This window comes from Ningiella algicola (genome assembly GCF_028401415.2).
Taxonomy (GTDB): domain Bacteria; phylum Pseudomonadota; class Gammaproteobacteria; order Enterobacterales; family Alteromonadaceae; genus Glaciecola.
On record NZ_CP171821.2, the window covers coordinates 403699 to 634384 of the forward strand.

Annotated in this window: 187 protein-coding genes, 5 tRNA genes, 1 other RNA gene and 3 pseudogenes (2 of these 196 running past the window's edge); 121 read left to right on the forward strand and 75 right to left on the reverse strand. The window is 44.1% G+C overall.

Going from position 1 to position 230686, the window contains the following annotated elements; translation table 11 throughout:
* The 3 genes from PN836_RS01800 to PN836_RS01810 form a co-directional block, all read left to right on the forward strand.
* A protein-coding gene (locus PN836_RS01800) for a TonB-dependent receptor plug domain-containing protein (RefSeq protein WP_395342829.1) crosses the window boundary here: on the forward strand, nucleotides 1-610 show its end. It extends 2111 nt beyond the left edge of the window; only the last 610 of its 2721 coding nucleotides appear in the window; its start codon lies off the left edge, out of view; the stop codon is at nucleotides 608-610.
* 103 nt (nucleotides 611-713) lie between these two features.
* Nucleotides 714-1013, forward strand: a complete 300-nt coding sequence (locus tag PN836_RS01805) for a 4a-hydroxytetrahydrobiopterin dehydratase (protein WP_395342831.1) — start codon at nucleotides 714-716, stop codon at nucleotides 1011-1013.
* A gap of 143 nt (nucleotides 1014-1156) precedes the next feature.
* A tRNA-Met gene (locus PN836_RS01810) sits at nucleotides 1157-1233 on the forward strand.
* 192 nt (nucleotides 1234-1425) lie between these two features.
* On the opposite strand, the gene PN836_RS01815 is transcribed toward PN836_RS01810, so the two are convergent.
* Together PN836_RS01815 and lepB are read right to left on the reverse strand one after the other, a co-directional pair.
* The gene (locus PN836_RS01815) at nucleotides 1426-1752 is read right to left on the reverse strand and encodes a helix-turn-helix domain-containing protein (RefSeq protein ID WP_395342833.1); all 327 of its coding nucleotides are present in this window, start codon (nucleotides 1750-1752) and stop codon (nucleotides 1426-1428) included.
* Nucleotides 1753-2482: 730 nt separating this feature from the next.
* The gene (gene lepB, locus PN836_RS01820; protein WP_395345418.1) at nucleotides 2483-2899 is read right to left on the reverse strand and encodes a signal peptidase I; all 417 of its coding nucleotides are present in this window, start codon (nucleotides 2897-2899) and stop codon (nucleotides 2483-2485) included.
* Between the two features lie 204 nt (nucleotides 2900-3103).
* On the opposite strand from lepB, the gene PN836_RS01825 reads away from it, so the two are divergent.
* The 8 genes from PN836_RS01825 to rpsO all read left to right on the forward strand — a co-directional run bounded on the left by PN836_RS01825 (nucleotide 3104) and on the right by rpsO (nucleotide 14197).
* On the forward strand, nucleotides 3104-3688 hold the full coding sequence (locus tag PN836_RS01825) for a beta-class carbonic anhydrase (RefSeq protein ID WP_395342836.1): 585 nt from the start codon (nucleotides 3104-3106) through the stop codon (nucleotides 3686-3688).
* 778 nt (nucleotides 3689-4466) lie between these two features.
* Nucleotides 4467-7406: a methyl-accepting chemotaxis protein gene (locus PN836_RS01830; RefSeq protein ID WP_395342839.1), complete on the forward strand. Its 2940-nt coding sequence runs from the start codon at nucleotides 4467-4469 to the stop codon at nucleotides 7404-7406.
* 315 nt (nucleotides 7407-7721) lie between these two features.
* The gene (rimP, locus tag PN836_RS01835) at nucleotides 7722-8180 is read left to right on the forward strand and encodes a ribosome maturation factor RimP (protein WP_395345421.1); all 459 of its coding nucleotides are present in this window, start codon (nucleotides 7722-7724) and stop codon (nucleotides 8178-8180) included.
* 40 nt (nucleotides 8181-8220) lie between these two features.
* Nucleotides 8221-9714: a transcription termination factor NusA gene (gene nusA / locus PN836_RS01840; RefSeq protein ID WP_395342841.1), complete on the forward strand. Its 1494-nt coding sequence runs from the start codon at nucleotides 8221-8223 to the stop codon at nucleotides 9712-9714.
* Between the two features lie 23 nt (nucleotides 9715-9737).
* Complete coding sequence (infB, locus tag PN836_RS01845) at nucleotides 9738-12347, forward strand: translation initiation factor IF-2 (protein ID WP_395342843.1); 2610 nt, start codon at nucleotides 9738-9740, stop codon at nucleotides 12345-12347.
* Between the two features lie 84 nt (nucleotides 12348-12431).
* Nucleotides 12432-12818: a 30S ribosome-binding factor RbfA gene (gene rbfA, locus PN836_RS01850; RefSeq protein WP_395342846.1), complete on the forward strand. Its 387-nt coding sequence runs from the start codon at nucleotides 12432-12434 to the stop codon at nucleotides 12816-12818.
* A gap of 2 nt (nucleotides 12819-12820) precedes the next feature.
* Complete coding sequence (gene truB, locus PN836_RS01855) at nucleotides 12821-13780, forward strand: tRNA pseudouridine(55) synthase TruB (protein WP_395342848.1); 960 nt, start codon at nucleotides 12821-12823, stop codon at nucleotides 13778-13780.
* Nucleotides 13781-13927: 147 nt separating this feature from the next.
* A complete protein-coding gene (rpsO, locus tag PN836_RS01860) occupies nucleotides 13928-14197 on the forward strand; it encodes a 30S ribosomal protein S15 (protein WP_395342850.1) in 270 nt (89 codons plus the stop codon).
* A 114-nt stretch (nucleotides 14198-14311) separates the two neighbouring features.
* On the opposite strand, the gene PN836_RS01865 is transcribed toward rpsO, so the two are convergent.
* Nucleotides 14312-15055: a hypothetical protein gene (locus tag PN836_RS01865; protein WP_395342852.1), complete on the reverse strand. Its 744-nt coding sequence runs from the start codon at nucleotides 15053-15055 to the stop codon at nucleotides 14312-14314.
* 177 nt (nucleotides 15056-15232) lie between these two features.
* Between PN836_RS01865 and PN836_RS01870 the strand changes: the two genes are divergently transcribed.
* On the forward strand, nucleotides 15233-17680 hold the full coding sequence (locus PN836_RS01870) for a putative bifunctional diguanylate cyclase/phosphodiesterase (RefSeq protein ID WP_395342853.1): 2448 nt from the start codon (nucleotides 15233-15235) through the stop codon (nucleotides 17678-17680).
* Nucleotides 17677-18573 (forward strand): hypothetical protein, encoded by an 897-nt coding sequence (locus tag PN836_RS01875; protein ID WP_395342855.1) that lies wholly within the window; start codon nucleotides 17677-17679, stop codon nucleotides 18571-18573. The genes PN836_RS01870 and PN836_RS01875 overlap by 4 nt, the downstream gene beginning before the upstream one ends.
* Before the next feature lie 21 nt (nucleotides 18574-18594).
* Here PN836_RS01875 and ssrA read toward each other — a convergent pair.
* Nucleotides 18595-18953: a transfer-messenger RNA gene (gene ssrA, locus PN836_RS01880) on the reverse strand.
* A gap of 233 nt (nucleotides 18954-19186) precedes the next feature.
* Between ssrA and PN836_RS01885 the strand changes: the two genes are divergently transcribed.
* From PN836_RS01885 to PN836_RS01895, 3 genes are all read left to right on the forward strand, one after another.
* Nucleotides 19187-19549: a hypothetical protein gene (locus PN836_RS01885; protein WP_395342858.1), complete on the forward strand. Its 363-nt coding sequence runs from the start codon at nucleotides 19187-19189 to the stop codon at nucleotides 19547-19549.
* A 113-nt stretch (nucleotides 19550-19662) separates the two neighbouring features.
* A complete protein-coding gene (locus PN836_RS01890; protein WP_395342859.1) occupies nucleotides 19663-21726 on the forward strand; it encodes a TonB-dependent receptor in 2064 nt (687 codons plus the stop codon).
* A 63-nt stretch (nucleotides 21727-21789) separates the two neighbouring features.
* Nucleotides 21790-23031 (forward strand): NADH:flavin oxidoreductase/NADH oxidase family protein, encoded by a 1242-nt coding sequence (locus PN836_RS01895; RefSeq protein ID WP_395342861.1) that lies wholly within the window; start codon nucleotides 21790-21792, stop codon nucleotides 23029-23031.
* 9 nt (nucleotides 23032-23040) lie between these two features.
* On the opposite strand, the gene smpB is transcribed toward PN836_RS01895, so the two are convergent.
* Nucleotides 23041-23508 (reverse strand): SsrA-binding protein SmpB, encoded by a 468-nt coding sequence (smpB, locus tag PN836_RS01900; RefSeq protein WP_395342864.1) that lies wholly within the window; start codon nucleotides 23506-23508, stop codon nucleotides 23041-23043.
* A gap of 83 nt (nucleotides 23509-23591) precedes the next feature.
* Here smpB and PN836_RS01905 point away from each other — a divergent pair, with 83 nt between their 5' ends.
* Both PN836_RS01905 and PN836_RS01910 read left to right on the forward strand, forming a co-directional pair.
* Nucleotides 23592-24023 carry an SRPBCC family protein gene (locus PN836_RS01905; RefSeq protein WP_395342866.1) on the forward strand — a complete coding sequence of 144 codons (432 nt, stop codon included), beginning with the start codon at nucleotides 23592-23594 and terminating at the stop codon, nucleotides 24021-24023.
* Nucleotides 24023-24349 (forward strand): RnfH family protein, encoded by a 327-nt coding sequence (locus tag PN836_RS01910; protein ID WP_395342869.1) that lies wholly within the window; start codon nucleotides 24023-24025, stop codon nucleotides 24347-24349. The genes PN836_RS01905 and PN836_RS01910 overlap by 1 nt, the downstream gene beginning before the upstream one ends.
* A gap of 63 nt (nucleotides 24350-24412) precedes the next feature.
* On the opposite strand, the gene PN836_RS01915 is transcribed toward PN836_RS01910, so the two are convergent.
* The gene (locus PN836_RS01915; RefSeq protein ID WP_395342872.1) at nucleotides 24413-25225 is read right to left on the reverse strand and encodes a pyruvate, water dikinase regulatory protein; all 813 of its coding nucleotides are present in this window, start codon (nucleotides 25223-25225) and stop codon (nucleotides 24413-24415) included.
* A 178-nt stretch (nucleotides 25226-25403) separates the two neighbouring features.
* On the opposite strand from PN836_RS01915, the gene ppsA reads away from it, so the two are divergent.
* From ppsA to PN836_RS01930, 3 genes are all read left to right on the forward strand, one after another.
* Nucleotides 25404-27785 (forward strand): phosphoenolpyruvate synthase, encoded by a 2382-nt coding sequence (gene ppsA / locus PN836_RS01920; protein WP_395342874.1) that lies wholly within the window; start codon nucleotides 25404-25406, stop codon nucleotides 27783-27785.
* Nucleotides 27786-27995: 210 nt separating this feature from the next.
* Nucleotides 27996-31064, forward strand: a complete 3069-nt coding sequence (locus PN836_RS01925; RefSeq protein ID WP_395342876.1) for an FAD-binding and (Fe-S)-binding domain-containing protein — start codon at nucleotides 27996-27998, stop codon at nucleotides 31062-31064.
* 34 nt (nucleotides 31065-31098) lie between these two features.
* On the forward strand, nucleotides 31099-31509 hold the full coding sequence (locus PN836_RS01930) for a DUF4826 family protein (protein ID WP_395342878.1): 411 nt from the start codon (nucleotides 31099-31101) through the stop codon (nucleotides 31507-31509).
* A 47-nt stretch (nucleotides 31510-31556) separates the two neighbouring features.
* Here PN836_RS01930 and PN836_RS01935 read toward each other — a convergent pair whose 3' ends face one another.
* Nucleotides 31557-31823, reverse strand: a complete 267-nt coding sequence (locus tag PN836_RS01935) for a hypothetical protein (protein ID WP_395342880.1) — start codon at nucleotides 31821-31823, stop codon at nucleotides 31557-31559.
* A 297-nt stretch (nucleotides 31824-32120) separates the two neighbouring features.
* On the opposite strand from PN836_RS01935, the gene PN836_RS01940 reads away from it, so the two are divergent.
* The 4 genes from PN836_RS01940 to fusA all read left to right on the forward strand — a co-directional run bounded on the left by PN836_RS01940 (nucleotide 32121) and on the right by fusA (nucleotide 36997).
* Nucleotides 32121-33035, forward strand: a complete 915-nt coding sequence (locus PN836_RS01940) for a transcriptional regulator GcvA (RefSeq protein ID WP_395342882.1) — start codon at nucleotides 32121-32123, stop codon at nucleotides 33033-33035.
* Between the two features lie 8 nt (nucleotides 33036-33043).
* Nucleotides 33044-33568 carry a DUF423 domain-containing protein gene (locus PN836_RS01945; protein ID WP_395342884.1) on the forward strand — a complete coding sequence of 175 codons (525 nt, stop codon included), beginning with the start codon at nucleotides 33044-33046 and terminating at the stop codon, nucleotides 33566-33568.
* Nucleotides 33565-34788: a 23S rRNA (cytidine(2498)-2'-O)-methyltransferase RlmM gene (gene rlmM / locus PN836_RS01950; protein WP_395342885.1), complete on the forward strand. Its 1224-nt coding sequence runs from the start codon at nucleotides 33565-33567 to the stop codon at nucleotides 34786-34788. The genes PN836_RS01945 and rlmM overlap by 4 nt, the downstream gene beginning before the upstream one ends.
* A 118-nt stretch (nucleotides 34789-34906) precedes the next feature.
* Nucleotides 34907-36997 (forward strand): elongation factor G, encoded by a 2091-nt coding sequence (gene fusA / locus PN836_RS01955; RefSeq protein WP_395342887.1) that lies wholly within the window; start codon nucleotides 34907-34909, stop codon nucleotides 36995-36997.
* A gap of 127 nt (nucleotides 36998-37124) precedes the next feature.
* On the opposite strand, the gene PN836_RS01960 is transcribed toward fusA, so the two are convergent.
* From PN836_RS01960 to PN836_RS01970, 3 genes are read right to left on the reverse strand one after another with little or no spacing between them, the layout of a single operon-like run.
* On the reverse strand, nucleotides 37125-39098 hold the full coding sequence (locus PN836_RS01960) for a transglutaminaseTgpA domain-containing protein (RefSeq protein ID WP_395342889.1): 1974 nt from the start codon (nucleotides 39096-39098) through the stop codon (nucleotides 37125-37127).
* On the reverse strand, nucleotides 39085-40170 hold the full coding sequence (locus tag PN836_RS01965) for a DUF58 domain-containing protein (RefSeq protein ID WP_395342891.1): 1086 nt from the start codon (nucleotides 40168-40170) through the stop codon (nucleotides 39085-39087). The genes PN836_RS01960 and PN836_RS01965 overlap by 14 nt, the downstream gene beginning before the upstream one ends.
* Entirely contained in the window at nucleotides 40170-41078 is a 909-nt protein-coding gene (locus tag PN836_RS01970) for an AAA family ATPase (protein WP_395342893.1), read from the reverse strand. Before PN836_RS01970 ends, PN836_RS01965 begins: the two co-directional genes overlap by 1 nt.
* Before the next feature lie 328 nt (nucleotides 41079-41406).
* Between PN836_RS01970 and pgm the strand changes: the two genes are divergently transcribed.
* The 6 genes from pgm to PN836_RS02000 all read left to right on the forward strand — a co-directional run bounded on the left by pgm (nucleotide 41407) and on the right by PN836_RS02000 (nucleotide 49154).
* Nucleotides 41407-43044 carry a phosphoglucomutase (alpha-D-glucose-1,6-bisphosphate-dependent) gene (pgm, locus tag PN836_RS01975; RefSeq protein WP_395342895.1) on the forward strand — a complete coding sequence of 546 codons (1638 nt, stop codon included), beginning with the start codon at nucleotides 41407-41409 and terminating at the stop codon, nucleotides 43042-43044.
* Between the two features lie 251 nt (nucleotides 43045-43295).
* Complete coding sequence (locus PN836_RS01980; RefSeq protein ID WP_395342897.1) at nucleotides 43296-45800, forward strand: glycogen/starch/alpha-glucan phosphorylase; 2505 nt, start codon at nucleotides 43296-43298, stop codon at nucleotides 45798-45800.
* A gap of 188 nt (nucleotides 45801-45988) precedes the next feature.
* A complete protein-coding gene (locus PN836_RS01985) occupies nucleotides 45989-47305 on the forward strand; it encodes a putative bifunctional diguanylate cyclase/phosphodiesterase (RefSeq protein WP_395342900.1) in 1317 nt (438 codons plus the stop codon).
* A gap of 44 nt (nucleotides 47306-47349) precedes the next feature.
* The gene (gene astE / locus PN836_RS01990; protein ID WP_395342902.1) at nucleotides 47350-48402 is read left to right on the forward strand and encodes a succinylglutamate desuccinylase; all 1053 of its coding nucleotides are present in this window, start codon (nucleotides 47350-47352) and stop codon (nucleotides 48400-48402) included.
* The gene (locus PN836_RS01995; protein WP_395342905.1) at nucleotides 48392-48817 is read left to right on the forward strand and encodes an HIT domain-containing protein; all 426 of its coding nucleotides are present in this window, start codon (nucleotides 48392-48394) and stop codon (nucleotides 48815-48817) included. Before astE ends, PN836_RS01995 begins: the two co-directional genes overlap by 11 nt.
* 16 nt (nucleotides 48818-48833) lie before the next feature.
* The gene (locus tag PN836_RS02000; RefSeq protein WP_395342906.1) at nucleotides 48834-49154 is read left to right on the forward strand and encodes a heavy metal-binding domain-containing protein; all 321 of its coding nucleotides are present in this window, start codon (nucleotides 48834-48836) and stop codon (nucleotides 49152-49154) included.
* A gap of 38 nt (nucleotides 49155-49192) precedes the next feature.
* On the opposite strand, the gene PN836_RS02005 is transcribed toward PN836_RS02000, so the two are convergent.
* The 4 genes from PN836_RS02005 to PN836_RS02020 form a co-directional block, all read right to left on the reverse strand.
* Nucleotides 49193-49351, reverse strand: a complete 159-nt coding sequence (locus tag PN836_RS02005; RefSeq protein WP_395342908.1) for a DUF2897 family protein — start codon at nucleotides 49349-49351, stop codon at nucleotides 49193-49195.
* A gap of 30 nt (nucleotides 49352-49381) precedes the next feature.
* On the reverse strand, nucleotides 49382-50056 hold the full coding sequence (locus PN836_RS02010; RefSeq protein ID WP_395342910.1) for a M15 family metallopeptidase: 675 nt from the start codon (nucleotides 50054-50056) through the stop codon (nucleotides 49382-49384).
* On the reverse strand, nucleotides 50053-50397 hold the full coding sequence (locus PN836_RS02015) for an ArsC family reductase (protein ID WP_395342912.1): 345 nt from the start codon (nucleotides 50395-50397) through the stop codon (nucleotides 50053-50055). Before PN836_RS02015 ends, PN836_RS02010 begins: the two co-directional genes overlap by 4 nt.
* Nucleotides 50398-50463: 66 nt before the next feature.
* A complete protein-coding gene (locus PN836_RS02020) occupies nucleotides 50464-50850 on the reverse strand; it encodes an ACT domain-containing protein (RefSeq protein WP_395342915.1) in 387 nt (128 codons plus the stop codon).
* Nucleotides 50851-51133: 283 nt separating this feature from the next.
* Here PN836_RS02020 and PN836_RS02025 point away from each other — a divergent pair, with 283 nt between their 5' ends.
* The gene (locus PN836_RS02025; protein WP_395342917.1) at nucleotides 51134-52204 is read left to right on the forward strand and encodes a patatin-like phospholipase family protein; all 1071 of its coding nucleotides are present in this window, start codon (nucleotides 51134-51136) and stop codon (nucleotides 52202-52204) included.
* 33 nt (nucleotides 52205-52237) lie between these two features.
* Here PN836_RS02025 and PN836_RS02030 read toward each other — a convergent pair whose 3' ends face one another.
* The gene (locus tag PN836_RS02030) at nucleotides 52238-53101 is read right to left on the reverse strand and encodes a LysR family transcriptional regulator (RefSeq protein WP_395342919.1); all 864 of its coding nucleotides are present in this window, start codon (nucleotides 53099-53101) and stop codon (nucleotides 52238-52240) included.
* Between the two features lie 335 nt (nucleotides 53102-53436).
* Between PN836_RS02030 and PN836_RS02035 the strand changes: the two genes are divergently transcribed.
* A tRNA-Val gene (locus PN836_RS02035) sits at nucleotides 53437-53513 on the forward strand.
* 297 nt (nucleotides 53514-53810) lie between these two features.
* Here the strand turns inward: PN836_RS02035 and PN836_RS02040 are convergent.
* Nucleotides 53811-54419, reverse strand: a complete 609-nt coding sequence (locus PN836_RS02040) for a hypothetical protein (RefSeq protein WP_395342922.1) — start codon at nucleotides 54417-54419, stop codon at nucleotides 53811-53813.
* Nucleotides 54420-54780: 361 nt separating this feature from the next.
* Between PN836_RS02040 and PN836_RS02045 the strand changes: the two genes are divergently transcribed.
* From PN836_RS02045 to PN836_RS02055, 3 genes are all read left to right on the forward strand, one after another.
* Entirely contained in the window at nucleotides 54781-56262 is a 1482-nt protein-coding gene (locus tag PN836_RS02045; protein ID WP_395342925.1) for a 3-keto-disaccharide hydrolase, read from the forward strand.
* 13 nt (nucleotides 56263-56275) lie between these two features.
* Nucleotides 56276-57676: a Gfo/Idh/MocA family oxidoreductase gene (locus PN836_RS02050; RefSeq protein WP_395342927.1), complete on the forward strand. Its 1401-nt coding sequence runs from the start codon at nucleotides 56276-56278 to the stop codon at nucleotides 57674-57676.
* 144 nt (nucleotides 57677-57820) lie between these two features.
* Complete coding sequence (locus tag PN836_RS02055; RefSeq protein ID WP_395342929.1) at nucleotides 57821-58630, forward strand: ferredoxin--NADP reductase; 810 nt, start codon at nucleotides 57821-57823, stop codon at nucleotides 58628-58630.
* 79 nt (nucleotides 58631-58709) lie between these two features.
* Here PN836_RS02055 and PN836_RS02060 read toward each other — a convergent pair whose 3' ends face one another.
* A complete protein-coding gene (locus tag PN836_RS02060; protein WP_395342931.1) occupies nucleotides 58710-60893 on the reverse strand; it encodes a TonB-dependent receptor in 2184 nt (727 codons plus the stop codon).
* Nucleotides 60894-61094: 201 nt separating this feature from the next.
* On the opposite strand from PN836_RS02060, the gene PN836_RS02065 reads away from it, so the two are divergent.
* Both PN836_RS02065 and PN836_RS02070 read left to right on the forward strand, forming a co-directional pair.
* A complete protein-coding gene (locus PN836_RS02065) occupies nucleotides 61095-61841 on the forward strand; it encodes an SDR family NAD(P)-dependent oxidoreductase (protein ID WP_395342932.1) in 747 nt (248 codons plus the stop codon).
* Nucleotides 61838-62743 carry an amidohydrolase family protein gene (locus PN836_RS02070; RefSeq protein WP_395342934.1) on the forward strand — a complete coding sequence of 302 codons (906 nt, stop codon included), beginning with the start codon at nucleotides 61838-61840 and terminating at the stop codon, nucleotides 62741-62743. Before PN836_RS02065 ends, PN836_RS02070 begins: the two co-directional genes overlap by 4 nt.
* Here PN836_RS02070 and PN836_RS02075 read toward each other — a convergent pair.
* The 3 genes from PN836_RS02075 to PN836_RS02085 form a co-directional block, all read right to left on the reverse strand.
* Complete coding sequence (locus tag PN836_RS02075; RefSeq protein WP_395342936.1) at nucleotides 62725-63900, reverse strand: mandelate racemase/muconate lactonizing enzyme family protein; 1176 nt, start codon at nucleotides 63898-63900, stop codon at nucleotides 62725-62727. The two genes, PN836_RS02070 and PN836_RS02075, sit on opposite strands and share 19 nt — an antisense overlap.
* 68 nt (nucleotides 63901-63968) lie before the next feature.
* A complete protein-coding gene (locus tag PN836_RS02080; protein WP_395342939.1) occupies nucleotides 63969-64739 on the reverse strand; it encodes a class II aldolase/adducin family protein in 771 nt (256 codons plus the stop codon).
* A 56-nt stretch (nucleotides 64740-64795) separates the two neighbouring features.
* Complete coding sequence (locus PN836_RS02085; protein ID WP_395342940.1) at nucleotides 64796-65845, reverse strand: DUF3080 family protein; 1050 nt, start codon at nucleotides 65843-65845, stop codon at nucleotides 64796-64798.
* Between the two features lie 221 nt (nucleotides 65846-66066).
* Here PN836_RS02085 and thrS point away from each other — a divergent pair, with 221 nt between their 5' ends.
* The 8 genes from thrS (at nucleotide 66067) to PN836_RS02125 (ending at nucleotide 74063) form a co-directional block, all read left to right on the forward strand.
* Complete coding sequence (gene thrS, locus PN836_RS02090; protein WP_395342942.1) at nucleotides 66067-67983, forward strand: threonine--tRNA ligase; 1917 nt, start codon at nucleotides 66067-66069, stop codon at nucleotides 67981-67983.
* A gap of 100 nt (nucleotides 67984-68083) precedes the next feature.
* Entirely contained in the window at nucleotides 68084-68626 is a 543-nt protein-coding gene (gene infC / locus PN836_RS02095) for a translation initiation factor IF-3 (protein WP_395345424.1), read from the forward strand.
* A 142-nt stretch (nucleotides 68627-68768) separates the two neighbouring features.
* Nucleotides 68769-68966, forward strand: a complete 198-nt coding sequence (gene rpmI / locus PN836_RS02100) for a 50S ribosomal protein L35 (protein WP_284216494.1) — start codon at nucleotides 68769-68771, stop codon at nucleotides 68964-68966.
* Nucleotides 68967-68984: 18 nt separating this feature from the next.
* Nucleotides 68985-69341, forward strand: a complete 357-nt coding sequence (gene rplT, locus PN836_RS02105; protein ID WP_136249562.1) for a 50S ribosomal protein L20 — start codon at nucleotides 68985-68987, stop codon at nucleotides 69339-69341.
* Between the two features lie 283 nt (nucleotides 69342-69624).
* A complete protein-coding gene (gene pheS / locus PN836_RS02110) occupies nucleotides 69625-70605 on the forward strand; it encodes a phenylalanine--tRNA ligase subunit alpha (RefSeq protein ID WP_395342946.1) in 981 nt (326 codons plus the stop codon).
* A gap of 11 nt (nucleotides 70606-70616) precedes the next feature.
* Nucleotides 70617-73004: a phenylalanine--tRNA ligase subunit beta gene (pheT, locus tag PN836_RS02115; protein WP_395342949.1), complete on the forward strand. Its 2388-nt coding sequence runs from the start codon at nucleotides 70617-70619 to the stop codon at nucleotides 73002-73004.
* A gap of 4 nt (nucleotides 73005-73008) precedes the next feature.
* A complete protein-coding gene (locus PN836_RS02120; protein WP_395342952.1) occupies nucleotides 73009-73305 on the forward strand; it encodes an integration host factor subunit alpha in 297 nt (98 codons plus the stop codon).
* Between the two features lie 191 nt (nucleotides 73306-73496).
* On the forward strand, nucleotides 73497-74063 hold the full coding sequence (locus PN836_RS02125; protein ID WP_395342954.1) for a hypothetical protein: 567 nt from the start codon (nucleotides 73497-73499) through the stop codon (nucleotides 74061-74063).
* Here PN836_RS02125 and PN836_RS02130 read toward each other — a convergent pair.
* From PN836_RS02130 to PN836_RS02150, 5 genes are all read right to left on the reverse strand, one after another.
* The gene (locus PN836_RS02130; RefSeq protein ID WP_395342956.1) at nucleotides 74056-76386 is read right to left on the reverse strand and encodes a penicillin acylase family protein; all 2331 of its coding nucleotides are present in this window, start codon (nucleotides 76384-76386) and stop codon (nucleotides 74056-74058) included. The two genes, PN836_RS02125 and PN836_RS02130, sit on opposite strands and share 8 nt — an antisense overlap.
* 66 nt (nucleotides 76387-76452) lie before the next feature.
* Nucleotides 76453-77004: a cob(I)yrinic acid a,c-diamide adenosyltransferase gene (locus PN836_RS02135; protein WP_395342957.1), complete on the reverse strand. Its 552-nt coding sequence runs from the start codon at nucleotides 77002-77004 to the stop codon at nucleotides 76453-76455.
* Between the two features lie 77 nt (nucleotides 77005-77081).
* Nucleotides 77082-78632 (reverse strand): CsiV family protein, encoded by a 1551-nt coding sequence (locus PN836_RS02140; protein WP_395342960.1) that lies wholly within the window; start codon nucleotides 78630-78632, stop codon nucleotides 77082-77084.
* The gene (gene mfd, locus PN836_RS02145; protein WP_395342962.1) at nucleotides 78632-82147 is read right to left on the reverse strand and encodes a transcription-repair coupling factor; all 3516 of its coding nucleotides are present in this window, start codon (nucleotides 82145-82147) and stop codon (nucleotides 78632-78634) included. Before mfd ends, PN836_RS02140 begins: the two co-directional genes overlap by 1 nt.
* A gap of 93 nt (nucleotides 82148-82240) precedes the next feature.
* A complete protein-coding gene (locus tag PN836_RS02150; protein ID WP_395342964.1) occupies nucleotides 82241-82861 on the reverse strand; it encodes a PilZ domain-containing protein in 621 nt (206 codons plus the stop codon).
* A gap of 118 nt (nucleotides 82862-82979) precedes the next feature.
* Here PN836_RS02150 and PN836_RS02155 point away from each other — a divergent pair, with 118 nt between their 5' ends.
* Nucleotides 82980-84200, forward strand: a complete 1221-nt coding sequence (locus PN836_RS02155) for a lipoprotein-releasing ABC transporter permease subunit (RefSeq protein ID WP_395342966.1) — start codon at nucleotides 82980-82982, stop codon at nucleotides 84198-84200.
* Between the two features lie 76 nt (nucleotides 84201-84276).
* Nucleotides 84277-84837, forward strand: a complete 561-nt coding sequence (locus tag PN836_RS02160; RefSeq protein WP_395342969.1) for a phosphoribosyltransferase — start codon at nucleotides 84277-84279, stop codon at nucleotides 84835-84837.
* Between the two features lie 34 nt (nucleotides 84838-84871).
* On the opposite strand, the gene PN836_RS02165 is transcribed toward PN836_RS02160, so the two are convergent.
* Nucleotides 84872-85516: an energy-coupling factor ABC transporter permease gene (locus PN836_RS02165; RefSeq protein ID WP_395342970.1), complete on the reverse strand. Its 645-nt coding sequence runs from the start codon at nucleotides 85514-85516 to the stop codon at nucleotides 84872-84874.
* A gap of 120 nt (nucleotides 85517-85636) precedes the next feature.
* Between PN836_RS02165 and PN836_RS02170 the strand changes: the two genes are divergently transcribed.
* From PN836_RS02170 to PN836_RS02180, 3 genes and pseudogenes are all read left to right on the forward strand, one after another.
* Nucleotides 85637-87313: an aminotransferase class V-fold PLP-dependent enzyme gene (locus PN836_RS02170; RefSeq protein WP_395342972.1), complete on the forward strand. Its 1677-nt coding sequence runs from the start codon at nucleotides 85637-85639 to the stop codon at nucleotides 87311-87313.
* Nucleotides 87314-87835: 522 nt separating this feature from the next.
* The gene (locus tag PN836_RS02175; protein WP_395342974.1) at nucleotides 87836-89290 is read left to right on the forward strand and encodes a serine hydrolase domain-containing protein; all 1455 of its coding nucleotides are present in this window, start codon (nucleotides 87836-87838) and stop codon (nucleotides 89288-89290) included.
* 346 nt (nucleotides 89291-89636) lie between these two features.
* A pseudogene (locus PN836_RS02180) lies at nucleotides 89637-89828 on the forward strand (transposase); the annotation flags it as partial.
* 103 nt (nucleotides 89829-89931) lie between these two features.
* On the opposite strand, the gene PN836_RS02185 reads toward PN836_RS02180, so the two are convergent.
* Nucleotides 89932-90360 carry a hypothetical protein gene (locus tag PN836_RS02185; RefSeq protein WP_395342976.1) on the reverse strand — a complete coding sequence of 143 codons (429 nt, stop codon included), beginning with the start codon at nucleotides 90358-90360 and terminating at the stop codon, nucleotides 89932-89934.
* Between the two features lie 17 nt (nucleotides 90361-90377).
* Here PN836_RS02185 and PN836_RS02190 point away from each other — a divergent pair, with 17 nt between their 5' ends.
* Nucleotides 90378-90860 (forward strand): SRPBCC family protein, encoded by a 483-nt coding sequence (locus PN836_RS02190; RefSeq protein WP_395342978.1) that lies wholly within the window; start codon nucleotides 90378-90380, stop codon nucleotides 90858-90860.
* Nucleotides 90861-91104: 244 nt separating this feature from the next.
* On the opposite strand, the gene PN836_RS02195 is transcribed toward PN836_RS02190, so the two are convergent.
* Together PN836_RS02195 and PN836_RS02200 are read right to left on the reverse strand one after the other, a co-directional pair.
* Entirely contained in the window at nucleotides 91105-92211 is a 1107-nt protein-coding gene (locus PN836_RS02195) for a glycoside hydrolase family 5 protein (protein ID WP_395342979.1), read from the reverse strand.
* Between the two features lie 44 nt (nucleotides 92212-92255).
* Nucleotides 92256-92603: a hypothetical protein gene (locus PN836_RS02200; protein WP_395342981.1), complete on the reverse strand. Its 348-nt coding sequence runs from the start codon at nucleotides 92601-92603 to the stop codon at nucleotides 92256-92258.
* Between the two features lie 113 nt (nucleotides 92604-92716).
* On the opposite strand from PN836_RS02200, the gene PN836_RS02205 reads away from it, so the two are divergent.
* On the forward strand, nucleotides 92717-93619 hold the full coding sequence (locus tag PN836_RS02205) for a LysR substrate-binding domain-containing protein (RefSeq protein ID WP_395342984.1): 903 nt from the start codon (nucleotides 92717-92719) through the stop codon (nucleotides 93617-93619).
* Here the strand turns inward: PN836_RS02205 and PN836_RS02210 are convergent.
* Nucleotides 93606-94910 (reverse strand): glycosyltransferase, encoded by a 1305-nt coding sequence (locus PN836_RS02210; RefSeq protein ID WP_395342986.1) that lies wholly within the window; start codon nucleotides 94908-94910, stop codon nucleotides 93606-93608. The two genes, PN836_RS02205 and PN836_RS02210, sit on opposite strands and share 14 nt — an antisense overlap.
* A gap of 95 nt (nucleotides 94911-95005) precedes the next feature.
* Here PN836_RS02210 and PN836_RS02215 point away from each other — a divergent pair, with 95 nt between their 5' ends.
* Both PN836_RS02215 and PN836_RS02220 read left to right on the forward strand, forming a co-directional pair.
* Nucleotides 95006-96079 carry a 2-dehydropantoate 2-reductase gene (locus tag PN836_RS02215; RefSeq protein ID WP_395342988.1) on the forward strand — a complete coding sequence of 358 codons (1074 nt, stop codon included), beginning with the start codon at nucleotides 95006-95008 and terminating at the stop codon, nucleotides 96077-96079.
* Nucleotides 96076-96969, forward strand: coding sequence for an HDOD domain-containing protein (locus tag PN836_RS02220; RefSeq protein WP_395342990.1), 894 nt, complete (start codon nucleotides 96076-96078; stop codon nucleotides 96967-96969). The genes PN836_RS02215 and PN836_RS02220 overlap by 4 nt, the downstream gene beginning before the upstream one ends.
* Nucleotides 96970-96999: 30 nt before the next feature.
* On the opposite strand, the gene PN836_RS02225 is transcribed toward PN836_RS02220, so the two are convergent.
* Both PN836_RS02225 and PN836_RS02230 read right to left on the reverse strand, forming a co-directional pair.
* Nucleotides 97000-97803 carry an acyl-CoA thioesterase gene (locus tag PN836_RS02225; protein ID WP_395342992.1) on the reverse strand — a complete coding sequence of 268 codons (804 nt, stop codon included), beginning with the start codon at nucleotides 97801-97803 and terminating at the stop codon, nucleotides 97000-97002.
* Nucleotides 97804-97968: 165 nt separating this feature from the next.
* Nucleotides 97969-99126: an alkane 1-monooxygenase gene (locus PN836_RS02230; RefSeq protein WP_395342994.1), complete on the reverse strand. Its 1158-nt coding sequence runs from the start codon at nucleotides 99124-99126 to the stop codon at nucleotides 97969-97971.
* Nucleotides 99127-99287: 161 nt separating this feature from the next.
* On the opposite strand from PN836_RS02230, the gene PN836_RS02235 reads away from it, so the two are divergent.
* The gene (locus PN836_RS02235) at nucleotides 99288-100301 is read left to right on the forward strand and encodes a helix-turn-helix transcriptional regulator (RefSeq protein ID WP_395342996.1); all 1014 of its coding nucleotides are present in this window, start codon (nucleotides 99288-99290) and stop codon (nucleotides 100299-100301) included.
* 7 nt (nucleotides 100302-100308) lie between these two features.
* On the forward strand, nucleotides 100309-101178 hold the full coding sequence (locus PN836_RS02240; protein ID WP_395342999.1) for an alpha/beta fold hydrolase: 870 nt from the start codon (nucleotides 100309-100311) through the stop codon (nucleotides 101176-101178).
* Here the strand turns inward: PN836_RS02240 and glgC are convergent.
* A complete protein-coding gene (gene glgC / locus PN836_RS02245) occupies nucleotides 101175-102428 on the reverse strand; it encodes a glucose-1-phosphate adenylyltransferase (protein WP_395343002.1) in 1254 nt (417 codons plus the stop codon). The two genes, PN836_RS02240 and glgC, sit on opposite strands and share 4 nt — an antisense overlap.
* 270 nt (nucleotides 102429-102698) lie before the next feature.
* Here glgC and PN836_RS02250 point away from each other — a divergent pair, with 270 nt between their 5' ends.
* A complete protein-coding gene (locus tag PN836_RS02250; protein ID WP_395343003.1) occupies nucleotides 102699-103913 on the forward strand; it encodes an MFS transporter in 1215 nt (404 codons plus the stop codon).
* Nucleotides 103914-103926: 13 nt separating this feature from the next.
* Here PN836_RS02250 and PN836_RS02255 read toward each other — a convergent pair whose 3' ends face one another.
* Nucleotides 103927-105459: a protein adenylyltransferase SelO gene (locus PN836_RS02255; RefSeq protein ID WP_395343006.1), complete on the reverse strand. Its 1533-nt coding sequence runs from the start codon at nucleotides 105457-105459 to the stop codon at nucleotides 103927-103929.
* A gap of 109 nt (nucleotides 105460-105568) precedes the next feature.
* A complete protein-coding gene (locus tag PN836_RS02260; RefSeq protein WP_395343007.1) occupies nucleotides 105569-105871 on the reverse strand; it encodes a hypothetical protein in 303 nt (100 codons plus the stop codon).
* 644 nt (nucleotides 105872-106515) lie between these two features.
* Between PN836_RS02260 and PN836_RS02265 the strand changes: the two genes are divergently transcribed.
* Nucleotides 106516-106668 (forward strand): hypothetical protein, encoded by a 153-nt coding sequence (locus tag PN836_RS02265; protein ID WP_395343009.1) that lies wholly within the window; start codon nucleotides 106516-106518, stop codon nucleotides 106666-106668.
* 413 nt (nucleotides 106669-107081) lie between these two features.
* Here the strand turns inward: PN836_RS02265 and PN836_RS02270 are convergent, their stop codons facing one another.
* The 3 genes from PN836_RS02270 to PN836_RS02280 form a co-directional block, all read right to left on the reverse strand.
* Nucleotides 107082-107294, reverse strand: coding sequence for a hypothetical protein (locus PN836_RS02270; protein WP_395343010.1), 213 nt, complete (start codon nucleotides 107292-107294; stop codon nucleotides 107082-107084).
* A gap of 13 nt (nucleotides 107295-107307) precedes the next feature.
* Nucleotides 107308-107538: a hypothetical protein gene (locus PN836_RS02275; RefSeq protein WP_395343011.1), complete on the reverse strand. Its 231-nt coding sequence runs from the start codon at nucleotides 107536-107538 to the stop codon at nucleotides 107308-107310.
* 266 nt (nucleotides 107539-107804) lie between these two features.
* Entirely contained in the window at nucleotides 107805-108305 is a 501-nt protein-coding gene (locus PN836_RS02280; protein ID WP_395343014.1) for an IS1634 family transposase, read from the reverse strand.
* A gap of 15 nt (nucleotides 108306-108320) precedes the next feature.
* On the opposite strand from PN836_RS02280, the pseudogene PN836_RS02285 reads away from it, so the two are divergent.
* The 4 genes and pseudogenes from PN836_RS02285 to PN836_RS02300 form a co-directional block, all read left to right on the forward strand.
* Nucleotides 108321-108497: pseudogene (locus PN836_RS02285) on the forward strand (IS481 family transposase); the annotation flags it as partial.
* 288 nt (nucleotides 108498-108785) lie between these two features.
* A complete protein-coding gene (locus PN836_RS02290) occupies nucleotides 108786-109388 on the forward strand; it encodes a Pr6Pr family membrane protein (protein WP_395343016.1) in 603 nt (200 codons plus the stop codon).
* A gap of 112 nt (nucleotides 109389-109500) precedes the next feature.
* The gene (locus tag PN836_RS02295; RefSeq protein WP_395343018.1) at nucleotides 109501-109929 is read left to right on the forward strand and encodes a UPF0158 family protein; all 429 of its coding nucleotides are present in this window, start codon (nucleotides 109501-109503) and stop codon (nucleotides 109927-109929) included.
* A gap of 157 nt (nucleotides 109930-110086) precedes the next feature.
* Nucleotides 110087-110602: a hypothetical protein gene (locus tag PN836_RS02300; RefSeq protein WP_395343020.1), complete on the forward strand. Its 516-nt coding sequence runs from the start codon at nucleotides 110087-110089 to the stop codon at nucleotides 110600-110602.
* Between the two features lie 43 nt (nucleotides 110603-110645).
* On the opposite strand, the gene PN836_RS02305 is transcribed toward PN836_RS02300, so the two are convergent.
* The 6 genes from PN836_RS02305 to PN836_RS02330 form a co-directional block, all read right to left on the reverse strand.
* Nucleotides 110646-111563 (reverse strand): hydroxymethylglutaryl-CoA lyase, encoded by a 918-nt coding sequence (locus tag PN836_RS02305; RefSeq protein WP_395343022.1) that lies wholly within the window; start codon nucleotides 111561-111563, stop codon nucleotides 110646-110648.
* 58 nt (nucleotides 111564-111621) lie between these two features.
* Entirely contained in the window at nucleotides 111622-113685 is a 2064-nt protein-coding gene (locus PN836_RS02310) for an acetyl/propionyl/methylcrotonyl-CoA carboxylase subunit alpha (protein WP_395343025.1), read from the reverse strand.
* Nucleotides 113675-114469: an enoyl-CoA hydratase/isomerase family protein gene (locus PN836_RS02315; RefSeq protein ID WP_395343026.1), complete on the reverse strand. Its 795-nt coding sequence runs from the start codon at nucleotides 114467-114469 to the stop codon at nucleotides 113675-113677. The genes PN836_RS02310 and PN836_RS02315 overlap by 11 nt, the downstream gene beginning before the upstream one ends.
* A 53-nt stretch (nucleotides 114470-114522) precedes the next feature.
* The gene (locus PN836_RS02320) at nucleotides 114523-116139 is read right to left on the reverse strand and encodes a carboxyl transferase domain-containing protein (protein ID WP_395343029.1); all 1617 of its coding nucleotides are present in this window, start codon (nucleotides 116137-116139) and stop codon (nucleotides 114523-114525) included.
* Between the two features lie 102 nt (nucleotides 116140-116241).
* A complete protein-coding gene (locus PN836_RS02325; protein WP_395345427.1) occupies nucleotides 116242-117411 on the reverse strand; it encodes an isovaleryl-CoA dehydrogenase in 1170 nt (389 codons plus the stop codon).
* The gene (locus PN836_RS02330; protein WP_395343031.1) at nucleotides 117411-117806 is read right to left on the reverse strand and encodes a MerR family transcriptional regulator; all 396 of its coding nucleotides are present in this window, start codon (nucleotides 117804-117806) and stop codon (nucleotides 117411-117413) included. The genes PN836_RS02325 and PN836_RS02330 overlap by 1 nt, the downstream gene beginning before the upstream one ends.
* A gap of 236 nt (nucleotides 117807-118042) precedes the next feature.
* On the opposite strand from PN836_RS02330, the gene PN836_RS02335 reads away from it, so the two are divergent.
* Nucleotides 118043-119215 (forward strand): thiolase family protein, encoded by a 1173-nt coding sequence (locus PN836_RS02335; RefSeq protein ID WP_395343034.1) that lies wholly within the window; start codon nucleotides 118043-118045, stop codon nucleotides 119213-119215.
* Between the two features lie 77 nt (nucleotides 119216-119292).
* Here the strand turns inward: PN836_RS02335 and PN836_RS02340 are convergent, their stop codons facing one another.
* Entirely contained in the window at nucleotides 119293-120945 is a 1653-nt protein-coding gene (locus PN836_RS02340; RefSeq protein WP_395343036.1) for a DUF342 domain-containing protein, read from the reverse strand.
* Between the two features lie 68 nt (nucleotides 120946-121013).
* Nucleotides 121014-122435, reverse strand: coding sequence for an exodeoxyribonuclease I (sbcB, locus tag PN836_RS02345; protein WP_395343038.1), 1422 nt, complete (start codon nucleotides 122433-122435; stop codon nucleotides 121014-121016).
* Nucleotides 122436-122784: 349 nt separating this feature from the next.
* Here sbcB and PN836_RS02350 point away from each other — a divergent pair, with 349 nt between their 5' ends.
* From PN836_RS02350 to PN836_RS02375, 6 genes are all read left to right on the forward strand, one after another.
* The gene (locus tag PN836_RS02350; RefSeq protein ID WP_395343039.1) at nucleotides 122785-123054 is read left to right on the forward strand and encodes a hypothetical protein; all 270 of its coding nucleotides are present in this window, start codon (nucleotides 122785-122787) and stop codon (nucleotides 123052-123054) included.
* A gap of 155 nt (nucleotides 123055-123209) precedes the next feature.
* A complete protein-coding gene (locus PN836_RS02355) occupies nucleotides 123210-124295 on the forward strand; it encodes an isoaspartyl peptidase/L-asparaginase family protein (RefSeq protein ID WP_395343041.1) in 1086 nt (361 codons plus the stop codon).
* A gap of 80 nt (nucleotides 124296-124375) precedes the next feature.
* A complete protein-coding gene (hrpA, locus tag PN836_RS02360; RefSeq protein WP_395343043.1) occupies nucleotides 124376-128311 on the forward strand; it encodes an ATP-dependent RNA helicase HrpA in 3936 nt (1311 codons plus the stop codon).
* A gap of 129 nt (nucleotides 128312-128440) precedes the next feature.
* A complete protein-coding gene (locus PN836_RS02365; RefSeq protein ID WP_395343045.1) occupies nucleotides 128441-128743 on the forward strand; it encodes a PilZ domain-containing protein in 303 nt (100 codons plus the stop codon).
* A 130-nt stretch (nucleotides 128744-128873) separates the two neighbouring features.
* Entirely contained in the window at nucleotides 128874-129158 is a 285-nt protein-coding gene (locus PN836_RS02370; protein ID WP_395343047.1) for a hypothetical protein, read from the forward strand.
* Between the two features lie 165 nt (nucleotides 129159-129323).
* Entirely contained in the window at nucleotides 129324-129992 is a 669-nt protein-coding gene (locus PN836_RS02375) for a hypothetical protein (protein ID WP_395343048.1), read from the forward strand.
* 13 nt (nucleotides 129993-130005) lie between these two features.
* Here the strand turns inward: PN836_RS02375 and PN836_RS02380 are convergent, their stop codons facing one another.
* Nucleotides 130006-131199 carry a class I SAM-dependent rRNA methyltransferase gene (locus tag PN836_RS02380; RefSeq protein WP_395343050.1) on the reverse strand — a complete coding sequence of 398 codons (1194 nt, stop codon included), beginning with the start codon at nucleotides 131197-131199 and terminating at the stop codon, nucleotides 130006-130008.
* Nucleotides 131200-131226: 27 nt separating this feature from the next.
* Complete coding sequence (rnhA, locus tag PN836_RS02385; protein ID WP_395343052.1) at nucleotides 131227-131691, reverse strand: ribonuclease HI; 465 nt, start codon at nucleotides 131689-131691, stop codon at nucleotides 131227-131229.
* Nucleotides 131692-131965: 274 nt separating this feature from the next.
* On the opposite strand from rnhA, the gene dnaQ reads away from it, so the two are divergent.
* The 7 genes from dnaQ (at nucleotide 131966) to PN836_RS02420 (ending at nucleotide 136638) form a co-directional block, all read left to right on the forward strand.
* Entirely contained in the window at nucleotides 131966-132670 is a 705-nt protein-coding gene (gene dnaQ / locus PN836_RS02390; protein ID WP_395343055.1) for a DNA polymerase III subunit epsilon, read from the forward strand.
* Complete coding sequence (locus PN836_RS02395) at nucleotides 132630-134177, forward strand: choice-of-anchor X domain-containing protein (RefSeq protein ID WP_395343057.1); 1548 nt, start codon at nucleotides 132630-132632, stop codon at nucleotides 134175-134177. Before dnaQ ends, PN836_RS02395 begins: the two co-directional genes overlap by 41 nt.
* A gap of 132 nt (nucleotides 134178-134309) precedes the next feature.
* A tRNA-Asp gene (locus tag PN836_RS02400) sits at nucleotides 134310-134386 on the forward strand.
* 55 nt (nucleotides 134387-134441) lie between these two features.
* Nucleotides 134442-134518: transfer RNA gene (locus PN836_RS02405), tRNA-Asp, on the forward strand.
* 20 nt (nucleotides 134519-134538) lie between these two features.
* A tRNA-Asp gene (locus tag PN836_RS02410) sits at nucleotides 134539-134615 on the forward strand.
* 101 nt (nucleotides 134616-134716) lie between these two features.
* The gene (gene lolD, locus PN836_RS02415) at nucleotides 134717-135397 is read left to right on the forward strand and encodes a lipoprotein-releasing ABC transporter ATP-binding protein LolD (protein WP_395343060.1); all 681 of its coding nucleotides are present in this window, start codon (nucleotides 134717-134719) and stop codon (nucleotides 135395-135397) included.
* Nucleotides 135394-136638, forward strand: coding sequence for an FtsX-like permease family protein (locus tag PN836_RS02420; RefSeq protein ID WP_395343062.1), 1245 nt, complete (start codon nucleotides 135394-135396; stop codon nucleotides 136636-136638). The genes lolD and PN836_RS02420 overlap by 4 nt, the downstream gene beginning before the upstream one ends.
* 24 nt (nucleotides 136639-136662) lie before the next feature.
* Here the strand turns inward: PN836_RS02420 and PN836_RS02425 are convergent, their stop codons facing one another.
* Nucleotides 136663-138015, reverse strand: coding sequence for a dicarboxylate/amino acid:cation symporter (locus PN836_RS02425; protein ID WP_395343065.1), 1353 nt, complete (start codon nucleotides 138013-138015; stop codon nucleotides 136663-136665).
* 156 nt (nucleotides 138016-138171) lie between these two features.
* Between PN836_RS02425 and PN836_RS02430 the strand changes: the two genes are divergently transcribed.
* Nucleotides 138172-140367 (forward strand): Ig-like domain-containing protein, encoded by a 2196-nt coding sequence (locus PN836_RS02430; RefSeq protein WP_395343067.1) that lies wholly within the window; start codon nucleotides 138172-138174, stop codon nucleotides 140365-140367.
* A gap of 63 nt (nucleotides 140368-140430) precedes the next feature.
* On the opposite strand, the gene astB is transcribed toward PN836_RS02430, so the two are convergent.
* Complete coding sequence (astB, locus tag PN836_RS02435) at nucleotides 140431-141810, reverse strand: N-succinylarginine dihydrolase (protein ID WP_395343068.1); 1380 nt, start codon at nucleotides 141808-141810, stop codon at nucleotides 140431-140433.
* A 287-nt stretch (nucleotides 141811-142097) separates the two neighbouring features.
* On the opposite strand from astB, the gene topA reads away from it, so the two are divergent.
* Together topA and PN836_RS02445 are read left to right on the forward strand one after the other, a co-directional pair.
* On the forward strand, nucleotides 142098-144764 hold the full coding sequence (topA, locus tag PN836_RS02440; protein WP_395343070.1) for a type I DNA topoisomerase: 2667 nt from the start codon (nucleotides 142098-142100) through the stop codon (nucleotides 144762-144764).
* 1 nt (nucleotide 144765) lies between these two features.
* A complete protein-coding gene (locus tag PN836_RS02445) occupies nucleotides 144766-145326 on the forward strand; it encodes a DUF2058 domain-containing protein (RefSeq protein WP_395343072.1) in 561 nt (186 codons plus the stop codon).
* A gap of 99 nt (nucleotides 145327-145425) precedes the next feature.
* Here the strand turns inward: PN836_RS02445 and rne are convergent, their stop codons facing one another.
* Nucleotides 145426-148374 (reverse strand): ribonuclease E, encoded by a 2949-nt coding sequence (rne, locus tag PN836_RS02450; RefSeq protein WP_395343073.1) that lies wholly within the window; start codon nucleotides 148372-148374, stop codon nucleotides 145426-145428.
* 572 nt (nucleotides 148375-148946) lie between these two features.
* Between rne and rluC the strand changes: the two genes are divergently transcribed.
* The 28 genes from rluC (at nucleotide 148947) to PN836_RS02590 (ending at nucleotide 188462) form a co-directional block, all read left to right on the forward strand.
* The gene (gene rluC, locus PN836_RS02455; RefSeq protein WP_395343075.1) at nucleotides 148947-149906 is read left to right on the forward strand and encodes a 23S rRNA pseudouridine(955/2504/2580) synthase RluC; all 960 of its coding nucleotides are present in this window, start codon (nucleotides 148947-148949) and stop codon (nucleotides 149904-149906) included.
* A 1-nt stretch (nucleotide 149907) separates the two neighbouring features.
* Entirely contained in the window at nucleotides 149908-150558 is a 651-nt protein-coding gene (locus PN836_RS02460; RefSeq protein WP_395343077.1) for an HAD-IA family hydrolase, read from the forward strand.
* A 48-nt stretch (nucleotides 150559-150606) separates the two neighbouring features.
* Entirely contained in the window at nucleotides 150607-151359 is a 753-nt protein-coding gene (locus PN836_RS02465; protein ID WP_395343079.1) for an SIMPL domain-containing protein, read from the forward strand.
* Between the two features lie 12 nt (nucleotides 151360-151371).
* Nucleotides 151372-151878 carry a GAF domain-containing protein gene (locus PN836_RS02470; protein ID WP_395343082.1) on the forward strand — a complete coding sequence of 169 codons (507 nt, stop codon included), beginning with the start codon at nucleotides 151372-151374 and terminating at the stop codon, nucleotides 151876-151878.
* A complete protein-coding gene (locus tag PN836_RS02475) occupies nucleotides 151862-152143 on the forward strand; it encodes a hypothetical protein (RefSeq protein WP_395343084.1) in 282 nt (93 codons plus the stop codon). The genes PN836_RS02470 and PN836_RS02475 overlap by 17 nt, the downstream gene beginning before the upstream one ends.
* A gap of 133 nt (nucleotides 152144-152276) precedes the next feature.
* Nucleotides 152277-152942 carry an RNA chaperone ProQ gene (gene proQ / locus PN836_RS02480; protein ID WP_395343086.1) on the forward strand — a complete coding sequence of 222 codons (666 nt, stop codon included), beginning with the start codon at nucleotides 152277-152279 and terminating at the stop codon, nucleotides 152940-152942.
* 182 nt (nucleotides 152943-153124) lie between these two features.
* Nucleotides 153125-155158: a carboxy terminal-processing peptidase gene (gene prc / locus PN836_RS02485; RefSeq protein WP_395345430.1), complete on the forward strand. Its 2034-nt coding sequence runs from the start codon at nucleotides 153125-153127 to the stop codon at nucleotides 155156-155158.
* A gap of 168 nt (nucleotides 155159-155326) precedes the next feature.
* Complete coding sequence (locus tag PN836_RS02490; RefSeq protein WP_395343088.1) at nucleotides 155327-156652, forward strand: sodium-dependent transporter; 1326 nt, start codon at nucleotides 155327-155329, stop codon at nucleotides 156650-156652.
* 76 nt (nucleotides 156653-156728) lie between these two features.
* Nucleotides 156729-158207 (forward strand): Na+/H+ antiporter NhaC, encoded by a 1479-nt coding sequence (nhaC, locus tag PN836_RS02495; RefSeq protein WP_395343090.1) that lies wholly within the window; start codon nucleotides 156729-156731, stop codon nucleotides 158205-158207.
* Between the two features lie 57 nt (nucleotides 158208-158264).
* The gene (gene pepN, locus PN836_RS02500) at nucleotides 158265-160943 is read left to right on the forward strand and encodes an aminopeptidase N (RefSeq protein WP_395343093.1); all 2679 of its coding nucleotides are present in this window, start codon (nucleotides 158265-158267) and stop codon (nucleotides 160941-160943) included.
* Between the two features lie 108 nt (nucleotides 160944-161051).
* Nucleotides 161052-161276 (forward strand): DUF2835 family protein, encoded by a 225-nt coding sequence (locus PN836_RS02505; RefSeq protein WP_395343095.1) that lies wholly within the window; start codon nucleotides 161052-161054, stop codon nucleotides 161274-161276.
* Between the two features lie 255 nt (nucleotides 161277-161531).
* Nucleotides 161532-163604 carry a DUF1302 domain-containing protein gene (locus tag PN836_RS02510; protein WP_395343097.1) on the forward strand — a complete coding sequence of 691 codons (2073 nt, stop codon included), beginning with the start codon at nucleotides 161532-161534 and terminating at the stop codon, nucleotides 163602-163604.
* 10 nt (nucleotides 163605-163614) lie between these two features.
* The gene (locus PN836_RS02515; RefSeq protein WP_395343098.1) at nucleotides 163615-164982 is read left to right on the forward strand and encodes a DUF1329 domain-containing protein; all 1368 of its coding nucleotides are present in this window, start codon (nucleotides 163615-163617) and stop codon (nucleotides 164980-164982) included.
* An 84-nt stretch (nucleotides 164983-165066) separates the two neighbouring features.
* Nucleotides 165067-166191: a WD40/YVTN/BNR-like repeat-containing protein gene (locus PN836_RS02520; RefSeq protein ID WP_415926386.1), complete on the forward strand. Its 1125-nt coding sequence runs from the start codon at nucleotides 165067-165069 to the stop codon at nucleotides 166189-166191.
* 11 nt (nucleotides 166192-166202) lie between these two features.
* Complete coding sequence (locus tag PN836_RS02525) at nucleotides 166203-168542, forward strand: efflux RND transporter permease subunit (protein ID WP_395343103.1); 2340 nt, start codon at nucleotides 166203-166205, stop codon at nucleotides 168540-168542.
* Between the two features lie 414 nt (nucleotides 168543-168956).
* Nucleotides 168957-173810: an NAD-glutamate dehydrogenase gene (locus PN836_RS02530; protein WP_395343105.1), complete on the forward strand. Its 4854-nt coding sequence runs from the start codon at nucleotides 168957-168959 to the stop codon at nucleotides 173808-173810.
* A gap of 173 nt (nucleotides 173811-173983) precedes the next feature.
* Complete coding sequence (pyrD, locus tag PN836_RS02535; protein WP_395343108.1) at nucleotides 173984-174988, forward strand: quinone-dependent dihydroorotate dehydrogenase; 1005 nt, start codon at nucleotides 173984-173986, stop codon at nucleotides 174986-174988.
* A complete protein-coding gene (gene rlmKL / locus PN836_RS02540; protein ID WP_395343110.1) occupies nucleotides 174981-177188 on the forward strand; it encodes a bifunctional 23S rRNA (guanine(2069)-N(7))-methyltransferase RlmK/23S rRNA (guanine(2445)-N(2))-methyltransferase RlmL in 2208 nt (735 codons plus the stop codon). Before pyrD ends, rlmKL begins: the two co-directional genes overlap by 8 nt.
* Complete coding sequence (locus tag PN836_RS02545) at nucleotides 177181-177432, forward strand: glutaredoxin family protein (RefSeq protein WP_395343112.1); 252 nt, start codon at nucleotides 177181-177183, stop codon at nucleotides 177430-177432. Before rlmKL ends, PN836_RS02545 begins: the two co-directional genes overlap by 8 nt.
* A complete protein-coding gene (locus tag PN836_RS02550; RefSeq protein WP_395343115.1) occupies nucleotides 177429-179396 on the forward strand; it encodes an ATP-binding cassette domain-containing protein in 1968 nt (655 codons plus the stop codon). Before PN836_RS02545 ends, PN836_RS02550 begins: the two co-directional genes overlap by 4 nt.
* Before the next feature lie 27 nt (nucleotides 179397-179423).
* Nucleotides 179424-181097: a DUF3466 family protein gene (locus PN836_RS02555; RefSeq protein ID WP_395343117.1), complete on the forward strand. Its 1674-nt coding sequence runs from the start codon at nucleotides 179424-179426 to the stop codon at nucleotides 181095-181097.
* Nucleotides 181098-181424: 327 nt separating this feature from the next.
* Nucleotides 181425-181601 carry a ribosome modulation factor gene (gene rmf, locus PN836_RS02560; protein ID WP_395343119.1) on the forward strand — a complete coding sequence of 59 codons (177 nt, stop codon included), beginning with the start codon at nucleotides 181425-181427 and terminating at the stop codon, nucleotides 181599-181601.
* Between the two features lie 73 nt (nucleotides 181602-181674).
* Entirely contained in the window at nucleotides 181675-181884 is a 210-nt protein-coding gene (locus tag PN836_RS02565) for a hypothetical protein (RefSeq protein ID WP_395343122.1), read from the forward strand.
* A 310-nt stretch (nucleotides 181885-182194) separates the two neighbouring features.
* On the forward strand, nucleotides 182195-183259 hold the full coding sequence (locus tag PN836_RS02570) for a DUF4123 domain-containing protein (RefSeq protein WP_395343125.1): 1065 nt from the start codon (nucleotides 182195-182197) through the stop codon (nucleotides 183257-183259).
* A 1-nt stretch (nucleotide 183260) separates the two neighbouring features.
* The gene (locus tag PN836_RS02575) at nucleotides 183261-185984 is read left to right on the forward strand and encodes a toxin VasX (protein ID WP_395343127.1); all 2724 of its coding nucleotides are present in this window, start codon (nucleotides 183261-183263) and stop codon (nucleotides 185982-185984) included.
* Between the two features lie 12 nt (nucleotides 185985-185996).
* A complete protein-coding gene (locus PN836_RS02580) occupies nucleotides 185997-187064 on the forward strand; it encodes a hypothetical protein (RefSeq protein WP_395343129.1) in 1068 nt (355 codons plus the stop codon).
* Between the two features lie 664 nt (nucleotides 187065-187728).
* Entirely contained in the window at nucleotides 187729-188013 is a 285-nt protein-coding gene (locus tag PN836_RS02585; protein ID WP_395343131.1) for a putative quinol monooxygenase, read from the forward strand.
* Between the two features lie 8 nt (nucleotides 188014-188021).
* Complete coding sequence (locus tag PN836_RS02590) at nucleotides 188022-188462, forward strand: MarR family winged helix-turn-helix transcriptional regulator (RefSeq protein ID WP_395343133.1); 441 nt, start codon at nucleotides 188022-188024, stop codon at nucleotides 188460-188462.
* 74 nt (nucleotides 188463-188536) lie between these two features.
* Here the strand turns inward: PN836_RS02590 and PN836_RS02595 are convergent, their stop codons facing one another.
* The 3 genes from PN836_RS02595 to fabA are packed head-to-tail and all read right to left on the reverse strand — an operon-like array spanning nucleotide 188537 to nucleotide 190840.
* Nucleotides 188537-188857 carry a hypothetical protein gene (locus PN836_RS02595; RefSeq protein ID WP_395343134.1) on the reverse strand — a complete coding sequence of 107 codons (321 nt, stop codon included), beginning with the start codon at nucleotides 188855-188857 and terminating at the stop codon, nucleotides 188537-188539.
* A 9-nt stretch (nucleotides 188858-188866) separates the two neighbouring features.
* Nucleotides 188867-190312: a YfcC family protein gene (locus PN836_RS02600; RefSeq protein ID WP_395343137.1), complete on the reverse strand. Its 1446-nt coding sequence runs from the start codon at nucleotides 190310-190312 to the stop codon at nucleotides 188867-188869.
* 9 nt (nucleotides 190313-190321) lie between these two features.
* Nucleotides 190322-190840 carry a bifunctional 3-hydroxydecanoyl-ACP dehydratase/trans-2-decenoyl-ACP isomerase gene (gene fabA / locus PN836_RS02605; protein WP_395343140.1) on the reverse strand — a complete coding sequence of 173 codons (519 nt, stop codon included), beginning with the start codon at nucleotides 190838-190840 and terminating at the stop codon, nucleotides 190322-190324.
* A gap of 258 nt (nucleotides 190841-191098) precedes the next feature.
* Here fabA and PN836_RS02610 point away from each other — a divergent pair, with 258 nt between their 5' ends.
* Nucleotides 191099-191482, forward strand: coding sequence for a hypothetical protein (locus tag PN836_RS02610; RefSeq protein ID WP_395343142.1), 384 nt, complete (start codon nucleotides 191099-191101; stop codon nucleotides 191480-191482).
* Between the two features lie 120 nt (nucleotides 191483-191602).
* Here PN836_RS02610 and PN836_RS02615 read toward each other — a convergent pair whose 3' ends face one another.
* Both PN836_RS02615 and PN836_RS02620 read right to left on the reverse strand, forming a co-directional pair.
* Nucleotides 191603-193081 carry a cryptochrome/deoxyribodipyrimidine photo-lyase family protein gene (locus PN836_RS02615; RefSeq protein WP_395343144.1) on the reverse strand — a complete coding sequence of 493 codons (1479 nt, stop codon included), beginning with the start codon at nucleotides 193079-193081 and terminating at the stop codon, nucleotides 191603-191605.
* On the reverse strand, nucleotides 193072-194361 hold the full coding sequence (locus PN836_RS02620; protein ID WP_395343146.1) for a DASH family cryptochrome: 1290 nt from the start codon (nucleotides 194359-194361) through the stop codon (nucleotides 193072-193074). Before PN836_RS02620 ends, PN836_RS02615 begins: the two co-directional genes overlap by 10 nt.
* A 187-nt stretch (nucleotides 194362-194548) precedes the next feature.
* Here PN836_RS02620 and PN836_RS02625 point away from each other — a divergent pair, with 187 nt between their 5' ends.
* The 3 genes from PN836_RS02625 to PN836_RS02635 are packed head-to-tail and all read left to right on the forward strand — an operon-like array spanning nucleotide 194549 to nucleotide 197701.
* On the forward strand, nucleotides 194549-196003 hold the full coding sequence (locus PN836_RS02625) for a cryptochrome/photolyase family protein (RefSeq protein ID WP_395343147.1): 1455 nt from the start codon (nucleotides 194549-194551) through the stop codon (nucleotides 196001-196003).
* A 5-nt stretch (nucleotides 196004-196008) separates the two neighbouring features.
* Nucleotides 196009-197571 carry a cryptochrome/photolyase family protein gene (locus PN836_RS02630; RefSeq protein WP_395343149.1) on the forward strand — a complete coding sequence of 521 codons (1563 nt, stop codon included), beginning with the start codon at nucleotides 196009-196011 and terminating at the stop codon, nucleotides 197569-197571.
* A complete protein-coding gene (locus tag PN836_RS02635) occupies nucleotides 197558-197701 on the forward strand; it encodes a DUF2256 domain-containing protein (RefSeq protein ID WP_395343152.1) in 144 nt (47 codons plus the stop codon). Before PN836_RS02630 ends, PN836_RS02635 begins: the two co-directional genes overlap by 14 nt.
* Here PN836_RS02635 and PN836_RS02640 read toward each other — a convergent pair.
* The 4 genes from PN836_RS02640 to PN836_RS02655 form a co-directional block, all read right to left on the reverse strand.
* Nucleotides 197698-198477, reverse strand: coding sequence for a DUF3307 domain-containing protein (locus PN836_RS02640; protein ID WP_395343155.1), 780 nt, complete (start codon nucleotides 198475-198477; stop codon nucleotides 197698-197700). The genes PN836_RS02635 and PN836_RS02640 overlap by 4 nt on opposite strands.
* Entirely contained in the window at nucleotides 198474-199148 is a 675-nt protein-coding gene (locus PN836_RS02645; protein WP_395343157.1) for a hypothetical protein, read from the reverse strand. The genes PN836_RS02640 and PN836_RS02645 overlap by 4 nt, the downstream gene beginning before the upstream one ends.
* A gap of 129 nt (nucleotides 199149-199277) precedes the next feature.
* Nucleotides 199278-199757, reverse strand: a complete 480-nt coding sequence (locus tag PN836_RS02650) for a nuclear transport factor 2 family protein (protein WP_395343159.1) — start codon at nucleotides 199755-199757, stop codon at nucleotides 199278-199280.
* Between the two features lie 14 nt (nucleotides 199758-199771).
* Nucleotides 199772-200638, reverse strand: a complete 867-nt coding sequence (locus PN836_RS02655; protein ID WP_395343161.1) for a hypothetical protein — start codon at nucleotides 200636-200638, stop codon at nucleotides 199772-199774.
* Between the two features lie 170 nt (nucleotides 200639-200808).
* Here PN836_RS02655 and PN836_RS02660 point away from each other — a divergent pair, with 170 nt between their 5' ends.
* Together PN836_RS02660 and PN836_RS02665 are read left to right on the forward strand one after the other, a co-directional pair.
* Nucleotides 200809-202194 (forward strand): SLC13 family permease, encoded by a 1386-nt coding sequence (locus PN836_RS02660; protein ID WP_395343163.1) that lies wholly within the window; start codon nucleotides 200809-200811, stop codon nucleotides 202192-202194.
* Nucleotide 202195: 1 nt separating this feature from the next.
* Nucleotides 202196-202639, forward strand: a complete 444-nt coding sequence (locus PN836_RS02665; protein WP_395343165.1) for a YaiI/YqxD family protein — start codon at nucleotides 202196-202198, stop codon at nucleotides 202637-202639.
* A gap of 29 nt (nucleotides 202640-202668) precedes the next feature.
* Here PN836_RS02665 and PN836_RS02670 read toward each other — a convergent pair whose 3' ends face one another.
* From PN836_RS02670 to PN836_RS02695, 6 genes are all read right to left on the reverse strand, one after another.
* On the reverse strand, nucleotides 202669-203721 hold the full coding sequence (locus PN836_RS02670; protein WP_395343168.1) for a hypothetical protein: 1053 nt from the start codon (nucleotides 203719-203721) through the stop codon (nucleotides 202669-202671).
* Nucleotides 203722-203736: 15 nt separating this feature from the next.
* Nucleotides 203737-204441 carry a hypothetical protein gene (locus tag PN836_RS02675; protein ID WP_395343169.1) on the reverse strand — a complete coding sequence of 235 codons (705 nt, stop codon included), beginning with the start codon at nucleotides 204439-204441 and terminating at the stop codon, nucleotides 203737-203739.
* Nucleotides 204442-204467: 26 nt separating this feature from the next.
* The gene (istB, locus tag PN836_RS02680) at nucleotides 204468-205214 is read right to left on the reverse strand and encodes an IS21-like element helper ATPase IstB (protein ID WP_395338423.1); all 747 of its coding nucleotides are present in this window, start codon (nucleotides 205212-205214) and stop codon (nucleotides 204468-204470) included.
* 8 nt (nucleotides 205215-205222) lie between these two features.
* Entirely contained in the window at nucleotides 205223-206758 is a 1536-nt protein-coding gene (gene istA / locus PN836_RS02685; RefSeq protein WP_395338422.1) for an IS21 family transposase, read from the reverse strand.
* Nucleotides 206759-206812: 54 nt separating this feature from the next.
* Nucleotides 206813-207322 carry a hypothetical protein gene (locus PN836_RS02690; RefSeq protein ID WP_395343172.1) on the reverse strand — a complete coding sequence of 170 codons (510 nt, stop codon included), beginning with the start codon at nucleotides 207320-207322 and terminating at the stop codon, nucleotides 206813-206815.
* A gap of 118 nt (nucleotides 207323-207440) precedes the next feature.
* Nucleotides 207441-208322 (reverse strand): NAD(P)-dependent oxidoreductase, encoded by an 882-nt coding sequence (locus PN836_RS02695; protein ID WP_395343175.1) that lies wholly within the window; start codon nucleotides 208320-208322, stop codon nucleotides 207441-207443.
* Nucleotides 208323-208529: 207 nt separating this feature from the next.
* Here PN836_RS02695 and PN836_RS02700 point away from each other — a divergent pair, with 207 nt between their 5' ends.
* Nucleotides 208530-208934 (forward strand): response regulator, encoded by a 405-nt coding sequence (locus PN836_RS02700; protein ID WP_395343178.1) that lies wholly within the window; start codon nucleotides 208530-208532, stop codon nucleotides 208932-208934.
* A gap of 38 nt (nucleotides 208935-208972) precedes the next feature.
* Here the strand turns inward: PN836_RS02700 and PN836_RS02705 are convergent, their stop codons facing one another.
* Entirely contained in the window at nucleotides 208973-209431 is a 459-nt protein-coding gene (locus PN836_RS02705; RefSeq protein WP_395343181.1) for an Lrp/AsnC family transcriptional regulator, read from the reverse strand.
* Nucleotides 209432-209553: 122 nt separating this feature from the next.
* On the opposite strand from PN836_RS02705, the gene megL reads away from it, so the two are divergent.
* Entirely contained in the window at nucleotides 209554-210813 is a 1260-nt protein-coding gene (gene megL / locus PN836_RS02710; protein WP_395343184.1) for a methionine gamma-lyase, read from the forward strand.
* Between the two features lie 128 nt (nucleotides 210814-210941).
* On the opposite strand, the gene PN836_RS02715 is transcribed toward megL, so the two are convergent.
* The 3 genes from PN836_RS02715 to PN836_RS02725 all read right to left on the reverse strand — a co-directional run bounded on the left by PN836_RS02715 (nucleotide 210942) and on the right by PN836_RS02725 (nucleotide 217306).
* Nucleotides 210942-211316 (reverse strand): hypothetical protein, encoded by a 375-nt coding sequence (locus PN836_RS02715; RefSeq protein WP_395343186.1) that lies wholly within the window; start codon nucleotides 211314-211316, stop codon nucleotides 210942-210944.
* 119 nt (nucleotides 211317-211435) lie between these two features.
* Nucleotides 211436-214975 (reverse strand): glycosyl hydrolase, encoded by a 3540-nt coding sequence (locus PN836_RS02720; RefSeq protein WP_395343189.1) that lies wholly within the window; start codon nucleotides 214973-214975, stop codon nucleotides 211436-211438.
* 252 nt (nucleotides 214976-215227) lie between these two features.
* On the reverse strand, nucleotides 215228-217306 hold the full coding sequence (locus PN836_RS02725) for a beta-propeller domain-containing protein (protein WP_395343191.1): 2079 nt from the start codon (nucleotides 217304-217306) through the stop codon (nucleotides 215228-215230).
* Between the two features lie 161 nt (nucleotides 217307-217467).
* On the opposite strand from PN836_RS02725, the gene PN836_RS02730 reads away from it, so the two are divergent.
* The 4 genes from PN836_RS02730 to PN836_RS02745 are packed head-to-tail and all read left to right on the forward strand — an operon-like array spanning nucleotide 217468 to nucleotide 220767.
* Complete coding sequence (locus PN836_RS02730; RefSeq protein WP_395343193.1) at nucleotides 217468-218370, forward strand: MipA/OmpV family protein; 903 nt, start codon at nucleotides 217468-217470, stop codon at nucleotides 218368-218370.
* A gap of 14 nt (nucleotides 218371-218384) precedes the next feature.
* Nucleotides 218385-218804 carry a DUF3019 domain-containing protein gene (locus tag PN836_RS02735; RefSeq protein ID WP_395343196.1) on the forward strand — a complete coding sequence of 140 codons (420 nt, stop codon included), beginning with the start codon at nucleotides 218385-218387 and terminating at the stop codon, nucleotides 218802-218804.
* Nucleotides 218804-219505, forward strand: a complete 702-nt coding sequence (locus PN836_RS02740) for a response regulator (RefSeq protein WP_395343199.1) — start codon at nucleotides 218804-218806, stop codon at nucleotides 219503-219505. Before PN836_RS02735 ends, PN836_RS02740 begins: the two co-directional genes overlap by 1 nt.
* 32 nt (nucleotides 219506-219537) lie before the next feature.
* Nucleotides 219538-220767, forward strand: coding sequence for an ATP-binding protein (locus PN836_RS02745; protein WP_395343203.1), 1230 nt, complete (start codon nucleotides 219538-219540; stop codon nucleotides 220765-220767).
* 221 nt (nucleotides 220768-220988) lie between these two features.
* On the opposite strand, the gene PN836_RS02750 is transcribed toward PN836_RS02745, so the two are convergent.
* The 4 genes from PN836_RS02750 to PN836_RS02765 all read right to left on the reverse strand — a co-directional run bounded on the left by PN836_RS02750 (nucleotide 220989) and on the right by PN836_RS02765 (nucleotide 227338).
* Nucleotides 220989-222758 carry a methyl-accepting chemotaxis protein gene (locus tag PN836_RS02750; RefSeq protein ID WP_395343205.1) on the reverse strand — a complete coding sequence of 590 codons (1770 nt, stop codon included), beginning with the start codon at nucleotides 222756-222758 and terminating at the stop codon, nucleotides 220989-220991.
* 291 nt (nucleotides 222759-223049) lie between these two features.
* Nucleotides 223050-224513 (reverse strand): DUF4038 domain-containing protein, encoded by a 1464-nt coding sequence (locus tag PN836_RS02755; protein ID WP_395343208.1) that lies wholly within the window; start codon nucleotides 224511-224513, stop codon nucleotides 223050-223052.
* A gap of 171 nt (nucleotides 224514-224684) precedes the next feature.
* Entirely contained in the window at nucleotides 224685-225419 is a 735-nt protein-coding gene (locus PN836_RS02760; protein ID WP_395343211.1) for a hypothetical protein, read from the reverse strand.
* A gap of 275 nt (nucleotides 225420-225694) precedes the next feature.
* Complete coding sequence (locus tag PN836_RS02765; RefSeq protein WP_395343213.1) at nucleotides 225695-227338, reverse strand: AAA family ATPase; 1644 nt, start codon at nucleotides 227336-227338, stop codon at nucleotides 225695-225697.
* A gap of 1987 nt (nucleotides 227339-229325) precedes the next feature.
* On the opposite strand from PN836_RS02765, the pseudogene PN836_RS02770 reads away from it, so the two are divergent.
* Nucleotides 229326-229740, forward strand: a pseudogene (locus PN836_RS02770) (hypothetical protein).
* Nucleotides 229741-229821: 81 nt separating this feature from the next.
* On the opposite strand, the gene PN836_RS02775 reads toward PN836_RS02770, so the two are convergent.
* Nucleotides 229822-230686, reverse strand: partial view of an efflux RND transporter permease subunit gene (locus tag PN836_RS02775; RefSeq protein WP_395343215.1) — the final stretch only. The gene runs 2246 nt beyond the window's last position; the window shows 865 of its 3111 coding nt (coding positions 2247-3111); its start codon lies off the right edge, out of view; its stop codon occupies nucleotides 229822-229824.

Here is a 230686-nt window from a genome sequence, read left to right on the forward strand (position 1 = left end):
ACGAGCAGGCGATCCATTGACCGGACCACTGGTTCAGGTAAACAATACCTTTGTGAATGCAAGCTCGCTTAATACTAATGGCTTCGACATCGTCACGAGTTACAAAATCGAGACGGAGTTTGGCACCTTTGTGCCCAACTTAACGGCTACCTACATCACCACATATGATTTGGTAGATCCACAGGCGGGTGAAATTGACGGTGCTGGTCGTCGTAACTTTGGCAATATCGGCGTGTCATCTCCTGAGCTTCGAGCAAACTTTGGTTTAGGTTGGCAAAATGGCGCTTACAGTGCCAATTTATTCGCTCGTTATGTGAGCGCTTACGATGACGACCAAAACTGTGCAGATAACGGTGGAACCGGCGTCCCAGCGGCTGGTTGCGGCAGCGCAGGCTTGCAAGAGATTGATAGTCATGCGACCTACGATGCACAAGTTAACGTTGATTTGGGCACAATTTTGGATACGCAAACCAGCTACGTATTAACCTTGGGCGGTATCAACCTTACGGACGAAGAGCCTCCACAAGTGTTTACGAACAGCGGATTTGATTCTAAAGTACATGATCCCAGAGGTCGTCAGCTTTACGTGCGCGTAGCGGTAGAGTTTTAATCCTACCTAGGATATTTGTGCGTACACAAGCAAGATAAGATGAATTAGAGCTCCTTTATGGGGCTCTATTTTTTTAGCAAGCTATGCAAAATAGGGAACAAACGTGGCAACAAAACTAGATCAAACTCAGATAAATGAGTCCCTCGCCAAGCTTAACGAGCTAGCAGGGGATAGTCCTTGGATACTATCGGAAGGAAAGCTATCAAAAACCTTTAAATTTAAGAGTTTCATCCGCGCATTTGGATGGATGAGTCAGATTGCAATATGGGCTGAAAAGCTCAAGCACCACCCTGAATGGTTTAACGTTTATAACAAAGTGGAAGTGAAGCTCGTGACCCATGACGTCGATGGGATCAGCGAATTAGACTTCCAGTTAGCAACAAAAATGGAAACCTTTCAGTAATTATAGTGTCTGAATTTTGTTCACTTAGAATCAAATCGCACATATAAACGAATATCGGGCTTGCATCGCATTTGTTGCTATGTATAATACGCCACTCTTTCGGGAAGCAAGCAAATAGCTTCTTCACGAAAACCAGAATCGAACGCGGGATGGAGCAGTCTGGTAGCTCGTCGGGCTCATAACCCGAAGGTCGTAGGTTCAAATCCTGCTCCCGCAACCATTGAAAAATACTCGCCCTTTGCGGCGGGTATTTTTTTGTCCGAAAGTCCTATCAAGTTTGACTCAACATGTATCAGCTCTTCCTCGTTTAGTATTGGTTTAGTAGTCTACAGATGTCGCATAAACGAGCGGTTGTTTTTAGAGGGATATAAGTATTACCCTGGTCTATAAGTATTCTTTACCCCCTCAAACTTTACTTCGTGGCCTGAATCTTAAAATCGTCGTGAAGCTTAGTCCAATGCGATCTAAGTCCTTGTTTGTGTGCTTCGTCCATGGGTAGCCTTTTCAGGGCTTCAGGCCATAGCTTTTTTCCCGTCTGACTTGGCTTGGTTGGAGCTCCAGAAGATGTCGGGTTATCGTCGGTCAGGAGCGCCAGCACAGCATCTAATTTTTCTTGTGGTATTAGCAGCAACTCACTTTTAAGCCCCTGAGCGACTAGCTCCAGAGTATCAAGCCGAGGGTTGCCCTTAGATTCTAAACGTTGATATTGCTGGCGCGATATACCAACGCGCAACATCATATCGTGCTGCTTGAGTTTTAATGCGATACGGCGTTTTTTATCTGTTCGAGTAGTGAATTCATGATGAAACGTATATGGTGCTATTTGCCATTAAGAGGCATATTAGTTTCTTTTTTATACTTGGCAACATATAAGTTGCTTTTATGTGTGGAGAACAATTTTGCTGTAAAGAGAAGCATATTTCTTGCTTTCATAGGGTGGCGGTGCTGATTGATAGAAAATTGCTGATACTGCTAAAGCACGACTACTAAGAAGTCTTTCGCTGCGCTAGGCTAAAAGTTCAGTAAGGTGTGAAAACTGGTCGAGCTCGCTCGATTCAATAATTGAGTGCTCCTTTTGGGTAAACGTCAAAATATCACACAACATTTCACCACCAAGACATCCCTCATCCTTCCACCCCCTAAAAGACTGGGCTTGTGCAGGACGGGCGGTTCTCCCTGTCTGGTTTAAGCCACAACATATGATCTTGTGCTCGCTTTTCTCGACTTCTTGTCTGGGGTTGTCCACCCCAAAAGGGCATGTTTGGGAGCACATAGCTGCGGGTATTTGCACGGTGTTTGGATTGATGCAACGGCAGACATTAACGACACTTAAGCCCAAATAAAAGTAAGTTGGAATTCAGCACTATTGAGGATGCAGAAGAATGCGCCATTAATGACTTTGAAGGTTATTGCAATTTTAGCTAGCCATTTATAGCTGTAGCGCGAGTTGTATGAACAAACCACCAACTTTACTCAAGCGCCAAACCAACGCGCTCCCAACGAAATCCTGTATCTGAACGCGACATCCAGACTTGTGAAGCTTTGCCTACCACATCCCTCAACGGAACAGTGCCGAAATATCGAGAGTCTTTGCTGTTGCCGCGGTTGTCGCCCAATACAAAGACTTCTCCGTTAGGCACCACAAACTCTTCAACACCTTTGTTATAGCGGCCATTCCACCGCACCTGATAAACAACATTACCTGATTTTTCTGTAATAATAGGCGTCTGGGCATTTTGTACATCTTGATGGAAGTTATTGTTTGATAAGGGTATTGAGTTTATAAAAACCTGTCGGCCTTCTATGCGTATGCGGTCGCCGGGTAGGCCAACAATGCGCTTGATGTAATATTTTGTGCGATCGTTAGGATAGGTGAAGATAGCAATATCGCCTCGTTTTGCTGCCTGAGCGCAACTGCATCACGCTAAAAAATATGTGAAGGGAAGCTAAACAGCCTACCATCGCTTATTGCAGCCTACATTATATTAATTGTGACTTTAAAAGAACAAATTGCTATTTCATCTTGGTATCTTTCACCTTCAGATGGACACTATACTGTCAAACTAACACTCGTATAAAAAGGTCACATAATGAGTAAAATAAAATCAGAAGTACTTGCCGCAAATTCCGAATATGCTAAGAGCTTTGGTGATAAATCAGAACTGGCATTGCCACCTGCAAGGGGCTTTGCAATCTTAACTTGCATGGATGCTCGCTTAGACCCAGCAAAGTACGCGGGTCTAGCTGAGGGTGACGCACATGTCATTCGAAATGCTGGCGGAAGAGCAAGCGATGACGCCATCCGTTCACTCGTAATTTCGCATAAGTTACTCGGCACAAACGAATGGTTTGTCATTCATCATACAGATTGCGGCATGGAGCTATTTAATAGCGAGATTATGGGAGATCTACTTGAAGAAAGCTTGGTTACCGCAACCGTAGATGAAAATGGTTGGCGTAATGTTAAAAATGAGGGTGGCAGCAAGGATGGCAAATACATAAATTGGCTTACTTTCAAAGACAATGCAAAAAGTGTTGTGGAAGACGTAGAACGTATTCGCGCAAACAGCATGGTGCCGAGGCATATTCCTATTTATGGTTATATTTACGACTGCAAAACAGGTAAGTTAGTAGAAGTCCATGACGCAACTACAGCGGGCTCAGTTGACATTTAGCTCCGAGCTTCTCAATCAGCAATAACCGCATCATCTGTTGTTTTATGGTTATTGTTGATTAGTGAATCAAATGTTCGCCATCGCATCGATAGTAAAAGGGTGACACCTTATTTACTATCTTTAAAGTTCGACTAAAGTAAGATTGGTCAAAATATCCTCAGTAGTTTGCTATAGCCCCTTCACTTTGTTGTGTATGCACCAATAACTGACTCGCTTCTGCTATAAATCTGCTTTCAATCATACAACGCGCGGACTGTAACAAGTGTGTTATGCATAGAAAGCTGAGATGGCTAGGTGTCAATCCTAGTGCATTTACATATTCATGTACTCTATGTGTTTCGAGGTACCGCTGCTCCATCGAAGCCCAAAATTTAGACACCATCGATTCAGCAAGCCCGTCTAAGCTATAGCCATAGCTTAAAGCATACCAACGATTAAGGTTAATGAGAATTTCATAAGAAATCGCTCTAAGCAAATGATTACGATCGTTGCTCAAGCGATTTATTGCATCAAGTATGATGGCCATCCTTTCACTCAACCGGGTTGTTTGCTGCGCATCTAGCGATTCCGAATATTGAGCACGACTAGTGTGAAAGAAACATAGCCTCTGACATGCAAACTCTGCATATTCAAGTGTTGCCAAACCGTCTATTTTTACTAAGACAAAGTTATCACGTGCCGATATCCACCTTAGGACTATTTCGCGCTCAGCTTCAATGTGGCGCGCTGATTATGTTCTAAATCCGTTGTAAATTATAATAAATCAAGGCGAATCAATATGTTGGGTTTCTTGAATAAAGCTGATCTTGTTAACGTTGTCGGAGAAAAAGGAACGTTGCGACGCCAGCTCATGCAAACGTTTTTAGTCGTTGGTATGGTGCCTTTGCTTGCCATTGGCATCATTGCACTTTGGCTTTCAAGTTCAATGGCAACTAACATGGTCAGTCAGAACCTAGAGGCACTCAAAGCCAATAAGGTGGTATCGATAGAAAAATACGGTAGCACTATCGTCAATCAAGTCATCACTGCCTCCGACGATCCTAACTTAGCAATAAATCTTGAATCCATTACACAAGCTTTTTATCAGGTGGTTGATGAGTCCTTGAAATCCGATGCGCTTGCGTCTTCGGGCGATGTTAAGCCACAATTAGATCGCCTTAAAAGTGAATTGTCGCGCTATTACAATGCAGAGTTTTTGCCCCAGTACCAATCCATTAATAATGGCGATAGTGTGGATACAAATGCACTTATCAACTCACTTAATCCGGAAGCGGTAGTGCTGCAACATGCTTATATAGAGAAAAACCCGGCAGCACTTGGCAATAAGCATGAAATGTATCGTTCAGCGCTTGACTCAGATTATGACAAAGCTCATGAGCTTATTCATCTTACCTTCAAAGAATACCTGGAAAAGTTTTCGTACTACGACATCTTCCTTGTTGATACTCAAGGCTACGTCGTTTATTCGGTCTACAAAGAACTCGACTATGCGACTAATTTAATAAATGGTGCATACGCAAGCAGTGGCTTGGGTCAGGCCTTTCAGGCATCGTTAAACATTCCAAATGCAAACGAACATGTCTTAATTGACTACGCTCAGTACACACCATCATACGAAGCGCCCGCCAGTTTTATTGCTTCTCCGATTTTTAAGGACGGCGTGCGCCTTGGCTCGCTCATTTTCCAAATGCCACTGGATATTATTACTGATGTTATGTCAGAGCGACGCGGCTTGGGCGAAACAGGAGAGTCATATTTAGTTGGGCAAGACAAACTAATGCGTTCTGATTCACATAAGTTTCCCGACGAGTACAGTGTTGATGCTTCTTTTAGAAACCAAAACTCTGTTGATACAGAAGCGGTAAACCTGGCGCTTAAAGGTGAGGGCGGCGTGCTTGAAATAGAGAATTACAAGGGAGAGTCGGTTTTATCGGGATATATTCCGGTAAAGTTTGGTTCTCTCGATTGGGCGTTAATTGCGGAAATGGAAACTGACGAAGCATATGCTGCGGCGTCTCGTTTACGCTGGATTATTCTAGCGATAGGTTTGCTTGTGGTTGTGGCAATTGTGTTTATCGCAATGAAGGTAACTAAGCGAATCCTAGAGCCGGTAGAGGATATGAAAGCCGCTATTACATCAATTTCCAGCGATACAGATTTCAGTCGCCGAGTAAAAGTCACTCGAGAAGACGAAATTGGAGAATCTGCCACGAGCTTAAACACTTTGTTTGCGCATTTGGAGGTTTCGATAAAAGAAACTAATGATACCGTAACGGCGATGGCAAATGGTGATTTTGAGAAGCGTGTGCAGTCTGACTTTAAGGGCAATTTGTTAACTCTAAAAGAAGGTGTGAATGCCTCTGCTCAGGCAATGGAAGACTCTGTAAAGGAAGTTACTAAGGTAGTTGACGCGCTCGCGCAAGGTGATTTTAGTCAGAAGATAAATCGCGAGATGAATGGTGATTTTGCAAGACTAAAAGATGGCGTAAATCATTCTGCACAGGCAATTGCCAGCGCAATTGGCCATATTTCTCAGCTTACCTCAGCCATGAGTGCGGGTGACTTTACTTATCGCATTAAAGCTGATTTGGTAGGAGAGTATAAAGCGCTTGGACAGCAGGCTGATTCTGCCATGACATCTGTTGATGGCGCATTGCGCGAGATTGATTCAGTCATGGCGTCTGTCGCTAAAGGTGAACTGTCAGCGCGTGTAAATGCGCATTTACCCGGGCAGCTTGATGATATAAAAGTGAAGCTTAACGGCTCTATAGATGCAATCACTGATGTTTTCAGCGAAACTGAGAGAGTATTAGAGGCGCTTTCACAAGGTAAACTTAATCAAAGCATCACGACCGATTTCCCCGGACGGTTTAATTTGTTAAAAACGAACACCAATGCAACGGTAGAAAAGCTCACTGAAGTCGTCCATGAGATTCAGCAGGCATCCGTAACGGTGAGTGCGGGCGCAGAAGATATCGCTTCTGGTAACAGTAGTTTGAGTGCTAGAACAGAGCAACAAGCATCCAACTTGGAGCAAACGGCGGCAAGCATGGATGAGATAACCTCGACGGTGAAACATACGGCTGACAACGCAGGTCATGCAAATGCTATTGTTACCAAAGCCAAAGAACAGGCTCAGCATGGCGGTCAAGTGGTTAAACAAGCCGTCAATGCAATGGAAGAAATCAACAGCTCTAGCAGTAAGATAGGCGATATCATAAGCGTGATTGACTCAATTGCTTTTCAAACGAATCTACTTGCGCTTAATGCAGCGGTAGAAGCCGCACGAGCAGGCGAACAAGGTAGAGGGTTTGCAGTTGTTGCAAGTGAGGTGCGTAATTTAGCAGGCAGAAGTGCCAATGCTGCGAAAGAAATCAAACGCTTGATTGAAGACAGTTTAAGTAAAGTTGAAGCGGGCTCAGAACTTGTCCACAAATCTGGTATTACGCTAGAGGAAATTATCAAGCAAGTTGAAAATGTCAGCAGTATTGTTGGTGAAATATCCACCGCTGCAGGAGAGCAAAGCACGGGCATTGATGAAATTCATCGGGCAATAGAATCACTTCAGCTTCTTACGCAACAAAATACCGCTATGGTAGAAGAGGCAGCGGCTGCAAGCGAAGAGCTAGGCAGTCAGGCCAAGGGTATGAGTGAGTTGATGGAGTTTTTCGATACGGATACACATTCTATTATCACACCATTAGCCAAAGCGAGTTAGACAACACGACGATTAAGGTTTGCGTCTAAAGGCGCTAGCCGTTATAATGCTCGCCGTTATACAAACTGCATGGATTCGTTTCATGTTCAAGGTTGTATTTAACGCGAGCGGCAGGTCGAGAATGCAGGTTTTTTTAAGCCTTGCTAACTGGCTGTCTACCAGGTAACTGGTAAAAGAATTCTTAAAAAGGCTCCGCTTGTTCGGGGCTTTTTTGTTTTTAGATTTTTGTCTTTAGGCACCAATATGAGGTCGTTAGACACTAATCTATTTGCAGAATTGGGCTATATGCCCTTTTTTTATTTGTGGAGAAAATGCTTGTCTCAGTTAGAAAAAAAATTAACTGAAATGTTAGGCGCGCCTGTAGAGGCTTTAGGTTTTGAATTTGTAGGCCTTGAGTTTGTTCGAGCAGGAAAACACTCGACATTGCGCATTTATATCGACGGTGAGAACGGTGTCGATGTTGATGACTGTGCAGAGGTAAGTCATCAAGTAAGCGCAGTGCTAGATGTTGAAGACCCTATAACGACGGAATATAATCTTGAGGTTTCCTCTCCTGGTTTAGATAGACCGCTTTTTAAGCCGCAGCATTATGCAAGCTGTGTCGGTGAGGATGTATCGATTAAGTTATCGCTGCCTCAAGACGGTCGTCGTAATTTTAAAGGGCAGCTGCAGAGCAGTTCCTCAACGCACATATCAGTAAAAGTTGATAACGACACGTTTGAAATTCCTATTGGCAACATTAGCAAAGCCAATGTGGTTCCAAAATTTGATTAATATACGGAGATGTTTACCTGCGAGTAAACAATAAGAATATATGAGCAAAGAGATACTATTAGTTGCAGAGGCGGTTTCCAACGAAAAACAAGTGCCACGAGAGAAGATTTTTGAAGCACTTGAATTTGCCCTTGCCAGCGCAACCAAGAAAAAGAATGAAGGTAACATTGAAGTTCGCATCTCAATTGACAGAGAAACGGGCGACTTTGACACTTTCAGACGATGGCTTGTCATTGAAGACGAGCAAGAGCAAGAAAATCCATACGCCGAAATCACCATTTCTGCCGCGCAAATTGACGAGCCAGACATTCAGTTGGGCGATTATGTTGAAGAGCAAATCGAATCCATCGCGTTTGACAGAATTACTACGCAAACGGCTAAGCAAGTCATCGTGCAAAAAGTGCGAGAGGCAGAGCGAGCGCAAATGATTGCTGAGTACGAAGACCGCGTCGGCGAATTAGTTACCGGCACCGTCAAAAAGGTCAATCGCGATAATGTAATTGTTGACCTTGGCAACAACGCGGAAGGTGTCATCTTCAGAGATGACATGTTACCCCGCGAAACCTTCCGCCCGGGAGATCGAGTTCGTGGTTTACTTTACGTGATTCGCCCAGAAGCGAGAGGTGCTCAACTGTTTATCAGTCGCACACACCCAGATATGCTCGTTGAGCTGTTCCGTTTAGAAGTGCCAGAAATTGCGGAAGAAACGCTTGAGATTAAAGCTGCAGCACGAGATCCAGGTGCGCGTGCGAAGATTGCGGTGAAAACTAACGACCGACGCTTAGACCCTGTTGGGGCGTGCGTGGGTATGCGTGGATCAAGAGTGCAAGCAGTATCCAGTGAGTTAGGCGGTGAGCGCGTTGATATCGTGTTGTGGGATGAAAATCCTGCATCTTATGTGATTAATGCAATGGCGCCGGCTGAGGTTGCATCCATTATTGTTGATGAAGATGCACGTTCCATGGACGTAGCTGTTGAAAGCGACAATCTTGCTCAGGCGATTGGTCGAAACGGACAAAATGTTCGTTTAGCGGGTCAGCTTACGGAGTGGGATATCAATGTGATGACCATTGATGACATGAACGAAAAGCACCAAGCTGAGAATGAAAAAGTATTAGCACTGTTTACACAGCATCTTGATATAGATGAAGACTTCGCACTCATGTTAGTTGAGGAAGGATTCACTACTATTGAGGAAGTCGCCTACGTTCCGGCTGCAGAGATGTTGGAAATAGACGGGCTGGATGAAGACATTGTTGAAGAGTTGCGTTCGCGCGCAAAAGCGGCACTTACTACGCAAGCACTTGCCAACGAAGAAACATTAGAAGCGTCAGAGCCTAAGCAAGAACTGCTTGATTTGGAAGGCTTAGATAGACATGTTGCCTATATTTTAGCGAGTCGCGGTATTACCGACCTCGAAGGTTTAGCTGAGCAAGGCACCGACGAAATTAGCGACATAGAGGAATTGACCGAAGAACAAGCAGGCGAGCTGATAATGGCTGCGCGTAACATTGTTTGGTTTAATGAAGAGTAAGGTCAAGGGGAGAGAATAACACTATGGCAGAAGTATCCATTGAAAAGTTAGCGAGTGATATTGGCACCGCCGTTGACCGTTTAGTACAACAATTTAAAGATTCAGGCGTTGAGAAAAAGCCTGGTGATCAAGTAACCGAAGAAGAAAAACAAAAGTTACTGGATTTTTTAAATAAGCAGCACGGTGGCGCGGGTGCACAAGCACCTAAAAAGATGACACTGCAACGCAAAACCACTAGCACGATCAGTCTAGGTAAATCTCGCGCGGTGAAGGTAGAAGTGCGTAAAAAGCGTACCTATGTTAAGCGCAGCGATATTGAAGAAAAGCGTCTTGCTGAAGAAGAAGCTAAGCGCAAAGAAGAAGAAGCGCGGATCAAGCGAGAAGCTGAAGAGAAGGCGCAAGAAGCGGCGAAAGCAGCTGCTCTAGAAAAGCAGCGTAAAGCAGAAGAAGCACGCAAAGCACAAGAAGCAGAGCGTCAAGCACGTGCAGAGAAAGCTAAAAAAGAAGCAGAAGAGCGCAGGGCCTCTGAGTCGACCTTAACTGACGAAGAAAAGAAAGCACTTGAAGAAGCTCGCGCAGAAGAAGAGCGAATTAAGAAGCAGCAAGAAGAAGAAGTTCAGCGCAAGCTGGAAGAAGATGCAAAAGCGGCTGCAGAAGAAGCACGTAAGCTAGCCGAAGAGAACGAACGGCGCTGGAAAGAAGAAGAAGAGCAACGCAAAAAAGAAGAAGCACAAGAAGTTCATCTTCACTCAAATCGCTATGCGCAAGAGGCAGAAGATGAAGAGGATATGCAGGTTGAACGCGGTAGCCGTCGTCGCAAAAAGTCCAAGAAGAACGCTGGTGAACATTTGAAACAAAGCTTTACCAAACCTGTGACACCAGTAGAACGTGTGGTCAAATTAGGTGAAACCGTTACGGTTGGAGACTTGGCAAGCCGAATGGCAGTGAAGGGAACCGAAGTCATCAAAACCATGATGAAAATGGGCGAGATGGCTACGATTAACCAAGTGCTCGATCAAGAAACAGCCGTGCTTGTTGTCGAAGAAATGGGCCATAAGTATGAGCTGGTAAATGAAAATGCCTTAGAAGATGAGTTAATCGCAAAAAGTCATGACGGAGAGCTTGTTACTCGTGCGCCTGTGGTAACCATTATGGGGCATGTTGACCATGGCAAAACCTCATTACTTGATTACATTCGCCGAGCCAAAGTGGCAGATGGCGAAGCAGGTGGAATAACCCAGCATATTGGTGCATATAGCGTCGAAACTGATTCAGGCCGCATTGCATTTTTGGATACACCTGGTCACGCCGCGTTTACCGCTATGCGAGCACGTGGCGCCACAGCAACCGATATTGTTATTTTGGTCGTGGCTGCCGATGATGGCGTTATGCCGCAAACCAAAGAAGCGATTCAGCATTCTCGCGCAGCAGGCGTGCCCTTAATCGTTGCGGTTAATAAAATGGATAAAGAAGCGGCTGATCCAGACCGCGTTAAAACGGAATTGTCTCAATTAGAAGTGATTTCTGAAGAGTGGGGTGGTGAGCATCAGTTTGTGCATGTTTCGGCAAAAACCGGCATGGGCATTGATGAACTACTTGATGCCATCAATCTGCAAGCTGAGGTACTAGACCTTAAAGCGGTTGATTCTGGCGCTGCACGCGGAATCGTAATTGAGTCACGACTCGATAAGGGCCGTGGACCGGTGGCTTCAGTGCTTGTTCAGGAAGGACAATTAAAACCTGGCGATATCTTGCTATGTGGTGAGGAATATGGACGCTTACGAGCGATGCGAGATGAGCACGGTACTGAAATTAAGGTGGCGGGTCCATCAACGCCCGTAGAAGTGCTGGGCCTCTCAGGTGTTCCTATAGCTGGCGAAGATGCACTCGTGGTTAAGGATGAGCGAAAAGCGCGTGAAGTAGCGGCAAAACGCCACACTAAACAACGTGAGCTTAAACTGGCGAAACAACAAAAAGCGAAACTTGAAAACATGTTTGCCAATATGGAAAGTGGTGATGTTTCTGATTTGAATATTGTATTGAAAGCAGATGTTCAAGGTTCGATTGAAGCAATCTCTGAGAGCTTAACGAAGCTTTCAACAGACGAAGTTAAAGTAAATATTATCGGCAGCGGTGTTGGCGGTATTACGGAAACGGATGCCTCACTTGCCGCTGCTTCAAATGCTATTATCGTTGGCTTTAACGTACGTGCCGATGCAACTGCGCGCAGAACGATTGAAGCTGATGAAATTGACTTGCGTTATTACAGCATTATTTATGAATTAATTGATGAAGTAAAACAAGCAATGAGCGGTATGCTTGCGCCAGAGTTTAAACAAGAAATTATTGGCCTTGCTGAAGTTCGCGATGTATTTAAATCACCTAAAATCGGCGCGATTGCTGGTTGTATGGTGACAGAAGGTACGATCAAACGTAGCAATCCAATCCGCGTATTACGTGAGAACGTGGTGATCTACGAGGGCGAGCTTGAGTCACTGCGTCGATTTAAAGACGACGTGCAAGAAGTGAAAAAAGGCATTGAGTGCGGCATAGGCGTTAAGAACTACAACGACGTTAAAGTTGGTGATCAAATTGAGGTCTTTGAGGTCGTTGAGGTACAGCGTCAACTTTAGCTTGTTAGCAGGTAAATAAGCGTGAAACGGAGGCATTTGCCTCCGTTTTTTTCCATTGCGTTTTCATTTAAAAAAAGGTTAATTATGTCGAGAGAATTCTCAAGAACCGATAGAGTTGCGCAGCAAGTTCACAAAGAGGTTGCAAGTATTCTACAGCATGAATTTAAACATCGAGAGCCTGAAGTAGGGATGATTACTGTCTCTGGCGCAGAGGTTTCTAGAGATTTAAGTCATGCGAAGATATTTATTACGTTCTATATATCAGATGAAGAAAAAATTGAAGCCGACATGGCCAGATTACAAGATGCCAAAGGTTTTGTTCGCGGCTTATTAGGCAAGCGAGTGCGAATGAGAAACGTGCCAGCACTTCATTTTGTTCGCGATACGTCCATTGTAGAGGGCGCAAGAATTTCCGCTTTAGTGAATGATGCTATTGCGCAGGACAAGGCAAAAAAGCAGGATGACGATTAGCGGTGGCAAGGCGTCGAAAGGGAAGAGCAGTAAACGGCATTTTGCTCATTGATAAACACACGGGAGAGTCCTCAAATAACATTGTCGGGCATATAAAGCGCTTATATGGTGCAGCAAAAGCTGGCCATACTGGAGCACTTGACCCTTTGGCAACAGGCATGTTGCCCGTTTGTCTTGGCGAGGCCACTAAGTTTTCACAGTTTTTGTTGGACGCAGACAAGACCTACGAAGTAGTGGCAAAATTGGGTGTTCGAACCGACACGTCCGATGCAGATGGTGAGGTGGTAAGCGAAGCACCCGTGAACGTTGACCTCCCTCAGATCAAAGACGCTTTAAAAAGCTTTATCGGTAACATTGAACAGGTGCCCTCCATGTTTTCAGCACTCAAACATGAAGGCAGACCTTTGTATTATTACGCTCGCAAAGGTATTCATATTCAAAGAGACGCGAGAAAAATCAATGTTTACAGCAATCAGCTACTAAGCTTTGAGGGTGATTTGCTGAAACTTAGAATACATTGTTCGAAGGGCACCTATATTCGCACTATCGTAGATGATCTTGGGCAATTGCTAGGATGCGGAGCGCATGTTGCTGAACTACGACGAACTGGCGTGGCCGACTTTCCAGAGCAAATGCATAGCGTTTCTCACTATCAAAAGCTTGTGTCAGAAATCGAATCAACCGAACAAAAGCATCAAATGCTCGATAACTTGCTACTGCCCATGGATTTGCCTGTTCGGTCACTAGCGCCCGTAATATTATCTGAGTACGATATGGCACAATTACAACATGGGCAACAGATAGCTGCAGACGCATTTAGTCATGCTGAACAGTCATTGGCAGGGCAAGTAATGCGGGTCTACGGCCCCCACGAGCGTTTTTTGGGTGTTGCGACCCTGACCGATGAGCTGGCACTGCAAGCGAAGCGATTAGTGGTTTACCCGGAGCAAAGTCACGATTGATAGCATTGTGCTTCGACTAGCAAATAGGTCGTCTTTTTAAGGTCTTTTGCTACGCTTGTATTTTAAAACAAAGACAGTATACTACGCGCTCTTTCGATGGCACTGAATTAGTGATCGGGCCATCCTTTTAACTTAATGGAGAACATAATGTCACTAAGTACTCAAGAAACTGCAGATATCGTTGCCAAATTCGGCACAAAAGAAGGCGACACAGGGTCACCTGAAGTTCAAGTTGCACTACTCACTCACAACATCAATAAACTTCAAGGTCACTTTAAAGATCACAAGAAAGATCACCACTCACGTCGCGGTCTATTGCGTATGGTATCTCAACGCCGTAAACTTTTGGACTACCTTAAAGGTAAAAACCTAGATCGTTATCAAGATCTTATTTCTAAGTTAGGTCTGCGCCGATAGTCGCGATAGCTTGAAAGACTTCAAACGAAAAAGCCGCTCTAGAAAGAGCGGCTTTTCTTTTTGGTGCGCATGAAAACTTAGGACTTGTCTGACCTTGGCATCCAGAGCTAGCGATCAGATGGTTTTTACGGTTAACTCTTCCACTTGCCCCTCTAATTCATTGAGCTTTTGAAGCAAGGTTGTATTGCGTTTCTCAAGCAGTAGTATTTTTTCTTCTAGGGCTCTCATGGTTTGCGCCTGTGCATTGCTCGTTTCACCAAAGCCCTCGTATTCGACTTGCACCGCTAACAAGTTATTTGCCTGCTCAGTCAATTTGCTGTTTAAGCTATCTATTCGACTAATTAACTGTTGATTGGCACTTTGAGCAGCATTTACTTTTTGAGTGATTTCGCTTACGTCATCACTCACTGAGCTTTGCACAGTCACCACTTTACTGTTGAGCTCTTTAATTTGTTCTTGGTTGCGCCTCCAAGCAGACGCCCAAAGCTTATCCATTTGGTCCCAAAGCTCTTCTGTTTTATCTGAAAGCTCGCTTACTTTCACCTGCAAGGCGACTGTCGAGTTCCCCATCTCTTCGCCCGTTGCTGAGAGCCTGTTTTCCAGCGACTGCAAACGGTTTTGATTAGCAATAATCGTCTCTTGGCTCTTTTGAAGCTCGGTGTAAAGGTAAGCACATCCTGCAGTGGCGATAAGTGCGATGAGTAAACTGATGATAACCAGCCCTTTCCCAGAACCACCGCCGCCAGAACCAGAAGAGGGCGCCTTTTTTGCTTGTGACTTTTTAGCGCCAACAGGAATGCGATCGCTGGCGTCGACGTTGATAGGAGCAAAGTCAGAATCATTTGAACTAGGAGCCATGTATTTCCTCTAGCATGTATTTGAATAGGATAAACTGCACATATCATACAATATGTAACACTATCCGCTAAATGTTTTGCACTAGTATACCGATAATTCAGGATATAACAGGCTTATGTTTGCCAATTTCAAGCCACATAATATATGATGTGGGCTCTATGAGAGAATCTGAGTGTTATGAAACTAAATAAGAAACTGTCATTTACCTTGGCGGTACGCAGTCTAGTTATTTTGATTAGCCTCGGATTGGTGATGGCTTTTTTGCAGACTCTGTTCGATTTTCGAGAGCGTCAAGCAGAAGTCAAACAAACCATTGATTCCATTGTCACCTCAGCGCGCGGCTCTGCAAGCAATGCAGTGTATCTTTTAGATAATCCCATGGCGCAGCAGGTTATTGACGGTTTATCGTATTTCGATTTCTTTCACTATGTCTCGATCATAGATGACCGTGGCAACATTATGGCGGACTTTTCTCGTCAGGAAGTGGACGGTAACGTCGCCGTTAATACATCCTACAACCCACTTCTGTCTCTAGTCGCCGAAAACTTCACCAAATCATCTGTATTACTCACCGGACAAACGCTGGCAGATGGGCGTCCTCAAATTTACGGTGAGATGGTATTGATAATTGATAATCATATTGCTCTTTCAGGTGTATACGATAGAGCAAGCCGCGCCTTTGCCATCGCGGTCGCCGGATATATCTTGCTCACTCTTGTACTGAGTATTCTCTATCATTTTTCACTGGCAGCACCACTGGTGCGCTTGTCTAAACGCTTTCAACAGGTCAATACTGCTTCAATTGCGTCTCAGCAAATCAGCCACGTTGTTGGGCATGAAAAAAATGAATTCTCACTTATTGTAAATGCTGCAAACGATATGCTTTCACGCATTTCTTCCGGCCAAATTCTGTTAACCGAGCGTTCGCAGCGATTTAGGCTGATACTCGATACGGCACCATCACTCATTTACTCCCTGGACAATAACCTTGATTTTGTATTCGCGAATAAATCGACTGCTTCTTTTTATGGTTACAGTATTTACGAACTTAAAGGGCGCTGCGCTGAAGATGTAATCAGCCCCATTGATCCTGATTTACTCGATATTATGAAAGACTTTATTTCGTCCTCGCGCCGACAAGTGAGCAATATTGTTCCTATGAGAAACGCTGGCGGGGCAGAGTGTTTTATGGAATTGACAATGGTCAAATTCAAAACCCCTGACGGCCACAGTATTTTGGTTACTTCATCTGACGTAACGAAGCGGGTAAAAGCAGAGGAAAAAATAGAGTCACTGGCTTACTACGACACGCTCACGTCTTTGCCGAATAGAAACAAAGTATATGAAGTACTTAATAAACAGCGTAGCGATGACCACGGAATGTACGGTATTGCTGCTATAGCTGACTTAGATCAGTTTAAGCGCATCAACGATACCTTAAGTCATAGTGTAGGTGACCAGCTAATCGTTAAGCTGGCTCGACGATTACAAAAAGAATTTTCGTTTTCTGACCTTATTGCGCGCCTTGGTGCTGACGAATTCCTATGCATCGAAGAAGATGTCTCTGAGAATTTATCTGTGGCGACAGAGGGTGCAGAAGTGCTGGGTGAACGACTGCGCGCCTGTATCAATAAAGAGATAGAAATTGGCCTTCACAGCTATGCGCTTACCGCCAGTATTGGTGTAATAGTATTTAAAAAAGGCCAGGCCAGCGCGGATGAAATTTTGCAGTTCGCAGATACTGCGATGTACGAGTCAAAGCGCACTGGACGTAATAAAGTGACAATGTTTAAAACAGAAATGGCTGCTCAAGCGGCTGAGCTGCTTAAACTTGAGCGAGACATTATGAAAGCAATGTTCCGCGACGAATTTTATTTTGTGCTACAACCTATCGTAGATACAGACACACATCGTTTAAATGGCGCGGAAGCGCTGATGCGATGGAAGAAAGACGGTAAAGTTGTCAGCCCGGCTGAATTTATACCTTTCCTCGAAGAAAGTGCATTGATTGTTGATGTTGGTGAGCGGATTTTAAACAGTGTATGTCGCTATATTGTGGAACTTGAAGATCGCGAACTATTAACTGAAGACTTTAAAATTGCGGTAAACATTAGCGCCAAGCAACTGGCTAAGCCCGACTTTATAGAAGCTGTGTCGCGCGTGCTGTTGAAGCATAAAGTGTCCGGCAAGCGTTTAGAGTTTGAGATAACTGAGAGCGTTGCCTTAAATAACATGGCCGATACGATCAAGAAAATTGTGAGCCTGAAGAAAATGGGCATCTCATTTTCGCTGGATGACTTTGGCACAGGCTATAGCTCATTAAGTCATTTAAAAGACCTACCGGTTGATAAGCTCAAAATTGACCGCTCGTTCATTAACGACATTACGGTTGATAAGCAAGACGAAAACTTAGTTCGCTCAATTATCCAACTGTCGCGTAACTTAGGGCTCGTCACAGTGGCAGAGGGCGTGGAAACACAAGAACAGGTTGAATGGTTGATGCTAAACGGGGATTTGTTACTGCAAGGCTTTTATTTTAGTAAACCGCTTGATATCGAAGATTTTGAAAAGCAGTATTTGTTATCACCAGCAGACGCCTCAGAAAACCCTAAACATTCCGCATGATATTCGTAAGAATTTTACTCATTTGTTCGCTAAGTCTTGTTCTGACTACTCAAACAGTTTTGGCGTGCGAAATTCGCCACCCAGGAAAGCAAGATGCGGCTGATGCAAGGCATGAATATCCGCGGCAACTGCTATATCAAATTCTAAAAGCAACGGAAGATGAGTTTGGCGAATGTAAATTGGTCGATGTAGGTGGCTTAAGTCAGAATCGTCAGATAGCATGGCTAAGCGAAGGAACGGGTGAAATTGATGTTGCCTGGTTACCCGTGACCGAGGATACAAATAACGCACTCACGCCAATTCCTTTTCCTATTCGAAAAGGCTTGCTCGGCTGGCGCATATTGCTGGTTCACAAAGACAATCTAGCAAAATTTAAAGAGATTGATTCCCTTATTGACCTGAATGTTTTTAGCACAGGCTTTGGTTCAGATTGGGGTGATTTACCGGTAATGCAGCACAATTTTGCAAGGGTTATTACCAGCAATAGTTATGAATCACTTTTTGAGATGCTCTCCCACAAACGCTTTGATTTTCTATCGCGCAGCGTTTACGAAGCTTATGATGAAACGCTTTTGAGGCGCTCTACTCATCCTGAAATTGTGATGGAAACAACCATCGCGTTGAAGTATCCACAAGTAGACTTTTTCTATGTCAATAATGAAAACTCTGAGTTAGCGAAAAGACTGCATTTAGGCATGGATAAACTCATTCGTAACGGTCGATTTAACACGTTATTTTACGGATATTATGCAGACTATATTCGGGGTGTACATATGGCTCAGCGGACGATCATCGAGCTAGAAAATCCTTTTTTACCAGAGAACGTGAACCACGAAGACCCAGAACTATGGTTCCAGCTCAATGATGTGGATAAGTACGCGTATTTCAATTAGTGCTGGGAAGTAAAAAGAAGGTGGTGGAGCTGGGGGGAGTCGAACCCCCGTCCAGAAAGCGTCAACCTTTGGTACTACATGCTTAGTTTGCCTTTTATTTAACCCTATGAACTCCGACAAACAGGATTTCTTCGGGCTGGCCTAATACTATTTCGCGGTTCAACCTTAGACAAGTTTCCCTCGCTAGTTCATTAGTATGACCTTCCAAACCTTCACGAATGAACAACGGCTGAAGTGGAAGGGCCTATACAGGTTATTAAGCTGCTAGTGCGTAGTTTTCGTCGTTTGCGACTATTTTTTTGCGGCTTTTTAAAGAGGCCAACCGCACCTCTGCATGCACCTCCGGCATCATTGAATCCTGTCGAATCCAGAGCAGCCCCGATGTAATTCGAGATTATAGCACAGTTTATAGGGACATAACCAACACAAAGAATGCGCTTCTTATACACGCTCGCTTGATTCACCTCATGCTTTCTCGATTAAAATCAAACAGTAATAGACCCAGCCCGCAGAACTTGTTAGCCTTAACTATCAACATTCTTCGAATAGCCTGACTCTACTTGTGAAGTGTCATGTCTTAAAACTACTGTGTGTACTGTTAGCGCTTCAGTCGATGCTTGCAAGTGCTGTGCCTGGGCATTTGCTGCACGCGCTGAATACGCAAACACAAGACAACGCGCTAGCAATATGCACCGGTTCAAGCACTAAGTGGATTAACAGCGCTGTTTATTTTGAGACGGGAAAGCTTGTTGAGCTTGACCTAAGCACGAACAGTGATAGCTCATCTACTGGAGACATACTTAAGCAGGCCTGTTCAAGCTTCATTGCTTTTGATAGTAAGCCGAGTTTTCGTTTTGATGCATCAAGCTTATTTAAGCTTAATCTCCTTGCCGATGAGGTATTTATCGCTGGGGCAAGCAATATAGGCTCCATCCGCTTATTTTTAATTCCACCCACAAGAGCACCGCCTTTCTAACGCCACATCATTGCTTACTCGGTTTACACCGAATCAAACCCATAATTAATTCTTATGGCACGCCAGCTTTTGTGTTTGCACAAGCCTAGCGTGTCACGTGTGTGGAAGTAGAAATGAAAACAAAAAATAAATGTTTATTGGCAGGCATAGGTTTCGCTGTATCTAATACGCTCATGGCAGAGCACATTGAAAACATTGAAGTAAGAGGACGTGTAAACAGTTTTCTCAATGAGTCTGAAATTGCGCTTAACCAGGCAAGTTCGCCGGATATGCGTGCTCAGCTCGCTGTGTTACCGGGAGTCAATGTGAACGGCAATGGCAGTATTTCAGGTGTGTTGCAATATCGCGGACTGTTTGGAGACAGAGTACGCATAAATATCGATGGTAATGAAATTGCCGGGGCAGGGCCGAATGCTATGGACAGCCCTCTATCGCACGTCATCGGCAGTATGTATCAAGAGATAACACTTCATCAAGGCATTGCGCCGGTTTCGGTGGGCAGTGAGACCTTGGGAGGCGCAATTGAAATTGATGAGCACAGCTTTGATATCAATCAAAGCAATACATGGCAGCACAATGGCGGTATTTCAGGAGGATTTTTTCATAATGATCATCAAAGTGTGAGTACCTTGTATTTTGGTTCTGGTAACAATCGTTATATTGGACTAAGTGGTGATCTACAGGAGGGTGAAAACTATGTGTCAGGCAACGGGCGTGAGGTACCATCAACCTTTTATGAGCGCTCTGCCATAAAGCTCAAATCGGGTTTTAAAAACGATAAACACAGAGTTGACTTGACTCTTGGCAAACGCAACACCAATGAGTCTGGTACACCTGCTCTTGCGATGGATATTATTTTTGTTGATGCGCTATGGTATAGAATCAATCATCAGTTTGAAATCTCCGATGCATGGCAGATTGAGACGCAACTATTTGGCAATCAAAACCAGCACGATATGAATAACTTTGCGCTGAGAACGCCTCGCATGCCGCAAATGTTTAGATTAAACGATGTCGAGAGTGAAGCCTTGGGCATCGAAACAAACCTTAACTATCAAGACGGTGGTAATCGCTTTGAAAGCGGTATTGAGTGGTTTGAGCGTGAGCAAGCGTCCCTTATCACTAATCCCAATAATCCGAACTTTTTCATTAACAATTTTAATGCGGTAGAGCGTGACAGATTCTCTGTCTTCGCACAGTACACCCAAAAACGAGAGCGCTTTGATTGGCAGCTAGGGCTTAGGTTTTCAGAGGTGTTTGCAGATGCAGACGACGTTTCCACTAATATGGCAATGATGAACCCCAATGTCGCTGCACTTCAAAATGCCTTCAATGAAGCAAACAGAGAACAAAACTTTTCACTTGTTGACACGGTGCTCAAACTGAAATTTCCAATTAACGAGGAGCTCGCTGTGTCTTTCTCGGGAGGCATCAAGGAAAGGGCACCCTTTTACAATGAGCTATATAGCTGGTTTCCACTCGGTGTGTCTGCGGGCTTAGCTGACGGTCGTAACTATATTGGGAATCTTGATCTAGATAAAGAAACCGCAAATAAGCTTGATCTCAGTATGCAATATCAAGCAAAAGGCTTTGCATTATCCGGCAGTGTCTTTTACAGCAATATTGATAATTATATTTTGGGCACACCTTCGACAAATCCATCGGCAAATGCGATTGCCGTGATGAACGGTATTGCACCACCGCTACAGTGGAATAACGCCGACGCTAAATTAAGTGGTGCAGAGCTGCGTTTTAATGCCATGCTATCTAATCATTGGCGCTTGATGGGCATATTTGAGTACGTGCGCGGAAAGCAAAGCTCGCCTGTAGAGCAAGATTTATATAGACTTGCGCCAGCCTCCGGCGTATTGAATCTCGCTTACGAAGGTGACGAGTGGCAATGGCATATGAACTATCGGCTTGTTGCGGCACAAAACAAGGTGGCTGAGCAACAAAACGAGACTCGCACAGGCGGATATGCGGTGTTTGATACTCGCTTTGAATACGCGCTGAATAAAGACTGGCATGTTAGTCTGCTTGTTGAAAATCTGTTTGACCGTGAATATGTTGATCATCTTGCGGGCGTAAATCGAGTTTCCAATGCTGAAATTGCAAGAGGCGAGAAATTGCCAGGCGCTGGCCGCAATATTGGTATTCGAGCGCAGTATCAATTTTAGTCGTAGCAAGCTTCAAATTGTGGAAGCTTGAACAAGAACTGCAAAACAAAATGAGGATCGAAGATGGTGTCAGAGCGACAGCTTTTTCAACCGGTCGTGCTGCCGTGTGGTAAAACACTTAAAAATCGCATCGTCAAAGCGGCTATGGAAGAAAATATGGCTGATGATAATCACCTACCTTCCCAAGGCCTGAAGAGCCTTTATAAGGCGTGGGCAATGGGAGGCGTTGGGCTTATCATATCGGGTAACGTGATGATTGACCGCATGGCAATGACTGGCCCTGGCGGTGTTGTGCTAGAAAAATCCACGCCGATTGATGCCTTCAAGGACTGGGCGCAACACGCAAAGCAAAACGGATGTTGCGCTATATTGCAAATCAATCATCCTGGTAGGCAGGTCATGAAGAAGATGGGCGGGAAAGCGCTATCGCCCTCAGCAATTGCTGTGGATATCGGCAAACACTCGCATATGCTGGCCAAGCCTAAAGCTATGCAAGCAGATGAGATTGATGAGGTGATTAATCGCTTTGTCGATACTGCCGTGCAAGCAAAGCGCGCCGGATTTGATGGTGTTCAAATTCATGCGGCTCACGGATATTTACTGTCACAGTTTTTATCGCCCTTATGCAACAAGCGAACTGATAAGTGGGGTGGAGCATTGCAACAGCGCGCGTCAATCTTGTATGACATTCTTCAAAAGGTACGCGAGGCAGTCGGCGATACATTCATCGTTGCCATAAAGCTGAACTCAGCTGATTTCCAACGAGGTGGATTTGACGTTGACGATGCAATAGAAGTGCTTAAGCGATTAAATACGCTTCATGTTGATTTTGTAGAGCTTTCAGGCGGCTCGTATGAGGCGCCCGCCATGCAGGGCAGAACAGCCGATGACCGAACGCTTGATCGAGAAGCTTACTTTTTAAGCTTCGCCAAGCAAATTGCAGAGCATGCAAGCTTTCCTGTCATGACAACAGGCGGTGTTTCTCGATTTGAAACAGCTCAGAGGGTAATTAATGCGGGCATGGATATGGTGGGTATGGCAAGTGCGTTGGCATATACACCTAATCTAGTCAATCTTTGGAAAAAAGACCCGCAAGCAGTAGGTTACATTCCGCACCTAAAATGGAAAGATAAGGCCATGTCAGGCTTAGCGACAATGGCCTTGGTCAGGCGGCAACTGCAGAGAATGGGCAAAGGCAAAGCACCCAAACGAAGATCGAATGCACTGTTCAGTTTGATAAACGATCAAGTGCGCCTTGCACGCTTAACGAAAAAGTATCGCAAGTGGATAGGCGTCGACGCTTAACATCAGGAACTAGGCGTGTTTCATCATGCGTTCTTTTTGACGCGCCCAGTCTCTGTCTTTAATCGCGTCGCGTTTGTCGTGTGATTGCTTACCTTTGGCAAGCCACAACTCAATTTTCACCCAGCTAGCTTTCCAGTACATCGCAGTGGCGATAATGGTGAGCCCTTGTCGGTCGAGGCCGCCAACTAAGTGATCAATTTCTCGCTGATGCAAGAGCAGTTTGCGCGTTCGAATAGGGTCGCAAATAACGTGGCTTGAGGCTTGGTTGAGCGGCTGAATATTTATGTTGGTCACAAAGGCTTCGCCGTCTTTAACATACACATAGGCGTCGGTCAGATTGCATTTTCCAGCACGTATAGATTTAACTTCCCAGCCTTGCAACTGAATACCCGCTTCAAACTTATCAAGCAGATGATACTCGTGGCGCGCCTTTTTATTTAGGGCGATGGTGTTATTATTAGCTTTCGTCTTTTTCATGCCGCCATTATACTTACATGCGCACCGATATGAAGTACTTATACTAAACAACTATAAGAAGAAAGGTAAATCGAAGTCCACCCATGCCAAAAATCAATAAAAGCGCACTGGTAGCCTACAGCGCAGAACAAATGTACACACTCGTTAATGATGTAGACGCCTACGATCGGTTTTTACCTGGATGCCGTCGTAGTGAAATTCTTGAGCAAAGCGATACCCATATGCGAGCCTTAATGCTGTTAAACAAAGCCGGCGTTGAACAACAGTTAGTGACGCACAATACGCTAACGCCTAACCGCCGTATTCAGATGCAGTTAGCTGAGGGGCCTTTCAAAGCATTAGACGGAGGCTGGCATTTTACCCCGCTCTCAGAAGAGGCCTGCAAAATAGAGTTGGAACTAGAATTTACTTTCACTAGCAAATTGGTCGAATTTGCTTTCGGAAAGGTCTTCAAAGCCCTTACTAACAATATGGTGAAAGCTTTTTCCGAGCGCGCAAAAAAGGTATATGGGTAATGCCAAGTCAGCTGACAATCGAAATTGCATACGCGCTACCAGAAAAACAGTCACTGATGCGCGTCGCGGTGCCGGACGGAACAACCGTTCAAAAAGCGATTGAACAGTCGGGTTTGCTAAGTCTGTATCAAGAGATAGATCTTAGCGTCAACAAAGTTGGGATTTGGAATAAGGTGTGTAAAGTCGATGCAGTAGTCAGTGAGGGTGACCGCATAGAGATTTATCGTCCACTTATCGCCGACCCGAAAGAAGTGCGTAAACTTCGGGCACAAAAAGCGAAGGAAGAGGGGCGAGCAAATAAAGTCACCGGTGGTAAACCTCTTTAACCTGAATCCTGTTTAAGAAATGGTACAAGCGATTGTTTTACATACTTAAATTAATTTTTACACTCAGTGCTTTCTTCTTTTTAAACCCGTTTGAGCCAGAATTTTCGCTGAAATTTCTTCCACCGAATATTTGGTGCTGTTAAGAAAGGGTATCTTTTCTTTTCGATATAAGTTTTCAACTTCCCTCAGCTCCATGCGGCATTGCGGCATAGAGGCATAGCGACTGTTCGCGCGACGCTCTGAGCGAATGGCATGCAAACGGTCGGCGCTGATCGTGAGTCCAAACAATTTTTGTTTAAATCGTTTCAGGCCAGGCGGGAGTTTGAGAATGTCACCCATGTCTTCTTCAGTAAAAGGGTAGTTTGCGGCTTTTATGCCATATTGCAGCGCCAAATAGAGACTGGTGGGCGTTTTACCTGAACGTGATACACCTACCAGTATAATGTCGGCCTCATGGTAGTCTTTTAAATTCGCGCCATCATCATTGGCAAGTGCGTAATTTACCGCTTCAATTCTGATGTCATACGTTTTTTCATGCATGCTGTGGGTGCGATGTTTCACAGGCTTTGATGGAACCCCTATTATTTTTTCCAAAGGGGCGACGAACTGATCAAGAAAGTTGTAATTTATCCCAACGGACTTGCGCATAATTTGCCCAACTTCTGCGTTTACCATAGTGTAAAAAACTAATGGCCGCTGACCACTTTCTTGATAGGAGCTTTCAATTTGCTTTAAGACCTCACGGGCATGTTGTTCGGTTTCAACAAAAGGGATAGTAATATGTTCAAACTCGCTAGGGAACAGGGATAGTAAAGCATGCCCAAACACTTCGGCAGTAATGGCTGTGCCATCTGATATATAGTATGCGCTTCGCACAACATCTCCTTAACAATGGTGTAATTTTATTACCAAATAAATTAAATTTTACTTTGTAATTAAATGCCATTTAAAATTAACAAGGGCTTTAATTTAGCACCTTTATGATGTTTGTAATAAACATTGAAAGTTTACATTTATTTGTTCGTGAAAATTTCACTTGCAGGAGGCTACTATAGTGCAGGAATACGTTCTTTGGTATCAAGAGTTGGGCATGGACGACGTAAGTCGCGTTGGTGGTAAAAACGCATCACTCGGAGAAATGATATCAAACTTGTCAAATGCAGGGGTGCAAGTACCTGGTGGATTTGCCACTACCGCCGATGCTTTTAATGAATTTTTGGTGCAAAGCGGTGTAGAGGCGAAAATCCATGATGTATTGGATGCACTTGACGTTGATGACGTGAATGCGCTTGCTAAAGCGGGTAAACAAATTCGCGAGTGGGTATTGGACACACCGTTTCAACCCGATTTAGAGGCTGCCATAAAAAGCGCTTTTGACACACTTTGTGCAGATGCTGGCGACCAAGCTTCTTTTGCTGTGCGCTCATCCGCAACGGCAGAGGACATGCCGGATGCCTCATTCGCAGGCCAGCAAGAAACGTATTTGAATGTAAAAGGCTACGAAGCAGTACTGCTGGCCATAAAACATGTATTTGCTTCCCTTTTCAACGACCGAGCAATCTCATATCGTGTGCATCAGGGCTATGACCACAAAGGCGTTGCGCTTTCTGCAGGAATTCAGCGCATGGTGCGAAGCGACATGGCAGCCTCAGGCGTCATGTTCACCATTGATACAGAATCAGGATTTGAGGATGTAGTGTTTATTACTAGCTCATTAGGGCTGGGTGAAATGGTAGTTCAAGGCGCCGTCAACCCTGATGAGTTTTATGTGCATAAGCCAACCTTAGATGCTGGAAATCCTGCTGTTTTGCGCCGTAATTTGGGCAGCAAACTCATTAAGATGATTTATTCTGATGACGAAGCTCACGGTAAACAGGTTGAAATCGTAGACATTGATAGCGAGCTGTCCAAACAGTTTTCAATCACTGATGATGAAGTCATGGAGCTGGCTAAACAGGCCATGATTATCGAGAAGCACTACAAGCGGCCTATGGATATTGAATGGGCAAAAGACGGGCTAGACGGCAAGTTATACATTGTACAAGCTCGACCTGAAACAGTTCGTAGCCGTGAAGATATTCAAGTAATTGAGCGCTTTCAGTTAAAAGACGCAGCCAGTAAACTGATTTGCGACGGTAGGGCAATTGGTCACAAAATTGGTGCCGGTACGGCAAAAGTACTCGATTCTATCGCCGAGATGGACAAAATTCAGCAAGGCGATGTGTTGGTTACCGATATGACAGACCCTGATTGGGAGCCCATTATGAAAAAGGCTTCCGCTATTGTCACCAATCGCGGTGGTAGGACATGTCATGCTGCGATTATTGCTCGCGAGATGGGTATTCCTGCGGTTGTGGGCTGTGGTGATGCCACAGAATCTATCGAAACGGGTGATAAGGTCACCGTATCATGCGCGGAAGGTGACACCGGTTATATCTACAACGAAGTACTTGATTTTGACGTCACTCGGTCTCGTATTGATGCGATGCCAGACTTACCTCTAAAGGTTATGATGAATGTGGGTAACCCGGACCGAGCGTTTGACTTTGCGCGCTTGCCTCATGAAGGTGTGGGTTTAGCGCGATTAGAGTTTATTATCAATCGAATGATTGGGGTTCATCCCAAAGCCTTACTCAATTTTGACGAGCAGCCTGACGACGTTAAAGCTGAAATTTCTGATATGATTGCGGGTTACGCGTCACCGGTCGAGTACTATATAGAAAAGCTTGTTGAGGGCATTTCCAGTATCGGAGCTGCGTTCTCGCCTAAAAAAGTTATTGTACGCATGTCAGACTTTAAATCTAACGAATACTTCAATCTAGTCGGCGGATTTCAGTACGAGCCAGATGAAGAAAATCCGATGCTTGGTTTTAGAGGCGCGAGTCGATATGTTTCCGAAGATTTTCGTGATTGTTTTGCCCTTGAGTGTGAGGCAATTAAGCGTGTGCGAAATAAGATGGGCTTGACCAATGTTGAAATTATGATCCCCTTCATAAGAACCGTGGATGAGGGTCGTCAAGTGATTGAGCTATTGAAAGAGCAAGGGCTTGAGCAGGGCGATAAAGGCCTGCGCATCATCATGATGTGTGAGCTGCCTTCCAATGCGCTATTGGCAGATCAATTTTTAGATTTATTTGACGGATTTTCAATCGGATCTAACGATTTAACGCAGTTAACGCTTGGGCTGGATCGCGACTCTGGCCTAATTGCGCATTTGTTTGACGAACGCAATGACGCGGTAAAAGCCTTGCTTTCAATGGCAATTAAAGCGGCAAAAGCGCGTGGTAAATATGTCGGAATTTGCGGTCAAGGTCCATCTGATCATGAAGACTTTGCAGCATGGTTGGTTGAGCAGGGCATTGATAGTGTGTCACTGAACCCGGATACTGTGGTTGAGACATGGCTTTATTTGGATGAAAAGCTCAAAGCTTCGTAATCTACCTATGTACTAAACGCATTTACTTCAAAAATTAAACGCGACCCCTTGGTCGCGTTTTGCATTATACCAAGTTCAAAATCTTTACTGTCATCATTTCTAGCCGCAAAAGTAGATTTTTTTGAGTGTTTGAGCATCTGAAATTTATCTTCTTGTAGAGTGACTAGCCCTAAGTGCGTATACTGAACGCTGAATTCTCAGGAGGCACAATTGAGCGCGTTACCGGTCCTTACACCCAGCGATACGCTAGATAAACATACTCAGGCATATTTAGATGCACTTAAAGCGACTTCGTTTGCTGGAGATATAGAAATTGGATACGCCAGTAGAATGGCTGTTGCGACAGATAACTCCATCTACCAAGTTTTGCCTCAAGCGGTGGTGTTTCCAAAAAGTGTGGACGATTTAGCGCTTATTGCACGAACCAGCAATGCTTTTGAGAGTGTCACATTCAGCGCAAGAGGCGGCGGTACAGGCACAAATGGACAATCGCTCACCCCCGGTATTGTTATAGATACTTCCCGTCACATGCGCAAAATCTTAGAGTTGAACACTGACGAGGGCTGGGTCAAAGTACAATGCGGCGTTATCAAAGATGCACTCAACGACTATTTGCGACCTCATGGATACTTTTTCTCGCCCGATTTATCAACTAGTAACCGAGCGACAATAGGCGGCATGATCAACACTGATGCCTCAGGTCAGGGATCATTGGTTTATGGGAAAACCAGTGATCATGTCTTAGGGCTCACATCAGTACTTGCAGACGGTGAAGTATTACGTACGCGCCCCATCAGCACTGAAGCTGCAAAGAATATCGTACGAGACGGTAATAGCAGGTATGCGCGAATATTACAGCAGGTCTTAGAAACCTGCGTGGGTAAGCGCAAAGCCATATTAGACAAGTTTCCTCGCTTAAATCGCTTCCTTACCGGATATGACCTAGAGCACGCATTTGATGAGCCGCAAGGCCTTGTAGATGTCAGCCGATTACTTGCAGGCTCAGAAGGCTCATTAGCCTATATTGCTGAAGCAAAACTAAGCATCACTAAAATTCCCACGCACACTGCGCTGGTAAACGTTAAGTACAATAACTTTGAGTCTGCGCTTCGCCATGCTCCGTCTATGATTGCGGCCAATGCGACATCAGTTGAAACGGTTGATAGTCGAGTGCTGGATTTAGCGCGTTCTGACATTATTTGGCATAGCGTATCTGACCTTATAAAAGACGTCCCTAACACCGTGATGGACGGTCTCAATATGGTCGAATATAACAGCGATGATCTTGATGACATTGAGAGCAAAATTCGCATGTTGAGTGAACGCTTAGATAATGAAATCGCAAGTGGTTCGAGCGGCGTGATTGGCTACCAAATCACTTATGACAAAAACGATATAAAGAAAATTTACGCCATGCGTAAAAAAGCGGTTGGTTTGCTGGGTAAAACAAAGGGAAATAAAAAGCCCATTGCGTTTGCAGAAGACACGGCCGTTCCTCCTGAAAAGCTTGCCGATTTTATTATGGAGTTTCGCGCGCTTTTAGATAGTTATGATCTTCAATATGGTATGTTCGGCCACGTCGACGCGGGTGTTCTGCATGTTAGACCAGCGCTGGACTTATACGATGTGGAACAAGAGAAACTGGTCAAAACCATTTCCGATCAGGTGGTGGCTTTGGTTGCCAAATATGGCGGTCTGATGTGGGGGGAACACGGAAAAGGCTACCGAAGCGAGTATGCACCTGAATTTTTTGGTGAAGCGCTTTTTGATGAAATATGTAAGATAAAAGCGGCCTTTGACCCAGCTAATAAAATGAACCCCGGCAAAATATGCATGCCTTATCAGTCTGGCGCTGAGTTAGTCTCGGTAGATGCGGTAAAACGTGCCAGCTTTGATCGCCAAATTCCAGTAAGCTTTCGTGAAAGCTTCGCCCCTGCCATGAGCTGTAACGGCAATGGATTGTGTTTTAACTATGACACCAGCTCTCCAATGTGCCCTTCGAGTAAAATTACAAGAGATCGTCGACACAGCCCTAAAGGAAGAGCGGGCCTGATCCGTGAATGGCTTTTCCAACTGCAGCGACATGGGGTAGAAACTGAAGCGCTGTCGTACAAAAGCTTTGATAAGCAAGCTGGGCTTTTCCAAAGTTTAGTGAATGTGTTTCAGGCAAAAGAAAAAAATAACGACCATGCGACGTCTACTGATTTTTCGCATGAAGTATTTGATGCGATGAATGGCTGCTTGGCATGTAAGTCGTGTACTAATCAATGTCCAATCAATGTTGATGTACCCGATTTTCGTGCTAAGTTTTTAGCGATTTACCACACCAAGTACGCTCGCCCATTAAAAGACTACTTTGTTGCCAACGTGGAGAAGTTGGCTCCTATGCTTGCCAAAGTCCCTCGCGCAGCAAACTTTTGTTTAAATAATTCGCTGACAAAATATGTCTTAAAAAACTGGATAGGGTATGTAGACGCGCCATTGCTTTCTTACCCGCCCTTGAGTGCGCGACCTAGCGCAATAAAGAGCGCTTATGATTTCGATGCACTTACAAAATTAAGCGATGAAGAAAAATCAAAAACCGTATTAGTGGTACAAGACCCTTTCACCAGCTTTTATGACGCAGAAGCAGTTGAGCATAGCTTAGCGTTGATAAGATCTCTTGGTTACCAGCCTGTTTTATTGCCATTTTCGCCAAATGGTAAACCGCAGCACGTGAAAGGATTTCTAGATAAGTTTGAACATACTGCCCGCTCAACGGCTGCTTTTTTAAATAAACTTCATTCGCTTGGAATAACAATGTTGGGAGTGGATGCCTCTTTGGTGCTGTGTTATCGAGATGAGTACGATAAAATACTCAAGGCGGAACGTGGGCACTTTAAAGTCGACACCTTCACAGAGTGGCTGGCAGGGCTTCCTAAATCAGTATATCCAGATTCTGTTTTATCTGACGATACTTACTACTTGTTTGCTCATTGTACAGAAAAAACTGCGCTCCCCCAAAGTGAGAAAGTCTGGCAGCAGGTGTTTAAAAACTTCGGCCTTAAGCTAGAAATTGTGCCAGTTGGCTGCTGCGGGATGGCTGGCACTTACGGACATGAGACACAACACCTAGCAAACAGTATCGGGATTTTTGATCTAAGCTGGCGAGAAAGAATTGAAAAGCTTAACGGCGATTATGTGTTGGCGAGCGGATACTCATGTCGAAGCCAGGTGAAAAGGCTAGCCAACTTTAGACCTAAACACCCAGTAGAAGCGCTCGTAAAGATTGCGCAGTAAAGCACACTACACGGAAAAACTATTTGGACAAAACATGACAGAAATAAACGATCAAGCCTCTTTATCTGCTTGGGTAAGAGAGCAGTTCCAACGCGCAAACAAACACTTAGCAGAAAAGGGCATCTTGTTTGAATCGGTAGTGACTGAAAACAGTCGATACTTGGCTCCACATGCTGCTGTGTGGCAAATTCGCGCACAAGATAAAAAGTCGTATTGGGTCATCAGCGGTGATTTACCTGCGGATGCTGTGCCCATTGAGGCGGCAGGTTCAGCAAGAGAGGCAATGAAGCGCTTTTCTTATACCTGGCAAATGCAGGCAGAAAACATTGAGCGGAGTAATACAACTGACAGTGTGCAGTTAGATTTTGCAAAGTTGTTACAGAAAAAAGCAGAAATGGTATATGCGATTTCTAACGAAGAAAAATTGTGGCAAGACCAAGTGTAACTATAACCAGTTACTAGATGTGCGCGCTTGGCCTTGCCTTTGGTTGACTACTCATCACCCATTGTTGATACAGCTGCTGTCTCTTCAACTTTTTTCGTCTCTGTGCGAGCGATTAGCGTGAAGCCATCGCTGGAAAGCGAAGGAGCAATTGCAAATGGTGTAATTTCGATTGAAGCTTTAGTTTCCACATCAAGAATGGCTGTAATTTCAGCTTTATCGAAGTTTGTTTGCGAAACAACAGCTAACTCATTGGTTGTTGCTTGAACTGGACTTGCTAGGCCAGCGCTTAGAGCCAAAATGGCTAAGGTTTTCATAATATCTCTCCTAATTAAAAAAATTGTCATGTTTGTGATTAAATTCAACTTAAAATAAACATGTTATTTACATCTTTAACCTAATGAAATAAAACAATTTATTGTATATTTCACCCAGTATATTACGGCTGTTTTGAATAATTCTTAAACAATATTATTTGTTATTTAACATTAGATAATCTAATGTATCGACTATTCCTTTACCGTAATTCTTAATTCAGATGCTTGTTGCCAAATTTATGACTGTGAAGGTCTGACACGCGGCATAAGCAAATACAATGCCAATGGTAAACTAAAATGCCAAAACGTCTTCCACCACTGAACGCTTTGAAAGCTTTTGAGTCCGCAGGTCGTCATTTGAGCTTCACAAAAGCGGCTGACGAACTATTCGTTACTCAAGCGGCGGTAAGTCATCAAATAAAATCTTTGGAAAGCTTTTTATCAATGAAGCTCTTTCATCGAAAGAATCGCTCGCTCTTATTGACCGAGGAAGGTCAGACATACTTTCAAGAGCTCAGAGATATCTTTGTCCAAATCCAAGAGGCGACAGACCGACTGCTCGCCTCAAATGAAAAGGGCGCTATTACTGTTGCAACGCCGCCAAGTTTTGCCAGTCAGTGGCTGGTACCAAAGATTTATCAGTTTTCTGCCCAGCATCCTGATATTGACGTAAGAATAAAAGCGATAGACTTGGACGATGGTTTTTTGGATGACTCTATCGATATTGCGGTTTACTACGGAAAGGGCTATTGGTCAGGCTTACATTCAATAAAACTATTAGCCGAATATCTAACGCCAATGTGTTCCCCCTTATTATTGAAAAGCGCAAAACCTTTGCAATCACTTAATGACTTAAAGCATCACACGCTCCTTCACGACAACACGCGCGGCGCTTGGAAAAATTGGCTGAATAAATTTGATGTGAAAGGCGTTAATGTTAATCAAGGGCCAATATTCAGCCATACTATGTTGGTATTGCAAGCAGCGGCAATCGGGCAGGGCATTGCGCTTTCTGATACGGTCTTAGCGAAACCCGATATAGATAGTGGACGCTTAATTTGCCCCTTTGCAGAAACGATTGAAAGTAAGCGTAGTCACTATTTAGTATGCAAAGAGTCGCAAGCGGAGATAAGCAAGATCAAAATATTCAGTGATTGGATGCTAGCGCAGATTGAACCGACCTTGGTAAATGCTCTTCCGCCAAATGATTAGGCCTTTAAATGACTTTAGAAAAACACAGCATAAGCGCGGGAAACGTAATTAAGGCTTCATATAGTGAGGCACAACTTCGATACTCAAAGCTTTCGCTATGCAGTGGCGTTGTATTCGCGCTTTTGGGTGTCGCAATTGGTGCATTCGCGGCTCACGGGCTAAAAAGCAGCATGAGTACTTATGAGATGAACTTAATTGAAACAGCCGCTCGTTATCAGATGTACCATGCTTTTGCGATGATCCTAGTGGGACTATTGGGACTTATGCTTAGCACTGGGGTAAATGCCAATGATTTGGGTATCACCAAAGCTCTAAAGTGCTCATGCGTAACCTTTGCTTTAGGCATCGTGTGCTTCAGTGCAAGCCTGTATATTTTTGCTATTTCTGGCGTGAAGTGGCTGGTGTTTATAACACCCATCGGCGGACTGTTATTCATATTAGGCTGGCTAGCTTTTTTGTTTATGATAATCAAAGGTGTACACGTCCTTTCTTCGCAGACTAAAGCGACCAAATATGAGAATGACTCGCGATGAGTGATTTTCTGTTTTATTGTCGCAGCGGCTATGAGGCTGACCTATTGGCCGAGCTAGACGATGCTTTTTTATCGAAAGGGCAGTATGGTTATGCCAAGTTCGCAAAAAACTCAGGTTTTATTGTTTATCATGTGCCTTCAAGTACAGAGCAAAATGCGAAAACGCTAAGTAAGTTACTAAACCCAGATAAGAGCCCCTCATTGCGCAGCCTTATTTTTGCGCGACAAAAGCTGTTCATGATAGACGAGCTCGAATTTGATAGTGTCGATGATCGCATTAGTCCCATTTTAGCGGCTATTGAAACATCTGACCTGCTACCGAAGTGCCACTTCAGCGATGTTTTGGTGGAATACCCAGACACCGATCATGGTAAAGAAATGGCTAAGTTCTGCAAAAAATTCACTGTGCCCTTAAGGGCGGCACTGCGCAAGCAAGGTTTACTGCATAAACAAAGTCAAGACACAGTATCAACACTTTCAGACAGCAAGGTTGCAGGCATCCCAAAAGCGAGCAGACTTTTTCTTCATGTCTTTTTTGAAAAAGGCAATTCGTGCAAAATCTCCATAAGTATTGAAGGCGACAGAAGTCCTCATCCGCAAGGAATTCTTCGCTTAAAGTTTCCATCTGACGCCCCCTCGCGTTCCACCTTAAAACTAGAAGAAGCGATTCATTATTTTTGCAACGCTCGGCAACAAGGTGTTTTGTTCCAAAACGGCATGACGGCAGTTGACCTAGGAGCCTGTCCGGGCGGCTGGACGTACCAATTGGTCAAACGTGGGATGCGAGTAGAAGCCATAGACAATGGTGCGATGGACTCACGGTTAATGGAATCGGGCCTAGTGGATTATTACGCTGCGGACGGATTTAGCTATCAACCAAAGGAAGGTCACGTGGATTGGTTAGTTTGCGATATGATTGAAAAGCCAGATCGCGTGGCTGCGCTAATCATGCAGTGGCTTAAAAAGGGAAAATGCAGCGCCGCATTATTTAATTTAAAGCTACCTATGAAAAGACGCTATCAAACGCTTGCACCAATTATTGAGCAGTTCTTCGCTCTAGACAACGATTCACAGCAAGCTCAACCTAAGGCGCGAACGCTAGGTGAATTCTCTGCAAAAGTTGGGCTTTACATAAGCGCTAAGCACCTTTATCACAATCGCGATGAAGTCACCTTTTTCATTCTTAAAAACAGCCAAATGTGTGCTGAAATGTTGACATAAAGGTCTTTTTCAGGGGCTTCATTCGGCTATTTCAAAAATAAGCGTGAAAGAGGTGTAATTTCTGCTCAATAATCTATATAATCCGCCGCAATTTTTCTCTAACCTATAAAGTGGAAATATGTCAGATTTAGCTCACTACAGAAATATAGGTATTTTTGCTCACGTTGACGCGGGTAAAACGACCACTACTGAACGAATTTTAAAACTTACCGGTAAAATTCATAAAACCGGTGAAGTACATGACGGTGAATCAACTACCGATTTCATGGAACAAGAAGCAGAGCGTGGTATTACCATTCAGTCTGCAGCAACCACTTGTTTCTGGAAAGATCATCGAATGAATATCATCGATACTCCTGGGCACGTTGATTTCACAGTAGAAGTATATCGTTCACTTAAAGTACTTGACGGTGGTGTGGGTGTATTCTGTGGATCTGGCGGCGTTGAGCCTCAATCAGAGACTAACTGGCGCTATGCAAACGAATCAGAAGTCGCGCGTATTATCTTTGTAAACAAGCTTGACCGTATGGGCGCTGATTTTTACCGCGTTGTTAAGCAAGTAAAAGATGTGCTGGGCGCAAATCCATTGGTTATGGCCTTACCCATTGGTATTGAAGATGACTTCGTAGGTATTGTCGATGTCCTTGAGCAAAAAGCGTACATCTGGGACGATACAGGCCTTCCTGAAAACTTTAAAGTTGAAGATGTACCTGCTGATTTAGTGGAAAAAGCGGCTGAGTATCGCGAAGCATTAGTTGAAACGGCGGTAGAGCAAGACGACGACTTAATGATGGCATACATGGAAGGCGAAGAGCCGTCTATTGAAGACCTCAAACGTTGTATAAGAGAAGGCACGCGTAAGTTGGACTTCTTCCCGACATATTGTGGTTCTGCATTTAAAAACAAGGGTGTACAAAACGTACTTGATGCGGTTGTTGACTATTTGCCAAGCCCAACTGAAGTTGACCCTCAAGAGCTAACTGACCCTGAAACAGGCGAGCCTACAGGTGAGGTCGCTACTGTGTCTACTGATGAGCCATTCCGTGCGCTTGCGTTTAAAATCATGGATGACCGTTTCGGTGCGCTTACCTTTATTCGCGTCTACTCCGGTGTGCTCAATAAGGGCGATACAATCCTCAATTCTGCCACAGGCAAAACTGAGCGTATTGGCCGTATGGTTGAGATGCACGCGAACGACCGTACTGAGTTAAGCTCAGCACAAGCTGGCGATATCATTGCTATTGTAGGTATGAAGAACGTACAAACGGGTCATACGCTTTGCGATCCTAAGCACGAATGTACACTTGAGCCAATGATTTTCCCAGATCCAGTTATCTCAATTGCTGTCGCGCCAAAAGATAAAGGCTCTACTGAGAAAATGGGTATTGCCATTGGTAAAATGGTTGCAGAAGATCCTTCGTTCCAAGTTGAGACGGATGAAGACTCAGGTGAAACTATCCTCAAAGGTATGGGTGAGCTCCACTTAGATATTAAAGTAGACATCTTAAAGCGTACCTATGGCGTTGAGCTTGAGGTGGGTCAACCGCAGGTTGCATACCGCGAGACAATCACTCAGGCGGTTGAAGATTCATACACGCATAAGAAGCAGTCTGGTGGTTCTGGTCAGTTTGGTAAAATTGATTACCGCATCCGTCCTGGTGAGCCAAACTCTGGTTTTGTGTTTAACTCAATTGTTGTGGGTGGTAATGTACCAAAAGAATTCTTCCCAGCAATCGAGAAGGGTTTTAAAGGCATGATGGCTGAAGGTGTACTTGCAGGCTTCCCAGTGTTAGACGTTGAGGTTGAGCTTTACGACGGTGGATTCCACGCAGTTGATTCATCGGCCGTAGCCTTTGAAATTGCAGCTAAAGGTGCATTCCGTCAGTCAATTCCAAAAGCAGGTCCACAGTTAATTGAACCCATCATGAAGGTTGATGTTTTTACGCCTGAAGATCACGTTGGTGACGTTATTGGTGACTTAAACCGTCGTCGCGGTATGATCAAGGATCAAGAAGCTGGTGTAACAGGCGTTCGCGTTAAAGCAGACGTACCTCTTTCTGAGATGTTTGGTTATATCGGACACCTGCGTACTATGACATCAGGTCGTGGTCAGTTCTCTATGGAGTTCTCACACTACAACCCTTGTCCTGCTAACGTTTCTGAGAAAGTCATCGAAGAAGTGAAAGCGCGTAAAGAAGAGAAGAAGTAAGCGTGTAATTCACCGCTTCTAATAATCGAAACCGGCGCTTGATGAAGATCAGCGCCGGTTTTTTTATATTGGCAGTATTAAGCGTCGTTTCTTTATTATCCAGAGTTCGGGTTAATTAGAATTCAGCTTAACTAGCACTAAAGGCTTTGAGTAATTCTTCGTAATCTTGTTTTCGCGTGGGTTTTTGGGCGTAGCGGTCTTGATAGTATCGTTTCACAAACAGCAGCACATATTTCCTCTGCTGTTCTTTAAGGCTCGGCACCACTCGTTCAATAAACTGTTTGAGTGTTTCTTGCGCTTGCTTTTCAAACCCTTTTTTACGCAGCAGAGCAAACAGTTTTTGTTCGGGTTGGTAGGGCGCTTTGTTAAACCATCTTTTATACGGCAAAAACATTAGACCAATGAGAAGCGCGATGCTAGCTAGTGCAAGGAACATAAAGCTTGTCATGTTCTTGGCATTAAAAGCACCAAACCAGTCTTTAATTAACTCTTTTTGACTGTCTTGGTCATAGCGTAAAACAGATTGCGTCCATTGATGATCAAGCAGCACAAAAAAGTCATTGAGGCTTTTGAATAGCGGAACTTCGTTTAACTCTGATAAATTAAAGGGTTTTTCCACTAACTCACTGTCTTCTTCGCTAAGACTAGAAAACAATCCGGCCGTGAGTCTGTCCGGTGCAACAAGTGCGGTTGGGTCTATTCTAAGCCAGCCTTTATCATCGTCCCAGTATTCTACCCAAGCGTGAGCATCGTACTGACGAACGGTGAGAATATTGTCGTTTTGCAGCTCTCCGCCCTGATAACCTGCAACAACACGGGCAGGGATATCGGCTAAACGCAGCATGTAAGCGAGGGCAGTGGCGTAATGGGAGCAAAAACCTTTTTGATAATCAAACAAAAATTGATCGACAGGCTGTTGGCGCATAAACGGCGGCTTTAAGGTGTACGAGAACTTGTCAGGGTCGAACAAGCTAAGCAAGCGAGCTACCTTTTGGTTAATCGTCATGCTTGCATTGATTTCATCATCAATAAAGGCGCGGGTTCTTGGGTTGCCTGACCTTGGTACTTGCAGATTTCGAGTTTTATCATACTCACTCATAAAATAGTTTAACGGTGCATCTAAATATGAATTAACAATATACAGGCTTGGCTTTGTATTCTCTTTTTGGGTGAATAGTTGATAGGCCTTGTTCAGCTGTATACTACGGTCACTGACAACCTCTTCTACAACGGGTACATCTAAGGAGTATTGCCAGCGAGTATCATTTGGCTCCGCAACAATTAAATAGCGCGTATATGAGCCTGATGGTGTAATTTCAGGTGTGCGTTCAGTATTACTGATGTCCTCGCCCAGAGTCCACGACTCTCCGTCGAAGTGTTGTAAAACAATGGAGCGCCAGTAACGGTCTTCTGTCTTGGGCACTTCGTCCATAAATTCTGCCCGAAAAGCTAATTCGCTAGATTGCGCTAAATTGGCAATGTCGCCAGGACGAATGGTTTCTGACAAGCCAGTGCTGGTCGACTTATTAGCAGCCGCCTCCCAAAGGGGCGGTAAGCGGGGCACCATCACAAACAAGATAATAGTAATCGGCAGTGTTTGAGCAATGAGTTTGACAGACTGTTTGACGCCTTTAAAAGTAGGCATGTTTCCGATATTAATGAGCAGGGCGCTGGTGATTGCGCTAAACAGAATCAGACTATAATAGCCAGTCAGCATTAAATCTTGATGATAAATAAATCCGCATGCCACTAAAAATATGACAACCACCATAATCATATGAAAATCAGCAAAAGAACGCATGGTGATCAACTTCAGGCACCCCGCCACAATTAGCAGATTTATCATGGTAGAGAGTAAGCCAAATTGACCTGAAAAAAATATCAGCAAAACCATGCAAAAAACAGCGAGAAGATTGAGGGTTAGATTATTAATAGGCTTGACTTTTTGAACCGTTTTGGCCCAGATTACGCCAAGTGTGCAGGCGAACAATATCCACACCCATGGCATCAAATTGTCTGACAGTGGCAATACAGCAAAGGCAAAACAGGCACTGATAATAATGCCTGGTGCCTGCATTTGCACTTGGCTAAGCGCGCGCATCTTCCGCTCTCCTGTTCATTTTGTTGCGATGGCCGAAAGTCGCCAGATGAAATAAACACTTGTCTAAATGCGCGATAGATGCCTGAGGCAGTATTTTCGTTGCCCCTAAATCGAGCCCGTATTCGACTTTGTCGCGAGATAGCTCCTGAACCTGATAGCTTAGTGCTCGTAAACCATTCTCTAGTTCATCAAACAATGCTTGGTTCTCACTGATTTCGATAGAAGCGGTTTGCAATAGGGCCGAATTCAATGCGAGCGTGTTTACATGATCGCTCAGACGTAACCAACCGCTAATGCCGCTATGTACAGAAAAGTCTTTCGTCAGCAGGCCTTGACCTTTTGCCACATGTTTCCATGACACATGATGTACGGGGTCGGTTTCAATGTGGTTACGAATGCCTTGTAAGTCGTCTGCCTGCATGGGACGTGTGCTTTGCGATTGTTCGTTATCGTCCTCTTGTGCAGACTGATGCAGCTGTATAGGCGTTTTTCGCGCGCTTGGATACACTAAAATTTGATGCTTGGGTTGCAGGTAGCTCCAGCATCGATAAAGACCAAAACCGAAAAAGCATTCTACTTTAATGCGCTTGCACAAATGTAAGCCGCGAGACATTGGGGCAAGATTAAGCTTGAGCTCGGTGCTTTCAAAATGCTCATCGAGCGCATATACAGCCGTTCGATCGTCAGACCTTAATACAAATTCCCCGCCCGGATAGCGATTCTGGCTGAAAAGTCGGCATCTTAAAACTACATCTCTATTCTCAAAGTCTGCTTCAAAGGGCAAAAATTCGAGCGAGTGTTGTGTAAAGAATTGATAGCTATGGAAAAGCGAGAGCAACAGCAGAGCCGAAAAGAAATAACTCATTCCCAATACAATATTGTTCTGGTAATTCGTGCCCAAAATAAATAGGAAGGCAACAATGCAGATGATTGCCCAGCCGAAACTCGATGGCAAGATAAAGGTGTTAGTTAAATTAAAACGACTCTTGTTTTCTGCTGGAATGCGTTTATCCAACCAGTGGTTGCGACGGGTAAGCCATGTATTTCGAAACGCATTGATTGAGCGCTGCATTATGCCGCCAGAGGATCGACCTGTTGTAGCAAATGTTCGCTGTATGAGCTTGATTTTTGACTGAGCAACTGACCACGCAATCTGTGTTCGCAAACACCACCAAAGACCAGTTGTACGTCCTCAGGCGTCACATAATTTCGCTCGTTCACGAAGGCTGCGGCTTTCGCCGTATTCACTAGTGCTTTTGCTGCTCGTGGTGATAGTGCGTTGGGGAAGTCACTGGAGCTTCGCGTGGCATTAACGAGCTTAAGTACATAATGTAAAATAGCATCGCTTACAGTGACTTCTTCAACTTGTTGTTGAAGCTGAGATAGCGTTTGAACATCAACGACAGTTTGAAGCTCACATGAGTGCGTATCATTCAGCAGCATCGCTTTTTCAGATTCGTAATCTGGATACCCTAAGGATAATTGCATATTAAATCGGTCAAGCTGGGATTCGGGCAAAGGGTGTGTGCCTGACTGATGCAGTGGATTTTGGGTCGCGATAACAAAAAACGGGTCGGGCAAGTCGCGGGTAGTGCCATCTATTGTCACCTGTCGTTCTGCCATTGCCTCTAGAAGGGCGCTTTGGGTTTTTGGACTGGCTCTGTTAATTTCGTCGGCAAGCACCACCTGATTAAAAATAGGACCGGGATGAAAGCTAAAGCTATTGGTGCTTTGTTCGTAAATGTTAATCCCTAGCATGTCGGCAGGGAGCAGATCGGAAGTAAACTGAATTCGCGCAAACTCTAGTCCAAGCACCTTGGACAGTGATTGTGACAGGGTAGTTTTACCCATGCCCGGCAAGTCTTCCAATAGCAAATGTCCCCGCGCCAGCAAACAAATTAGCGACAGCTCAATTTGTGCTTCTTTGCCTCGGATCACGTTTCCTATTTGTTCAATACACTGTTGTACGTCTGCTCGCATGGTCTATTTCTTTTGTGTTCATTTTTACATGATAAAGGGATACATGATAATTTAGGTAATGCTTATATCAATTATCGCCTTAAATACGCTGGTATGTTATTCACTTAAAAAATTCATTACACTAAAAACTTACCTCAGAGCATCGATACGCGTTTAGGCTGTAAGTGCGCCAGCACAATAATCAAGACCAAAAAGCGAAAAAGCTTAAGCGGTAGTGCTATAAAACGTAGCATACAATTATGTGTAAGTCTTAGAGGATATCGGCGATCACAAAAAAACACTTAACACTGACTGTATTACGCATTGTTTAAAATAAAAAGGAACTGCAATGGCAAATCATCCTCTGGCAGGAAAATCTCCGAAAGCTTCACAGCTCATCAATGTGGCAAAGTTGTGTAGTGATTACTACTCGCAAACGCCAGACGTATTGATTAAAGAACAAGCTGTCAGTTTCGGCACATCAGGCCACCGTGGCTCATCTGCTTTAGCCTCCTTCAACGACGCTCATATTGGGGCAATCTGCCAAGCGCTTTGTGAATATCGTCAGGCCAACAGCATAGACGGCCCTCTGTTTATTGGAAAAGATACCCATGCGCTGTCTGAACCCGCATTAGTAACCGCAATTGAAGTCTTAGTGGCAAATGGCGTTGAAGTTGTGATTCAACAAGACAATGCATTCACGCCAACGCCGGTCATATCACAACGTATCGTTAGCTACAATCGCGGCAGAACAGAGCATTTAGCGGATGGCATTGTGATTACCCCCTCGCACAACCCGCCCAGCGACGGTGGATTTAAGTACAATGAAACTCATGGAGGTCCTGCGGGCGGCGAGACCACCTCGCAGATACAAAATCGTGCTAATGAAATCATCGCAACGGGCGGGGCGCAAGTTAAGCGTGTCCCTATTAACCGTGCAATGCAAAGTGACAACTTAACTCAAGTGGATTTTGCGGTGGACTATGTCCACGCACTAAAGGATGTAGTGGACTTACAAGCCATCAGCGATGCGAAAGTTAAAATGGGAACTGACCCCTTGGGCGGCTCTGGATTGGCGTACTGGGACAAAATTGCAGACAAATATTCCTTAGATATTACCTTAGTAAACCCTGAATTGGACCAGCGCTTTGCGTTTATGCGCTGTGATCGCGACGGTAAAATTCGGATGGATTGTTCTTCTGCCTTCGCGATGTCTGGCTTGATTGAAATGAAGAACTCCTTTGATATTGCTTTTGGAAATGACCCTGACTTCGACCGCCATGGGATTGTTTGTCCCTCGGTAGGTTTAATGAATCCAAATCACTACTTGGCAGTTGCTATTCAATATTTATATCAAAATCGTCCGCATTGGTCAGATAATCAAGCCATCGGTAAGACACTGGTATCCAGTAGCATGATTGACCGCGTTGCGAACAAGTTGGGGCGACAATTGCTAGAAATGCCCGTTGGTTTTAAGTGGTTTGTAGATGGTTTATCAAAACGCGCGATTGCCTTTGCGGGGGAGGAGTCAGCAGGCGGGATATTCTTGCAAAGAGACGGACAAACTTGGGCAACCGACAAAGACGGATTCATTATGAGTTTGCTCGCTGCAGAGATTAAAGCAAAGACCGACAAAGATCCGGGTGAGCATTATCAAGCTTTGACGCAGGAATTTGGCGCTCCGAATTATACCCGAATTGACGTTGCTGCTACGCTTGAGCAAAAACAAAGGCTTTCACAGTTAGACGCATCTAATATTTCCGCTTCAGATATGGCGGGTGAGACAATCACGCAAATTCAAACTAACGCTCCTGGCAATAACGCGCCGATAGGCGGGGTAAAAGTGAGTACCGAAAACGGTTGGTTTGCAGCAAGACCCTCTGGCACTGAAAACGTCTATAAAATTTATGCAGAAAGCTTTAAGGATGAAACTCACTTACAGAAAATCATTAAAGACGCAGAGCAATTAGTTGAGGAAGTACTATAAAATTCCCAAATGTAAGCATAAGTGCGTGATCATGTAAAAAATATGTAAATTTATTACCGCTTTGTAGTCTAATATAATAAATTGGTCTTTGAATTTTACAAAAATGCAACATGCATACGTATTTAGTCGCTATTGTATATAGTTTTGGCTCGATTTGTGTAATAAACTTTCAATATGTTCGGCGCTTAATCGATTAAGAATGATTTAGTCAGAAGAAGCGCCGCTAGTCATCCATTTATTGAGAGAATTTCATGACTACAGCCACTAAACCTGCAAAACAAGCTGGTCAAAACGCGGTGAGCACCTTGCCTGCGTTATCCTTATCGAAAAAAGCCTTTAAAGAAGCCGTAGTACGTCATCTTCACTGTTCCTTAGGCACTGACGAAAACAAAGCGGATAATCACGCATGGTATAAAGCCATCAGCGCGGCTATCCAAGAATTGGTGTTAGAGCGTTTGCGAACCACGCAAAAAAACCATTACCTTAACGATACACGCGCCGTCCACTACTTATCCGCAGAGTTCCTGATGGGGCGTTTGTTATCGAATAACATGCACAACTTCGGCTTGTTTGAAACCGCCGATTCTGCGCTAAAAGAGCTTGGCGTAACGCTAAGTGACGTGCTGGAAGAAGAGCCTGATATGGCGCTTGGTAATGGTGGTTTAGGGCGCTTAGCAGCGTGTTTTATTGATTCTCTAGCTACGATGGAATTTCCGGCTATTGGTTATGGCATTCATTATGAACATGGATTATTTAGGCAAGAGATAAAAAATGGTGCGCAAATAGAGCGACCTGATAGCTGGCGTGATTATGGCAACCCATGGGAAATTTGCCGCCCTGAATCTATTCAAGAAATATCACTTTATGGCTATGTGGAGACGAAATACGGCACCAACGGTCAAATTCAAAAAGAATGGCATCCAGGGGCAATTGTAAAGGGGGTCCCATGGGATATTCCAGTAGTAGGTTACGGTGGTAAAACTGTCAACGTACTGCGTTTGTGGGAGAGTCAGTCTTCTGGTTATTTCAATTGGGATGTATTTAACGCAGGTGGTTATGTTGATGCTCAGCGCGAAAACGTTGAAGCAGAGACTATATCAAAAGTGTTGTATCCAAACGATGAAACTGAAGCAGGTAAAGAGCTGCGATTAATTCAGCAATACTTTTTCAGCGCATGTTCACTTAAAGATATCATTAGGCGCTACAAGCGTGCTCATGGCGATGACTGGTCGCGTTTTACCGATCAAGTTGTTATTCAATTGAATGACACCCACCCAGCAATAGCCATCCCAGAGCTCATGCGCATACTGGTCGATAGAGCTGAATTAGATTGGGATTCTGCGTGGGCTATATGCCAGAAAACCTTCGCCTATACTAACCACACTTTATTGCCCGAAGCCTTGGAAAAATGGCCTGCACGCATGTTAGAAAAAATCTTGCCGCGCCATTTAGAGATCATCTACGAAATTAATCACCGATTTATGGCTGAGGTGGAAAAGAAGTGGCCGGGTAACAACGCAATAAAAGCTAAGCTATCAATCATTGAAGAAAGCAATGAAAAGATGGTGCGCATGGGTAACTTGAGTGTAATTGGTTCGTTTGCGGTCAATGGTGTGGCGGAAATTCACTCAAAGTTGGTAAAACAAGACTTGTTCCCAGAGTTTGATCAACTGTATCCGGGTAAGCTGACCAACGTCACCAATGGCATTACGCCACGGCGTTGGTTAAAAGCATGTAATCCTTTGCTTTCTGAGCTGATTTCCAAAAAGATTGGGAATGACTGGCCGCTTGAGTTAGACCAGCTCGATAAGATTTCTGAGCTAGCGGATAACAAGACCTTTCAAAATCAGTTTATGAAGGTGAAGCAAAAAAACAAGCAAGCCTTAGCAGCGGAAATCAAGGCATTGACGGGAATCAGCGTCGATACAAAGGCAATATTTGATATTCAAATTAAACGTTTGCACGAGTATAAACGCCAACACTTAAATGTATTGCACATACTAGCGCTGTATCGTCGACTGCTCGAGAATCCGAACTATGACATTCATCCTCGTGTGTTTATTTTCGGCGCAAAAGCGGCCCCAGGGTACGCGCTAGCGAAAACGGTTATTTTTGCCATTAACAAGATTGCCGATAAAATCAACAGCGACAATCGCGTTAATCACAAGCTCAAAGTTGTGTTCATGCCTAATTACCGTGTATCTCAGGCTGAAAAGATGATTCCTGCAGCAGATGTTTCGCAGCAAATCTCTACTGCCGGCAAAGAAGCCTCAGGCACCGGTAATATGAAGCTGGCGTTAAATGGCGCAGTGACCATCGGTACGCTTGATGGCGCAAATATTGAAATCGCCGAAGAAGTGGGAGATGAGAATATTTTCATCTTTGGTAATACGGTAGAGCAGGTAAATGCATTACATGCGAAAGGTTACAATCCATATGATTACTATTATCAAAACAAAGAAATAAAAGCGGTGCTTGACTGGCTTGATAGTGACTACTTCACGCCAGGTCAGCCAGGCGCACTTTCGTCGCTTAAACAAAGCATGTTAGATGGCGGCGACCCATATCTTTGCTTAGCCGACTTTGAGTCATACAGTGAAGCAAACAAAGCGCTCGACCTTGCGTACAAAGACAAATCACGCTGGGCGAAAATGGCAATTTTAAACACTGCAAAAATGGGTAAATTCACCTCAGACCGCTCGATTCGTGATTACGTTGAAAAGATCTGGAAACTGGATACCTGTTCAGTGAAATAAAAAGTGTGCTTATTTACGCTTAGAAAAGTGCACTAAATCATTAAATGATGAATTAAATTAAAAAAGCTCGCTTTGGCGGGCTTTTTTCATAAAGAAATTTCTAAAATACGCGATAACAACAGTATTGATTGTTCTGCACACGATAATGTTATTTGTCAGGACTGGTTTTTCAATACTTTGTGGATCGTATGACATTAGAACAGCATCAGCACCTTAATCATATTCCCAATCGCTATCATTTTATAGAGATTGTGGAGCAAATAGCGCTAAGTGAAGAGCACTTTAGCCTGATGCTCTTAGATGTCATGCGCTTTTCAGACGTGTCAGCTGCATTTGATCACAAAGCAGGTGATGAAATTCTTCTCAAAATTGCTAACCGTGTTTGTCATATATTTGAAGACGCTGCTGCAATAGGTCGCTTAAGTGGCGATATATTTGCGATTGTATTTCTTGACGCCAACACTCCAAGTGAAATGCGACGTAAAAACACGCATTTGATTTCTCACTTCAAAACTCCTTTGATGGTTAACGACACAGCATTTATTGCAGATTTCAACGTTGGTGCCGCGATTCGAAAGAACAAACATACCGATTCGAACACGGTGATTTCGCTTGCCGAAAATGCATTGAAAAAATCAAAAGGCAACCGGCACGTTAATTTTTCAGTGCTGGAAGATGCGGATCACTCAAATTCTGGTAAAGGACTTGCTTTAAAGGCTGATTTAACTCGTGCATTAAACAACGATGAGCTCGAGCTTTATTATCAACCCAAAGTAGACTTGAACGATTATTCTATAATTGGTGCAGAGTGCTTGTTACGTTGGAATCATCCGTTAGACGGTGTTGTATTTCCGGGCACACTGCTTCAGGCAGCAGAGTCTTACAATATGATGAATGAGCTGGGGTTTTGGACACTAGAGAGTGCCTTCAGCTCCATTGCGGAAATGTCATCTAAGGGCTTCGATATGGCTGTGTCGGTAAATATTTCACCTACACAACTGTATGATCCTCGCTTACTCCCGGCTATTCGCCAGCTGGTTCAAAAATATGATATTGAACCCAGTCTGATTGAAATTGAATTGACTGAAGATGTCGCACTTACCAATTCTTTACTCGTCAAGCGACAGTTAGACGATATGAAACGCATGGGTATTGCGATATCCATGGATGATTTTGGTAAAGGTTACTCTAATTTAAGCTTTATTCGCGACCTAGAGCTGTCAGCGATTAAAATTGACAAAGCCTTTGTGCTTGAACTCAATGAATCGCCAGTAAATAGCGCAATTGTGCAAGCAACTAAAACGATTTGTGATGCCAAAGGTTGCGAGACCTATGCAGAAGGCATTGAAAACCAGCTTCAGCTAGCCATGCTCAAAGAAATGGGAATTACAAAAGGACAAGGCTTTTTATTCTCACCTGCGGTGCCGCTACAGCAATTCATCAGCCTCGTAAAAGCAGGCGGATTTAAAGAAAAAATAGAAGGTTCTTCTCGAAAAATTGGATAGGGCTTGCTACTCTTTCAAGGTGTTTTTTCACCTCGGTAATTTCAGTGATATCAAGCTTAGACGACTTTTTGTCTTACTCCCTCAAGCATAATAACGACTACTCTGAATTCAGTTTTGATCTCCTCGAGCATACTCGGGTCAGCAGCAGCTTGCCTGGCGTTATTTCATTTTCTCCTCTCAATCAACATTTAGATTCAAGCGCTGCCAAAAGGGTAGTCTTGTCGTGCGGGATCCACGGCAATGAAACCGCACCCATTGAAATATGTAACGAAATGATTAGAGAGATTGCGCAAGGACATCTGCGTGTTGTGCATCCTACCTTGTTTATTTTTGGTAATTTGGAATCAATGGTAGCAGAAACGCGTTTTATCGATGAAAACCTTAATCGACTGTTTGTGCCAAAAATACACGAGAAAGAAAGTCATCCTGAGCGCTTTGAGAATGCTGAGCAAGCGCGTGCGGCAGCGTTAATGACGGCCGTCACTCAGTTCTTTCAAGGAGCGGGTGATGCAGATGCATACGATAAGGCCACACGAATACATTATGACCTGCACACGGCAATTCGCGCATCAAAGAATGAGAAATTTGCGGTATACCCTTATTTACATGGTAAACCCTACAATAAAGAACAGTTGCAGTTTATGTCAGACTGCGGTGTTAATACGATTTTGCTTTCTCAGACGCCCGCTACCACCTTTAGCTACTACTCGTCCTTTAATCATGGTGCACATGCCTTTACGGTTGAGCTAGGCAAGGTCAAGGCATTCGGTCAAAATGATATGAGCAAATTTATTAAAGTAAACAAAATGCTCCGTGAGTTAATAAGCAAACAAGCATTGTCTCTCACTCCTTACCACACATGTCCTTTAGATATTTACACGGTTAATCAGGTGGTAAGGAAACACCAAGATGACTTTCGCCTGAACTTCACAGACGACACGGCTAATTTTACTGATTTTAAAAAGGGTGAGCTATTGGCCGAGGAAACCGGCGCAAAATATGTGGCTGAACACGATGGAGAGGCGATAGTATTTCCTAATGCAGATGTGGCGCTTGGACAGCGAGCTATGCTAACGGTGATTCCATATGAGCTTTGAACTTCACCCTCAGTTAGAAAAAGACAGCATACATGTTGGTAATTTCGACTTGTCAGAGCTGCGCATAATAAATGATGCCAACTACCCATGGTTTTTGTTAATCCCTAAAGTAGCTGATGTTCAAGAATTGCATCATTTGAACGACGCGCAATATGCGCAACTTAGCCAGGAAAGCAGACGCCTGTCTCAGGCTATGCAGCGATGTTTCTCGCCAGATAAAATGAATATTGCCAGCTTGGGCAACATGGTTGAGCAGCTTCACGTTCATCACATTGCCCGATTTAAGACGGATATTTCGTGGCCTAATCCAGTTTGGGGTTACGCGCCAGCAAAGTCACTTTCCCCTGCTGTGATAGCGCAACACAGCGCAGATATTTGTCGGCACTTGAATGATGCCGAAACGTTTATTAAATGAAAACAAAGGAAGCTTTATGATCATAACTACTACCAACAGTATTGAAGGAAAACAAATCACGCAATATTGCGGCGTCGTCATAGGTGAGGCCATTATGGGCGCAAATGTGTTCAAAGACTTATTCGCCTCTATTCGCGATATTGTTGGCGGTCGTTCTGGGGCATATGAAGCTGAGTTAACAAAGGCGCGCCAAGTGGCATTTCAGGAAATCGAAAGAGAGGCGAGCATGTTAGGCGCACATGCTATTGTTGGCGTGGATTTAGACTACGAGGTAGTGGGTCAAAATGGCAGTATGTTGATGGTGAGTATTAGCGGAACGGCTGTCAAGCTTGCATAATCAAACATCGCTGAATCAGCTGCTTTTACAAAGCAAATTTACCAATCGTCTTTATCGTCCCCGTCATAATCGGAGTCGGGGCGTTTTTTAAAGTTTTTGGGTGTTTTAAACTTGCTACTGTCTCTAAGCAGTAAAATATTTCCCACAATAAGACCAAGTACAACGACGATGATGACAATGATCCAAGTAGTGCTCATACTGACTCCGAATGCTGTGTAATGCCGCGATTAAATGCCGTGATTAAAGGTGTAGCGCTCAATTAATTCAGGAAGGCGCTTAAGCACTGCGTATTTGCCACAAATATCCGCTTGTTCAAGCTGCTTGTAAAGCAATGTTGGGCTAAACTTCGATTCAATCTTCTGCGCTAAGCTTCGAAAACTTAAATGCCAGGGCTCTACTGCTACGCCGCCAACGTAGTTAGCGTAAGGTAAATAAAACCCAAAACTATCAGCATGTTTTTGTATCCAATTACTCAAATCGGCACAGGGGCCGTCTGCTTCATACTCTTGTGTGACGAGTTGAAATTCTGTGTCGCAATTTTCAACTTTTCGCTTGTCGTAAAAATCAAAATCCGTTCCCCAATGATGGCGACTCGCTCCCGGTAACGCAGACCAGAGCATAATGGCATGTATCTTCTGCTCATCACTGAGCTGCTCTGCGTTGAGATTTTTGCCATCGAGCGTGTTCAAAGCAAGTTCGCCAGTCCACTTTCGATTCCATATGCTTAACTGACGCTCAAAACTCCGGAAGCTGCTGCATATGTGCAAGTCGTGACCGTCATCCGCTGCGGCCTTTTGCATGATAATAAAATGCTCAAGTGTATCTTGCTGCAAGCCATGGCTCTTATCTAATGCAACAATATGTTCATCAGATAGCCCCATGATTTGTGCTGGTGATATCACAGTAGTGCCTTAGCATAAGCATCTTCGCTAAAACCCACTAAGGATGAATTTTGGGTGATCAAAATAGGGCGCTTAATCATGGAGGTATTGTCTTTCAATAGCGCGACGGCAGATTGCGCATTCAGACTGGATTTTTGCTCGTCGCTCAACTTTCGATAGGTAGTTCCGCGCTTATTTACGATGGTATCGACACCGTGCGTAGCAATCATATCAAGGAGAAACGCTTCATCAACGGATGCTTTTTTATAGTCATGAAATTGATACTCAATCGAATGTGCTTTTAGCCATTTCTTTGCTCTTTTGACGGTATCGCAGTTCGCAATTCCATACATTGTTAACATCTTTACTCCAGCTTTGTCTGATATGTTCAAAATTTAACCAATTATGTCAAGTAACTATTTAAACATTTAGGCGTCATTAAAACGATAACCTGCTTTTTTTAGTGCTTCGACAGCGATGTCGAGACTATCTTGCTTAACAAGTACGTAGTCGGTCTCAAAGGTTGAAACAACAAATATGCTGACTTTTGCCGCCGCCAGCACCTGTCCAATTTCAGCCATTATGCCAACCATCGAAAGGTTCAAGGGGCCGAGTATTTCAAGTACCCGCCAGTCATAGTCAGTCTCCTCTGCATCGATATTTAGGCGCTGAGGAACAACTAGCGATAACTCGTCATATGTTTTGCCAATAAAATACACATCACATTTTAAAACTTGCGAGGGTATCGATTGTTCAACATCGAGGCTATGAATAGCAAAGGTGTCGTCAAGCACTTGTAAGGTTTGTTTTTGCACTATTGTCTCTTAAGTTGATTCTGCTGATGGTATATGCACCTATCTTATCCACTTAATCTGTGGATAAGTATGTGTATTACATATGGTTTATAAAATAACTGCATGAAAAGTATAGCAAATGATGATTGCTTACAATACATGCAAGTAACATTGATTGCGCTATATTTATATAATGAATTATCTGTTTTATCCGTTCATCTGCATAATAGAACCCGTGTTAAATATATGCGTTAAAAACGATAAAAGCGGACAAAAGAGCAATAATTAGGACAACGGATACCTTATGCAAGCACTCTCTATATATGCAGGACCGAAGGCACTTGCCACAATACAGGCGCATGGAGTAAGTCCAGAACTTTTTACTGCGGTGCTTGGTGCATCGGGCGGTCCTAAATGGTTCGTACTGTATGGCTTGGACAAAGTCCTGTTTAGTGAGTTTATGGATAATTCAAGCAAAAATGTCGATATCATAGGCTCATCAATTGGCGCATTTAGAAGTGTCTGCTTTGCGCAGAATGATTCGGCGGCGGCAATTGATAGACTCGCAGACAGTTATAGCAATACGGTGTATTCTGTAAAACCGACGGTTAAGGAAATTACCGACAAAGGTACCGTTTTGTTAAAGCATATGCTTGGCGATGCAGGTATTGCCGATATATTAGGGCAACCGAAAAAGCGCGTGCATATTGTGGTAGCAAAAAGCCATGGCCTTACTGCAAAAGAGGCAAAACTGAAGCAGGGTAGTGGTTTGCTCGTTGCCGCCGCTCGCAATGCTTTAGGTAGAAAACGTTTGCAGAAAAGCTTTACTCGCGTTGTTTTTTCAAGCTCTGATCAGGGATTTTCGTTTGAAGAGAAAATTCCTATCATTACGCAGCAGGTTCAGCTAAACGAAGAAAACTTTGTGATGTCTTTACAAGCAACAGGGTCCATTCCATTAGTGATTCAAGGTGTGCCCGATATACCGGGTGCAGGCGAGGGAATTTATCGTGATGGAGGCATCATTGACTATCACTTTGATATTAAAATACACACGCCCGGTCTTGTGCTTTACCCGCATTTCTATAAAACGCCTATTCCAGGCTGGTTTGATAAAGGTCTCAAGCGCCGCTCATGCCATCGCGATAGTTACGACAACGTGCTAATGCTCGTCCCTAATGAAGAATTTGTCGCGAGCTTGCCTTATGCCAAAATACCCGATAGAAAAGACTTTGAAACCATGAGCGCAGAACAACGAATTCCATATTGGCACGCAGTAATGGAGCAATCGAAAAGATTAGGCGATGAGTTTTTACAATGGGTAAATAGCGACAACCCAATAGCGCATGTTAAGCCCATAGTGTTAAAGCGAAACTAAGCATTACCCCCTTTTGTTGGCGCAGGCTGAAACTTACGCTAATTCGGCTATTAAGTAATCCAACACTGCGCGAACCCGTTTTGGAACAAATCGTTTACTAGGGTATACCAACCACGTGGGTATGCCTTTCGCACTGAAATCGTGCAGACACTGAACTAACTCTCCGCTATCTAGCCGTTCTTTAATCGTCGTGTAAGGCAGGTATACCACTCCCAATCCAGTGAGACAGGTCGAGACTAATGCAGACGCACTATTAGATTGGTAGACAGCGGGAACGCGCACATTCAAGTTGTTGCCTTGCTCAGTGAATCGCCATGTCTCACTCATAGACACAACACAACGATGCTGCGATAAGTCGCTAGGATGTGCAGGAACGCCAAACTGCTTAAAGTAACTGGGTGTTGCCGCGGCCACCAAATCTCTGTCAGTGAGCTTGCGGGCGACTAAGCTAGAATCAGATAAGAGGCCATAGCGTACGGCAAAATCAAATCCGTCATCGATTAGGTTGATATTCTGTGGATTAAAATCTAGTTCAATACGAATTTTCGGGTGTTGCATGCCAAACCTGGCTAAGCAAGGGGCAACATAACGCTCTGCATAATCACCCGCTGCTGATACTCTAATACGACCTTCAAGCTCTTGGGATTCGGCAGTCAGAGAGGAGTTGGCTTCTTCCATTTCTTGTATAATTTCGTAGCACTTGTGAAAGTATTCAAAGCCGGCATCTGTTAGTTTTACAACACGGGTGGTGCGGTTAACTAAGCGCACGCCAAGCTTCTCTTCTAATCCATTGATTCTCCGACTCACGTGGGACGTTGACACTCCCAAACGTTTAGCCGCTCCAGAGAAACTCTGTGCGCGACCCACAGCAACAAACTCTTCAATCGCGTAGAACATTGATAACTCCATTATTTCAAACGTTACGCACGTTAATTCTATTGTTGCTATATTGCAATGATGACTTAGATAAATTGATTTTTAAACTATTTGAGATTAAAACTAAAATCAATATTTGAAAGCGCTTCTGTGATAATGCTGAATGGTTTCGCCAACTTGGAAAAACAGATCTCGCCGCCTAAAAGGCGCTATTAATTATCAGGTTGTTAACAGACAATTTAGCTTCGGAAAAGAGGGATAAAAAGCGCTTGCGTTCACAGTTGCGCATCGCTATCATACGCGCCGCTGTTAGAAATTAAGCAATCAGTGCATAACTAACAGCACGCACTCCTTATGCGTCTATAGCTCAGTTGGTTAGAGCGCTACCTTGACATGGTAGAGGTCCCCTGTTCGAGTCAGGGTAGACGCACCACTTCAGTGTTATCTAGCTCAATTTCTTTACAACCATGTTTATGTGGCTATCTTATTATTTTAATTTTCGCGTGTGTAAGCCCCTTTGTTTTAGTTCGCTGGAGTTTTCTACTAATGTTTGCTTTTATTTAAAGGGGAATTGCACAACGCAGAACTCGATAGAAACTATACACGGGCAACACCGGTAAAATGGGCACATTTGGACACAGTAATTGAGATAGACTTCTCAGTCGTAAGGCCAGCGGCTGCTTCAGAGTGTGCGGCCTTTGCCCGCTCCAGTTTAGTAAATCTGTTATCTCTAATAAATCTCTGCACCCGATGAAAAACCAACAACGATGGCAGCAATAAAGCTCACGACACCAATACTGGCGCTTATTCGTGCGAATTTATAGTAAGTGTGTTCATTATCACGCGTATCATAATGGTCAACTATTTCTATAATCATGGTCAACGATGCTGCAATTATGGAAAGTAACATGATTACAGTGGCTGGCCCGTAAATGATGATACTGAGATTCCTTGCTATAGGAACGAAAAGTTCGCCAAAGTAAACGCCATATGAGCCGTATGCAATAATCACTATTGCAAATAAAGAATTAACGATACGAGCCTGAAGTGGGACCTGGTTCGGGATATAATTTCCGTCTTTATCATATTGTGGCTCGGGAGCATCCGTGATGTATTGCGTGGTGGGCAGGTCTGATTCATCCCAATCGTCAGTCACTCCATGAGCATATTCATCATGTAGTGTGTAGGTGTTATTGTCCGATTTATAAACAATCTGCTTGCTTTCCATGAGTTCGCATAAGCTCTGATAGCGCTGTGGATAGCTTTCTGCATCGATTGATTCAAATGCATCAACCAATTCACGATCAGAGTACTCTGCATAGTTCGGTCCTGACGCCATTGATTCTCCATTTTTATTGTTTTAATTCTTAAGGCTTTTGGATTAGCCCACCCAAAATAAAAGCCTGTAAAGCGATACGCATAATAATCAGAAACAACATTCCCTTAAAGCACAAATCAATGCAATATTGAGCCTTGTTCCATTATGTTTTCTGTGGATGCACTGCATGAATTTTACTTGTCAGATGTATTTATTCACAAACTTGGGCATCATGATGCACGCTAAATGCGGAAAATGAAGCCTTTTTCTTTTCTTTCTGTTTATCTAGTGCATTATTACAATTCATTTACAAACTTAGCGAAGTTTATGAAGTTCGGAACGCTTTTCTTTAGCAAGTTCACATCACAACGGAGCCACTATAATGACATGGTACGAGCATGAACAAACAACACTTATGCGCGGCAGAGCGCCCGGTCGTAGTGTTAGGGTAACTAGACTAATAGCCAGACTAATAGCGTCGACAGCGCTCTCTCTTTGCATGATATCCGTCTTGCCTGCATTTGCTCAAAACAATAGTGGGCACAGAGAGCCCAATTGGCAAGAGTTGTTCAACGGTGAGAACTTTGACGGTTGGGAGAAGATAAACGGCGAAGCGCCTTATGAAATAATGGATGGCGTGATTATAGGCACGTCAATGAAAGGCACGCCCAATACCTTCATGCGCACTCAGGCCTTATACGATGATTTTATATTGGAATACGATATTTGGGTCGACAATAACGTTAATTCAGGTGTGCAAATACGCAGCAACACAGACCCTGACTATCGCAATGGTGTGGTGCATGGTTATCAGGTAGAGGCCGACCCAAGCCCGCGCGCATTTACCGCAGGTATATTTGATGAGCAGCGTAGAGGATGGATTTATCCAGTTGCCCACCGACCTTCGCGAGACGCTTTTATTAATGGAGGTTGGAATACCATACGAGTAGAAGCGATAGGGCATTCTATAAAAACATGGTTAAACGGTCAGCAGGTCAGTCGCCTTGTTGATGATATGACAAGTACGGGCTTTATTGGCCTTCAGGTGCATAGCGTGTGGAAAGACGAGCAAGTGGGAGGAAAAATCCGCTGGCGCAACATTCGAATACTAACGGATGATCTTGAACAGCACCGCTGGGCAGACGATGCGCAGGTGCGAGAAATTAACTATGTCGACAATCAGCTCAGTGATTGGGAGCGTCGCATGGGGTTCAGGTTTCTGTTCGATGGCAAAACGAGTAATGGTTGGATGGGCGCTAAACTCAACGATTTTCCATCGTCTGGCTGGACCATTAACGATGGCGTATTGACGGTTGAAGCCACTGATGGCGGAGAGTCAACGGGGCCTGGCGATATTATCACGACCGACAAATTCAGTAATTTTGAACTGCTCCTGGATTTCAAATTCACTGAGGGGGCAAATAGCGGTATTAAGTATTATGTTGACCCTGAGCTGAATAAAGGCCCCGGTTCAGCCATTGGCTTGGAGTTTCAAATTCTTGACGATGAACGCCATCCTGATGCGAAAAATGGCGTCGCGGGCAATCGCACTATTGCATCGCTGTACGATCTTATTAGCGCCGAGAATTTAACCGATGCGGCAAGTGGAAAAAATCGCTTTGTACGCGGACCTGGCGCGTGGAATAGGGCGCGTATCGTGGCTAAAGACGGGCATATTGAACACTGGCTGAACGGCGTGAAAATGGTGGAGTTTGATCGCAACTCACAAATGTTCACTGCGTTAGTGGCATACAGCAAATACAAAGACTGGCCAAACTTTGGTCGCTTAGCACAGGGGCATATTCTGTTGCAAGATCATGGTAACGAAGTGCATTTCAAAAATATTAAAGTGCGTGAATTTTAATAGGAGCCTTAAGATGACTGATAACAAACTTGGTAAGTCGAATATGCCGCAGCTCAATTCATATAATGACTCAAATGAAGATTCAAACGGCGGCTCCTTTGACCGACGCACCTTCATCAAAGGAAGCGCCGCGTTGGCAGCGGGTGTTTCACTTGCATTATCGGCAAAAAGTTATGCTCGCATTTTGGGAGCAAACGACCGTATTCACAGTGCGGTAATTGGTGTAAATGGCAGAGGCAGGGCTTTGCAAAGAGCGGCTTCTAGTGCGCCAAATGCCGAAGTAAACGTGATTTGCGATGTGGATTCGCGCGCACTGGCGAAAGCAAACGATACCTTGAAAGAACAAACAGGCTCATCTGCGGTATTGATGGAAGATTATCGAGAAGTATTGGCAAAAGCGGATGTGGATACCGTGCTAATCGCGACACCAGAGCATTGGCATGCACCAATGGCTTTATTGGCCTTACAAGCCGGTAAGCACTGCTATCTTGAAAAACCGTGTTCTCATAATCCTGCCGAGGGCGACATTTTAATAGCCGCTCAAGAAAAATATAAAGCGCTTATCCAAGTGGGCACTCAGCAACGCTCTGCTTTATCAACCATAGAGGCGGTAAAAGATATCGCCGCAGGCATTATTGGCAATGTGTACTACGGCAAAGCGTGGTATAGCAATAACAGAAAGGCTATTGGCGAAGCAAAAGAGGCGCAAGTGCCTGATTGGCTAAACTGGGACTTATGGCAAGGCCCTGCGCCAAGAGAAAGCTTTAAAGATATCTATGTGCACTACAACTGGCACTGGTTTTGGAAATATGGCACCGGTGAAATTAACAACAACGCAACGCACGAACTCGATATTGCGCGCTGGGCAATGGGTTTAACATATCCAAACCGCGTGAGCTCTAGCGGCGGGCGTTTCCATTTTGATGACGCTTGGGAGTTTTACGACACGCAAGTGGTTAATTATGAATACGACGAGGGCAAGATGCTGTGCTGGGAAGGGCGCAGCTGCAACGGCTTTAATCACTACGATAGAGGCCGCGGTTTAACCTTACACGGCACAAAAGGCACAATATTGCTCGACCGTAATGGCTACACTGCCTACAACCTTCAGCGTGAGGTGATTAAGGAAATGGCTGAAGCGGGTAAATCGGCTACAACAGACACATCCGGCGTAGGCTTTTTAGATGGCCAGCACATGAATAATTTCTTTGCGGCTATCCGCACAGGTGAAGCGCTAAAAGCGCCGATTACCGAAGGCATTATTTCAAACAATTTGTGTCACTTGGGGAATTACTCTCAAGCGGTCGGCCGCACATTAAACATAGACCCTAACACCGGTCGCATTGTAAATGACGCTGAAGCAATGAAATATTGGTCTCGCGATTATGAGCCAGGTTGGGAGATGAAGGTTTAAGTTCTGCTCTATAAAGCCCTAGGTTTATGGCTGCTTGATATAAATGAGTATGGAGACATCCATACTCATTATTCTTGCGTATGTCAGTGCAGTTTTATAAAAGTAAGCCTTTCGTGGTTTGACACCTAGCTAGCAAGGACATCAATGCGCAACACCATCACCGAAAAAGTGACTTATGTTCATCACTGGAACGACACTCTCTTTAGTTTTAAAACTACTCGCAGCCAGAGCTTTACCTTTGAAAACGGTCAGTTTGTTATGATAGGGCTAGAAGTTGATGGTAAGCCGCTGTTGAGGGCGTACAGCATCGCAAGCGCAAACTATGAAGAAGAACTTGAGTTTTTTAGCATTAAGGTGCCTGATGGCGCGCTAACTTCCCGTTTACAAAAAATTCAGGTGGGCGATGAGCTAACCTTAACTACCCGCGCAACCGGCACCTTAGTTCCCGGTTTTCTAAAACCCGCTAAGCATCTGTATCTCTTATCTTCAGGGACAGGTCTTGCGCCATTTATGAGCATTATCAAAGATCCTTTCATTTACGATGCTTTTGAGAAAGTGATATTGGTACATAGTGTTCGCTATGTATCTGAGCTAGCGTATAAAGACTTAATTGAAAACGAACTACCTAAGAACGAATATTTTGGCGATTTAGTGCGTGATAAGCTGCTTTATTATCCAACGGTAACCAGAGAAGCCTTCGAATACCAAAGCGCGTCCGAAACCCCCAATGATAAAAGTCATCACACCCGCATCACTGAGCTTTTGCTATCCGGTCAGCTAACACGCGACCTGGCTATGCCTGATATCAATATCAACGATGATCGCTTTATGATTTGTGGCAACGATGACATGCTGCAAGACTTGATGAAAATCTTAAATGATATGGGCTTTTCGAAAGCGAATTCTCGCAATCTGGGCGAGTACGTTATTGAACAGGCTTTTATCGAAAAGTAATTGCTCAAACCTAATGTGATTAAATGGCGCAAAGTTAATGCGCTAGCTCAAGTAATTATGGCTAGCGCTATTTGGCTGTTTAAAACTGATAGCTCATGCTAAGGCGTGCGTTGATAGGCTCACCAATAGTGATATTGTTATCATTATGTGCAGAAGGGAAATAGTCTTCATCAAACAGGTTTTCTACGTTTAACTGAAGCTGTAAATCTTCTGATACCTCGTAATACACCGCCGCATCCACGCGCGTAAAATCAGGTAGTTCTACATTGTTGCTAAGCGATGTATATTGCTCTGATTGGTAGATAAGCCCAAGCGCAAACGCCCACTGATCGTTTGCTTGATAACGATTCCAAACACTGAGCATATTTTCAGGTAGTTGCGATAAGGTGCGGTTACTGACGTCATTGTCAATCACGCGGCCGGTTTCTTCACCATCTAGGTAACTGTAGCCCGCATTAATTTGCCAGTCGTCAGTCAAATAACCCACTAGCTGCAGCTCAAATCCGTTTGTTTCGGTGCCTGTTATCAGAGAGTTTTCAGGATTGAAGGGGTCTGTCACTGTGCCGTTTTCACGCGTTACCTCAAAATAGGCAGTGGTGAATGCAAGCTGCTCGCTTACATTCCATTTGATGCCAATTTCACGGTTTTCAAACTCTTCAGGCGCTAAGGCTTGGCTAGTTAATGACAGGGATAAAAACTGATCGCCTGACCGAGGTAAGAATGAACGGCTCAAACTCAGATAAATAGACAGATCATCAGTTGGTTTATAAATAGCGCCGACGCGAGGGGAAACTTCGCTATCGTCACTTCCTAGAAAGCCGTTGTTGCCATCTTCAATACCATTAGCAATCTCACGTTGGTCAACTACATCGATATTAAATTGGTCATAGCGTAAGCCAGCGACAAGAATAAAATGTTCGTTGAAGCTGATTTCGTCTTGTACGAATACCGAGCTAAAGCTCACCTCAGACGCTCTATCTCTTACAAAATCGGTAAAGCTCACCGCGGGTATCACTAATGGGTCAGTAAACGCAAAGGTGATTTGGTCATCGTTGCTGTCAGCAAATAAGGTGTCGCGACGTGTATTGTTAGTATCTTGATTGCCATACTCGGCGCCAATCAATAAGGTGTGTTCCCATGTGCCAGTGTCAAATTGACCAACGGCATTAAATTGCGCAATAAGGTTTTCGCGCTGGGTTTCATCTTTATAACCGTCTAACTTGACTGTGTTTGCCGCTTCATCAAAACCTGCGGGATAGAGGTTTTGATACAGCTTATCGTAATCGGCATATTGCAACGTGCCGTTAACTGACCACACATCACTTAACTGGTGATCAAGTCTTGCTCTAAAAACATGCGCCTGAAGCGTCGTTCGGTTAATGTCAGGTGAGCCAAAGAAGGTATCATCAAAACCCTCTAATGGAGGACCGTTTACCGATGGCACGCCGCGGTCAACCACTCTATCGTCATCAATATACTCATACGACAACACAAGTTGAGTAACATCGCTTAAGTTATTTGTGTAGGTAGGGTTAATAGCAAAGCGGTCGCCGTCATACTCATCACGATGATTATCTAGTGCCTCGTAGTATGCGTTAACTCGCAGGGCCTGCTCATTGCTCATTACACCATTGTGGTCAACGGCGATAAGCGTGTTAGCGAAGGTATCTATATTTGCATTTAATGACGTGAAGCTCTCGCGCGTATTTGCGGTTTTAGTGACGCGATTCACAATCCCGCCACCGCCTCCGCGACCGAAGAGCAGGGCGTTCGCGCCGCGTAAGATTTCGACTCGCTCCAAGTTATAAAGCGGGCGAAAATACTGAACGTCGTCGCGTAAGCCATCAATAAAAAAGTCTGCGGTAGTATTTTGACCACGGATTGTCATCTGATCTCGATGACCTTCACCTTGGCCAATAGACGCTCCGGGGGTGTACTGCAAAATATCGGCTATGGATACAAACCCTTGCTCCTGAATCTGTTCACTTGAAATGACAGATAATGACTGGGGCACATCCACTAAGAGAGTAGGGGTTTTGACTGCGTCCGCATTTTGTTGGCCAAAATAGGCGCCCCGAACAGTAATTCGCTCAATATCAATTTCATTCATAGCCGCAAGTGGTGACAGTACAGCTGATGCGGCCGCCTGACCACTTACTTGACTGGAATTCTGTTGCGAGAGATTGATAGCGTCATCGGCATAAGTGGCACAAGAAAAAAGTGCCGTCGAGATGGCAATACTTAATGGTAATGATTTGAACATCGAAAATATCTGTTAACTAGTAAGTGTGAGGCGATGATAATGAATGTATAAATGAGAGTCAATCTCATTTGCATTTAATTTTAAGCTAATGCATCGGTATCTAGTCTTCTTTTTTCAGTTCTTCTTAAAGTCTGCTAAAGTTCATTAACTTTGGATGCGTTTAAGCTTCATCACCATAATCGTTTTAGGGAACACCTTTGCATGGCGAAAACCCTCATAATTAGTGGCGCGAGCTCTGGCATTGGATTAGCCATTGCGCAAAAGTTTGCTCAGGAAAATTATCAAGTGTTTAATCTTGATATTAAGACACCAGATGCAATTGAAAAGAAAGATTCTGCACACATCAATGACGTGATCTGTGACGTAAAAAATCATGAGCAGGTACTTGCTTGCGTCGACAAAATTGCTTCATCGCATGGTATCGACGTGCTGGTATGCAATGCAGGCATGCATATGTCAGCGAATATCGAACAAACGGATGAGCAAAGCTTCATTGATTTGTTTAATCTAAACGTGAAAGGCGCGTACTCCCTTACTCAGGCAGCACTCAAACACATGAAGCAAGCGGGAGGCAGCATTATATATCTTGCTTCCGAACAATCGCTTGTTGCCAAGCCTAATTCCTTTGCCTACAACTTGAGTAAACATGCGCTTGCGTCAATGGCAAAGACGACAGCGCTTGATTACGCAAAGTATAATATTCGCGCAAACGCCTTGTGTCCGGGCACTATCGATACACCTTTATACCAAAAAGCAATTTCTATGTACTGCGCTTCGTCAGGTATTGAGCCTGAACAAGTGCATAAAGAAGAAGCACAATTACAGCCGCTAGGGCGCATCGGGCGTGCTGAGGAGGTGGCCGCGTTCGCTTACTTCCTGGCAAGCGATGAGGCAAGCTTTATTACTGGCTCTTTACAAGTCATGGATGGCGGGTATAGCGCGCAGTGATTGATGTGATTGACCCTCATGTTCATTTGTTTGATTTGGCAAAAGGACAGTATCATTGGTTAAACTCTCTTGATGCCCGCAAGCGCCAATGCGTCGCGAAATCTGCAACGTTTGAGAGCCTAAGCTTACCTAGTTTTATGCGCCTAAGTGCATTTGTTCATATTGAGGCGGGTTACGATAATGCTCATCCTGTTAATGAAATGGCAATGCTGACAGAGCGCAACACTCTTCATCATAAAGCGATTGGCTTTGCTGATTTGAGCGCTTCTGAAGAAGCGTTTCGTCGTTCTGTGGATACACAAATGCGTCATCCAAATTTTGCTGGCATCCGGGATATTATCTCTAATATTTGTCATCACACTGATAATACATGTGAGCAGCAACGTGCTTTGAAGCTCTTAGATAGCCCCGTTATTAACGCTAATTTGGACTATTTATCTTCAAAGAAGCATGCGATCGCTTATATATTTGAACTTCAATTTGATTGTTCTAATGCCTCCCTTACTGACAAAGTGATTCAAGTGTTTGAGAGGCATCCAAAGCTGAAAATTGTGCTTAATCACGCGGGTTTTGCCCCCCTAGGGCAGCCTCAAGCATTTGCTCGCTGGGATTCATCGCTTCAAAAGCTCTCAGCTTTGACCAATATGCATGTGAAATGCTCTGGATGGGAAATGTCGAAAGACGATTATCAATTCAGTGAACTACGAGAAGCGTTGAAGGTGCTCACTCAGCATTTCGACAGTAAACGACTCATGCTTGCCAGTAATTTTCCGCTGACTGAGTTTGCGTATAGCTATACAGAGTACTGGCAAGGGCTTTTTGACGCTTGTAGAGCCCTTGGCTTATCGTTTGAAACCCTTGCTCATGACAATGCAAAGCGCTTTTATTTCACCACCACATGAGGCGAACGCTTAACGATGTCATCGTTAAGCTCAATCCCAATTCCAGGTAAGTCAGGCACCTTGAAGCTGCCATTTTCTGGCTGATAGTCTTGTACACAAAGTTCGCGATTCCATGATTTAATCGCATAGGTATGGTGTTCATGAATTAAAAAGTTTGGAATAGCCGCTTCAAGTTGCAAAGACGCTGCGGTTGCAACCGGCCCACCGCACACATGCGCCTGCACGCGAATATCGTAAACATCTGCGTAATCGCAAACCTTCTTCGCTTCTGTAAAGCCACCGCATAGCCCGACATCGGGTTGCAGAACATCAATACTTTGGTCTTCAAAATACGGTCTTGCATCCCAGCGATGGTACAAACGTTCACCACCGGCGATAGGTACATTGACTCGGTCAGATACCTTTTTATGCACCGCAGAGTTTAAATAATTCACTGGCTCTTCAAACATCATGCAGCCAACTTCTTCGATGACTGAGCCCATCTGAATTGCCGATGCACAACCCATCAGAGAATGTGCTTCAAAAATGATATCAACTTCGTCACCCACTTCTCGTCGAATCGCACGTAAGCGATCGCCAAACAACTTCATTTGCTTGGGCGTAAACAGTTTAGTGCGATCAAAGCTTGAGTCTCCATTTTCATCATACACAATAGGGTCAACCTTAACTGCATCGTAGCCTTCTGCCATTGCTTTTGCGGCAGAACGTGCGTAATCGTCTGGAGATAGCATTTTTACACAGTCTTGTGACCAGTCAAACTGCAGTTGGCTGGCGTAAGTACGCAAGTTGTCGTTTGTTTTTCCACCCAGCAGTTGATACACAGGCACGTTTAGTGCCTTTCCTTTAATGTCCCACAAAGCGGTATCAATCGCGCTCATTGCGGCGTAAAGAACAGGCCCTCCACCTAATCCCCAAAAGCTCTCTCGCAGCATGCGTGACCATAAAAGCTCTGTTTTAAACGGGTCAAAGCCTAGCAGCACCGCTTCGCTAATTTCTTTAATCATCGCGGCGGCTGCACTGTGTCCCCAATCATAGGCTAAGCCCGCCTCACCAACACCATGAATGCCTTCGTCGGTATGAATGCGCACAAATATGGGGTTCCATGGTGGACGCTCTGGACAATGAATATCGAAAATTTCAACGTGGGTGACTTTCATGAAATCTAATGTTCCCTTTTAAATAGTTAACGGTTTGGTATTAATGCACTTATGATTTAGCTCTTCGCTTATTGGTCAAAATCAGGATATTGCCTTTTAACCCGCCGCATCATTGCAGGCCATGCTTTCTCACCACCGGTTTGCCCAGTATGGACGATATTCGCTTGGGCTTTGATACCGTCAATAATGCTTTGGTCGACAAGAATTTTGCTGTCATTAGAGGCTTGCATTTTCACCTGTACTTCACATGCTCTCAGTAAGTCATACATATGCATAAAGGCATCACCAATGGTATTGCCCATTGTTAAAGCGCCATGATTTCTCAATAGCATAAAATTCGCCTTGCCTAAGTCTTCCTGTAAACGTTTTATTTCATCATGGTTGACTGCTAACCCTTCGTATTGATGATAGCTCATACTTGCCAATGCAAAGGCGGAATACTGGCTGTAGGGGAGTAAACCCTGTTCACAACTCGCCACCGCTATCGCGTCAGGGTGATGTAAATGCATAGCACACTGCGCTTCGGGTCGTGCTATGTGAACGGCACTGTGTATAGTAAAACCCGCTGGATTAATGTCAAAGGGGCAGTCGGCCTGAATAATATTGCCATCAATATCAATTTTAACTAAGTTTGAGGCAGTGACTTCCTCAAAGGCTAAGCCAAAAGCGTTGATGAGCAAGTCTTCAGTACCGGGGATCCGCGCCGAAATATGCGTGTGTATTAGGTCATCCCACTGGTGCATTACCAATAAACGGTAGGCGGCTGCCAGTTCCACACGCGTTTGCCATTCAGCTTCGCTAACTTGCGCTTGCAAGTTCATAGTTGGTATATCGTACATTGACTCTTTCATATCCTTTTAAAACTAAATTTCCACCGTTCAACTTATTAGCTTGATTAATTTGTATCACAGTGAGCAAACACGGCCTGCCATGCTTCAACATTCTCTTGCATTGCGGCTTTGTAAACAAGTTCTGAATCAAAATATTGAGATTTAATATACTGCTTAAAGCTAGCAGGCAATTCTGGATGATTCGCAAATTCTTCAAACAGAGGGTTTAATGCGTATTGATAGCGATTAAGTTCGCTCGCTAAGGGTTGAATTTTGTCAGCAAAAAAAACGGTAAAAATGTTACGCATGATCTTGATGTCTTCTCGAGTCTTAATGTTATTGCAGGGGTTCTCAAACATATAACGCCGAAGGAGGCGCGTCATAGGCCGCAACTCATGAGTGATTAAAGCTTGGGTGCGCCACATGCGTGCAGGTAAGCGGGCGATGCTCAAATCCTTGAGGTGGGCCTCTAATCGAGATGCTTCTAACTGAGGTGCGTTTAGTGCCTCAAGCAACATTTCCAGTGATAGCTTGGTCGCTTGAAGTGAATCAGATTCCCCTCCAGATATAAAATCGCCAGCAGTGGTAAAGCCCAAGTAGGTTTCGTCTGATTGCGTGATCATGTTGGCCCATGCTTGACCAATGTTTTCGCTTTTTTGCAGATGCCACGCACGCATACTTTTAATAAGGGATGACTCAGCACTCATTTGTCCCTGATCAAGCTGGCGTAAGCAGTCGTTGAGGGTAATTAGCAGTTGTTTTTCGTACGCAAAGCGCGTGGAAGGAAGCTGCGTTTTTCCAAGCGCGGTGTTGCGCTCGGCTATAAACTGACCGAGTGGACAATCATCCAGCGCATAAAACTCTCTGAAGTTAATTTGCATTTCAGGTATCTCAAAGCGCAGAGTAGGGCGTGTGGGCGCTCTAAGCTTCTGCCCAGACACTTGATTCTCTGCGATTATTTCAGTATCTAAAGCACTTATAGATATCCCGGTAAAGCTTTCTAAACGGTTTGATAAATCATCTAAATCTGTTTCTATCTGCATGTGTTTTGAGCACGCAGACAAAACAAGCATAAAAGATACTAGCAAGCCAGTTTTAAGATGCAGTTTGGTCATTAACGCTATTGCCTTGAAATTTTGATGAAACAGTTGTTCCGTGGACGTTTCTTTTGTTTGGATATCAGTATAATATTCACGCCCAATTTCACCGCATTGTGAGCAATTACAGCCTTTGTTGTGCTGAACTTGTTATCTGCGATGTTGCTTTATACCCAAATTCAACAAAAAAATATCACGTGGCACTTGGTTTGTGTCACCACTGAATAAAAAGGAACAACATGCCTGTAATTACGCTACCCGATTCAAGCCAGCGCGCTTTTGATAAGCCTGTAAGCATTTTAGACGTTGCCAATGACATAGGTCCGGGGCTCGCAAAGGCGACCATTGCCGGCAAAATCAACGGTGAGCTGGCCGACGCAAGTGACATGATCACAGAAGATGCAAGCCTGCAAATCATTACCGCTCGCGATGAAGAAGGCTTAGAAATTATACGTCACAGCTGCGCGCATTTGATTGGGCACGCCATCAAACAGCTCTATCCAAATGTAAAAATGGCCATCGGGCCAACCATCGACAATGGTTTTTACTATGACGTCGATTTGGAGGAGCCTTTAAATCAAGATGACTTAGAAAAAATTGAAAAGCGCATGCTAGCGCTTGCGAAAACCAACTACGACGTGGTGAAAAAGACTGTGAGCTGGTCTGAAGCAAGAGCAGTGTTCGTTGAACGTGGAGAATCATACAAGATTGAAATTCTTGACGAGAACATTGATAAAGATGATAAGCCCGGCTTGTACCATCACGAAGAATACGTGGACATGTGCCGAGGCCCCCACGTACCTAACATGCGATTTTGTCATCATTTTAAACTCATGAAAGTGGCTGGCGCGTATTGGCGCGGAAATTCAGATAATAAAATGCTGCAGCGTATTTACGGTACGGCCTGGGCAGATAAAAAACAGTTAAAGTCCTATCTCAATCGTTTGCAGGAGGCTGAAAAGCGCGATCATCGAAAAATCGGTAAAACGCTTGACCTATTCCATTGGCAAGAAGAAGCGCCGGGCATGGTGTTTTGGCACAACGATGGCTGGACAATCTATACCGAGCTTGAAGGTTTTATCCGAAACAAATTACACGAATATAATTACGATGAAGTGAAAGGTCCGTTAATGATGGACCGCTCTTTATGGGAAAAGTCAGGGCACTGGGATAAATATGCAGAAAATATGTTCACAACCGAATCTGAAAAGCGTGAATACGCCATTAAGCCTATGAACTGCCCTGGACATGTTCAAATATTTAACCAAGGCTTAAAGTCTTACCGCGATTTGCCGCTTAAAATGGCAGAGTTTGGTTGCTGTCACCGAAACGAACCATCGGGCGCATTGCATGGACTGATGCGCGTAAGAGGGTTCACGCAAGACGATGCCCACGTGTTTTGCACGGAAGAACAAATTCTGGATGAAGTGAGTGATTGTATCAAGATGGTGTACGATACCTATGCCACATTCGGGTTTGAAAAAATCGCGGTGAAACTGTCAACCCGTCCAGAAAAGCGTGTGGGAAGCGATGAGATTTGGGATAAATCTGAAAAAGCCCTGGCGGATGCGCTTAAAGCAAGCGATATAGAGTTTCAATACTTACCAGGAGAGGGGGCGTTCTACGGCCCTAAAATTGAGTTTACCCTACATGACTGCTTAGACAGAGCGTGGCAATGCGGAACTGTTCAACTCGACTTCTCCATGCCGGGGCGCTTAGGCTCAAGCTATGTGGATGAAGACGGTGAGCGAAAAGTGCCCGTTATGATTCACCGAGCGATTCTGGGCTCGCTTGAGCGTTTTATTGGGATTCTGACGGAAGAATATGCGGGTGCATTCCCGACTTGGCTTGCGCCTACACAAGTGGTAGTTGCCAATATCACAGACAGTCAGGCTGAATATGTGGCGCATGTGGTTGGTCAACTCAAGCGTGCAGGTGTGCGCGTAAAGCAAGACATTAGAAATGAAAAAATAGGCTTTAAGATACGCGAGCACACGATGAAGAAAGTGCCGTACTTGTTAGTCGTAGGAGATAAAGAAAAAGAATCGGGGCAAGTCGCGGTTCGGACTCGAAAAGGCGTCGATTTGGGCGTCATGACTATTGAAGATTTTACACAGCATGTTCAAGAAGACATCGCGAGTAAAAAAATTCAATAGCACAACGCGCCAGAATGGGTATAATACGGCGATTCGTGGTCGGTTAAGCAAATATTTAGACTTGTCACGGCATATTTTAATGTTCTTGGAGGAATAGCAAATTAAAGGCGCTGGTAATAATAAAGCTCAGGGCGATAAAGCCCGTATTAACGAAGAAATAACGGTAAATGAAGTAAGATTAGTCGCTGCAGACGGTTCGCAAGCTGGTGTAGTGTCAATCTCCGAGGCTATGGCCGCAGCAGAAGTTGCAGGCGTAGACCTAGTCGAAGTGAGCCCAAATGCGTCTCCTCCGGTCTGTAAAATTATGGACTATGGAAAGTTCTTGTTTGAGAAGAGCAAGGCTTTAAAAGAACAGAAAAAGAAACAAAAGCAAATTCAGGTCAAGGAGATTAAGTTTCGCCCTGGCACTGATGAAGGCGATTACCAGGTAAAACTGCGCAACCTGCGTCGCTTTCTAGAAGGTGGTGATAAATCCAAAGTAACGATACGTTTTCGTGGTCGTGAAATGGCGCATCAGGAAATCGGTATTGAATTGCTCAACCGTGTTAAAGCGGATTTGCAAGACATTGCCCAAGTGGAAGCCTTCCCCAATAGAGTGGAAGGTCGACAGATGATTATGGTGCTCGCCCCAATTAAGAAGTAGTAACGGTCTAAAGTTTTTAAGTCTGCACAACTTAAAACACCTTGCTGCTAAATTTTAACCCTTAGGCGTTTCTTATTGCCTTTTGCAAATAGAAACACAAATTAATTAAGCCTAAGGTATTTAACAATGCGGAGTTTTAGCAATGCCTAAAATGAAATCAGTAAGCGGTGCGCAAAAGCGCTTCCGTAAAACAGGCTCGGGCCGTTTTAAAAGCAAACAGTCTCACTTGCGTCACATTTTGACCAAGAAAAGCACTAAGCGTAAACGCCATCTACGTGGTAAGAAATTGGTTCATGAAAATGATACCGCGCTTATCCAACGTATGTTGCCATACGTATAACCTTAAGGAGACTGAAAAATGGCTAGAGTAAAACGCGGCGTCATTGCACGCGCACGTCACAAAAAAGTTTTAAAACAAGCTAAAGGTTATTACGGCGCTCGTAGTCGAGTGTATCGCGTTGCGGTGCAAGCGGTAACGAAAGCAGGTCAATATGCCTATCGCGACCGTCGTCAGCGTAAGCGTCAATTCCGTCAGTTATGGATTGCACGTATCAACGCAGCGGCTCGTCAAAACGGTATGAGTTATTCACGATTTATCAACGGCCTTAAAAAAGCGTCCGTTGAGATTGATCGTAAAATACTTGCCGACATTGCTGTACACGACAAGGCGGCATTCACCGCTTTAGTAGATGCAGCTAAAGGCGCGTTGGCTTAATTTAATTCAATTATGCTTAAGTTCTTTTTAAAAAAGCGAGCAGGAAGCTCGCTTTTTTATTTTACATCCCCGCAATTTTGCATATCCGACTCATATTCATAGCAAAAATCGTATTAAATCAATTATGTCACTCTCATTTGCATAAAAACTTGTGTAAAATAGCGTCCCTCAAATGACCTACTGCTACTCGTCATTTATTAATCGCGCCAACTAGGTGTTGACGGTTTTACAAGTGGTGTTTTACAGATTAGGCAAATTATTATGACCGTTCAAAGAGGATAAAATGGATCTCGAAGCGATAATTGACGAGGCGAAAGATGCCGTAGACTCGGCAAATACGCCCGTTGAGCTTGATGCAGTGCGCGTTGCTTTTATGGGTAAAAAGGGCAAGGTCACCGATTTAATGAAAGGCCTCGGCGCGCTTTCAGCAGAACAAAGACCCGTTGTTGGGCAGCAAATCAATCAAGCAAAGCAGCAGGTACAAGGCTTAATCAATACTAAGCTTCAAATGTTAAAGGAAGCAGAGTTAAATGCTAAGTTGGCTCAGGAGTCTGTGGATGTAACACTTCCTGGCAGAAGCACCACTTCGGGCAACGTGCATCCAGTTAGCCGAACCATAGGACGTATTGAGCAATACTTTGCCGATATAGGTTTTTCAGTCAAAACCGGCCCTGAAGTTGAAGACGGCTTTCACAACTTCGATGCACTCAATATTCCCAAAAATCATCCAGCTCGTGCTGATCACGATACATTTTATTTTAATCCAGATGTGATGCTGCGCACACAAACTTCCGGCGTGCAAATTCGGACAATGGAGGCAGAGAAACCGCCGCTTCGCATTATCTCGCCGGGGCGTGTCTATCGTAACGACTACGACCAAACCCATACGCCAATGTTTCATCAAGTAGAAGGCTTGATGATAGATACGGATGTTAGCTTTGCTGAATTAAAGGGTATTTTGCATGACTTTTTGCATCACTTTTTTGAAGAAGACCTCAAAGTGCGATTTAGACCGTCCTACTTTCCCTTCACAGAGCCTTCTGCGGAAGTGGATGTCATGGGAAAAAATGGTCAGTGGTTAGAGGTGCTGGGGTGCGGCATGGTGCACCCTAATGTGCTTCGAGCAGTGAATATTGACCCTGAGACCTACACCGGTTTCGCGTTCGGCATGGGGGTTGAGCGCTTAACCATGCTTCGCTATGGCGTAAATGACTTACGCGCGTTTTTCGAAAACGATCTACGTTTTCTCAAGCAGTTTAATTAGAAGAGTAGCTAATGAAATTCAGTGAATCTTGGTTAAGAGAGTGGGTTAATCCAAAGTTAGATACTAATGCCTTATGTGAGCAGCTCAGTATGGCAGGTCTTGAAGTGGACGGTGTTGAGCCAGTTGCGGGCGAATTTTCAGGTGTAGTCGTAGGCGAAGTGGTTGAGTGTGGACAACATCCCGATGCAGATAAGCTTCAGGTAACGAAAGTTAATGTTGGCGAAGACGAGCTGCTTGATATTGTATGCGGTGCGCCTAATTGCCGCTTAGGCCTTAAAGTAGCGGTCGCCAAAGTGGGTGCAGTGCTTCCCGGCAATTTTAAGATAAAGAAAGCGAAACTACGCGGCCAACCTTCTTTTGGCATGTTGTGCAGTTTTTCCGAGCTTGGCATGGGAGAAGATCACAGCGGTATTTTAGAGCTACCCGTCGATGCGCCCGTTGGCGATGATATTCGTGATTATCTTCAGCTAAACGATCAACAAATTGAGATTGATTTAACGCCAAATCGGGCGGATTGCCTTGGCATTAAAGGTGTTGCTCGAGAGCTTGGTGTCCTGAATCAATTAGATGTGAACGAAGTAGAAGTTGATGACGCGCCGGTCGCGTCAAATCAAACTCGCGGGATAGTCCTCGATGCGCCGAAAGCGTGCCCAAGATACTTAGGCAGAGTGATCGAAAATGTCGATATGAGTGCTAGTTCACCTTTGTGGCTGCAAGAAAAGCTTCGCCGCAGTGGCGTGCGCAGTATTGATCCCGTGGTAGATGTCACAAACTATGTTTTGCTCGAGTTTGGTCATCCCATGCACGCTTTTGATAACGACTGTCTCAATGGCGATATTCATGTTCGCTTTGCAAATCAAGATGAAGCACTCACTTTGTTGGATGGCAATGAGGTAAAAATAAACGCTGATACCCTTGTGATTGCTGATGAAACAAAGGCGCTTGCATTAGCCGGTATTTTTGGTGGGCTTGACTCTGGGGTCACAGAATCAACAAAACATATATTCTTAGAATCTGCTTTCTTTAACCCTGACGATATTTTGGGTAAATCACGTCAGTACGGCTTGCACACAGATGCTTCTCATCGTTATGAAAGAGGCGTAGACCCCAGTTTACAAATGCAAGCGATGCAAAGAGCGACTCAATTGTTGCTTGATATTGTTGGGGGTGACGCCGGGCCTGTTGTTGAGGCTGTTTCTAGCGAACACTTACCTCAACGAAATAAAATTACCTTACGCCAGCAGCGACTTGAACGTGTGCTAGGGACAAAAATCCCTTCAGAGCGAGTTCAAGACATGCTGGAACGTTTGGGAATGGACGTTGAAAGCACTGAAACAACCTATACCGTTGTTGCGCCTTCATATCGCTTTGATATTGCGATTGAAGAGGACTTAATTGAAGAAGTGGCGCGTATCTACGGTTACAACAATATCGAAAATGTTGCGCCCATCGCGCGACTTTCAATGAATCCACATCCTGAAAAGCAACTTGAGCTAAATACTCTCAAACAAGTCTTGCTTAGGCAGGGGTTTCAAGAGGCGATTACATACTCGTTTGTTGATCCTAAAAAACAAAGTGCGCTTTTTCCAGACATGCAAGGTTTGGTATTGCCACATCCTATATCAAGTGACATGTCAGTAATGCGAGTCAGTTTGCTACCCGGCTTATTGAGCGCATTATCCTACAATCAAAAACGACAGCAAAACAATGTGAAGTTGTTTGAAAGTGGCTTGGCGTTTCTGCCGAATGCAAATGAAAAGACCAAAGTGAGTCAAATACCTATGCTTGCAGGTGTGATGTCTGGTAACACAAACGACGAGCATTGGGGAAAAGAAAATCAAGCGATTGACTTTTTTGATGCTAAAGCGGTTGTTGAGCAATTAGTCGCGTTACGCGCAGATAGCTCACAAGTAAGCTTTGAGGCAGATACCTGTAGCGCTTACCATCCTGGCCAGTGCGCAAAAATATTGCATGATGGAAAGCTAGTAGGCAGAGTAGGGGCGATTCACCCTCAGCATCAGAAGGTGCTTGGTTTAAGTACCAAAGTCTACGCGTTTGAGCTAGAGCAAGGCTTTTTGAGTGATCGAAAACTACCCTCAATTGACGCTATTTCTAAGTATCCAGTGAACAGAAGGGACATTGCAGTAACGGTTGATGAGTCTGTAGAAATAGGTAAACTACTAAAAAGTATTGAAAAAATTGGAATATCTAATCTAGTTGACATAAACTTGTTCGATGTATACCAGGGTCAAGGTATTGAACCTGGCCACAAAAGCTTAGCTATTTCGGTATGGCTGCAAAGCAAAGAGAAGACACTCGAAGATTCAGATATTCAAAATTCTGTCGATATTGTGGTTAGACATTTACAGGATCACTATAGTGCAACGTTGAGAGACTAATCAAATGGCATTAACCAAAGCTGACATGGCTGAACACTTGTTCGAGAAGTTAGGTATTAATAAAAAAGACGCGAAAGATCTCGTTGAACTCTTTTTCGAGGAAATAAAAGAGTGCTTAGAGTCTGGTGAGCAGGTGAAGCTATCAGGCTTCGGGAACTTTGATTTACGCACTAAGAATGAGCGCCCCGGACGTAACCCAAAGACTGGCGAAGATATCCCTATCAAAGCGCGTCGTGTGGTGACATTTAGACCCGGACAGAAGCTGAAAAGCCGAGTTGAGAATTTACCCGTTAAGGATTAGTTCTGGGTTTGCCTTAGCATACGAACACTCTTTAAAACGCCGTTGTATTACGGCGTTTTTTGTTTGTATGTTTCATACGTCTTTTAATGTAACAGGATTCAGATTACTCTAATCTCAGCTCGGAATACCAAATGGCTCCCAAAATAATACCTAATCGATCCCTTGTTTTCACTTCAGTAATGATTGCCTGCATGATGATAAGTGCATGCTCCGAGCAAGCTCATAGCAACAAAGACGGGTCAGAGCAGCCTCCAGCTCAATCTGATGCGAACAATCAAATCATTGCACAACCCTTACTTAGCCTTTCAGAATTACTCAGCGCAGACGATGTGCAAAAAGGTCTGGCCAGCGCAGCAAAAGATAATAATCAAACAGAAATCAAACAATGGCAATTAAGGCTGCTTGATGCTGCCAAGCAGGTGAATTTAGCGCCCTCGGAGCTAAACCAAATATCGGGAGACCAAGGACTTGCGTTTTTGACCTTCCATGGAATGAAAACGAACTTCAAACAAGAATTTGAACAGGTCTTTATTTCCTTTGAAGACCCAAGCGTCGTGTATGCTAAATACCCGGCATTTGAGTCCTTAAAAGCTCAATCCGAAGCGCTTATCGTTAAGCGCGATAATTTGATAGCGCAAGCATCAGCAGTGTTGCAGCAAGAGGGGCTAAGCAAGCAGCAAGCAGATGCCGAGGCGCGAGCCCAATGGCAGCAGGCAATGCTAGAGCAAATGTCAGCGACACCAGAAAAGCTTAATTAAATTGAATTTCGTGTTCAATCTCTTGCGGCATTAGCGGCGTTAACGCACCTTGAGCGTAATCATCAAAGCCTGCTCTGAAGTACTTCGACAATGGATGCATTGATTGTCCCCCTGGCAAAGTTAAAACGGCGTTTTCGGGATTACCAGGTCTGACAATTAGCCTTTGCGACGCACCAAAGCTTCTGCCTTGCACAGCAGGCATAAAGCTGTCACCAAAACCGGCAACTTCGGGCATATTGAATAAAGAAGCAAAGGGTCCTAGGCTCGAAGCAAAAGGGTGGGTGATTTTCAATGCATTTACCTTCCCCCATTCCAAGCCTGCAAGGTTTTGTGGATTTGCATCATGATCTTTAATCAATCGCTCCCTGGTTTTGTCATAGACAGAAAGCAGCAGTGCATCAAAGCTATCAAATTCATTAGGTAGCCAGCTTTGAGGTTTCTGCTGAAGCACTTGCCATACAGCGCCCTCTATTTTTCGCGTTGAATGACGCAAGCCAAGCTCGTGCTTTTCTAAAGCAGTGTCGACAGGTGAAAACAAACGTTTAATCAACGCACTTCGATAGCGACGAACTAAGGTATAACCAATAGATCCTTCGCAGGCGCAGGCTTTCCAAGTATTTAACGCGGCAATATCGGCTGCGTACTTTTGTGGACTATTGGAAAGGGTTTGCAAAAGCAGGTTATGCCAAGGGCTCAAAAAAATTGCACGATTGTCAAACTGTAGGGCATTAAAGCTGGCCTCATCAAATTGCTCATTCTCCAAAAGCCGATCGAGAATTTGGCGTTGTCGTGCGCCTAGTGCATATCCACCGTCACCATAGCGGGCAAGGTCTGCTGTAGAAATGACGCGAGCGTTTGCGCTCCAGACTCTGTGATTACTGGGATTTAGGACGAACGCGGGCGAAGTGTCTTGTTGCAGCCATTTTGTATCATATTCACTTTCTTCTACGGCAATCAGGCTTGGCTCATCACGAGCGCTAATAGCGCCGGTAAGTTGCCAGGCAATGCTTCCGTTTGCATCAGCAACCACCATGTTTTGAACGGGAATGGCGATCGTTTTTGCAAGTTCAAGGGCTTCTTCAGCATTGTCCTTAAGGGGCATGTCCATTAAATCCATATTGACAGCGTATGGCATTAACGCCACCCAGCTCAACGCATATTTTTCGCCGCCTAAGATCCTGATTGGACCAAATTCGCTCATGCCGATTGCAAGTGAAATATCTTCATGATCCTTTACCTTTATCGACTCTAAAACGGTTTCGACAGGCGTATTCGCTTTGAGCCTTACCCAATCCACGTTGTCGACATTCGAGTTAGTAAACCCCCAGGCGATATGGTTGTTGCTACCTGCCACAACTAAGGGCGTACCCGGAAGAGACACACCCGTCACCTGAATAGCTTCAGGAAGCTTTCCATAGTGTGTTACCGCCTGATAGTTGAGCTGGGCACGATACCAAATAATCGGCACGTTTAAACCTAGGTGCATATCAGAGCTCATCATTGCACTGGCAGAATCCGTTAAGTGTCCACTTACCGCCCAGTTGTTACTTCCTATATCTTGTGTTTCATGGTCTTCAAACTTAGACCTTAGTTTGCTCGTGTTTGGTGTGGATTGTGCGCTTGCTTGTTCGTCCAAGACTGGAATTTCAGGTTTGGGCGCGCTAACAATGCTTAAGTCAATTGCGGCTTGATAGGGACTAACCTGATACATGAAATCGAGCATTGCAGGCCCGAACTCTTTTACAATTGCCGTATTTTCATAGTCTCGCTCAACTTGTCCGCCTTGTAAGTCAATATACATACTGAAGGTTGCCAAAATGCTGTCAGCAGGCGTCCAGGGCGCCATGTCCGAGCCAGTTAGTAAAAACTCAAAGCCAGGTGAGCCGTTTTCATCAATAAAGTGGTTTACGCCATTGGCATACTGCCTTAGCAGCTTCTTTTGTTTAATGCTTAGTGTTTCGATAATCATATCGGCGCGCTGTCTGAATTGAAAAAAACGCGTCTGCTTATCTCTCTCTATGGCGATTTCACCGAAAAGCTCAGCTAATTCTCCAGCCGCGCTACGCCTTAATAAATCCATTTGAAAGAGTCTGTCCTGAGCGTGAGCGTAGCCGAGCAAAAATGCCGCTTCTGATTGATTACTGGCGGTAATTATCGCGGTGCCTAATGCATCGCGCTGAATCTTGCCCGGCGCGCTTAAATGTTCAGATTGCAACTGTGAGTCTAATTCGGGCAAGCTGCTCCAAAGGGTAAAATAGCCACCTGCTAGTGCAAGTAGGATCAGAAGTGTAAGGCCAATAATGGTTATTTTAATGAGTCGCATCTATCTCTCAATAAACGATGTTGTTAGCGCTTTCTACCGCGCACCTTTACATATACTTGTCGCACGCTAGACTTCGATATCGTTTTCATCATGGATATGATTAGCCCAGCGAGCAAACACAAAAAAATAATCAGATAAGCGATTGATAAACTGCATGGATGTACTGTCTATGTCGTGATGGTGGCTTAATGTAACCAGCTGTCTTTCTGCACGCCTAGCAACCGTTCTCGCAACATGTGCTTGAGCTGCAAGTTCGTGGCCGCCGGGTAATATAAATTTCGTTTGTGGTGCCAACTTGTTCTGCATTTCGTCAATTGCTTTCTCAAGACGCGTTGTTGAATCAGCGTCAAGCGTTGCACTATCTGAAATAGCAAAACCAATGCTAAATATGGCACGCTGAATGAATTGGAAGAGTTGAACTACGTCGTCGCCAAGCCTATCGCCACCGGTTAGCATATTTGCTTGCTTCGCTTTAACCGCTAACAGGCCAATGTGAGCGTTAAGTTCGTCTAGGCTTCCATAACACTCAATTAAGGCATCGTCTTTAGACACCTTGAGCACTTGCTTTGCATAGACTTGGGTTGTACCGCTATCACCTTGTTTAGTGTAGATTTTCATTTTCACACTCTTTTATTAAAAGATATTGTAGAAGGTCTGTGGACTGAAGTTTGTGAATATCTAAGTTAATCGACCACCTAGTCAGCGTTTGTAGAATCAATGCGCGGTACTTCGTAGCGCTGAAGACGAACCACCACGCCAAATGCAGGATGATCAAAATAATGGATTTGTTTACTGATAATGCGCCTTCTTTGCTGGGATGGATAAACCAAAAGTTCCGGCTGCCCATCTGTGTCAAGCGTCACTCTGTAATGCTTGAACTGGCTATCTATATGTAAATAAGGCACTCTATTCACGTAATCTAAGTAAACCTTAAACAAGCCCTCTAGTTCATGATGTGCGAAGCTCTGGGAGGCTTGGTTATCGCCTGGTTCCATCTCTTCGTCAACTTCCCAGTCGATTTGCCTTAACTGACCGGCTTCTATGGCACTAAGCTCGGCATCTAATGTAGACAAGACGTCGCTTACTGAGGGGGATTGAGCATTTTGTTCAGCCCTTGATACGCCCTGATCACCTGCTAAGGAACCTCCTGTCATATTTGCCATCGCACTGTCTTTTAACTTTTCAAAAAAAACATGCTCCACAAAGGCTTGGCTTGCATATATGTTTTCACTCATGGTGTTTTGTGATTCAGTTGCTTGCTCGCTTTGTGCGGCGTTTAAGCTATTTGAGCGTGACACCACTAGCGTATCCGACACAATTTCATCTAAGCCAAATAGCTGTTCTACTGTCTTGCTATCATGCTCGTGTTTTAAAAGGCGGCCGCCGTATATCTTGTAGTAGTCCGCATTCTCTTCTCCAAACACAACGGGCTGTCGCCATGCGGTATAAAGAATAGGAGAGATATCGCGCTGGTTGAATACTTGCCTTGCGTAGTCTTCAAGGTATTTTGATTCGTTACGTAAAAGCCCGTGGGTTGCAAATTGATAGTCAGAATTTGCAAACAAAGCTCGGGGAACATCACTAAAGGCCTGGTACTGTAGCTCATTCACACAACTAAGCTTGGCTGGGGGGGCGCTTAGCAAAGGGGTCATAATTGCTTCCACCGCGCTTTGGTGAGCACTAATGAACTCTAGCGTTTCATTAACAGCAAAATTAACAGCAAAAGATGGTTCAGAATCGTCAAACTCCGTTCGAAGCGCTGTAGCATGACCTAACATGTCTTCGCTTGAGTGCTCAGTTTCATCTTCTCTTTGCTTAATACTGATAAATTGGTCTGCGCTTTGGATTAAGCTAGTCATTGCATCGTTGTCTAGGCTTAACGCCATAAGAGCGTCGTCTACTGCTGAGGTGCCTGTTGCTAAGGTGGCTTTCTCCACATGCTCTTTTGAACAGAAAGGCAAGTTCGCCATCAGGCGAAAATTGGGATTACTTTGTTGATATAGATGAGGCCCGATGATGTCAAAAGGGATGGCGTCGCTAAACTCAAAATCAGAAAGACTGAAATCTTCTTCTTGATTGGGCAGCATTTCTCGCTCAAAGGCGATAAGCTCCACATCAAACCACCACTGCGAGTCTAAGGCTTGCGCGAGACCTTTAGTTTGCGGATAGAGTATGCCAACGCCAATACAGCAAAGCAGCATTAACTTATTGCGAAGATGGGTGTTTGCCTGGTGCCTTTGAGCCATCACTTTCCTTTGACACGTTCTTTTGATAAATCCTCTAATAAAGATTGTACCAAGTCTAATCGCTGCTTGTTAGCAGAAGTTTTTTCCAGCACGCGCAGCCGCTGTGGCCCGTCAAACTTGAAGCGATTCGATTGTGTTTGAATGAGACTGATCAAATAGCCCGGGTCAACACGCGTTTCCTCGCTAAATTCAATGGCACCCCCAATTTCACTGAACTCAATTTTTTTGATGCCTAAATCGTTGGCAATGACTTTTAGTTTTCCAATTGCCACCAAATTCTTCGTTGCGTCAGGGAGCAGGCCAAAACGGTCAATCATTTCAATTTGATAGTCATCAATATCGTCATTGTTTTTGCAGTTTGCCAGTTTTTTATATAGCGATAAGCGAAGGTTTACATCGCCCACATAGTCATCAGGTATAAGGGCAGGGATACGCAGTTCAATTTCTGTTTGCTCACCCAGCGCATCCGTCAAACTTGGCTCTTTGCCTTCTTTTAAGGCTTCAACCGCTTTTTCTAACATTTCCATGTATAAAGAAAAGCCAACGGCGTTGATTTGACCTGACTGGTCATCACCTAAAAGCTCACCTGCACCGCGAATTTCTAAGTCATGCGTAGCAAGCGCAAATCCGGCACCTAAATCCTCCAGCGAGGCAATGGCTTCAAGGCGCTTAACAGAATCTCTGGTCATGCGTTTTGGGTGTGGCGTTAGTAAATATGCATACGCTTGATGATGTGATCGCCCAACTCGGCCCCTAAGCTGATGTAATTGCGCTAGGCCAAGATGATCGGCTCTATCCATGATAATCGTGTTAGCCGTCGCTACATCTATCCCTGTCTCAATAATCGTGGAACAAACCAATACATTATAACGCTGATGATAAAAGTCGTTCATCACCGTCTCCAGCTCACGCTCACGCATTTGACCGTGACCAATCGCGATACGAGCTTCTGGCACAATGTCTGATATTTCTTGTGCGGTTTTTTCAATGGTTTTGACTTCGTTATGAAGGAAGTACACCTGACCTCCACGCAGTATTTCACGCATGATGGCCTCTCGAATGACTTCGTCATGACGCCTTTGCACAAAGGTCTTCACCGCCAGGCGTTTGGCTGGCGGTGTGGCGATAATCGATAGGTCTCGCATGCCGCTAAGCGCCATGTTTAGCGTTCGCGGAATAGGCGTGGCAGTGAGGGTCAAAATATCTACATCTGCGCGCAGGGCTTTGAATTTTTCTTTTTGGCGCACTCCAAAACGATGCTCTTCATCAATAATCACTAAACCTAAGTCTTTAAACTGAATGTCGTCTTGCAGCAACTTATGGGTGCCAACAATAATATCTGCTTTGCCTGCTCGAATGCGCTCAATGGTGAGCTTTTGTTCTTTGGGGCTGACAAAGCGCGAAATAACTTCAATGGTAAACGGGAACTGAGAGAATCGATTTTTAAAATTTTCATAGTGCTGCTGTGCTAGCAAGGTCGTTGGTACAAGAATGGCAACTTGCTTAGCATTCGCTGCTGCAATGTAGGCGGCGCGCATCGCAACTTCGGTTTTACCAAAGCCAACATCACCGCATACTAAGCGGTCCATGGCATTTGGCGACCCCATATCTTGCAAAACAGCGTTTATTGCACGTGCCTGATCATCCGTTTCCGTATAGGGAAAGCTGTCGGCAAAGCTGTTGTATTCTTGCCAGTCTATAGGATAAGCGTAGCCCGGTTTAGCAGCGCGTTTGGCATATATGTCGAGCAATTGTGCGGCTACATCGCGTACTTTATCAGCAGCGCGTTTTTTCGCCTTAGACCAGGTATCATTGCCTAAATGATGAAGCGGGGCATGTTCTGCGTCGCCACCGCTGTAGCGGCTTATTAGATGCAAGGCTGAAACGGGCACGTACAGCTTTGCTTGTTTTGCATATTCAATGCACAGGTATTCTGTTGTAATCCCCCCGGCATCGAGGGTTTGTAATCCGATAAATCGGCCAATACCATGCTCATAATGAACAACTGGAGAGCCCTCGGATAATTCTGCCAGGTTTCGAATAATCGCGCTTTCATCCACTGCGCCCGGGCGTTTTGTGCTTCGTCGTTTTGCAACTTTATGGCCGAGTAGTTGCTTTTCTGTTATTAGCAACATGCCAGCACTATTATCTGTGCATTTAAAGCTATCTTCTAAGGGGCCTATAATCATCGACACGGGATGTTGTTTAATATTCTCGAGTGAGAACACCTCAAGGGCGTGCGGCTGTATCTTGGCTTTGGCCAAAATATCGAATAGCGCTTCTTTATGCCCTGTCGATTCAGCGATAAAGACCACGGGCTTTGAAGCAGATTTAGCCTGTTTTACCTCAGCTTGAATGGCTTGGTAGGGATTAGTCGCGCTCACATCAATGCCAATATTTTCTACTGCCTCGCACTTAAAATTGGCAAAACCTTTGCTCGGGCTTCCGCTTTTTGATGACAACTGCATGCTAGGCCACTGCTTTAACATGCTCTGCATGTCTTGCGTGCTCAAATACAGGGCTTCTGGTGCTAGCAATGGCCGGGCGAGGTTGAATTGATATTGCTCGTAACGATTGTGTAAGTCATGCCAAAACTTATCGGCAGCGCCTTGCAGGCTTTCATCAAATACAAACACACTGTCTTGGTGAAGATAATCAAAAATTGTTGCCGTTCGTTCAAAAAACAGTGGGAAATAGTATTCAACGCCGCCGGGCATCGTTCCACGGCTGACCTGATAGAAAACCGATTCTTGATCCGCATTATTCGCATTGGGAAAGGTGTCAAGATATTGCGTTCTAAATAGGCTAATGGCCTCTTTGTCGGTTGGAAATTCGCGAGCCGGCAATAAGCGGATTTCGTTAATTGCTTCTAATGAACGCTGTGAGCTTGGGTCAAAATAGCGAATGGAATCAATTTCATCATCAAATAAATCGATTCTAAACGGCTGGTCGCTTCCCATGGGGAACAAGTCGATAATCGAACCACGTACACTGAATTCACTGTGCGACATCACTTGCGAGACGTGCAAATACCCGGCTTTTTCTAAATTCCGTCGAAACTGGGCTGGGTCAAGGCTTTGTCCATTTTTAAGATAAAGTAGATGTTGTCCTACGTACTCAACCGGCGCTTGTCGCTGTAAAAAGGTGTTGATTGGAATAATAAATACGCCAGCTTGTTTTTTACTCAACAAATAAAGCGTTTCGAGCCGTTTGGAAACAATATCTTGATGGGGCGAAAATGCATCGTATGGCAAGGTTTCCCAATCAGGAAATAAATGCACATCAATACCACTAGCCGTGCTTGTTGCCTGGCTGCTAAAAAAGCGTATCTCTTTTTCTAACTGCAAGGCTTCACTTGTATCTTTGGTTACGATTACCAGCGGCCCAGAGTGGCGCGAAGCGGCGTTTGCAAGTGCAAGGCTTTTACTCGCGCCGTGGAGATTACTCCAGCGGATATGATCAATGACTTTACTGGATGAAGGTAATAGCGCTAGGCGCGGTTCAAATAAGGACATCTAATTAGTTTCGACTTAAATTAATATATGGCTTGGCTTATCAAGTTTGAGGCTTGGTGTGTCACAACGATTGTCAGTATTTTCTCTAGAGACTCACTCGGACGAATTATTCTTACGCAATTGTGCGGTTTGTAGATGCAAACTGGCACGAACTAAGAGCTCTTGGTCTTCTTCCCGAATTAAAGTGTAGGCATAGCTGACTTCGTAGCGTGCTTTATCCTCGCTCGTCGATGAGGCATCTTCAGTGCTTTGCTGTTCACATGCAATGACCTGAGCGATGCAGTAAACCGCTGCAGATTCGCTTTCTAAGAAGAGTTTGACGATAGCGTAGCTGCCAATATCAGAGGACCTTGTGCTTTCAATCACCACTCCGCCGCCGCCGAATTTAAGTGCAGTTGCGCGGTGTGCTTCTTCGTCTTGTTGTTGCAGGATGTAAGACAGCATCAAGTCCATCTTTTTTGCCTGCATCTGTAAATAATCCACTAGATCTTCAAATTTTTCGCCCATGTTTCGAAATGGCCTGAGCGCCTTAGATTCAATTTCAGACATCTCGGATGAAATTTTAAATGCATAAGGCATGGATTGCTCAAAGGCCTGCATTGACTGATTAGCTTGCTCAGGACTAATCGCAATCACATTGGTTTTAATGGGATGTTGGATAAGATAAAAGGCGTTAAATTGTTCAATCTGTTGCTTCAAATTTTCCAATTTCATTCTCAGTCTTATTTTTATTATAAGTGTTCTTATATTGTGAGGATATTGGTAGTAAACTCATACCAGAAGAAAGAGCACTTTCCGTTTTTGTTATTTTAACACTAAAAAATAAGTATTTATGCCTGTTTCTCAGTTTATTGCTTGGCGATATTCACAATCAGCTTCCAGTAAAAGCTTTGTCGCGTTCATTAACCGTTTTTCGGTAATTGGCATTGCGCTAGGTATTGCTGCTTTGATCATTGTTTTATCGGTCATGAATGGCTTAGAAGGGCAGCTAAAGAAACGAATTCTCGGTATATTGCCTCATATTGTCGTTTCTCAATCCTCGATTGATACAACAGCATCTCTTAATGAGGTACTCAATAGCGAAACGCTTGCAGGCTTGGTAAATGGACAAGCCCAATACGCCGAGCGCGAGGTGATTGTGCAGTCGCGAACGGAACTCAAAGGGCTTTTATTACAAGGTGTAGACCCTCAAGTTTCGGTGGCTAACTCCATTATTTCTGACAATATGGTGCGCGGGCGCTACGCAGATTTACAGGCAGGAAGCTTCAATGTTGTGATCAGCGAAATTTTAGCCCGCCAGTTTGGCGTGAGAGTGGGTCAAAGGTTACGCGTAATATCCACCGGGCAGAGTATATATACACCGCTAGGCAGAGTGCCAAGTCAGCGTATGGTGACGGTCGCTGGCTTGTTTAGCGTAAATTCTGAGATGGATGATAAGGTAATTATCATGAATATTGATGATGCCGCGCGCCTGCACCGCAAAAAAATCGAGGACTTCACAGATACTCGACTTTACCTTAGCGACGCATTTGAATTTCAAGCGGTAAGTGATGCACTCAGCCAAAACGGTTTCGCCTTTAGAACATGGAGAGAGCGACAAGGGCCATTGTTTGATGCGGTTAAAATGGAAAAGAACATGATGGTGCTGATGCTGATGCTGGTGATTGCTGTAGCTGCCTTTAATGTGATTTCGGCGCTAGTGATGGTAGTTGCTGAAAAGCGATCTGACATTGCTATTTTACAAACTCAAGGTCTTGAACGCGGTGATGTGCTTCAAATATTTTTATTAAACGGCGTGTTTAATGGGCTAAAAGGCGCAATTGCGGGCGCAATCTTAGGCTTACTCTGCTCATGGCAACTCAATACGGTGCTTTCATGGTTTAATACGGGTTTAGCGTTTGGCGAAAATGGCCAAGGTTTGCCTATAGATATTCAATGGCAGCAAGTGAGTATCATCGCACTAGTTGCGCTGATGCTGTGCGCAGTAGCGTCTATCTATCCTGCGTATAAAGCGGCATCGATTAATCCTGCAAACAGCTTGCGCAGTGAATAGTCGTGAACATGTTTTTATCGGCAACAGCCATCACAGCACAATAGAACAATTACAGAAACAATAAGGCGTACAATTAGTGAATAAAGTATTCATCAGTTCACCCGATTTACTGCGCGACTCATTTAGAGTGGCGTCAATGGCGTATAAAGATGGCTTCAGGCCCGACTTTATTGTGGGCATTTGGCGAGGTGGTGCGCCCATTGGTATCGCCGTTCAGGAGTTTTTTGAGTATAAAAATGCGCCCACCGATCATATTGCAGTGAGAACATCATCCTATTACGGGATTAATCAGCAGTCTAAAGAAATCAAGGTGCACGGCCTTCATTACTTGATTGAAAACGCCAATGCCGACGACAAACTGCTAATTGTTGACGATGTGTTTGATTCAGGCCGAAGTGTTGAAGCACTCATCAAACAGGTGAATACTTTGATGCGTTTGAACACCCCGAAAGATATTCGCATTGCTACCCCTTGGTACAAGCCTAAGAACAATAAAACGGAAATCATCCCTGATTATTATGTACATCAAAGCGATGAGTGGCTGGTGTTTCCGCACGAGCTGTCCGGGCTAACGAAGGAAGAAATTAGCGCGGGTAAAGAAGAGCTAAAAGACATTTTTGATATTCTTATAGATTAAAGCCTGTGTTTGCGAGCTTAGACCCTCGCAAGACCTACTTTCCGTCTAGATAGAATTTATCTTCAAAGGTGTACACCAAATCGGGCTTGTATACGATTAGACATGTCATGGTCATCCCGTTGAAGAAGGCTTCAGGGAAGGCCATTAGAATGGTCATTTGCGCGTAGTTGTACTCAATGACATCCCAAGTATACAAACCTTCTAGATAATAGTAGCCGCTTAAGCTGAGCATTTTTAGTACGATGCTAATTGCACCTGGAAAAAACGCGCATAAGAAAATATAGATAAACAAATGTCGATACATTTTATGAAAGGTCAGCATGTAAACCAAATAGGTGAATATAATGGGTAAGAAGACACCCAATAAGCCATTCACCCCCAGCATTTGATAGCTTTCTTGACCAATCAAGGTACTTGCGAGCAGCACTGCGCTTGCGCCAATTAGCGCCCACCGCAAGCCCAATACCAGGGTAAGCGAGGTTAGCCATAGAAAGTGCATGACTAGGCCATCGTAAATACTGACTCGAAACAACCATAAAACAAAGACGCAGGTAATCGCGCCAAACACTTTATGCTGAAGGGACTTATCGCTTGCCAGCTGTTTAAAATTGGTTTTGCTACAGACATAGGCCAAGCCAATAATGTAAAGGCAGAGGCTGATCACTTGCAGTGTCGTCAAGACGCATCCCTAAAATGGAAGGTGTTTATCAATTAGCCTTAGTCTAACAAATTCCGAGAATAATTCTGCCCTCGAACATTGAGAAAGTACTTTTATTCTATATTATCTGGCAACAGTGATGTGCACTCACAAGCAGAGATGATTCAATTGAGCCTAAACTTTAGAAAACGCTTCCCTTTTTACCATAACGCAACGCCCATGGTTTATCTCGACAGCGCGGCGACTACGCAGAAACTCGATAAGGTGGTAAGCGCGGTGCATGATTTTTCAAGTAAGCGTAATGCAAGCGTGCACCGCGGCGCTTATCCCTTGGCGAACGCCGCCACTAAAGAGTATGAGCGTGCTAGAAATGAAGTGGCACATTTGATTAGTGCAAACGAAGCATCTGAAATTGTGTTTACCAGCGGCGCCACCGAAAGCATCAATCTCATCGCCAATGGCCTAGATAAAGCTCAGCTAAACGGTAATAAAATACTCATTTGCGAAAGCGAGCATCACGCAAATATTTTGCCTTGGCAGGCATTGGCGAAGCGTCTGGGAATGCAAATTAGCATTCTAAAGCTTGACCGTTGCAGGCGAAGCGGCCTGGTATTTACTGAAACGACTTTTCAACGCTGGTTAAGTCAAATAGATGACGATACCGCCATATTGGCGTGTGCTCATGTGTCAAACGTACTCGGCGTTATTTATCCCGTTCCAAGTCTGTGTGAACAAGCCAGCCGCGTGGGCGCACTGAGCGTAATAGACGGTACACAGGCGGTTGCGCACATGTTGGTCAATGTGCAGCACATTGGCTGTGACTTTTATGTGTTCAGCGGGCACAAAATGTATGCTCCGACGGGCGTTGGTGTGTGCTGGGGGAAGTATGAGAGACTAGAGGCGCTTAGCCCGAGTAAATTGGGCGGTGAAATGGTTTCTAAGGTTTCATTTTCTGGCTACACGGCTCAGCCACCACCACTTAAGTTTGAAGCGGGCACGCCGAATATTCTCGGCGTAATAGGATTACGTGAAGCAGCGCGTTTTATACGTGAAAATACCCAAGATATTCAAGCGCATGAAACGCAGCTTTTGGGATACACACTGGCCAAGCTAAAAGCCCTTTCAATAAATTGTTTTTCTTATTCAAGTGTGAGAAGCGATGAGCGTGCAGAGCACTCGCATATCGGAATTATTAGCTTTGTACCAATTGACGTAGACAGCGACGCACTTGCCCACAGTTTATACGCAAAAGACATTGCGTTGAGGTATGGTCAGCACTGCGCCATGCCATTGGTGGATGCGCTGGGGATGAAGGCCTGCTTGAGAATATCCCTTGCTTGCTATAACACACAAGCCGATATTGACCAGTTTGTCGACGCATTAGAAAGGGCTATCAACGAGTTAAAAAGCCTAGCGAATAGTGATCAACTTGAGCCCCAAGACGCTGAAAATGCTTGGGAGCAACACCTAAAGGATGCAAATAACTGGTCCGAAAAACATCGGCAGTTGCTCTTATTAAGCAAACAACTCCCTAGCTTACCGAACGCATTGCGCAATAAAGATTCAGAAGTGCACGGCTGTGAAGCACAGGTTTGGCTAAAAAAACAGGGCGATACTTTATGCGCGCACTCTGATAGCAAAACCGTACGGGGTATACTTGCAGTGTTATTGTTAAAACACCAAGCGCTTGCGAGTGCCGATAGAAAGCGCTTCGACTATTCACAGTATTTGCGCGAGCTTGGATTAGAGAACTATTTCAGCGCTGGGCGTAAGGATGGGATTCGAAATATTATTAACAGGCTAGAGCAGGGCGCGTGAACAAGGTTTCAAATTACGGCTATTTGTATTCTAAAGTTGGAAAGTTTGTATTTTTAGCATGCGGAGGAATTGCTGTTTTGTGCGATAGTTGGTTCGCAGGTTTTATTGTTTAGCCAAATGATTCTTTGCAATCCGGACGTTCGACTTTAAATTGGGCAAGGCTCTTTAGTACGTAATTCGGACCGTCGTTCTGATATGGTGATTATGGTTGCAACCATCGAATGCGGTCGTTAACACTAATGTCTTATACACTGCTTTACTGGCTCATTAAACAGTCGAAAAAGAACCAACTCCTCAACTTGGGTGCAGCAAGTATTTTTTGTAGATGCTCTATCCTTAAGATTGCTCTTGAATCGTGGCATAAAAAATCTGACAAAGGAGTAAAAAAATGCACCTGTTGCATAGTTCAGCTAAACTGCTTATTTTTCAAATGATTTCACCACGCTTGGAATACTAAGCTGTGCGTATAAGACTGAATTTAGTTTGGCAAGACGGCATTACAATCTTTTAAAGGTAATTGTTATGATAAAACCTACCTACTTTTTTATAGGCTTTCTCAGTAGTGTCATCTCGCTGTTTTGTCTGCAACCTCAGGCTCAGCCTACTGATTTCGAAAGCTACGTAACCAGAGTCCTGATAGACCGAGAAGTAGCTGGCGCTAGCATTGCACGCATTGAAAATGGTCAGATTGTTGAGCAATTTGCCTTCTCTCATCCTGATGTTAAAGAAGATCATGTGAAGCCTGACACCGTCTTTCAGGTCGGCTCGATTTCAAAATCCGTTGCTGCTTGGACGGTGATGACACTGGTACGTGATGGCAAAGTTGAACTTGATACGCCCGTAAGTCATTACGTCGAAAAATGGCAGCTCCCTGCATCCGAATTTGATGCTGAACAGGTAACTGTCAGACGTTTACTTTCCCATTCAGCAGGTTTGAGTTTACACGGTTACCCCGGATTTCCTGAGAGCCAGCCTTTACCCAGCACCGCTGAGTCTTTGTCCGGGCAAACAGGTGGTTCAGGAGATGTCTATATTATTCAGGAGCCGGGTGCTGGCTTTCGCTATTCGGGTGGTGGATTTACCCTACTACAGTTATTGGTTGAGGAAGTGACTGGAATGCCTTTTTCGGTTTATGCAAATCAAAGTGTGCTCACACCTTTAGGAATGACCAGCAGCAGCTATGCACCGGATGATTCACTTAAAGCAAGACGCGCATTGCCTTACGCCGTGTTTAATCTAGTGGACTATTTTCATTTTCGTGCTGAAGCCGCTGCCAGCCTACATAGTACCTCTGGAGATTTAGCAAAATTCGCCCTTGCTAATATGACTTCCAACTCTGTACTTAGCATGGAACTGGTCAATCAGCTGCATACCCCAGTCGTTTTTAATTCCAAGGTTGGTGTGGGCATGGGCTTTTTTATTGACCCAGAAGCTGGGCTGGTTGGACACAATGGTGCCAATCAAGGTTGGCGCGCCAATTTGATCATGTTACCAGACACTAATTCAGGATTAATAGTATTAACCAATAGTCAACGTGGTGGGGTTTTAGGCTATGAAATCAGATGCTACTGGGAAGAACACTTTTCCAGAGGAGCACTCAAACAAAAGTGTTCCGAAGGGATACAGAGTTATAACCAGAGAGTGCAACTGCATTTGACAATTGCGTCCGTTTTATTTTTGAGCGGTCTGCTTTTGATCATTGGACGAGTTATCTCGCTCGTAAAAGGAAAGACTCTTTTCGCGATGCCAGTAACAAAACGTCGTTGGTTCTTTTTAGCACTGTTTGTAATAGCATTGATAGGCGGTAAGGTAGTGCTCGAAAGCTCATTTGGCGCAAAGTTGATGTCTGGCATGTCCACCACACTGACAGCAATGCAGCATGCCCCAGAGGGCATTCCTGAAATTTGGTTGTGTTTGCAGTTTTTATTGTTGTGTCTAATAGGTTTTACGTTTGCACGTAAAATCGATAATGCGTAAACCGTTCTTTAATTACAAATTGATGAGTCTACGTCCAAATTATCAAACTTGTCAGATTTTAAAACTTGTTAAGTATAAGAAGTGAATGGCTAATACCGAGTTAGTTTTCTCATTTAGTCGTTTTCTTTTAATGTAAAAACTACGACCTTCCCTTGCCTGTTTGAGCCGGTAAATGCAGGCTGTGAGGCAAAAAAGTACGTATGGCAGACATTTAACCTTCACCATAAAGACACAGATTATGGTTTTTTAGTCAAGACGAGTGTTACTATGAAGACTCAACAATTTGCTGATAGTTTCTAACGGCGCCATTGGAGATAAAATCGATTTTGTTTAAGGGGAGGATTACAGAGCGATTTACACTACCAACGCGATTGAGTTTTTGAACAGCGTTACTCGTAAAGCAATCAAGAAGCGGAAGATATTCCCTAGCGATGATTCGGCCAAGAAAATGGTCTACTTGGCCGTCACTGAGGCATAAAAAAAATGAACAATGTCAATTCACAACTGGCGCAAGGCAATGAGTCGTTTTATCATTTAGTTCGGAGACCGCCTGGAAAGACATATTCACTAATGGCAGTTACACAGAATCTGCTACAGGCTCCAGATTTGTGGCCAAAAACAGTTGACCAATACGCACACGACTAAGCGTTTAGGCTTTTCAATGACGCTTCGCAGGCCAAAAATAGCCTAGTGAACGAGCCTTTCTTCACACCGTGAGGCACAGTTCTGTTAGTAGAATTGAAATAAGCAAAATCCTTAATACCTTCTATACATAAAAGTTCTTCGCCGAAATAGTTAGGTGCATGTTTCACGTTATAGCGATGGTGTATGAAATCAGCGAATTGTGCTATTGCAACCTCATTCCAATTACCTATAACCTCTTCCCAGTGACTAATTGGTAGTAAGTTTAAGAACGGTTCTGATCTCTGGTTTAATTTGTGCTTTTCTGCTTCTTTCCATCCGTGAGTAAGAGCTAATGAAAAGCCTTTTATATCGCTTTCATATGTGTTCTTTTCTAACCTAGAAATTACCAATTCTACTATAGGTTTTAATTTAGGGTTGATAAACAAAGAGAAAGCGAGGTGTTATGAAAACTCTAATCATAGTTGTATTGTCTGTCGTTGTTCTTTTGGCGCTTGTTTTTGTTTGGGGTGCTACTTTACCCACTACAAAAAGCGTGAGTAAAACTATACAGATTAACGCCCCCGTCGAAATAGTTTGGGAAACAATGAGTGACTGGAAGGGCCAGGAGAAGTGGCGTAGTGACGTAAAATCAGTTGAAATATTGGACGAAAGATCATTTAAAGAAATTCCAACTAATGGACCAGCGGTTGAATTTGAAATTGTTCGATTAGAGACTAATAAAATAATAGAGCTTAAAATGTCGGGGCCGTTTAAAGGTCATTACCTCGCTGAATTTTCAGATAATAATGGAGCGACAACCATAAACATTTCCGAAACCATCATTCAAGAATCAATAATTGGAAGGATCCTATCAAGGTTGTTTTTTGATTTAGAGGAATTTGTAGCTGCTTATTTTGGCCAACTGAAATTGGAGGTTGAAAGATAACAGAAAGACGGCTCATTAATTACAACGTTACCAATAAGTTCATTAACAAACCATTTCTGTTTGGTGGTCATAATCACAAAGCTGGCAGTCCGCTGCTTGTCTTAAACTGCCAGCCAAACGCTTGTCCTGGATGTTTGCAACACAAGATTTTCGACGAATAGAAGCAAACATTCCAACCAACTCATGTTTTTACCCATTACCTGCAAATTTTCAAATTCCAACCCTAGAATCTAAATAACCCAAACTACTTTGGCTCATAGTCACCCTGCAAAACCCGCTTAAAAAACTCACCTTGCTCTGATGGGGTATAGTTCCAATCGGTGATCATAACGGGCGACCATTGCGGGTCAAATACCCAGCCTGTCCATGAAATGCCGCGTTGGTGCATGTAATCGACTATCATCGGTCCGTAGCTACCGTTATCTTTTACCGGAATGTGCGCGCCATAGCCATCTGGGCTTACCCAGCCAAGCTCGGTCACTATTATTGGATATGTTGAAGCGACATGACCAAACTTCCTGTCCCACAGGGGATACAGCGTGTCTTTGTTTCGAGGATTAGGTCTTTCTTTTTGCGGGTAGGGGTGGGATACATACGCCACGTTTTCACGCGCGACTGGGTCGGCTAACACGGGTCGTAAATCATAGGCCCAATCAAAGCCCGCTACTAGCGAGATGACATCTTTATCGTGAGCGTGAATGACATCAATGACTTTCTCGTTAAACGCTTTCCATACTGGCCAGCTCGCCTTACCCGCCTTTCCGCCAATATCTGTAGGCTCATTAAAGATTTCATATACGGCCACTGTCGGCACACCTTCATATCGAGCGCTTATAAATTGCCAAAACTGCAAGGTTTCTTGTTCGTCTGTTTCGTACATTGGGTGTTGAAACAACCCGCTTGGTAAATAGCCAATGCTGTGCCAGTCAATAATGAGGTAAATATCTAAATCATTAGCCCAAACAACGGCTTCATCGAGCACTTTGGCATATTCGGCTTGTCCCATCATGCGCCAACCAATAGGGTGAATCGGAAGGCGTATGGTATTCACTCCCCATTCTTTTAGCTCTTCAAAAAGGCCTTTGTTCCATTGACCAATCTTGAGCAAGCGATCGGGAGCGGCGATATTCATTCCTTTAAATAAGAATGTGTTACCTTGCTCGTCTACAAAGCGATTCCCATCCACGCGTATAATCGGCCGCTGCTTTAGCTCACTTGCATCAAATGGCGCTGCACGGGGAATTTCCCACCAAGCCACTGCTTTATCTGCATCGCTTTGAAAAGCATTGGCAGTCGCAAGCGAAAGTAAGAGGGATAAACACAAAAAGGTATTGGTAATGCCTTGAGTCATAAGTCGAGCTTCAGTTAAAGAAAAACACTTATACTGTAGCGCAGTTATTTCAATTGCTTAAGCACTTTCCATGCTTCTGTTTTGGGTAGGCATGCTTTGAGGGGCAAGACCTTAAACTTGTTGTATCTTACGCTTTGGCTTGTTGTTTCAACATGCGATTCATCCCATTCCACACTAACACTGCAAGTGACTCCAAAGTCTTCTTTGATGTAGTTTATCTTAAGTTTGTCGCTTTTTAGTAGTACGGCTGAATACGGATAGGAAAGCGCCATGGCGTCATCAATCACTATCTTTTGTTGTGCATGCAGGTGCGTGGAAAACGCGATAAGAATTAAGGTGAAGGCCTTAATTAAATCATTTGTGCGGTTAGTGTTGTGATTTGTAGAGAACATATTTATGCCTATGGAGAAGGTTATGTATACCATAAGCCTATTGCGTGATGTGACCTCTCGCAATCAATAAGAATTTATCTATAATTAAGAAAAAGTAAAGTATAAGGTTCAGTATGCTCAAATCTAGACTGCCTCCATTGAAATCGCTACATTTTTTTAGAATTGCTGCACAAAAAGCGAATTTTAAAGAAGCATCAGAAAGCTTAAACGTGACGCAGGCTGCAGTGAGTCAGCAAATAAAGTTGCTAGAGGACTTTCTTGGTATTGCCCTATTCACTAGAAACAACCAGTCTACTAAGCTCACACTCGAAGGGGAGAGACTTCAACCTTTCATCGAAAGAGGGTTTACATCCTTCACCGAGGGTGTGGAGTTGGTGCATGGAGATACATCTCCTAATACATTGAAAATATCAGCTATTCACTCCTTTACTTCTATTTGGTTGATGCCCCGTTTGCCCGCCTTTCAAGCAATGCATCCCAATATTTTAGTCCAAATCAATCCGAGCAATAATTTAGTAGACTTTGCGAAAGACGATATCGATGTGTGCATTCGAATGGGCGGGGGAGGCTATCAGGGGCTGTCTGAAAAAAAACTGTTTAATGATCATTTAGTGCTGGTGCTCAGTCCGACATTATTAAAAGACAAGGTGATAAGCACGCCCGCAAATGTGTTTTCGTTACCGTATATTCAAGATCCCAGCCCTCAAACCCAAGCTGTTTTTGAGCGCGTTTGTAATAAGTTCGATGTTGATCCAACTTCCCTAGCCATTCCTATTCGTACCGATAACTCGATGCTGCTTATTGAAAATGCACTTGCGGGCCGAGGCTTTACCTTTGTGAACCAAGCTTTAGTTGCAGAGCATTTACGAGACGGCACGCTAATAACTGCATTGGGTGTATCTGAGCCAAGCCCTTGGGCGCTATATCTGGTTGCTCCGCCGCACCACTTTTCTCGCAGTAAGGTAAAGCTGTTTGAGCAATGGCTCTGTCCTCAATTAGATGCTAGGCGTTCTTAGCTTCAATCCATTGGCTCATGTATTTGTGGGTCTGTAAGCTGTGATGGGAAAGCATAATTTGCATAAAATTATTGCTCCGCCGATTTTGTAAGTTGCGATAGCTTCGCTCGAGTGAATCTACCAGCTTTTGAGCATTTGATTGCTTATCAAAGTTATGCTTTTCAACCTCCATACATAAGTCTTCAAATGATGCTCGACCCATCGAGTAGGCTTCAATAGCTTTATCGATAAAATCTTGTTCGGTTGAAACCACTGCACCTGGCCAGCGCTCATACTCAATGCCTTCGGCTCCAATTGGCGTGGTAATGGAAGGTAGCTTACACAAAATTGCGTCTCTCAATTTTCCTTTTACGCCAGCGCCAAATTGGATTGGAGCAAGCATGACTTTTGCCTTGGAGAGTACTTCAAATTGACACGGTGCATGTCCATGCATGTGAATGCCTTTTTTGGGGGCGTTTAGTCCCTTTATTTTGGGAGGCATGTACGCGCCATAAATGTGTAAGTCAGCATCGGGAAGCGATTCTCTGATGCCAGGCCAGATTTTGCGGACTAGAATGCGCACTGCATCAATGTTTGGCGCATGCCTAAAGTTTCCAATGCTGATGAAATCGTGACTTGCATTATGTTGGCTTGCTGAGCGTTTGCTTTCGTCATCAATGTCATGACTGATATAGCCAACTTGGTGAATGATACATTCTGATAGATTAAAATGTTCAACAAGCAGGGATGCTTCAAAGTTCGATAGCGTAAGCGTTAGGTCACATCGAAATATACACGCCATCTCCCTAGCGCAAAGTTCGCTGTATAAAAATTCCCGTGATGATTCGTCTAAGATTGAATTTGGTCGCAGGTATTCAGCGCTACTTGGTGAATAGCCCTGCGCTTTGTATAGTTGATGCCTTGCATGGCGCAAAAAATGCAAATCCTCGCAATCGAGCACTCGCATGGCGTGTGGCGCCGCTTTCATCACTCGCCAACCAAATTGCTCTTCCGTTAAAAAGCGATCAAATATCACAATGTTTACATCAAGCTCAGCGACAAACTGGTTGAAACTATCACAGTTGAGTTTAATCTGGTGACATTGAATTTGGCCCGGCTTGCTGTCAAGTAGTGTTAGGTCGGTTGACATAGAGCCTTGTTGCGCAGCGCTTGCAAAATGCACTTTGTAGCCTGCGTCCAACAAGGTGCGAACATAACTCACAATGTTTTGTCCTGCCGCCGTCGCGTTTGTTTCGGGCCATATAAAGCCAATAAATAACACGACTAAGTTTTTATCGAGAGAATCTTGCATCTTTGTCACTTATGCCTTTCACTTACGTAGTATCTACAATGGCTGGCGCGCATTATGAGTTCCTATTAACGACAGTTGCATGAGCGGAGATAGATTTGAGCAATAAAACTAAAAGTGAGCATCAATCGGCACAGGCTCAAACTAAGCACCTGATTTTTGGTGCAGGTTTAATCGGTTGCTACATTGGCGGCGCGCTACTGCACGTTAAACAAAACGTGAGTTTTGTTGGTCGCAAGCGATTTCTCACGCAGCTAGAGGGTCAATATACACTATCCGATTTTGAAGGCAATCGCGTCACAGTGTCACACGATGCAGCGCTAATTGATTTGGCGCAGAACACTGATTTGCCTCAGGCTGATGTAATTTGGCTGACCGTTAAGTGCACCATGTTAAGTGAGGCTATCAGCGAGATGCGTCCATGCGTGGGTGACAAAACTGTCATTATTTGCTGTCAAAATGGCGTTAATACCCACCAAGAAGTTGAACTTGCTTTTCCTCATAATCATGTGATCCGAGCCATGGTGCCATTTAATGTGGTTAACGATGACGATAAAGTATTTCATCGAGGCTCTGAGGGTAAGATGATCATTGAAATAGCCAGTGCACTTGAATCTTCAACAAAGTGGCTAAGCCGACAGTTAAGCACACCGATTTTACCGCTAGGAATAAGCTATCATATGACTGCCCTCCAGTGGGCTAAACTTCAACTCAATATGGGAAATGCAGTTAATGCGCTTGCAGACGTTCCTGTAAAGCAAATGCTAGAGACTCGAATATATCGACGATTTATCGCGCGTCTGATGCGTGAGTTGCTCCTGGTTACTGAAAAACAAAAAATAAAACTACCGAAAATTGCAAATTTGCCGAATACATGGATACCAAAAGTACTAACGCTGCCAGATTGGTTGTTTAAGTTACTCGCACAAAAGATGATAGCCGTTGACCCAAAGGTGAAAACATCAATGTGGTGGGACTTATCACAAAATCGGCAAACGGAAGTGGATTTTATTCAAGGTAAAGTCGTTAGCGAGGCGAAAAGGCTAGATGTTCCAGCTCCTGCTAACGAATGGACAGTATCGTTGATTCATCGCGCCGAAAAGGGCGAGCGAATGAGCGCAGAACAGTTCAAATCAGCCTTGGAACAATTTGAGTTAGAGCAGGACACATGACGACAAAGCTTAGTATCGTAAAAAGTGGATTAAATAGGGCCAATATGAACGCAATCGAATATTCTCAAAAAGCAGCAGAGCTATTCGCAATACCGGAAACGGCAACGCTAATCAAAAAGATGTCCGATTCGGGTAAAGCCAGTGTTCAAGATATTGCCAATACGGTTATGCTCGACCCAGGGCTTGCCGCCCAGATACTTAAGCTTGCCAATAGTTCGATTTATCGTTTTTCTCGAAAAATAGAAAGCATCGACAGAGCCATCCAAGTGATTGGCGTTAAATCGGTATACGACTATGCTTTGATTTTCAGCATTTCAAATATTTTAGGGCGAGAGCAAAGTAAATATATTAATGTGGACAACTATTGGAAACAAAGCTTAATCACGGCGATTATGGGCAAATACATTGCAAAGCTTTGTGGCGAACGCGACATACACCGCGTCATTACAAGCGGGCTGCTGCACAATACAGGTGAGCTGGCGGTATTACGCGTCAATCCTCATTTGATAAAAGACTGCAATTTAATCGGGCCAACTCAAAAGCCTAGATTTGCTCAGCAACAGACGCTTGGTTTCACCTACGCTGAAATATCAGCGTCATTGCTGCAACGTTGGTTGCTACCAGATTCTATTGTATCGACGGTGGCCATGCAGCATCACGATGATGTGCCGTCGGTCACGATGGAAAGTCAAATTATTCAACTTGCTTATGAGTTATCTTTAGTCATGGCATATCCGCATCTGTACAACATCGAACAACACGTGCCGAGCTTTTTGTATGAATGCCTAGATATAAGTGCCGAGCAATTAGTCGCGCTTTACGACACCGTAAAAGACGAGTGCAACGACACCTTAAAAATCTTCAATAAAAACGTATCTGAGGCAGCTTAAGGCAGTCAGAAGCTCAATTCAGGCTGGCCGCTAGTCAAATACAGCAACGGTTTGACGAGATAGTGCTACAACTTCACCGTGCGCATCCCAGCAAGTTGCTTCGGTGTGACCGTAGCCATTTGCCGCTTGACGGGTATCTTCCTTATAGGCAAACCAGTCGCTAGGTTCAATCTGTTTGTGAGGGTAAATAAACTCCACATTCCAACTAACCGTAGACGCGGGTGCAGGCCACTTTAGTTGCTGAATAAGCGTGGGTGGCCAAGCATCCAGTAGGCATATAAGATGCGCTTCATTAGAGGTCTTGGGCGCTTTTTTGAATCTCATCCATCCATGATAATGGCTGGTTTTTTTACCAGTGAAAGGTGTGCCTCCTGATTCAATCGCTAAATCGAAATGTTGCAAAAATTTCGGAGTGACTTTGGGAATTTGAGGAATAAACTTCGCTTTCTTTGGTAAAGCCATGCTGTGGGATTCATTGTTTTCCACGCCTGTTTTAGATACGCGATCAGCTGCAAAGCAGAATTGGCTTACCACGCAGACCTTGCCGTTTTGTATAGCCCTTGCTTGAAGCTGAGACACATTTTTGCCTTCTCTCACAATTTCTACACTGATATTAAAGGCTTGCTCGCTTATCAAAGGCCCCACAAAGTTAGTGCTCATGGAACGAAGCAAACGCTCTGAAGCAACATACTGCTTGCTAGCTTCATACAGCATGGCGGCAGATAAACCACCGAACACAGTGCGCCCTTGCGACCACTTTTTAGGGATTAAAAACGCTTTGGTGTTATCTTCTTGTTGCGAGGATGCTATTGCTAGGAGTTCATCAATATTCATATTGGTTTTATTTAAACTGTGACTGCGCTATGACTAGCTAAGTATATGAGTTAAAAGTGATTAAAGTTCATTCAATATTCTTTAGCTTAAAAACTTAAGCAATAAAAAAGTCCAAGCGACAAAGATATCGCTTGAACTGTTTTCATTCATATACTGTAGCTTTGCTTAGTACAGCAACATGCCTATGAAGTTTTGCGGCTGTTCTTTCGCCTGTTCACGCAAGATTTCAAGCTCCCTCTCGTTGGCGAAGTGGCTGTCCCAGTGATCAAGCTTTGGCTGCATGAGTTTAAACCAAAGTGGGGGAATCAGCACAATGCCGATGGTTGAAATATAGCCACTGATCATCTCTGGTGAATCTTCCATCGGCTTGAGCTTTTCAAATGGCAAAGCGCCTTGGGCATGATGGTGGCTGTGGCGCGGCAGATTAAACATGGCCCAGCAGCTTATTTTCCGATTAGAATTCCACGAATGCTTTGGCTTAACTGGCTGTTTTGGATCTCTGACTAAGCCATAATGCTCCATGTAATTCACCACTTCTAAAAGCAACTTTGCCATAATGCCAATAGCGCTGAAAAATAACACGCCTTGCCAGTTCGCTAAAACGAAGGCCAACGCTAACCAACAGGCTGTCATCATCCAACCTCTCAAGTACGCGTTATGATAACTTAGCAGACTCTGATTTTTACGTGCTAAACGCTTTGATTCTATTTGCCATGCAGACATGTTTGTGCCGATAAGCGCTCTAACAACATGTGCATAAACGTTTCTGCCTCGCGGCGCTGTAACCGGGTCATCTTTTGTCGCAACTTTCGCATGATGATTGTAAACATGTTCGATGGAAAAATTGGCATCAAAACTTAAAGACAGCAACCATCTCCCCATACTAACTGCAAATTTACTGCGTAATCGATGTACCAGTTCATGCCCAACAACGGTGGCTGCGCCAGCGAGTAAAAACGCGCAGAAAAGTACTGCAATCGCAAGCTGCCAAGGGGCTGTTTCCGCTTTGGCTGCAACCAAATCATAGTGAATTGCAGCGCTAATATTAGTCATTATGCTCCATTCATATGGCGTGACTAACCACATGGCAATAGTCAGCATAATCAGTGCGATAGGCAAAGCGCTGTAAAGCAATACATTAAGTAAGCGTTGATGCGTTAATGTTGGCGTGGATATATCGTCACCCAGCAGTGCGTCTCCTAACACGTAAATCCCAACGAATAGAAAAAAGCCTAACCAAATAAAATGGTTAGCAAGCAATAAACAAGCGCAACCGATAAATATCGTTAGAAAATAATGAAAAAACTTTAGGTAATGGAACATCTCAGTCACTCCTTTTTATGACACGATTAGAATGACAGTTGAATGAACAAGGCGTGATAGCAAATTCTGACAATAAGGAGTCATTTCTTGCCAATTATTCATAAATATCTTAACGTTGTGACATATACAAAGTGCGTAAAACAACTAAGGCGGATAAGTGCATGTTGGTTAACCAGCTTCCCGTATTCTATTTTGGACATTTGTTTAATGTCTTAAACGACCATGCTGTGCCGCTTGAGCGATGGCTAGCGCAGCATAATCTTGATAAAGAAAGCTTGTTGAAACCTGGAGCAAATATTTCAACGCAACAGTTTGATGCCTTAATGCAGGGAGTGCTTACTCAAACTGAGCTGCAGCATTTGGGCTTGCTAGTGGGGCAACGCTTGCAAATTGCGCATCACGGTGCCTTTGGCTTAGGTATTTTAAACTGTAATAGCATTCGCAGCATTATTAAGTTTGTACAGCAGTACATGATTACGCGCATACCTTTCATTGAAATAACCGCGTTTGAAGAAAATAAGGAAATAGTCATTCTGGCGAATGATGCTCACTGGGAAGGGCATTTGCATCGTTTCATGATAGAGGCAGTTAGCCTGGCTATGTACAACCTCTTTTTAGCACTTAAGCAACGCCATCCAGACATTAAAATTAATCGATTATTTTTTGACTTTGAGAAGCCGCATTATCATCAACGCTATACTATTTTCGAACCGGCAGAAATTTCATTTAACAGAGGATTCAGTGGGCTAGCCTTTGATTTGAAGTGGGCTGATTTTAGCCTAAGCGAAGTGGACCCGATGAGCTTTGAACAAGCCAAACAAATGTGCGACATGGAGCTACAAAAACTGCATGAGTATATGAGTGTAGCAGCAAAGGTTCGCGAGTGGATGATTTCAAATGAAACCTTGTACCCGAAGTTACAAGAGATTGCAAAAATTCTGCATATGAGTCCACGCACTTTGCACCGTGAGCTTGCCAAAGAGGGATTCACCTTTAAAGAAGTGGTTGAACAGTTTCAAGCAAAAAAAGCGCGTGAATATTTGCTTGCCTATGGACACTCAGTGAGCAAAACTGCGCTATTGTTAGGTTATTCAGACACTGCCAACTTTCGGCGGGCGTTTAAGCGTTGGTATGGATGTTCGCCTTCCGATTACTTGCAACATCAAAGGGATTAGAAACGGCGTGAACCAAACAAACTTCCAGATAAGCAAAGAGCCAATATTGATGCACTTTGCCCATGCCAATAGCTTTCCTGCGGGGAGTTACCGGGCGGTATTTGACGAATTTAGAAAGCTGAACAGTGTTTCTGAAAATAAACAAAATGTGCAGATATTTGCGCTTGATAAGTTCGCACACGACAGTCAATTTCCAATCAACGACAACTGGCATAATCCAGTAGACGAGCTGATCCACCATATTACTAAGCATGTGGAAAAAACGAGTGCTTCCAAGCAAAAGGTGATTGCAATTGGCCATTCTTTTGGAGCAGTCATTTCCTATATTGCCTGTTGCAAGCGCCCTGAGCTCTTCGCTGGTTTAATTATGCTGGACCCACCACTAATTACAGGCTTTGCGCGTTTTATCTTCAGGTTTGCAAAAGGCAACAGGCTGATTGACAAAATCACCCCTGCAAAGCAGACACAAATGCGTAAACGTAAGTGGCATAAGCACGATGATTTAGTTGCTTATTTTTCCGAACGTACCTTATTCAAAAATATGGAAAAACGTTGCATCGAAGATTACATCAGTAGCGTAACAGAGCATCGCGGAGAGCATCGATTGCTTTCATTTGATCCCGATATAGAGGCAAGTATCTTTCGGACTATTCCTCACAACTTACCTGACTACTATGGGAAGCTTGAATGCCCCGCTAAAATTATTACAGGCGGATTTACTGATGTCTGTATACCGCGCTTGCGCAATCCTTTTCTAAAAGCCAATCCAGAGGTTGAACATCAAGCTTTGCATACAGGGGGGCACATGTTTCCACTTGAGCATCCAAAGCAGACCGCTCACGCCATTCATCAAACCCTCGTTAGTTGGGCGCGCTAAAGCGCTTGAATCATGTCGCGTGTCACTAGCACAACACCGCCTTCTGACACTCTAAAACCCCGAGCTCTGTCTTCGTCGTGATTTAAGCCGATATGCATGTTGTCGGGAATAATGCACCCTCGGTCGATAATGGCTTTACGAATGTGACAGCGTGTACCAACTTCCACACCGGGGAGCGCAACGCACTCTTCCATGATGCTATAAGATCTGACGCGAACATTCGAAAAGCAGATAGTGCGTCGTAAGGTCGCTCCAGAAATGATACAACCGCCTGACACCACGGAATTAAGTGCTTCACCGCGCCGATCCTCTTGTTCCCATATGAATTTAGCGGGAGGGAGTTGTTCCTGATAAGTCCAGATTGGCCAACTTTTATCATAAAGATTGAGTTCAGGCACGGGAGCCACCAGTTCCATGTTGGCATCCCAATAGCTGTCGAGGGTGCCCACATCACGCCAATAAGCGTCATTTTTAGCGCTTTTTCTAAAATCAAATGCGAATACTTTGTAGTTGTCGATAATGCTAGGAATGATGTCTTTACCAAAGTCGTGATCAGAGTCAGGATTAGCCCCGTCGCGCTCTAACTGCTCAAATAAAAATTGCGTGTCGAATACGTAATTCCCCATAGACGCAAGGCAATAATCGGGCTCATTGGCAAGTGGGGTTGGGTTTTCTGGCTTTTCAATGAAATCACATACCTTATTCTGGTCGTCCACCGATATCACGCCAAATGCGTTTCGGGCTTGCTCAATCGGGACAGAGATACAGCTCACTGTCATTTGCGCGCCAGATTCAACGTGCTGAGCCAACATAGGACCATAATCCATTTGATAAATATGATCGCCCGATAACACCATGACATATTTTGGTAGCTCGTCACGAATAATATCAATATTTTGATATACCGCATCGGCTGTGCCTTGATACCAATCTTCAGAGAAACGCTGCGAGGCGGGTAATATTTCGATAGATTCACCCAGCTCTTTTTTAAAATGCCCCCAGCCACGCACCAAATGTCGAATTAGGGAGTGCGATTTGTATTGGGTTAGCACACCAACATTACGAATGCCTGAGTTGATGCAGTTCGACAAAGGAAAATCGATAATTCGAAACTTACCTCCGAAATAAAGCGCAGGCTTGGCTCGCCAGTTGGTGAGTTCATGCAAACGCGAGCCGCGACCACCTGCTAGTACCAGGGCGTATGTATCTCGTGTTAAGTTACTAATATAACGGTTATTGATACGTGACATTCGATATCCTTTGCTAGTGTTTCACGGTAAAACATCGCCTTAGGCAAGTTCTATAACAATTCATTTACATTTTGTATTTAATCATATGCTCGTTTGCAGAGCAATCTAATAAGCGATAGACGCAAACTCAAAATAATTCGACTATGCTGAACCATGGCTGGGTCTTCGTACTATCAATAAGGCATTATTTTTATTCAGGATTTATACTTTGATTCATAACTGCATGACTGTCTACGTTTTAAACGATTTTCGCAATGAGATTAACGCTTAGTGAAAACAAATAATCAAACGCTACTCACCAAAGCGCGTCGACTCGGCTTAATTTTGATTGCTAATAAATTAAGCGATAGCCTGCTGTCGGCCAAAACGACTTTACCCACCTTATTGAGTGTATCTGGCGCGCCCGGATGGATGGCTCAGCTGCTTGTTCCCATTAGAGAGTCAGGAGCCTTGCTTCCACAAGCGCTTTTTGCGTTTTTACTGCGCACTTATTCACGACGAGACATTGCTTGGCAGTTAAGCATGTTTATTCAGTTTGTATCAGGCGCACTGTTGCTGGGCTTAGGCTTAACACTTGAAGGACTTGCTGCAGGGCTCGCGATCCTTGTCTCACTGGTCCTGATGAGCTTGTCACGTGCGCTCTCATCGCTGACTACAAAAGATATTCAAGCCTTTCATATTGATAAAGGCGACAGAGGGAAACTACTGGGTAGTGCATCAACCATTTCTAGTGTAATCAGCATCGCCATTGCCATAACGGCATTGCTAGGATCGACATCACTGTCTTCAAATAAACTGATTATCTTGGGTAGCATCGCGCTTGCGGCAAAGTTGTTTTGTATGTATTTAATGCGCCCGCTCAAAACCTCTGTAGAGATTGATAAGTCAAGCGAGCAAGAAAAGAAGCTCGGCGGTTTTTTTGCACTTGCGAATAAAAATAGCTTAATGAAATTCATTGCTGTGCGCTCACTGTTAGCGCATACCGCTTTGTTGGCTCCTTTGTTTGTGCTTTCCTACGATGGTGGACTGATTAATCTCTTAGCCCTATTGATTATCGCACAAGGTATTGCAGACTTCTTGTCATCCTATATTTGGGGGGCATTGTCTGATAAAAGCGCACTGTTATGCATGAGGTTTGGAGCAGCAATCGCATTTATAGCAACGGCATGTTTGCTCTTTCTTCCTTTGTATTTTGATAATTTGCTCAGTAGTAATGTCTTTATTTTAAGTTTATTTTTTATATTGAGTATTGGGCATCAAGGTGTGCGAACAGGCAGAAAAATCTATGGAGTAGATATCGCTGAAGAGCAAGACAGGACTGAATTTGTGGCATTTTCGAACACCTTTGTTGGGGTTTCGTTGCTTGTGCTGGGCAGCGTGTATGCGCTTATAAATGCATACGCCCCGCAACTGAGCCTGAGCATGATGCTCCTTGGCTTAGCACTTGGCATTACCGGCACTTTCTTTTTAAAACGCGAAAAGTAAGCTTTATGTCATTTTACGTACCACAAAAGGTCATAAAATCTTCATTGAAAGCGGGCGGGGCAGCTTGTGTATATTTTATGTCGTCAGGCCAAGTAAAGGGCTGTTGAACGCTAGCTAACAGCGCCGTAAACGCAGATAAGTCGCCTGTTTTTTGCGCCAAGCTTAAGGCTTCTTCAACTAAGTGATTTCGAGGGATTACAACTGGGTTAATTGATTCCATTGTTTCAGCACTTTCGACGCTGTGTTTATGTCTTAATGCTAACCATGCCAGCATCGGCTCGGGGTTTTGACATTTCGCGACAAGAGTGAGGTCGCCTGTCAGTTTTTGCTTAGACAGTAGAATTTGTGTCAAGTAGACGTGAGCCTGCGTCCAATCTAATTTTTGGTCCAATAAAATACCTTGCCATTGCGCGATTATCTCATCTGCTATATCGCCGGACATACTTTGCTTTAACCCCAGTTTATTGCACATCACTTCTCTAAACGCACTCTCATACTGGGGGATGAAATCTTGCACCGCTTCTGTAGCCAGTTCAATAGCTCTATCTCGTTGATGCTCTTCACCTGAGGAAGCAGCGTCGTCTTGCTCCTTTGCAATTAAAGGTAGCAAAGTTTCAGCAAAGCGAGACAAGTTCCATTGAGCAACGGCTGGCTGATTCATATAGGCATAACGACTGTTTCGGTCGATGGAGCTAAACACGGTTTTTGGGTCGTAAGTGTCCATAAAGGCGCAAGGGCCATAGTCGATTGTTTCGCCGCTAATGAGCATGTTGTCGGTGTTCATAACACCGTGAATAAACCCAAGTCCCATCCATTTCGCTACCAGCTTTGCTTGTGCAGCTATGCTTTCTTTTAGGAACGTGAGTGTTTGGTTTGAATCGTTTTGTTCCTGACGCTTATTTCGCAAGTTTGGAAAGTGCCGCTCAATGCAGAAATCAATCAGTTTTTGCAGCACATCATATTGCTCTCGTGCAGCAAAATATTGAAAGGTTCCTATGCGAATTTTACTTGCAGCGGTGCGAGCGAGCACCGCGCCTGCTTGAGGAGGATCGCGATACACCGTTTCGCCTGTTGTGGTTACGGCAAGTGAGCGCGTGGTAGGGACGCCAAGCGCGGCCATTGCTTCGGAGATTAAGACCTCTCTAAGCATAGGCCCAAGTGCCGCTTTACCATCGCCGCCGCGTGAAAATGGGGTAGGGCCACTGCCTTTAAAGTCCAGCTCAAACAGCTTGGACTGTGAATTTTCAAGTTCACCAATGGTCATGGCGCGACCATCACCTAACTGCGGATTAAAATGCCCAAACTGATGCCCGGCGTATGCTTGCGCTACCGGCTTTGCATCAATAGGAAGCTGTTGTCCCGAGAAAAGCCGAGCGAGCTCATCACCAGATTCAGGAAATGCGTTTTTAAAATCACTCATTAAATCATGATTGATGTAAACAAGTTTGGGGTGGGGGAAATCAAGCGCGTGCGCGTCAATACAGCATTCGCTGAGTGAATTAGTAAAACGCTGATTAAGTCCTAAGCTGTAGGCCTGGTTTTTCATTATCTCGAGTAATATTCCATGTAGGTGTGGGGCTAGCCTGATAATTCATGGTTAATACGGTGAGGCGAAGTAAAAACGACCAATCTAGTTATGCTGTTTTTCTCACATTCTATTTACTTGCTATATGCTCACGATATTGCTTTTCTGTCTCATCCCACTTCCAATTGATACCACCAAAACTCGACACAACTGCAATTACGATATAGCTAAACAACCATATCCAAAAAGCCGACTCCTCAAATCTACCTTTAACAATGCGGAGAATAAAAGCGATGATCAAAAAACCAACTAAAACGGGGATACAAACCTTAAAGCCATTTCTAGTGACATAATCTCGCTTTCCCTTTGCTCTAATTCTTTTCCAATTTTCTAACTTTTGCTGATTCCAATTAATATGCAGCCACATAGACATAATCGCCTACTTAGTGGGAGGCAATGCCTCCTTGCAATATTGTTATTCAGCTTTGTGTAATCGTGAAGCGCTTTCACCACCGGCTGGGCCACCGCCTCCAATCGCTCCACCTGCTCCCCCTAAAGCCACAGAACGAATCGCCCAACCTGCACGAACGAAGCCAGAAGTTGCGGCCGCTAACCCAAGTGTTCCGGCTGAAGCAGCACCTAATACAGCTCCGGCGACTGCGCCACGCCAACTGCCACTTTGAGCACCAGCTTATACCACCAGTTAATGCGTCAAAACCAACTACACCCAATGGCGCAAAGCCACCGCTTACGTTTACAACTTCCACGCTATTGAGTTTTTTTTTGCAATTTCGGGATGCCTTGCGGACCTTCACGCAATACTTTTCTATCTCCAAGGTCAGTGGACTCACACAAAGATCACCTACCCACTGAGATGCCAATCTTTGGTAAGTACAGCATTGTTAGCGGCTCACACTCATACCTACTATCGTCACCAACCAGAGCATATATTGCTGTATTAACTGGTACAACGTCACTACCCATAATCCACGACGAAGCTTTCACTGCAAGGAAAGTGGTTACCACATCATGTAAAAAATGAATTTGATGCATTTCTAAAGTGTGGTCGGCTTGAATATGGATTTTCTTCACGTAGTCTACGATGATTGCAAACACGAAAAACTAGTAGTGTTTAGCTGCAAAAGGCGAGGTTTCTGTCCCAGCTGTGCGCTAGACGTATGGCTGAGAGTGCCAATCTATTGGTCGATGATGTACTTAAAAGATATCTAGTTCGTCAATAGGTGTTGAGTTTACACATCCCGCTTCGTCTATTGCGTGCTAGGTATCCGAAACAATTGTGCAAAGTCATGCAAATCGTTCATCGCGCTATTGCGACAAATATTGCTTACTCTCACTTTCTTACTGACCAGTCCACCAATTCTAAACTTTCAACACGTTTGAACTCTCTTGTGTTGTTTGTGACGTAAGCGGGTTTTTCGCTTGACACTCATTTCTTTGCTTTTTTTGAGGAAGAAAAGAAGATGCCGTAACCCAACCATAAAAAGCCCGCGAGTAAAAAACTCAGCTTTATCCAAATATTTATAGGCAGAAAGATAAGAGCAAAACAAAGCGCATTAAATATGAGCATGGCTGTAGGGAAGCATCGCGCTTGGCGATGCTTATTTTTAAGCCTGTTAAGTAAACTATCGGAGCTTGAATGCCGCATATGTACCACCAATAGTGCCTAAAAGGCCACCAACTAGACCACCAACGAGCATACCTGCTGGACCTCCGACAGCACCGATCTTCACTCCTAGCCCTGCACCAGTTCCAAAACCGCCGATACCGCCTACGGCAAATTCAAAACTACCACCACCACTCGTCGATTCGATTTCTTTTACGTTTAATTCTTTCATAAAATATTCATCCTTAATTCATTTTATAAATTGCGTAGCCTACGCCTATTGCAGCACCAATACCCATGCCCGCAAAACCGCCTATTCGACCCCATTTAGCGCCAGTCAACGCGCCATTCATTATTCCAGCCATGGTGCCTGCAGCAGAGCCGAAACCACCGCCCGCCGCGCCACCGATAAACCCGTAAGCAAGTGCATCACCGCCACTTACGAGCTCCAACTCATTATTCCGTATTTTTTGCATAATAATTCCTTTCGAAGATTAGATAGACGTATTTCTATCTGGTATTAAAGTTACATTTTTTCTGCATAAAAAGGAACTGTACTGCAGGTTAGAAAGCAGATTGCTATCGCAAAGATGCTTTGTGCAAGACACTTTCTATTGGATAGATGAACGCGCATGATTAGGTGTGATGTAATCAAAGGCTAACGGCTCGTGTCCCGGTATATTCAACTGCCATCCCGCACCCATATTAAGAATAAATTTGTTGATAATGATGTCCCAAACAATCACTGATAGTGCGATTGCGCCGCTTTCAAACTCCCTACATGGGCTTTGCCAATCTGCTTGAATCCTTCCATATCATTGCTATTGCTATTGCCGCTGGCGGGTTTCAAATAAACAGCAATGCCAGATTGATTATCACAAATCAAATTCAGAATAACTTGATTTAACTCCGTTCGATGGTCTCTGGAGTACCCCTTACATAAGCATACAGTGTGCATATTATCATCCGGCGTCTCTCGTCCATCGTAATGAAAACTGCTGGATTCCAAGTGCAAGGATTCACTGGCTAGGCCTAAATGCGACACAACTTTTTCGCCGAGCTGTTGGTATAAATAAATGATCCCATAGTCATACAAAGCATCTAGACAACGACCTAAAGCAGCATCGTTGATATGTTTAACCTCAGTGTTTTCTCCCAACAATCTATCCAACGGCTTATCTTTAAAATATTTACCATACATATGCAATGTAAGACCGGTGAAACCTAGACCGTTGATGATCATGGCTACCAGCAGTTTTCTGCCAGTGGTGGACGTAGCGTTTGGTTACGCCATCGACTTGAAAATCTCATAAGACAAATTAACGCATTAGAAGAAAAAATGGCGTCCGAAAACAATATCATTTTGACCTCGGCGCAAGTTCAAGCGCTAGAGAGTAAGACAAAAGATGATGAGGCATGTGGTGAAGTCGATACTGATATTTTGAAATGGCTAGTAATAGATTTCGTTGTTCACGGTGTTGTTTATTGCTACGGTTTTTTGGCGCTAAAACTATTAACCATAGGCCAATTCACCATCGTATTTGTGGTGGTGTTTTTGTTTATTCAGCTTCACTCATTGCTTAAGGCAAAGTATACTTTTTAGCAATTTAATGCGCTTTTTATTGTTCGCTGAGAAACAAATTTATTGACGCCGATGCCAATCTTGCCAATAAGTTTGTGCCCGTTTTATTGGCATTAAAAGCTGCTTTTTCTAAAGGATAACGTGAACTTTATTCTCTTTTTTATCGTTGCGTGCGCTCTTACCTTTAGTCTATTCCGAGAAATCTTAAAGAGGGGATCAGACAGTATCTTACTCACTGTTTGGAAATTTTTTAGCTATTACACTACGCTTTCAAATTTTTTGGTATTAATCTGGTTTGCAGCTTTAGCGTTTCTGCCTTCAAGTGAAATTGGTCAGTTTGCGCAAAATGCGAATGTTGCTGCTGCAATTACTTTCTATATACTGACTGTGGGTATCGCGAATTATTTGATTTTTGGTTGGCCTAAGCTCTCTGTGTATGAGCGCATTTCTGATCTTTCTGTTCATGCGGTCACGCCCGTCATAACCTTTGTTTACTGGTTGGTATTTTCAGAAAAGGAAGCACTACAGTATTCACTGATCGGGTATTGGCTAATTTTTCCGATAAGTTATGCGCTATACACGGTCGTGCATGGCAAATGGTCAAGGTTCTACCCCTATGAATTTACAAACGTGCAAGTGCTCGGTCTTAAAAAAGTGGCATTGAATGCCATTGCTTTGTCTATTAGCCTAGTTATAGGGGCAGCGTCTTTTATACTGCTGGGGAAAACAGTTGGCCGATTATAAGCGTTGAACAATGGTGCTGACTGTGTTTGCACAGAAGCGCATGCTCGGTATGCAACATTGCGTCTTCAAATAATCTCCCCTTATTGGAAAACTAAATACCAAGAGAAAAAATATGGCGGCAAAACTAGACGACATTGAATGGGCAATTGAATTTGCGTCTTCTGGATTAGGCGATCACGAAGCGTTTATCAATATAGATAATGGCGAAATATATTATGTGGGTGATGCGGTGGAAGAGCCTATACCAGATGATCTCTACGAGAGTGATAGATATCTTATGTTTCCTAGCAAACAAGACTTAGGTTTGGGTAAGCGCTTGGCTATTCAGTTTATTGCTGAGTCGATTCCTGAAAAGCTAGACTTTGGCTACGATATTTTTCGTCGACGCGGCGCTTATTCAAAATTTAAGGCTCTCCTAGAATCAAAAGGAAAACTGGAGAGTTGGTACAAATACGAAGAGGCCGCGTTAAAACGCGCCACAATTGAGTGGTGTCGAGATAATGATGTTGAATTTGACAACGCTACACAACAAAAGTGTTGATGAAGCCCTAAATTGTAGTCTTTGTTTTTCATTTGCTAAACTAAACATTATGTGTGTGCGCTAAATCGCAGCATTAACCGCTTTTAATGCGGAGCATTTGTACGCAATGGTATGGTGAACTAAGTACGTATGAAATCGCGAATAGGACAGTGTTTATATGAATCGTTTATTAATTGCCGTTTTTATTGCATTTGCGAGTTTTAAAGGCTACGCAAACTGGGCCATTGGGTTCAACTACACCGAATTATCTGAAAGCGGCGAGATTGATGTCAACGTCAGTGCCATAAGCGCTTCACTCGCTTACGCTTTTCCTATTGGCGACAAGCTAAGTATAGTGCCTGAAATCAAGTATGGATTGGGTGTAGGTGATGATTCGTCCGCTAATGGTGCATTAAACATAGATTTAGAAGTCAATCACTTATTCGGGGCGAGCATCAGGGCGCAATATGATGTTGCTGAAACGGTCTACATGTTTGCGAGCGTCAGTCATCTAACGGTTGATTCGAGGCTTATCTTCAGTAGCAGTAGTTCTTCTGAATCGGATACAAGTAATGACTTTGGGGCAGGCATTGGTGCAGGCTGGCTTATTTTTGAATCAACAAGTATCGAGCTCAGTTATGAGCGTTTTGACGACACCAATGTATTTAGCGCAGGGTTCCGATATGCATTTTAAATATCCATCAGCAAAAAACAAAATCGCGCCACGTAAAGGGTGGCTATTGCAGTTTTGATAGGGTAGCCATACCCGCTTTTGAACCGTTTACACGATTCAGTTTACGGCTGATGTCATTGCCGACCAGACACAGTTTTGTTAAATCCACCCCTGTTTCTATGTCCATGTTATCAAGCATATATAGCAAATCTTCTGAGGCTAGATTGCCTGAGGCACCTTTAGCATAGGGGCAGCCGCCGAGGCCAGATACCGAGCTGTCAAACGTCGCTATACCGTTTTGAAGCCCAACGAGTATGTTTGCAAGGCTTTGACCATAGGTATCATGCATGTGTAAGGCGAGTTTTTCGGCAGGTATTTGGCTCAGTAATAGAGATAGCAAGCTAGCGGTTTCAAGCGGTGTACCGACCCCAATGGTGTCGCCAAGTGACACTTCGTAACAACCCATATCAAGCAAGGCAAGCGAGACATCGAGTACCGCCTGAGCGCTAATGTCGCCCTCGTACGGACAGCCAAGTACACAAGAAACATACGCTCTTACCGGAATGTCTTTTGATAAAGCAGCCTCTGCGACCGGCTTGAAGCGCTCCATGCTTTGCTCAATACTGCAATTGATGTTTTTTTGTGAAAAGCTCTCAGATGCCGCGCCAAATATTGCGACTTCATCGGTCTTCGCATTGAGTGCATCCTCAAAACCACGCATATTTGGCGTCAGCGCACTGTAGCAAACGCCTTGCAATCGGTCGATTTGGTCAAGCACCTGATCAGAGTTCGCCATCTGAGGAACCCATTTGGGGGATACGAAGCTACCTGCTTCAATGCGCTTTAAACCAGTGGCAGATAAGGCATTGATCAGCATCACCTTATCTGACACCGTAAGTGGCGACTTTTCATTTTGCAGGCCATCACGTGGACCTACTTCAACAATGCTTACCTGATTTGGAATATCTGCACTTAAGCTCATATTTACATCTCGTTGTGGCCGCTATGCGCGATTAAAGCTGCGCTAACGATTTGCATGCCTATTCTTCTGATAAAGCCTCTAGCTGCATTAATGCTGCGCCGCCGTCCACTCGTTCTCCATCGCTAGAAAAACATTCAAGCACTTTCGCGTCAAAGGGCGCTTTCAAAGCATGCTCCATTTTCATCGCTTCGACGATAGCGATCTCGTCGCCTTTTTTCACACTGTCGCCCACTTTTACCAGAATAGAGACCACCGTGCCATTCATCGGCGCGAGGATCTCACCCATGCCATGTGCCTGGTCATCATTATCAAAGTCTTTTCGAGGCAACTCGATGCTAAATTGCTCATCGTGCAAAAAGAAAACTAAGGTGTCGCTTTGCGAAGTCGTTTGTCGTATCACCCTGACTGACACCTGATTTAAGTCGACTTGTAAATTTAATTCAAGAGACTGTTCAGAAGCATCGAGCTGAGATTTAAGCGCCTTCACTAGTATGCTGTGTCCGTCAATATCGAATGACCAGGTGTTTGAGTTCCGGCTTATCGCGGCTATATCATAGCTACCCTTTACGCTGTCGCCTTCTTTTGATGACGCTGCTTCGGGTTGGATGACAGTATCAACTTGCGCTGGGTTAACGAACTGAACGCGTTTAGTCTTTTGATGGTTTACACGAAAATCCCTCAACTGCTGATGATGAGTTTGTCGGTGAGAGGAAAATTCTAAAGACGCAAAGGCCGCTATTGCCTGAGACTGACGACTCAATGCTGCTTTCAGTTTTTTTAAAGCCGTATCATGTCGCTCAACAAAATCAGTGGTTAAGTTAGCTTGCTTAAAGGCTTTGCTTGATGCCACGCGCAGCAGGTAGTCAATATTAGTGCTGACACCAACAATTTGATACTGATGCAGTGCATGCACTAATTTAGCCAATGCTTGCTCACGGGTGTTGGCGTGGACAATCAGCTTTGCGATCATGGGGTCGTAGTAAACAGATACCTCATCACCTTGCTCAACGCCTGTATCTACGCGAATGCCGTGTCCCTTTGGTGGGCGCAAATGATGTAGTACGCCGGTTTGAGGTAAGAACTCATTATCCGGATCTTCTGCATAAATCCGTGCTTCAAAGGCATGCCCCTTGATCTTGAGTTCGTCTTGGGTTTTAGGTAGAGGTAAATTGTTAGCCACATCAATTTGCCAAGCAACCAAATCCTCGCCTGTAATCATTTCAGTCACTGGATGTTCGACTTGTAGGCGAGTATTCATTTCCATAAAGTAAAATCGACCATCGCTGTCGTACAAAAATTCAACGGTGCCGGCGCCAGAATAATGGATTGCTTCAGCGGCCTTGAGGGCTGCCCCACCCATTTGACGGCGAACATCTTGAGGCATGTTGGGAGCAGGGGCTTCTTCAATGATTTTTTGGTGCCTGCGCTGCACGCTGCAATCACGTTCAAAGAGATAAACACCATTCCCGTGATTGTCACAAAATACCTGTATTTCGACGTGTCGAGGTTCAGTTAAATATTTTTCAATCAGCATGTGCTCGTCGCCAAAACTCGCCTTCGATTCGCGCTTTGCAGCATCTAAGGCTGAATGAAAGTCTTCGCTTTTCCACACCTGACGCATGCCTTTACCGCCGCCTCCTGCTGCTGCTTTTAATAGCACGGGGTAACCCATATCATCGGCTTGCGCTTTTAAAAATTCAGGTGATTGATTGTTGCCATGGTAACCCGGCACTAATGGCACATCGGCTTTTTCCATAATGGCTTTGGCGGCAGATTTACTGCCCATTGCACTGATAGCTTCAGGAGAGGGGCCAATAAACACAATACCAGCTTGCTGGCAGGCCTTGGAAAAGTCTGCGTTTTCAGATAAAAAACCATATCCGGGATGGATGGCATCGACATTTAACTTTGCGGCGAGCTTGAGAATAAGCTCGCTGTTTAAATAACTTTCACTCGCAGGCGCAGGCCCAAGCAAAACGGCTTCATCGGCGAGTAAAACATGTTGAGATGTCGCGTCGGCTTCGGAATACACGGCAACAGTGAAAATGCCAAGCCGTTTTGCGGTTCGGATGATTCTGCACGCGATCTCGCCGCGATTTGCGATTAGAATTTTATTGATCATCGCTAGTATTCCAATTGGCTTTGCGTTTATTTAAAAAGGCACTTAATCCTTCTTGGCCTTCTTTGGACACGCGCACATTGGCGATTAATTCACTGGTTTCATCAATCAGTGCGTCGTCGATAGGCCGGTTTGCAATATCACACGCTAACTGCTTAGCGAGACTGACGGCTACAGGCCCATTTTTAAGAATGTTTTTGATAATTTCGTCAATCGTGGTGTCAAGGTCTTGTTCGCTTACCGCTTCGTTTAACAAGCCCAGTCTGCGTGCTCGTCGAGACGAAATAACTTCTGCTGTCATAAATAAACGCTTCGCTTCGCGCAGGCCAATAGCATTGACCACATAGGGGGAAATAGTGGCGGGAATTAAGCCAAGTTTTACTTCACTGAGGCAAAACTTGCTTAGCTTTGAACCAATAGCAATATCGCAACAAGCGACTAAGCCCACAGCACCACCGAAGGCTGCGCCTTGCACACGGGCAATGGTAGGCTTGTTGAGTCTATACAGTTTGTTCAGCATCGTGGCTAATTGTGCGGCATCTCCTTTGTTCTCATCTAAAGAGTAGTCTGCCATTTTCTTCATCCAATTGAGGTCTGCACCTGCACTGAATGATTTGCCTCTCGCTTGTAAAATCATCAAACGAACGTTGTCGTTGTTTTCGATTTGCTCAAATATATCAATAAGTGATGCAATCACTTCATCGTCAAAAGCGTTATGAACATCCGGCCGATTCAGTGTGACTTTTGCCACGCCGTTCACCGCAATATCGAGTTCTACATTATGCATATTGTTTCCTTTTGCTCTGCCCGCCATGTCAGCAAAGCGTTTTGTGTTTTGAGCTACATTCTAAAGATGCCAAATTCAGTATCTTCTGGCGGCGCATTTAGGGCACTTGCCAGGGCGATTGAAAGCACCTTGCGCGTATCTGCCGGGTCGATAACGCCGTCGTCCCACAGTCGCGCCGACGCGTAATAGGGATGCCCTTGTTTTTCGTAGGTATCAATAACTGGTTGCTTAATGGCCTGCTCGTCGCTTTCACTAAAGCTTTCGCCACTTCGCTCAGCCTGTGCTTTTTTCACTTGCGCTAGTACGCCTGCGGCCTGTTCGCCACCCATCACTGAAATGCGTGCGTTAGGCCACATAAACAGAAAACGAGGGTCGTATGCACGACCGCACATGCCATAATTACCTGCGCCGAAACTGCCGCCGATCAAGACGGTAATTTTAGGAACCTTTGCACAGGCAACGGCCGTCACCATTTTTGCGCCATGCTTGGCAATACCTCCGGCTTCATACTGCTTACCCACCATAAAGCCAGTGATGTTTTGTAAAAATACCAGCGGAATGTTTCTCTGACAGCACAATTGGATAAAGTGCGCGCCTTTTTGCGCCGACTCGGAAAATAAAATACCGTTGTTGGCTAAAATACCGACTGGGTAGCCGTCGATATGTGCAAATCCGCAGACGAGTGTTTCGCCAAAAAGCTTTTTAAATTCATCAAATTCACTGTTATCTACCACGCGAGCAATGACCTCGCGAACATCATAAGGTTGGCGTGTGTCTTTAGGAATAACGCCGTAGATATCTTCAGTTGGATATCGCGGTTCAATACTTTCCTGCCGCTTGATTTGATATTGATTTGAGCCGCTCACACGATTAAGTCGACAGACCGCATCTCTTGCAATTTGAAGGGCATGCTCGTCATTAGTGGCAAGATGGTCAACCACGCCCGACGTGCGACAGTGCACATCGCCGCCGCCTAGTTCTTCTGCCGTGACAATCTCGCCTGTTGCTGCTTGTACAAGCGGTGGTCCACCTAAAAAGATCGTGCCTTGCTCCTTGACAATAATCGACTCGTCGGCCATTGCTGGCACATATGCGCCACCTGCGGTACACGAGCCCATGACCACTGCGATTTGAGGAATATTTTTCGCTGACATATTCGCTTGATTAAAGAATATTCGACCGAAATGCTCTTTGTCAGGAAAGACTTCGTCTTGTCTAGGGAGGTTTGCACCGCCAGAATCTACTAAGTAAATGCAAGGTAGGTGGTTTTGTTCTGCAATCGTTTGCGCGCGTAAATGCTTTTTCACCGTTAAAGGGTAATAGGTACCGCCTTTTACCGTAGCATCGTTAGCAACAATCATACATAAATTGCCAGAAACATAGCCAATGCCCGCGACCACGCCAGCACACGGCACATAGTCTTCATACACTTGGTATGCAGCCAACTGGCCGAGTTCTAAAAATGGACTGCCATCGTCAAGCAAGGTTTCGATGCGTTCTCTTGGCAATAGCTTCCCGCGAGATGTATGACGAATTCTACTCTTCTCTCCACCGCCTTGCATCAGCGTTTCAACTAACTGATAGAGGTCATCTACCTGCATTTGCATGTGGATTCGGTTTTCGGCAAAGGCCTCGCTATTAGTATTGATGGTAGTGTTTAAAATCGGCATCTGTGCTCCAGCGTCTTATCAAGTTGTCCAGCAACACCCTCGTCGCAACAGCTGTGTTGCGACGCATAGGCAGTGTTATATTTGTGGGGGAAACGACACTTCCTACTTTGATTCGTTAAAGAGCTCTCGACCAATTAGCATTCGTCGAATCTCAGATGTTCCTGCACCAATTTCGTATAGTTTTGCATCTCTCAGTAAGCGTCCAGTCGGATACTCATTGATATAACCATTGCCACCCAACAATTGAATCGCATCTAATGCCATCTTTGTTGCGAGTTCTGCAGAATATAAGATAGCACCAGCTGCATCCTTACGCGTCGTTTCACCTCTATCACACGAGCGCGCTACTGCATAAACATAGGCTCTAGCGGCATTCATCTGCGTATACATGTCTGCTACTTTGCCTTGCACAAGCTGGAATTCACCAATAGATTTGCCGAATTGCGTTCTGTCGTGAATATACGGAACCACAGCGTCCATACACGATTGCATGATGCCTAATGGGCCGCCTGAGAGAACCAAACGCTCATAGTCCAGACCGCTCATCAAAACACGCACACCACCGCCTTCTTGACCGAGGATATTCTGTGCTGGCACTTCTGCATCTTCAAATACGAGTTCACAGGTGTTAGACGAACGCATTCCGAGTTTGTCTAGTTTTTGCGCTTGACTAAAGCCCGGTGTGGATTTTTCAACGATAAAAGCGGTGATGCCTTTTGAGCCACCATTAACATCGGTTTTGGCGTAAATAATGAAGGTATGAGCATCAGGTCCATTGGTGATCCACATCTTGTTGCCATTTAAAATGTATTTATCGCCCTTTTTCTCGGCGCGAAGCTTCATGCTGACCACATCAGATCCTGCATTGGGCTCGCTCATGGCCAATGCGCCAATGTGCTCACCTGATACCAATTGCGGTAAGTATTTTTCTTTTTGTGCCTGACTACCATTTTTGTAAAGTTGGTTCACACACAAATTGGAATGCGCACCGTAACTTAGGCCTATACCAGCACTTGCGCGGCTAATTTCTTCCATGGCAACCGTGTGTGCAAGGTAGCCCATGTCTGAGCCGCCAAATTCTTCGCTCACCGTGACCCCCAATAATCCCATTTCACCAAGTTTTGGCCACAGTTCATTTGGAAAGGCATTGGCTTCGTCGGATTTCTCTGCAATTGGCGCAATTTCATTTTTAGCAAAGTTATGCACATGGTCGCGAAGCATATCGACATCGTCACCAAGGCCAAAGTTTAAAGTAGGATAGGGCGCGTTGATCATGCAACACCTCTTGTTAGCTCGTTAAGTTCTTCTTTACAGCGCTGTTCAACATCATCTAATTCATTCATGAGCATTTGAATGTCATTAAGCTGTTGTTCAAGCACTGCGCGCTTTTGTTCAGTTAGCTCAAGCATGGTTTTAAGCTGAGCGGCGGAATTAGGGTTAGTGTCATACAGTTCAAAAAGCTTTTTGATTTCAGCGAGTGAAAACCCAAGGCGTTTACCGCGTAAAATGAGTTTTAATCTCACTTTATCCTTCGTGTGATATATCCGCGCTTGTCCTTTCCTAACCGGCTCAATGAGTCCTTGCTCTTCGTAAAACCGAATTGAACGAGCGGTGATATCAAAGTCTTTAGATAGTTCACCAATGGTGAATGTAGTAGTTGAACTCATATCTTGCCATATACTTTTTGCAACTCGCCAAACGCTTAACACGAGGCGGAATTAAAATTAAGTTGCAATAATGCACTTTACGTTTACGTAAAGTCAAGTTAACGTAAACGTAAAGCATCCACGGGCGTATGACCTTGAAAAAGGCCTACCACCAAAGTAGGGTTTAAGCTTTTGGCGCATGCGCTAATATGTACGAATAAAAGCGTATTTATTTACAACAGCATAGGAAATAAAGAATGAGTGATTCAGTAGTGATTGTGGCAGCAAAACGCACCCCGATGGGCGGATTCATGGGCGCGCTATCCGGTGTTCCTTCTCCCTCTTTAGGTGCAACTGCCATTAAAGCTGCACTGGATGGGGTGCCATCTGATGCCGTTGACGAAGTAATTATGGGTTGTGTATTACCGGCTGGGCTTGGCCAGGCGCCCGCTCGACAAGCAACGCTTGGCGCCGATTTACCTTTAAGTGTTGGCGCAACCACTATCAATAAAGTCTGTGGTTCTGGCATGAAAGCTATTATGTTGGCAAATGATTTGATAAAAGCGGGCAGTGCGCACGCCGTGGTTGCAGGCGGCATGGAAAGCATGTCGGGTGCGCCATATTTATTGAGCAAGGCTCGTGCGGGATACCGTATGGGGCACGGACAAACCTTTGATCATATGATGATGGATGGACTAGAAAACGCTTACGATGGCAAAGCAATGGGCTGTTTTGCACAAGACACGGCGGACAGCGAAGGTATTACCCGTGAGCACATGGACGAATTTGCCATTGCCTCATTGACAAAAGCCCAAGAGGCCATCAAAGCGGGCACCTTTAGCGACGAAATCGTGCCAGTTTCTATTAAAACGCGAAAGGGTGAGGTCACGGTTGATACAGACGAAGGGCCGGGTAATGCGAGAATCGACAAAATACCTAGCCTACGCCCAGCCTTCAAGAAAGATGGTACGGTGACGGCCGCTAATTCAAGCTCTATTTCCGATGGTGCCGCAGCATTACTTGTTATGTCAGAAGAGAAGGCGGCGGAACTAGGTTTAGCACCTTTGGCGCGAGTCGTTGCGCACGCAACCAACGCAATTAAACCAGAAGACTTCACCGTGGCGCCAGTGGGTGCGATAGAAAAAGTACTCGATAAAGCTAGGTGGGCAAGCACTGACGTCGATTTATTCGAAATCAACGAAGCCTTTGCGATGGTGACCATGCTAGGTATTAATAAACTTGGACTGGATAGCAGCAAAGTGAATATCAAAGGAGGCGCTTGTGCATTAGGCCATCCAATTGGTGCGTCTGGTGCGCGCATCGTGGTGACCTTGCTGCATGCACTTAAACAAAAAGGCCTCAAAAAAGGGGTTGCAGCGCTATGCATTGGCGGTGGTGAGGGCACTGCTTTAGCGCTTGAAATGCTCTGATATTTTTCATTAGACATGATGTAAGCGGCTCTAGAAGCCGCTTTTTAATTGGATTTTAGTTACTTAAGTCAATATCCTTATCTTCTTTCAATAATTGGCTGGTATTCCCAGTTTTCATTAACCAGCAACACTCTCGATTTGAGGGTCTCTTTTTTTGCTTTGTACAAGCGTTTATTCAGTTTAACGGATAGTCCTGGAAACATCTCTTTGTTGGCAATGACTCGAGCATCTTTTTTATAGTCAGTTAAGGCCTGTTCTAAATCCATATGCAGCTTGCGAAGCCAGGTTAATAAAGCGCGTTCCTTTGTCAGCGTGCCGTCGAGGCGTTTAAACTTCTTTGTGAGAGATGTGGGTATCTTGCGAGCGCTGATATTGCTAAATTCTATTTCGTGGTCGACGTTCACTGATACTAATTGCTCGAGTAAGTCGTTAATGGCTTCAAGTCGCCCTTTGAGCACATTGAAGCCTTCAGAAAAATCTATCTCTAGCGCGCTACCGGATATGGCGCCAATACTGCCTGCCTTGACGGTGCCATAAGCGGTGATTGTGCTGGCGAATAGATTTCCCATAGGATTGTCAGGATCGCCAACATAGATGTTGCCTTGGCAGTGTATGCGAGAATACGCCAATTGTCGTTTCACATTGATGTCTTTGCCGGTAGAAATATTTAAACCTTGTCCATGTTGTACAAATACGCTTCCACGTGCCTTAAATATGCAGTCTTCTTCATTCATCTTACCTGTAGCGCCTTGGGTGACAATAATATCGCCGCCAGATTCGATGTAGGCAGATTCAACAAAACCATTTATGGTGATATCACCTGTGGCAATAATTTGCATATTTTCCGTCACATCGCCATTAACAATAACCGCACCTTCATACTTTACATTACCTGTGCCAACATTGACTCCCTTCGTCACGTAAGTGTCATCAATGTTCATTACCTCATTGATGAATTTCGGTTGACCTGAAAGCTCAGAAACAATCAGATTTGCGTCGTCGGGGTCGAATTTAGTGTTGTCGCCTAATTTAATTTCTTTCCACTCGCCTTTTTCGGCTGGCAAGGGTAAATTCGTCACCGTGTAGCCAGCTCGGCCCTCAGTTGGCTCTGCTCTCATTGCAACGGGATGATTACTCGGGACACATAGAATATCGCCCAGGTTGCGCATATCAACCTGTTCGTCGCCGGTAACTTGCGGACGAAGTATTCTGTCTAATGCATTAGGTACTAAAGGAATAACGCGCGAAGGTTTGCCGTTACGAGAGGGCAAACCAATTGCCACTACGTCCGAAAACTCATTCTCTTTTTCACTTTCCTGGGCATTATTGATAAGGTTTTGAATACGCTTTTTGCTGATTCCGCGAGTAACGCCGTTGCGTGTTAATGCTTTAAGGACACTCGCAAAATCGGGTAAGGCTGCATCATCGCTTCGAAAGATGCGCACCGTGGCTTCCATGTTATCTTCACTCAGCTCTACAACAATCCCATTACTGGGCAGTGTGCCAATAGGCTTTTCTATGACGGACATATCACCGGCATCTTTTGCGTCTTGAATAGCGCTTGCTAGTTCAGTTATCGCAGTTACATCCAATGCACAGGCTGAAAACTCGCTGGAAGCAAGCGCTGAGTGAAAAAACATTTCATCGCAAGTACCCTCAAATAACAATGGGTCCACCAGAGCAATCAAATTATCTGAATCTATATCTGTCTTAAAACTTGTGCCGCTCATAATTGATGTGTTTGCTCACAGTTAAGTGTGTAATTTCAATGGCGCTTTGAGTAATTCGCACAATAACTTTAAAGACTGCTTGCATAGGCTTCAAGTTGCTTTAGCAAACTAAGCTTGTTGTTATCTTGCGAATATTGCATAGCCAAGGTTTCAATTTGTTGTTGAAATTCACTTAGGCTCAAACAGCTGCCGTTAGCGCCATTTACAATACGTTCATGCCGATGCCTTTGCCACTTCTGGACGTCTGACTCACCTAAAACCGTCGGAAAGTTCCTGCCTAAATATCGAAATAGCTGTTGGCGATACAATGACGGCTCTAAGCGTTCATACACCGAATATAGGAAGTGTTCTGACGCGCTTCGAATTTCGTTCATCAGCTTTTTATCGGCAGGACTAGGGAAATCTCTAGCGTATAGCTGTGCATCTAAATCCATCTCGCGGTCTTGAGGATATTGATTTGTAAAAAAGTTGATACATTTTTCTTCTAATTGAGGCGCCTGCTTGAGCCTATGATAATTTTGTAGGCTCTGTTCTCTGTCAATACCAAGTCGCTCGGCAGACGCCTGTGTCAGCATTTTTGCTGGTGCAACAAAGGGTACTTTATTAGTCGCAAGTTGCATGATTGGCAAAGCTCGGTGCTCGCGAAGGTGAGAAATTATCTCTGGGTCTTGTAATGCCTCTACACTATGCTCGAGTATCGCAGAAGGGTCTTTGCTTAAATTGATACATAAAATCGCATTGCTGTTTGTTGGGTGCTGACATACTGGCATTAACCAGGCACAGCATCCTTGCGAGCTTGGAATATAGCCGGACACCATTAAAAATGGCTGTTTTGATTCAGTGTTTACCCATTCAGTGACTTTATGCTTGTTTCGCATCTGCCAGTAAAACTCATAGAGTTTAGGCTGCTTTTGTTTAATTAATTTCGCCAATGCTATGGTGGCATATACGTCTGACAGTGCATCGTGTGCTTTATCGTGACCTAAATCATTTGCACGGCTCAGTTCTTCCAACTTAAAACAAGGTCTGTCGTCTTCATATAATGGCCAGTTGATTCCCTCGGGACGAAGTGCGTATGCTGCACGAACCAGATCGATAATATCCCATCTTGAATTCCCATCAGAATACTCGCGTTCATAAACAGGATAAAAATTTCGATACAATAAATGTCGAGTCACTTCCTCATCAAACTTAATGCTGTTGTAGCCTGCTGTACAGGTTTCTGGTGTCGAGATTTCGCGATAGATTTGCTTGGCAAACTCCGCTTCAATTGAGCCATCGCGTAGGCTCTGCTGAGGAGTAATGCCCGTTACAAGGCATGCACCAGGGTGAGGTAGATAGTCGTTTGGGATCTGACAAAAGTAGTTGAGCGGCTTTTCAATAATGTTTAAGTCTAAATCGGTTCTAATGGCGGCAAACTGCACGGGAAAATCATAAGCGGGTCTCACACCCCAAGTCTCGTAATCGTGCCACAGTATAGATGCGCTCATGTTTTTCGGACTTCCTAAGTAATCAATATTCAGTAATCAATATAATATACAGATAGTTAGCAACTATCGTTGTACCAAGTGTATTAGAAGCACTTTGCTTAAGCATCTGTTTTCACAAATTATTCTGTTTTGCGCCCAAAAACCACTCATTTATACTGTTTTACACTTTGTCGTTGAGGTCAATTTATTGACACGAATTGCACGGGCATAGCACCCGTGTCTTGCAAAAAATCAACATTCAAAATCTTATTAAAATTTCGTTTTTAATAACCTTATAGACTAAACCTAAGCGCCACTTTATGGATATTCTATTATTCGTTGGCATCACAAAAAGCAAAGGAGAGAGCTTGTGAGAGAATCAAATTTAGGTGAAGCAGAATTAATCAGCGCATATTCCAATAGTGCGCAAACGTCACCGGTGGTCAATGCTTTTGGGCATCAATATGCCAACGTAGTGCCATTCTTTTCAATGCGAAAGCTTCGTTTGGTTTTTAACGAGCTTTCAAATGCTGCTGATTTTGAATTTAGCAATTTCGATTCCTTTAAAAAGCATGTGCTTTCATCTTCTGCACCGCATTTAGAATTAAGTAAGTGGCAGGCGATTGCGTCACGCCGTTAAGGCTGATTCACACGTAAGAGATTAGACATCGGCGTCAATTACGAATATTGTATTGGGCAAAATATATCCGCGTTTCGCGTTCAGCTATAAACGATAGGCCTCGTTAAAATTGGCTTAACGCTATTGCTGGGGCGCTAAACGCTCAGGAAGCCCACATGAATTTGAGTTTAAAAAACAGTTTATACACTGCATTCCTTATCGCGCTGCTTGCATTCATCAGCACCAGTCAAAGCGATGCCCACGAGCACGCTTCAAGCGGCTCTGTTGCTATCGCAATTCATGGCGGGGCAGGCACAATCACGCGCGCACAATTGTCTGATGAACAAGAAGAGGCGTATCGAAAAGCTATCGATAAAGCGCTGGAGCTTGGGTATGAAAAACTCAAAAACGGCGACGATGGATTAGACGCTATTGAGGCCGCCATCATTTATTTGGAAGATTCACCGCTTTTCAACGCAGGTGTTGGTGCTGTGTACACCTTTGATGGTACACATGAATTGGATGCTTCTATTATGCGAGGCGATACACTTGAGGCTGGCGCGGTTTCAAGCCTAACCAACGTCAAAAACCCAATTAAAGCAGCCCGATTGGTAATGGAAAAATCGGTTCACGTGATGCTTTCAGGTGAGGGCGCCCAGCGCTTTTCTCAGCAAAACGGTCTCACCCGAGTAGACAATGGCATTTTCAATACGCCGAGGCGCTATGAATCTTTGAAACGCGCTAAGCAGCGTATAAAAGAAAGTGAAGAGAGTGCAAACGCAAATGAAGGCTTGGAAACGCCCGTAACATCAGACCTTTATGCGACAAACACCCAAGATGACTACAAATTTGGCACGGTCGGTGTGGTGGTGCTTGATGCTAATGGCAATATCTCAGCTGGCACCTCTACCGGCGGTATGACGGCAAAGCGCTATGGAAGAGTGGGTGATTCACCCATCATTGGTGCGGGTACGTATGCTGATAATGCGTCTTGTGCTGTAAGTGCAACTGGGCATGGCGAGTACTTTATTCGATACAACGTTGCGGCAGACATATGCGCCCGCATGAAGTATCAAGGGCTTAGCTTAAAAGAAGCAGCCGACACGGTGATTAATCAGGTGTTGAAAAATGCCGGTGGTGATGGTGGCGTGATTGCCATTGATGCAAAAGGTAACATAGCGATGCCATTTAACACCGAAGGAATGTATCGTGGAAGCATTGATACACAAGGAAACAAAACTGTTTTGATTTACAAAGAGTAATCATTAGACCTAAACCGAACCCATAACCATAAGTAGGAGAGTAAAGAGCATCAGGCTCTGGTTGCGACTCCTAACATGCAATGTCATTAGATATAGATAAAGCGCTGTCGCGCTGCTTATACAAAGATACTTTTCGCTTTCGTCGCAAATTCCGCGACATCAGTCGCGTTGACTGCAATAAAGCCGCGCAGCAAGTTTTAGAGACGCTTATGAAAGACATTCAGCGATCTCAGCAAGCAGCGGAAAATCGCGCCAATGCAATGCCAAAAATCGAATATCCTGACCTGCCTGTTGCAGAAAAAAAAGAGGACATAAAAGCACTTATTGAAGCGCATCAGGTCGTTATCATTGCCGGAGAAACCGGTTCAGGTAAAACGACTCAAATCCCAAAGATGTGCTTAGAGCTTGGCAGAGGAATTGGAGGGTATATTGGGCATACGCAACCAAGGCGTTTGGCTGCCAGAAGCGTTGCATCTCGGATTGCGCAAGAGCTTGATTCTGAAATAGGACAATGCGTTGGTTTTAAGGTGCGGTTCAGCGATAAAGTAGGTGATACCAGCTTAATAAAGCTGATGACTGACGGAATATTGCTAGCTGAGATTCAACAGGACCGATATTTAAATCAGTACGACACCATTATTATTGATGAAGCTCACGAGCGCAGCTTAAATATTGACTTTCTGCTTGGATATTTAAAGCAACTTTTACCAAAACGCCCTGATCTTAAGCTTATTATTACCTCCGCTACAATAGATCCCCAGCGCTTCTCGACACATTTTAACAATGCACCGATTATTGAAGTGAGCGGTCGTACTTATCCGGTGGAAATTCGATACAAAGATCCTGCTAGCGACAGCGATAACGACAGTGCGCAATTAATGATTGAGGCGGTCGACGAGCTGATGCACGAGCCCAGCGGAGACATTTTAATTTTCTTAAGCGGTGAGCGAGATATACGAGACGCACAAGATACGCTTTTAAAGCGCCAGTACCGAAACACTGAAATTGTGCCTCTGTATGCACGCTTGTCTGCATCGGAACAAAACCGAATTTTTTCTTCGCACAAAGGACGGCGCATCGTCCTATCCACCAATGTAGCAGAGACCTCACTTACTGTGCCGGGTATCAAGTATGTTATTGATACCGGTGTGGCAAGAATTTCGCGTTATTCCCACCGCAGTAAGGTCCAGCGTCTGCCAATTGAAGCGATATCCCAAGCATCTGCCAATCAACGCGCAGGGCGATGCGGCAGAGTGTCAGACGGGATTTGTATTCGTTTGTACAGCGAACAGGACTATCTCAGTCGTCCTGAATTCACAGACCCTGAAATTGTTCGTACTCATTTATCCAGCGTCATTATTCAAATGTTAGCTTTGGGATTGGGAGAGATCAATCGCTTCCCATTCGTTCAAGCACCTGATGACAAGAACATCAACGATGGCGTAAAGCTGTTAGAAGAGTTAGAAGCTGTAAAACGTGAAGGAGGGCGGTTACGCCTAACTAAAATAGGGCGTTCAATGGCGCCTCTTCCATTGGATCCGCGCTACGCTCGCATGATTCTAAAAGCGGGAGAGCTTGATGCAGTATTTGAAGTGCTCATTATCGCAGCAGGCTTATCTGTGCAAGACCCGCGAGAACGCCCTAGCGACAAACAACAGCAAGCCGACGAAGCGCATAAGCAATTTGCCGACAAACAGTCAGATTTCACCAGCATATTGAATTTATGGGATGCCTTTAAAACGCAGCAGAAAAATTTGACCAACAACCAGTTAAGAAAGTGGTGTAAACAGCATTTTATCCATTATCAGCGTATGCGTGAATGGCAAGATATTGTGAGTCAAATTAAACAGACTCTGGTGTCAATAGACTTACGATTAAACTCAAGCCCTGCAGATTATGAAGCCATTCATACCGCGTTAGCTGCGGGTTTACTCTCGCAGCTTGGTACTAAAGATAAAGATCGTTTTTATCTGGGAAGCCGCAATTCACAGTTTATGATATTCCCCGGTTCAAACGTCGCCAAAACACAGCCTAAGTGGCTAATGGCAGCCGAATTAGTGGAGACCTCTCGATTGTTTGCCAGACAGGTGGCAAGAATCGATTCGGTGTGGTTAGAAGCATTATCTAAGCATGTTTCAAAGTCGAGTTATGCCGAGCCCCATTGGAGCAAAAAACGCGGCAGCGCGATGGCCTATCAAACTGTCACGCTTTATGGCTTGCCTATTGTCAGTCGGCGATTGGTAAACTATAGCAGTATTGACCCCGTCATCAGTCGAGAGCTATTTATTAGAGAAGCGCTGGTGCAAGGGCAAACCAAGTTGAATTACGCGTTTTTAAAATACAATCAAACACAAATCAATGAAGTCGAACTGCTTGAGAAAAAGGCTCGCCGAAGAGATATTCTGGTAGATGAGGAGAGCTTGTGCGCGTTTTACGAAGCGCATATTCCCGCTGGCGTTAACAATGAGGCCGCCTTTAAAAAGTGGTTTTCCTCAGCCCTAAATTCAAACAATTCACAACATAAAGATACAAAGACATCCTCGAACGACTTACTTAAGTTTAACTATGAAGATTTGCTGAAACGCGATCCAAGTGGCATCTCAAAAGGTGATTATCCGGATACCTGGCATCAAGGGAATCTTCATTTACCTTTAAGTTATCACTTTGAGCCTAATCAAAGCCTTGATGGTGTAGCTTTGCATATTCCTGTCGCCTTACTGAATCAAGTCAAAGCAGTGGATTTTGACTGGTTAGTTCCTGGACTTCGCCATGAATTAGTGAGCAGTTTAATCAAGAGTTTACCCAAACGTTTAAGACGCAATTTTGTGCCTGCACCTGATTATGCCAGTGCTGCCCTAGCGGATACTCATATTATGAGGCCTGCCATAGACGATAGGCCTGTTGCGATTACTAGCGCGCTTGCGAAAAAGCTTTTTAAAATGTCGGGTACACAGGTGAGCGCAGAGGATTTTGATTCGGCAAGTTTGCCCTCTCATCTGCAGATGAACTTTGTCATTGAAGACGCTGCCCGCAAACAAATAGCTCATGGTAAAGACCTAGATAAACTAAAAGCATCTTTAAAAGATGAACTTAAGCAATCCATTGAAAAAGTGGCAACGCCTGCGCTCGAAAAAGAAAACGTGACGCGCTGGGATTTTGGCGACTTGCCAGCCCAATTTACGCAAAAGCAGGCAGGGTATGAAGTTAAGGCTTTTCCGAGCTTAGCACTGGATATTAAAGATAATGCGCAAAGCGGTAACATTAGGGTTGCCTTACTTGACGATCCTAATGAGGCTCGAAGGCAACATCGACGCGCACTGTATGAACTTATCAAGCTTAACGTGCCGTCGCCCGTGAAGTTCCTGCAAGAGAAACTGCCTAACAAGGCTAAGCTAAGCCTATATTTTAATCCATTCGGGCAAATCAAGCCTTTAATTGATGACATCATTATTGCGGCTATAGATGCTCTTGTGAGTGAGGTAGGTAAACCTGAAGAAGTGCGCACGAAGGAGGAATTTGATTCAATGTGCGACTTAGTCCGTGCAAATATTAACGACAAAGCCCTTGAAATAGCAAAGCAAGTTGAGAGCGGTTTGGCGATGGCAAATCAAATTACTAAGCACACTAAGGGTAATATTCCTCTGAATCTCATCAATAACGTCAAGTACTTGCAAGCGAATTTGAATCATCTGGTGTTTAAAGGATTTGTATTCGAGCTTGGCGAGGCTCGACTGAATGATTGGAACCGATATCTGAAAGCGCTCGTGAATCGTGCTGAAAAACTTAAGGTCGATCCGAATCGAGACAGACTAAATCAGATAGAGCTTGATAAAGCTCAGTCTGCATATGAGGTACTAAAAGCTGATTATCAAAAACGTCACCTTGATTTGTCTGACATAAACGATGTTCATTGGATGATTGAGGAGTTTAAAGTGTCACTGTTCGCGCAGCAACTAGGAACAAAGTACCCAATTTCGCTTAAGCGCATTATTAACAGGATTGATGAGCTAAGCTAGGTTCAAAGCCGCAGACATAAGTGCCGATATAGATAAACGCGCTTCAAATAAGTCTTAATTAACGGTTGACTAATTTGGCGCAACTCCCTATAAAGTGTGCTCAACATTTTTGAATGACGAGGTATTATTATGTTGGGCTATGACGATAAACGGAATTTCTATCGAATGATGGTAAATTCCCCTTGCGAAGTTTCTTTGCTAGATAATCCTTCAGCCACACCCTTCGCAGCCGTTTGTCGAGACATCAGCGCTACCGGTATGTCATTAGAAATAGAGCAGGGCGGAATAGAACTAGGTACCTTGCTTGATATCACTATTGATTCAAACAACGATCAAATTCCATCTTTGGAGGCGAAAGCCAAAGTCGTTCGATGCGATGAAGCAGATGACAACGCTTGCTTAGTGGGCGTTGAGATTAGTGAGATGAAATAGCGGTTTCCTCGAGTCTACCTTGTCAGGTTTGCAAACAGCATCTCTTTGAATTTCTGTACAAGCGCTATGTCAGCGCTTTTTTTATATTTAGCATCGGAAATAACAAGCTGATGTTAATGGGTTAATGCACATGTTTAAAATAATATTATTCGTTTCAATTACCGCATATCTTTTTAGTGCTCAAGCAATTGCAAGCCCTGACTGTTTTAAATCTGAACGATTCGGCAACGCTTTAATCAAGGTGGGTGACTCAGAGCGCTCTGTTATTGAGAGCAAACCCGACAGAGAAACAAAAGTTGAAACTATTTTTGGTGGGGCGCTTGGGCTTCGCTTCGATTTTTACAAAAAAGGGAGAACTATTCAGGTCTTCACAGAAGACGGCGTAGTTGTTCGCATTTGCCGAGTTCGGGATTAAGCCAGTGCTGTGTTGGCGTGTCGACTTTACGGTTATATCCGGCCATCGGATACATCCTCTGTAATCCTTCATTTTTTGATGGGCGTCAAGTTTTTCGAAAGATAAAAGCGATAATCTTCCATCCACTGCTTAAAGAGAATTCCCACATTTCTAGGGATGAATAAGATGAAATTACGTTTTTGTATCTGTCTTTTTGTATTAAGCTTTCAATCAACATCAGTCAGTGCGGCTTTATTGACTGTACACGAAACACTTAGTGATTTTGAGTCTGCGGTAAGTACCCCTATATCTGTGCAAGATTTTGAATCATTTGCTAGTGGCACCGATTTATCAGGCCTTGATGTGCTGGGCGGCACATCAGTCACCAGTAATGGTGATGAGCTAACCGCATTTCAAAGCGCTGATGGTAATACTTCCATGTTTGCTTTAGGGCGCTCCGGTCGAGACCTTGTGTATGATATTGAATTAGCATCTGGCATCAATGCCTTTGCGCTGGACATTGGGAGCTTTGAGTCTGATGGTGCAGACTCCACAGCGCCAGCAGACAGTCCAGGGTTATTGAGCGTGCTCTTTGCCGATTCAAGTTCGCAGGTCATTGAGCTTTTCGGCAACCCTTTAGGTGAGGCGATTTTTGTGGGCCTGACATCAAACGTCGATATTTCGCGTATTACATGGGCAGAGACTAGAGAAGCTAGCGGTATAGGCAGCGAAGAAACGACATTAGATAACTTCAGGCAAGCCAGCAATAATGTGAGCTTTGTCACAGAACCGATATATTTTGTATATTTCGGCATCTTGCTTATGGCTTTATCGCCTCTGGGACGAAAAGCTTAGCGTAAAATCGTACTCAGCGTTTTACGCAGACTAAACCCTTAAGGTAAGCACCCTCAGGAAAACTGCTGGCGACTATATGGTCGCCATCTTGCTCAAGTTTTCGCAGATAGCCCAGTTCGGTGCTTGCATCTAATGCTGCATCGGCCACGATTTTATTAAACAAATCTTGAGAAACAAGGCCAGAGCAGCTGAAGGTGATTAACATGCCGCCTTCGTTTAAAAGCTCACACGCTAAGCGATTAATATCTTTATAGCCTCTTGCCGCTCGGTCGAGGTGGCGTTTGTTTTCCACGAATTTTGGTGGGTCCATCACAATTACATCGAAGCGCTTGCCACTATCCCTATATTCCCTTAACAGCTCAAATACATCGGCCTTTACATGACTTACTGCACGTAGCTGCGCTTCAGAAAAGTTGAATAAATGATTACGTTTTGAGGTTTCAAGAGCCGATTGTGACACATCAACATTCACAATTTCCTTCGCGTCGCCTTTCAGTGCATAGAGTGAGAAAGTGCCAGTATAGCTAAAGCAATTCAGTACACGTTTGTTTGCGCAATACTGCCCTGCAATTTTGCGATTCTCGCGCTGATCTAAGTAAAACCCGGTTTTATGACCGGCAAGCAAATCCACCTCAATTTTAATTGCGTTTTCTTCAATAATTACCTTATCTGGAAGTGTACCTGTGTGTGTATTTACAACTGGCTCTAAGCCTTCTTTGGTTCGAACGGCCACATCGCTTCTTTCATGAATGACATGTTCAGGGAACAAACCCTTCAGCGCGTTAACAATTTTTGCTTTGTGTTTTTCGGGACCTGCACTTAAAAGCTGCATTACAATGACATCATCATATTTATCAATGGTGACGCCGGGTAGGCCATCAGACTCGGCTGCTACCAATCGCCATGCGTTAGTATTGGCGTGCTCGAACCACTGCGCTTTAGTTTGTAAAGCTTTGCTGATGCGTCTCTTAAAAAATGCATCGTCAATTGCCTCGCTTTGGTCAAAAGTCCAAGTGCGAACACGTATTTGAGACTCGGGAGAGTAGGCGCCTTTCGCTAGCCATTTTCCAGCGTTATCAACAATATCTACCGTAGTGCCGGTTCTGGCCTTTCCAATGACTTTATCAATGGCTCCTTCAAATACCCAAGGGTGACGTCGCAATAGTGACTTTTCACGCCCAACTTTAAGCACGACTGTGACATTCATAGACGATGGCTATCCCTTAAATTAAATTTACAAGACTTCAAAACCATGATCATCCAAAAGCTTATCTGACTGCGCCGCCTCGCGCGCAAGATCATCAACTCGCTCATTTTCAGGGTGACCAGAATGACCTTTTACCCAATGCCAGTTGATCTTGTGCCTTTCACAGGCCTTATCAAGCAGCTTCCAAAGGTCGACATTTTTTACCGGTTTTTTTGCACTGGTACGCCAATTATTTCGTTTCCAGCCTTTTATCCACTGCTGGATACCGTTTTTAACATACTGACTATCAGTGTAGAGCTCAACTTCACATGGCTCGCTCAATGCATTTAGCGCTTCAATTGGCGCAAGTAATTCCATACGATTATTTGTGGTGTGCTTAAAGCCCTGTGACAACTCTTTTTTATGCTTGCCAAATATCAGCAGGGCGCCATAGCCGCCTGGACCAGGATTGCCTAAACATGAACCATCTGTATACAAATTGACTTTTTTCATTTAATGCCATGATGACAAATTACGCTGGGGCGAAGTATACTGATGACTTGCGAATATTGACATGTAATATGTAAAAATTTACAGAGGTTTCAAACTGCGCAGTATTAGAGAAGGCGTACGGCTATGATTTGAAAGCATCGAAATCATGGATGATTTCGCTGAGCGCCCATGGATGGCTCTACGGCGGCTTTCAAATCATAGCCGTACGCCTTCTCTAATACTGCGCAGTTTGAAACCTCCTGGAACGAATAACAGCTCGTAAATAAGGATAGATATGCGCCAAGTTGTATTAGACACAGAAACAACGGGAATTAATCCGCTGGATGGACATCGTATTATTGAGATTGGTTGCGTTGAGATGGTTGATCGTAAACTGACGGGTAATAACTACCATGTTTACATTAATCCTCAGCGCGAGGTAGAGCAGGAAGCCATTGACGTGCACGGCATTACAAACGAGTTTCTTGCGGATAAGCCAAAATTTATCGACATTGCTCAGGGCTTTATCGATTATATAACTGGCGCTCAACTTGTGATTCACAATGCACCTTTTGATGTAGGTTTTATGGACCATGAGTTTCGCCTTGCGGGCAGAAACCTGCCCATAACTAACGATATTTGTACGGTGCTTGATACCCTAGAGCTTGCTCGAAAAATGCGACCGGGCAAAAAGAATAACCTCGACGCTTTGTGTAAAGCCTATCATGTTGATAACGGACATCGAACCTTCCACGGCGCTTTGTTAGATAGTGAAATACTTGCAGACGTTTATCTGCTTATGACGGGTGGTCAGAGCGCTCTGAAATTGGCGCATGGCGATGAAAGTGAAAATGAAGATGGCGAAACCGCCATTGTGCGCATAAAAAAGCAAGCAAATTTAAAGATTATTTACGCAGATGCCGATGAACTAGCAAAGCACGAATCATATTTAGACGGCATTGAAAAAAAATCAGCTCCAATCTGGCGTAAATCGTCGTAAAAGTTCTCCACTAAAAGCGCTCAGACTATTCTGGGCTGTTTGTGCATGCGTTATCATTTTACTGAGTCTTGGCCACAAAGCTCACAGTGCGAAAAACAATGAGGAGCTCTCTGACGGCCAACATGAAGATGCGCGTTCAGTTCTAGAGAAAATACGCCCCGTAGGCACACAATACCAAAATAGTATTGAACTGTTGAGCAATCGCTTTCGCATCGATGATGGCATAGAAAAAGTCATTATGGTGTTTTTTCGGGAGTTTGGCGCAAAACCCGTAGTGCTAGTGAGGCCAGACGGCACAAAGCTCTTTTTAGATAATGATCCACGCGATGACAGCTATCATTGGTACGAGTCTGACACCTACGACATGATAGAACTAGTTGAACCAATGCCAGGTCCATGGCAAGCATTGGGTGAAGTGTTACCCAACAGTCAAATACTCGTCATCGCCAATCTTACACTCAAGGCAGATCCGATTCCAAGCCCCGTATTCTCTGGTGAAACTATTAAGCTATCTGCGGTTCTTCAAAATGCGGGTAATGAAGTTAACTTCAAAGAAATCAGAGACATTGTGTCGCTTTCTGTAGATTTTATAAGCACTAACAATACAGAGTTTGAAAACTTTGGGCTTGGTACAAAAAACGTGGCTCGCTTTTTAGATGACGGACAAGACCTCGATGAATCGCCCGGTGATGGCGTGTTCACGGGAGAGTTTGATTTAGATATTGCCAATGGAGAGTGGCAAGCCATTTACTCGGTGCGTACGCCGCTTTTTAGCAGAGAACAGCAAAGCGACAATATTGTGTTGCTTCCCAATCCAATCAGCATCACGCATACAGAAGACGAATCAGAATCAAAACCTTCATCGCGACAAGAGGATAAAACGCCCCCGGCCAATGAAACGCTTAAGATGAAAGATTTGGATGGCTCAAGTGATAATGCCCCTTCAAATGTAGGTTTTCATAGCCTTAGCTTTGATGTAAATGATGATCATATTTATCCATCTTCTTTAGTGCTAAGCGGCACTATTCGTTCTCCCGAAGGAGAGTTAGAACATTTTAGTATCACAGAAAAAGGTGACTATAAGAGAGTTATCAATATCGTTAACGCAGGCTATGGAACATACCGAATTCAAATCGAAGCCTTTGCGACAACAAGATCTGGTCGAGAGGTGGTACTCAAGGTTCCAGAATACACCTTCGTAACCAAGGCCCCCATTGTTGCGCCAGAACCGGTAATCGTCGATCATGAAGCGATAAGAAAGGAGCAGGAAAGAATTGCGGCACTCAAAGCAGAAGAGGAAAAACAACGACTGATCACCATTGCCGTAAGTATTAATGTTGTATTACTTGTTTGTGGCGCCTTTGTCATATTTTTATTAGCCGATAGACGTAAACGACCAGACAGCCATATAACACGCAAGTGCATAAACAAAATAAAAAGCCTGAGTTTCTACAAGAAGATGTTTGCAAAAAAAACCGAAGATAAAGGCGCAGCACCGCAAGCATAAATCCAAAATCGCTGCATCTTGTCGGTTAATTGAGCGCATGTGGTTAAGTGAGTAAAAAGCAGTTGACTATCGAATGCCTGCACCGTATTATCTGCGCCGCACTTGAGCATGAGCAAGGCATTTTTCAAATGTGGAGTGGTAGTTCAGTTGGTTAGAATACCGGCCTGTCACGCCGGGGGTCGCGGGTTCGAGTCCCGTCCACTCCGCCATTTTTAAAAGAGACCTTATCGTTTCATTCATCTACGTGCACTAAGTATGATATGCGGAGTGGTAGTTCAGTTGGTTAGAATACCGGCCTGTCACGCCGGGGGTCGCGGGTTCGAGTCCCGTCCACTCCGCCATTCATCTTAAACCTACCGTTGGAGTGGTAGTTCAGTTGGTTAGAATACCGGCCTGTCACGCCGGGGGTCGCGGGTTCGAGTCCCGTCCACTCCGCCATTAATCGAAAAACTTTATGTATTTCTACGTCATATTTGCTTATGAACTATTTGCATGTGCGTGTAAACTATTACCCAACGAAGTAATCTTTTTGGACTTACATGGATTTACCCCTTCTGCGCTGTCAGGGCATATCAAAAAGCTATCGCGACGCGAACACCAGTATCGACATTTTACAAAACGTCAGTATAGAAGTTAAGCAGCAAGAAACCTTGGCAATACTGGGCAGTTCAGGATCGGGTAAAAGCACGCTCTTGCACATTTTAGGTACCTTAGATAGCCCAGACTCAGGAAGCGTATATTTCAACGATACGTGTTTGAATCAATTAAGCGCCAAAAAACAAGCCGCATTTCGAAATACTCACCTTGGTTTTGTGTATCAGTTTCATCATTTACTGCCAGAGTTCAGTGCGCAAGAAAATGTAGCAATGCCGCTTCTCATATCAAATACAAATAAAACAAAAGCCTTCAACAGGGCATCTCAGCTTTTGGAACGCGTAGGTTTGGCTGATCGAATGACACATAAACCTTCACAGTTATCTGGCGGTGAACGACAGCGCGTAGCAATTGCGCGAGCGCTTGTAAATGAGCCAGATATCATTATGGCTGATGAGCCCACGGGCAATTTGGATAGTTCGACCTCGGAGCAAATATTCGAGCTAATTAGAGATATCAATCAACAGCAACAAACGGCTTTTGTAATTGTGACGCATGATCAGCAGCTAGCAAAGAAACTCGACCGCACGTTGGCTCTTCAAAACGGTCAACTGGAAACCCAATGACAATATTTGGGTTTAGTTTTATTCGTTTTGTCGCTAGTCGCTTTAGGTCCTCAAAACAGCAAGATGGCTACATTTCGTTTGTATCAAAGTCTTCTACCTTTGGCATAGGTTTAGGTTGTGCAGCATTAATACTGCTCCTATCTGTGATGAATGGCTTTGAACAAGCATTAAAAGATAACTTACTTAAAGTCATTCCTCATGCAGAACTCATTTCAGCCTCTGCTGATGGCATCCAAGCGCGTCCGGCATTCTTCACTGAGATAGAACAAGACCCCAGAGTTGAGCATGTGTTTGCATTAAACAAAGCGTCTGGCTTGTTACAAAAGGGCAGTGAGATAAAGGCAGTTGAACTGATTGGTGCAGACACAAAATATTATGACTCGAAGTTTAGTCAGCACTTTGATTACGCACTTTTAAACACTACAAGCGACAAAAGCGATGGCATTTTACTCGGGCGAGGCGTGATGCAAAGCCTATCGCTCGAGGTCGGAGACAGCGTGCAAGTATTGCTACCGAAAGTAACGGAAGACATAAGCTTTCAGACTTCCATTGTTAAATGGTTAACGGTGGTGGGGGAGCTCAACCTAGGTGGTGAGATAGACAATTTTATTGGTATAACGAGCCCGCAGGTATTAGCCAGTCTTCTATCGCTTGATCAGGGTTACACACACTATGAGTTGGGCATGATTGATCCTTTTGATGCTCACACCGTCATCAGGCAGTATGGATGGGAGTTTGACCAAGCCGTCTATATGTCAGATTGGACGCGCACGCATGGTCATCTGTATCAAGATATAAAGCTGGTGCGAAGTGTTGTATACATCGTCCTAATTTTAGTAATTGCGGTAGCAAGTTTTAACATTGTGTCGTCGCTTGTGATGTCTGTTAAAGAGAAGAGCAAGGAAATTGCTATTTTAAAAACCATGGGCGCCACAGATGCTCAAATCAAGCAAATATTTATCTCAAAAGGGCTATACAGTGGTGTCCAAGGCGCAAGCGTTGGCAGCTTGTTAGGCTGCATTCTTGGTGCTTATCTGCCCAGTATTATTAACGGTATAGAGGCATTGTTTGGCATTGAAATACTTGATGCGGGAATTTATTTCACCAGCAGTATTCCTTCCTTACTCAGCATAAATGATGTTGCGATAACCTTCGTTATTGCCATCATTATCAGTGTTTTAGCGACGCTCTATCCTGCTAGCAAAGCCGCACAAATCTTGCCCGCTAGATATCTGCACTAACATCAAATCAGCCCTATATCGCTGTTAGGGTGTGTTGATCTTTTGACTGCCTTGTTTGCTTGCTTCAATCATTTCATCTGAAAATGGGTCTGTATTATAAACATCCTCATCAAGCACGCCCTCTGATTTTGCAACTATCGTCGCTATCGTGCAGTCGCCGGTAACATTCACTACCGTGCGCGTCATATCCAATAAGCGGTCAATACCAATGATTAAGGCAATGCCTTCAACAGGCAGATTAACTTGTTGCAGCACCATTGCCAGCATGATGAGGCCAACGCCCGGTACACCCGCGGTGCCAATTGATGCCAAGGTCGCTGTCAGCACGACCATCAATAAATCAGTGGTAGATAAATCAACACCGTAAACTTGTGCGATAAACACAGTAGCCACTCCCTGCATTATCGCCGTGCCGTCCATGTTAATGGTGGCGCCTAGGGGAATGGTAAATGACGCAACGCTCCTATCAACGCCAAGTTTGCGCTGAGCAGTGGCCATTGTAATAGGCAAGGTTGCGCTGCTGCTGGAGGAGCTAAAAGCAAAAATAGCCGTGTCTTTCATTTTAATGAGTAAAGTCAAAGGATTGAGTCTTGCTAATAGTGACAAAAGGGTTGGATAAGTAATCAAGGCATGCGCAATAAGCAAAATAAACACAAGCATAAAGTAAGTAATGATACTTCCAAAAGCGGCAAGGTCTGTCGTTGCGGCAAGTTTTGCCATCAAAAAGAATACACCATAGGGCGCAAGATTCATGATGATCAATACTATCTTCATGATGATTTCATTCACCATTTCAAAGGCTTTTTGAACCTTTAGACCGGTTTCACCACATCTGGACATCGCAATGCCAAAAAGCACTGCAAACACAATAATCTGAAGCATGTTGCCTTCAGCCATCGCGTTAATTGGATTTGAAGGGAACATGTCAATCACAACTTGCGCAAGTCCTGGTGCTTGGTTTGGCGCGAATTTTGCTTCTGTTGCAATGACGAAGCCGTCACCTGGTTTGACGATCAAGGCGGCGATAAGTGCAAAAGTGACTGCAAGGCAGGTGGTGAGTATGTATAAGCCAACTGATTTGCCGCCGAGGCGCCCTAGTTTGCTCGGATCTGACAAACTACTGACGCCGCACACTAAAGATACAAATACTAAGGGCACAACCAGCATTTTTAAGCTGTTAATAAATATAGTGCCACCGATGTTAAATATACCATCGACAAAAAAACTATACGTAGAAAATGCAATTCCAAACACACTGATAATGCGGTCTCCGCTATCATCAAACACGAATTGCAGCAATGCGCCTATAACGATTCCGGCTACCATGCCGATAACAATTTTTAGAGTTAAATGCATTTTTTGATCGTCAGCTGGCATGTAAGAACCTTTTTTATTGTGATTATGTGCTCAAGAGGTCAAAGACTAGCAAGTTAAACAACAAAGCAAAACCGATTTTTATTGGAAGGTTTTAATCAAAGATTTTGGCTTTGCCATAACTAGCGCTGTCAACAATTAAATAGACAAGGTAGCAACATGAAACAGGTATCACGCATTTTTTGGCTAATCACGCTCACGTGGCTAATCGCAGCTTGTGGGGGCGGTGGTGGTTCTCTATCTAGGGACGATACTAACGACCCAAATACACCAACGCCACCAAATACACCTCCAGCACCGGTAATTGCGCTATCCATCGCCCTAACGGATGCGACAGGTGCAGTATCGAGTGATTTAGCTGATGCAGCGCCACTTACTGCGTCGGTAACCGTTACCAGCGATGGTGCGCCAGTTGAAGGTGAGCTTGTGACCTATTCGCTTGACGAGCCTTTGCTTGCGAATTTTAGCAATGACACCGGTACGGCGCTGACTGACGCAAATGGCGTGGCTAGCATAGACCTTTTCGTAAGTGACTTGTCAGGAAGCGGTGTTGTATCAGCGGTAATAGCTGGACAATCAGCTGTATCTGCCGGATTTAGCTCTTCAGGGGCTGTTCAACAAGGTCCATTCTCCTTAGAGCTTTTCGCAAATTCTACCCAGCTTGCCTCAAGTGGCTCTGATGATATTGAGTTAATTGCAGTCGTCAAAAGCGAACAAAATATACTGTTGAGCGGCATTCCAATTACCTTTTCTGCGGATCAAAACGCTTCACTTACCATCGTGAATGCCGAATCTGGTGAAGACGGCACGGCACGAGCTTTGTTAAGTACGCAAAACAACCCGGAAAATAGAACAATTAATATCACTGCGCGCTCGGGCGCGCTATCACAAGACATATCAATCAATGTAGTTGGAACTGAGGTCAATATAAACGGTGCATCTTCAGTCATTTTAAATGATTCTGCCCCACTTACTTTTGTACTATCAGATTCGGACGGAAACGGCATTGCAGGTCAAGCTATTTCAGTGAACAGCGATAGAGGTAGCTTATCGGAGCAATCACCTGTTACAAACAGCAATGGGCAGGTCAGTGTGGATTATGTTGCGACAGAGTCGGGACTAGCTACGATCACCGCTTCGGCACTTAACGCAAGCTCGCAATTTGCAATTAATGTGCAGCAAGATGACTTTAGTTTTAGTGCGCTTTTAACAGATGGGCTGTCACTTAATACTGACCATCCACTGACCCTGCGATGGTTTAGAAACGGAGCGCCATTGGTAAACGGCATGGTCACAGTAACCACGTCGCGTGGTGACATCAGCGTAGATGGTGATTCTGCGGTAAATACGGTTGCTACAGATGCAAACGGTTTTGCGACGGTAAGCATTCGTTCAGCATTTGCCGGTCCCGCGTCAATATCAGCGATAGGCAATGATTCAAGCGGTGCAGAAGTAACTGCACGTGCTACCGTTGAATTTATTGCATCTACGGTAGATAGTATTTTTGTTGACGCAACCCCAGATGTTATCGGGCCTGAAGGTCAAACAGCTACCATTACAGCGCTTGTTCGTGATGCCGATGGCAATCTGGTGAAAGGCAAAATGGTTAACTTCCGCTTGTTTGCAGATTCTACAGGTGGCAGCATTTCACCGAATACGGCCTTAACCGACAGCAACGGTATTGCTTCAACCGTATACAGCTCTAGCGCGGTCAGCTCACAAGATGGCGTAACCATCGAAGCTGAGAGTGATGGTGTAACTGCTTTAACCAGCCTGACAGTCGGTGACCGTGCATTTGATATATCCATCGGAACAGGCAATCGAATTTCGTCGCCCGATCCGGCGTCATATCTTAAAGAGTTTGCCGTGTTTGTTACTGATGCTGCTGGTAGACCGATTCAGGATGCTGCATTAACAGCCACATCAACACCGCCAACAGGTCCTGCTTATAGAAAAGGCTTTTGGGTATGGAATCCTGACGCTAGTGTATGGATTCCTGAAACAACGGTGGTTTGCCAAAATGAGGATGCAAATGGAAACGGTCGTCTTGATGCAGGCGAAGACTTCAATAACGATGGACAATTGACACCGGGTAACGTAGCGCTTGTGAATTTCAAAGATGGCATCACTCGCACCGATAACAATGGTCAGGCAACCATAGAGTTGCGTTACGCTCGCCAATTTGCGCCTTGGGTAACGACTGAGCTTGAAGTTAACGGTCAATCAGCGGGTAGCGAATCGTCAGAGCTTCAGGCATACAGAATTGGGGCATCGGCTGAAGATTTAACGGATGAGGCTGTGCCACCTCCCGCTAATCCATTTGGTTTCTCAGCAAACTGCAATGACACTTTATAGCTGTTTGGATTGATGCAAAAAAGCACCGCATTCGGTGCTTTTTTTATACCGAGTAAAACCAGTTTATTTTTTCTGAAAGGGATAGACAGAGCCTAAATTTAACAACTGCGTAAGCTCATCGAGCGCCGTTCTTGATTCATCGAGCAGTTGCGGATCCACTAGGTCATCTGCATGAAGCGAATCACGGTAATGTTTATTTACCCAATTACGTAAATCAGCATATTTAGTGTCAGTCATTAACACATTTGGATTGACCGCAGTTTGCTCCTTAGCGTTGAGCGCCACTCGTAGTCTAAGGCAAGCTGGCCCGCCTCCATTTTGCATGCTTTGCTTCACGTCGAAATAATGAACGGCTTTTATCGGTGTATCTTCTGAAGTCAGCCAATCTAAGTACGCCTTAACACTGGGTGTATGTTTGCATTCTAAAGGCGCTATGATGACCATTTCACCATTTGGTAAATTAATCAACTGGGTGTTAAATAAATATGATTTAACCGCATCGTTCACACTGACTTTTGCCGTTGGCACTTCAATAAAATGGAAAGGCTTGTCAGAATACGCCCGCAAAATATCCTCTTGCACTGACGGTGTATTTAAAAAGGCTTGTTGATGATAAAAAAGGACGTTTTTGTTTCCTACGGCTATCACGTCATTATGAAATACGCCTTGGTCAATGACATCCGGATTTTGCTGAGCATAAACCGTTCTATCAGCATTAAGTCCGTGCAGGCGCGCAATTGCTTGACTGGCTTCAATTGTTTGACGAGCTGGATATCGTTTAGGGGCAGGTTTGCTATCGTTAAACGCATATTTGCCATACACAAAAAACTCGACTCCTTGGCTACCATAATCATCACAAAAGCGGGTATGGTTGGCAGCACCTTCATCGCCAAAGTGATCGTTTTCAGGTAGGTGTTGATGATGGACAAAATGAGACTCGTCAGCGAACATGGCGCGCAATATATTGCCGGTAACCGCAGGCTCAATTGCTCGATGGAACTTATTGGTTAAATTTGCCGGTGTGAAATGCACACGGCTATCCGAGGTATCGGCGCTTGCCGACACAGTCGCTGCATTTGCGGTCCACATGCTTGATGCACTGCAGCAGGCCAAGAAAATGTGTGGCGCTTGTTTATAAGCGTCTTGCATGACCTTACTGTCACTTCCGCTGAAACCTATGCGTCGTAATGCGTATACGTCAGGACGCTCTTGAGGTGCAATAATGCCCTGCATCATTCCCATATCGGATAGAGCCTTCATCTTTTCAAGGCCTTGAAGGGCTGCCTGCTTGGGGTTGCTTACCGCTTTCGCATTTGATTTAGATGCAACATTTCCGAACGAAAGCCCCGCATAATTATGTGTTGGGCCAACTAATCCATCAAAATTCGCCTCTATTGCAGAGCTTAGGGTGAAATTTGACTGATTGCTATTATCCTGCGCCATGCTGTAAGCTCCCGATTTAATAGTGAAACATATGCCTTTATTAAAGGTATAAGAACATGAAATATGCTGCGATTATACGGCCTATTTTATGTTTGCCAATGGTATTTAATAGAAAACCATAATAAAAACATAGACTTCACTAGGTGCTGATAAGATAAATAGTTATTACAACTTGTTTTCTATTCACTTTGTAGATATATGTTAAAAAAGAAATGAGCCCCGCAGTCTTTAAATAATAGAATGCGAACCGACCTAAGCGTCTTTAAAATATAAGGTTTTCTTATTTAATGGGTAAATCACTGGTTATTGTCGAATCACCGGCAAAAGCAAAAACAATAAATAAATATTTAGGCAAAGATTTCATTGTGAAATCGAGTGTAGGTCATGTTCGAGACCTACCCACTAAAGCTCTGGGTAAAATTGCTCCTAAAAAGCCAGCAAAAGAGCTAAAGGAATGGTCTGACAGCCGAAAAGAGAAATACTTAAAAGAATACGAGTACAACAAACTCGTTGATCGTATGGGCGTGGACCCCAACCAAGACTGGGAAGCTCACTACCAAATCTTGCAAGGCAAGGAAAAAGTCGTTAGCGAATTGAAAAAACTCGCCAAAGAAGCTGATACGATTTATCTGGCAACGGATTTGGATAGAGAAGGTGAGGCGATTGCATGGCATTTGCAGGAATTGTTAAAAGGGAAAGACAAGCATTTTCAGCGCGTTGTATTTAACGAAATCACGCAATCTGCAATTAAAGAAGCTTTTTCAAAGCCTTCGGACGTAAATATTGCGCGAGTGAATGCGCAACAGGCTCGCCGCTTTTTAGACCGCATTGTTGGTTTTATGCTCTCTCCATTGTTATGGAAAAAAGTCGCGCGTGGCTTATCTGCTGGAAGAGTGCAATCAGTCGCAGTGCGTTTGGTGGTGGAACGTGAGCGCGAAATTAAAGCCTTTGTGCCTGAAGAGTTCTGGGACGTGCATGCTGACTTGTCGACTAACAAGTCAGAGAACATGCGCATGCTGGTGCAAAAACATGAAGGCAAAACCTTCAAACCCATCAACAAGGCACAAACCGATGACGCGTTGATCAAGCTTAAAGACGCATTATATAAAGTCGTCAGTCGTGAATCAAAGCCTACGCAAAGCAAGCCATCAGCGCCATTTATTACCTCGACACTGCAGCAAGCGGCGAGCACTCGTTTAGGTTTTGGGGTAAAAAAGACGATGACGATGGCACAGCGACTTTACGAGGCTGGCCACATTACTTACATGAGAACCGACTCAACTAATTTGAGTTCAGAGGCGGTAGAAAATTGTCGTCAGTATATTCAAGCAGAATTTGGTGACAAGTATTTGCCAGCGAATCCCTTGCGCTATGGCAGCAAAGATGGAGCGCAAGAAGCGCACGAGGCTATCAGGCCTTCAAATGTGAAAATAAAGGCACAATCCCTCTCTGAGATGGAAAGAGACGCGCAGCGCCTGTATGAGTTGATTTGGCGCCAATTTGTTGCGTGTCAAATGACCAATGCTAAGTATGACGCAACTACCGTCAAAGTCTCAGCAGGTGATTATGAACTTAGCGTTAAGGGCAGGGTGCTAGTGTTTGACGGTTGGACAAGCGTGCTTAATCAGGTAAAGCGAAAAGATGATAACGACGGCGTGCTACCAAATGTACAGCAAGGCGATGTGTTAGCCTTGAAACAGCTCGAACCTAAACAGCATTTCACAAAGCCGATTGCGCGCTTTAACGAAGCATCCTTGGTCAAAGAACTTGAGAAGCGCGGCGTTGGTCGCCCGTCTACCTATGCAAACATTATCTCGACCATTCAAGATAGAGGCTATGTACGGCTCGAAAATAAGCGGTTTTACGCCGAAAAAATGGGCGAAATTGTAAACGATAGATTAGTTGATAATTTCTCTGATTTAATCAGCTATGATTTTACTGCCAATATGGAGCAGCGCCTTGACGACATTGCCCATGGCGAGTTGGAATGGAAACGTGTGTTAGATAGTTTCTATGGGGAGTTTTCTGAGCAACTTGAAAAAGCAGAAATGCCCACCGAAAAAGGTGGAATGCAGCCTAACCAAGCGGTTCCCGTGGATATCGAGTGCACCAAGTGCTCTCGCCATATGAATGTGCGAACAGCAAGCACGGGCGTCTTTTTAGGATGTTCAGGTTATAACTTGCCACCAAAAGAACGTTGCACTCAAACAATGAATCTTACGCCTGGCGATGAAGTGGTTAAAGTGTCGGACGAAGAGGAGCTTGAAACTGAAGCGCTTCGTGCAAAACGCCGTTGTCCAATATGTGAAACCGCTATGGACAGCTACTTAGTGGATGAGCAGCGCAAACTGCATGTATGCGGCAATACACCAAGCTGTCCAGGCTATGAAATTGAATCCGGTACCTTCAAACTAAAAGGTTACGATGGTCCAATCATTGAATGTGATAAGTGCCAAAGTGACATGGAGCTAAAGAACGGGCGATTTGGTAAGTACTTTGGCTGCACAAATGAAGAATGCAAGAATACACGTAAACTATTGCGCAACGGTGAGCCAGCGCCACCTAAAGAAGACCCCGTGTTTTTACCCGAATTGGAATGTGAAAATTCGGACGCGCATTTTGTGCTTAGAGATGGTGCTTCTGGCATTTTTTTAGCGGCATCAACCTTTCCTCGTTCGCGCGAAACGCGGGCACCTTTAGTCGCGGAACTTGCCCGATTCAAAGACAGGATTTCTCCTAAGTTTTACTATTTAGCAGATGCGCCAGCTGCCGACCCTGACGGAAAACCAACCATTGTTCGCTACAGCAGAAAGACCAAACAGCAGTACATTATGAGCGAAGATGAGAACAAAAAGGCCACAGGCTGGTCTGCTTGGTATCAAGATGGCAAATGGCTTGCTGATGACAAGCGCAAAGCAGCCAAACCTGCAAAACGAAAAGCAAAGAAGAAATAACATGAGCGGTTCATTACAGGATCAGTTGCTAAAGTCGGGCTTGGCAGACAAAAAACAGGCGCAAAAAGCGAAGAAAGAGCGTCATAAGCAAGTTAAGGCCAAGCAAAAAAATAAAAAGGTGCAGATTGTTGATGAAGCGAAGCTAGCTGCGGAAAATGCACGCAAACTTAAACAAGAAAAAGATCGTGCAATTGCGGCGAAGCAGCGTGAAGAAGCTTTACAGCGAGAAATTAGAGCGCAAGTGGTCAACTTAATTAAAGTCAATGCACAGCCCAAGAATAACGGCGATATTGTACTAAACTTCACTGATGCAAATCTGGTAAAACGTCTATATGTGAACGAAAAAACGCATAAAGACGTGACACAAGCAAGGTTAGCGATTGTCTCGTATCTTGAAAATGAATACGAGTTAGTGCCGCTGCCTGTTGCAGATAAAATTCAGAGTCGTATGCCTGAAGCGGTAATTTACGTTGCCGATACAGCACAAGAAAATCGCGCTAATGCTGATGACAACGAAGATTGGTATGCGGATTATGAAATACCGGACGATCTAAGCTGGTAAATAAAGAGCTGGTAAATAAAGTGAATTTAGTGATTTAATGCGCACCAAATGTAAAGCCCTCGTCAAGAGGGCTTTATTGTATGCAAATAAAGCTTGATATTAGCTGTTTGGAGGTGTCGCCATCGGCGCACTTGCTTTTGATGATGCATTAGAGATCAATGCGGGTTCCCCTGCGCCTTCAAATACACCTCGGTCAGCATCACTTTTCGCTAAATACTCTCGTGGCTCAGGCATATCGACTGAAGCAGGATTTGCCATGGGGTGAGACACACGATTAAGCGGTACTTGTATTTGCTTTTCATCGCTGTCGCTTGCCTTTTTCTTCGGTTTGGCCTTCGCTTTCGCTTTTGGTTTTTTAGGTGGCTTAGCTTCTGCATCTGGCTCAGGGTTGGGCGTTTGCTCTGCAGGCTCTGCTTCGCTTTGCGCATCTAAGGCAATTTCAGCTTGTACCGGCTGAGATGATTGCTCAGCAAGATTTGCATTTTCAGTTTCAACTGATGCAGGTTCAGCCTGTGATGGCTCGGCATCATCCTTTTGCGTCACCACAACTGGAAGCTCATCCGGTTTTGTTTCGCTAAAGGAAAGCTCTGGCTGCACAGCTTCATCATCACTTTTCGTGTCTTGAGTGCCTTCAGTGCTATTCGCGTCATCTTCAAGCTTCTTAGCCTCAGCTTTTGTTTGGCGTGCTGACTTTCGGGGTTTGCGCTTAGGTTTCTCTGCTACTTTTACTTCGGTCTCACTACCGTCCTGATTTTCGATATTCTGAGATTGTTCCGTTATTTCCGCAGCAGCAACACTTTCTGAGGCTACCCGAGTTTCTGTATTATCGCCTTGATCAGCTGATGTATTGGCAGCGTCCACTGTTACATCAGAGGCAGCTGTGCTTGACGAATCATCGGCCTTTGCTTGCACTGCCTCTGATATCGGCGTAGGTTTGCCGTCATCATCTGATACTCTTACACTTTGACGAGCAGGACGTCTAGCTCTGCGCTGGGCAGGGGGCTTTTTACGCGCTTCTCGCTTCGGCTTTACTTGAGTGCTTTGCTCATCGATAGTTTGCTCATCAACACTTGTTGTTTCCAAGTGCTCTTTTTCGCTCGCTTTTTTATTGGTATTGCGATTGTCAGAACGACGAGCAGGCTTAGCCGCTTTACTGTCGTTCTGAGCATCTCTGCCTTTGCCACGGTTTTGCTCATTAGCTTTCGCTTGCGAAGATGGACGATCTGAGGTGTTGGTGCGCTCATTATTACGACGATTACGATTTTGACCTTGGCGACGTTTATTATTTCGGTTTTGCGAACGTCGTTGATTTTCTCGTTTAGCAGGCTGCTTTGTTTGCTCTTCTTCAGTATCAAACAAACCTTTGAGCCACGCTCCCACCTTGGTGATCAGCCCCGGCTCGCTTGGCGCGTTTGATGGCTTTTCAGTAGTTGGGCTGTCACTTGCTGTTTTAGTTGGCGCTGTGATCCCTTTTAATGCGGGCTCTTCTTTTTTAACAATAGTTGTAGAAGCACTATCAGCTTCATTTTCCGGTTCTTTAATCAAATCGACGTTATAGCTTATGTCTTCAGATATTTCTGAGCTTTTACGGCGAAGAATTTGGTATTTAGGCGTACTTAAGTTTGGATTAGGAATAATCAGCAAATTCACGCCATGGCGCTTCTCCAAGCCTTGTATCGCACTTCTTTTCTCATTCAAAAGGTAGGTAGCAACGGCAACCGGCAACTGTGCTTCAATTTGCCCTGTGTTGTCTTTAATGCACTCCTCTTCAATGATCCGCAATACAGATAATGCTAGAGACTCATTGCCGCGAACGGTCCCATGGCCATCGCAGCGAGGACATACATTATGAGCAGACTCACCCAACGACGGGCGTAGTCTTTGACGCGACATTTCAAGTAACCCAAATCGAGATATTTTGCCAAGTTGAATGCGAGCACGGTCGCTCTCTACGGCATTCTTCATGCGATTTTCGACTTCGCGCTGGTGCTTAACGGGTGACATATCGATAAAATCGATGACCACTAAACCACCTAAATCGCGCAAGCGAAGTTGTCTCGCTATTTCATCTGCCGCTTCCAAGTTAGTATTAAACGCTGTTTCTTCAATGTCTCCACCTTTTGTTGCACGGGCAGAGTTAATATCTATTGAGGTGAGCGCTTCAGTTGGGTCAATCACAACTGACCCGCCTGATGGCAATCTTACTTCGCGCTGGAAAGCAGACTCAATCTGGCTTTCAATTTGATAATGCGAAAACAATGGAACACTGCCTTGATAGCGTTTAACACGACTAACAAAGTCAGGACGCCATGTTTCCATGTGCTGCACGGCTTGCTCGTAAATTGCCTCACTATCAATCAATATTTCACCAATGTCGCGGCGCAAGTAGTCTCGAATGGCGCGGACAATGACGTTACTTTCTTGATGGATTAATAGCGGTGCGTCACGTGACTCTGCAACGTCCGTAATTTTGCCCCAGTGATGGATCAGCGTATTTAAATCGTCTCGTAAATCATCGGCAGGTTTGCCAACACCCGCAGTGCGCACGATGAGGCCCATTCCGTTGGGTACGTCCAGCTCACCTAAGGCTGCTTTCAATGCAGTGCGTTCATCACCTTCGATGCGTCTTGAAATACCGCCTGCGCGTGGATTGTTTGGCATGAGAACTAAGTAACTGCCAGCAAGCGAAATAAAGGTGGTTAAAGCCGCGCCTTTTTGTCCGCGCTCTTCTTTATCAATTTGTACAATGACTTGCGTGCCTTCGCTAACCACTTCTTTGATGTTAGGACGACCTTCGAATTTGTAACCTTTTGGGAAGTAAGTTTTTGCAATTTCTTTTAGGGGAAGGAAACCATGACGGTCTGCGCCATAATCGACAAAAGCAGCCTCAAGACTAGGTTCTACCCGAGTGATCGTACCTTTATAGATATTGGCTTTTTTTTGCTCGTGACCCGGACTTTCAATGTCTAAGTCGTAAAGTTTTTGCCCATCTACCAGGGCAACGCGCAACTCTTCTTGTTGAGTTGCATTTATTAACATACGTTTCATATTTTCTAGCTCTGTTATTCATCCAGACCTAGTAACAAACAGCTTCGCCGCAGAATCTCACGATTGTGCAAAGTGCTATCAAATTGTGCGCCACGCAAAACTAAACTGTTCATGTCGGCGTGTGCGAGTATAACCGTATCAAGCTAATGCTTGTTGATAGAATTAAATTGTTTTTAGCATAAAGAGGTTTATGTGCGCCTCTTTACTTCTATTTGTTACGTAAGTCTTTTTGACTTTTTTATAATGGTTCAAATGTAAGAATCTGAAGTCACGTTAATTCTATTGTAATAACGGCTTGGTGATCGTGCATAAAACATGCAGTCTTAATTTGAACGTCTTTAAACTTATGGTTATTGCGTGTAGAACTCGATAGTATTACCAACCTTAAGTTGCGCCTGCTTGCGCCGAGCCTATTTACTCGAACTTGGGTTTTTACCCTTCACTTATGCAAGTAGCCGTTCACGCGAGCACAGGGTAACACATAAAAATTCTTCAATATATGTAATTGTCAAAATTTTTTACAATTTTTACAAGGTCTTATACAGCACGGTTATTTTAAAAAACATGAGCTTATGGATAAAACTAGGGTAAAAACCGCAGATGACTTCGATCGCGTTCAATTTGTTCAAATCGAAGCCGATGAACAAGGACAACGAATAGATAATTACCTAATTCGTGTGTTAAAAGGTGTGCCCAAAAGCAAAATCTATCGAATTCTGCGAAAGGGTGAAGTTCGGGTAAACAAAAAGCGCGCTAAACCGGAATATAAGCTTGCAGAGAATGACGAAATTCGATTACCTCCAATTCGCTTAGAAGCGCCGGGACCCGCCAATGTATCCAGTGCAAAGGTGGAGTATCTCGAAGACGCGATTATGTTTGAGGATGATCGTATCATCGTGATAAACAAACCGTCGGGGATAGCAGTACATGGTGGCAGCGGCCTAAGTTTTGGGCTGATTGAGGGTTTACGAATTTTGCGTAAGCAAGCCCCTTTTCTAGAGTTGGTGCATCGCTTGGACAGAGATACCTCTGGTTGTTTGTTAATCGCAAAGAAGCGCTCAGCGCTTAGGCATTTGCATGAACAGCTGCGAAATAATCAAGTCGATAAGATTTATCATGCACTAGTAAAAGGACATTGGCCGCAAAAGCGTTTTAAAGTGAAAGCACCACTTCACAAGAACACCCTAAAAAGCGGTGAACGAATGGTTCAGGTAAACGATGCAGGTAAACCCAGCGAAACTCAATTTAGAATTTTAAAGGCCTACAGCAAAGCATCCCTGATTGAGGCCAAGCCTATCACTGGTCGCACCCATCAAATCCGTGTTCATTGTTTGCATGCAGGGCATCCTATTGCTTGCGATGATAAGTATGGTGATAGTGAATTTGATGCATTTGTAAAACAGCAGGGCTGTAATAGACTTTGTCTTCATGCCGCGCAGATTCGCTTTATTCATCCTAAAACCGGGCAACAAGTTTCGTTTGAAGCACCCTATGATAAAAAATTAGCCGCCATAGTGAAAAAGACTTTATAAAATGCAAATTAACAAACCTTATTCTCATTTAATATTCGATTGGGATGGCACGGTCATGGACTCTGCTGCGAAAATTGTCTCTTGCATGCAAATGGCTGCCAAAGCTTGTGGTTTAACGATACCGACTGATAAGGACGTACGACAAATTATCGGCATCAGTTTACTTCCGGCCATTGCTCAGTTGTTTTCTATTCAGATTAAGGATGCACAAAGGGTGGCTGAGCACTATAAACACATATTTCTGGAATCTGACAAAACACCAAGTCCCTTGTTTGAGGGGGCAATATCAACGCTGACGCAGCTATCTCAAAACTATGTGCTAGGTGTTGCGACTGGCAAGGCAAGACGAGGCCTTAACAGAGCATGGCAACAAACCAATAGTGGGCATCTATTTGACCAATCACGCTGTGCGGATGACGCTGAATCAAAACCATCTCCGGATATGCTTGTCCAACTCATGGAACACTGGCAAATTGAGGCCAGTGATGCATTGATGATAGGTGATACCGTTTATGACATGCAAATGGCAGAGGCGATAGGTATGGACCGCTTAGGTGTTTCCTATGGCGTTCATGAAGCAAATGCCTTGAAAAAGCATGGTCCGATTGCCATTATTGACCGCTTCGATGAATTACACACGCATCTATTGTAAAAAATGTTTAGCAAACTGCTTTGCAATCGGCAGAAAGAGGAATATTGGATGAAATCAATTACACAAACTTTGTCGATAGCGACACTATTTTTCAGCATTGTCATATTGTCTGCTGCGCAGGCGCAGACGATACGAACCATTGCAGTGAGCGGCAGCGCCGAGCAAAATGTTGTCCCCGATGCGTTTAAGATGAGCTTTAGCTTCGAGCAACGCGGGCCAGATTTGGTCGACGTTAAGCGAAAAGTGGACGAGAGTGTTGAATCTGCCACGAAGGTACTTAAAGACGAAGGTGTCAAAGCAGACAACATCCGCTCAATGGATGTAACCGTTTACCCTTGGCTTGAGACGGAACGTATGGATAATCAGCGCCAGCGAGTCAATAAGGGCTTTGTTTACAGACGCACGATCTACTTCAGTCATGAGAAGCTCGACGCCTTCGATGAATTAATTAAGAAAATTGCTGGTCTACCCAAAGGTCAAGCGCCTACGCAAATTGGTCAACTTGAACTCATTCGACAAGACGAATCATCCTTACGCGATGCACTCGTCAAAGAAGCATTAAGCAATGCAAAAGCGAAGGCTGAGGACATGGCGCAGCACATGGGCATGGAATTAGGCCATGTCTTATTTATGAGCGATGGAACGACACCCCCAGAGCACATGTTTGAGCGCAATGAGAGTATGCTGATGGCAAAGAGCAGTGAAGCAATAAGCTCCTTGCCCGGTCAGAATACGATTGCAGCAAGCGTTCAAGTGGTGTTTGAAATACATTCCGTTGGCAGGGCCTTAAAATCGAACTGATGAAGGAAAACTATGACTGAAATGGCTGCAGATACGCCGATAACAGAGCCACTCTCTAAGCAATACCTTGGCTTACTTGCGCAAGCGAAGTCGCTCATAGCCGGTGAATATGATTGGGTTGCGAACCTGGCTAACTTAAGTGCGCTTTTGTTTAACAATCTGGATGATGTGAACTGGGCAGGGTTTTATTTGATCAAAGACGATGAACTGGTGCTGGGGCCTTTTCAAGGGCAGGTTGCCTGTATCAGGATAGCCCTTGGTAGAGGTGTTTGCGGAACTGCCGCGCAATCCAAACAAACGCTTCTGGTTGACGACGTCCATCAATTTGCTGGACACATTGCTTGTGATGCAGCTTCAAACTCTGAAATTGTTATTCCTATTCAATTGAACGGTCTTGTGATTGCAGTCCTAGATATTGATAGCCCTTCATTGGCACGGTTTACCTCCGAAGATCAACTTGGTTTAGAAGCTATTGTTAAAGAATTAGAAGCGCATTATAGAAATGAAACAATTTGTTGATATACATACTGTACTAAGCACACCCGATGATATGGATGATTACCATGATGATGCCATCTCAGCGAGTGAAAAGCTTAATATTATTTTGCACATGGTTTACGACCAAGCTGATGATGATATTGATACCGCATATTTAGAAGCTTTGTTAGAAAAAACTTGGGAGTATTGGCACAAGGACCGATATCTAATAGATATTGAGGTTGACGATTTACTCGATTGGGTGGATCATCTGTTCAGTGAAGGGCTCGACGAAGTTGAGTCTTGATGTATTGCATGCGCCTAATTGAAGCAATTTGACGTAGATAAAGAACTAACACACTTTTTAATTCGGCCAATTTTCTTGGCCTTATAAAATATATGCGCGCTTAACAAAAATTTAATCGATAAAAGATGATTTGATGGAACAACAAAAATTAACGAATGTAAAAGACACTTTGGATTATTTAGCTAAACGGTTTCCACAGTGTTTCGTATTAAACGGCGAGGTCAAGCCTCTAAAGATTGGTATTTTTCAAGACCTTGCAACAGAGCTTGAAGGCGCCGAGTTTGTCAGTAAACGGTTACTGAGGATGTCGTTAAGACATTATACCAGCGGTTGGAAGTACCTAGCGTCAATGAAAGAAGGTGCGGCGCGTGTTGACCTTAGTGGTGAGGCGGGCGAGCTTATTGAAGCCGAGCATGCTACACACGCCTCTGAGCAATTGGCACAAAGTAAAAAACTTGCCGCTGAAAAACGCGAGCAGCAAAAAGCCGCTAACAAACCAAAATCGGGTGCAAAAGCAAAAGCGAATTCAGGAAGTAAATATCCTGACGCGAAAAACCGTCGTCCAAGCAAAGGCGGCGATGCCCGTAAGGTAAAGCAAGCAGTCAAACCTCGTATGAAGGTTGCCCCGATTGATGAAAATGGGTTAAAAGTAGGTTTAAAGGTATCTGTAAAGGTAGGGCAACAGCCAATGCCTGCAACAGTAACCGACATCGGCAAAGACGGAGTGTTTGTGCAACTAAACTCCGGAATGACAGTCAAAGTTCAACAGCAGCAACTGCGTGTTATTGTTCAAGATTAGATGACATCGCACAAATCAGTTTTTATAGGGTAGGTTGAATGCATAATACGCCAAAGCATTACAAGGGTTATTCCAGAGGCCAGAGCTTCACTGACAATCAAAAGCAAGTTAAGCCTAACGCCATTTGTAACAGTAATAACGGGCAGGGAGTGAAGCGACGTAGTTTTACTTTAGCCGGTACTATGCTGGGACTGAGCCTGTCCTTGGGGGCGTTCAGCGCAAATTTTGTTTATGCCGAAGCGACTACCGAAAGCTTTGAAATCCCGACACTTGAGCAGGAAAAGCAACACTCGATTGCAGCTAAGAGAATCTCTGACCTATTTACTCGCGCCCACTACAAAAAAATTGCTATAGACGATGCGCTGTCTGAAAAAGTATATGACCGATATCTTGACGCTTTGGATAGCAGCAAGCATTTCTTTACTCAGGATGACGTTAAGTCGTTTGCAGCTTATGAAGATAAGTTTGATGATGCAATCCGCATCGGAAATCTTGAGTTAGCCTATGAAATGTATCAGCGCAGCTTGGAGCGCCGTCAGGAGCGCTACGCGTACGCGCTGACCCTGCTAGACGAACCTTTCGATTTTGAGCAGCAAGGCGATAAGTTTTATTACGACCGAGAAGATGCACAGTGGCCTGCATCAGAAGCAGAAATACAAGAGCTATGGCGTCAGCGCGTAAAGTATGACGCTTTAAATCTTAAGCTTGCTGATAAAACTTGGGAAGAAACCCAAGAGTTGCTCACAAAGCGTTACCAGCGTGCCCAGCGTCGACTGACGCAAACGAAAAGTGAAGACGTGTTTCAAGCGGTGATGAATTCATTTGCACGCAGTATTGAAGCGCACACGAGTTATTTGTCTCCTCAACGTACCGAACGCTTTCAAATGGATATGAATCTATCTTTTGAAGGGATTGGAGCGGTACTTCGAATCGAAGAAGACCATACAACAATTATGAGCGTGGTGCCGGGTGGACCTGCAGATAAATCCGGTGAAATAAAGCCCGAAGACAAGATTATTGGCGTTGCACAAGAAGATGAGGACGCATTTACTGATGTTGTAGGATGGCGCTTAGATGAAGTGGTTGAACTAATAAAAGGCCCGAAAGGCAGTGATGTAAAACTACAGGTCCAAAAAGGTGGCACAAGCACCAAAAAAGTCGTTGAGGTTGCCATCACTCGAGACAAAATTAAACTAGAAGATAGGGCGGCGAAAGCAGAAGTAATTGAGCCTAGTGATGGCATCAATGCGGGTAAGCGTATCGGGGTTATTGAAATACCCTCGTTCTATCACAAACTCCACGCAGACGTTATCAAGCTTCTTGACGAGCTCAAAGAGCAAGAGGTAGAAGGCCTAATCGTGGACTTACGAGGCAATGGCGGTGGTTCATTGCCAGAGGCAGTTGCACTGAGCGGTTTATTTATTGAAAAAGGCCCAGTCGTTCAAATTCGTCATGAAAGCGGCCATATCGAAGTCAACAGAGATAAGGACGGGAAAGTCCAGTATGACGGACCATTAACCGTTTTAGTGGACCGGTTTAGCGCGTCAGCCAGTGAAATTTTTGCTGCAGCAATGCAGGATTTCAATCGAGCGATCGTAATTGGTGAGCAAACCTTTGGTAAAGGGACCGTACAACAGCATCGTTCATTAAGCAGAGTGTATGATTTTTTTGAAAACAAGCTTGGCGCTGTGCAATTTACGATGGCTAAATTCTATCGAATAAATGGTGGTAGTACGCAACACAGAGGCGTAACGCCAGATATCTTATATCCATCTCCGATTGACCCTGCTGAGTGGGGCGAGAGTCGCGAAGAAAACGCTTTACCATGGGACAGTATTAGAAAAGCCAATTACACGAGTTTGCCAGAAGCAGGCGCGATGGTAGATGTCTTGGCAGCTAAGCACGCGGCCAGAACCTTAAAAGACCCAGAGTTTCAATACATCTTTGATGACATTAAAGAGTACAATAAAAACAAAGATAAAAAGTACATTTCCTTGGTCGAGAAAGAACGCATTGCCGAAAAAGATGAAAATGAAGCGAAGCAGCTTGCTCGGACGAATGAGCGACTAGAGCGACTGGGCTTGGAGAAGCTTGCATCACTTGACGATGACATTCCAGAGGCATTGGAGGAGCTGGACCCTTTCTTAACCGAGGCAGCCAATATTACTTTTGATATGATTGACTCAGGTTTATACGCCTTGAATAGTCGTTCATAAATTTAATCATTCTTGAGAAAGGTCACGTTATACGTGGCCTTTTTTTTAAGAATAAATAAAATCCTAGCACCAACGGTCTACTGTTGTTATCGTTGGTAATGCATAGCGGCATACAGCTGCTGTAAACGAAGCAATAAACAAGCAATATAATAAAAACAAGAGGTTTGTATGGCGTCTCGTGGCCAGTTTTCTTCCCGTATTGGTTTCATTCTGGCCGCTGCCGGCTCGGCTGTCGGTTTAGGTAATATTTGGGGTTTTCCAACAAAAGTTGCTGAAAATGGTGGTGCCGCTTTTGTACTGATGTATTTAATTATGGCCTTTTTATTAGCCTATCCGGTGCTAATGGCTGAATTGATCATTGGGCGTGCAAAGCGAGCGAATATGATCGATGCCTTGCGCAGTATTTCGGGTAACGCATTCGGTTCCATTGTAGGCAGTGCTGGCGCTATTACCGTAATTTTCATTTTAGCGTTTTATAGCATTGTTGCTGGCTGGATGTTTTCTCACCTAATTGACGCCGTGTTAAGTATTATCACTGTTGATTTGCCTTGGCTAACGGATAGCTCGATTGCTCGTAATATCATCTTTATGTGTATTTTCTTAGCTTTCACTTGTGCTGTGGTTATTGGTGGAGTGAGTGGCGGTATCGAAAAGTGGTCGGTTAGACTAATGCCGACCCTACTAATTTTAATCATTGCTCTTATTTTGTATGTCAGCTTTCAAGACGGCGCGATAGACGGTTGGAAAGCGTTTCTAATACCCGATTTTGCAAGAGCCGTTGAGCCAGGTCTCTTAGTCGATGCTATGGGGCAAGCATTTTTCTCAATGTCCTTAGGCGTTGGGACAATGCTGGTTTACGGCTCATATATACAAAAGAATGAAAGCTTACCTCGACTAGGGGCATCTGTCGCCCTTGTGGATATTGGTGTCGCTATTTTGGCCGGCATGCTAATTATTCCCGCTATGTACGTTGCGCTTAACAACGGTGTAGAAATATTCATCGGCGATAAACTGATAGAAGGCCCAACCCTGATATTTCAGGTTTTGCCGTCACTTTTCGCTACCATGGGTTTTGTTGGCACTTTCGTCGCAAGTGCATTTTTTGCCTTAATGGTCATCGCTGCCTTAACATCGTCCATTTCTATGCTAGAAGTGCCTGTTGCTTATTTAGTGGACAATAAAGGTTTGCGTAGAAAGCGAGCAACTGTGCTAATTACGGTTTTGGTGTTTGCTTTAAGTACGATTATTGTGCTCAACTTCGATGTTTTATTTGGTTTAGTCATTTCCATTACAACCGAATATAGTCAGCCCATTCTCGGTTTATTCTTATGCATCTTTGCAGGTTGGATTTGGAAACGAAATGAGATATTAGGCGAGCTTAAGCAGGGCAACGTATCGATAGAGCAAAGTGTGTTTTGGAAAATTTGGCCTTGGTACGTTAAATTTGTATGCCCTGTAGTCATTGCAGTCATGTTCTATCGTTCCGTGTTTTAGCGCAGCGTAAAGTCATATTTGTATAGCTGGGCATTTCGCCTGAATGCACGTTTAGAAAAGGTAACAACAATAAGTTATGGATAATCAAATCAAGGCACCTAGTCTTATTGACGCGCTTGTACCCATCGTTGTGTTAGTACTTTTGATGGGCTCATCTGTTTATTTGTTTGGTTATGACTCTTCATACGGGCCGAATCAAATAGCGCTCTTAATTGGCATGTTTTTGGCTGCGGGTGTAGGTCTTAAAAACGGCTATAAATGGAAAACGATAGAGGAGGGGATTGTTGCTGGCATTTCGATGTCCCTTGGCGCGTGCCTTATTTTACTCGCGGTTGGCTCGCTCATTGGTACATGGATGTTGGCGGGTACGGTTCCCACGCTTATTTATTATGGCTTATCTATTCTAAACCCCAGTCTATTCTACGCCGCTTCATGTTTAATTTGTGCGATTGTTGCTATGAGTATAGGCAGTTCATGGACGACCGCCGCTACAATTGGTGTGGCTTTAATCGGTGTAGCAACGGGGATGGATTTATCCCTGGCGATTACCGCAGGTGCTATCGTTTCAGGCGCATATTTTGGCGATAAGCTTTCGCCATTGTCGGAAACAACCAATTTAGCGCCCGCCGTAGCCGGAACAGATTTGTTCCAACATATAAAATATATGATGTGGACAACTGTCCCTAGTTTTTGCATTGCATTAATACTGTTTACAATCTTAGGCTTTCAAGAGGACGGAGCCGCTGTAAGCTCTCGTATCTCGGACATGCAAGCGCTTCTGGTAACGGAATTTACAATTGCTTGGTACACACTAATTCCGCTTTTTGTTCTACTGTTTTTAGCGGTAAATAAAATGCCGGCTTTTCCTGCGGTTTCAATCGGCGCTCTGATTGGCGGTATTTGGGCATTGTTGTTTCAACCCTCTTTAGTGAGCAGTATGCTGGAAACGGAGTTTGGCGATACCATCACATCATTAATGGTAGTCTGGACTGCTTTGTTTGATGGCGTAAGCTTTTCCACACCTGATGATAATTTAAACTCTTTGCTATCGCGAGGCGGCATGTCCAGCATGCTCAATACAATCTGGCTGATTATATGTGCCATGTCATTTGGCGCGGTGCTTGAAAAAGTTGGGCTGTTAACGGCGATTGTTTCAGCTGCTTTGAAAGGAGCAACATCTGCGGGCGATATGGTGTCGCGTACAATTTTGACGTGTATCGGTACTAATTTGGTGACTGCTGATCAGTACATTAGTATTGTTATGCCCGGACGGATGTACAAAGAAGAGTTTGAAAAGCGTAATCTACATCAGTTAAATCTTTCACGAAGCTTAGAAGATGGTGGAACGATCACCTCCCCATTGATACCTTGGAATACGTGTGGCGCATATATGCATAGTGTGCTCGGCGTGCATCCGTTTTCTTATATATTCTATGCATTTTTCAATCTGCTAAACCCGATATTAGCGGTGATATATGCATACATGGGCATTAAAATATTGCGATTAGAACCACCAAAAGTAGCGCTGCGTGAAGAAGCTTCAAAAGCACAGTGAGCAACCCAAGCGTGGGATGACGCGCTTTTTAAACTTTGTAAATTTATTGAGAAAAATATGACCTCAACAATGCTTGCGAAGCGCAGGGAAGATTATCGCCCTGCCGCTTTCGAAATTGATTCCGTTAATTTAAGCTTTGAGCTTCACCCAAGTGCCACCATTGTTAAAAATACAATGGTCATCAGCCGCAAAGATGACACGGCGAGTGAAATCGTGCTTGACGGTGAATCACTGACCTTGTTGACCTTAACTATCGACGGTAAAGAAGCACAAGCGGGAAAGGACTATCACCTTAGTGATGAGTCTTTGAGTATCAAAATAGCTGGTGCTACCTGCACGCTTGAAATTACTAATAGAATCAATCCGCAGTCAAATACCTCTTTAGAAGGCCTATATTTTGTCAGTGATGCGTTCTGCACGCAGTGCGAAGCTCAAGGCTTTAGAAAAATCACCTATTTTCTAGACAGACCCGATGTCTTGTCTATTTTCACGGTGAGCATCATCAGCGATGACCCAAAGCTCAAATACTTACTCAGTAACGGCAATAAGCTTGCGGACGAAGTCTTAGAAAATGGTAAACGACAGGTGATTTGGCATGACCCGCATCGAAAGCCTTGTTATTTATTTGCATTGGTAGCAGGAGATTTTGACTGTTTAAGCGACCGCTATGTCACCAGCGAAGGACGTGATGTTACTTTGGAAGTATTCGTTGATAAAGGGCGCTTGCATCAAGCAAATCACGCTATGGCTTCCTTGAAAAAGTCGATGCAGTGGGATGAGCAGACCTTTGGTTTGGCCTACGATCTTGATATATATATGATTGTCGCAGTCGATTTTTTCAACATGGGCGCAATGGAAAACAAAGGTTTGAATGTATTTAATTCAAAATTTGTACTTGCTGATCCAACAACGGCGACAGACGAAGACTACTTCAATATCGAATCTATTATTGCGCACGAATATTTCCATAATTGGACCGGAAATCGAGTGACTTGCCGAGACTGGTTTCAGTTGAGTCTCAAAGAAGGCTTAACCGTTTTTCGTGACCAAAAGTTTTCTGAAGACGCAAGTTCACAGCTGGCCTGCAGAATAAAACAAGTAAAAGTCATGCGCGAACATCAGTTTGCTGAAGATGCCGGCCCCACGAGCCATCCCATACGCCCTGATGAAGTTATGGAGATGAACAATTTTTACACCGTTACGGTGTATGATAAAGGCGCTGAAGTGATTCGAATGCTGTATACCATGTTGAGTGCGAATGGCTTTAAAAAAGGGCTGGCCCTATATTTTAAAAGGCATGATGGCCAGGCAGTAACCTGCGACGATTTTGTCAACGCAATGCAAGATGCAAATGATGAAGACTTATCACACTTCAAACGCTGGTACTCTCAGTCAGGCACGCCTCTTGTCAAGGTTCGAAAAGTAGATGATGGCTATGAAGTTGCGCAGCTTAATCTGCCTACAGCAGACCAAGCAGAGAAGCAAACACTGAGCATTCCGCTTACCTTCAGTGTGCTTGACGAGCATGGTACTGAGCACTTCCTTGGTGAGTCAGAAAACAGCATTATAACGCTACGAGATGAGCTTACAAAGATTCCCATCCCCCAAGACATATTGAAAGACAGTGCTGGGATAAACGCTTTAACGCCCGTTTTGCTTGCAGATTTTAGTGCGCCAGTGAAGCTCGACTTTGCATACAGCGCGACAGAGCTTTTACATATTATTCAGTATGCAAAAAGTCACTATGCCAAATGGGACGCGTGTCAGACCCTGTATTCTCAATTTGTCGTGTCCGAATATACACGACAAATCGAAGGTAATGAGGATGCGCAAACAGCGGCTTCAGGGGATAAGCTTCGCAGCAGCATAGCATCGCTAATTGAGTACTTAGAGAAAGCCCATCTGCCCTTTGACGTTACCGCGCAAATGTTAATTCTTCCGGGCTTTGAAACGCTCGCGACCGGCATTAATGCCTTATCTCCATTAAATCTTCATCACGCTATAGAGCATGTAAGACAGCAATTAGCGCAAACATGTGAGGCAATGTGCCTGCGTATACTCACGCAAGAGCCTTTGATGCAAGCAGAGAATTTTGACTATCAGTATGAACAGGCGCAAGTGAACGCTCGCAGTCTGAAAAGCGAATGCCTAAAGCTGTTATCGCTGTCGTGCCTTGATGAGTCTAGCCCTGCTAGTCAGTTGCAGTTAAACACCCGCTACAAACAAGCAGATAACATGACCGATAAGCTGATGGTTCTTCAGGCTGCGCAACAATCGAATATTGAAGTGTTTGATCAGCTTATGTCTTTATTTGAATCGGAGTATGGTGACGATGCGGTCGTGATGGACAAGTGGTTTGCTTTGCATGCCACCGCGCAGCGTTCAGATATTTTGGCACGCTTGGACTTATTGCGTGCGCACGGCCAGTTCTCAATCAAAAACCCAAATAAAGTACGCGCTTTAATTGGTAGTTTTGCCTTTTACAATCATGCGGGCTTTCATGCGCCAGACGGCAGCGGTTATAAATATGTTGTAGATTATCTCATTGAGCTTGACGATATCAATCCGCAAGTTGCAGCGCGCATTGTCACGCCTTTATTGCAGGCTAAGCGATATGCGCAAAGCGCTAAAAGCAAGATGTTAGAACAAATAAAGCGTTTATTAACTAAGCAGAACATTAGTAAGGACTTATTCGAAAAACTGTCAAAAACGCTAAGTGACATAGAGCACGATTAGACCAAATGTGGTGATTGCCTAAAGCATAAGTAATAAGTAAGCTAAACTCAGGAAAAGCGACAGCGTCAAGTAGCGCTAAAAAAGCCCTAGAAGCAAAAATGTAACAAAATGCCGAACAAAACATTTACATTTAGTATCAGCATGAGCTACATCGAGTGTCAGGATATGTATGCCGACCAAATTAAATACGTGATCGTCACTGCCGACAGTGGTGAGCGTGTACAGTTGCCCAAAGAAAATTTACGACGCTTTTTATTACCCACTGGCATACATGGGCGTTTCGCGATGGAAGTCAATTCTAAAAACAAGCTCATTCGCCTTGAACGGCAATAAGTGCTTTTTGTCAAAAACAAGCTGAAGGTACTTGCAGCTCGTATCATCGTGTTCGCTACGATGACTTGATCAAACGCTAATTGTCAATCACACATTATTGTTCGAATTTGCGGCAATCTCTTATAAAAGAGCGGCATTAATCGCAACTGGTACGATTTGTTCTTGCGAATAATGTAAAATGATGTAATCATTTTGTTAATTGAACACTTGTGTCTACACTAATCGTATAACGATTGTATTGGAGAGAGTAATCGCATGATAAACAAGCCTAGTGCATATAAGAAGTCAACATTAGCAATAGGTGTTGCTGCAGTATTGGCCGCAGCCTCGCAAAGCGCAACAGCAGCCAATTGGAACTTTGGCGATTTAGAAGTTACCTTTGACTCAAACTTTTCCCTTGCGACCAGTATTCGCGTTGAAGATCGCGATTTAAGTTTGATCGGAAACAGCAATAACCCTCAATTCGATTGGACTGGCTATAATCCAGCTACCAACGTCATTTACCCGAACACCGACGTGTGGGCACTATCCCCAAATGGTTCTTATTCTACCAACGGTGATCTAGGCAACCTGAATTTTGACCCAGGCGAAGCGGTATCAACCCAGTTTACGGGCCTTCACGAGCTTGAATTGCAGTACAAAAACTTTGGTTTATTTGCCCGCGGCTTCTATTTCTACGACTTTGAACTAATGGATAACGACCGTGACTGGGAAAATCCTATCACTGGCGTAACAAGTGATCCTTGCCGAGACGATATTGCCAGGGACCTCCAGTGCCGCGACGTGCGCCTACTTGATTTGTTTGCGTATACCGATTTTTACGTGGGTGATATGCCCGTAAGTTTACGTATTGGTGAGCAAGTAATATCGTGGGGGGAGAGCACCTTCATTCAGCACGGTATTAATACGACAAACGCAATCGATGTTCCTCGCGCGCGTGCACCGGGCGCAGAGTTACGCGAAATATTTATTCCGGCAGGTATGGTCTATGGCTCAATTGGTTTGACTGATGAAGTTAGTTTGTCCGCATATTACCAGTATGAGTGGCAACGCTCTTGGTTGCCGGTTCCGGGTACATATCTAGCAACCAATGATTTTGCTGGTGACGGTGGTTCGTTTAATAACGTTCAGTTAGGTTTTTCTGGCAACCCCGATATTGATGCCGACACCCTTGTGAGTCAGCTTAACTTAATTGGTAACGCACTTCGTTCTGGTCAACTATCTTCAGCGGATGCATCACAAGCTTACCTTGCGTACCCAACTCGAGTCGCGGTCAGAGCGCCCGGGGACGAAGCGCACAAAGATGCGAGTGATTCAGGTCAGTACGGTGTAAGAGTCACTTGGTTTGCGCCAGAGCTTAACGAAACCGAGTTTGGCTTTTATCACATTAATTATCATAGTCAGCGTCCACTTGTGTCTGGGGTCACTTCAGACTTTACTGCACAGGGGATTGGTCAAGACTTAGGGTTTTTAGCATCGAATCTTGTGACCCGAGACAACCTTACTGAGTTGGGTGCATTTACTAAATCTGAATTCGTTTACCCTGAAGATATACAGCTTTATGGTTTAAGCTTTAACACGAATGTGGGTGAAACAGCCGTAGCAGGTGAGTTTTCCTATCGTGTAGATGAACCTTTGCAGATAGATGATGTTGAGCTTCTGTACATGGGTATGCCCGAGCAATTAGCTAATGCAGGCTTACGTCCTGACTTGGCGGGTATATCCCAATTGAACAACATCGGCTTTAATGTTGGGCCAGGCGAGACAGCTCCAGGTTTCTTATTATCTGATACTTGGCAAGCGCAGTTTACTGTTTCGCATGTATTTGGACCTGCTTTGGGAACGGATAACCTTGTTCTCTTGGGCGAAGCTGCTTACGTCTCAATCGAAGATTTTCCAGACCCAAGCGTGATTCGTTTAAATGCGCCCGGAACAGCGCGAACACCCTCGCTAGAGCCGGTTCCGGGAACAAATAATTTCAGAGAAGGTCTACATACTGGCTTGTCAAACGGCCCTGAGCTAAATCCTTTCTCAACGGATACCTCATGGGGTTATCGTTTACTTGCAGTGGCGGATTACAACAGCGTATTTGCTGGCATGAATCTACGCTTGCGAGCAACGTTTGCGCATGACGTTGATGGCACAACACCTGATCCTCTTTTCTTGTTCATAGAAGATAGAAAGTCTGCAAATATTGGCTTTACCTTCGATTATTTGAACCGATGGTCATTTTCAGGCTCTTATAATGCCTTTTGGGGTGGAGTGGGCACTACAAATCAGTTAAGCGATAGAGATTTTGTTTCCTTTAATATTAGATATGCAATTTAAGGACGTTAAGATGATAAAGAAATTTGGTTTAGTTGCAGCGAGTATTGCACTAGCAGTTGCCAGTCATTCAGCTCTTGCAAACGTGAGCGCGGCTGAAGCCGCCAAACTTGGTGCAGAGTTAACGCCCTTAGGCGCCGAAAAGGCAGGTAATGCAGACGGAAGTATTCCAGAATGGACTGGCGGTATAACGACGCCACCAACAGGGTATCAATCGGGCGACCACCACATTGACCCGTTTCCAGGCGATACACCGCTATTCACCATCACTGCGGCCAACATGAACGAGTATGAGGCGTTTTTGAGTGAGGGGCAAAAGGCCTTATTTCAGGCATATCCAGACACTTATCGCATGCCGATTTATCAAACTCGACGCAGTGCGTCTAACCCACAAGCGGTTTATGATGCAACGAAAGTAAACGCAACCAATGCTGAATTATTGGAAGGCGGGAATGGTGTTACTGGTGCAGTTTTAGGTATTCCTTTCCCCATTCCTGAAAATGGTTTAGAAGCCATTTGGAATCACATTTTGCGTTATAGAGGGGAAGCAGTTAAGCGTCATGGCGGTCAGGCTGCGGTAACCGCTAGTGGAGATTATAATCTTATTGGTTTTGACGAAACCTTGATGATTAAGTACGCCGAACCGGATATGACCCCCGAAAAATTATTAGAAGAAAATATGCTGTTTAAATTTAAGCAGTCAGTTACCGAACCTGCGCGACTAGCAGGAACGGCACTGTTGGTTCATGAAACACTTGATCAAGTCAAGGAACCGCGTCAGGCATGGACATACAATACTGGGCAACGTCGCGTTAGACGAGCGCCAAATATTGCGTACGATACACCGGGAACAGCGGCTGATGGTCTTAGAACCACCGACGATTTTGATATGTTCAATGGTGCTCCAGACAGATACAACTGGGAGTTAAAAGGTAAGCAAGAAATGTACGTTGCTTACAATAACTACAAGCTCCACAGTGATAAGAGCGAGTACTCAGATATTTTACAAGCCGGGCATATTAATCCTGACTACACTCGCTTTGAGAAGCATCGCGTTTGGGTAGTTGAGGCAACGCTTAAAGAAGAGTTTAGACACGTATACGAGAAACGCGTGTTTTACATTGATGAAGACAGTTGGCAAATTCAAGTAGCCGACATGTACGACAATAGAGGCGAGCTATACAGAGTAGGCATCGCGTACGGCTTAAACTATTACGATTTGCCGACTCAATGGTCTACGCTTGATGTTTATCATGATTTAAACTCGCGTCGCTATTTGGCTGTTGGTCTAGATAACGACGAAGATATGTACGATTTTGACATTCGTCCGAATGATCGGGAGTTTACACCGCAAGCGCTGAGACGCGCTGGTAAGCGGTAAGAATTAACGGTTGGCATTGCCAACCGTTTTTTTTAATGTTCTTATTGGGTTTATCAAAATAGGAAAGGAGCGAGTAGCGAACCAATGCGATACTTATCTTTTTTATGTATATCCATCGTAAGCTATTCAAAGTTAGGCAAGTGCGCGTTGTTCTGTTGTCTAGCAAGTTTGTCGTTGCTTGTACATTCACAACAAACAGGCCCTGAAACAAAGCGTTCTGATATGACGGTTGCTGATAATCAGTCATTCTTAGCGCCTTTGGTAAAAGAGTCTTTGCTGCTTGACGTCGCGCAAACAAATACCACGGTGGTGGTTGGCGAGCGTGGCCACGTGCTTGTTGGCAATCTCGACCAGCAAGAACAACTCACTCAAGTGCCCGTGCCTACCACGGTTACCCTAACCGCAGTCGACGGTTTCGGTGACACCTTTTTGGCAGTGGGGCATGACGCTACCATTTTACGTTCAACAGACAGCGGTCAAACTTGGGAAGTGGTGTTTAGCTCAGTTGACTTAGACAGGCCATTTTTAGATGTGAGTTTTATAAATGAACAAGAAGCCTTTGCCATTGGTGGTTATGGTTTGTTTATGCGCTCGAGTGATGCCGGTAAAACTTGGGAACAGGTTCAGCATTTTTCTTTGTTGTCCCCCGATGATATTGAGTACTTGGAAAGTTTGGCAGATGACCCAGAGTTTTATCAGGAAGAGTTAAACTATATCTTTCCTCATTTCAACCGTATTAGTCGCCGAGGTGACGCGATCTATTTGGTTGGCGAAGCCGGCCTCATTGCCCGAAGTGCAGACTATGGCAACTCTTGGGAGCGTTACGATATTGATTATTTCGGATCTTTTTTTGATGCAAGAGAACTAAGTAACGGACAAATACTCGCGGTTGGCTTGCGTGGAAACATGTTCTTGCGAGGTGATGATGGCCAATGGGATAGAATAGAAAGCTGCATCACAACCTCGCTAAATTCTATTGTTGAGCAGAATGACGATGTATTTGTGGTTGGCAACAACGGCGTGGTGTTATCACTTGATCCCAGTCAATTATCGAGTAATGAGCGCGCGCAAACGAATAACGAGAACTGCAGTGGTCACATTGCCTTATCGAAAATTGATTCAGCTATTTCATCCAGTATAACTAATGCATTTATGCTTGATGGCGTGCTCAGTGCCGTCAGCGCAAATGGCATTCAACCTGTAGAGTAATCAGCGGTTTTATGAATGCATTTATAAACACTTTAGAACGAGCAGTTTTTAATAGACGAGGTCTTTTGGTACTGCTGTTTTCCCTTGTCACTTTGTTTCTTGCTTATCAAGCTTCTCAATTAAAGCTGGATGCGGGATTTACCAAAAATATTCCGTTGAATCATGAATATATGCAGACCTATATTCAACATCGTGAAAACTTCGGCGGCGCCAACAATATCTTGGTCTCAGTTTGTGATACAGAATCTGATATTTTTAATCAGGCGTTTTTTGATACCTTAAAGAACGTACATGATCAGGTTTTCTTCATCAATGGCGTGAATCGATCGCTTGTTGTGTCGCTGTTTGCCCCGTCGACTCGCTTCACAGAAATCGTGGAAGGGGGCTTCTCAGGCGGGCCAGTAATACCAGCTGATTTCGATTCATCTAACCCTGCAGCATTGCAGTTGGTGCGTAAAAATATTGATAAGGCAGGGATTGTTGGGCGTCAGGTATCAAATGATTTTACCTGCGCAATGGTCACGGCACAGCTTCTTGATATTGACCCAGAAACGGGGGAGAAGCTCGATACCCTTGCCATTGCTGCAGAACTAGAATCTCAGCTTCGTGGCGAGTTTGAAACAGACAGAATCACCATCCATATTATTGGGTTTGCTAAAATGATTGGCGATGTGGCCAATGGTGCTAAAGACGTCGTCATGTTCTTTGGTATCGCGATTGCCATTACCGGCGTAATGGTCTTTTTCTTCTGTCGCTCCCTTATGTTGACGATTTTACCTTTAGCCTGCTCGTTTATTGCTGTGGTATGGCAGTTGGGCTTACTCACCGTATTCGGTTTTGGGCTTGACCCGATGTCCATATTGGTGCCGTTTCTGGTCTTTGCGATTGGGGTTAGTCACGGCGTTCAGATGATAAATTCCGTGGGTAAACGTGCTGCCCAAGGCATGGATGTCAAACTTGCGGCTCAACATGCCTTCAGAACCCTCCTGATACCAGGCGGCATTGCTTTGCTATCTGATACGGTTGGGTTCATGACCTTGCTAGTCATTGATATCGGCATTATTCGAGAGCTTGCTATCACAGCGAGTATGGGTGTTGCAGTTATCATTCTGACTAATCTTTTACTTCTGCCGGTACTGATGTCATATGTGAAGCTTAGCGAAGCGAATAAAGCGCGTTATTTGGCAAAAAATATCGATTCAAAGCTTTGGAAGTGGGTAGCAGGCTGCGCATCTAACAAAAGTGCATTAATAATTGTTGGCATTACATCTGTGTTATTTGTTTGGGGTTTCTATCAATCACATCAATTAAAGATAGGTGACTTGCACGCCGGTGCGCCCGCACTTCACGAGGACTCTCGATACAATCAAGATACCTTTCTTATTACTGATAAATACGAAATCACTGTAGATTACATCTCGGTTATTGTGGAAGGGCCTGAATCAGCATGTACGAATTTTGAGTTTATGTCAGCCATTGATGACTTCCAATGGCGCATGACCAATGTAGAGGGTGTGCAATCAGCCATATCACTGGCTTCCGTCGCGAAAAAAGTAAATGCGGGCTATAACGAGGGTAATCCGAAATGGCAAGTGTTGCCGCGCAATCAAGCTACCATGGTACAGGCCGTTTCACGCGTCCCGACTTCATCTGGCTTACTGAACACTGACTGCTCAGCCATGCCGGTTATTTTGTTTATGGAAGACCACAAAGCCGAAACGATCACAACGGTAGTCGATGCCGTCAAAGAAATCCGAAAGCTGTATGAGAATGATGACCTGAGTTTCAAACTAGCCTCTGGTCCGGTTGGCGTAATGGCAGCGACTAACGAAGCTGTAGAGTCATCGCAAGATCCGATGCTTTATTATGTGTTTGGCGCGGTTATTTTGTTGTGCTTAATAAGTTTTAGGTCCATTCGCGCAACTCTCTCAGTTGTGATTCCTTTGTATGTGGTGTCTGTGCTAGCGCAAGCACTAATGACCTTCTTACAAATAGGTCTGACGGTGTCTACCTTGCCGGTTATCGCGTTAGGCGTAGGCATTGGCGTGGATTATGGAATTTATATTCTGTCGACCATGACCAATCAAATACGTGAGGGCAATACTGTGCAGCAATCGTACTATGCAGCTTTGCAAGAACGGGGTAGCGCAGTCTTGTTCACGGGTATTACGCTGGCAATTGGTGTAAGTACATGGGTCTTCTCAACCCTTAAATTCCAAATGGACATGGGCATACTGTTAACCTTTATGTTTGTGGTGAATATGCTAGGCGCGATTATCGTGTTACCCGCAATTGCCAAAATCCTGTGGTTTAAAAAGGATAAAAGCGTGAGTTTGGATGAAAAGCAATAATGTGCGCCCATAGCATTCGTGAGATTTACTCTTAGCTTAATCATTTATCCAGACCTTGAATGGATAAGTGCAAAAATAACTATGCAGCGAAATGAATGGCGGTGATGAGTTTCGTTGTTAAGACTTGGTGATTATTGTGCGTCATCATGTCGAGAACATGAGCAAACGCTATGCAAACCACTATATAAAAGGAGCTTTATGCTCCTTTTATTATTTAAGCACGTTTTAATAATCATTCAGCAATTGGAAATCCTTATTCAGTTTGTAAATTTGGCGTTAATAAAGGCTGGTAAACCCTTAATATTTTTAGGAAAATACCGTTAACAAATGAAAGCATTATATGTACCAATGACTGAACGGTGGTTTTACAGTCAATATGGGCATACGTTCTAAACTAATAAATTGAGATTGCATATGACGGTTACTCACCATCAACACTCAGTGCTACTAGACCAAGTTTTTTCTTTAATTGACGAAAAAGTCGACCCGAACGAGGCTGAGTTTGTTAAACAGTTTGGTCAACAGCTCGTCAAAAACATGTCCTTTGATGATTTAAGCGGCAGAAGTGACAGTGATTTATACGGCACTATGCTTAGCCTGTGGCAACTGCTACAGGAGAAGCAAACATCCTCTCCATTAATTTGTGTATTCAACCCTGAAATCTCCAAACATGGTTGGCAGTCGTCTAGAACAATTATACAAATCATCGTTGATGACATGCCGTTTCTGGTCGACTCGGTGAGAATGACGCTTAATCGTCTGCAAATGGTGTCACACTTGTTTTTGCACACACCCTTGCATTTCAACCGTGACGAGAAAAATCAAATCTGCGGCTTTGTGGAAGCTGAGGCTCGGAAAATTGAGCACGAGTCACAAACGGTATTTTTTATTGAGATTGACAGACAATCACGAAGCGATGTTATTGCTGATTTAACTCAAGAACTTCATTCAGTTGTGTCTGAAGTGTCTTTATCCGTCTCTGACTGGAAACCGATGCGAGAGAAACTGCGCACGGTTACCAGTGAATTTGATAAGTCAAAAAGCAAAGCGTCAAAGGCAGTAAAATCTCAGGGTAAAACCTTTCTTAATTGGCTAAATGACCACAATTTTACCCTGATGGGCTATCGCTATTACGACGTGAAAGCAGTTGAGGGTGATCATCGCTGGATACCCAATAACAAAAGCAGTCTCGGTTTAATGAAGAATTCGGTTAGCGACAGGGAACGTTTGCTTTCGAAAATGCCAGCCAGTGCAAGAGACGAGGCACTTTCAAGTAATCCTCTTATTTTAACCAAAACCAATTCTCACTCGCGCGTGCATCGACCAGCGTATATGGACTACATTGGCGTAAAGGAGTTTGATTCAAAGGGCAATGTTTGTGGAGAGCATCGTTTCTTAGGCTTGTATTCGGCCTCGTTTTACAATAGTAGCGCTATTGATTTACCAATGCTAAGCGAAAAAATTGACCGTATGTGTTCTTTGTCCGGATTTGAAAAGGGAACACACGCATATAAAGCCTTTGTCAATATCGTTGAAACCTATCCACGTGATGAGCTGTTGCAAACGTCAGATGAAGAACTAGCGCAAATTATTCTTGGTATTTTCCAGATGCAAGAGCGCGGTATATCTAAGCTGTTTGTGCGACGAGATACCTTTGGTCGTTTTTATTCTTGTATGGTGTATGTACCCAGAGAACGTTACAACACGCAACTGCGAAAACAGACGCAGGCACTATTGAAGCGTTCATTTCAAAGTGACGGTGAGGTTGAGTTTAATACCTACTTTTCTGAATCGGTGTATGCAAGAACGCACTACATTGCGCGTGTATCAAACAATAATTTGGAGTTCGATGTGAACGAAATTGAGCAAAACCTCATTGAGCTTACCAAATCCTGGCAGGATAAACTCAACGCAAAAATAGAATCGTTTTATGGAGAGGAGAAGGGGAAGTCTGTCGCTCGCCTATACGATAACGCTTTTTCAAGCAGTTATGCTGAACAGAACTTACCAAGCGCCGCGCTCGTGGATATTCAGCATATTGAAACCCTAAGTAGCGATGCACCCTTAGATATTCTGTTTTACCGACCGCAAGAAGAAGGTAAAGACTCTCACATCGTTAAACTGAAGCTTTACCACGCAAACGAGCCCATTCATTTGTCTGATGTTTTGCCAATGTTGGAGAATTTTGGATTGCGTGTCATTGACGAAAGTCCTTACAGAGTGACCAATGAAAGGGGGCAGGTCAGCTGGATAATGGACTTCACCATGTTGCATAAGCAAAGCAATGACTTCCATATGGAAACCGCGCAAGACTTATTTCAAAGCGCCTTTGCTGATGTTTGGAACACGCAGCTGGAAGATGACGGCTTTAACCGGCTTATTTTAGGTGCACAAATTCCGGGCCGTATGGTCACAATTATTCGTGCATACGCCAAGTATATGCGCCAAATCGGTTCGTCATTTAGTATCGATTATATCGCCAATACTATGGCTTCCTATCCAGATATTGCCAAAGACATTATTGCCTTGTTTAATCAAGTGTTTTGCCCTGACCTTAAACGCAGTGATAAAGCGAGCAAGGTGATTGAATCTGATATCACTAAAAAGCTTGATGGCGTCTCTAACCTTGATGATGACCGAATTATTCGTCGCTATCTTGATTTGATCAAAGCCACGCTTCGAACAAACTTTTATCAGCAGGACAGCGAAGGCCAGTCAAAGCCATACGTATCGTTTAAGCTGTTGCCTGAACTTATTCCCGAAATGCCGCTACCATTACCAAAGTTCGAAATATTCGTTTATTCACCGCGCGTAGAGGGTGTCCATCTTAGGGGCGGAAAAGTGGCCAGAGGGGGCTTGCGCTGGTCAGATCGTATGGAGGACTTTAGAACCGAAGTTCTTGGATTAGTAAAGGCACAACAGGTGAAAAATACCGTCATTGTGCCCGTTGGCGCAAAGGGCGGTTTTGTGTGTAAACGCATGCCCAAAGATGCAGACCGAGAAGCCATGCAGGCCGAGGGACAAGCGTGTTATAAAATATTCATTCGCAGTTTGCTTGATATTACCGACAACATTGTGGATGGAAAAGTGGCACCGCCAAAGGATGTGGTTCGCCTTGACGAAGATGACTCATATTTAGTGGTTGCAGCAGATAAAGGCACTGCGACTTTCTCAGATATTGCCAATGGTATCTCTGAGGAATATGGGTTCTGGCTTGGAGATGCTTTCGCATCAGGCGGCAGTGTGGGTTACGACCATAAGAAAATGGGTATTACCGCAAAAGGCGCTTGGGAATCCGTTAAGCGGCATTTCCGAGAGATAGGCATAGACTGTCAAACGACACCGTTTACCTGTGTTGGGATAGGCGATATGGCAGGTGACGTGTTTGGGAACGGCATGTTGCTTTCAAAACAAACCAAAATTGTGTGTGCGTTTAACCACCTTCACATTTTCTTCGACCCAGATCCTGATACAGCAAAAAGCTACAAAGAGCGCCAGCGTCTGTTTAAAGATCCAAGTTTGTCGTGGGATGATTACAACCACAAGTTGATCTCTAAAGGCGGTGGAATATTCAAGCGTAGCGATAAAAGCATCGCACTTAGCCCCGAAATGAAGAAATGGTTGGGCACCAAAGCAAGCAAAATGACGCCAAACGAGCTGATTCATGAAGCCCTTAAAATGCCGGTTGATTTGATTTGGAACGGTGGAATTGGCACCTACATCAAGAGCAGTAAGGAATCTCACGGCGACGTAGGCGATCGAGCAAATGATAGTTTACGTGTGAATGGCAATGAGGTTAAGGCAAAAATTGTGGGCGAGGGCGGTAATCTTGGCCTCACTCAGCTTGGACGTATCGAATTTGCAGCGAGTGGCGGGCAAGTCAATACCGACTTTATTGACAACGTGGGCGGCGTGGATTGCTCTGACAATGAAGTTAACATCAAAATATTGCTGAATAAACTTGTAAGCGACGGTGACCTAACCGTTAAGCAGCGCAATAAATTGCTATACGACATGACAGATGATGTGGGGGATATCGTGATTGAAGATTGCTACCGACAAACGCAGTCTATTTCAATTACCCACATAGCAGGGGTCAAACAGCTTAAGGAGCAACTGAGATTCGTACATGCCCTTGAGCGAGATGGCGCGTTAAATCGCGAACTTGAATTCATCCCATCTGATGATGAAATATCAGAGCGCATGGTCAGCGGTCAAGGACTAACCAGACCTGAGTTATCAGTGCTTATTGCCTATGGGAAAATGGTGTTAAAAGAAGAGTTTAACATAGCAGAGATTACGCGTAATCCGTATTACGAAAAGCATTTAACCCATGCTTTTCCACCTGTTTTGAGAGATAAGTATCAAGCTCAAATGCAGGATCATCCGCTTCGCTGCGAGATCATTGCCACCAAGTTAACCAATGAAATTGTCAACGACATGGGGCTAAATTTCGTATTTAGACTCAAAGAGGAAACCGGAGCGTCAGTCGCAGAAGTTGCTAATGCCTATACTATTGTCAAAGGTGTGTTTGATATGGGTGCCTTATGGGAGGAAATTCAAGCGCTTGATAATAAGATTGATGCTTGTGTGCAGCTTGGTTTATTAGATGATATGCGCCGCATCCTCAGACGCACTGCCAGATGGTATCTGCGACATGGTGATAAGCAGGCGGATATTCAGAGCGCTATTGAGCGCTATCGTCCGTCTTTCGAAGTGGTGCTTAAGAACTTGCCTAAATATCTTGTTGAAAGTGAGCTTGCAGAAGTGTCAAAACGCAGCGAACAGCTAGAGCAGCAACATGTGCCTGCGAAATATGCGTACCGAGTAGCAAGTTTAAGCAATATGTTCTCAGTGCTTGATTTGGTGCAAATTGCAGAGTGTGAAAAACGTCCGGTAGATTTAGTGGCTAGACTCTATTACCAATTGGGATTTAAGTTCGAGCTGCATTGGTTTTTGGAACAAATTAATCAGCAAAGTGTATCTAATCACTGGCAAGCGCTGGCGCGCGCCTCTTATCGAGAGGAGTTAGATTGGCAGCAGCGTGCATTAACCACCGTTTTGCTTAATTCGTCTGCAAGTAAGCCCTCTGCGAAACTCGCGGATGCAGATAAGATTTTAGACGCTTGGATTGAGGACAATCAAATCAAGCTAAATCGTTGGTATCACATGATGACAGAATTCAAAACCTCTGATAATCACGAATTTGCTAAGTTTTCTGTCGCTTTACGTGAATTGATGCTGTTAAGCATAAGCGCAAACCATTAGACTATGCCTTTTAAAGGCGCAGTGAGATAACGCTAAGTCTTAAAAGACTTAAGCATCACCTAAAAGTCCTGCTCGCAGGGCTTTTTTTGTAGTTTACCTGAATCCCGTTTAAGGGATGGATTTGCTGCATAAAACTTGCCTGTAAAACGACTAAACTTGTAAATGGAAATTCTGTGTATTCAATAATTCAAAAAGCACTGCTAGCTTGTGATCCTGAGTGGAGTCACGACGTGTCTATTGCCTTTCTTAAACGCACAGGACGCAATGCCTTCAGCGCGTTGTATAGCCAAAGCCTGCCAGATAAAAGCATAGAATGCTTTGGCTTGCAGTTCAAAAACGCCATTGGGCTTGCAGCGGGTTTAGATAAAAATGGTGAATGCATTGATGCCTTTGCCCATATGGGATTCGGCTTTATCGAAGTGGGAACCGTAACCCCAAGACCGCAAGCAGGTAACGAAAAACCTCGCTTATTCAGATTGCCAGAACATAAGGCCATCATAAATCGCATGGGCTTTAATAATAAGGGCGTTGATTATTTGGTTAATCAGGTCAAACAGTCGAATTATTCAGGCGTACTCGGTATTAACATTGGAAAGAACAAAACAACGCCAGAAGATGAAGCGCTTAATGACTATCTGCTGTGTTTAGATAAGGTTCATGAACACGCATCATACGTGACGATTAACATTTCATCGCCTAATACGCCTGGACTTCGCAATCTTCAGTACGGCGATAGTTTAAAACACTTATTAAACGGTTTGCGTCATCAATGCGATATCTTAAATGACACCCACGACAAACGCGTGCCTCTGCTTGTAAAAATTGCGCCTGATTTAGACGAAACGGCTATTGAGCAAATAGCCAGTGCGCTGATTGAAACCGGCATGGATGGCGTAATTGCAACAAATACGACACTTGACCGCGACACGGTGTCCAATCATAAGTATGCCAATGAAGCAGGCGGCTTAAGCGGAGCGGTGTTGTGCAAAAAGTCACAAGCGGTCACTGAAATATTACACGAAAAACTACAAAACAAGCTTCCCATAGTGGGCGTTGGCGGGATCAGTAGCGCAGATGACGCTCGTGCTCGCTACAAAGCGGGGGCATCGCTTCTGCAGGTGTATTCCTCTTTTATCTATCAAGGTCCCGCTTTGGTCAAGGAACTTGTCAATGCTTGAGTGTATATTGATTGCGGCAAAAGGCTTAGATGAACTGCTTAAACACGAGATCCAAGCAATCTTAGCAAATGATAAAGATGAGGCACCCAGAGAGGTGCATTTAACACCGGGACAGTGTCGTTTGCATGCGAGTTTAGAGGAGATCTACAAGCTCAACTTACACACGCGAATTGCGAATCGAGTGCTGGTCGTCCTTGCAAAAGGAAATGTAAAAAGCGCTGAAGATATTTATACCATTACTCAACAGGTTCAATGGTCACAAAACTTTGATGTTAACTCATCTTTTGCGGTTCGCTTTAATGGTACGAATAAAGAAATTCGTAACACTCAATTTGGTGGGCTGAAAATTAAAGACGCGGTGGTTGATCAGTTTGTAGAGCTAACTGGGCGACGTCCTGACGTATCTCGACAAAGCCCTGATGTGCAGGTTTACGGGCGCTTGCGTCGAGATAAACTTGATATTTGTATGGACATGTCAGGCACGAGTCTTCACCAACGGGGCTACCGCACTGAAACGGGTGATGCACCCTTAAAAGAACAAGTTGCGGCCGCTGTGCTGATGCGAAGTGGGTGGTCCAAGAACATGGATGCGACTCTGTTTGACCCAATGTGTGGCTCAGGCACCATTGCGATTGAAGCGGCTTTATTGGCGCGAAACATTCCCCCAAACTTAGCGCGATTTCACTGGGGCTTTGAGCACTACCTAGGGCATGATAGAGCGCTTTGGGCGAAAGTAAAACAAGAGGCTGAAGCCGCCATTAAAGCGCAATGCGCTCCTATTTTCGCCTTTGATGTGTCAACCAAGGTGCTCGACTTAGCAAAACAAAACGCTGAAAATGCCGGGGTCAGCGACGACATCCAATTCAAACAATGTGATGTATTGCAAAGCCCCCGCGTTGCAGAGAGTGGATATATTGTCAGTAATCCTCCCTATGGCGAGCGCTTAGGTGAATATGTAGGTCTTTTGCCGCTGTATGACGGTTTAGGCAAGCACCTGAAAACACATTTTGCCGATTGGCACGTATCGCTGCTGTCATCCGATGAGCGATTACTTAAAGCGCTCAAGCTTAGAAGCACTAAAAAGTATGCACTTAACAACGGTAAGTTAGACTGTGTGCTTGCAAACTTTGTTCTGGATGAAACAAATTGTCGCGTTGCATCTGAAAATCAGCAAAATAAAAGCGCGGCGAGTCTTACCACCAGTCAAAAAGACACATCGTCACTTGCATCCCCAGAACTGGCGAATCGGTTGATAAAAAACAAAAAGCGACTGCAAAAGTGGATCAAGCGAGAAAACATAGAAGCATACAGGCTCTATGATGCCGACTTACCGCATTACAATTTTGCCATTGATATTTATGGTGATCATGTAATTGTGCAAGAGTATGCGCCGCCCAAGAGTCTGCCCGAAGCGGTAGCCACACAACGATTACAAGACGCATTGCTTACCGTTCCCAAGGTGCTCATGTGTGAACCGTCGAAGTTAATTCTCAAGCGCAGAGCGAAACAAGAGGGGAGCAATCAGTACCAAAAACACAGCAACACCAACACTCGCATTGTGGTGAAAGAACATGGTGCCAAGTTTTATATAAATCCGAGAGACTATTTAGACGTCGGCTTATTTCTCGATCATAGAATTACTCGCCAGCTCTTTGCATCTAAAGTGAAAAATAAACACGTACTCAATCTTTTTTGCTATACAGGCAGTGTGTCTGTGCATGCTGCAATGCATGGAGCCGAATCTATCACCAGTGTTGATATGTCGCGCACATATGTGAATTGGGCGCGCGACAATTTTGAGCTTAATGATTTAATCGGCAAGTATGCGAACCCTCAGTATATGTTTGAGCAAGCCGATTGTTTGCACTGGTTAAAACAGCGCGCCCAGGATAATTTTCCGCAATATGACGCTATTTTTATTGACCCACCGTCTTTTTCAAATTCTAAACGCATGGATGGCACTTGGGATGTTCAGCGTGATCATATTGGCTTAATTAAAAATGCCTTCTCGTGTTTAAAAGAGGATGGTTTTATCTTTTTTAGCAATAATTTGCGCAATTTTAAACTTGATACAGAAAGTCTAGCTGGGCTAGGTATTCAAGCGCTTGATTTATGCCGTAAAACCATTCCAGAAGACTTTTCTCGCAAACCCAACATCCATCATTGCTGGGAACTGAGACGGGAGCGAAAGCATGGTTAATGACGCGTCTGAATTGCGGCTTATCTTGTATACCGGGCCTCATTGTGAATTGTGTGACCATGCCTTTACCGTATATCAAAATCTAGCCCCTGCGAATGTCAGTTTAGTGAAGCAAAACATTCGAGATGATGCACAGTTGTATCATCTATATGCCGTGCGCATTCCCGTTCTTAAACGAGAAGATACGGGTGCAGAGTTGGGCTGGCCCTTCAATGAAAATGACTTAGAGCAGTTTTTACAGTGAACCTAGTCCAATTAAAAAACGCTTCCATTTTATTTGGTCAACCTCCGCTTATTGATGGTGCAGACCTCAATATTCAAACTCAGGAGAGAGTTTGCATACTGGGTCGAAACGGCAGTGGTAAATCAACCTTGCTTCAGGTGATTAGCGGAGAACTCAAACTTGATGATGGCCAACGTGTTGTGGCGGGAGATACGGTAATTTCTCGCCTAGCTCAAGACCCGCCAGCGCACAACGATACGCGTATTTTCGACTATGTAGCAGAGGGTTTAGGTGAAAATGCGGATTTGATTCAGGCCTATCACGAACAAACGCAGATTGTAGCAAATGAATATTCCGATGCTGCTATGGCGAAAATGCAAAAGCTTCAAGAGCAGCTAGATGCCAAAAATGCTTGGCAGCTTGAGCAGCGAGTAGAAAATGTGCTGACGCAACTCAGTTTACCTAGCGATACTTTGCTTAAAGATCTATCAGGCGGCTGGCGTCGAAAAGCAGCTCTAGCCAGAGCTTTAGTGAGTCAGCCTGATGTGTTGTTACTGGATGAACCCACCAACCACCTAGATATTGATATGGTGAAATGGTTAGAAAAAACCTTGTTATCCTTTAATGGCTCACTAGTATTTATCAGTCACGACAGGAGCTTTATTCGTAATATGGCGACTCGCATCGTCGATATTGACCGAGGACAGCTGACATCTTATCCGGTGACATACGATAAATACTTAGAACAAAAAGCGCATGATCTTGAGGTTGAAGCCACTCAGCAGAAAGAATTTGATAAAAAGCTCGCAAAAGAAGAAGTCTGGATCCGACAAGGTATTAAAGCGCGACGCACCCGCAACGAAGGACGTGTACGCGCTCTAAAGAAACTCAGAGAAGAGTATAAAGCACGTCGGCAGGTGCTTGGCAGTGCCAGAATACAGGATGGTGGCGGTCAAAAAAGCGGTAAACGCGTCTTTGAACTGAGTGCGTTGTCGTTCTCTTATGGCGAGCAATGCATTATAGATGACTTGGATTTACTCATTGCTCGCGGCGACAAGATAGCGCTTATTGGCCCCAATGGCTGTGGCAAATCTTCACTGATTAAGCTGCTTCTTGGGAAGCTTAAACCTGATTCGGGCGAAATTTTGACCGGAGTTAATTTAGACATCGCTTATTTTGACCAGCATCGCAGTCAGCTCGAACTGGATAAGCCACTGATAGACGTTATTGCCGATGGTAAACGAGAAGTTGTCGTAAACGGCGCCCCAAGGCATGTTATTAGCTACTTGCAGGACTATTTGTTTAGCCCAGAAAGAGTGAATGCACCGGTTTCGACCTTATCCGGCGGTGAGAAAAACCGCTTAATGCTCGCTAAGCTTATGCTGAAACCCAGCAACCTTCTGATTCTGGATGAACCAACCAATGACCTTGATGTCGAAACGCTTGAATTATTAGAATCATTGCTTGTGGAGTATGAGGGCAGTGTGTTGCTGGTTAGCCATGATCGTGAATTTATTGATAACGTGGTGACATCAAGTCTTGTATTTGAGGGCAACGGAAAAATTGCGCATTTTGTGGGTGGCTATAGCGATATGGCGCGTTGGTATGATGCTAATGCAAAACATGCCGCATTGAATCAAAGCATCGCAGATAAAGATGATAAAGCCTCAGTAGCACCAGAGGCGATGACCAAGCCAACGAAACCGAGCGATAGCAAGCGCGCAAGCGATACAAAAGCTACTCAAAAAAAGGCGAACAAGTTATCATACAAAGATAGGCGAGAGCTTGAGCAGTTACCGAAGCTCATCGAGCAATATGAGAATGAAATCGAGGCCCTTCAGGCACGCATCAACTCAGATGGATTTTTTCAGAAAGAGGCGACTGAAACACAAAGTGTGCTAGATACATTGCAGAAAACCGAGTTGGCGCTAGAGCAAGCTTTTGAGCGCTGGGAAGCATTAGAAGAATTAGAAAATAACGGTTAAAAACAACCAGAAGTAACAGGATATTTAATGAAATTTAATCATTTGATTGGTGTCATCGCATTAAGCTCAACACCAATAATGGTCAACGCCGCCGCCTATGAAGTGCAAGAACTGCCGGTCAGCGATTTGTCTGCAAATCAGTTTGGCGGGTCTATCGACAATACAGGCTTAGTGTTAACAACCTTAGCAAACCCCTTTTCCCCGCCCATTGATTTAAGCTTACTTGATGTGACTTTGTTCCCAGGCCTAACTGACCCTGACGGTGCAGCCCAAGGTGATTTTAATATCACGGATTACACCTTTTTAGTCAACACGTTCAGGGGCAATGCGGCAAACTTTTCTACCTTTGGTCAAAAGCTAAGTAGCACTCTCATTTATCAAACTGACGGAACCGATGCCGAGTATGTTTTTGGTTTTGATGAGCAGCGAGATAGCACCAACGGCTTTACTTTTAGCATAAACGCCAGCCTAGCGGGTTCTGCCAATGGTGAGTACATTGTTGGTAGCAGTCCATCCGTGTTTTATCCTGTGCCTTTTACCGATAGCGATGGTAATGATTTTGTTGCGGTCATTAGCGACTTTTTGCAACGCGGCTTTGTGCAGTATCAGGGTAACGTCAATCCGCTGATGCCGATGGACGATACGTTGTCAGGCTTCAGCCGCCCCACTGCAATTAATGAAAATCTTCAAGTAGTCGGCATTTCGTCAGTCGCGCCTCGTCAAGTTGTATTGGATGGTATTGAAGCCTGCAACGGGGACGATGTGCCGGTTCCGTTAGAAGTTTGTTTGTATGATTTAGAGGGCAGGCTTACTTCAATTAGTATCGCAAGCGGAGCTATCACTCAATTTGATACAAGAGCGACACTTTGGCAATTGGATGCGCAGGGGCAGGTAGTTTCTCAAGAAGCTTTTGACTTAACATTTGAGCCAGCAGAAGACGACACGTTCCCTTATTCAAATGAAGCACAAGATATTAATAATAACGGAATTGCCGTTGGCTCAGGCCCAGTAATATCTAATGAAGATAGCCGGTTTTCTGCTGCCATGGTATTCGAAAATAGCACAACTCGACGTTTATTGGAAAACGACGAATTGTTACCTAACTTTGCCACCGGAATAAATGACCAAAACCTTGTTGTTGGATATCAAAGACCTGTAATTAATGGCAGACCGGTAAACCGATTGTTTACATATGATCTCAATACTGAAGAATTCGTGTCCCCTCTTGGATTTTTTGGTAGCTCGGTAACCACTCCTCGTGACATCAATAACAATGGAATTGTGGTTGGGAACGCAGAGGTCACCGGGACAAATCAAGGCCCGCCGCGCACGGCCGGATTTATGTACGACAGCCAAAACGATAGTTTTGTAAATCTTAATGACTTAACAGCATGTGACTCTCCATATGAGATTGTTGCTGCCAATAGTATTAATGATAGTAATGAAATTGTTGCAGATGCGACTATCGTTCGCCCGTTACGTAACGTTCGCGGTGAGCCTATTTTAGATGCCAACGGAGACGCGCTAACAGAAACAACAGTGCTAGCCGTTAAGCTCAACCCCACGGGTGCAGATGCACCTGATTGTGGACTTGTTGTTGATGATGAAACCTTAGTTGAAAGGCAAGGGGCGGGCATTGGCGGATTCGTGCTATTAATGTTCTCTGCTTTACTAGGCTTTAGACGAATTAGCGCCAAGTAGATACCGCGAAGCGAATCACTATACTGCTGAAGGCCATATTTTACGTGGCCTTTTTCTTTTTAATAACGACACGCTCTAAACTGAGTTTTTGTTAGATAAAAACGATGTAACGCTGATTGTATGAGTTTTCAAGAACTTAGAATTCTTATCCTAAAAATGTCCATAATATAGCTTGATGTAATCGAATTTATCGCGTATCTATTAATACGTGGCATTTTTATTACGCACTTCATTTTGTAAGTCCTGTCGAAATGTATACGCAAGGTAAACGTTCGACGGTAGAAGGGTAATGGCGATGTCATTTCTTTCAATCAAGAGAGGTTATCAATGAAAAGACAAAAAAGAGATAAGTTGAGCAGAGCCCACGCTAAAGGTTATCAAGCAGGTATTGCAGGACGTTCTAAAGAAAATTGTCCATTCCAAACGAGTGATGCAAGATCACATTGGTTAGGCGGTTGGCGAGAGGCCACCGGAGACCGACAATTAGGTATAAGCGCTAGGTAAATTCGTATCACTAATTAAATATATCTGAATTTCTCACAAAAACGCTAAGCATTTGCTTGGCGTTTTTGCTTTTTTGTTTGTATTACCTATTACTTTGTTCGGTATTTTTACCGGTCATCGCAAAGAAATGATGATAATGACCGCAAAGCTCAGAAGTAGTGAAATTGATAATGGTAAAAACGAACTTGAGGCTGTAAAGGCGCGTCTTGAGGTTGTTGAAGCGATTGTTACCGACAAACAATATCAATTAAATCAAGAATTGGCCTCACTTAAAGAAAGATAAGGAAGCTTCGCAAACGCTGAGGTTTTACTCAGCGTGTTCCTTGTGTTTTACAAGCGTATCATACCAAGATCATCGCCTGTATTACTCAAGCTCTATTGTACGCCTCTAACAAACAGCACCTTATTATTTATACAATCTACACACTTGTCGCCCATATAGTTTTCCTACTCTTACTGGTGCCACTCGAAATCCGAGCATGGTAGTAAATAGCGCTAAACCGTCTTATACTTAAACAATCAACTTTGCGGTAATATCACAGTATTAAGTACAAGAACTTGAAATGCTCGAAAGCTAGGATGGCTCGGCGAATATGCACACAAAAAAATTGTTTACCTTTACTGAACTTGCACAAGGCAGTGATTCTGAAAATGAGGATAATGCGAAACAATTCGACAGTTCTCATCAGTTTTACGACAACGTTTACCAATGTTTATTTGAAAGCGCGGAGCGAAGCAACGAGATAAAGGGCGCCGCGCAACCAGAGTCATACTTGCATACATACGCTATTTTAGATGCCGCAAAGTTACCCTTTGTATTGTCTGGCTTATTAGCCACCTCAGGATTGACCTATGCATCGCTCTTTCAGGGCGAAACGCAGGAAGAGCTCGAAGAATATGCACCGTATATTGTGCAATTAGACCAGAGCAATAGCTTTACAAATCAGCTTTTACCAGCGCCTAAGCAAGTGAATAAGCTTTGGGATAAAGGCCTTGGTGTGTTTTTTCGTTCTTCATTGTCGTTAAAAGATCTGCGTCAGCATTTTAGGAAATTTATCCGTATTCGCAATGAGCAAAATGAGTGGTTGTATTTCAGATTTTGGGAGCCCAATAACGTACACGCCAGTGTGTTACTGCAAAACGATATTTATTCTCCGTTAGTCAGCGTTTGGATGAATGCAAGTATTGATAAAGTTTTGTTCCCGCAATTAAGCAGTGGTGTTGTGATGAAGGTGCATGCGCCAGAAACGATTAATTCGATGGAACAAGATGTGACTAACACCTTAAAACTGAGTCCAAGTACTTTGAGGCTCAGGCAAGTTGATTTACTGGCTTTGCAAAACACCAAGCGTTCAATATTCATACATAAAGTGGCAGAAAGTCTCGCACAGAATCATGCTTCGTTAAGTGCACATACCAATATCGATGAACTAACTGTCCTATACATGCAGGCATGTGAACGCAGTTATACTATAGAACAAGCCGCTTATGATTATATTCGATGTCAACTAGCGCTAAAAACGCACGATACATCGTTTGAACAAATTGAAAAACACGTCGACCCTGAGCTGGCCCTCTCGCCGGTGAATCGGGGTAAGCTTAGCTGGGCATTTATTTGCGACACCTACCGAACATCTAATACCGCATTGGAGGCATAACATGAGTTCCGAAAGTGAATATTCTGAGACCCAAGATGTTGAAGAAACAACCGCGCATTGCGATGCTACTATTATTCCAATTTTCCCATTGCGATTTGCGCTCACCGGCACAGCACTAATTGACATGTTAAGCGCTAGCTCAACACCTACCACACCGCAAAATATTAGCGCAATGCCCAATCACGAACTGCTGCGCATTCGCCAAGGGTACTTTTACGTTTACGACGGGAATGTTTTTCAAATTTTCTGGTTTAATACGAGCATCGCTGATGAAAACGGGAGCATTTATCGCGATGACACAGAAAAAGGTGGCACACTCGCGTATTCGTTTACTAAATACCATTTTGAAGACGGCACCCCTCAAGGCGAGTGGACCTTACTAGAAAACGAAATGTATCCGTACGCGTTTGCCCCCAAAGACACGCCTAAAGTATGGGTGGCTTATTCTGAAGAACGCTGGCCCAATCAGTTTTTTGGTGAAATTCCAGACGATACTACGCTACGTGATTTGGTGATGACCGAGGTTGATTTAACTAGCCGCAGCGGCCCGTTCTGCGCGCCGATTTCCGAGCTTGCGTCAAGAGTAAATACCTTTACGACAGGCGAGATTGAGTATAGCGAAGTAGACTATACCCTTGAAAATGCGATTCGTCACACTGCAGTGGAGATAGAGGACGTATCAAAGGTAGTCACGTGTAACAACACTCGTGAAAAAGGTGTACTGGTGGCAGTGCACGACCCCGTTGGGGAATTGCAAGATTTGTTGGGTTTGATGAGTGTTCACGCCATGACACTGACTAACTTTGCAGAAGAACACCAATATCCATTAATGATGGGGCGAGCGGTTAAAAACTATGCCACCAGCGGGGAAGTAGGCACAAAGACCGTAAATTGGCTATGGGAGGGCTGGGGCAATACAGGGGAACTATCACGGCAGTTTGATACGAAGTATACAGAACTGCTAACGGAAATGGAGCGTCTTGAAAACACCCAAAAACGCCTGACTCAGCATTGGATGAATATATATACGCAAACTGGCGTTGGAACGGCGAGCGCAATATTTGATGCGTGTACAATTATTACTAACCGCTACAGCTTAGCAAGAAATCCAATAGATCATTCTGATGCGCTTGCTTATATGCTGACCATACAAGCCCGCGCGATGGCGGTCTCGGCAATGTCTAGCTGTGTTGCTAAGGCATTGTCGGCCTTGTTTACTGAAGTAGTGACAGACGCAACGCCGTCTGGAAGCGATAATGCTATTCGATACGTAAAGTTGGCGGTTGATTTAAGCAAAGAAGCAGTATCGTTAAGACAAAAGCTACATCCACAATTTAATGGTGCGCTCAATGCTATGTTTACCGTGTATGGAACTCAAATTGTGGAGGCCGGTGTAAATAGCCCGGGGTCGTCTACACACACTTTACTACGTGAAATATTCGCACGACAGCCAGTCAGCTTTCATGATGCGAGTGAGCTGCAAAATGTGTTTTCAGATATGATGCAAAACGTTGGGTGGGACAACGCTGACATAGATTTCACTGTGCATACGGCAGGTAACAATGTGTCCGCAACAATGTTACTAAGTGAGGCCGCTGATGGGCAAGTGGGCGTTATCGAGTTTCGCGCTCAGGTAGACTTAACGCTTGAGCCCGAGAGACTGGCGCATGCTCGCACGGCAAATAATTTTGAATTTGGTACAAACGGCTTTGGTTTGGTTGCGGCAGGCTTAAGCTTGCATCAAACAATTGCCAATTGGAATAACACGCCCCAAGCGTATTCAGCGATAGGCCAGTTTGCTCAAAACCCAGTTACACAGCTTATTGCTGGATTTGCGGGCGCCTATGAGGCGAGTATTGGACTGGCCAGCGCCGCCATTGGGCGAAGCAATGGTGCAGCCACACAAACAGTATTAAGGCGCGTATTTGGCAACAACGCAAGATTAGTAAACGCGGCTGCCGCAAATGGGGGGAGTTCTATAGTGCGAATAAGCCCCGGTGCAATAAAAACACTAAACGCTACTGCAAAAGCAGCAGGCGTGGTAGGTGTGGTCATGAGCGGTTTTATGGCTGTAGAGGGTTACCAGCGCGGAGACAAAGCCATGATGTTAGGTAATGGATTAATGGCCGCTGGGGGCTTGGTTTTGTTGTTTGTTGCAACGGGCCCATTAGCCGTGATTGCCGTAGTGGCGATCATAATTGGCTTAGTAGTGTCGTTTTTCTCTCTCAATGATGTGCAGTTGTGGGTGCAGCATGGGTTTTGGGGGACGTCTGGTGAATATTGGCGAATCAAAAGATATGACTCAATTGATGACCAAATTAATGCAGCAAAAATACTAGCTAACCCAAGCGATAGTCAATACCAAAGTATAAAAGACGAATTCGAATTAGAATTGGCAGAATACATCGATATTAACGCCAGCCTCACCGTTACAGATTTGCAAGCAAACGATGGAAAAGTAGAAGTGAGTTGCGCACTTTTGCAAAGCGAAAGTGATTTATCGCGTTTAAGAGTTAGTGCTGAATACGATAAAGCGTGGACGGTATATGATTTAGCGCTCAGTGTAAACACCCAGTTTATTGCGTCCGGCAAGGCGCAGCTCATTATTGCGAAACCGAACTCGATAACAGACGCCCGTGATGTAGACATTGAAGTGGAAGTTTCGCGCATACGCGATAACACTTTTGAAGAAAGTCTCACCATACGAAGCGACCGATTGTGGTAAGGATATACCCATATGATTTTCTATCTATTTGAAATAGAGCGCCCTAATAACTATAAGCAATTACCACGCTATGCGCGCAAAGACTACTGGTATGCCATGTATCGGGCAGTCAAGGTGCACTCTGATGATGTAGTCGATATTGTGCATTTTCACAGCCATCGAGCGAGAGTATTAGGGTTCATGTTGTTACTGGTCACGCTGACTTATAACGTGTTTGGCCCCATCTACAGCTATGGCTCATGGCAAGCCTTTGCGGAAGAGGTAAGAGATGAGCATCAGTATGTATTTAATTTCGAAGAGCTCACTCGACGCGAATATAGAACTGGCCCAGGTAGCTACGTCCGCGATACTTACACAGAAGATGAATGGGTTGAGAGACAAACTCGAGGTGAAAGTGGCATTCACACTTATCGCTTTTTCAACCGACTCGCTTTCTTATACTTTATGTGGTCCCACTCCTTGATCATGCTGGGCATATGGCTTTGCTGGCCTAAACACTGCCCTATTCGGCTCGACCGCAAAAACGAGCTTATTTACACTTGGCACAAGGGGCATTTTTATGTGGCTGATGTAGGGCCACAGGTCAGCGGTTTACGAGGTCGCGTCGTGTCAGAGGCAGACGAGAACCCGCTTTATAAGATTGATAAATCAACCGGCGCTTATTCCATAGACATGCACCGTGCAGATGGCAAAGGCAAAAACAATAACGCGCCTATTCCCATGCTGCTCGCGCCTTATCCGCCTTGCCATTCACACCAAAGCGAAGACATTGGCATGTTTATCCAAGCTTTTATGCATCAAAACCTGTTTGATGAAAACGAGCGTGCCATTGCCTGGCATGGTGAATGGCTGAATAAGATACAAAAAGGGCGACGTTTTAAGCTAGATGCCATACGCTGGTTAGGCAAACATAGTTTGGGTAGGAGCACACACTTTGACCAAACCAACGTAAAAGCAAAGACCGACGCCGCACTGATGGAATACTTGACTCACCCCGACACCCGTAACCGCGGAGGGTCGGTATGGGCTCATAAAGCCAAACAATATGAGGAAACTAAGCAACGTAATGGTAAATCATGATCCGTGGCAAAAGCATTTCCTAACGAGGCGACTGGCTAAAGTAAAGCGGTTGGCGAGAGGCCACCGGAGAGCGACAATTAGGGATAAACGCTATTACAACTTAGAACGGCTTCACAGTGCTAACGGCGACTACTCGCCAGTAGACTATGAGAATTTAATGAAAGAAGTGTCCGGTTTTAGTTGACCAGAACACTCCTGTTGCACAGTCGGAGCTTGAACCTTAATTGTTGGAGACTCAATAGCGAATGCTTTACTCGCTAAACAAAGAATAAAAAACAAAAGCAGTGTCTTTGTTTTCGTGGTTTTCATATGTTTCTCTTCATGGATTGAGTTGCCAAATTAGTTTATAGATTTACATATTTACAATAGCTAAGGCTTAATTATTGAAGCGAGCATTGCCAATATGTACACATGAAAGTTATCACAAATGAATCGGCTCCTAATAAAGAAAGAATGTTTACATTTTGTCAGTTCTTCTTTTGGCCGCTAATAACAACGCTTGCAGCCGCAATTATTATATTTGCTTCCATAAAACATCGTCAAAAAAACGCAAGGAAAAGCCCCAGTAGCGAAGGTTTTTGTGTCAAGTTAATGCTGAATGAAATTGCAATGCTCATCCATATAGTTATCATGGTAACTATATGGATGAAAAAGAGGAAACTAAGTGTTTTGTATTTTCGCAACAATCACCCCAAAAAATGAATATTTCGACGAAGCAAAGGCTGCGATTCAATCAATTCTTGAAGAAACTAGAAATGAAGCAGGCTGTGTACAATTCGATATTCATACTAATCAAGAGTCCTCAGTTTTATATTTGTATGAACAGTGGGCCGACGAAGCCGCTCTTGACTATCATTATAAGCAAAGCTACACAACGCAAGTCTTTAAGTCTTATGAGCAATGGTTGGCAGCACCTGTTGACGTGAAGAGCTTTACTTTGCTGGATTAATCTGACTGATGTTTTTTTTAAAAGATCTGCCTACCAAGTGTATGGTAGAAAATTACGCTGAATTATATTGTCCAAGCGATTCTGCTGAGGTTATAAAGCAATTAAAAATGATGCGAGAGGCTAGTATTCTTGTCAGACAACTAGATTCCTACTTTGCAAGTCATGATATATCTCAACTAAAGTTTTTAATACTCATGGTTATTGATCGAGAGCTTGATCGAGACTGGCTATATGCGGTTGAAATTTCAGAACGATTGGACGTGTCGAAACCAGTCCTGAGTAGAGCAGTCAAAACTCTAACAGACAATGGTTTCTTGTTAACTAGCAAAGATTCAAAGGACGGGCGTGCAATTGTATTAACCCTTTCTGATAAGGGAAAAAGCGCGCTTGAAAGTTTGCTTCCAGACTACTTCAATATTTTAACTAAGCGCTCGCACAAGGGAGAGTAAAAGTGGTATTTAGTATACTTAACTCAATGTTGATGTCTTTGATTCTATGCCTTCTTTACCTATAGTAAATCCAATTAGGCCGCCCCACGTGGCAGCTGGGTTGTCTGAATCCCACCCCAATCATCGCGCGTGTAAAATGGACCCGTTTTAAGCGTTCCTATATCCCCGATTTTATCCATCTCAGTGACCAGGCCTGTCCAGTTGGCAATACTCTGACCGAGCCAAAAACCATAGAGTGCATCTTTGTAATCGGCCTCGGTGATAGTCACGCCTGTATTTTCATAGCTAGTGCGATCAGAGCTAAGCGTTGAGTCTGCACATGCAAATAGCGATGCAGCTACACAGCTTAAAACAAAGGTTTTTATTCTTTTATTTAGACAGCTGAGCATAGCCATGCACCGTGCTTATGAGGCTAATAATGTTGGGTTTACGTGCGTCGCCTCTAGCAGCGCTGCTTGAGGTTGCACATCTGCCCCGTAGTCAAATACGACGGCAAGCACTAACACAATTGCTGCTGCACCCATGAGCTTAAGAATGAGCGGAAAGCAGAATTTAAACCAAAGATGATATGGCACGCCAGCCATACCGATAATCCCCATCAGCACCGCATTGGTCGGGATAATCATATTTGAAAACCCATCTCCAAATTGATAGGCCAAGACGGCGATTTGACGATTTACGCCAATTAAGTCACCCACAGGTGCCATAAGTGGCATCGTGACATACGCCTGACCGCTACCAGAGGGAATAAACAAGTTAAGCAAGGTTTGCATAACAAACATACCAACGGCGGCTAATTCTGCGCCTAAATGAGATAGAGGCGTCGACATGCCGTGTACCAAAGTATGCAGTATCTGGCCATCTTCCATGATCAGTGCAATGCCGCGAGCAACGCCAATGAGCATGGCCGTCATGGCTAAGTCTTTTACGCCTTCAATAAACTGCTCGGCGGCAATATCTGCACTGAGCTTACCAACAATCGCGGTAACCACTCCCCAAATGATGAAAAGGGCGCCAAGTTCGTATAAATACCAGCCTTTTTGGGATATTCCCCATACTGCGACACAAATGGTGGCAACCAGTCCAAACAAGATGATTTTGTGGCGTGCATTTAAATCAGGATAAACACCTTCATTTTTCAATTGAGGGATTTTAATACCTGCTGTCATTGAGGCACTAGGATCGAGTTGAACACGCTTTGCATAAGCATAAACGTGATGAAAACCAATTAGAACGAAGGGTACAAATATCGCTAGGCGCAGTTCAATGCCAGAATACAGTGGTATGCCGGCAACTTGCTGAGCCACCATTACCGTGAACGGACTAAAGGCGGATACACCATAGCCAATGCCGTATCCCACCACGACCATACCAACGGCTGTCATTGCATCCAAATCCATAGCGCGGCACAGACCAACCAGAATTAACACAAAGGGGATGTATTCACCTGCAGTACCAATTGCGCCTGACGCCAGCGCAAAGGTAAATATCACCATGAAGATAAGCATGTAGGGTTTTTCGCCAAAGCGTTCGAGTAAGCTTCCGATTAGCGCATCAATGGTACCCGTTGCGCGAGCGACGGCTAGCACACCACCTACAATAAACACGAAGAAAATAACGTCTTGTGCCGCAGCAAGCGCGCGAGGGATCGCGACAAAAAAGTCCATTGGCGAAAGGCGGACTTGATCTTGTGACACCGCATAGGTGCCCGCAATCACTGCCTCGCGTCCGTTATCTAACACTTGAGTTTCATAAAACCCTTGGGGTACTACCCATGTCGCAATGTACGCGACGAGCATCATACTCAATAGTAATATTAGAGTATGCGGAACGCGAAAAACAGTTGCCATTACAATCCCTTAGAATGCAGATGTGTCTTGAAATAGACCTACCTTTAAGTCTTTGGCAGTATAAATAACTCTGCCGTCAACTGCCACCGTTCCATCTGCCATGCCCATAAAGAGTTTGCGCTTGATCACGCGTTTAAAGTCAATACGATACGTCACTTTTTTCGCGCTGGGTAAAATTTGACCGGTGAATTTCACTTCACCCACCCCTAAAGCACGTCCTTTACCTGGCCCGCCAGACCACCCAAGGAAAAAGCCAACGAGTTGCCACATTGCATCTAACCCAAGACAACCCGGCATCACAGGATCACCCGGAAAGTGGCATTCAAAAAACCAAAGTGACGGGTCAATATCGAGCTCGGCTTCCAAATAGCCCTTATCAAACTGGCCGCCTTCCTCAGTAATCATCGTAATACGATCCATCATCAACATATTAGGGGCGGGGAGTTGACTGTTACCGGGACCAAATAGCTCGCCAGTGCTGCATTTTAGAAGCTCTTCTCGGTTAAATTGATGTTGTTTGTCTGACATGTTTACTTCTTATTGTTGTTGGAATGTGGATAGCAGCGCAAATGATTAATGAGATTCTTCAAAAGAATCGTCACTAGGGCGCCTAATAAAAGATGCGTCAATTTAGCGTACAAGTGTACGCCAAACAACTCTGAACAGTCATTTTCTTCGTGAGCTTGCGATATCGAGTGCTTTATATAGCCATGCAATTTGAATTACACTAATAAATATCGAAAAATTGTGTGACAATTGTGGCTCATTCAATATAAGTGTAAAAACATGCGTAATAAAAAGCTTCAGGCAAATGCAGAAAAGCAAAAGCGCTACCGAGAGCGCCAAAAAGCCTTAGGTAAAAAAATGGTACGAGGGTATATCACACCTGAAGCCATGGAAAACTACAAAGAAATTGTTGAAAAGACCCATTGGACCGATTCCGACATTCTTTCAAACGCACTTCGCATCACGTACGCCGCCTATCGTAATGGTCAAATTCGGTTTTTGAATAAATGGCTACAAGAAGATGATAAGAAAAAGGCGCAGCGGCAGAATAAAGATTTAAAATCTCAATCTTTTGGTGAGGCTGATAAAGTACAAACCGACGATAAAGAGATTTTTAATCCTACCAGAGCCTTTTTGGATAGTTTGGATAATGATAAGACCTAGAATGGTTAAGGCATCGTCGACTTTAAATTTATCGAGTTTGTTGTTGATTCTTCACATCTACCGATAACCAAGTCGTAATTAAAGACTGATAGGGAGCATCTCGCTTATTGGCCTCGATTTTCATGACAATACCGAATGCTGATACAAAATCCGCTTAGCCTCACGCTTAACATCATCTCGCTCCCTAAACTTCCATAACTTTTCCCTTGCCGCTCGGGCTGCCGTCTCAATATCAACAATAGGTTCGTAATATTGATGCACTAAATCAAAGCCATAAATTTGTGCCTCAAGAGGAGGGACCTTCCAAGGACTATGGATTAGCTCTGGTGGTAAATCCTTAAGCTCTGGTACCCACTTTTTGATGAATATTCCGTCTGGGTCTTTATCAAGCGACTGCTTTACAGGGTTGTATAATCGGATGGTATTCGTGCCCGTCACGCCAGCTTGCATTTGAAATTGTGGATAGTGAATCCCGGGTTCAAAGTCTAAGAATTGTCTGCCTAGGTGGGTTACGCCTTCACGCCAATCAAGGTCTAGGTGATGACAAAGAAAACTCACTAGCATTGCACGCATTCGAAAGTTTAAATAGCCAGTGGCGATTACCGCGCGCATGGATGCGTCAATAATGGGAATTCCGGTCGTGCCTGTTTTCCATGCGTGAAGACGTTTTTGCGCAATATCACCTTTTTCATATTGGTAGTTTTTATAGGCTAAGTTCACCGGCCGCACTTCTTGCTCACACTCCGATTCAAACTTTTGTATGAAATGGCAATGCCAGCTAACGCGCGCTTGAAAGGCATTCACCGAACGACGCCAACCGTCTTTTTGCATATACCGCGTGGAGAATTGGTACACCTGACGAATACTGATGTTTCCCCAAGCAAGATAAGGAGACAGCCGAGAGCACGTTTTTCGAGCTTCGGAAGGTTTACCAATATTGCCAAAATAACCCTTGCCGCGTTTTTCGAAAAAATCATACATAACGTGCCATGCACGCTTTTCCCCACCTTTTTGAAAGGTATTTTCTTCCTGCAACCATGTATCAGGGAGGGTATCGCTTAACTCAATGAGAGCCAGTTCATCGATATTTACCCAACTTACCTCCTCAAGTGCAACATCGGCGGTTGCTCCATGCATACGTTCGTGCCAGTGTTGTCGCCATTTAAAACGATGGGCTAGGGGGCGACTAACTGCCCCATATGGGCTTTCGTGCCAGTCTATTGTGTTTGAATCACACCAAAGGCGTACTGCTTTATCTCGTTCAAAGGTATGGGCTAATCCTATCTCTTGATGGCTGAAGAGTTTACTCATGCCTCGCTCAGCAAGTGCGTTGAGTATGGTTATTGCGTCACCATGAAGCAGCAGTATTTGGGTTTGATATTTGGCCAGTTGTTCATTTAAGTCGAGAATAGACTGGTAAATAAACCGCCAGTGGCGCACGTCCATATGTGGATCGTTGAGCATAATGGGTTCAACGATATACAACAGGCACACTGGCTTTTGGTGCTCAACAGCGGCTAACAAAGCATCGTGATCACGTAATCTTAGGTCGCGTTTTAACCAAACAACTGAAAATGGCGCGTTAGCATCTATTGCCATGCTTGTATAAATCGCCTTTGTGGGTCATATGTTCCAGTTTGCTTTTGCAGGTTAAACTGACGGTGACCCCGTGGGTCGCTGCCAACACCTGCTAGATATTGCCAGTTTCCCCAATTGCTAGCTACATCAAAATCGACCAACTGCTGCTCAAAATAGGCGGCGCCATAGCGCCAGTCCAAATTCAATTCATGAACAAAGCAGCTCGCCACGAGCTGACGTCCGCGATTTGACATAAATCCGCTTGCGTTTAGCTGCTTCATGCATGCATCCACAATGTCGTGACCGGTTTCTCCAGCACACCATTTTTCAAACGTCTGGGCATCGAATACGGTGCTAGGTGGTTTTCCTTGAATGCCCTTTGATGCAAAAAACATTGCGCCATGCTTAATATGCTGCCAGTGAAAAAACTCACGCCAGAGCAACTCAAAAAATAGCCAGTAAGTAGAATCGTTCGCCACACGCTGAGCTTCGTATTCCTCTAAGCGGTGGTTAATAAAACGAGGAGATATACAACCGTGAGCGAGAAAAGCGGAAAAACGACTCGAAAAATTCCAACCGTCCAGCCCGTTTCTCGTTTCTTTGTAAGTGGCAATACCGTCATTGCCAAAAAAGTAATCGTCTAAGCGTGCTAAGGCGGCGCTTTCGCCTCCCAAATATTGTTGGTCTAAGTCTGCAGCATCATTAGCAAACTTATATTGATTCAAGGCTTGGTTTACCATAATGTCGCGACCAGATTCCTTGGCGCCAATATTTACAGGCGAGGGGGCTTGCACCTGAGCATACTTTTCTACTTTGCGGCGAAAGGGTGAAAATGTATCGGGCATATTTTCAAGCGCAAAAGGTAAGTCGCTTTCGTGATAGAGGTAGTTGCTTTTGCCTTCAATCCATTTGAGTTCAAGCTCATCTTGTTTGCAAGCGTCTTTCAAGGCGGTAATTTGATTTCGCTCATTAATACCTGCATGCAGCTCATATGACACTGTGCAAACTTTATTGTCTTGGATAACTTGATTAATTAAGTGTGTGGGCTCGCCTTCTAATACGACAAGCTGAATGTTGAGCGCGAATAGCTGCTTCTTAAGATCACTCAAGGCTGATTCAATAAACGCCCGTCGATGCTTGCCTAAATGGCAAAACCCCCACTGGTTCTCTGTTCGCCATTGTGGCTCGAACACATAGAGCGCGAATACTTGCTCACATTGTTTAGCAAGCGTTAACAAAGCCTCATTGTCTGTGAGACGTAAATCGTGCCTAAACCAATGTAAGCCTATTCTTTGACTCAACTTAACACTCCCTATTCAAACGCAATGCATATTCGTGTATTTGCTTACTCTCACACAAGAAAATTCGATCGCTTCATTCATAAGCTCAGTAGTAAGACAGGCATATAAAAACTAAGCAGGTGTAAGCATAGCTGTGCACACCCTTGTGCGAGCTCGCTTAACACTTCCAATAAACACGGGATTTTACATGACAAAAACCATTGTATGGTTTAGACAAGACTTGCGCATAAATGACAACCCAGCTTTATCTGCTGCCTGTGCAAACGGCGACGTCATTCCTGTATATATATTTGATGACACAGTACCGGAAAAAGCTCAGCTAGGAGGCGCATCGAGGTGGTGGCTTCATCACGCGTTAGTCGATTTGGCAGAGTCATTCGATAATCGTTTAATTGTGCGTTCTGGTAATTGTCTTGAGCAGCTTAAAGAATTAGTACAAGAATTCGATGCCACGCATATATTATGGCATCGAATGTACGAGCCATGGGCACGAACGCGAGATGCTGAAATCAAGTCTCATTTTAAGGATAGCGGTGTTGCTGCAAAAAGTATGAACGGCTCTTTGTTATGGGAGCCTTGGGAAGTGTTAAAAAAAGACGAAACGCCATATAAAGTATACACACCCTATTATCGCAAGGGCTGTTTATCTAAGAGTGACCCACGATATCCGCTCGAGCGTCCCGATTTAAGTGTCCTGTTGGGTGTCCCAAAAGATGCAAAATCGCAGATCGACAAGCTAGCGCTCCTGCCCACTATTGCATGGGACGAATCTATTGCTGCAACCTGGACAGTGAGCGAACGGGCCGCAGGGAGTAAACTTCAGTGGTTCATCAAAAACGCTATTACTGACTACAAAGACGAGCGTAATTTACCTGCCGTTCGCGGCACATCTCAGCTCTCTCCCTACCTTCACTTTGGTCAGATTTCACCCAATCAAGTTTGGTTTGCAATCAAAGATGCTTTTCATGGTAATACCTCAGGCGCTGGTGTGGATACCTATTTAAGCGAAATTGGCTGGCGAGAGTTTTCCTATTATTTGCTCTATCACTTCAATGATATGCAAAAGCGCAACTTCAATTCAAAGTTTGACAAGTTTCCATGGCGTGATGCACAAAAAGATCTTAAAGCTTGGCAGTTTGGCAATACGGGTGTACCCATTGTCGATGCGGGCATGCGAGAGCTTTACCAAACTGGCTATATGCACAATCGAGTCAGGATGATTGTTGGCTCATACTTAGTAAAAAATCTGTTGATAGATTGGCGTGAGGGTGAGCGTTGGTTTTGGGATTGTCTTCTTGATGCCGACACTGCCAGCAATTCAGCGGGTTGGCAGTGGGTAGCAGGCTCTGGCGCAGACGCATCACCCTATTTTAGAATATTTAATCCAGTGTTACAGGGAGAGAAGTTTGATAAAGAGGGCGAGTATGTCAAAACCTATTGCCCCGAGCTTAAAGACTTACCTAAAAAGTATATTCATCAGCCTTGGGAGGCACCTGCCGAGGTATTAGAAAAAGCGAAGCTTGTGCTTGGCGATGCTAATGATGAATCTGCTGGCTTTCAACAATATCCCAAACCATTGGTTGATTTAAAAGAATCGCGTAAACGTGCGCTTGATGCCTTTGACTCAATAAAGGGAGCTTAACGTAGATGTCTCATCAAGTATGTTTAATATTGGGCGACCAGTTGAGCCTTGAAACAAGTTCGCTAGGTCACATAGACAAGCAAAATGATGTTGTCTTGATGTGCGAATTGCGCGATGAAGCGACTTATGTAAAGCACCACAAAAAGAAAATCGCCTTTATTTTTTCTGCTATGCGTCATTTTGCACAAGCGCTGAAAAGTGAAGGTTATAGGGTTGTGTACACCCAATACACTGACAACGATAATCAAGGTAGCTTTGAGCAACAGCTAGCATCATATATTGAAGGCGCCAAAAACGACAAGCAGCGTGGAGAAGTGACAAAAGTACACGTTGCTCAGGCGGCTGAATATCGTTTATATGAACAAATGCAGTCGTGGCAGGATAAACTCGGCGTGTCGATTGAAATACACGAAGACAATCGTTTTTTAGCCTCACAGTCGTTTTTCTCTGAATGGGCAGAAGGGCGCAAACAGTTGCGCATGGAGTTTTTCTACCGAGAAATGCGCAAAGACTTTAACTACTTGATGGAGGGCGACAAGCCGGTTGGCGGAAAATGGAATTATGATAGTCAAAACCGCGCGAAAGCCCCTAAAGACTTAGAAGTACCTAAGCCCACCATGTTTGAAGTTGACACAATAACAAAGGATGTGATTGCACTAGTGCAATCTGAATTTTCTGATCATTTTGGCGATCTGAATGATTTTCACTATGGCGTTACACGAGCGCATGCAAAGACGGTTTTAGAAGAATTTATCGCGCATCGGCTTGAGAACTTTGGGCAATATCAAGACGCGATGATCGAGGGTGAACCATGGATGTATCACTCCCACGTGTCGTTTTATTTAAATACCGGTTTGCTAAGTGCACGAGAGTGCATGGACGCAGCGGAACAGGCTTATGTAGCAGGACAAGCGCCTCTAAACTCAGTAGAAGGCTTTATACGGCAAATTTTGGGCTGGCGTGAATACATTAGAGGTTTTTACTGGCACTTTATGCCGGACTATACACAAAAGAACTTTTTCGAAGCAAAGCGAAAGCTGCCCGACCTGTATTGGGGCGGCAAAACAAAAATGAACTGCCTGAAACAATGCGTGAAAGAAACCAAAGAAAATGCCTATGCACATCATATTCAGCGCCTAATGGTCTTAGGGAATTTTGCGCTTTTGGCGGGTCTGAACCCAGACGAAGTGAACGAATGGTATTTAATTGTCTACGCCGATGCCTATGAATGGGTAGAGCTTCCCAATGTGAGCGGCATGATTTTATTTACCGATGGAGGTAAATTGGCGAGTAAGCCTTATGCGGCAAGCGGTGCGTACATCAATAAAATGTCGAATTACTGTCAAAATTGCGAGTACAGTGTAAAGGAGAAAACGGGTCATCAGGCTTGTCCATTTAACTACTTGTACTGGGATTTCTTGATTCGTCACCAGGAAGTTTTGACTAAAAATCAGCGAATGGGCATGATTTATAGCACGCTTAGGAAAATGGATGAAACCAAGGTAAGGCATATGCAGGAAGATGCTAAAAGCTTCTTTGCAAAACTAGACAAAAATGAAGAAGTCTGACTTGCCAGAGAAGACTTGTCCTGTTTGCAAGCTTTCTTTTACATGGCGTAAAAAATGGGAACGTAACTGGGAAGAGGTAAAATACTGCTCAGAGCGCTGTCGGCGAAATAAATCAAAAGCGCAAGATTAGAGCGTGCCCGTCGCGTCAATCGCCCCAATCGCATAACGGGCTAACAGTCCAAGCAAAATCGCAAAGGTTACGCTAAACAATGTGCCAAGCATGATGTACTCGGTGAGCTTACGGTCTTGTTGCCTACGCATATCTCCAAAGCGGAACACACTTTTTGCTGCAAGTAAAAAACCCACACCAGCAAACTGCCCCAGCATCACAAAGATAATGACCAAATAGCGCTCTAAAATACCGATCCACTCGCCTGCATTAGTCAGCCCGCCTTTGTTTTGTTGTGCGGACTGTGCAGCGTTTTCTGAAGCGTGCATCTGCTCGGTGTAGCCACTTAAAATCAGTTGAATGATCAGTGATAGCGGTTTCCAGGCAAACAAGAAAATAGCCAACACAATTAGGTGGTGAATTTTGGTGAACTCACTTAACACCGCATGCCATTGGGCGACATCAGGCTGCGCAATATAGGCGCATACCAGCGCTAGAATTAAAACGTGCGCACTTTGGTCGATTAAAAATGACTGTAAATAGAAACCTTGATAGGTTTTCCAGATATCGATGGCGTAGTGAGTCAGCACAATGGTAAACAAGGCGCCAAAAAAGAGGGGTGATAAGCCTAAAAAAGGGAATAATACGATTGCGTTCAAGGCAAAGTGACTCAGTACATGTTTAAAAAGCCCAAGTGACTTTTCTTTGTGCTTAATTTTGCATTCAATCCAGATTTTTCGCTGAATGTAAAAATCTGCGACTAAATGCACCAGCAACAAAAGAAAAAATAGGGTCATTGACTTGCGTCCTTACAGTACTGCTCAAAAAACTCAATGCTTTGCTTAAACAAATCAGCACCACCACGCTTAAGGTGGGTTGCTACGTTTTGTCTTGTCATTTGCAGTCTATCGGCAATAAATTGCTGTTCTGGAAAGTTTTCATTTAAGTAATGATAAATAACCTGCGCCTGTTTTTGTGTCAGACCGGTTAGGTGATTATTCAAAAATGCGGTTATGAGCGAGACCGACTGTGCCATTGAATGATTAAAGGTGCTGGTATTGGATATGTTAGTACTCGTTTGAATATCTGCCAAAGTTATGGCTATTTGGCCTCTTGAGGTTTTGTCTAGCACACGTCCTGACTGGACAAAGACCTCTCCCATGCTTTGGGAAATAGGTTTATCAAGGGAAGTTTGATGTCCGAAACAAAGCGATTGGGTAAGCTTTACAGGGTTGTGCTCATCAAAAGATAATAACCTGAGCTTTATGAGTAAAGCCGCTTTGAGTCCCTCGTTAGGTTTCGTGTAGCAAACCTGAAATGCATCTCCTCGATACACCTCATGTTGTGCACTAAACAGCATGTCGTGTTCGTCTAACAGCGTTTTTAGCTCTGCAATAAGCTGAGCGTGTTGCCTTTGACTCATGTTTGTTGAGTGGACAATATCACTGGTTTGCACGGCTATAAACATAATTCAAGCTAGGCTTTTGATCGGAAAATTGTTGTAAAGATGTCATAATACACAATTAAATGCAACCAATTTAGTTTGCTTTAATATTAGTAAAACTAATTCGATTGCATATTGTGTGCTTTTCGCAATCTAATCGGAAGCAGTGCGAGTTGCTTGCCATTGTATCACTTTCCATTCTCCATCACGATATGCTAACGCCCCACTGTTCAAATAGCGCGTGATCTCGTCATTGCTGTTAGCCACTAGTGTAAACGTCAGTAAGGCCATTTTATCGAATACGCGTACTTCCAAGGCTTCGCTAGAATACGCCACCGTCGCTTCAGATTCTTGCTGCGAGCTAGCATTGAAACCACTCATAATGTGTCCTTTGCCAAAGCGTTCGCCATTTGAACTGGTGTATACCAGATCTTCAGCCCAAAACTGTTCATGCGTATCTTTGCTATCCACATTGTTTAAAAAATGGTTCACGAGATTGACAATTTCGTCATGCGCCTTTGTTTGAGTTACAGAACGTGATTCATGACTATGGCGTGCATTAGCGTTGATACTGAGCACGGCTAAGCACATAGCAAAGATGATAAATAGGTAGTTGCGCGATCTTTGTTTCATTAAAGATAATTTCCTTAGTGGTTGCTGCTAACCATTTCCATAAGAATGGCATGCGATTTAATAATCGTGTCACGCTCTGACGCTCGATTAAAGTCAAAATGCGCGTTTAGGTAATCATCACTGCGATAAATTTCGCTCATCGCGGCGTTTACTTCTTCTATATAGCGCTGTGTGGCTTCATGTTTAGTGCACATCATGTAACCGAAGGTTGCGCTTGGCACCCCCGCAACTGAGTAACTGCGATACCTAAGCTGCGGATTTACCTTACCAAGCGCGAATACTTCGCTAGGGAACATCAGTGCAAAGTCCCCGCGTCGTGACAAGAATAAAACAGATAGACGATTATGTGCCTCGTTACCAGACCAAGTAAGCGTTGATTGATTAGGCAGCGCGTCTATTTGCGGATCTAACACATTGCCGTATGAAAACTCTGGTAAAAGCAGAAAAGTCGAATCTGGCAGAGCATCAGCTAAGGCATTCAAAGAAATAAGTTCGCCATCTTCATTTAATATCTCTGAAGGTAGAGGAGGGAGGTCGCTTTGTTGATACAACTTATAATGGAGTAAAAAATAGATGGGTTTAGAAAAGAAATACCTCTGCTCGCGCTCTTTTGTTTTGAATCGATACAGAGTACAAAGTGGTTCTTCACCCAGTTCCAATAAGCGATTTTGGCGGTTGAGGGGAACGTAAGCTAAATTTTTAGGTAAACCAATGCGTTGATACAGCAGGTCGTATACAGATGAGATAGTGCCGACCCCGTTATTTGTGCTGACTTGCTCAATAAAGGCATGGCTGTCGGTCATGACTAACACTTCCTGCGCTCTTATCGATGTAGACACACAGAAAATACAAAGCGCTAAAAACGCAGACTTGACGCTCATTTATTGTGCTCTATCCATGTTATCAACCATCCATTGTAAAACTGAATGTATGGCCTATATATAGCTCGCTTAGTGCTTTTTGACAAACATAAAAATGTTTTGTGAAAGTGATTTGCAGTATATGATTGCTGAACTTAAATACCCAAAAGCGAGCAAATAACCTTTTCCATATGATGCAACGTTCATATTTTTTAGCGATTGGTCCAATATGTGCGCTGCTAACATATCTTGTTTGTAACTACGCTTTAGATTTTCCTCATGGCGCTGCGATTACCGCCGGTATTACGGTACTTACCGTCATATGGTGGGTGAGCGAAGCTTTGCCTATACCGGTAACTTCAATTGTACCGTTTGCTGCTTTACCATTATTTGGCATTCTCACTCACAGAGAAGTAAGCGCATCCCTCGGCTCTCACGTGATTTTGCTATTGATGGGCGCCTTTATGCTGTCTAAAACGCTCGAGCGGTCTGGTGTTCATCGGCGCCTCGCGCTTATGATGATCAACGCCATTGGTGCACACAGTCAAAAACAGCTGGTTTTCGGCTTTATGATAGCAACCGCAATCTTAAGCATGTGGATTTCAAATACTGCCACTATTTTAATAATGTTGCCGATAGCCTTGGCCATCCTAACGCAGGTCAAACATAAACCGCTTAAAATCGCATTGATTCTAGGTATTGCATATTCAGCAAGTGTTGGAGGCTTAGGCACGATTATCGGCACGCCTCCGAATGTGATTTTTGCCGGATTGTATGAGGAGCAATCGGGGCAAGAATTTAGTTTTCTAAAGTGGATGGCTATCGGGATACCTGTTGTCGTTGTCGCTATTCCGATTATGGCGCTGTGGTTGACTCGTCGTCTTTCAGGCCCGTTGGATGTGGATATGCCATCGGTTGGTGCGTGGCAAATTCAAGAGAAACGAACCCTGATAGTGTTCGGTCTGGCGGTCCTTGCGTGGGTCACGCGTAACGAGCCTTTTGGCGGGTGGAGCGCATTATTAGATATTCGCATGGCTGGAGACAGTACGGTTGCGCTTGCAGCCGTTATTCTGATGTTTATCGTCCCAAACGGTCGTGGCGAAAAGCTACTTGATTGGAAAACTGCTGTGGATATTCCATGGGGCATGCTGCTTTTGTTTGCTGGCGGCATTGCACTGGCAAAAGGATTTACCGCCTCAGGTTTGAGCGAAATAATTGGCGATGGATTGAGCGTCTTTACTGAATTTCCGCTATTGATAACAATATTACTGCTGTGTTTGACGGTGACCTACTTAACCGAAATTACCAGTAATATTGCCACCGCAACTTTGATATTACCTATTTTGTATGTAGTCGGCATAAACTATGGTATTGATCCGGCTATACTTATGATACCGGCAACTATGGCCGCAAGCTGCGCATTTATGCTTCCGGTTGCGACAGCTCCCAATGCCATTGCTTATGGTACTGGGGAAATTGACATCAAGGACATGGTTGTAGAGGGTGCTGTGTTAAGCCTTCTCATTTCGACAATGCTTGCGATGCTCGTTTTCGCGATTTTAAAGGTCATTATATGATATGAAAATTATCGTCGACGCAGACGCGTGCCCAGTAGTTATCAAAGAAATATTGTTTAAGGCAGCTCAGCGCACCCAAGTGCAGACCTTGTTGATTGCCAACCACGCGATAAGAGTGCCACCGTCACCCTACATATCAACCATGCAGGTTCCATCAGGCTTTGACGTTGCAGATCATGAAGTTGTGCAGCGCTGCGATGAAGACGATTTGGTGATTACCTCTGATATACCACTTGCTGCCGAAGTGATAGAGAAGGGCGGCAATGCCTTATCCCCCAGAGGTGAACTCTTCGATAAACAAACCATTAAGAGTCGCTTAAATACCCGTGACTTTATGGAAACCATGCGCGCTAGTGGTTTTCAAACGTCAGGGCCGCCGCCGTTGAATCAAAAAGACCGCAAAGCCTTTGCCGACCATTTAGACAAGCTACTAGCCAGACGTTGAACGTTCCTCGACTAATGGGTTTAGACTAATCAAAAAAACTGTGAAATTAGGGACTCAATGATGGAACCAATTGCCCATGACAATGGAATGGTGCTGGCAACTGCAATCCCTTTAATACCTTGAGGCAAGTCAATTGGCCATGATGATACGCTATTGATCTCGTGTTTTAAGTTAATGAGTGAACTTAGTTGGCTTAGGCGTTCAGGATTATCTGTTAAACGTCGCTTTTTGTCCTGTCGCTCAGCAAATGCGACAAAAATAGCTTTGTTGATACGCTCAATAGACTGAGACTTCTGAGTTGCAATGAAGTTATGTACTTTCATCACTGGCCTCAGTAAAAATAAGCTTAAGGCAACAAACACAAATAAAGTTATGACTTTGTCTATATTAGGTATTTCCTTGCCCATCCAAAAGAGAGGGAACAGTGCAATAAAAAATGCTGTTATCACCACGTTGGAAATAACCAAGTCTGAAATTGGCTGAAGTTTTTTGCTACCAAACATGCCAATCTTTTCTTTTTCAAGGAAATGCTTGATAACAAAGCGAGTAATAAATATTAGTTGCAAGACTAAAAGAACACTAAAACTCCAAAACGGAACCGCACTTACGTTTAAAAATACGATAATACTTGGTGACTCAGACAACGCATCTGTTACCAACAATCCTTCCGCGTAAAGATAAGTGAGTGTAACTCCAAGGCCAAATACAAATGAAATCTTTAAATTTAACCATGTCTTTCTTGCAATTGTATAGATGACCCATTTTTGGGTTTTCGCAACATGATTATGGTTTAGAAACGAAAAAAGGCATGTGCGTGCTCTGGTAAAGAGGTAGTAGTTGCAAATGATTGCGTAAACTGTGACTAGAGGCATGCCAATGGCCGCATTTCTCTCTCGTATAAAATCGCGACTTATCGAGTCCCCAACTTTTGAAGCGATGTAAGCATCTTGGCTAAATGCGCCGAGATAAATAGCTGCGACAATCATTGATACAAAGTATCCAATCGCTAGGCAGATGACGACTTGTAAATTTGTGTACCTTAAAAACGCCTTTCTTGGCGCTAAGTGACTAAGGGCTAACATATTAAAACCCTCATACTAGATAGGCACGGCGACTTTAAGGAGCTGGCTGACCAGTGCAGCACCAACCCATGAGACTAAAGGTATTAGCATCAATAGACTCAGCTTAAAGGAAAATGGCAGGTCGATGGCAGTGATTCCCGTATTGCCAATCTCTTTCCTTACCAAAAGTAGATCGGAAATAAACTTCACACGCGAATCATCGTCAACCAGCCGTCTGTTATTACTAAGCGCGCTTGTTGTGCTCATTTGTTCGCTTAAGGAGTGATTTAGTCTTTCTAGCATTTGTTCTTTGCGTATTAACAAGGTTTGTCGAGTCACGATGACTGGATAACAAAGCAAAGCAAGGGTAAGGCAAGAAAACACAAACATAAGAACCAACTCGATAAATGGAAGGTCGTATACAAGGGCGTTTAAGGGGTATACCGCAATGATTGATATTGCGACGAAAAAATTGGTGAAAATTATTTCACTTAGGGGTTTAAGTAATTCAATTTCGAATAGTCTTACCCGCAGATAGCGCTTAATGTGCTTAGTCAGTATTTGAAATAGCAATATCATGGTGAAAAGAATGTACAAAATACTTGTCCATATTGGGATTGCCTGAGCAAACAGCAGATACCTATACGTTCCCAAGGACTCATGAAGAATTGTTCGCTCCATCGTAAAATGCGTATTTCGGTAAAAACAGTCAGTCATTTCGGTTCTATCCGATCGCTTCATAACCTTCTTTTCTCCCAGCCTTCTTTTTACCCTAAGTGATCGGATTGGTCTAGTTTTCTCATTGACTCCCCAGCGAGTTCGATGCGATGACTGTTATGCAGTAATCGGTCAAGTAGTGCGTCAGCAACGGTCGGGTTTGCTATGAGCTTATACCAGTCTGTCGCCGGTATTTGGCTAGCAATAATAGTGCTGGCGTTTTGATAACGGTCCTCCATGACATCAAGCAAGTCGTTGGCTTGTCGAGCATTTAGCTTTTCCATGCCCCAGTCATCGAGTATTAGCAGCTTTTTCTTGGCAAGTTGCGCCAGTTGTTGACGGTAACTACCATCGGCATGGCCGATGTTAAGCTCATCGAGTAACTGACCTAGTCGGTAATATTTAACGCTGTGATGCTGCTCGCATGCTTGTTGTCCAAGCGCACAGACTAAATAGGTTTTACCGCAACCGGTTGCCCCTGTGATAATGACGTTGTGCGAGTAATGCAGGTATTGCCCGCTGAGTAAGGTCGCTATTTTTTCCTTGCGCAGTCCTCGTGCTGCTCGGTAGTCTAGATGACTGGCGTGCGCATCTAAGCGCATTTTTGCCTGACGTATTAAGCGTTTGATTTTAGTATTTTGACGGCAGAGTATTTCGTGCTGTGCCAGTAAGCCAAGGCGCTCTTCGAAGCTCATATCCTCATATGTCGCCACTTGTGATTGTTGCAGCTCAAGCGCTTGGCTAAAGTGCCCAAGTCGCAGTGAGCGCAGTTGCTCTTGCAGTGCTTGTTGGTTCATGATGTTTCCTATTGATAGTAATGTTGTCCACGGATATTGTGGTGTGTGACAGGTGTGTCATCTTGCTCGGGTGCTTGATGTGCCGCTTCTTTGCGATGATTGAGTAGATTTACCACCACCGTGCGATGTGGCCGCTCAAGCAGTAAGGCTTTTTGGCAGGCGGCCTCTACGCGGGCATTGCCGTATTGCTTAGTGAGATGCAGTATGGCTAAACAGCTTTTAATCGCTTGCTCAGGGTGTTTACGGCTTTGGATATGCCACTCAACCACGCCACGAGCACCCGCGCCAATATTTTCAGCCCAACTTAATAGGCGCTCTGGACCGAAGCGCTGCTTCACATGGCTATGTGGCATATGCTCTTTAATGGTCGTAAATCCGCCGTCTTTAAACGTGCGAGCATGTTGCGCGACGAGCTGGTTGTGATGATAAATACACACGATATTGGCACTGACTTCTAGCGTGACAGTGTCGCCGACTAAACCATTAGGTACAGAGTACGCATGCTTTTCATACAGCACATGGTAGTCAGGGCCGACCTTGGCGCGTTTACTGTCGATGTATTCATAAGGGCATGCGGGTAAACTGCCCAGCGCGGGCTTATCTAGCAACTCGAACTGCTGTTTGCGTGAGCCAGGATACATGCGTTGTTGACGGTTATTTAAGTCCTCCATTAGGGTTTTGATTTTAACGTTCAAGTCTGACAAGGTGTAAAACACATAATGACGCAAGCGCATTAATACCCAACGCTCAACAATCAGCACGGCATTTTCAGCTTTGGCTTTATCTTTGGGTTTATAAGGTCTAGCGGGCATGATGGCCGTGCCATAATGCCTTGCCATTTTAGCGTAATTTTCATTCAGCGTAGGCGCGTAAGGATGAGCTTTAATCACCGCTGACTTGAGGTTGTCTGGCACCAACAGGCGCGGCACGCCGCCCATATAATTGAACGCACGCACGTGCGCCATTATCCAATCTTCTTGCTTTTGTGAGCGGCCCGCTTCGACATAGGTGTAATTGGTCGCACCTAGCGTCGCAACGAATATCTGCGCGTGATATCTGATTTCCCCCGTATCAGGGCTAACAATGGGAACTGTTGGGCCGCAGTAGTCAATAAATAACTTATCGCCGGCAATATGATGCTGGCGCATGCTGCGTTTTTGCTTTTTAAGCCACGACTGATAGTGCTCGCAGAATTGAGTGTATCCGTAAGCGGTGGCGCTATCTTCTTTACAATATTCTTGCCATAGCAGCAGCTTGGTCATATGCCGATGCTTTAGCTCAATTTTCATTTTCAGGAAGTCAGGTAGGCGTTTCTTGCGTTTAGCCGTCGCAGCAGTATAGAGATTGCCTTCAAGTTGCTGATCGCTTAGGCCCTCTGGTAGTGGCCATGTTAAATCACTCGATTTAAATCGCGTGAGGACTTCACTCACGGTAGCGGGGCCAAGGCTCAGGCATTTGCCAATATCGCGATTGCTCAATCCTACCTCAAACTTCAAGCGCAGGACGTCTTTTACTTTTCTCATTTCAGTTCTCTTTCTAGGCATGGCTGCGTATTTCCTTAACACTGACGTTAAGGCATAGCTTACCAATTGATTTAACTAGAAAAAGAAGGTTGTTTCGGCATTCCGATCACTGATTTCGGAAAAGTGCTCAATTTGATCGAATAACACCGAAATCGGTGATCGTTTCAAATCGAAATCAATGATCGGATTGAAACGAAATGATGGATCGATTTCGACCGAAACATGCATAAAATAAACCGCGACAATGATCATTGCTAAGATTGCCAACCATACCATTCGTTTTTTGATGTGATGTTCGACAATGCTTTTGATCTGTGAGCTTAATTCGGCCGGTGTTTTTCTGCGTCTATAGCTCATAAGTTTCGCTATCTGGTAAGAATTACGGCGAAGAACAATGTGCTGGCCAAAAATACACAAAGAGACAATAACTGGAAGAGTGATTGCGGCTCCAGCGTCTCTTGCGTGATAAGAGTCTTGTGGATGTTCAAAGGAAATAAAACCCAGTAAAGCGTAAAAGATCCAGCAAATTAGGATATAAATACCTGCATATATTGCGATTTTTAAGTCTGCTCGCTGGAAATTCATACGGCTAAAGGTCAATAATTCAACAGATAATAAAAGATGAAGCCTTTCTACATTAATTGCAAATAAAAATAAGTCAGGGTTTAGCTCGCACTCTCGTCGCTGATAAAGAAGCGATGCTCTACTTTTTGTCGTTGAGTAAGCTAATTAGGCTAGAAGTATCAAAACGCCCGCCGCCATTTTTTTGCACCTGCGCGTATAGTTGATCCACCAGCGCGGTTACAGGAAGGGTGCTGTTATTCTTTTTCGCTTCGTCCAATACAATACTCAAGTCCTTGCGCATCCAGTCAACAGCAAAACCAAAATCAAATTCGTTATTAACCATCGTGTGTGCTCGATTATCCATCTGCCACGACTGAGCAGCACCTTTGCTGATAACATCGACCACTTGCTGCGTATCTAAGCCTGCTTGCATTGCAAAATGCAGGGCCTCAGACAAGCCTTGCACCAAACCTGCAATACAGATTTGATTAACCATTTTGGTTTGTTGGCCGCTCCCAACACCGCCCATTAAAGCGTGCTTTTGCGCATAACAGTCAAGTAATGGCGCTATGCGTTTATAGCTTATCTGATCACCACCAAGCATTACGGTAAGACGACCGTTTTCCGCGCCTGCTTGTCCTCCGGACACGGGAGCATCCAAAAAGGGAATTTGCTGAGAATTGCATTTCGCCGCCAGCTCATTTGCCAACACCGCCGAGGTAGTGGTGTGGTCTACCAAGACTGCACCACCGCGCATACTCGCGAGTACACCATCGTCGCCGTAAACTACACTTCGCACATCATCGTCGTTTCCAACACACATAAATACCGCGTCCGCACCCTCGCAAGCTTCGCGGGGAGTCTTCGCATGCTCGCCACCAGGATGGGATTTACACCAATCAACGGCTTTTTCTTGAGTGCGATTGTAGACAGTAACAAAATACCCAGCACGGTAAAGATGACCAGCCATCGGAAAGCCCATCGCACCAAGGCCGATAAAGCTGAGTTGCATGTTTTTCATAGGGCGCCCTTAAAATAACATCGAGTTGTTTCAGTTAAAACGTCAGTGCTTCCTATTGTGAACTCTGTAGCAATTTATTCAAATGCTTATCGACATTTAGTTATACATGGCAAATGCAGAGCATCATTAAATATGCGATATTTTAGTTTAAGGAAGCGCATTTCTTTCCGATACATTATTAAGCATGACAATAACCACACAATAATAATGCAAGCAGAATTAGCTAAAAAGTTAAGCACCCTAAACATACTCATTGTTGACGATATGGCTGCAATTCGAGGCCTCACTAAAACACTGCTTGAGTCTATGGGTGCGACGAAGGTAGACGATGCCATTGACGGTGCTGATGCTTGGAAAAAGCTGAATCAAAGATCATACGACATTATTATTTCTGACTGGGACATGCCTAAATGCAGTGGTATTCAATTATTGGAAAAAGTCAGAGATAGTATCGATTATCAACGTACACCATTTTTGTTACTCACCGCCTCGAATGAGAAAAGCCGAGTAATATCAGCCGTAAAAATGGGTGTGAGTGACTATTTAAGCAAACCTTTCCAACCACACGAGCTTGAGCAGAGGGTTGCTCGAATGCTAGAAAAGATGGGGTAGTGAAGCTTCACGCAAACTAAACTAACGAGTGTTTAGGATTACAGTGTATTAGGCAGTGCATTTGCGTGTTTTACCACGCCATAGGCGAAGCTAGTGTCAATTGATGCAATGTTGTCCATCCGCTGCAGTGTATTGCGAACAAAATGCTCGTAGTCGTGCAAATCTTTCACCACCACTTTTAAAAGATAATCTGCTCGACCGGTCATCACAAAGCATTCAAGCACGTTGCGCGCTGCACTAACCTCTTGTTCAAATTTTTTTACCACTTCCGCGCTATGTCTTACTAGCTCAACTCTCACAAAAACAGTGATAGGAAGGCCGTATTTTTCATTATCAACAAGCGCAGTGTATCCTCTGATGATGCCGCGTTCCTCTAATTGTTTAACGCGCCTTAAACATGGGCTCGGAGAAAGGTTCACCTTGCTTGCTAATTCTTGGTTGCTAATGCGTCCATCAAGCTGAAGCTCATACAAAATTGCTTGATCAGTCTTATCCATAAAGCCCTCTTTTTAAGCAATTATCTTCTAATATAGTCTATAAATACGCAATTAATTAGTTAAATATTGCCCTGCGCCAGTAGTAAAGTAAAGTCATTCGATAAAAGCTTTGGATAATCGCAATGTCATTATCACTTTCAAAAACGCCTCACTCTCTTATCGAGCATACCAGCACCAACAACAATGTGGGGTTAGCGACAAAGGCAATTCATGCGGCGTATGACGCGAGCAATGAACACGGCGCACTCAATCCCCCATTACATATGAGCTCAACCTTTACTTTTGAAAATGTGCAAGCAGGTGGTGATATGTTTGCCGGGGAAAAAGAGGGGCACTTTTACAGTCGAATTTCCAATCCTACCTTACAAATTCTAGAAGAACGTATGGCCATTTTGGAAAGTTCAGAGGCTGCACTTGCAACCGCCTCCGGTATTGCAGCCATTACCTCGGCTTGCTGGACCTTGCTAAAGGCTGGCGATGAAATTATTGCGGACAAAACCCTATATGGTTGTACCTATTCCTTCTTTGAGCATGCTTTACAAAAGTTTGGTGTGGGGATTAAGTATGTTGATTTAACTGACCTCGATGCATTAGAGGAATGCATAACAGCAAGCACTACAATCATTTATTTCGAAACGCCCAGCAACCCCAACATGCGGCTCGTTGATATAAAAAGCATATGCAGCATTGCTAAGAAAAAGGCAATAACTACGATTGTTGATAACACCTACGGAACGCCTTTAATTACTCGTCCCGTTGAACTTGGCGCAGATTTGGTTATTCACTCAGCCACTAAATACCTCGGTGGCCATGGCGATTTGATTGGCGGTTTGGTTTGTGGCGCAAAAACGTTAATTGATAGGATCAGACTCGAGGGTCTTAAAGACATGACCGGCGCGTGCATGTCTCCTTTTACAGCAATGCTTATTATGCGGGGGCTCAAAACACTAGAGCTTCGCATGCAGCGACATAGTGAGAATGCACTCAAAGTGGCGAGCTTTTTGGCGCAACATGATTTAGTGGAACGAGTTGACTACCCCGGGCTTAAAACACACCCACAATACTCACTGGCTTGCCAGCAAATGGCGTTATTTGGAGGAATGATTGCATTTGAACTCAATGCGAGCGCAAACGAAAGTGAGTTATTTATGAATTCACTTCAACTCATTCAGCGAGCGGTGTCCCTTGGGGATGCCGAGTCTCTCATTCAGCATCCAGCAAGCATGACACATTCAGTCTATACGCCTGAACAGCGCGAGGCGCATGGGATAAGCGATTCACTTATTCGACTGTCCGTAGGTTTAGAATGCATAGAAGATATTTTAAGTGATTTAGCTCAGGCCTTCGAGCAGCTAAACCGGCCTAAACTTTCTTCCGCTTAGTAAACATCGACAGCGGTATTTATTCAAATCAGGGATAAACATCATAAAGCCAGCAATTAGGTATTAGAGCTTTGAAAACAAAGAAGGGTTGCACATTGGCAACCCTTCTTTGTTTGCTGCGCGCTACATTAGCACTCAGACGGATCCCCGCCAGTCTGCTCTTTTAGCTTAATACAGGCTTCTTTCGCTTTTTCAGCGGCGGCTTTTTGAGCATCGTCTAGCTCTGCTTCGCCATCTTCCAGAAGCTCTGCCGCTTTATCCTTGCCTTCTTCTAGCATTTCGCTCGCGGCTTCTTTGCCATCTTCAAGCATTGCACTTGCATCATCCATCGCATCAGATGCAGCGTCTTCTACATCATCATATGCTTCAGCGGTGGCCGCTTGTGTCTGCTCTACGGCAGATTCTACATCTTCTTCAGACTCATCAGGTGCTTCGCTGCAACCTGCTAAAGCCAATAATCCAACCAAAACTGCTAGCGCTAATTTATTTTTAAGTATCGTCATGATTTCTCTCCCTAAGTGAAAATCTAACACTACGCGCGTCGGCGCGTAGTTCATAGGAGAATAGCACTTGTGTAAAACGAAACAAGTGACTCAAATTTGCGTCAGAATTGTCCCGTACTCTATTGGGCTATTGCTTTTTGCTGCTCAAACAGAATGCGAACTGGGCCTATGAGTCCCGAAGGTACTCTTTCGTCTTCTGCGCTGAAGAAATTTTGCGTCGTAAATGTTAAACGTTCAGTCACCGGAGGAGGTTGATTGCGTTTATACCATTCAACCATATTCTCTTCAGGATTATTCCACTTAGACGCTCTCACAAAACCGCTTGTGTCTGGCAAGGATTCATCCGCTATCAGCCTGTTGATCCACAAATTTGCGACTTCAATATTGATTCGGTTAACACCGGGCTTTACAAGTTTCGTGATATCCAGCTTATGAGGTGCTATCCATGTTACGCCAAGGTCTTTTTCATTTATTTGCACTTTAGCACTTATATTTACATCACCTAAGTCTATCCATAAGCGTTCGTGATTATCTAATTGCTCTTGGGTGATAGTAATACTTGTACTATAAGAAGCCGTGCCAGAATAGTCGCGGATCTCGGTGTCTGGATGCATAGACCAGTCGGTTAGCGTGTCAAAGCGGTAAGTTTCATCGAGTCCGTATTGTTCGCTAAACTGCACTAGCCATGGTTCTTTTATGATTAAAGGCTCGCTCGCATTCAACCTCACTGTAGTGTCATTGTTAAAGGCATAAACACCCGCATTTATGCTGCCTGCGTTTATGCCGCCAATCTCATTAAAGCTGAATGTCAGACCTTGATTCAGCAAGCTCCGCGTGACCTTTGATGGTGCAAGATTGCTTGTTGAATTAGCCATGCTATGTTCAGTTCCTCTGAGCACAATGAGCATAGACTGATGGCCACTCAAATAAAGCTGGGTTTTGGTGGTGTTTTCTGGCGTAAACTCATAGATAGGATAGGCATATGACTCACCCGTTTTAGGATCAAAGAGTTCAGGGATTTTGCCTTTTGTGCCAAACTCGAGATCAAATACTTGACCGTACTCACTATCGTTATAAACGAAAAAAATATCCATATCGTCCAGTCGTCTTTGCGCATACTGAACGTTAGGTGCGCCGCCCACAATAAGTTCTCTGGCGATATTGTGAGTTTTGTAAAGTGTTTCCCACTCAAGCTCAGTGTATGTGGTCTTTTGTGACCAAATAAACGCAACCATCTTATCAAATGCTGTTCGCATTGCATCGGTCGCTCTCCAATTGGCAAGCGTGCTGGGTGCTTGACCAATAATTAACGCGCCTCGCTGAGATAGGGAATACAACTTTTCCAAACTGGCTAAGGTAACTTTTTCGATATTACTCAGGTATAACCATTTATATTGCGCGCCATGGGGCAAGGTTAACTTGCCATTGCTTACCTCCAAATCGTTCAATAATACTTCAGCATTTAGGCAATCATAGTTAATAGAACGCGGCAAAACGCTTTGCAATTCACGTTTTTCCGGACAGCTGGTAGGTGCGGCGTCACCCACAAACCAAAGACCATCCGCAACGGGCAGCCCTTGCCTTAACATAAATTGAACACGCGCCATATACTTAAACCAGTCAGCGCCTGCGCTTGTCCACCATGGCTGAGTGCGATCGAAATGTGCGCCCCAGCGATTCATGGTCATTCCCGGCACTACATGCGTATTTGCCTGGTGAGCAAAACGATGAAAGACCATCTCATTGATGCCACGCGCAAAGGCCATATCGCCGTCAATTTTTGCCATGCCCGGATGAAATGTCCAATTAATGTCCTGTTGGGCGGTAAAGGCTTCTGCAGAAACAATATTCTTATTGTAAATATGCGCAGAAGAGGCGGCAGCCGATAAATAGGCATTGTCTCGCTTCAGCCAAAATTCGCCCATGGGAATATTGGCCTTGCTGCCAGCGTCAACATCGTTAAACGGGCCAAAACCGTAGGGCTCGATATAAGTCTTAACACCATCTTTGTTGGCTAGTTCAGTAAAATAGCCGTAATAGTTGTTGCTAATGAGTTCTGCGTTTAAAGTTCGCGTATCCCACAACACACCTTCAGATACCGCAGCATTGTCCATAAACTTTCCGGCGAACAAGGGTAAATATTTAATCAGGCTATAATTAAAGCGCTCTTGAAAGCGTGTTTCATAATCGTGCGTCCAGTTTTGACCGCCCACTTCAAAACTATCAATTTCAAGAAATTGCATTGCATCAGGCGCTACATCTTTTGCACTATTTAGAACACGGCTTACATAAGCACCATAGTGCACATCAAATGCTTCTCGACTGAACTTATCCACCTCTAAGCCAGTGCCTTCAACTGAGGCTGGGATATTCACAGCGCCTGTAGTGGTAAAACCAAAGCGCATAATTGTATAAGGTCCTTGGTAATCATCGTTGGGTAATGTTGTTTGCAAGCGACCATTTTGATCCAGCGCTGAGGTAAGATTTATCACCTTTGATGAGTCAATAATATGCTCGGGAGGAGGCGTTCCAATAGTAGGCAGCTTATTGTAATCAGTACGAGCAATGGAGCTACGCCCTAGGTAATTTGCAAGAAAGCGATTGCTTGATAACTGCATTTCTTCAATCTTGACCGTTTGGTTGAAGTAAAAGCGAAAATGCTTTGCTGCAACGGCTTCAAACACGGCGTCGCTGGCCCAAACAGACTTGCCTGGACGTCTAATAACGATGCTGTCGTGGTAAGTAAAATTATCTCCGTCATTTGAGACATACAGCATGGGTTTTACATGACGTCCATCTAAAAAACGAGCAAACACTGATTGTTTGCTTACCTGCTCGTCATAGCTAAACTGAATCCACGGCGCGTCTGTTAGGTCCTGTTCAGAAGACTCGGCGCGCAAATCGGAGCGCTTACCATCTTTACGCGTGATGGTAGTGTGCGCCTCTATTTGACTATCATTGATAAAGCTTAAATCGGCATTGTTGTCAGAAGAGGAAAGGGAAGGTGGAAATTTTTCGTTTTCAATATCTGGTATCAAAGAAGGATAAGCAAGTACAGCCACATCCTCATAATAATTATGTAGGCTAGGAGGCGCAGGTAGGTTTATGTCAATCACACCACCCTCAATAATAACTTCTGAATAAACGAGCTTTTTCATAGACATGTGTGGCGTAATCCAAGGGCCACCACTTGACGTCCAACCATCAGCATTATGTACGCCAAAGCTTAGACCAAGACGCTGCGCTTCTTTGGCTGCGTGGGTAATAATATCGATATGTTCGTCTGAATTAAATTTGATATCGCCCAATGGAATGCCTTGCGTCACGTTAAAGAGCATTACACCACCAATTCCTACTTCAGCGATTGACTCAAAATCTTTCGTAACGCCTTCTTTTGACATATTGCCACTCATCGCATGAAACCAAGTGAGCGGTTTATATTGATGAGGTGGATTAGCAAAGGTGTGCTCTAGCATTTTCGCATTTGAAGACACAGAGTGGTCCGCAGCGTTTTTATCATCAGAAGCGCTTAGTTGTGCCGATTGATTATTGTAATGACAAGACGAGAGGCCACAGAAGCTCGTGATGATAATGCAAAAAAAGAGGATCACTGTTACGGAAACGGAATGATGCGAGAGCAGCACTTGGGAACTATTCATGTGTTGGCGCCTTATGTGCTTACACTTGCACTGATGCATTTTGAAATATTATGATTGAAATTGATTTTTTATCAAGTGTACAAACAAGTCAACACATAATGAATATGCGGTATCAGAAATGCGCGCAATAAGATTGAATAGGGGTTTACGCCTCCTGCGTCATGTCGGCATACAATTAGCAGAGCCAAGAGAAGGGATACCCGCATCCGCAAGAGGTGAGCGCACGCGGGTAAAAACTAGGGCGTGTTGATTTTAATAAGGGCCCATCAATGCTGCGTCAGCTAAGTAAGACTGATACCAAAGCTGATTGCCCCTCAGATAGTAGATACCATCAGATGTTTGAACACTGCGGTCTTCTCCAGCATAAATGTAAAAGTCTTGGCTGGAGGGGGCCTCAATTGTTAGACTTTCAGTCAAGTTCGCTTGCGCCTGTGAATGCTGAACATCAAAAACAAACAAACTGTTGCTAGCGCTTAGAAATAAATCTGAATCGTCTTGCATCCAACTCTCTACTGGCAAAGCAAAGCGTGTCGCATCGTCATTTCCCAGAACCGAAAGCGTTCTGTAATCAAATTCTACAGGCGTATAGCTGTTTTCCTTGGTGATATTTGCAAGTTCAAGCGGATTGGCTGGATCGCGCACATCAAACAGACTAATTTTCATAGCTTGCACAGGAACCGGCTCAACGATGGGACCTCCTGTTTCAGGAAGGCGTAAAGGACTAAGTTGCTGGCCTATACCTAAAAGCAAATCGTCAGAGAAGGGCTGCAAATAACTTGAGAACCCCGGGATTTCCAGCTCTCCGAGTAAGCTAGGTAATTGCGGATTTTCCAGGCCGAGAACATAGAGCGGATCAATTTGTTCAAAGGTCACTACGTAGCCGCGTTCACCCACATATCTCACAGCAAACACATCTTCACCTGGTTTGCCCAGGGGTGCGGGATAGGTGTCGTTTGGCAATTCACCAACTATTGCTAAATTGTCTCCTTGTTGTTGGAGGGTAAATAAGCGATGGAGTGGGTCGTCCAAGTTGCTTGCATAATCACTGGTGACAATGCGCAGCGTATCTTGATATTCGCTTAATCGCAGTTGAGCTTGATTACGCCAGCCGATAATGCCGGGCACTGAGCCTGAAGCCTCATAACTCATTGTGTCAGAGAATGATATTTTGTGGATCAAGGTGTCATTTTCCACATTTCCAAGCAGATATAAAGCCTCCGATGACATGTATATCTCGCTGGTTACATTAGACATGCATATGGCTTCTAAATTTTGTGGGTTGTCTAGGTCAATCTTAAATACCTGAATCAACTGAGCATATCCATCTGCAACCGTAGCCGCTTCTGGGATATAGCAATCATCTAGCGCCAAAATGTTTTGTTCATTATCGTTAAAACGAAGGGGCGGCAAAAGCTCGGAAGCGGGCGTTGATACAATTTTTTGGTAATTCGCAAGCTGTGTTTGCGCGTCTGAAGCACCAAACTCCAATCCTTCAACCTGAGGAAGGTATGAACTAACAACATATAATTGATTGTCGATACGCCTTGAGCTAATTAGCCGTCCATCTATTTCGATTTTGTCAGCTTGAGGAATTTGTTCCGGGGCGCTTACGTCAAATACTTCTACAAAAAATGAACCATCCATTTGTGGCGCAAAACTTGTGCTAGATAAAGTATCCACAGGGTAGGTCGGTTCTACTGTGCTGATCACCGCTAATTTTGCCGAAGCATTGGCATTTGCCGACGTTGAGCCGGGTTCGGCTTCACTTAAGTATATGCCATAAATTTGGCCTTCACCGCTTGCTGTTTCCAGCACAGTGATCTCTGATAGGCTATTATCCTCTGCTTTAGATAACACTCTCACGCCAGCAGCGCTCACATTTTCTGGCACCCAAACTGGAAACGATGCAATGAAAAAGTGTGCTCCGTTAAACTCAATCCTGTCTGCCTCATCTACACCGAGCTCTTGCGTATTGGTGCTTGAAAATCCCCCTTGTGCCGACGCTTCTGAAGCCGGCGCATCGCTAAGCGCTGTTGGAACAGGAACACTACCAACACTGTTGTTGTACAAGCCATTTTTGATGAATGTTTCTGCTAAGTCACCGCCGGTTTTCGTCAAGCTACCATTAAAGGCCTGAGGAGGATTGAGCGGTGGTACTGCGCTAGGGACTTCTGGTACTTGAGGCGCTACAGGCTCGTTTGTTGACGAATCTCCAGAGCACCCGCTTAGTAAGACTGCCGCAAAAACGGCAGTGCTTAGGGTCTTAGTTCGGCCAGGTAAAGGTAACAAAGCGGTGTTTCTTTGTGGGTTTTGCAAGCTTAACTGGAACATGAATTTCATCCTGCATAGTTGAACACTTTTTATACACCTTAAATTATAGCGCTTAGTAATGCAGATCAAAGATGCAATTAAATGTGAACATTTGTAACCAGCTAATGTTTGCTAAGCAAAGCTTTGATAGTCTTCGTTATAAGTTTTACGAAGTAGATCTTATGAAAAAAACCGATTTTCCATTTAAAAGCACAGTTCAGCGCAGTGTTTACGTTGCGTTATGCTGTATTGCGTTTTGTCTTACAAGCCCAAGCTTGGCAAATGATAAATGCGATGATGAATCTTTTTGTATTGAACAAAACAGCTGGCAAGTCGGTGTTGCAATTGGCATTGGTGGAAGAAGTAATCCATTGGTGGATGGAGATGCCATACCTTACATCATACTGCCTGACATAGCTTACTACGGTGAGTCCTTTTATTTTGACAACGCCGAAACAGGGTTCCAGTTTTATCCAAGCCAACGCACTTCTTTGGAAATATATGTTGTACCCAACGCAGAGCGCGCAAATTTCAGCTTTTGGCACCCATCAAACATATTTATTCCTGCAGCGGGTTTTGAGAGTGTCGACGACCCTGAAGCGCTTTCTGGCCTTTCAGATGATCAAACAGTATCGGTAAATGATGTTAGCACGCGAAAATGGGCCTTAGACGCGGGACTCCGTGTGCAATGGTTTGATGGCGCGCACAACATAAGCGCAAGCATTGCACATGATGTATCTGGGGTTTACCAAGGATTACATGCAACAGCGCAATACGTTTTTACGTATACAGCGCAAGACTGGAGGCTAAGCCTTAGTCCACATGTTAAATGGGTAAGTGACGAACTGAGTAACTATTACTATGGCGTTGGCAGTGAAGACACAGCTTTCCCTGAGCTCGTTTATAGCGCAGACGCTGGACTTCAATTTGGACTAAACATCAACGGAGCTTTTCAAATAGATGAGCATTGGCAGTGGATTGCAACGGCATCTTACATAAAGCTTCACAGTGGAATGAGTGATAGTCCTCTAGTCGAGAATGATTATATAACCTCTGCTTTTGTCGGCATTGCGTATAGGTTTTGAAAATGCGATTGCTTGTGCCAAGGAAAGTACCAATCACGCTCATAGTTAAACGAATTTGCTGCATTATTAGTCTTTTTATGGGCTGCATATTTACGCTACGCGCTCAAGAGCTAAGTATTTCCATCATTCCACATCAGTGCGTCGTCATGTCACAAGAAGAGGGCTGTGAAACACAGCTTCAAATTGATGTGTTAACATTCAATGCTACCCCTAGTGATGACGAACTCTGTATTTTTACCAACGGCACTCGCCAGATATGCATGAGGCCCAAGACAACGCCAAGTGTTCAAATTCCTATTATCATTAAAAAAGACTTACGAGTTGAAATTCGAGCCCTTAGCGGTAAGCTGGTCTTTGATAAAGTGATTCCTTATAAAGTCATTAATACGAGTCCTAAAAGGCGTCGCGTAAAGCTACCGTGGAGCATATTTTAGTGCATGCCAAAGCTAAGATTGTATTAGTTGAAGACGACCGACGTCTGAGAACCTTAGTCACAGACTATCTGACGCAACATGAATTTGACGTAACAGCACTGGCCGACGGCAACGATCTCCTCAGGACCGTTGAGAAAACAGCCCCTCAAATAGTCATTCTCGACATAATGCTACCCGGAGACGATGGTTTTAGCCTTTGCAAATCTTTGCGCAGGTATTACAACGGCTCCATCTTATTTTTAACCGCTAAAAATGATGTCATTGATCAAGTCTTAGGGCTTGAGTTAGGCGCCGATGATTACATCCTTAAACCGGTAGAGCCAAGAATACTGGTAGCCCGAATCCAAGCCTTATTGCGCAGGATGAATCAACAAAGCGACAACAGCGTCAAAACGCTTAATTTTGGCCAGTTAAGCATCGACAAACTTGCTCGCACAGTGATGTTAGGAGGTGAGTCAATATCACTCACAAGTCATGAATTTGATCTTTTATATATATTGGCTGAGAACGCGGGCAAAGTGGTTCATAAAGATACGATTTATCGACAAATAATAGGGAGAGAATATGATGGCTTGGACAGGTCCGCAGATGTCAGAATATCGCGGATTCGAAAAAAGCTTCAAGACAATCCTCAGCACCCTTATCGGATCAAAACAATTTGGGGGAAGGGCTTCTTTTTTGTTGCAGATGCCTGGCGCTAGATCATGCTGTTAATCGTTAAATTGCTATACTCATGACTCGGTTATTTTTAAGCCTCTATCTTTTCATTGTGGTAAGCCTGGTACTGTTAACCCTAGGGCTCGAACAAGTGTTTTTTCAAAACGATGACATGCTAAGCCAAGAGCAACAAGCATGGGTATCGGTGATAGAGACCTACAAGAGTAGGCCCAAAGCATTAGAAACCTTACTTCAACATTCAGGCATACCATTTAGTTATCATAATCGTTCAGAATTGGCGCTCAGTGCACCAATAACAAAATCACTAGAGCAGCAACAACTTGTCCATGGGTTTGGCGAAGACCTATGGCAAATTTATGTACCTATCGACGATGGGCGCATTATGACGGTGCGATTTACACAAGCGAAAGAAGACTTAAGTAATTGGTGGATTTACAGTTCTGTATTTTTTGTACTGTTAGGTGTTTTGATTGCCGTGTGGATATATCCACTGTGGAGGGACTTATCGAAGCTGGTGAGCGCGACTAAAGCGGTTAAGCAAGACGGGAGCTTCGACATACCGGAGTTAAACAATAGCTCACCTTTGAAAGATGTTGCTAACGCACTGTCTAGCTTAGAGGGAAAAATAACATCACTTTTAGCAAGCCAGCGAGAGTTGACCGGTGCAGTGACACATGAGCTTAAAACGCCCATTGCTCGACTTAAGTTTGCGCTGGCCTCAGAAACTGCGCTGAGCCCGGCGCAAGTAATCGAAGCACGAAATGACATCGATGACCTTGATAAACTCATTCAAGAAATGCTTGAGTACAACAAGCTCAGTAGCCATCAAGTTGAGCTGCATATGGAGGATATTCCTGTATTAGACTTATGCCAACAACGGGTGAAGCATTTTTTGTCAATGACAGCACTCACGATAGAGCTTAAGGGCGAAAATCCTATATTAACTGCAGACGGACATTTTGTTGCCCGCGCGCTCGATAATTTACTCAGCAACGCGATTAGACATGCTCAAAGCAAAGTAATGGTGTTAGTAGAGAGCTCTGACACGGGCATTTATGTGCATGTTGACGATGACGGGGCGGGGATTTCAGATAAACAAAAGGCAAGGATAATTGAGCCTTTTTACCGCTCAGATGAAGGCCGCAATCGAGATGAAGGCGGCACAGGTTTGGGGCTGGCCATAGTTAAACGAATACAACAATGGCATGGTGGTGAACTGTTTGTAAATGACTCAGAGATAGGTGGTGCGCGCTTTAGTATGTTCTATACAACGGACATGGCATAAGCGCATCACCGTTAATAAAGGATATCGTTGAGTGTTACCCCAATTCCAAAGCGTGTCTGCTTATGATTGTTAAATCTTCATCCGCGGTGTTCAGTCTGTTTAACAGACATTACTCTTGCGCGCTCACGCATTGAGCGCTCGCGAATTGACTGGTCAATAATTTTGCGCGCAAGTTTGCTTAAAGCGCAAAGTTTAGTCAAGCGGGATTATGTTATGCGGCGCTAACTTCCGTTGTTCATATAAGCTGATAGGCTATCTACATGCTCTTTGGTTTCACCAATGAGTGAGGTTATTTCATGTGCAGAATCAGTGGTGCTGCCCGCGAGGGTTCTGACTTCATCTGCGACCACAGCGAATCCGCGTCCAGCTTCACCTGCTCGTGCAGATTCAATCGCAGCGTTTAGAGCAAGCAGATTGGTCTGATCGGAGATTCCGTTTATGGTCTGGATGATGCTACTTATCCTGTCCAATACCTGCGACATCGCGCCATGGGTTTTTGCAATAACAGCATAGCGTTCTGACACATCCGTTCCATAAATCAGAATTTTAACCAATTCCCCTTCAATGTTATGGACGGTAGAGAGCGTGGCAGAAAGTTTAACGTTTGTACCATTAGATAAATGCTCCAGCGTTAAATCTGCCTTTAACGAACCGGCGCGAATCAGTGTATCCCAGTCATCAATCGCAATTAAATTCTTTATATTTACCGCTGAGTTACCAGTATTCGCACCTAATGAAAACCCTAGCGTTTCACTGGCAAGATTATTCATATGCTCGACCGCTCCTGTGGGTGCGCATTCAATAATGATATTGCTCTGTGCAATGGCCGATAAACGAATGTCATTTTCTAAACTTTTTCGTTTTGTCGCATCAATGTTGCTCTGGATAGAAATAAATTTATCTAACTTTCCATGACTATCGAAAACTGGGTTTATCGCAAGGCTTATCCAATAAGAGCTGCCGTCTTTTGCGTAATTTAGAATTTCTTCGTAAAAGGGCTGTCGTTTAGCAATATTATCGCTTATTCGTTTTATGGTCTCTCGATCTGTATGCTCACCCTGAAGCAGTGCACCGGGTTTTTTACCTATGGCTTCGTCGAACGAATATCCGGTTAACTCAATGAAACCCGGGTTGACGTACTCAATCAAGCCCAATGAATTTGTAATGATTACTGAGTTGTCAGTTTCATTTGCTACCAATGATAATATCTTGAACTGCTTCTCTTGTATCACTTGCTCAGTGATGTCTGTGGCAAACTTGACAACTTTGACGACATCGCCAGATAAGTCTTTTATTGGATTATAAGTCGCTTCAATCCATACTTCTTTGCCGCCTTTGCCAAAGCGCTTGTAGCGTGCAGCCTGAAAAGCGCCTTGACGAAGATTCTCCCAAAACTGTTTGTATTCAATGCTCGACTGCTCGGCGGTGTCAACAAATATAGAATGGTGTTTCCCTTCAATCTCGTTTGCCGCATAACCCATGACGCTTAGAAAGTTTTCGTTGGCCGACAAAATATGCCCGTCAGGCGTAAACTCTATTACTGCTTGTGATTTTGAAATTGCAGAAATTTTGCCTTCATAATCAATGGTTCTAAGCTTATTGTTAGTGATATCAGAGGCGAATTTAATGACTTTGGTGACCTGTCCGTTTTTATCCGTAATGGGGTTATAGGTTGCCTGGAGCCAAATCAAGTCCTGATTTTTCTTAATTCGCTTAAATTCCGCCTGTTTGAACTGTCCATTTTTGAGCTGCTGCCAAAACTGACTATATTCATGGCTTTCACGCTCAGTCTTCTCTACAAACATGCTGTGATGTTTGCCAACTATTTCAGCACTTGAATAGCCCATTACATCAAGAAAGTTTTTGTTAGCAGATAGGATGATGCCATCTGCACTGAATTCAATAATAGCTTGTGATTTATCTAGCGCTTCAATAATCCCCGCTGTCGTTTGGGAATCAAATGTTGACTTGTTTTTTCGTAGAGTAAACATGCTTATTTATCGCTTCCTGATGTATAGATCGTCTCAAATAAATTGAGTGGCTATGAGGGTGAAGAAAGGAATTCCTTCAGTCGTATAGATGTATACATCGGCAGCACAAATTGGAATATGAAGACTAACATCATATTTGAACATAGAAATTTTTCAGATCAGAGCTTCTTGAGCAGCGTCCTTAAAAGCAACACTCGTTTAATTATTAGTTAGCGTGTGAATAGATAAATTACTCTACGTAAAAGCAGTAGATAGCTTGATTTAAATAAGTCGGATTTCGACGAATATCGATTACAAGTCAATCACTAACACATAGTCCTGCATTTCTCTGTCCAAGGCCGAAGGCGGGCTTATGTTGCCTTTGATATCTGCGTTAAACTCAGTCATGGCGCCATTTCTTGGATTGAACCACCTAGCCTTTGATTTAGAAAGTGATATTGCATCGGGCTTAAGTTTAATTGCGCTGCTGTCGGCAAAATATAACATTACAAAGTTCTCACCCATTGATGCCACTACGGGCAGATCGCCGTCTGTTTGCTCGAATATTTCTGGGGCAGGGCGGCGAGAAAAGTATGGATAAGACATAATGAGTGATTTGAGATGGCGCATGTCGTCTGCACCCGGTCTGTCTAATGCCTGATGCCAATATCGGTCGGCAAAGTTAATATTCTTTCGACCCTCGTCGTACATTTGCCAGATACTGTGGTGACCATATGTGAAACCGGCTCCACCGCTGAATACCGACCAGTAAGCATTTTGCCTCACATCGTATGCTCGAAAGTATCCATTTTCTTGTTTCCAATTTACCGGATGATCCTCATAAGCAGGTTCCGCATTGATGCTTGGCTTGATGGGTTGTTTATTCCTGTCGATGGTCATCATGTTGATAACGTTCAGATTATCACGTGTTGAATGACCTGTTTGGCCCATATTAAAGTCTAACCATGGATTATCGTGCCACCAGTGCTGTGATGATTTATCGCCCCAGCCTTGTGGATGAAATGTAATCAAATGAGCGTCGTCGTTGTCATTTATACCATTGGCCATACCGTTAAAGGCGACCGTATGTATATCGGTCTCAGGGACTCGGTCGCCTCCGACCACCCAAATAATGTTAGGGTGGTGCTTGTATTTATTGGCTATCCACTCACCATAGCTATATGCGGTGTCGTAATCGGTAAAAATAGCGTTAATACCTTCCATCCACTTAGGATGAACCCACTGTCCCCATATAGGCAAAAACGCGACGTACAGACCATGATGCTCAGCACGCTCAATCACGTAATTCACATGGTCCCAATAGTCATTGTTGTCACCTGGCTTGATGTCTGGTTGCAAAGGATTGTTGTCGACAAGTGGAAAGTGACCGTAAGCGTTCGGCTCTGATAAGCCCTGAAGCTCAGCAAGCGCCACTGCCTGAATTACATTGAATCCCTTTGCTGCACGGTTCGATAAGTAAACATCGACTTCTTCTCGGTCAAGCCGATGAAACAACTCCCAAGCAGTATCGCCTAAGTAAAAGAAAGGTTCACCATTAGCATGCGCTAACATATGAAACTTAGTTACTAAAGGACCGTTGTTCCATGGCTTTGCGTCGCTGGTATCTGCGTTACTTGTGCCTTCAGCATTGTGAGTAGGGGCGCTAATTGTTTGCGAGTCTTGGGCGTGCGTCATTGCAGCGAGACTAAAGCTTAATAAGCTAAAACTGATACCGTAAATCAATACTTGCTTCTTTAATTTCTTGAGGCTATCCATTCTTCTTTACTCAGAAAGCTTATTCACTGATGAGTGATTGTACAATTGTAATACTATGACTGAAAATGTGTGACTCTATATTAGACAATAGTTTGAGGTGTTATCCACTTTTCTTGTGGGCATTTGTTGCAACGCAAATACTGAATGAAGAAATAGCTAAATGCCAAAGCTCTAAAGTCTTTGATTGTATATTTTAAATAAAGATGAACTTAAAGAGCAGAATTTCCCGAGATTTTTGTTAGCTAAAACTACGGGATTTATTTTCAAATTTACTCTCGCGAAGTTCGCACTGATTTTCGGCAACCATATAGCCCTTACTTCTTTTTGTTCCTCGAATGACTTGTCTTTAATAAATAATGGATTCGTTCCTAAATTGCGACTATTCCAAACCTCAATTCGCGACTTGTATATAACTTTCTTCAACCCTAAGAAATAAACAGGAATGCACGTATTGAGCGCAATAGTTACTTCATTTATGAAACTATTTGTATCGTCAATTCTTAAGCAGCTGTTTGCACCACCTAAACAATTAGACACATCACTCGAGTTGTGCCAAGAAAAACAAAGTACAAAACAATCCTTCGAATTAATCTCTCTTTTAACGCTTAAATTCGACAATTTACAACCACCAGTTTTAAATGCGCCGTACGTCTGTCCACCGGGTCCTTCATGCAAATATACGTCGACTTTTTGACCTTCAGGACTAATAATAGAACTCTTCCGAGTATTTTGTATTTCATTCCAAGATGGAACCATTTTGGTTAACGTTTTTTTACCTTCCAAATCATCTTGTATCCCTTTTTCATGCTCAGCCCTTCTAAAATCATACAGCGTACCTACTCGCAAAATACCGAGGTTAAATAGACTGGCATTAAACTTATAGTCAGAGTATCTATATAAACACATTTTCACAGCTCATAACGCAAAGTGAGGTAGACTAACACTAAGCTCTAGCTCTGAACAAGTTCGTCACGATTCCATTCCGCGTGAAGCCAAGAACATCACTTCTTGTTCGCAATACAAAGCATGCTGTTGCTGCGCGAAGAGGTTTAAACTGTTGACACTAATTTTGCTTCAAAGTTGATAACACTTGTGTTTTTACATAAATCCCTTTCAATACTGTCAACGCGTTCGCGCCTATCAGTGTTTAATTCTGTCAAATTTTAAACATTTAAACAGACCTAGTTCGCAGGCGGCTTTTGGGTGTGTACAAATATGATATGTTTCAGTTCTTCATAAATCGCTGTTTGTGGAATGATGGGAGCTAAATGTTCAATTGCAAAGGCTTCAGGAGTGTTGCCTGATTGAGATAAACCAAGTTGACTTTTCACCTCCCTATACAACTGTCCAGCAATGGCCTTTACATCGTCATTAGGTTTTCCTCTGCTATCAAGTGTGGATATAAATCTATTCTTTGCGCTAATGATTTGTTCGACAAGTTCTACTTTGCTATGTTTCTTACATAATAGTCCTATCACTTCGTCGTCCCATAAATAACTCTCTATATCTCGACGTAAAAGGACAACTCCACCGCCAGCCATAATATCTTTTATCTCTGATTCATTTCTGTCATCTCTATCAAAGACTTTCCAGGCTTTAATTCCAGGGGCGATTCTCGCTAAAAGCAACTTTAACATGTCACCATCAATGCTTACCTGGCTTGCACCACCTAACGGAATAAATTCCGTGTTTGGAAATTCAGCTCCAAAAATTACCGAGTATACTTCAGAGTCAAAGCTTGGTTTTCTTCCGGATTCACCTATTCTTCTTCCCTCGCAGAAAACTATGTTTTCAGGAACTACTAGTTCGGCAAGATCATCCAACGCCGTATCAAAGATATTTTTCCAATAATTTCTGTTAGGTATACTAGGGACGAGTGATTGTGGGTGATCAAAATCAAACCCGTGAAAATCTATGAATTGAACTTCAGTTTGATTCTTTTTCTTTAACTCTGCCGCTTTTCTTGCCATGCCTATCGAGTGGGTTGTCAACCAAAGCTGGCAATTATCTGGAATTAGCTCGAACATAACTTCGAGCAGCTTCGCTTGTAGACGCGTATGCATGTGAAGCTCAGGTTCGTCAATACAAAAGATAGTGTCATTAAAAGCTTCTCGCTTCACCACAAAATCCAATAAAAGGTCAAATGCGGCTTTTTCTCCACCAGATAAGTTCTTATAGTGGAATCCTACGCTATTTCCTTTCGAGAATCGAAAGGTGCCGTCCTCTGTAGGGTTTCCAGGGCCATTTAACGACAAGCCACTGAAAACTTTTTTGACAGCTTCCCTAACCTTACCAATTAGCTCATCAGATATATCTTCTCCGGATTTCTTTTTCAAATCGTTATCATTAAATAAAGCGTTAACGGCTCTGCCGATAATTCTTTGATAATTGTCCGATACCCGATGCTCCGCTTGAATAAGATTTGCTGGTCTGTGGGAATCGATAAGAATAGACTCAGTTTTTTGAATACCATTAGTTTCAAAGTCAGCTTCATGGCGATATGCAGATCTTAAATAAAACTCTTTTCTATCAATGCTTTGCGGTATGCTATTTCCATCATAATCATAGAAATCCAACTTGATTTTTTGAAGTGCTTCACTCCAATTGTTGTTTTGACTTTCTGCGTCTTTCGAATGATATTCTGGATCGAAGTGCACTCTTGACTTCGCCCAACTCATCCAAAAATTGAACGCTTCGAATAGCGATGACTTTCCACTTCCGTTAGGCCCAGTCAAGACTACAAGTTTCGTTTCTTCTGGAATTTCACTTATTGTAAGATTGGTAAACCGCTTAAAGTTCGTTAATTGAACCTTTCTCAATTTCATCGTCAATCCTTATACTTCTTATGCTCATTGAAATAATTCGAAGCTTTCAGTTAAAGCCTTGATGAACTTTATCTAAACGAGCGGGGGAGGGACTATATTCGACAGTAATCCATAAACTAGCACGACCAAGCTATTCGTGAAGTTGCAGACTAAACCCGTACACCTTTCAAAGTGGTAGCATTACACTTATAGAAATTGTGTTCAATGGAAAAGAAAAGGCGCCAGTTATTCAGCTCGGATTTTAAAACGATGCTGCCTGCTTGGTTCTGGATCAAGAATATTCATATGCTGAAGCTAGTCGAGCAATAGAAGTTCATGAAAATACCGTGCGGTCTTGGGTCAAACATCTTGAATAAGAGTGTATTGGTGTGACACCTAAGTCGAAAGCCTCAACTGCTGAACAACAGTGCATTCAAGAGTTAGAAGATAAGGTTAATCGGTTAGATAGAGACAGGTCGATATTAAAATAGACTACTGTCTGTGACGGACTAGTCTTTTGATGTCAGACAGTCTTAACTCAACGCGTTCGTCGATCGATTAAGGGAGAATAAATCGACAGAGCTAGTGTGCTTTGCGGTAGGTTTAGGTGTAACAAGCTAATGCGAGCGTAAAAAAGCGCCGCCGATTGATAGACTCTAAGTTAGAGCAAGAGTGAAGCGCTTGTTTGATAAAAGTCGCCAGTCTGCAGGTTCACGCACTATTGTTCAATTTATTAAATCGGAAGTTTGTATCAGGGCAGCCTAACCAAGCTTGGTGCGTTGACATTTCCTATTTATAGACGGGCGTCGCTTGGCACTATGCCGCCGTAGTTTCAGATCTTTGCGCACGTCGAGTGGTCGGTTGGAGTTTATCAATGTCGCCAGATGCTTAGCTAGCGCTAAAAACCTTGGATATGGCCTACGAGCATCGTGGTTAGCTGCAAAATGTGCTGTTCAATAGAGTGACCAACGCTCACGATATGGCGCTCGTACTAGCCAACACTTGGCGGTATCGCATCACACAAAGCATGAGCCGACGCGCTAAATGTTGCGATAGTAACCCAATGGAGCAAGTATTTAGAGGCTTAAAATCTGAATAAATGCTGTCTTTCGGCTACCAATCAGCAAATGAGGCAAAACGAGATGTGCGTTATTACCTGATGGACTATTATTATAACGGAAAACGACCATATCAATTTAACAATGCTCTACCGCCTGCGAAAGCTGAGAAATCAGCTAAACCGGTGTACGGATTTTGTTGACCACTACACTTATTTAAAAGCTTATTTCATCGACTGTAATTTTCTGTTTCATTTCTATAACAACACCTTATATTTCACTAAATGACTAATCTCTCTGTTACGTGATCCAAAGTATATTACTTAAGCAATTGTTTTCATTTAATAAGTAGCTAAACGTCAGCAGCAACTGAGGTGTCTCCAGCCTTATCCACAGCCTACCTAATTACGTATAATGTATATTATGTTAAATTAAATATTATCCACACATAATTCACAAGCACCCAGTAAAATGCCCAACTAAACTGACGGGTCGTCCCCTACGCTTCTCAAACGCGTTTCGCCCTACTAGATGATTGTTTCATCCACGTAGCTGTATCACATGTAAAGCGATTCGCTTGGTTTATTAATCACTAAGACGCCAAAAATAATCCCAACGATGTGTTGGAAATAACCAGCTCTCTGAACATTAAGGGTTTGCAGGTCACGTTTAGTAAAGAAGCAAATGAACTTATTCTTTTAACAAGCTCACCAATTTTTCATATCGTCATGGTCTAACAAGATATCAAGCGCAGTTTGTAAAAGCATGACATCGGAATGCCATTTGCAATCTAAGTATGTCGGCTGCCATAGACATATACTGTCTTCAACGTTTTATAATTAATTATCAATGGCTTACATAACTCATTGTCCATTTTTTGTGGCGCACAACATTGTATTTATTTTATATAACGGGAAAATTTTACTCGGTAATTAATGAGGAACTTTGTTTTGAACAAGACGGCAACTCTATATCGCATTCACACTGACAAACATATTTGTTCATTCGGCCTATGATCAAAACACCTATTGCAAGAAAAAGGTTTTGATGTTGACGATCGCACTCTCTCATCTCGTCAAGAAACAGATGATTTTAAACAAGAGCACGATGTGGAAACTACACCTCAAGTGTTCATTGGTTCAGAGCGTATTAACGGATACGACTCGTTGAGAGAATACTTTGTTATTTTTTGGCTCTGTTGGTGCAGTTTCAGTCGTTAAAGCCGTTTACATCGACAAACGCGATTTAAAATGCGCATGTGTCGGTGGTGACAGTGAGGTCCCTCTCGGATTTATATCCTTGACGGAAAATTTGATCATGATTGCTGCTGGAATATGGATGCTAAGCACCGCGTTTTATGTGTAACTCGCTAAATTATTTAGCGTGTTAAATAGCCAGGGCACAGTGACTACAGTGCCTTTTTTTCCGCATTTAGAAAGCAGGCTGCTAGTGACAGCCTGACTTACGCCACAGGTAATAGATGGCGGGTAATACGATTAAACTGAGTACCAGCGCGCTTACCATTCCCCCTACCATTGGCGCGGCAATCCGACTCATAATTTCAGAGCCCGCACCCCGCCCATATAATACCGGCAGCAAGCCAAATATAATGGATGTGGAGGTCATCATGACTGGACGAACGCGCATTTGTGCGCCTTCCATAATCACCTGTTTAAGCGCATCTTTGCTGAAATCCGGCCCTAAGTCACTTACTCTACGGTCAAGATAGCTCAGCATGATAATCCCTATTTCTACCGCAACGCCTGCTAAGGCTATAAAGCCAACGCCTACCGCTACCGAAAAATTAAAGCCTTCTATGTACAGCAGCGCAATGCCGCCAATTAAGGCAAAGGGTAAGGTACCTAGTATGATGACGATTTGTGGGACACTGCGAAAGCTTGCGTACAAGAGAATGACGATAATCGCCAATGTTACCGGTATCACATAGCTAAGCTTTTCCTTCGCACGCTCCATGTATTCAAACTGGCCGCTCCAGCTGATGGAATAGCCACTTGGCAGGTCGATTTGCTCTAACACAAGCGTTTTGGCATTCTCAACATACTTGCCTACATCAACACCCTCTATGTCAATGTATACCCAGCCATTAGGTCTGGCATTTTCACTTTTTATTGCAGGCGGCCCGTCCTCAATAGATATAGTTGTCACATCTCCTAAGCTAATATAAGCACCTGAGGGCGTTAAAAGCGGCAGCCACTTAAGGGCTTCAGGTGTATCGCGATATGCCTGCGGATAACGAATTTGTATAGGATAGCGAGCAAGTCCTTCAACACTGGTGCTCACGTTCATTCCA

Bases quoted from the DNA above. Each gene is read 5' to 3' on its own strand.
- PN836_RS01815 (WP_395342833.1), bottom strand. From the start codon at position 1,752: ATGATGTTGCGCGTTGGTATATCGCGCCAGCAATATCAACGTTTAGAA.
- PN836_RS01825 (WP_395342836.1), top strand. From the start codon at position 3,104: ATGAGTAAAATAAAATCAGAAGTACTTGCCGCAAATTCCGAATATGCT.
- PN836_RS01830 (WP_395342839.1), top strand. From the start codon at position 4,467: ATGTTGGGTTTCTTGAATAAAGCTGATCTTGTTAACGTTGTCGGAGAA.
- nusA (WP_395342841.1), top strand. From the start codon at position 8,221: ATGAGCAAAGAGATACTATTAGTTGCAGAGGCGGTTTCCAACGAAAAA.
- infB (WP_395342843.1), top strand. From the start codon at position 9,738: ATGGCAGAAGTATCCATTGAAAAGTTAGCGAGTGATATTGGCACCGCC.
- rbfA (WP_395342846.1), top strand. From the start codon at position 12,432: ATGTCGAGAGAATTCTCAAGAACCGATAGAGTTGCGCAGCAAGTTCAC.
- rpsO (WP_395342850.1), top strand. From the start codon at position 13,928: ATGTCACTAAGTACTCAAGAAACTGCAGATATCGTTGCCAAATTCGGC.
- PN836_RS01865 (WP_395342852.1), bottom strand. From the start codon at position 15,055: ATGGCTCCTAGTTCAAATGATTCTGACTTTGCTCCTATCAACGTCGAC.
- PN836_RS01870 (WP_395342853.1), top strand. From the start codon at position 15,233: ATGAAACTAAATAAGAAACTGTCATTTACCTTGGCGGTACGCAGTCTA.
- PN836_RS01875 (WP_395342855.1), top strand. From the start codon at position 17,677: ATGATATTCGTAAGAATTTTACTCATTTGTTCGCTAAGTCTTGTTCTG.
- PN836_RS01885 (WP_395342858.1), top strand. From the start codon at position 19,187: ATGCTTGCAAGTGCTGTGCCTGGGCATTTGCTGCACGCGCTGAATACG.
- PN836_RS01890 (WP_395342859.1), top strand. From the start codon at position 19,663: ATGAAAACAAAAAATAAATGTTTATTGGCAGGCATAGGTTTCGCTGTA.
- PN836_RS01895 (WP_395342861.1), top strand. From the start codon at position 21,790: ATGGTGTCAGAGCGACAGCTTTTTCAACCGGTCGTGCTGCCGTGTGGT.
- smpB (WP_395342864.1), bottom strand. From the start codon at position 23,508: ATGAAAAAGACGAAAGCTAATAATAACACCATCGCCCTAAATAAAAAG.
- PN836_RS01905 (WP_395342866.1), top strand. From the start codon at position 23,592: ATGCCAAAAATCAATAAAAGCGCACTGGTAGCCTACAGCGCAGAACAA.
- PN836_RS01910 (WP_395342869.1), top strand. From the start codon at position 24,023: ATGCCAAGTCAGCTGACAATCGAAATTGCATACGCGCTACCAGAAAAA.
- PN836_RS01930 (WP_395342878.1), top strand. From the start codon at position 31,099: ATGACAGAAATAAACGATCAAGCCTCTTTATCTGCTTGGGTAAGAGAG.
- PN836_RS01935 (WP_395342880.1), bottom strand. From the start codon at position 31,823: ATGAAAACCTTAGCCATTTTGGCTCTAAGCGCTGGCCTAGCAAGTCCA.
- PN836_RS01940 (WP_395342882.1), top strand. From the start codon at position 32,121: ATGCCAAAACGTCTTCCACCACTGAACGCTTTGAAAGCTTTTGAGTCC.
- PN836_RS01945 (WP_395342884.1), top strand. From the start codon at position 33,044: ATGACTTTAGAAAAACACAGCATAAGCGCGGGAAACGTAATTAAGGCT.
- rlmM (WP_395342885.1), top strand. From the start codon at position 33,565: ATGAGTGATTTTCTGTTTTATTGTCGCAGCGGCTATGAGGCTGACCTA.
- fusA (WP_395342887.1), top strand. From the start codon at position 34,907: ATGTCAGATTTAGCTCACTACAGAAATATAGGTATTTTTGCTCACGTT.
- PN836_RS01960 (WP_395342889.1), bottom strand. From the start codon at position 39,098: ATGCGCGCGCTTAGCCAAGTGCAAATGCAGGCACCAGGCATTATTATC.
- PN836_RS01965 (WP_395342891.1), bottom strand. From the start codon at position 40,170: ATGCAGCGCTCAATCAATGCGTTTCGAAATACATGGCTTACCCGTCGC.
- PN836_RS01970 (WP_395342893.1), bottom strand. From the start codon at position 41,078: ATGCGAGCAGACGTACAACAGTGTATTGAACAAATAGGAAACGTGATC.
- pgm (WP_395342895.1), top strand. From the start codon at position 41,407: ATGGCAAATCATCCTCTGGCAGGAAAATCTCCGAAAGCTTCACAGCTC.
- PN836_RS01980 (WP_395342897.1), top strand. From the start codon at position 43,296: ATGACTACAGCCACTAAACCTGCAAAACAAGCTGGTCAAAACGCGGTG.
- PN836_RS01985 (WP_395342900.1), top strand. From the start codon at position 45,989: ATGACATTAGAACAGCATCAGCACCTTAATCATATTCCCAATCGCTAT.
- PN836_RS01995 (WP_395342905.1), top strand. From the start codon at position 48,392: ATGAGCTTTGAACTTCACCCTCAGTTAGAAAAAGACAGCATACATGTT.
- PN836_RS02000 (WP_395342906.1), top strand. From the start codon at position 48,834: ATGATCATAACTACTACCAACAGTATTGAAGGAAAACAAATCACGCAA.
- PN836_RS02005 (WP_395342908.1), bottom strand. From the start codon at position 49,351: ATGAGCACTACTTGGATCATTGTCATCATCGTCGTTGTACTTGGTCTT.
- PN836_RS02015 (WP_395342912.1), bottom strand. From the start codon at position 50,397: ATGTTAACAATGTATGGAATTGCGAACTGCGATACCGTCAAAAGAGCA.
- PN836_RS02025 (WP_395342917.1), top strand. From the start codon at position 51,134: ATGCAAGCACTCTCTATATATGCAGGACCGAAGGCACTTGCCACAATA.
- PN836_RS02030 (WP_395342919.1), bottom strand. From the start codon at position 53,101: ATGTTCTACGCGATTGAAGAGTTTGTTGCTGTGGGTCGCGCACAGAGT.
- PN836_RS02040 (WP_395342922.1), bottom strand. From the start codon at position 54,419: ATGGCGTCAGGACCGAACTATGCAGAGTACTCTGATCGTGAATTGGTT.
- PN836_RS02045 (WP_395342925.1), top strand. From the start codon at position 54,781: ATGACATGGTACGAGCATGAACAAACAACACTTATGCGCGGCAGAGCG.
- PN836_RS02050 (WP_395342927.1), top strand. From the start codon at position 56,276: ATGACTGATAACAAACTTGGTAAGTCGAATATGCCGCAGCTCAATTCA.
- PN836_RS02055 (WP_395342929.1), top strand. From the start codon at position 57,821: ATGCGCAACACCATCACCGAAAAAGTGACTTATGTTCATCACTGGAAC.
- PN836_RS02060 (WP_395342931.1), bottom strand. From the start codon at position 60,893: ATGTTCAAATCATTACCATTAAGTATTGCCATCTCGACGGCACTTTTT.
- PN836_RS02065 (WP_395342932.1), top strand. From the start codon at position 61,095: ATGGCGAAAACCCTCATAATTAGTGGCGCGAGCTCTGGCATTGGATTA.
- PN836_RS02075 (WP_395342936.1), bottom strand. From the start codon at position 63,900: ATGAAAGTCACCCACGTTGAAATTTTCGATATTCATTGTCCAGAGCGT.
- PN836_RS02080 (WP_395342939.1), bottom strand. From the start codon at position 64,739: ATGTACGATATACCAACTATGAACTTGCAAGCGCAAGTTAGCGAAGCT.
- PN836_RS02085 (WP_395342940.1), bottom strand. From the start codon at position 65,845: ATGACCAAACTGCATCTTAAAACTGGCTTGCTAGTATCTTTTATGCTT.
- thrS (WP_395342942.1), top strand. From the start codon at position 66,067: ATGCCTGTAATTACGCTACCCGATTCAAGCCAGCGCGCTTTTGATAAG.
- rpmI (WP_284216494.1), top strand. From the start codon at position 68,769: ATGCCTAAAATGAAATCAGTAAGCGGTGCGCAAAAGCGCTTCCGTAAA.
- rplT (WP_136249562.1), top strand. From the start codon at position 68,985: ATGGCTAGAGTAAAACGCGGCGTCATTGCACGCGCACGTCACAAAAAA.
- pheS (WP_395342946.1), top strand. From the start codon at position 69,625: ATGGATCTCGAAGCGATAATTGACGAGGCGAAAGATGCCGTAGACTCG.
- pheT (WP_395342949.1), top strand. From the start codon at position 70,617: ATGAAATTCAGTGAATCTTGGTTAAGAGAGTGGGTTAATCCAAAGTTA.
- PN836_RS02120 (WP_395342952.1), top strand. From the start codon at position 73,009: ATGGCATTAACCAAAGCTGACATGGCTGAACACTTGTTCGAGAAGTTA.
- PN836_RS02125 (WP_395342954.1), top strand. From the start codon at position 73,497: ATGATGATAAGTGCATGCTCCGAGCAAGCTCATAGCAACAAAGACGGG.
- PN836_RS02130 (WP_395342956.1), bottom strand. From the start codon at position 76,386: ATGCGACTCATTAAAATAACCATTATTGGCCTTACACTTCTGATCCTA.
- PN836_RS02135 (WP_395342957.1), bottom strand. From the start codon at position 77,004: ATGAAAATCTACACTAAACAAGGTGATAGCGGTACAACCCAAGTCTAT.
- PN836_RS02140 (WP_395342960.1), bottom strand. From the start codon at position 78,632: ATGGCTCAAAGGCACCAGGCAAACACCCATCTTCGCAATAAGTTAATG.
- mfd (WP_395342962.1), bottom strand. From the start codon at position 82,147: ATGTCCTTATTTGAACCGCGCCTAGCGCTATTACCTTCATCCAGTAAA.
- PN836_RS02150 (WP_395342964.1), bottom strand. From the start codon at position 82,861: ATGAAATTGGAAAATTTGAAGCAACAGATTGAACAATTTAACGCCTTT.
- PN836_RS02155 (WP_395342966.1), top strand. From the start codon at position 82,980: ATGCCTGTTTCTCAGTTTATTGCTTGGCGATATTCACAATCAGCTTCC.
- PN836_RS02175 (WP_395342974.1), top strand. From the start codon at position 87,836: ATGATAAAACCTACCTACTTTTTTATAGGCTTTCTCAGTAGTGTCATC.
- PN836_RS02190 (WP_395342978.1), top strand. From the start codon at position 90,378: ATGAAAACTCTAATCATAGTTGTATTGTCTGTCGTTGTTCTTTTGGCG.
- PN836_RS02195 (WP_395342979.1), bottom strand. From the start codon at position 92,211: ATGACTCAAGGCATTACCAATACCTTTTTGTGTTTATCCCTCTTACTT.
- PN836_RS02200 (WP_395342981.1), bottom strand. From the start codon at position 92,603: ATGTTCTCTACAAATCACAACACTAACCGCACAAATGATTTAATTAAG.
- PN836_RS02205 (WP_395342984.1), top strand. From the start codon at position 92,717: ATGCTCAAATCTAGACTGCCTCCATTGAAATCGCTACATTTTTTTAGA.
- PN836_RS02210 (WP_395342986.1), bottom strand. From the start codon at position 94,910: ATGCAAGATTCTCTCGATAAAAACTTAGTCGTGTTATTTATTGGCTTT.
- PN836_RS02220 (WP_395342990.1), top strand. From the start codon at position 96,076: ATGACGACAAAGCTTAGTATCGTAAAAAGTGGATTAAATAGGGCCAAT.
- PN836_RS02225 (WP_395342992.1), bottom strand. From the start codon at position 97,803: ATGAATATTGATGAACTCCTAGCAATAGCATCCTCGCAACAAGAAGAT.
- PN836_RS02230 (WP_395342994.1), bottom strand. From the start codon at position 99,126: ATGTTCCATTACCTAAAGTTTTTTCATTATTTTCTAACGATATTTATC.
- PN836_RS02235 (WP_395342996.1), top strand. From the start codon at position 99,288: ATGTTGGTTAACCAGCTTCCCGTATTCTATTTTGGACATTTGTTTAAT.
- glgC (WP_395343002.1), bottom strand. From the start codon at position 102,428: ATGTCACGTATCAATAACCGTTATATTAGTAACTTAACACGAGATACA.
- PN836_RS02255 (WP_395343006.1), bottom strand. From the start codon at position 105,459: ATGAAAAACCAGGCCTACAGCTTAGGACTTAATCAGCGTTTTACTAAT.
- PN836_RS02260 (WP_395343007.1), bottom strand. From the start codon at position 105,871: ATGTCTATGTGGCTGCATATTAATTGGAATCAGCAAAAGTTAGAAAAT.
- PN836_RS02265 (WP_395343009.1), top strand. From the start codon at position 106,516: ATGGATTTTCTTCACGTAGTCTACGATGATTGCAAACACGAAAAACTA.
- PN836_RS02270 (WP_395343010.1), bottom strand. From the start codon at position 107,294: ATGAAAGAATTAAACGTAAAAGAAATCGAATCGACGAGTGGTGGTGGT.
- PN836_RS02275 (WP_395343011.1), bottom strand. From the start codon at position 107,538: ATGCAAAAAATACGGAATAATGAGTTGGAGCTCGTAAGTGGCGGTGAT.
- PN836_RS02280 (WP_395343014.1), bottom strand. From the start codon at position 108,305: ATGATCATCAACGGTCTAGGTTTCACCGGTCTTACATTGCATATGTAT.
- PN836_RS02295 (WP_395343018.1), top strand. From the start codon at position 109,501: ATGGCGGCAAAACTAGACGACATTGAATGGGCAATTGAATTTGCGTCT.
- PN836_RS02300 (WP_395343020.1), top strand. From the start codon at position 110,087: ATGAATCGTTTATTAATTGCCGTTTTTATTGCATTTGCGAGTTTTAAA.
- PN836_RS02305 (WP_395343022.1), bottom strand. From the start codon at position 111,563: ATGAGCTTAAGTGCAGATATTCCAAATCAGGTAAGCATTGTTGAAGTA.
- PN836_RS02310 (WP_395343025.1), bottom strand. From the start codon at position 113,685: ATGATCAATAAAATTCTAATCGCAAATCGCGGCGAGATCGCGTGCAGA.
- PN836_RS02315 (WP_395343026.1), bottom strand. From the start codon at position 114,469: ATGCATAATGTAGAACTCGATATTGCGGTGAACGGCGTGGCAAAAGTC.
- PN836_RS02320 (WP_395343029.1), bottom strand. From the start codon at position 116,139: ATGCCGATTTTAAACACTACCATCAATACTAATAGCGAGGCCTTTGCC.
- PN836_RS02330 (WP_395343031.1), bottom strand. From the start codon at position 117,806: ATGAGTTCAACTACTACATTCACCATTGGTGAACTATCTAAAGACTTT.
- PN836_RS02335 (WP_395343034.1), top strand. From the start codon at position 118,043: ATGAGTGATTCAGTAGTGATTGTGGCAGCAAAACGCACCCCGATGGGC.
- PN836_RS02340 (WP_395343036.1), bottom strand. From the start codon at position 120,945: ATGAGCGGCACAAGTTTTAAGACAGATATAGATTCAGATAATTTGATT.
- sbcB (WP_395343038.1), bottom strand. From the start codon at position 122,435: ATGAGCGCATCTATACTGTGGCACGATTACGAGACTTGGGGTGTGAGA.
- PN836_RS02355 (WP_395343041.1), top strand. From the start codon at position 123,210: ATGAATTTGAGTTTAAAAAACAGTTTATACACTGCATTCCTTATCGCG.
- hrpA (WP_395343043.1), top strand. From the start codon at position 124,376: ATGTCATTAGATATAGATAAAGCGCTGTCGCGCTGCTTATACAAAGAT.
- PN836_RS02365 (WP_395343045.1), top strand. From the start codon at position 128,441: ATGTTGGGCTATGACGATAAACGGAATTTCTATCGAATGATGGTAAAT.
- PN836_RS02370 (WP_395343047.1), top strand. From the start codon at position 128,874: ATGTTTAAAATAATATTATTCGTTTCAATTACCGCATATCTTTTTAGT.
- PN836_RS02375 (WP_395343048.1), top strand. From the start codon at position 129,324: ATGAAATTACGTTTTTGTATCTGTCTTTTTGTATTAAGCTTTCAATCA.
- PN836_RS02380 (WP_395343050.1), bottom strand. From the start codon at position 131,199: ATGAATGTCACAGTCGTGCTTAAAGTTGGGCGTGAAAAGTCACTATTG.
- rnhA (WP_395343052.1), bottom strand. From the start codon at position 131,691: ATGAAAAAAGTCAATTTGTATACAGATGGTTCATGTTTAGGCAATCCT.
- dnaQ (WP_395343055.1), top strand. From the start codon at position 131,966: ATGCGCCAAGTTGTATTAGACACAGAAACAACGGGAATTAATCCGCTG.
- lolD (WP_395343060.1), top strand. From the start codon at position 134,717: ATGGATTTACCCCTTCTGCGCTGTCAGGGCATATCAAAAAGCTATCGC.
- PN836_RS02420 (WP_395343062.1), top strand. From the start codon at position 135,394: ATGACAATATTTGGGTTTAGTTTTATTCGTTTTGTCGCTAGTCGCTTT.
- PN836_RS02425 (WP_395343065.1), bottom strand. From the start codon at position 138,015: ATGCCAGCTGACGATCAAAAAATGCATTTAACTCTAAAAATTGTTATC.
- PN836_RS02430 (WP_395343067.1), top strand. From the start codon at position 138,172: ATGAAACAGGTATCACGCATTTTTTGGCTAATCACGCTCACGTGGCTA.
- astB (WP_395343068.1), bottom strand. From the start codon at position 141,810: ATGGCGCAGGATAATAGCAATCAGTCAAATTTCACCCTAAGCTCTGCA.
- topA (WP_395343070.1), top strand. From the start codon at position 142,098: ATGGGTAAATCACTGGTTATTGTCGAATCACCGGCAAAAGCAAAAACA.
- PN836_RS02445 (WP_395343072.1), top strand. From the start codon at position 144,766: ATGAGCGGTTCATTACAGGATCAGTTGCTAAAGTCGGGCTTGGCAGAC.
- rne (WP_395343073.1), bottom strand. From the start codon at position 148,374: ATGAAACGTATGTTAATAAATGCAACTCAACAAGAAGAGTTGCGCGTT.
- rluC (WP_395343075.1), top strand. From the start codon at position 148,947: ATGGATAAAACTAGGGTAAAAACCGCAGATGACTTCGATCGCGTTCAA.
- PN836_RS02460 (WP_395343077.1), top strand. From the start codon at position 149,908: ATGCAAATTAACAAACCTTATTCTCATTTAATATTCGATTGGGATGGC.
- PN836_RS02465 (WP_395343079.1), top strand. From the start codon at position 150,607: ATGAAATCAATTACACAAACTTTGTCGATAGCGACACTATTTTTCAGC.
- PN836_RS02470 (WP_395343082.1), top strand. From the start codon at position 151,372: ATGACTGAAATGGCTGCAGATACGCCGATAACAGAGCCACTCTCTAAG.
- PN836_RS02475 (WP_395343084.1), top strand. From the start codon at position 151,862: ATGAAACAATTTGTTGATATACATACTGTACTAAGCACACCCGATGAT.
- proQ (WP_395343086.1), top strand. From the start codon at position 152,277: ATGGAACAACAAAAATTAACGAATGTAAAAGACACTTTGGATTATTTA.
- prc (WP_395345430.1), top strand. From the start codon at position 153,125: ATGCTGGGACTGAGCCTGTCCTTGGGGGCGTTCAGCGCAAATTTTGTT.
- PN836_RS02490 (WP_395343088.1), top strand. From the start codon at position 155,327: ATGGCGTCTCGTGGCCAGTTTTCTTCCCGTATTGGTTTCATTCTGGCC.
- nhaC (WP_395343090.1), top strand. From the start codon at position 156,729: ATGGATAATCAAATCAAGGCACCTAGTCTTATTGACGCGCTTGTACCC.
- pepN (WP_395343093.1), top strand. From the start codon at position 158,265: ATGACCTCAACAATGCTTGCGAAGCGCAGGGAAGATTATCGCCCTGCC.
- PN836_RS02505 (WP_395343095.1), top strand. From the start codon at position 161,052: ATGCCGAACAAAACATTTACATTTAGTATCAGCATGAGCTACATCGAG.
- PN836_RS02510 (WP_395343097.1), top strand. From the start codon at position 161,532: ATGATAAACAAGCCTAGTGCATATAAGAAGTCAACATTAGCAATAGGT.
- PN836_RS02515 (WP_395343098.1), top strand. From the start codon at position 163,615: ATGATAAAGAAATTTGGTTTAGTTGCAGCGAGTATTGCACTAGCAGTT.
- PN836_RS02520 (WP_415926386.1), top strand. From the start codon at position 165,067: ATGCGATACTTATCTTTTTTATGTATATCCATCGTAAGCTATTCAAAG.
- PN836_RS02525 (WP_395343103.1), top strand. From the start codon at position 166,203: ATGAATGCATTTATAAACACTTTAGAACGAGCAGTTTTTAATAGACGA.
- PN836_RS02530 (WP_395343105.1), top strand. From the start codon at position 168,957: ATGACGGTTACTCACCATCAACACTCAGTGCTACTAGACCAAGTTTTT.
- rlmKL (WP_395343110.1), top strand. From the start codon at position 174,981: ATGCTTGAGTGTATATTGATTGCGGCAAAAGGCTTAGATGAACTGCTT.
- PN836_RS02545 (WP_395343112.1), top strand. From the start codon at position 177,181: ATGGTTAATGACGCGTCTGAATTGCGGCTTATCTTGTATACCGGGCCT.
- PN836_RS02555 (WP_395343117.1), top strand. From the start codon at position 179,424: ATGAAATTTAATCATTTGATTGGTGTCATCGCATTAAGCTCAACACCA.
- rmf (WP_395343119.1), top strand. From the start codon at position 181,425: ATGAAAAGACAAAAAAGAGATAAGTTGAGCAGAGCCCACGCTAAAGGT.
- PN836_RS02570 (WP_395343125.1), top strand. From the start codon at position 182,195: ATGCACACAAAAAAATTGTTTACCTTTACTGAACTTGCACAAGGCAGT.
- PN836_RS02575 (WP_395343127.1), top strand. From the start codon at position 183,261: ATGAGTTCCGAAAGTGAATATTCTGAGACCCAAGATGTTGAAGAAACA.
- PN836_RS02580 (WP_395343129.1), top strand. From the start codon at position 185,997: ATGATTTTCTATCTATTTGAAATAGAGCGCCCTAATAACTATAAGCAA.
- PN836_RS02590 (WP_395343133.1), top strand. From the start codon at position 188,022: ATGTTTTTTTTAAAAGATCTGCCTACCAAGTGTATGGTAGAAAATTAC.
- PN836_RS02595 (WP_395343134.1), bottom strand. From the start codon at position 188,857: ATGGCTATGCTCAGCTGTCTAAATAAAAGAATAAAAACCTTTGTTTTA.
- PN836_RS02600 (WP_395343137.1), bottom strand. From the start codon at position 190,312: ATGGCAACTGTTTTTCGCGTTCCGCATACTCTAATATTACTATTGAGT.
- fabA (WP_395343140.1), bottom strand. From the start codon at position 190,840: ATGTCAGACAAACAACATCAATTTAACCGAGAAGAGCTTCTAAAATGC.
- PN836_RS02610 (WP_395343142.1), top strand. From the start codon at position 191,099: ATGCGTAATAAAAAGCTTCAGGCAAATGCAGAAAAGCAAAAGCGCTAC.
- PN836_RS02615 (WP_395343144.1), bottom strand. From the start codon at position 193,081: ATGGCAATAGATGCTAACGCGCCATTTTCAGTTGTTTGGTTAAAACGC.
- PN836_RS02625 (WP_395343147.1), top strand. From the start codon at position 194,549: ATGACAAAAACCATTGTATGGTTTAGACAAGACTTGCGCATAAATGAC.
- PN836_RS02630 (WP_395343149.1), top strand. From the start codon at position 196,009: ATGTCTCATCAAGTATGTTTAATATTGGGCGACCAGTTGAGCCTTGAA.
- PN836_RS02635 (WP_395343152.1), top strand. From the start codon at position 197,558: ATGAAGAAGTCTGACTTGCCAGAGAAGACTTGTCCTGTTTGCAAGCTT.
- PN836_RS02640 (WP_395343155.1), bottom strand. From the start codon at position 198,477: ATGACCCTATTTTTTCTTTTGTTGCTGGTGCATTTAGTCGCAGATTTT.
- PN836_RS02645 (WP_395343157.1), bottom strand. From the start codon at position 199,148: ATGTTTATAGCCGTGCAAACCAGTGATATTGTCCACTCAACAAACATG.
- PN836_RS02650 (WP_395343159.1), bottom strand. From the start codon at position 199,757: ATGAAACAAAGATCGCGCAACTACCTATTTATCATCTTTGCTATGTGC.
- PN836_RS02655 (WP_395343161.1), bottom strand. From the start codon at position 200,638: ATGAGCGTCAAGTCTGCGTTTTTAGCGCTTTGTATTTTCTGTGTGTCT.
- PN836_RS02660 (WP_395343163.1), top strand. From the start codon at position 200,809: ATGATGCAACGTTCATATTTTTTAGCGATTGGTCCAATATGTGCGCTG.
- PN836_RS02665 (WP_395343165.1), top strand. From the start codon at position 202,196: ATGAAAATTATCGTCGACGCAGACGCGTGCCCAGTAGTTATCAAAGAA.
- PN836_RS02670 (WP_395343168.1), bottom strand. From the start codon at position 203,721: ATGTTAGCCCTTAGTCACTTAGCGCCAAGAAAGGCGTTTTTAAGGTAC.
- PN836_RS02675 (WP_395343169.1), bottom strand. From the start codon at position 204,441: ATGAAGCGATCGGATAGAACCGAAATGACTGACTGTTTTTACCGAAAT.
- istB (WP_395338423.1), bottom strand. From the start codon at position 205,214: ATGAACCAACAAGCACTGCAAGAGCAACTGCGCTCACTGCGACTTGGG.
- istA (WP_395338422.1), bottom strand. From the start codon at position 206,758: ATGCCTAGAAAGAGAACTGAAATGAGAAAAGTAAAAGACGTCCTGCGC.
- PN836_RS02690 (WP_395343172.1), bottom strand. From the start codon at position 207,322: ATGAATTTCCAGCGAGCAGACTTAAAAATCGCAATATATGCAGGTATT.
- PN836_RS02695 (WP_395343175.1), bottom strand. From the start codon at position 208,322: ATGAAAAACATGCAACTCAGCTTTATCGGCCTTGGTGCGATGGGCTTT.
- PN836_RS02700 (WP_395343178.1), top strand. From the start codon at position 208,530: ATGCAAGCAGAATTAGCTAAAAAGTTAAGCACCCTAAACATACTCATT.
- PN836_RS02705 (WP_395343181.1), bottom strand. From the start codon at position 209,431: ATGGATAAGACTGATCAAGCAATTTTGTATGAGCTTCAGCTTGATGGA.
- megL (WP_395343184.1), top strand. From the start codon at position 209,554: ATGTCATTATCACTTTCAAAAACGCCTCACTCTCTTATCGAGCATACC.
- PN836_RS02715 (WP_395343186.1), bottom strand. From the start codon at position 211,316: ATGACGATACTTAAAAATAAATTAGCGCTAGCAGTTTTGGTTGGATTA.
- PN836_RS02720 (WP_395343189.1), bottom strand. From the start codon at position 214,975: ATGAATAGTTCCCAAGTGCTGCTCTCGCATCATTCCGTTTCCGTAACA.
- PN836_RS02725 (WP_395343191.1), bottom strand. From the start codon at position 217,306: ATGTTCCAGTTAAGCTTGCAAAACCCACAAAGAAACACCGCTTTGTTA.
- PN836_RS02730 (WP_395343193.1), top strand. From the start codon at position 217,468: ATGAAAAAAACCGATTTTCCATTTAAAAGCACAGTTCAGCGCAGTGTT.
- PN836_RS02745 (WP_395343203.1), top strand. From the start codon at position 219,538: ATGACTCGGTTATTTTTAAGCCTCTATCTTTTCATTGTGGTAAGCCTG.
- PN836_RS02750 (WP_395343205.1), bottom strand. From the start codon at position 222,758: ATGTTTACTCTACGAAAAAACAAGTCAACATTTGATTCCCAAACGACA.
- PN836_RS02755 (WP_395343208.1), bottom strand. From the start codon at position 224,513: ATGGATAGCCTCAAGAAATTAAAGAAGCAAGTATTGATTTACGGTATC.
- PN836_RS02760 (WP_395343211.1), bottom strand. From the start codon at position 225,419: ATGTGTTTATATAGATACTCTGACTATAAGTTTAATGCCAGTCTATTT.
- PN836_RS02765 (WP_395343213.1), bottom strand. From the start codon at position 227,338: ATGAAATTGAGAAAGGTTCAATTAACGAACTTTAAGCGGTTTACCAAT.